Annotated in this window: 183 protein-coding genes and 1 pseudogene (2 of these 184 cut by a window edge); 99 read left to right on the top strand and 85 right to left on the bottom strand. The window is 74.5% G+C overall.

Going from position 1 to position 230,686, the window contains the following annotated elements; genetic code table 11:
• Positions 1 to 707 carry the 5' portion of a histidine kinase gene (locus tag AB0M43_RS10000; RefSeq protein WP_363722940.1) on the bottom strand. It extends 388 nt beyond the left edge of the window, so the window shows 707 of its 1,095 coding nt (coding positions 1-707); the start codon lies at positions 705 to 707; its stop codon lies beyond the left edge, outside the window.
• A gap of 62 nt (positions 708 to 769) precedes the next feature.
• On the bottom strand, positions 770 to 1,972 hold the full coding sequence (locus tag AB0M43_RS09995; protein ID WP_363722938.1) for a DUF418 domain-containing protein: 1,203 nt from the start codon (positions 1,970 to 1,972) through the stop codon (positions 770 to 772).
• 377 nt (positions 1,973 to 2,349) lie between these two features.
• Between AB0M43_RS09995 and AB0M43_RS09990 the strand changes: the two genes are divergently transcribed.
• The 3 genes from AB0M43_RS09990 to AB0M43_RS09980 are packed head-to-tail and all read left to right on the top strand — an operon-like array spanning position 2,350 to position 5,064.
• The gene (locus tag AB0M43_RS09990; protein ID WP_363722936.1) at positions 2,350 to 3,087 is read left to right on the top strand and encodes an ATP-binding cassette domain-containing protein; all 738 of its coding nucleotides are present in this window, start codon (positions 2,350 to 2,352) and stop codon (positions 3,085 to 3,087) included.
• Positions 3,088 to 3,092: 5 nt separating this feature from the next.
• A complete protein-coding gene (locus tag AB0M43_RS09985; RefSeq protein WP_363722934.1) occupies positions 3,093 to 4,397 on the top strand; it encodes a hypothetical protein in 1,305 nt (434 codons plus the stop codon).
• A gap of 52 nt (positions 4,398 to 4,449) precedes the next feature.
• A complete protein-coding gene (locus AB0M43_RS09980) occupies positions 4,450 to 5,064 on the top strand; it encodes a hypothetical protein (RefSeq protein ID WP_363722932.1) in 615 nt (204 codons plus the stop codon).
• A gap of 43 nt (positions 5,065 to 5,107) precedes the next feature.
• Here the strand turns inward: AB0M43_RS09980 and AB0M43_RS09975 are convergent, their stop codons facing one another.
• The 4 genes from AB0M43_RS09975 to AB0M43_RS09960 form a co-directional block, all read right to left on the bottom strand.
• On the bottom strand, positions 5,108 to 6,376 hold the full coding sequence (locus tag AB0M43_RS09975; RefSeq protein ID WP_363722930.1) for an MFS transporter: 1,269 nt from the start codon (positions 6,374 to 6,376) through the stop codon (positions 5,108 to 5,110).
• 30 nt (positions 6,377 to 6,406) lie between these two features.
• Positions 6,407 to 6,985, bottom strand: coding sequence for a helix-turn-helix domain-containing protein (locus tag AB0M43_RS09970; protein WP_363722928.1), 579 nt, complete (start codon positions 6,983 to 6,985; stop codon positions 6,407 to 6,409).
• Between the two features lie 153 nt (positions 6,986 to 7,138).
• Complete coding sequence (locus AB0M43_RS09965) at positions 7,139 to 9,202, bottom strand: AAA family ATPase (protein WP_363722927.1); 2,064 nt, start codon at positions 9,200 to 9,202, stop codon at positions 7,139 to 7,141.
• Between the two features lie 167 nt (positions 9,203 to 9,369).
• The gene (locus tag AB0M43_RS09960) at positions 9,370 to 9,933 is read right to left on the bottom strand and encodes a GNAT family N-acetyltransferase (RefSeq protein ID WP_363722925.1); all 564 of its coding nucleotides are present in this window, start codon (positions 9,931 to 9,933) and stop codon (positions 9,370 to 9,372) included.
• A 318-nt stretch (positions 9,934 to 10,251) separates the two neighbouring features.
• Between AB0M43_RS09960 and AB0M43_RS09955 the strand changes: the two genes are divergently transcribed.
• The 7 genes from AB0M43_RS09955 (at position 10,252) to AB0M43_RS09925 (ending at position 18,026) form a co-directional block, all read left to right on the top strand.
• Complete coding sequence (locus AB0M43_RS09955; RefSeq protein ID WP_363722923.1) at positions 10,252 to 10,665, top strand: VOC family protein; 414 nt, start codon at positions 10,252 to 10,254, stop codon at positions 10,663 to 10,665.
• A 56-nt stretch (positions 10,666 to 10,721) separates the two neighbouring features.
• Positions 10,722 to 11,456: a Clp protease N-terminal domain-containing protein gene (locus tag AB0M43_RS09950; RefSeq protein WP_363722921.1), complete on the top strand. Its 735-nt coding sequence runs from the start codon at positions 10,722 to 10,724 to the stop codon at positions 11,454 to 11,456.
• Positions 11,457 to 11,595: 139 nt separating this feature from the next.
• Positions 11,596 to 13,110, top strand: coding sequence for a GGDEF domain-containing protein (locus tag AB0M43_RS09945; protein WP_363722919.1), 1,515 nt, complete (start codon positions 11,596 to 11,598; stop codon positions 13,108 to 13,110).
• Between the two features lie 152 nt (positions 13,111 to 13,262).
• The gene (locus AB0M43_RS09940; protein ID WP_363722917.1) at positions 13,263 to 14,114 is read left to right on the top strand and encodes an ABC transporter ATP-binding protein; all 852 of its coding nucleotides are present in this window, start codon (positions 13,263 to 13,265) and stop codon (positions 14,112 to 14,114) included.
• Positions 14,111 to 15,082, top strand: a complete 972-nt coding sequence (locus AB0M43_RS09935; RefSeq protein WP_363722915.1) for an iron-siderophore ABC transporter substrate-binding protein — start codon at positions 14,111 to 14,113, stop codon at positions 15,080 to 15,082. Before AB0M43_RS09940 ends, AB0M43_RS09935 begins: the two co-directional genes overlap by 4 nt.
• Positions 15,079 to 17,136 (top strand): iron ABC transporter permease, encoded by a 2,058-nt coding sequence (locus AB0M43_RS09930; RefSeq protein WP_363722913.1) that lies wholly within the window; start codon positions 15,079 to 15,081, stop codon positions 17,134 to 17,136. The genes AB0M43_RS09935 and AB0M43_RS09930 overlap by 4 nt, the downstream gene beginning before the upstream one ends.
• Positions 17,136 to 18,026, top strand: coding sequence for a siderophore-interacting protein (locus AB0M43_RS09925; RefSeq protein WP_363722911.1), 891 nt, complete (start codon positions 17,136 to 17,138; stop codon positions 18,024 to 18,026). Before AB0M43_RS09930 ends, AB0M43_RS09925 begins: the two co-directional genes overlap by 1 nt.
• A gap of 24 nt (positions 18,027 to 18,050) precedes the next feature.
• Here the strand turns inward: AB0M43_RS09925 and AB0M43_RS09920 are convergent, their stop codons facing one another.
• On the bottom strand, positions 18,051 to 18,593 hold the full coding sequence (locus tag AB0M43_RS09920) for an ABATE domain-containing protein (RefSeq protein WP_363722910.1): 543 nt from the start codon (positions 18,591 to 18,593) through the stop codon (positions 18,051 to 18,053).
• 100 nt (positions 18,594 to 18,693) lie between these two features.
• On the opposite strand from AB0M43_RS09920, the gene AB0M43_RS09915 reads away from it, so the two are divergent.
• Positions 18,694 to 19,590 carry an arginase family protein gene (locus AB0M43_RS09915; RefSeq protein WP_363722909.1) on the top strand — a complete coding sequence of 299 codons (897 nt, stop codon included), beginning with the start codon at positions 18,694 to 18,696 and terminating at the stop codon, positions 19,588 to 19,590.
• Between the two features lie 82 nt (positions 19,591 to 19,672).
• Here AB0M43_RS09915 and AB0M43_RS09910 read toward each other — a convergent pair whose 3' ends face one another.
• The gene (locus tag AB0M43_RS09910) at positions 19,673 to 20,314 is read right to left on the bottom strand and encodes a tetratricopeptide repeat protein (protein WP_363722908.1); all 642 of its coding nucleotides are present in this window, start codon (positions 20,312 to 20,314) and stop codon (positions 19,673 to 19,675) included.
• A 163-nt stretch (positions 20,315 to 20,477) separates the two neighbouring features.
• Positions 20,478 to 21,122, bottom strand: a complete 645-nt coding sequence (locus AB0M43_RS09905) for a DUF1524 domain-containing protein (RefSeq protein WP_363722907.1) — start codon at positions 21,120 to 21,122, stop codon at positions 20,478 to 20,480.
• A 221-nt stretch (positions 21,123 to 21,343) separates the two neighbouring features.
• Between AB0M43_RS09905 and AB0M43_RS09900 the strand changes: the two genes are divergently transcribed.
• Positions 21,344 to 21,676: a YkvA family protein gene (locus AB0M43_RS09900; protein WP_363722906.1), complete on the top strand. Its 333-nt coding sequence runs from the start codon at positions 21,344 to 21,346 to the stop codon at positions 21,674 to 21,676.
• A gap of 44 nt (positions 21,677 to 21,720) precedes the next feature.
• On the opposite strand, the gene AB0M43_RS09895 is transcribed toward AB0M43_RS09900, so the two are convergent.
• Positions 21,721 to 22,776, bottom strand: a complete 1,056-nt coding sequence (locus tag AB0M43_RS09895; protein ID WP_363722905.1) for a serine/threonine protein phosphatase — start codon at positions 22,774 to 22,776, stop codon at positions 21,721 to 21,723.
• A gap of 436 nt (positions 22,777 to 23,212) precedes the next feature.
• Positions 23,213 to 23,629, bottom strand: a complete 417-nt coding sequence (locus AB0M43_RS09890) for a VOC family protein (protein ID WP_363722903.1) — start codon at positions 23,627 to 23,629, stop codon at positions 23,213 to 23,215.
• A 117-nt stretch (positions 23,630 to 23,746) separates the two neighbouring features.
• Here AB0M43_RS09890 and AB0M43_RS09885 point away from each other — a divergent pair, with 117 nt between their 5' ends.
• From AB0M43_RS09885 to AB0M43_RS09855, 7 genes are all read left to right on the top strand, one after another.
• Positions 23,747 to 24,640, top strand: coding sequence for a LysR substrate-binding domain-containing protein (locus tag AB0M43_RS09885; protein WP_363722901.1), 894 nt, complete (start codon positions 23,747 to 23,749; stop codon positions 24,638 to 24,640).
• Between the two features lie 83 nt (positions 24,641 to 24,723).
• Positions 24,724 to 25,449, top strand: coding sequence for an ABC transporter ATP-binding protein (locus tag AB0M43_RS09880; RefSeq protein WP_363722899.1), 726 nt, complete (start codon positions 24,724 to 24,726; stop codon positions 25,447 to 25,449).
• Positions 25,449 to 27,314: an ABC transporter permease gene (locus tag AB0M43_RS09875; protein ID WP_363722897.1), complete on the top strand. Its 1,866-nt coding sequence runs from the start codon at positions 25,449 to 25,451 to the stop codon at positions 27,312 to 27,314. The genes AB0M43_RS09880 and AB0M43_RS09875 overlap by 1 nt, the downstream gene beginning before the upstream one ends.
• A 183-nt stretch (positions 27,315 to 27,497) precedes the next feature.
• Complete coding sequence (locus tag AB0M43_RS09870) at positions 27,498 to 28,454, top strand: sulfite exporter TauE/SafE family protein (RefSeq protein WP_363722895.1); 957 nt, start codon at positions 27,498 to 27,500, stop codon at positions 28,452 to 28,454.
• A gap of 209 nt (positions 28,455 to 28,663) precedes the next feature.
• A complete protein-coding gene (locus tag AB0M43_RS09865) occupies positions 28,664 to 30,016 on the top strand; it encodes a carbohydrate-binding protein (protein ID WP_363722893.1) in 1,353 nt (450 codons plus the stop codon).
• Positions 30,017 to 30,258: 242 nt separating this feature from the next.
• On the top strand, positions 30,259 to 30,741 hold the full coding sequence (locus AB0M43_RS09860) for a cation:proton antiporter regulatory subunit (RefSeq protein WP_363722890.1): 483 nt from the start codon (positions 30,259 to 30,261) through the stop codon (positions 30,739 to 30,741).
• A gap of 27 nt (positions 30,742 to 30,768) precedes the next feature.
• Entirely contained in the window at positions 30,769 to 31,941 is a 1,173-nt protein-coding gene (locus AB0M43_RS09855; RefSeq protein WP_363722888.1) for a cation:proton antiporter, read from the top strand.
• A gap of 18 nt (positions 31,942 to 31,959) precedes the next feature.
• On the opposite strand, the pseudogene AB0M43_RS09850 reads toward AB0M43_RS09855, so the two are convergent.
• From AB0M43_RS09850 to AB0M43_RS09835, 4 genes and pseudogenes are all read right to left on the bottom strand, one after another.
• A pseudogene (locus AB0M43_RS09850) lies at positions 31,960 to 33,150 on the bottom strand (MFS transporter); the annotation flags it as partial.
• Positions 33,147 to 33,941 carry a hypothetical protein gene (locus tag AB0M43_RS09845; RefSeq protein ID WP_363722886.1) on the bottom strand — a complete coding sequence of 265 codons (795 nt, stop codon included), beginning with the start codon at positions 33,939 to 33,941 and terminating at the stop codon, positions 33,147 to 33,149. The gene AB0M43_RS09845 and the pseudogene AB0M43_RS09850, both read right to left, overlap by 4 nt.
• Positions 33,942 to 35,099: an FAD-dependent monooxygenase gene (locus tag AB0M43_RS09840; RefSeq protein WP_363722884.1), complete on the bottom strand. Its 1,158-nt coding sequence runs from the start codon at positions 35,097 to 35,099 to the stop codon at positions 33,942 to 33,944.
• Positions 35,096 to 35,788 (bottom strand): HAD family phosphatase, encoded by a 693-nt coding sequence (locus AB0M43_RS09835; protein ID WP_363722882.1) that lies wholly within the window; start codon positions 35,786 to 35,788, stop codon positions 35,096 to 35,098. The genes AB0M43_RS09840 and AB0M43_RS09835 overlap by 4 nt, the downstream gene beginning before the upstream one ends.
• A gap of 606 nt (positions 35,789 to 36,394) precedes the next feature.
• On the opposite strand from AB0M43_RS09835, the gene AB0M43_RS09830 reads away from it, so the two are divergent.
• The 5 genes from AB0M43_RS09830 (at position 36,395) to AB0M43_RS09810 (ending at position 69,131) form a co-directional block, all read left to right on the top strand.
• Entirely contained in the window at positions 36,395 to 36,610 is a 216-nt protein-coding gene (locus AB0M43_RS09830) for an MbtH family protein (protein ID WP_363722880.1), read from the top strand.
• A gap of 89 nt (positions 36,611 to 36,699) precedes the next feature.
• Complete coding sequence (locus tag AB0M43_RS09825) at positions 36,700 to 53,337, top strand: amino acid adenylation domain-containing protein (protein ID WP_363722879.1); 16,638 nt, start codon at positions 36,700 to 36,702, stop codon at positions 53,335 to 53,337.
• Complete coding sequence (locus AB0M43_RS09820; protein WP_363722877.1) at positions 53,334 to 65,783, top strand: amino acid adenylation domain-containing protein; 12,450 nt, start codon at positions 53,334 to 53,336, stop codon at positions 65,781 to 65,783. The genes AB0M43_RS09825 and AB0M43_RS09820 overlap by 4 nt, the downstream gene beginning before the upstream one ends.
• A complete protein-coding gene (locus AB0M43_RS09815; RefSeq protein WP_363722875.1) occupies positions 65,780 to 67,450 on the top strand; it encodes an ABC transporter ATP-binding protein in 1,671 nt (556 codons plus the stop codon). The genes AB0M43_RS09820 and AB0M43_RS09815 overlap by 4 nt, the downstream gene beginning before the upstream one ends.
• Positions 67,443 to 69,131, top strand: a complete 1,689-nt coding sequence (locus tag AB0M43_RS09810) for an ABC transporter ATP-binding protein (RefSeq protein ID WP_363722873.1) — start codon at positions 67,443 to 67,445, stop codon at positions 69,129 to 69,131. Before AB0M43_RS09815 ends, AB0M43_RS09810 begins: the two co-directional genes overlap by 8 nt.
• A 199-nt stretch (positions 69,132 to 69,330) precedes the next feature.
• Here AB0M43_RS09810 and AB0M43_RS09805 read toward each other — a convergent pair whose 3' ends face one another.
• The 3 genes from AB0M43_RS09805 to AB0M43_RS09795 are packed head-to-tail and all read right to left on the bottom strand — an operon-like array spanning position 69,331 to position 72,325.
• Positions 69,331 to 70,173 (bottom strand): ABC transporter ATP-binding protein, encoded by an 843-nt coding sequence (locus AB0M43_RS09805; RefSeq protein ID WP_363722871.1) that lies wholly within the window; start codon positions 70,171 to 70,173, stop codon positions 69,331 to 69,333.
• Positions 70,173 to 71,282 carry an iron chelate uptake ABC transporter family permease subunit gene (locus AB0M43_RS09800; RefSeq protein WP_363722869.1) on the bottom strand — a complete coding sequence of 370 codons (1,110 nt, stop codon included), beginning with the start codon at positions 71,280 to 71,282 and terminating at the stop codon, positions 70,173 to 70,175. Before AB0M43_RS09800 ends, AB0M43_RS09805 begins: the two co-directional genes overlap by 1 nt.
• Positions 71,279 to 72,325, bottom strand: coding sequence for an iron ABC transporter permease (locus tag AB0M43_RS09795; protein WP_363722867.1), 1,047 nt, complete (start codon positions 72,323 to 72,325; stop codon positions 71,279 to 71,281). The genes AB0M43_RS09800 and AB0M43_RS09795 overlap by 4 nt, the downstream gene beginning before the upstream one ends.
• A 122-nt stretch (positions 72,326 to 72,447) precedes the next feature.
• Between AB0M43_RS09795 and AB0M43_RS09790 the strand changes: the two genes are divergently transcribed.
• Positions 72,448 to 73,452 carry an ABC transporter substrate-binding protein gene (locus AB0M43_RS09790; protein ID WP_363722865.1) on the top strand — a complete coding sequence of 335 codons (1,005 nt, stop codon included), beginning with the start codon at positions 72,448 to 72,450 and terminating at the stop codon, positions 73,450 to 73,452.
• Positions 73,453 to 73,749: 297 nt separating this feature from the next.
• Here AB0M43_RS09790 and AB0M43_RS09785 read toward each other — a convergent pair whose 3' ends face one another.
• From AB0M43_RS09785 to AB0M43_RS09750, 8 genes are all read right to left on the bottom strand, one after another.
• On the bottom strand, positions 73,750 to 74,778 hold the full coding sequence (locus AB0M43_RS09785) for a 3-deoxy-7-phosphoheptulonate synthase (RefSeq protein ID WP_363722863.1): 1,029 nt from the start codon (positions 74,776 to 74,778) through the stop codon (positions 73,750 to 73,752).
• On the bottom strand, positions 74,775 to 74,978 hold the full coding sequence (locus tag AB0M43_RS09780; protein ID WP_363722861.1) for a phosphopantetheine-binding protein: 204 nt from the start codon (positions 74,976 to 74,978) through the stop codon (positions 74,775 to 74,777). The genes AB0M43_RS09785 and AB0M43_RS09780 overlap by 4 nt, the downstream gene beginning before the upstream one ends.
• Positions 74,975 to 75,583 (bottom strand): isochorismatase family protein, encoded by a 609-nt coding sequence (locus tag AB0M43_RS09775; protein ID WP_363722859.1) that lies wholly within the window; start codon positions 75,581 to 75,583, stop codon positions 74,975 to 74,977. The genes AB0M43_RS09780 and AB0M43_RS09775 overlap by 4 nt, the downstream gene beginning before the upstream one ends.
• Positions 75,568 to 77,121, bottom strand: coding sequence for a (2,3-dihydroxybenzoyl)adenylate synthase (locus tag AB0M43_RS09770; protein ID WP_363722857.1), 1,554 nt, complete (start codon positions 77,119 to 77,121; stop codon positions 75,568 to 75,570). Before AB0M43_RS09770 ends, AB0M43_RS09775 begins: the two co-directional genes overlap by 16 nt.
• Positions 77,111 to 78,289, bottom strand: a complete 1,179-nt coding sequence (locus AB0M43_RS09765; protein ID WP_363722855.1) for an isochorismate synthase — start codon at positions 78,287 to 78,289, stop codon at positions 77,111 to 77,113. Before AB0M43_RS09765 ends, AB0M43_RS09770 begins: the two co-directional genes overlap by 11 nt.
• 27 nt (positions 78,290 to 78,316) lie before the next feature.
• Entirely contained in the window at positions 78,317 to 79,090 is a 774-nt protein-coding gene (locus AB0M43_RS09760) for a 2,3-dihydro-2,3-dihydroxybenzoate dehydrogenase (protein WP_363722853.1), read from the bottom strand.
• Between the two features lie 343 nt (positions 79,091 to 79,433).
• Entirely contained in the window at positions 79,434 to 80,072 is a 639-nt protein-coding gene (locus tag AB0M43_RS09755; protein ID WP_363723336.1) for a response regulator transcription factor, read from the bottom strand.
• 59 nt (positions 80,073 to 80,131) lie between these two features.
• Entirely contained in the window at positions 80,132 to 81,226 is a 1,095-nt protein-coding gene (locus AB0M43_RS09750; protein ID WP_363722851.1) for a histidine kinase, read from the bottom strand.
• 91 nt (positions 81,227 to 81,317) lie between these two features.
• Here AB0M43_RS09750 and AB0M43_RS09745 point away from each other — a divergent pair, with 91 nt between their 5' ends.
• The 6 genes from AB0M43_RS09745 (at position 81,318) to AB0M43_RS09720 (ending at position 87,690) form a co-directional block, all read left to right on the top strand.
• Positions 81,318 to 81,854, top strand: coding sequence for a hypothetical protein (locus tag AB0M43_RS09745; RefSeq protein WP_363722849.1), 537 nt, complete (start codon positions 81,318 to 81,320; stop codon positions 81,852 to 81,854).
• Between the two features lie 155 nt (positions 81,855 to 82,009).
• On the top strand, positions 82,010 to 82,633 hold the full coding sequence (locus AB0M43_RS09740; protein WP_363722847.1) for a hypothetical protein: 624 nt from the start codon (positions 82,010 to 82,012) through the stop codon (positions 82,631 to 82,633).
• Between the two features lie 106 nt (positions 82,634 to 82,739).
• Complete coding sequence (locus tag AB0M43_RS09735) at positions 82,740 to 83,453, top strand: beta-phosphoglucomutase family hydrolase (RefSeq protein WP_363723334.1); 714 nt, start codon at positions 82,740 to 82,742, stop codon at positions 83,451 to 83,453.
• Positions 83,450 to 85,804 (top strand): glycosyl hydrolase family 65 protein, encoded by a 2,355-nt coding sequence (locus AB0M43_RS09730; RefSeq protein ID WP_363722845.1) that lies wholly within the window; start codon positions 83,450 to 83,452, stop codon positions 85,802 to 85,804. Before AB0M43_RS09735 ends, AB0M43_RS09730 begins: the two co-directional genes overlap by 4 nt.
• A gap of 204 nt (positions 85,805 to 86,008) precedes the next feature.
• Entirely contained in the window at positions 86,009 to 86,284 is a 276-nt protein-coding gene (locus tag AB0M43_RS09725; RefSeq protein WP_363722843.1) for a hypothetical protein, read from the top strand.
• A gap of 173 nt (positions 86,285 to 86,457) precedes the next feature.
• On the top strand, positions 86,458 to 87,690 hold the full coding sequence (locus tag AB0M43_RS09720; RefSeq protein ID WP_363722841.1) for a cytochrome P450: 1,233 nt from the start codon (positions 86,458 to 86,460) through the stop codon (positions 87,688 to 87,690).
• A gap of 132 nt (positions 87,691 to 87,822) precedes the next feature.
• Here AB0M43_RS09720 and AB0M43_RS09715 read toward each other — a convergent pair whose 3' ends face one another.
• A complete protein-coding gene (locus AB0M43_RS09715) occupies positions 87,823 to 88,329 on the bottom strand; it encodes a GNAT family N-acetyltransferase (RefSeq protein WP_363722840.1) in 507 nt (168 codons plus the stop codon).
• 63 nt (positions 88,330 to 88,392) lie between these two features.
• On the bottom strand, positions 88,393 to 89,610 hold the full coding sequence (locus AB0M43_RS09710; protein WP_363722838.1) for an ROK family transcriptional regulator: 1,218 nt from the start codon (positions 89,608 to 89,610) through the stop codon (positions 88,393 to 88,395).
• 76 nt (positions 89,611 to 89,686) lie between these two features.
• Here AB0M43_RS09710 and xylA point away from each other — a divergent pair, with 76 nt between their 5' ends.
• The 6 genes from xylA (at position 89,687) to AB0M43_RS09680 (ending at position 95,103) form a co-directional block, all read left to right on the top strand.
• A complete protein-coding gene (xylA, locus tag AB0M43_RS09705) occupies positions 89,687 to 90,967 on the top strand; it encodes a xylose isomerase (protein WP_363722836.1) in 1,281 nt (426 codons plus the stop codon).
• Positions 90,964 to 92,373 carry a xylulokinase gene (gene xylB / locus AB0M43_RS09700; protein ID WP_363722834.1) on the top strand — a complete coding sequence of 470 codons (1,410 nt, stop codon included), beginning with the start codon at positions 90,964 to 90,966 and terminating at the stop codon, positions 92,371 to 92,373. The genes xylA and xylB overlap by 4 nt, the downstream gene beginning before the upstream one ends.
• Before the next feature lie 411 nt (positions 92,374 to 92,784).
• Complete coding sequence (locus AB0M43_RS09695) at positions 92,785 to 93,057, top strand: GlsB/YeaQ/YmgE family stress response membrane protein (protein WP_363722832.1); 273 nt, start codon at positions 92,785 to 92,787, stop codon at positions 93,055 to 93,057.
• A 462-nt stretch (positions 93,058 to 93,519) separates the two neighbouring features.
• Positions 93,520 to 93,720, top strand: a complete 201-nt coding sequence (locus AB0M43_RS09690) for a cold-shock protein (RefSeq protein WP_363722830.1) — start codon at positions 93,520 to 93,522, stop codon at positions 93,718 to 93,720.
• 622 nt (positions 93,721 to 94,342) lie between these two features.
• Complete coding sequence (locus tag AB0M43_RS09685) at positions 94,343 to 94,702, top strand: PRC-barrel domain containing protein (protein ID WP_363722829.1); 360 nt, start codon at positions 94,343 to 94,345, stop codon at positions 94,700 to 94,702.
• A gap of 65 nt (positions 94,703 to 94,767) precedes the next feature.
• Positions 94,768 to 95,103, top strand: coding sequence for a hypothetical protein (locus AB0M43_RS09680; protein WP_363722827.1), 336 nt, complete (start codon positions 94,768 to 94,770; stop codon positions 95,101 to 95,103).
• A 240-nt stretch (positions 95,104 to 95,343) separates the two neighbouring features.
• On the opposite strand, the gene AB0M43_RS09675 is transcribed toward AB0M43_RS09680, so the two are convergent.
• Entirely contained in the window at positions 95,344 to 96,825 is a 1,482-nt protein-coding gene (locus AB0M43_RS09675) for a hypothetical protein (protein WP_363722826.1), read from the bottom strand.
• Between the two features lie 235 nt (positions 96,826 to 97,060).
• Here AB0M43_RS09675 and AB0M43_RS09670 point away from each other — a divergent pair, with 235 nt between their 5' ends.
• From AB0M43_RS09670 to AB0M43_RS09650, 5 genes are all read left to right on the top strand, one after another.
• Positions 97,061 to 98,023 carry an alpha/beta hydrolase gene (locus tag AB0M43_RS09670; RefSeq protein ID WP_363722824.1) on the top strand — a complete coding sequence of 321 codons (963 nt, stop codon included), beginning with the start codon at positions 97,061 to 97,063 and terminating at the stop codon, positions 98,021 to 98,023.
• Positions 98,020 to 99,381 (top strand): acyltransferase, encoded by a 1,362-nt coding sequence (locus AB0M43_RS09665; protein ID WP_363722822.1) that lies wholly within the window; start codon positions 98,020 to 98,022, stop codon positions 99,379 to 99,381. The genes AB0M43_RS09670 and AB0M43_RS09665 overlap by 4 nt, the downstream gene beginning before the upstream one ends.
• A gap of 10 nt (positions 99,382 to 99,391) precedes the next feature.
• Positions 99,392 to 100,705, top strand: a complete 1,314-nt coding sequence (locus AB0M43_RS09660) for a sensor histidine kinase (protein ID WP_363722820.1) — start codon at positions 99,392 to 99,394, stop codon at positions 100,703 to 100,705.
• Positions 100,702 to 101,370, top strand: coding sequence for a response regulator transcription factor (locus AB0M43_RS09655; RefSeq protein ID WP_363722818.1), 669 nt, complete (start codon positions 100,702 to 100,704; stop codon positions 101,368 to 101,370). Before AB0M43_RS09660 ends, AB0M43_RS09655 begins: the two co-directional genes overlap by 4 nt.
• Positions 101,371 to 101,537: 167 nt before the next feature.
• The gene (locus AB0M43_RS09650; RefSeq protein WP_363722817.1) at positions 101,538 to 102,932 is read left to right on the top strand and encodes a GGDEF domain-containing protein; all 1,395 of its coding nucleotides are present in this window, start codon (positions 101,538 to 101,540) and stop codon (positions 102,930 to 102,932) included.
• Here the strand turns inward: AB0M43_RS09650 and AB0M43_RS09645 are convergent.
• Both AB0M43_RS09645 and asnB read right to left on the bottom strand, forming a co-directional pair.
• Positions 102,929 to 103,231 (bottom strand): hypothetical protein, encoded by a 303-nt coding sequence (locus tag AB0M43_RS09645; protein ID WP_363722815.1) that lies wholly within the window; start codon positions 103,229 to 103,231, stop codon positions 102,929 to 102,931. The genes AB0M43_RS09650 and AB0M43_RS09645 overlap by 4 nt on opposite strands.
• Before the next feature lie 136 nt (positions 103,232 to 103,367).
• On the bottom strand, positions 103,368 to 105,167 hold the full coding sequence (gene asnB / locus AB0M43_RS09640; RefSeq protein WP_363722813.1) for an asparagine synthase (glutamine-hydrolyzing): 1,800 nt from the start codon (positions 105,165 to 105,167) through the stop codon (positions 103,368 to 103,370).
• A 109-nt stretch (positions 105,168 to 105,276) separates the two neighbouring features.
• On the opposite strand from asnB, the gene AB0M43_RS09635 reads away from it, so the two are divergent.
• Positions 105,277 to 106,536: a polyketide synthase gene (locus AB0M43_RS09635; protein WP_363722812.1), complete on the top strand. Its 1,260-nt coding sequence runs from the start codon at positions 105,277 to 105,279 to the stop codon at positions 106,534 to 106,536.
• A gap of 174 nt (positions 106,537 to 106,710) precedes the next feature.
• Here AB0M43_RS09635 and AB0M43_RS09630 read toward each other — a convergent pair whose 3' ends face one another.
• Positions 106,711 to 107,589 (bottom strand): NmrA/HSCARG family protein, encoded by an 879-nt coding sequence (locus AB0M43_RS09630; protein ID WP_363722811.1) that lies wholly within the window; start codon positions 107,587 to 107,589, stop codon positions 106,711 to 106,713.
• Positions 107,590 to 107,641: 52 nt separating this feature from the next.
• Here AB0M43_RS09630 and AB0M43_RS09625 point away from each other — a divergent pair, with 52 nt between their 5' ends.
• The 3 genes from AB0M43_RS09625 (at position 107,642) to AB0M43_RS09615 (ending at position 109,049) form a co-directional block, all read left to right on the top strand.
• A complete protein-coding gene (locus AB0M43_RS09625) occupies positions 107,642 to 108,196 on the top strand; it encodes a MarR family transcriptional regulator (protein WP_363722810.1) in 555 nt (184 codons plus the stop codon).
• Between the two features lie 91 nt (positions 108,197 to 108,287).
• The gene (locus tag AB0M43_RS09620; RefSeq protein ID WP_363722809.1) at positions 108,288 to 108,527 is read left to right on the top strand and encodes a hypothetical protein; all 240 of its coding nucleotides are present in this window, start codon (positions 108,288 to 108,290) and stop codon (positions 108,525 to 108,527) included.
• Positions 108,528 to 108,674: 147 nt separating this feature from the next.
• Positions 108,675 to 109,049: a hypothetical protein gene (locus tag AB0M43_RS09615; RefSeq protein ID WP_363722807.1), complete on the top strand. Its 375-nt coding sequence runs from the start codon at positions 108,675 to 108,677 to the stop codon at positions 109,047 to 109,049.
• 218 nt (positions 109,050 to 109,267) lie between these two features.
• Here AB0M43_RS09615 and AB0M43_RS09610 read toward each other — a convergent pair whose 3' ends face one another.
• The 5 genes from AB0M43_RS09610 to AB0M43_RS09590 form a co-directional block, all read right to left on the bottom strand.
• A complete protein-coding gene (locus AB0M43_RS09610) occupies positions 109,268 to 109,774 on the bottom strand; it encodes a hypothetical protein (RefSeq protein WP_363722805.1) in 507 nt (168 codons plus the stop codon).
• 160 nt (positions 109,775 to 109,934) lie between these two features.
• Complete coding sequence (locus AB0M43_RS09605) at positions 109,935 to 110,648, bottom strand: ABC transporter permease (RefSeq protein WP_363722803.1); 714 nt, start codon at positions 110,646 to 110,648, stop codon at positions 109,935 to 109,937.
• 10 nt (positions 110,649 to 110,658) lie between these two features.
• Entirely contained in the window at positions 110,659 to 111,579 is a 921-nt protein-coding gene (locus AB0M43_RS09600) for an ABC transporter ATP-binding protein (protein WP_363722801.1), read from the bottom strand.
• Positions 111,576 to 112,445, bottom strand: a complete 870-nt coding sequence (locus AB0M43_RS09595) for an ABC transporter permease (RefSeq protein ID WP_363722799.1) — start codon at positions 112,443 to 112,445, stop codon at positions 111,576 to 111,578. The genes AB0M43_RS09600 and AB0M43_RS09595 overlap by 4 nt, the downstream gene beginning before the upstream one ends.
• On the bottom strand, positions 112,438 to 113,373 hold the full coding sequence (locus AB0M43_RS09590; RefSeq protein WP_363722797.1) for an ABC transporter ATP-binding protein: 936 nt from the start codon (positions 113,371 to 113,373) through the stop codon (positions 112,438 to 112,440). The genes AB0M43_RS09595 and AB0M43_RS09590 overlap by 8 nt, the downstream gene beginning before the upstream one ends.
• A gap of 207 nt (positions 113,374 to 113,580) precedes the next feature.
• Here AB0M43_RS09590 and AB0M43_RS09585 point away from each other — a divergent pair, with 207 nt between their 5' ends.
• Positions 113,581 to 114,519: a Vps62-related protein gene (locus tag AB0M43_RS09585; RefSeq protein ID WP_363722795.1), complete on the top strand. Its 939-nt coding sequence runs from the start codon at positions 113,581 to 113,583 to the stop codon at positions 114,517 to 114,519.
• Positions 114,520 to 114,601: 82 nt separating this feature from the next.
• Here the strand turns inward: AB0M43_RS09585 and AB0M43_RS09580 are convergent, their stop codons facing one another.
• From AB0M43_RS09580 to AB0M43_RS09565, 4 genes are all read right to left on the bottom strand, one after another.
• Complete coding sequence (locus tag AB0M43_RS09580) at positions 114,602 to 117,577, bottom strand: BTAD domain-containing putative transcriptional regulator (protein ID WP_363722793.1); 2,976 nt, start codon at positions 117,575 to 117,577, stop codon at positions 114,602 to 114,604.
• Between the two features lie 75 nt (positions 117,578 to 117,652).
• Positions 117,653 to 118,021 (bottom strand): DUF4259 domain-containing protein, encoded by a 369-nt coding sequence (locus AB0M43_RS09575; RefSeq protein ID WP_363722791.1) that lies wholly within the window; start codon positions 118,019 to 118,021, stop codon positions 117,653 to 117,655.
• An 85-nt stretch (positions 118,022 to 118,106) separates the two neighbouring features.
• Complete coding sequence (locus AB0M43_RS09570; RefSeq protein WP_363722789.1) at positions 118,107 to 119,789, bottom strand: Hsp70 family protein; 1,683 nt, start codon at positions 119,787 to 119,789, stop codon at positions 118,107 to 118,109.
• A 162-nt stretch (positions 119,790 to 119,951) separates the two neighbouring features.
• Entirely contained in the window at positions 119,952 to 120,896 is a 945-nt protein-coding gene (locus AB0M43_RS09565) for a sporulation protein (protein WP_363722787.1), read from the bottom strand.
• A gap of 75 nt (positions 120,897 to 120,971) precedes the next feature.
• Between AB0M43_RS09565 and AB0M43_RS09560 the strand changes: the two genes are divergently transcribed.
• From AB0M43_RS09560 to AB0M43_RS09545, 4 genes are all read left to right on the top strand, one after another.
• Positions 120,972 to 121,370, top strand: coding sequence for a MerR family transcriptional regulator (locus tag AB0M43_RS09560; RefSeq protein WP_363722785.1), 399 nt, complete (start codon positions 120,972 to 120,974; stop codon positions 121,368 to 121,370).
• 27 nt (positions 121,371 to 121,397) lie between these two features.
• Positions 121,398 to 122,075 (top strand): GNAT family N-acetyltransferase, encoded by a 678-nt coding sequence (locus AB0M43_RS09555; RefSeq protein WP_363722783.1) that lies wholly within the window; start codon positions 121,398 to 121,400, stop codon positions 122,073 to 122,075.
• A 310-nt stretch (positions 122,076 to 122,385) separates the two neighbouring features.
• On the top strand, positions 122,386 to 123,558 hold the full coding sequence (locus AB0M43_RS09550; RefSeq protein ID WP_363722781.1) for a crosslink repair DNA glycosylase YcaQ family protein: 1,173 nt from the start codon (positions 122,386 to 122,388) through the stop codon (positions 123,556 to 123,558).
• Positions 123,559 to 123,628: 70 nt separating this feature from the next.
• The gene (locus AB0M43_RS09545) at positions 123,629 to 124,060 is read left to right on the top strand and encodes a GNAT family N-acetyltransferase (protein ID WP_363722779.1); all 432 of its coding nucleotides are present in this window, start codon (positions 123,629 to 123,631) and stop codon (positions 124,058 to 124,060) included.
• Positions 124,061 to 124,255: 195 nt separating this feature from the next.
• Here the strand turns inward: AB0M43_RS09545 and AB0M43_RS09540 are convergent, their stop codons facing one another.
• From AB0M43_RS09540 to mptB, 4 genes are all read right to left on the bottom strand, one after another.
• Positions 124,256 to 124,717, bottom strand: coding sequence for a TM2 domain-containing protein (locus tag AB0M43_RS09540; RefSeq protein ID WP_363722777.1), 462 nt, complete (start codon positions 124,715 to 124,717; stop codon positions 124,256 to 124,258).
• 96 nt (positions 124,718 to 124,813) lie between these two features.
• Complete coding sequence (locus AB0M43_RS09535) at positions 124,814 to 125,959, bottom strand: hypothetical protein (RefSeq protein WP_363722775.1); 1,146 nt, start codon at positions 125,957 to 125,959, stop codon at positions 124,814 to 124,816.
• Between the two features lie 338 nt (positions 125,960 to 126,297).
• On the bottom strand, positions 126,298 to 127,431 hold the full coding sequence (locus tag AB0M43_RS09530) for a glycosyltransferase family 87 protein (protein ID WP_363722773.1): 1,134 nt from the start codon (positions 127,429 to 127,431) through the stop codon (positions 126,298 to 126,300).
• The gene (gene mptB, locus AB0M43_RS09525; protein ID WP_363722771.1) at positions 127,425 to 128,858 is read right to left on the bottom strand and encodes a polyprenol phosphomannose-dependent alpha 1,6 mannosyltransferase MptB; all 1,434 of its coding nucleotides are present in this window, start codon (positions 128,856 to 128,858) and stop codon (positions 127,425 to 127,427) included. Before mptB ends, AB0M43_RS09530 begins: the two co-directional genes overlap by 7 nt.
• A 153-nt stretch (positions 128,859 to 129,011) precedes the next feature.
• On the opposite strand from mptB, the gene AB0M43_RS09520 reads away from it, so the two are divergent.
• From AB0M43_RS09520 to AB0M43_RS09495, 6 genes are read left to right on the top strand one after another with little or no spacing between them, the layout of a single operon-like run.
• Positions 129,012 to 130,163, top strand: a complete 1,152-nt coding sequence (locus AB0M43_RS09520; RefSeq protein ID WP_363722769.1) for a glycosyltransferase family 1 protein — start codon at positions 129,012 to 129,014, stop codon at positions 130,161 to 130,163.
• Positions 130,160 to 131,242 (top strand): glycosyltransferase, encoded by a 1,083-nt coding sequence (locus AB0M43_RS09515; RefSeq protein WP_363722767.1) that lies wholly within the window; start codon positions 130,160 to 130,162, stop codon positions 131,240 to 131,242. Before AB0M43_RS09520 ends, AB0M43_RS09515 begins: the two co-directional genes overlap by 4 nt.
• Positions 131,243 to 131,300: 58 nt before the next feature.
• On the top strand, positions 131,301 to 131,930 hold the full coding sequence (locus AB0M43_RS09510; protein WP_363722765.1) for a TIGR03086 family metal-binding protein: 630 nt from the start codon (positions 131,301 to 131,303) through the stop codon (positions 131,928 to 131,930).
• Between the two features lie 18 nt (positions 131,931 to 131,948).
• Positions 131,949 to 132,632: a nucleoside deaminase gene (locus tag AB0M43_RS09505; protein WP_363722763.1), complete on the top strand. Its 684-nt coding sequence runs from the start codon at positions 131,949 to 131,951 to the stop codon at positions 132,630 to 132,632.
• A 10-nt stretch (positions 132,633 to 132,642) separates the two neighbouring features.
• Positions 132,643 to 133,725 carry a helix-turn-helix transcriptional regulator gene (locus tag AB0M43_RS09500; protein ID WP_363722761.1) on the top strand — a complete coding sequence of 361 codons (1,083 nt, stop codon included), beginning with the start codon at positions 132,643 to 132,645 and terminating at the stop codon, positions 133,723 to 133,725.
• Positions 133,726 to 133,777: 52 nt separating this feature from the next.
• On the top strand, positions 133,778 to 134,158 hold the full coding sequence (locus AB0M43_RS09495; protein WP_363722759.1) for a hypothetical protein: 381 nt from the start codon (positions 133,778 to 133,780) through the stop codon (positions 134,156 to 134,158).
• Positions 134,159 to 134,164: 6 nt separating this feature from the next.
• Here AB0M43_RS09495 and AB0M43_RS09490 read toward each other — a convergent pair whose 3' ends face one another.
• Both AB0M43_RS09490 and AB0M43_RS09485 read right to left on the bottom strand, forming a co-directional pair.
• Positions 134,165 to 134,479, bottom strand: a complete 315-nt coding sequence (locus AB0M43_RS09490; protein WP_363722757.1) for a hypothetical protein — start codon at positions 134,477 to 134,479, stop codon at positions 134,165 to 134,167.
• Between the two features lie 166 nt (positions 134,480 to 134,645).
• Entirely contained in the window at positions 134,646 to 135,536 is an 891-nt protein-coding gene (locus AB0M43_RS09485; RefSeq protein WP_363722755.1) for an RNA polymerase sigma-70 factor, read from the bottom strand.
• Positions 135,537 to 135,710: 174 nt separating this feature from the next.
• Between AB0M43_RS09485 and AB0M43_RS09480 the strand changes: the two genes are divergently transcribed.
• The 3 genes from AB0M43_RS09480 to AB0M43_RS09470 all read left to right on the top strand — a co-directional run bounded on the left by AB0M43_RS09480 (position 135,711) and on the right by AB0M43_RS09470 (position 138,089).
• Positions 135,711 to 136,196 carry a carboxymuconolactone decarboxylase family protein gene (locus tag AB0M43_RS09480; RefSeq protein ID WP_363722753.1) on the top strand — a complete coding sequence of 162 codons (486 nt, stop codon included), beginning with the start codon at positions 135,711 to 135,713 and terminating at the stop codon, positions 136,194 to 136,196.
• 107 nt (positions 136,197 to 136,303) lie between these two features.
• Positions 136,304 to 136,600 (top strand): hypothetical protein, encoded by a 297-nt coding sequence (locus tag AB0M43_RS09475; RefSeq protein ID WP_363722751.1) that lies wholly within the window; start codon positions 136,304 to 136,306, stop codon positions 136,598 to 136,600.
• 40 nt (positions 136,601 to 136,640) lie between these two features.
• Positions 136,641 to 138,089 (top strand): hypothetical protein, encoded by a 1,449-nt coding sequence (locus AB0M43_RS09470; RefSeq protein ID WP_363722749.1) that lies wholly within the window; start codon positions 136,641 to 136,643, stop codon positions 138,087 to 138,089.
• A 27-nt stretch (positions 138,090 to 138,116) separates the two neighbouring features.
• Here the strand turns inward: AB0M43_RS09470 and AB0M43_RS09465 are convergent, their stop codons facing one another.
• From AB0M43_RS09465 to AB0M43_RS09435, 7 genes are all read right to left on the bottom strand, one after another.
• Positions 138,117 to 138,737 carry an L-threonylcarbamoyladenylate synthase gene (locus AB0M43_RS09465; RefSeq protein WP_363722747.1) on the bottom strand — a complete coding sequence of 207 codons (621 nt, stop codon included), beginning with the start codon at positions 138,735 to 138,737 and terminating at the stop codon, positions 138,117 to 138,119.
• Between the two features lie 47 nt (positions 138,738 to 138,784).
• Positions 138,785 to 140,404, bottom strand: a complete 1,620-nt coding sequence (locus AB0M43_RS09460) for a hypothetical protein (RefSeq protein ID WP_363722745.1) — start codon at positions 140,402 to 140,404, stop codon at positions 138,785 to 138,787.
• A gap of 52 nt (positions 140,405 to 140,456) precedes the next feature.
• Complete coding sequence (locus AB0M43_RS09455) at positions 140,457 to 141,824, bottom strand: hypothetical protein (RefSeq protein WP_363722743.1); 1,368 nt, start codon at positions 141,822 to 141,824, stop codon at positions 140,457 to 140,459.
• On the bottom strand, positions 141,821 to 142,330 hold the full coding sequence (locus AB0M43_RS09450) for a SigE family RNA polymerase sigma factor (protein WP_363722741.1): 510 nt from the start codon (positions 142,328 to 142,330) through the stop codon (positions 141,821 to 141,823). The genes AB0M43_RS09455 and AB0M43_RS09450 overlap by 4 nt, the downstream gene beginning before the upstream one ends.
• Positions 142,331 to 142,393: 63 nt before the next feature.
• Positions 142,394 to 143,191, bottom strand: coding sequence for an ABC transporter ATP-binding protein (locus AB0M43_RS09445; RefSeq protein WP_363722739.1), 798 nt, complete (start codon positions 143,189 to 143,191; stop codon positions 142,394 to 142,396).
• A complete protein-coding gene (locus tag AB0M43_RS09440; protein ID WP_363722737.1) occupies positions 143,188 to 144,213 on the bottom strand; it encodes an iron chelate uptake ABC transporter family permease subunit in 1,026 nt (341 codons plus the stop codon). The genes AB0M43_RS09445 and AB0M43_RS09440 overlap by 4 nt, the downstream gene beginning before the upstream one ends.
• Positions 144,210 to 145,220 carry an iron chelate uptake ABC transporter family permease subunit gene (locus tag AB0M43_RS09435; RefSeq protein ID WP_363722735.1) on the bottom strand — a complete coding sequence of 337 codons (1,011 nt, stop codon included), beginning with the start codon at positions 145,218 to 145,220 and terminating at the stop codon, positions 144,210 to 144,212. Before AB0M43_RS09435 ends, AB0M43_RS09440 begins: the two co-directional genes overlap by 4 nt.
• A 42-nt stretch (positions 145,221 to 145,262) precedes the next feature.
• On the opposite strand from AB0M43_RS09435, the gene AB0M43_RS09430 reads away from it, so the two are divergent.
• Both AB0M43_RS09430 and AB0M43_RS09425 read left to right on the top strand, forming a co-directional pair.
• Positions 145,263 to 146,930, top strand: coding sequence for an ABC transporter ATP-binding protein (locus AB0M43_RS09430; protein ID WP_363722734.1), 1,668 nt, complete (start codon positions 145,263 to 145,265; stop codon positions 146,928 to 146,930).
• Complete coding sequence (locus tag AB0M43_RS09425) at positions 146,927 to 148,729, top strand: ABC transporter ATP-binding protein (RefSeq protein WP_363722732.1); 1,803 nt, start codon at positions 146,927 to 146,929, stop codon at positions 148,727 to 148,729. Before AB0M43_RS09430 ends, AB0M43_RS09425 begins: the two co-directional genes overlap by 4 nt.
• Before the next feature lie 115 nt (positions 148,730 to 148,844).
• On the opposite strand, the gene AB0M43_RS09420 is transcribed toward AB0M43_RS09425, so the two are convergent.
• Complete coding sequence (locus AB0M43_RS09420; RefSeq protein WP_363722731.1) at positions 148,845 to 149,393, bottom strand: EF-hand domain-containing protein; 549 nt, start codon at positions 149,391 to 149,393, stop codon at positions 148,845 to 148,847.
• A gap of 18 nt (positions 149,394 to 149,411) precedes the next feature.
• Here AB0M43_RS09420 and AB0M43_RS09415 point away from each other — a divergent pair, with 18 nt between their 5' ends.
• Entirely contained in the window at positions 149,412 to 150,494 is a 1,083-nt protein-coding gene (locus AB0M43_RS09415) for a thioester reductase domain-containing protein (protein WP_363722730.1), read from the top strand.
• A 156-nt stretch (positions 150,495 to 150,650) separates the two neighbouring features.
• Here AB0M43_RS09415 and AB0M43_RS09410 read toward each other — a convergent pair whose 3' ends face one another.
• From AB0M43_RS09410 to AB0M43_RS09380, 7 genes are all read right to left on the bottom strand, one after another.
• Complete coding sequence (locus AB0M43_RS09410) at positions 150,651 to 151,853, bottom strand: cytochrome P450 (protein ID WP_363722729.1); 1,203 nt, start codon at positions 151,851 to 151,853, stop codon at positions 150,651 to 150,653.
• Positions 151,854 to 151,870: 17 nt separating this feature from the next.
• A complete protein-coding gene (locus AB0M43_RS09405) occupies positions 151,871 to 152,068 on the bottom strand; it encodes a (4Fe-4S)-binding protein (RefSeq protein WP_363722728.1) in 198 nt (65 codons plus the stop codon).
• A gap of 178 nt (positions 152,069 to 152,246) precedes the next feature.
• The gene (locus AB0M43_RS09400; RefSeq protein WP_363722727.1) at positions 152,247 to 152,636 is read right to left on the bottom strand and encodes a hypothetical protein; all 390 of its coding nucleotides are present in this window, start codon (positions 152,634 to 152,636) and stop codon (positions 152,247 to 152,249) included.
• Positions 152,637 to 152,732: 96 nt separating this feature from the next.
• Positions 152,733 to 152,945, bottom strand: coding sequence for an MbtH family protein (locus AB0M43_RS09395; RefSeq protein WP_363722726.1), 213 nt, complete (start codon positions 152,943 to 152,945; stop codon positions 152,733 to 152,735).
• Positions 152,942 to 169,354, bottom strand: coding sequence for an amino acid adenylation domain-containing protein (locus AB0M43_RS09390; RefSeq protein ID WP_363722724.1), 16,413 nt, complete (start codon positions 169,352 to 169,354; stop codon positions 152,942 to 152,944). The genes AB0M43_RS09395 and AB0M43_RS09390 overlap by 4 nt, the downstream gene beginning before the upstream one ends.
• A gap of 43 nt (positions 169,355 to 169,397) precedes the next feature.
• A complete protein-coding gene (locus AB0M43_RS09385; RefSeq protein ID WP_363722722.1) occupies positions 169,398 to 170,393 on the bottom strand; it encodes an iron-siderophore ABC transporter substrate-binding protein in 996 nt (331 codons plus the stop codon).
• A gap of 80 nt (positions 170,394 to 170,473) precedes the next feature.
• Entirely contained in the window at positions 170,474 to 171,811 is a 1,338-nt protein-coding gene (locus AB0M43_RS09380; protein WP_363722720.1) for a lysine N(6)-hydroxylase/L-ornithine N(5)-oxygenase family protein, read from the bottom strand.
• 147 nt (positions 171,812 to 171,958) lie between these two features.
• On the opposite strand from AB0M43_RS09380, the gene AB0M43_RS09375 reads away from it, so the two are divergent.
• Both AB0M43_RS09375 and AB0M43_RS09370 read left to right on the top strand, forming a co-directional pair.
• Positions 171,959 to 172,906: a methionyl-tRNA formyltransferase gene (locus AB0M43_RS09375; protein WP_363722718.1), complete on the top strand. Its 948-nt coding sequence runs from the start codon at positions 171,959 to 171,961 to the stop codon at positions 172,904 to 172,906.
• 92 nt (positions 172,907 to 172,998) lie between these two features.
• Entirely contained in the window at positions 172,999 to 173,193 is a 195-nt protein-coding gene (locus AB0M43_RS09370; RefSeq protein WP_363722717.1) for a hypothetical protein, read from the top strand.
• Positions 173,194 to 173,222: 29 nt separating this feature from the next.
• On the opposite strand, the gene AB0M43_RS09365 is transcribed toward AB0M43_RS09370, so the two are convergent.
• Positions 173,223 to 174,587, bottom strand: a complete 1,365-nt coding sequence (locus AB0M43_RS09365) for a hypothetical protein (RefSeq protein ID WP_363722715.1) — start codon at positions 174,585 to 174,587, stop codon at positions 173,223 to 173,225.
• Positions 174,588 to 174,851: 264 nt separating this feature from the next.
• Between AB0M43_RS09365 and AB0M43_RS09360 the strand changes: the two genes are divergently transcribed.
• From AB0M43_RS09360 to AB0M43_RS09340, 5 genes are all read left to right on the top strand, one after another.
• A complete protein-coding gene (locus AB0M43_RS09360; protein WP_363722713.1) occupies positions 174,852 to 175,769 on the top strand; it encodes an ABC transporter permease in 918 nt (305 codons plus the stop codon).
• Positions 175,766 to 176,755 carry an ABC transporter permease gene (locus tag AB0M43_RS09355; RefSeq protein ID WP_363722711.1) on the top strand — a complete coding sequence of 330 codons (990 nt, stop codon included), beginning with the start codon at positions 175,766 to 175,768 and terminating at the stop codon, positions 176,753 to 176,755. The genes AB0M43_RS09360 and AB0M43_RS09355 overlap by 4 nt, the downstream gene beginning before the upstream one ends.
• Positions 176,756 to 176,811: 56 nt before the next feature.
• On the top strand, positions 176,812 to 178,494 hold the full coding sequence (locus AB0M43_RS09350; RefSeq protein WP_363722710.1) for an ABC transporter substrate-binding protein: 1,683 nt from the start codon (positions 176,812 to 176,814) through the stop codon (positions 178,492 to 178,494).
• Positions 178,491 to 180,152, top strand: a complete 1,662-nt coding sequence (locus tag AB0M43_RS09345) for an ABC transporter ATP-binding protein (protein WP_363722708.1) — start codon at positions 178,491 to 178,493, stop codon at positions 180,150 to 180,152. The genes AB0M43_RS09350 and AB0M43_RS09345 overlap by 4 nt, the downstream gene beginning before the upstream one ends.
• A 224-nt stretch (positions 180,153 to 180,376) precedes the next feature.
• On the top strand, positions 180,377 to 182,683 hold the full coding sequence (locus tag AB0M43_RS09340) for a histidine kinase (RefSeq protein ID WP_363722706.1): 2,307 nt from the start codon (positions 180,377 to 180,379) through the stop codon (positions 182,681 to 182,683).
• A gap of 82 nt (positions 182,684 to 182,765) precedes the next feature.
• On the opposite strand, the gene ybaK is transcribed toward AB0M43_RS09340, so the two are convergent.
• The 3 genes from ybaK to AB0M43_RS09325 form a co-directional block, all read right to left on the bottom strand.
• Complete coding sequence (ybaK, locus tag AB0M43_RS09335) at positions 182,766 to 183,245, bottom strand: Cys-tRNA(Pro) deacylase (RefSeq protein ID WP_363722704.1); 480 nt, start codon at positions 183,243 to 183,245, stop codon at positions 182,766 to 182,768.
• A 99-nt stretch (positions 183,246 to 183,344) separates the two neighbouring features.
• Entirely contained in the window at positions 183,345 to 183,656 is a 312-nt protein-coding gene (locus AB0M43_RS09330) for a hypothetical protein (RefSeq protein WP_363722703.1), read from the bottom strand.
• Between the two features lie 78 nt (positions 183,657 to 183,734).
• Positions 183,735 to 184,163 carry a nitroreductase family deazaflavin-dependent oxidoreductase gene (locus AB0M43_RS09325; protein ID WP_363722701.1) on the bottom strand — a complete coding sequence of 143 codons (429 nt, stop codon included), beginning with the start codon at positions 184,161 to 184,163 and terminating at the stop codon, positions 183,735 to 183,737.
• Between the two features lie 78 nt (positions 184,164 to 184,241).
• Here AB0M43_RS09325 and AB0M43_RS09320 point away from each other — a divergent pair, with 78 nt between their 5' ends.
• The 11 genes from AB0M43_RS09320 to AB0M43_RS09270 all read left to right on the top strand — a co-directional run bounded on the left by AB0M43_RS09320 (position 184,242) and on the right by AB0M43_RS09270 (position 198,557).
• Positions 184,242 to 186,371, top strand: coding sequence for a DUF262 domain-containing protein (locus AB0M43_RS09320; RefSeq protein WP_363722699.1), 2,130 nt, complete (start codon positions 184,242 to 184,244; stop codon positions 186,369 to 186,371).
• A gap of 168 nt (positions 186,372 to 186,539) precedes the next feature.
• Complete coding sequence (locus AB0M43_RS09315) at positions 186,540 to 187,817, top strand: hypothetical protein (RefSeq protein WP_363722697.1); 1,278 nt, start codon at positions 186,540 to 186,542, stop codon at positions 187,815 to 187,817.
• On the top strand, positions 187,814 to 188,788 hold the full coding sequence (locus AB0M43_RS09310; RefSeq protein ID WP_363722695.1) for a glutamate ABC transporter substrate-binding protein: 975 nt from the start codon (positions 187,814 to 187,816) through the stop codon (positions 188,786 to 188,788). Before AB0M43_RS09315 ends, AB0M43_RS09310 begins: the two co-directional genes overlap by 4 nt.
• Positions 188,785 to 189,999: a hypothetical protein gene (locus tag AB0M43_RS09305; RefSeq protein WP_363722693.1), complete on the top strand. Its 1,215-nt coding sequence runs from the start codon at positions 188,785 to 188,787 to the stop codon at positions 189,997 to 189,999. The genes AB0M43_RS09310 and AB0M43_RS09305 overlap by 4 nt, the downstream gene beginning before the upstream one ends.
• Positions 189,996 to 192,203, top strand: coding sequence for a tetratricopeptide repeat protein (locus tag AB0M43_RS09300; RefSeq protein WP_363722692.1), 2,208 nt, complete (start codon positions 189,996 to 189,998; stop codon positions 192,201 to 192,203). Before AB0M43_RS09305 ends, AB0M43_RS09300 begins: the two co-directional genes overlap by 4 nt.
• Positions 192,200 to 193,267 carry a protein phosphatase 2C domain-containing protein gene (locus tag AB0M43_RS09295; RefSeq protein ID WP_363722690.1) on the top strand — a complete coding sequence of 356 codons (1,068 nt, stop codon included), beginning with the start codon at positions 192,200 to 192,202 and terminating at the stop codon, positions 193,265 to 193,267. The genes AB0M43_RS09300 and AB0M43_RS09295 overlap by 4 nt, the downstream gene beginning before the upstream one ends.
• On the top strand, positions 193,264 to 194,553 hold the full coding sequence (locus tag AB0M43_RS09290; RefSeq protein WP_363722688.1) for a VWA domain-containing protein: 1,290 nt from the start codon (positions 193,264 to 193,266) through the stop codon (positions 194,551 to 194,553). The genes AB0M43_RS09295 and AB0M43_RS09290 overlap by 4 nt, the downstream gene beginning before the upstream one ends.
• 11 nt (positions 194,554 to 194,564) lie before the next feature.
• Positions 194,565 to 195,383 (top strand): FHA domain-containing protein, encoded by an 819-nt coding sequence (locus tag AB0M43_RS09285; RefSeq protein WP_363722686.1) that lies wholly within the window; start codon positions 194,565 to 194,567, stop codon positions 195,381 to 195,383.
• A 141-nt stretch (positions 195,384 to 195,524) separates the two neighbouring features.
• Positions 195,525 to 196,448: a pentapeptide repeat-containing protein gene (locus tag AB0M43_RS09280; RefSeq protein ID WP_363722685.1), complete on the top strand. Its 924-nt coding sequence runs from the start codon at positions 195,525 to 195,527 to the stop codon at positions 196,446 to 196,448.
• Positions 196,449 to 196,641: 193 nt separating this feature from the next.
• Entirely contained in the window at positions 196,642 to 197,178 is a 537-nt protein-coding gene (locus tag AB0M43_RS09275) for a GNAT family N-acetyltransferase (protein ID WP_363722683.1), read from the top strand.
• A gap of 179 nt (positions 197,179 to 197,357) precedes the next feature.
• Positions 197,358 to 198,557: a cytochrome P450 gene (locus AB0M43_RS09270; RefSeq protein ID WP_363722681.1), complete on the top strand. Its 1,200-nt coding sequence runs from the start codon at positions 197,358 to 197,360 to the stop codon at positions 198,555 to 198,557.
• A gap of 51 nt (positions 198,558 to 198,608) precedes the next feature.
• Here AB0M43_RS09270 and AB0M43_RS09265 read toward each other — a convergent pair whose 3' ends face one another.
• From AB0M43_RS09265 to AB0M43_RS09255, 3 genes are all read right to left on the bottom strand, one after another.
• Positions 198,609 to 199,631, bottom strand: a complete 1,023-nt coding sequence (locus AB0M43_RS09265) for a saccharopine dehydrogenase NADP-binding domain-containing protein (RefSeq protein ID WP_363722679.1) — start codon at positions 199,629 to 199,631, stop codon at positions 198,609 to 198,611.
• A 130-nt stretch (positions 199,632 to 199,761) separates the two neighbouring features.
• Entirely contained in the window at positions 199,762 to 200,325 is a 564-nt protein-coding gene (locus AB0M43_RS09260) for a F0F1 ATP synthase subunit B (protein WP_363722677.1), read from the bottom strand.
• 121 nt (positions 200,326 to 200,446) lie between these two features.
• Positions 200,447 to 201,241 (bottom strand): UbiA family prenyltransferase, encoded by a 795-nt coding sequence (locus AB0M43_RS09255; protein ID WP_363722675.1) that lies wholly within the window; start codon positions 201,239 to 201,241, stop codon positions 200,447 to 200,449.
• Positions 201,242 to 201,314: 73 nt separating this feature from the next.
• Here AB0M43_RS09255 and AB0M43_RS09250 point away from each other — a divergent pair, with 73 nt between their 5' ends.
• From AB0M43_RS09250 to AB0M43_RS09240, 3 genes are read left to right on the top strand one after another with little or no spacing between them, the layout of a single operon-like run.
• A complete protein-coding gene (locus AB0M43_RS09250) occupies positions 201,315 to 201,983 on the top strand; it encodes a methyltransferase domain-containing protein (RefSeq protein ID WP_363723332.1) in 669 nt (222 codons plus the stop codon).
• Entirely contained in the window at positions 201,980 to 203,122 is a 1,143-nt protein-coding gene (locus AB0M43_RS09245; protein WP_363722673.1) for an acyl-CoA dehydrogenase family protein, read from the top strand. Before AB0M43_RS09250 ends, AB0M43_RS09245 begins: the two co-directional genes overlap by 4 nt.
• Positions 203,116 to 204,147, top strand: coding sequence for a type III polyketide synthase (locus tag AB0M43_RS09240; RefSeq protein ID WP_363722671.1), 1,032 nt, complete (start codon positions 203,116 to 203,118; stop codon positions 204,145 to 204,147). The genes AB0M43_RS09245 and AB0M43_RS09240 overlap by 7 nt, the downstream gene beginning before the upstream one ends.
• A 177-nt stretch (positions 204,148 to 204,324) precedes the next feature.
• Here AB0M43_RS09240 and AB0M43_RS09235 read toward each other — a convergent pair whose 3' ends face one another.
• Entirely contained in the window at positions 204,325 to 205,428 is a 1,104-nt protein-coding gene (locus tag AB0M43_RS09235; protein ID WP_363722669.1) for a glycerophosphodiester phosphodiesterase, read from the bottom strand.
• A 178-nt stretch (positions 205,429 to 205,606) separates the two neighbouring features.
• Here AB0M43_RS09235 and AB0M43_RS09230 point away from each other — a divergent pair, with 178 nt between their 5' ends.
• Together AB0M43_RS09230 and AB0M43_RS09225 are read left to right on the top strand one after the other, a co-directional pair.
• The gene (locus tag AB0M43_RS09230; RefSeq protein WP_363722667.1) at positions 205,607 to 207,301 is read left to right on the top strand and encodes a hypothetical protein; all 1,695 of its coding nucleotides are present in this window, start codon (positions 205,607 to 205,609) and stop codon (positions 207,299 to 207,301) included.
• Between the two features lie 190 nt (positions 207,302 to 207,491).
• On the top strand, positions 207,492 to 209,663 hold the full coding sequence (locus tag AB0M43_RS09225; RefSeq protein WP_363722665.1) for a peptidoglycan DD-metalloendopeptidase family protein: 2,172 nt from the start codon (positions 207,492 to 207,494) through the stop codon (positions 209,661 to 209,663).
• Positions 209,664 to 209,737: 74 nt separating this feature from the next.
• Here AB0M43_RS09225 and AB0M43_RS09220 read toward each other — a convergent pair whose 3' ends face one another.
• The 5 genes from AB0M43_RS09220 to AB0M43_RS09200 all read right to left on the bottom strand — a co-directional run bounded on the left by AB0M43_RS09220 (position 209,738) and on the right by AB0M43_RS09200 (position 213,325).
• Complete coding sequence (locus AB0M43_RS09220) at positions 209,738 to 210,625, bottom strand: hypothetical protein (protein ID WP_363722663.1); 888 nt, start codon at positions 210,623 to 210,625, stop codon at positions 209,738 to 209,740.
• Between the two features lie 60 nt (positions 210,626 to 210,685).
• On the bottom strand, positions 210,686 to 211,309 hold the full coding sequence (locus tag AB0M43_RS09215; protein WP_363722661.1) for a class I SAM-dependent methyltransferase: 624 nt from the start codon (positions 211,307 to 211,309) through the stop codon (positions 210,686 to 210,688).
• Positions 211,310 to 211,361: 52 nt separating this feature from the next.
• Positions 211,362 to 212,036: a hypothetical protein gene (locus tag AB0M43_RS09210; RefSeq protein ID WP_363722659.1), complete on the bottom strand. Its 675-nt coding sequence runs from the start codon at positions 212,034 to 212,036 to the stop codon at positions 211,362 to 211,364.
• Positions 212,033 to 212,758 carry an ATP-binding cassette domain-containing protein gene (locus AB0M43_RS09205; RefSeq protein WP_363722657.1) on the bottom strand — a complete coding sequence of 242 codons (726 nt, stop codon included), beginning with the start codon at positions 212,756 to 212,758 and terminating at the stop codon, positions 212,033 to 212,035. The genes AB0M43_RS09210 and AB0M43_RS09205 overlap by 4 nt, the downstream gene beginning before the upstream one ends.
• 138 nt (positions 212,759 to 212,896) lie before the next feature.
• Positions 212,897 to 213,325, bottom strand: coding sequence for an Lrp/AsnC family transcriptional regulator (locus AB0M43_RS09200; RefSeq protein ID WP_363722655.1), 429 nt, complete (start codon positions 213,323 to 213,325; stop codon positions 212,897 to 212,899).
• A gap of 69 nt (positions 213,326 to 213,394) precedes the next feature.
• Here AB0M43_RS09200 and AB0M43_RS09195 point away from each other — a divergent pair, with 69 nt between their 5' ends.
• On the top strand, positions 213,395 to 214,003 hold the full coding sequence (locus AB0M43_RS09195; RefSeq protein WP_363722653.1) for a LysE family transporter: 609 nt from the start codon (positions 213,395 to 213,397) through the stop codon (positions 214,001 to 214,003).
• A 146-nt stretch (positions 214,004 to 214,149) separates the two neighbouring features.
• On the opposite strand, the gene AB0M43_RS09190 is transcribed toward AB0M43_RS09195, so the two are convergent.
• Together AB0M43_RS09190 and AB0M43_RS09185 are read right to left on the bottom strand one after the other, a co-directional pair.
• Positions 214,150 to 214,743 carry a hypothetical protein gene (locus AB0M43_RS09190; protein WP_363722652.1) on the bottom strand — a complete coding sequence of 198 codons (594 nt, stop codon included), beginning with the start codon at positions 214,741 to 214,743 and terminating at the stop codon, positions 214,150 to 214,152.
• Positions 214,744 to 214,872: 129 nt separating this feature from the next.
• The gene (locus tag AB0M43_RS09185; RefSeq protein WP_363722650.1) at positions 214,873 to 215,187 is read right to left on the bottom strand and encodes a nuclear transport factor 2 family protein; all 315 of its coding nucleotides are present in this window, start codon (positions 215,185 to 215,187) and stop codon (positions 214,873 to 214,875) included.
• Positions 215,188 to 215,377: 190 nt separating this feature from the next.
• Between AB0M43_RS09185 and AB0M43_RS09180 the strand changes: the two genes are divergently transcribed.
• The 10 genes from AB0M43_RS09180 to AB0M43_RS09135 all read left to right on the top strand — a co-directional run bounded on the left by AB0M43_RS09180 (position 215,378) and on the right by AB0M43_RS09135 (position 221,689).
• Positions 215,378 to 215,773 carry a VOC family protein gene (locus tag AB0M43_RS09180; protein WP_363722649.1) on the top strand — a complete coding sequence of 132 codons (396 nt, stop codon included), beginning with the start codon at positions 215,378 to 215,380 and terminating at the stop codon, positions 215,771 to 215,773.
• A 78-nt stretch (positions 215,774 to 215,851) separates the two neighbouring features.
• Positions 215,852 to 216,454, top strand: a complete 603-nt coding sequence (locus tag AB0M43_RS09175) for a CDP-alcohol phosphatidyltransferase family protein (protein ID WP_363722647.1) — start codon at positions 215,852 to 215,854, stop codon at positions 216,452 to 216,454.
• Positions 216,451 to 217,404 (top strand): DUF881 domain-containing protein, encoded by a 954-nt coding sequence (locus AB0M43_RS09170; protein ID WP_363722645.1) that lies wholly within the window; start codon positions 216,451 to 216,453, stop codon positions 217,402 to 217,404. Before AB0M43_RS09175 ends, AB0M43_RS09170 begins: the two co-directional genes overlap by 4 nt.
• Positions 217,401 to 217,733 (top strand): small basic family protein, encoded by a 333-nt coding sequence (locus AB0M43_RS09165; RefSeq protein WP_363722644.1) that lies wholly within the window; start codon positions 217,401 to 217,403, stop codon positions 217,731 to 217,733. The genes AB0M43_RS09170 and AB0M43_RS09165 overlap by 4 nt, the downstream gene beginning before the upstream one ends.
• Positions 217,734 to 217,948: 215 nt before the next feature.
• Positions 217,949 to 218,776: a DUF881 domain-containing protein gene (locus AB0M43_RS09160; RefSeq protein WP_363722642.1), complete on the top strand. Its 828-nt coding sequence runs from the start codon at positions 217,949 to 217,951 to the stop codon at positions 218,774 to 218,776.
• A gap of 16 nt (positions 218,777 to 218,792) precedes the next feature.
• Positions 218,793 to 219,173, top strand: a complete 381-nt coding sequence (gene gcvH, locus AB0M43_RS09155; protein ID WP_363722640.1) for a glycine cleavage system protein GcvH — start codon at positions 218,793 to 218,795, stop codon at positions 219,171 to 219,173.
• Between the two features lie 59 nt (positions 219,174 to 219,232).
• Positions 219,233 to 219,682, top strand: coding sequence for an FHA domain-containing protein (locus AB0M43_RS09150; protein WP_197002424.1), 450 nt, complete (start codon positions 219,233 to 219,235; stop codon positions 219,680 to 219,682).
• A 53-nt stretch (positions 219,683 to 219,735) separates the two neighbouring features.
• Positions 219,736 to 220,383 carry a MerR family transcriptional regulator gene (locus AB0M43_RS09145; RefSeq protein WP_363723330.1) on the top strand — a complete coding sequence of 216 codons (648 nt, stop codon included), beginning with the start codon at positions 219,736 to 219,738 and terminating at the stop codon, positions 220,381 to 220,383.
• Positions 220,384 to 220,445: 62 nt separating this feature from the next.
• Positions 220,446 to 220,907, top strand: a complete 462-nt coding sequence (locus AB0M43_RS09140) for a bifunctional nuclease family protein (RefSeq protein WP_363722638.1) — start codon at positions 220,446 to 220,448, stop codon at positions 220,905 to 220,907.
• A gap of 239 nt (positions 220,908 to 221,146) precedes the next feature.
• Complete coding sequence (locus AB0M43_RS09135) at positions 221,147 to 221,689, top strand: MerR family transcriptional regulator (protein ID WP_363722636.1); 543 nt, start codon at positions 221,147 to 221,149, stop codon at positions 221,687 to 221,689.
• Positions 221,690 to 221,721: 32 nt separating this feature from the next.
• On the opposite strand, the gene AB0M43_RS09130 is transcribed toward AB0M43_RS09135, so the two are convergent.
• A complete protein-coding gene (locus tag AB0M43_RS09130) occupies positions 221,722 to 222,681 on the bottom strand; it encodes a DMT family transporter (RefSeq protein WP_363722634.1) in 960 nt (319 codons plus the stop codon).
• A 56-nt stretch (positions 222,682 to 222,737) separates the two neighbouring features.
• On the opposite strand from AB0M43_RS09130, the gene AB0M43_RS09125 reads away from it, so the two are divergent.
• Positions 222,738 to 223,580, top strand: coding sequence for an alpha/beta hydrolase (locus tag AB0M43_RS09125; protein WP_363722633.1), 843 nt, complete (start codon positions 222,738 to 222,740; stop codon positions 223,578 to 223,580).
• Positions 223,581 to 223,686: 106 nt separating this feature from the next.
• Here the strand turns inward: AB0M43_RS09125 and AB0M43_RS09120 are convergent, their stop codons facing one another.
• The 3 genes from AB0M43_RS09120 to AB0M43_RS09110 all read right to left on the bottom strand — a co-directional run bounded on the left by AB0M43_RS09120 (position 223,687) and on the right by AB0M43_RS09110 (position 226,128).
• Positions 223,687 to 224,478, bottom strand: a complete 792-nt coding sequence (locus AB0M43_RS09120) for an NAD(P)-dependent oxidoreductase (RefSeq protein WP_363722631.1) — start codon at positions 224,476 to 224,478, stop codon at positions 223,687 to 223,689.
• Positions 224,479 to 224,489: 11 nt separating this feature from the next.
• On the bottom strand, positions 224,490 to 225,143 hold the full coding sequence (locus AB0M43_RS09115; protein ID WP_363722629.1) for a hypothetical protein: 654 nt from the start codon (positions 225,141 to 225,143) through the stop codon (positions 224,490 to 224,492).
• A gap of 364 nt (positions 225,144 to 225,507) precedes the next feature.
• The gene (locus AB0M43_RS09110) at positions 225,508 to 226,128 is read right to left on the bottom strand and encodes a TetR family transcriptional regulator C-terminal domain-containing protein (protein ID WP_363722627.1); all 621 of its coding nucleotides are present in this window, start codon (positions 226,126 to 226,128) and stop codon (positions 225,508 to 225,510) included.
• 63 nt (positions 226,129 to 226,191) lie between these two features.
• Between AB0M43_RS09110 and AB0M43_RS09105 the strand changes: the two genes are divergently transcribed.
• Positions 226,192 to 226,821 carry a DUF1453 domain-containing protein gene (locus AB0M43_RS09105; protein ID WP_363722626.1) on the top strand — a complete coding sequence of 210 codons (630 nt, stop codon included), beginning with the start codon at positions 226,192 to 226,194 and terminating at the stop codon, positions 226,819 to 226,821.
• Positions 226,822 to 226,889: 68 nt separating this feature from the next.
• Here AB0M43_RS09105 and AB0M43_RS09100 read toward each other — a convergent pair whose 3' ends face one another.
• The 4 genes from AB0M43_RS09100 to AB0M43_RS09085 form a co-directional block, all read right to left on the bottom strand.
• The gene (locus tag AB0M43_RS09100; RefSeq protein ID WP_363722624.1) at positions 226,890 to 227,132 is read right to left on the bottom strand and encodes a hypothetical protein; all 243 of its coding nucleotides are present in this window, start codon (positions 227,130 to 227,132) and stop codon (positions 226,890 to 226,892) included.
• A 197-nt stretch (positions 227,133 to 227,329) separates the two neighbouring features.
• Entirely contained in the window at positions 227,330 to 228,313 is a 984-nt protein-coding gene (meaB, locus tag AB0M43_RS09095; protein WP_363722622.1) for a methylmalonyl Co-A mutase-associated GTPase MeaB, read from the bottom strand.
• A gap of 3 nt (positions 228,314 to 228,316) precedes the next feature.
• On the bottom strand, positions 228,317 to 230,458 hold the full coding sequence (scpA, locus tag AB0M43_RS09090) for a methylmalonyl-CoA mutase (protein ID WP_363722620.1): 2,142 nt from the start codon (positions 230,456 to 230,458) through the stop codon (positions 228,317 to 228,319).
• A protein-coding gene (locus AB0M43_RS09085; protein WP_363722618.1) for a methylmalonyl-CoA mutase subunit beta crosses the window boundary here: on the bottom strand, positions 230,455 to 230,686 show its end. Its footprint extends 1,562 nt past the window's final position; only the last 232 of its 1,794 coding nucleotides appear in the window; its start codon lies off the right edge, out of view — the gene reads right to left on this strand; the stop codon is at positions 230,455 to 230,457. The genes scpA and AB0M43_RS09085 overlap by 4 nt, the downstream gene beginning before the upstream one ends.

Below are 230,686 nucleotides of genomic sequence, written 5' to 3'. Positions count from 1 at the left end.
GGGGGCCGGATCTGCCGCATCACGGTGCGCAGGTCCTCCAGGGTCGCGCCCACGCTGGCCCGGCTCTCGCCCAACATCCGGATCGCGGCCTCCGGGTCGGTGCGGACCAGGTGTTCGGCGAGGCCCAGGCTGACACCCAGCGAGACGAGCCGGGCCTGGGCGCCGTCGTGCAGGTCCCGTTCGATCCGCTGGAGCTCGGCGTTCTGCCCGTCGACCACCACCCGCCGGGACCGGACCAGGGTGTCCACCCGCCGGGTCAGTTCCACCTCCCGGTCGGGCGGGAGCCGGGACACCGCCCACGCGTGCGCGGTGAACGCCGCTCCGAGGACCACCAGCGCCCACACCGGCCACAGGAACCCACCCCCGGACAACCCCCAGATCACGAACTCGGCGGGTACGAGGATCCCGAACACCGCCGTGTGCACCGCCAGCCACCGGCGCGGCCCCGGGGGCGTGCGCCACGCGGAGCGCAGGGCGGCCTGGCCGGCGAGCGCGGCGGCGAGCCCGAACCACACCCAGCGGGGCCAGAACTCACCGCGCCCGGTGGCCAGCCAGACGACCGGGGCGGCGACGGAAGCCAGGACGGCGACCCCGATCTGCCACCGGGTGACCCGCCACGGGAAGCCGGTGGACCAGCCCGGCCAGGACGAACCTGCCGGGTCGTGGGCGTCGCGCGTCGGCCGGGTCGTCTCAGTCTGCCCCGTCATCCCTCAGCCTCCCCGTCCGACCGCCCCGGGCCGCGCCCGATCCCCGCCCGCCGAGGACCAGCTCACACCCTGACCCGTGGCCCGTATGCCAGTCGGCGCAGCAGTGTCTCCGCCGGACCCTGGACTCCCCGGACGTCCAGCCGCCATGCTACGGCCACGGAGATCAACCACACCGCGACGGCGATCCCGGCGGCCACGAACGCGGTCCCGCCGTGCCGGCCGAGGTCCAGCGCCCACGGCGACAGCAGCGCCATCCACGCCACGGACTGGAACAGGTACCCGGACATCGAGCGCCGCCCGAGCGCCGAGACGGCCAGCACCCCGACCCAGGGGGTACCGGCCCGGCCGAACCGCAGCGCCAGCAGCGCGAACAACGCGACGTACCCGGGCCCGCCGAACTCGCCGCTGACCGCGTGCACCAGGGCCATCAGGTCCACGGTGCCCGGCTCGACATCGACCAACCCGGCCCCGACCAGCGCGTACGGCACCGCGCCCGCGACCGTGACCGCCAGACAACCGACCGCGACCCGCCGGAGCAGCGCCACGTGCGCGGCGGCGTCCTCCAGCAGCCGGCGGCGCGCGGCCCACATGCCCAGCCACACGATCACGATCACCGGGATCACGGTCGCGGTGTGCGCGGGCCACTCCGCGAGCCGGTCCAGGAGGGACCGACCGTAGGTGGTGGCGGCCAGCGAGGGGTTGGGCGAGTTGGTCAGGGTCGCGTGGCCGCCGGTGTCCCCGCCGAGCCGGACCGCCAGCAGGACGCCCAGGACCAGCGCGTAGCCGAGGGTCGCACCCCACAACCACAGGACGATCCGGTGGAACCGGTCGCCCCGGCGCAGCAGGAGCAGAGTGGCCAGGACGCCGATGACGCCGTACGCGCCGAGGAAGTCGCCGAAGTACAGCAGGGTCGCGTGCGCCAGCCCGAACCCGACGAGCCACGCGTTGCGGCGCAGCAGTACCGGGCGCGGGTCGGCCCCGGCCGCCGAGTGCCGCCGGGCGAGCTGGACGAGCCCGTAGCCGAACATGACGGCGAACACCGGGTACGCCCGGCTGTCGACGAAGGTGAGCAGGAACGCGTTGAGGACCCGGCCGGCGCCCGTCGGGGCGGGGTCGATCCCGGGCTGGCCGGCGAACGCGACGTTCGCGCTGTTGGCGAGGGCGATGAACAGCAGCATCGCCCCGCGCGCCAGGTCCGGGGCGAGGGCGCGCCCGGCTGGCGTCGCCGGTACCCGGAGAGTCTGGGTCTGGGGTGTGTTCGTCATGCCCCCAACCCTCGCGGCGCGCGGCCCCCGGCGACAGCGGCCTGGGCACCCTGTGGGGGTGGGCCTAGGGAGTGTGTTCGGGAACGTGACCGATGCGGGCGAGGTGCCCGGCGGTCTGCTCATTCAGGTCACGGCACACGACCAGGAACGGTTGTGTCAAAAGTGGCCCGGATCCGCGCGGGCGCGCTCAAACGGGGCAGCGGGGAGATTCGTCGCGCTCCTATACTTGCGGCGCATTGAAACATCGAGCGATAGGCGAGTCCCACTATGGACACGACTAGGCCTCTGGTTGGAGCCGCGAAGGCCGTTGTGATCGGCGTGCTGGCGGTGGGCGCGATTCTCGGGCTCGGCGAACAACTGCTACGAGAAACGCGACGATGCTGACTATCACGAACCTTCACCAAGGATATGGTCGTAACACCGTCATCGAGGGCCTGAATCTCACCATGGGGCGTGGACTGCACGCCCTGCTGGGGCCCAACGGCGCGGGTAAGTCCACGTTCCTGCGCACGTTGGCGACCATACTTCCGCCCCGTCTCGGCCAGATCCAGCTGGACGGAATCGAGCTCCACCGGAACTCCCTCGAGCAGATCCGGCGCCGTATCGGCTATCTTCCGCAGCAGTTCGGGTTTGATCCGGCGATGACTGTCTCGGAGTTCACCTGCTACGCAGCCTGGGCGAGAGGGGTGCCCCGGCCTGTTCGGGGCGCGGCTGTCGAGGAGGCTCTCGACAAGGTCGGACTGTGCGACCGGCGGGACGAGAAGATGCGCAAGTTGTCCGGTGGGATGGTCCGGCGGGCCGGCATCGCCTGGGCGATCGTGGGCAACCCCTCGCTGATCCTGCTCGACGAGCCGACCGTTGGCCTGGACCCGATGCAGCGCATCAACTTCCGCAGCATCATTTCCCAGCAGCGCGACGCGGTGATCGTACTCAGCACCCATCTCACCGATGATGTCGACGCGATGGCGGATCACGTTGTCGTCCTGGACGAGGGTGGTGTCCGGTTCCAGGGAACACCTCCTGAACTTGCGGAGCAGGCTGACGCTTCCAGTCCGGGGAACACTCCGCTCGAACGTGGATACACGACCCTGCTCGCCGATAGCCAGGAGCGATGAGTCCGATGCTGCTCATCCACGTCAAGCGGAGTCCTGTCCGGTGGATCTTCCCGGTCGCACTCGCGTTCAATCTTGCGATGCTCTTCTTTCGGAACCGCTACTGGATCGGCGTCTGGCCCGAGACCTCGGCTGCGGCCCAGATGCCCGCGTACCTCACCAGTGGGCTGGCGGCTGCGGCGGCCGCGTGGTCCGTCGGCGCACCGCATCGTCACGGTACTGTCGAGCAGAAGTTGCCTTTGGCGGTGCCGCGCTGGCGTCGCGAGGTTCCGCCTGTCGCCACGGTGCTGCTGTACTTCGTCCTCATCTCCCTGATCGTGCAGGCGATCGCGTTCGGGCTGACGCTACGCACGAATCCGCCCGGCATAGAACTGTGGCCGGGCTATGTCGTGATGGGACTGACTGTCATCTGCCTCGCGGTCGCGTTCGGACACGTGGTCGGTAAAGCGCTGTCGGGTCGATTCGCCGCCGCTGTCGCGGGCCTGGCCTGGTTTATCGTCAGCATGTACCTCGGCTCTCAGTGGGATTTCGGCGTCGTGAGCGGTCCCGTCTACAACGAGCTCGACACACTGACTGTCATGGTGCGGCTTCTCGGCGCGGTGGCGTTGATCTCCCTCGCCGTCGCGCTGCCGAATTTCCTCGCGCGGGAGCGTGCCGCCGTTTCGAGGAGAACGGAACGGAGATGGCTGCGGCCGGCCGTCGTGGTGACGGTGGCGGCAGTGGTTCTGTGTGCGGTGACCGCAGTGCTCGGCTCTCCGGTCAAGGGGCGGGAGAAGCCCGCGGAGGTGCTCTGTGTCGGGGTGCGGTTGAAGGTCTGTATGTGGCCGGAGCACCAGAAGTACCAGAGTGCCGTCGAAGACATAGTGCAGCGGGCCGAGAGGCTACCGGCCGTGTTTGTTCTACCTGGGCGGTTCGACGAATACGGGGTCAGTTATCAGATGCGTGTCGTCGACGGAGTCATCGATCTCACCGACCGGAGCGGTCTGCCGCCCTACTTCTACATTCCTGACGGCAGTACGTGGGCCCTTTCGGGAACGGTCGCGACGGAGATCATGAAGGTTTCGCTCAGATACTGCGCCAAGGCACCCTTCTCCAAAGGTGAGCAAGTCGACCTCCGTGCGAACGAAACGGAGGCATGGCTGGAAGCCTTTCTGGCGGGAGGAGGACGGCCCGACTATCACACGAACCGTTCAGGGGAGGCCGCGGCGGCGGCCCGGCGTGGGGAGGAACGCGCCAACCACGGCAGCGAGGCCGAACAGTTCGCGTGGGCGGGAGAACGGGTCACGGAATACAATGCCGCGTCCTGTCTCTGAGGCATGCGATCCGGTCCGGCTGTACCTCCGCTCGCGGCGGGTATGGATGGGCGTGGCGCTGACCGGAGCGCTCTGCGCCGTGCTGCCGTTCGTCGGGTCGATCATGTTCTCTGTCCCGGCAGCCGGCGACAGCGGTGTGGCGAGCGTGCCCGGTTGGCGGATCATCGCCGCTGGAGCGACCTTCGGGCCCGTCCTCTTCTGCCACAGCCCCTTCGGCGAGATGGAGTCGGCGACCGGCAGGAACTGGCGACGGGTCCAGCTGGGTGTGCTGGCCCTGAACGCGACCGCCTGTTCCTTGCTGTTCTTCCTGACCAGCCTGATGGTCTTCGGCGGGCCGATGGCGCTCCTGGTTCTGCGGGGGATCATCGGATGGATGGGTACCGCGTTGCTCGCCGCTCGTCTTCTGGGCTGGAGAGCGGCCTGGGTGGGGCCACTGGCGTTGCTTCCGATCATGATTTTCTGGGGTACCGAGGGGCCGCAGCAATACGCTTGGTGGGAGTTCACCGCCCGTCCGATCGACGACCCGGCGGCTTGGGTCACCGCCGCGGGACTTCTCGCACTCGGTGCCGGCGCCCACCTGGTCGATCGATGGCGCTGGCGAGCCGCAGTGACGTTCCTGAGACGGCGAACGATCCGGCTCTCCCGTAGACCTCCGTCCGCACCCTGACCGGGCCGGGGTCCGCGCGCGGCCAGGGCGCCCCGCCGCGAGGTCAGTGCTCCTCGGCCTCCTCCGGCAGGTCCCGGAGCCGCCCGACCGGCGACGGCAGCACCCAGAGCACCCCCGCGACCGCCCCCACCGTCGCGATCCACAGCGTCGGCCGCACCCCCAACGCCGCCCCCGCCGCCCCGCCCGCCAACGCGCCGAGCGGCCGGATCCCGTAGTTGACGGTGCGCAGCGCCCCGGACACCCGGGCCCGGAGCGGATCGGGAATGGCCGAGGTCAGCACGGAACCGGCGGTGATGTCGAGCATGATCACGCCCAGCCCGGACAGGAACTCGGCCGCGAGCAGCGTGCCCACCACGACCGGGGTCGGCCCGCCCGCGAGCGGCACGAGCACCAGCGGCGCGGGAAAGACCACCAGCCCCAGCAGCACGGTACGGCCGATGCCGAGCCCCCGCGACACCCGCGTGGTGACGGCGGCCCCCAGCACGGCGCCGATCGAACCCGCGCCGATGACGGCCCCCAGCAGGCCGGGCGTCACGCCCAGTTCGGTGCTGACGTAGAGCAGGAACAGGGCGGTGAACATGTAGTTGAAGAAGTTCATCGTGGTCAGGCCGAGCAGGAGGGGCCGCAGCACCGGGGACCGGGCCAGGAACCGCAGCCCCTGGCTGATCCCGAGGCCCTCGTGGGTGGACGGCGGGGGTTCCGTGGGGCGGATCCGGAGCAGGAACACCGCCGAGACCAGGTAGGACACCGCGTCGGCGAGCAGCGCCACCGGGGCGGTCAGGACCTGGACGAGGACCCCGCCGGCGCTGGGCCCGACCGCGTAGGAGACCGCGCGGGTGCCGTGCAGGAGGGTGTTGGCCTCGACGTAGTCCGCGCGGGGCACCAGGGACACGAACAGGGTGCTGTGCGAGACCTCGAAGACGACGGCCAGCGTGCCGGACAGGAACGCGACGACGTACAGCTGCGGGAGGGTGAGCGCGTCGAGGAGGTACGCGGCCGGCACGGTGGCCAGTAGCGCCGCCCGGCCCAGGTCGGCGAGGACCATGAGCCGCCGCCGGTGCGGGTACCGGTCGATCCAGGCGCCGGCGAGCAGGGAGAACAGCAGGTTCGGCAGCAGGGCGGCGGCCGTGAGGTAGCCCATCTCGACGGGACCGGCCCCGACGCCGAGCACGGCGACCAGCGGCAGGGCGAGGTAGGAGATCTGGTCGCCGACCAGGGAGACGGTCTGTGCCGACCAGTACCGGCGGAAGGGGGTGTCCCTCAGCAGGCGCGGCGGCCAGCGGCGGACGGCGGGGGGCAGGGTGTCGGTCATGGGGGTGGCCGTTCTCGGGGGAGGGGCGGGTCAGTGGTCGCCGACGCGCGGGAAGCCGGCGGCGACCACCGACACCGGCAGGGCCGTCGGGTCGTCGGCGTCGCGGGCCACGAGGGCGTCCACGTGGGCGTAGAACGTGTCCCACAGCTCGGTCAGGGAGCCGTGCGTGAGCCGGACGAGCAGGTCGCCGATCCCGGACGCCTCGACCCATTCGGGGGACAGGTCGTCGGTGTGCGCCTCGAAGTCCCGCACGGCGCGGATCAGGACCTCGACCTGGTGCCGGCGCATCACGCTGACCGCCTCGCGGCCCTCGCCGGAGGCGGCCATCGCGGTGTTGCTCCACGACGTGGTGGCGTGCACGGCGGTCCACCGGCGTTCGCGCTGGTCGGCGCTGGGTTCGCCGTCGGTGACGAAGCCGAACTTGGCGAGCTGGCGCAGGTGGTAGCTGGTGGAGCCGGTGTCGGTGTCGAACCGGCGGGCGAGTTCCGCGGAGGTGGCGGGGCCGTGCGCGCGCAGGGCCGCGAGGAGCTGGACGCGGAGCGGGTGGGAGAGCGCCTTGAGTTCGGCGGCGGCGGTGACCTGGCGGTCGTTCGGGTTCTCGGTGGCCATCACCGGAGCCTAAACCGCAGAACTTATTTTGCAAAACAAATTCTGCGATATGGGGGTACTGCCGGGCCGGCCGGTTTCCCGGGGCCGGGGAGGCCGCCCGTCGTGTCCGCTGTCCCGGCGGGGACCGTCCACCCGCCGGGACAGCGGATCCGGCTACCCGCGCAGCGCCTCCGGCAGCGGCTCGGCGTGCAGGACGTGCAACGCGCTCACGGCCCGGGTCAGCACCACGTACAGCCGGTGCAGGCCGCGGGGCTCGGCGGTGGCGATCCGCCCTGGCTCGGCCACGATCACGGCGTCGAACTCCAACCCCTTGGCCAGGCCGGCCGGCACGCACACCAGGCGAGCCGACTCCAGCGCGTCCTCGTCCTCGCCCAGCAGCGCCGCGTCGAGCCCGGCGGCCCGCAGGTGCGCGCACAGCCCGGCGATGTCGGCGTCGGCCGCGATCAGGCCCACCGAGCCCTCGTCGGCCAGCCGTTCCCGGCACGCCCGGAGCACCGCGTCGGACAGCTCCCCGGCGGTCGTCGGCGTGACCCGCAGGGCCCCGGCGGCGCGGCGCACGGAGACCGGCGAGGCCAGCCCGGGGGCGATGGTGGGCAGCAGCCGGGCGGCGTACCCGATGATCTGTTCGGGCACCCGGAAGCCCCGGTCCAGCACCTCCAGCCGGATGTCGGGCTTGCCGAGGTGCGCCAGCAGGGTCGGCCAGTCGTCGGCGGCCCACGCGCTCGTGCCCTGCGCGATGTCGCCGAGCACGGTCAGCGACCCGGTGACGCACCGCCGGCCGAGCGCCCGGCACTGCATCGGGCTGAGGTCCTGGGCCTCGTCGACCATGACGTGGCTCAGGGACGGGGTGCGGTCGATGAGCCCGGCCAGCTCGTCCAGCAGGACGGCGTCGGCGGCCGACCACTTCGCGGACTTCGCCGACCGGTACGGCTTCGCCCACCCCAGCGCCGCCCGCTCCTCCTCGGTGAAGAGCCCCGCGCCGGCCACGGCCAGCCGCTCCGGGTCCGACAGCACCCGGAACAGCACCTGCTCCGGGGTGAGCTTCGGCCACACCGCGTCGAGCAGCCCCCGGACCTGCTTCGAGCGGGCCACGGCCGCCAGGTCCCGGTCGTCGGGGGAGGCGCCGCGCCGTTCCATCTGCTTCAGCACCAGGTTCGCCACCCGCTGGGCGAGCCCGTCCCGGCCGGGCCCGTACCGGGGGCCGCCGCGCTGGTCGGCCACGGCCCGCGCCAGGTCCTCGCGGTCGACCCGGTGCCGGGTGCCGCCGTGCACGTAGACGAGGTCCTCGGCGGGCTCCCCGATGTGCCCCCACAACACCCGGCGGAGCACCTCGGCCATCCGGGCGTCGCCCTTGAGCCGGGCGGTGTCGGCGGGGTCCGTACCGGTCACGGTCCGGTCGAGCAGCTCGTCGACCGTCTTCTGCTGGACGGAGACCTCGCCGAGCGCGGGCAGGACGTGCCGGATGTAGCCGAGGAACGACCGGTTCGGCCCGACCACGGTCACGCCGCCGGTGAGCCGACCCGGCTCCGTGTACAGCAGGTACGCCAGCCGGTGCAGTCCCACCGCCGTCTTCCCGGTGCCCGGCGCGCCCTGCACGCAGATGCTCTCGGAGACGGGCGCGCGGACCAGCTCGTCCTGTTCGGGCTGGATGGTGGCCACGATGTCGCGCATCGGCCCGGCGCGGGGCCGTTCGATCTCGGCGGCCAGCAGCGCGCTGGGGCCGCTCTCCGCGCCGGTGAGCGGCTCGTCCTCGTACGCGGTCAGCTCGGCGGTGTCGGAGAACCCGTACCTGCGGCGCAGGCGGACCCCCTGCGGATCCTCGCGGGTCGCGCGGTAGAACGGCATCGACACCGGGGCGCGCCAGTCGACGACCAGCGGCGTGCCCTCGTCGTCGCGGACCCGGCGCCGGCCGACGTAGACCCGGTCCGCGTCGACCCCGGCGGCCGGATCGTGGTCGAGGACCGTGCCGGGTTCGTAGTCGAGCCGGCCGAAGAACAGGGGCACGCCCGGCAGGTCCGCCAGGTCGTGGCCGCGCCGGGACCTGGCCATCCGGTACACCGTGTTGAACCAGACCTCGTCGGTGCCCGAGGCGAACTCCGGCGTCTCCGTCGCGAGCACGTCCGCCCGCATCCGGCGCAGTGCCGCCCTGGCCGCCGCCAGGTACTCCTGTTCCGACCCGATCTCCGTCGACGCGACCGGGGAAGAGTTTCCACCCATGCTGACGCCCGTCCTTAGCTGTGGCAGAGAGGCGGCCCCGTCACCTCGGTGCTCGCCACCGGTACGCGGTCGGGGCCGCTCCAGCGGGGCCCGACGCCCGGGTTCGACCGACGTCACAGTGTGGACCTGAGGGGCGGCCGGAACGGCCGCCAGGGGAAACGGCGACGCTACCAGGACCCGCGACCGGCCTCAACTCCATTTGGGTACCCGCCGGCCGTGTCGGATCGCCGGGGCCACGGGCCGGTCGGCCGGGTGTGCCGCAGTTCGGTCAGGCCGCGCCACAGCCGGGTCGGGCCGCCGTCGGGCACGAAGCCGAGCCGCTCGTAGAACCGGAGCGCCGGGGTGTGGCGTTCCAGGGCCCAGACCACACACGACGGGTACCCGGCGGCGGCCAGCCACACCAGCGCGTCGGCGACCAGCAGCCGCCCGGCCCCGCACCCCTGGGCCGCCGGCCGCACGTACAACGCGTGCAGCTCGCCCAGGGCCGGATCCTCCTCGGCGGGGCCGCTCCAGGCGTAGCCCAGGACCCCGGTGGCGTCGGCGGCCACGGCCACCCGCTGCCCGGGGCGGACGGCGGCGCGGGCCCAGTTGTCGGCGGTGCGGTCGGGGTCCAGGCCGGCCACCACGTCGGGGATCCACGCCCCGTAGGTGGCCCGCCAGGTGTCGAGCTGGACGGCGGCGATCGCCGGGCCGTCCTGCGGGGTGGCCGCGCGCACGGTGGGAACGGTCATGGCGACCAGCCTAGGGCGGCCACACTGTGGACGGTCACGCTCCGCGACGAAGCGCTGGAACGCGGCCCGCCTATGCTGGAGCCGGCAGCGTGGCGCGGCCCCGGGCGTCCAGCCGGTCCTCGGGCGTCCGGCCGGCCGTGGGGCTCCGGACCATGCGCGCCCCCACCGGGCCGTGCCCCTGTCCGTGGCGTGTCGTGACAGTGGCCTGCCGGTGGCGTACCCGTCAGGAACGTGTTCTGGTCCGTGGTTCTCCGGAAATTGTCGGGGGCCGGCGTTAGCCTGCAGAAGACGTCCCGCCCACGACCTAGGAGGACCCCTGTGGCCACCCGACTCAACCCCTACATCAGCTTCAACGGCGAGGCCCGCGAGGCCATGGAGTTCTACCAGTCGGTCTTCGGCGGCACCCTCACGGTGAACACCTTCGGGGAGTCCGGGGCGCCCGAGGGCCCGGGGGCCGACAAGATCATGCACGCGATGCTGGAGGCCGACAGTGGCTACACGCTGATGGCCGCCGACACCCCGCCGGGCATGCCCTACACGCCCGGCGACAACATCTCGGTGAGCCTGAGCGGCGACGACGGCGACCAGCTCCGGGGCTACTGGGAGAAGCTCTCGGCCGCCGGCACCGTCGCCGTGCCGCTGGAGAAGCAGATGTGGGGCGACGAGTTCGGCATGTGTACCGACCGGTTCGGCATCACCTGGATGGTCAACATCGGCGCGCCGCGGACCTGACGGAGATCGTCAACCCGGGGTTGACGATTGGTCATCCGTCAACCTAGAGTTGACGCATGACCAATCCTCCCCGCGCGACCAGTCCCGTCCGCCTCGACGACCTCATCGACGCCATCAAGAAGGTGCACACCGACGTCCTGGAGCAGCTCTCCGACGCGGTGATCGCCGCCGACCACCTCGGCGACGTCGCCGACCACCTGATCGGCCACTTCGTCGACCAGGCCCGGCGTTCCGGCGCGTCCTGGACCGACATCGGCCGCAGCATGGGCGTGAGCAAGCAGGCCGCCCAGAAGCGCTTCGTCGCCAAGGGTGAGGCGTCCGATCTCGACCCCAACCAGGGCTTCAGCCGGTTCACCGAGCGGGCCCGCAAGGTCGTGATGGCCTCCCAGGAGGCGGCCCGGTCCGCCGGCAACCCCGAGATCGGCCCCGCCCACCTGGTGCTCGGCTTCCTCGCCGACGCCGACTGCGTGGCCTCGAAGGCGGTCGTGGCCCTGGGCGTGCCGGTGGAGGCCGCCCGCCGGTCGGTCACCGCGACGCTCCCGCCGGCCGTCGAGGGCGTGACCGAGCTCGTGCCGTTCGACGCGCACGCCCGCAAGGCCCTGGAGCTGACGTTCCGCGAGGCACTGCGCCTGGGGCACAACTACGTCGGCACCGAGCACATCCTGCTCGCCCTCCTGGAGGTCGAGGACGGTGCCGGCCCGCTCACCGACATCGGTGTCACGAAGGCCGCCGCGGAGGAGCAGGTCACGGCGATCGTGGCGGCCATCGTCGCGCAGCGCACCCAGGCCTGACCACACGGGTCTCCGTCGCGGCGGCGTGCCGACGTGGCGGAGCCGCCCACCGGGCGGGGGATCCGGGGCGGCACGCCGGGGGCTGACCTCGGCGAATGCGGTGTGTGATGGTTCGTGGGGAAATATGATCGCCCACATCATGAACGCAGAGAAGACAGACCTGAGAACCCGCGCCGAGGTGTACGCGCACCTGCACGCCCTCATCGCGCGCGGCAACCACATCGTCGCCCTGGAGGACGCCACCCGGATCGCCGAGACGGCGGCCGACCCGATGGCGGCGTTGCAGGCGCTGACGTACCAGGTGATCGCCGCCGTGAACCTGCGCCGCACGTCCGACTGCGTGCGGTTGCTGAGCAGGGCGTTCGCGGCGGTGGACGCGCACTGGGACGCCGCCATCGCGGGGGAGCTGCACGTCCTCGCGGGCTGGCTGGCGTTCCAGCGCGGGGCCTCGGACCTGAGTGTCCGGCACGTGATCCTCGCCCGGCGGATCTTCGAACGCGCCGACCCGGCCGGCCTCGGCGTGCTCGACGGCTGGCACGACGTGGCGCTGACGTTCTCGTACCTGGGGCTGCACGAGCACGCGCTCGCGGCCATCGAACAGGTGCGCCGGGCGGAGCTGCGCGCGGGCAACCGGTACGACAGCATCAGCCCCGAGGTGCCGCTGCGGTACGCGCTCGCCCGCGACCACCGGGGCGACCCGGCCGGCTGCCTGCGGGTCCTCGCCGAACTGGTGGCCGACGCGGGCGCCCGCCGGGCCCGGGGCACGCACCCGTTCCCGCCGACCGACTGGGGCTACGTCGCCTACGCGGTGGCGCGCCGGGCGGCCATGGGCGAGGCGAGCGACGTCGACGCGTCCGACTACGCCGAGGACCTCGGCACCGGCCCCGAGGAGCAGGAGCTCCGGGCCATGATCGCGATCTGCGGGGCGCTGGCGGCCGGCGACGGGGACGGCGCGCTGGAGCTGCTGGCCGGGTTGCGGCTGTCGGAGCAGACGTTCGGGGCGGCCGAACCGCACCGGTTGCGGGTCCTGGCGCACACCCTGCGGGGCGACGTCGAGGCGGCGTTGGACGCGCAGAACGCGATGCTGCGGCTGGTGTGCGACCGGCTGGAGCGCTACAGCGACCTGTTCGTCGACGGGGTGGCGGCCCGGATCGACCACGAGCACCTGCGGCACAAGGCGGTCCGGTACGCCGGGGACGCCCGCACCGACCCGCTGACCGGCCTGCCGAACCGCCGGTACCTGCACCACTACGTCGAGGACCTCGCCCTGCACGGGACGCCGGCCATGCTGGGGCTGTGCGACCTGGACGGGTTCAAGGCGGTCAACGACATCCACGGCCACGCGGTCGGCGACCTGGTCCTCGAACGGATCGCGGCCATCATGGCCCGGATCGTCCGCCGGCACGACCTGGTGGCCCGGTACGGCGGGGACGAGTTCGTGCTGATCCTGCCGGCGGCCAGCCCCGAGCAGGCCGGGTTGATCGGGGAGCGGCTGCTGGCCACGATCGAGGCGGAGGACTGGGCGACGCTGGTGCCGGGTACCCGGCTGACGGCGAGCATCGGGTGGTCCCCGCTGGACCCGCGCGACCCGTCCCGGGGGATCCGGGCGGCGGACGAGGCGATGTACGCGATGAAGAGCCTGCATCACGGGTGAGCCGGCCACGGCCGGGTGCGCACCCGCACGGCCTCGGCCGACGGGCCCCGGCGGTGACCGGGAACCCGAAGTGCCCGCCTTGTCCATCCCCTGCCCGACCAGGGCAAACGCCCGACGTGCTTTACCGTTAAGCTTAGGCTAGCCTAACGCGCATGTCTGAAGATCCACTCGGCGCCGCCGTGTGCCTGAGCGGCGTCGGCCTCGGCCTGAGCTACCACGGCAAACCCGTGGTCCGCGACGGCACCCTGACCCTGCACCGCGGCGAGGTCACCGCGCTGGTCGGTCCGAACGGCAGCGGCAAGTCGACCCTGCTGCGCGCTCTGGCCCGGCTGCACCGCCCCGACGCCGGCCGGGTCCTGCTCGCCGACGGCTCCTCGGCACTGGACCTCTCGGCCCGCGACTTCGCCCGGCAGGTCACCCTCCTGGCCCAGAGCCGCCCGGTACCCGTCGGCGTGACGGTGTCCGACGTCGTCGCCTACGGCCGGCACCCCTACCGGGGCCGGTGGCGGTCCGAGGACCCGGACGGCGCGCGCGCCACCGAGTGGGCCATGCGGGTCACCGGGGTGGAGGCGATGGCCGGCCGCCCGGTGGACGAGCTGTCCGGCGGCGAACTGCAACGCGTGTGGCTGGCCACCTGCCTGGCCCAGGACACCGGTGTCCTGCTGCTCGACGAGCCCACGACCTACCTGGACCTGCGGTACCAGGTGGAGATCCTCGACCTGGTGCGCGACCTCGCCGACGACCACGGGGTGGCCGTGGGCGTCGTGCTGCACGACCTCAACCAGGCCGCCGCCGTGGCCGACCGGCTCGTGCTGCTGCACGGCGGGGCGGTCCGGGCCGCAGGCACCCCGGCCGAGGTGCTCACCGAGACGCACCTGACCGAGACGTACGGCATCCGGGTCGAGGTGGACCTGGATCCCGGTACGGGCCGGCTCACCACGTACCCGGTCGGGCGGCATTCCCGACCCCTGAATTCCCAGATGAAGAACGGACAGGCCAGATGAAGCGATTGTTGTGCGCCGTCACCTCCCTCGTCGCCCTCGCGGCGATCGCCACCGGGTGCGGCACCTCCGAGAAGGCCGAGGACAAGGCCGCCACGTCGGGCGGCCCGGTGAGCGTCACCGACAGCCGGGGCAAGAAGATCGACCTCAAGGAGCCGGCCCGCAGGGTCGTCGCACTGGAGTGGGGCGAGGCCGAGATGCTCGTCACGCTCGGCGTGATGCCGGTCGGTGTCGCCGACATCAAGAACTTCGCGATCTGGGACACCGCCGTGAAGATCGACGCGGGGGTCAAGGACGTCGGCACCCGCAGCGAGCCGAGCATCGACGCGATCGTCGCGCTCAAGCCCGACCTGATCGTGATGGAGGTCGAGAAGGACTTCGCGCTCGTCGAGCAGCTGGAGAAGTTCGTCCCGGTGCTCGTCGCCAAGGGCAGCGACGCGACCCGCAACCTCGAGCGGATGCGCGAGGACTTCACGATGATCGCCACCGCGGTCGGCAAGACCACCGAGGCGAAGAAGACCCTGACCGAGCTCGACGGGGCGCTCGCGGCCGCGAAGACGAAGATCGCGGCGGCCGGCGGCGCCAACAAGCCGTTCGTCATGGCCGACGGGTGGAAAGAGGGCAGCACGATCTCGATCCGGATGTTCGGGCAGGGCTCCTACGTCTCCCAGCTCGCGATCCAGGCCGGCCTGAAGAACGCGTGGACCGGCAAGGTCGACGAGGCCTGGGGCCTGGGCAACACCGACGTCGAGGGCCTCAGCCCGCTGAAGGACCAGGACGTGCGGTTCCTCTACAGCGCCCCCGAGGACGACGTGTTCGCCCAGGGTCTGGCCGGCAACGCCATCTGGGACTCGATGACGTTCGCCAGGAACAAGCAGGTGCACAAGCTCCCCAACGGCATCTGGACGTTCGGCGGCCCGGCGTCGAGCCGGCAGTTCATCGACCAGCTCGTGAAGGTGTACGCGGGTTGAGTTCGACCACCGCGCCGGCCCGCGTCGGGGGCGCCTTCCTCGTCGCGGGCTGCCTGGTAGTCCTCCTGGCCGGGGTGCACCTGACCCAGGGGACGTCCACGGTGGACGCCGGTGACCTGTTCGCGCTGGTCACCGGCAACGGGCACCAGGAGACCCTCGACATCCTGACCGCGTCCCGGCTGCCGCGCCTGCTGGCCGGACTCGCGGTCGGGCTCGCCCTCGGCGTGGCGGGCGCCGCCTTCCAGTCCATCGCCCGCAACCCGCTCGCCTCGCCGGACACCCTGGCGGTCAACGCGGGCGCGCACCTCGCGATCGTCGCGGCGGCGGCCTTCGGCGTGTCCCTGCCCGTGCTGCCCGCCGGCGGTCTCGCGTTCGTCGGTGGCCTGGCCGCCGCCGGCCTGGTCTCGGCCCTGTCCGCGGGCGGCCGCTCCGGCCCGACCCGGCTGATCCTCGCCGGCTCGGCCACGGCCCTGGCCCTGAGCGCCGGTACCACCCTGCTGATGCTGCTGTTCGAGCAGCAGACGACGGGGCTGTTCGCCTGGGGCAACGGTTCGCTGGTGCAGACCGACCTGAAGGCCGTCACCCAGATGGCCCCGGTCATCGCCGTGGCCGCCGTCGGACTGCTGTGGATCGCCCGCCGGCTCGACATCCTCGCGCTCGGCGACGACACGGCCTCGACCCTCGGCGTGGACGTGCCCCGGACCCGGATCCTCGTGACCGGCCTGGCCGTCCTGCTGTCCGCCGCCGCCGTCACCCTGGTCGGCCCGGTCGGGTTCGTCGGGCTGTGCGCGCCGGTCATCGTCCGGCTCGCGGCCCGCTGGCTGCCCGACGCGCACCGGCACCGGGTCCTGCTGCCGCTGTCCGGGCTCGCGGGGGTCGGCATCGTGATCGGCGCCGACATCCTGCTGCGCGCCGTCCTCGGCGGCCAGGGCGGCGTGGACATCCCGACCGGCGTGGTCACCACCCTGGTCGGCGCGACCCTGCTGGTGTGGCTGGCCCGCAGGCACCGCGACTCGGGGCCGACCCGCAGCGCGCCCGCCGGACACTTCGCGGCCGTCCGCAGCCGGAGGTTCTTCCTCGGCGTGATCGGGGTCTGCGCGGTGCTGCTGGTCGGCGCGCTGGTCGCCGGCATGCTGGTCGGGGACACCTGGCTGCTCACGGGCGACGTGGCCAACTGGCTCGCCGGCCGCTCCGGCCGGGCGATCACGTACGTGCTCGACCAGCGGTACCCGCGGGTGTTCGCCGCCCTGCTCGCCGGGGCCGCGCTGGCCCTCGCCGGGGCCGTCGTGCAGGCCGTGTGCCGCAACCCGCTCGCCGAACCGGGCATCCTCGGCATCACCTCCGGGGCCGGGGTGGGCGCGGTGTCCATCCTGACCCTGGTGCCCCTGGCCGGTATCGGGCTGCTGTCCGCAGCCGCCGGGGTGGGCGCCCTGCTCGCCTTCGCGCTCGTGTACGGCCTGGCGTGGCGGGGCGGGCTCAGCTCCGACCGGCTGGTGCTGATCGGGGTGGGCGTGTCCGCCGGGTGCGGCGCGATCATCACGTTCGTCATCGTGGCCACCGACCCGTACAACACGGGCAAGGCGTTGACCTGGCTGTCCGGGTCGACGTACGGGCGCCAGCCCGCGCAGGTGCTCCCCGTGGCCCTGGCGCTGCTGGTGGCCGCCCCGCTGGTCGCGCTCGCCCGCCGGGAACTGGACCTGCTCGCCCTCGACGACGACACCCCCCGGGTGCTCGGCGTCCCGCTCGAACGCGCCCGGATGCTCGCCCTGGTCGGGGCCGCGCTGCTCACGTCCACGGCCGTGTCCGCCGTCGGCGTGATCGGGTTCGTCGGACTGGTGGCCCCGCACGCGGCCCGGGCGCTCGTCGGCTCCCGGCACGCCCGGATGCTGCCGGTGGCCGCGCTGCTCGGCGCGATCCTGGTGAGCTTCGCCGACACGCTCGGCCGGACCGTGATCGCCCCGGCGCAGATCCCGGCCGGGCTGGTCACCGCGATGATCGGCACCCCGTACTTCATCTGGCTCCTGTGGCGGGCCCGGACCCTCGGAGGAAAGTGATGACCGCAGCCTGGAAGTTCTTCCCGGTCCGCGTCCGCGAGGTCACCCGGCTGAGTCCCTCGTTCACCCGGGTGACGTTCACCGGCGACGACCTGGGGCACTTCGCCGACAACGGGTACGACCAGCGGATCAAGCTGATCGTGCCGCTGGCCGGCTCGGGGGTGTCCGCGATGCCCACCGGCGCGGACTGGTTCACCGAGTGGCGCGCGCTGCCGGAGGCGGCCCGCAACCCGGTGCGCACCTACACGGTCCGGGCGGTGCGCCCCGCACTGGCGGAGGTGGACGTGGACCTCGTGCTGCACGGCGACGGCGCGGGTCCGGCCGGCCGGTGGGCGCTGGCGGCGGCCGTCGGCGACGAACTCCTGCTCCTCGGCCCGGACGCCCGGCACGACGGCCCGCACGGCGGACTGGAGTTCCACCCGCCGGCCGACGCGACCACGGTGCTGCTGGCCGGGGACGAGACGGCGGTGCCGGCCATCGCCGGGATCCTGGAGCGGATGCCGGCGCACCTGACCGGCGAGGTGGTCCTGGAGGTCCCGCACGACGGCGACGTCCTCGACCTCGCCGGCCCGCCCGGCGTGACGGTCACGTGGCTGGCCAGGGAGGACGCCGCGCACGGCGCGGCGCTGCGGGCGGCGGTCGAGGCGGCGGCCGGCCGGCTCGTCGACGCCCGGCCCGGCGCGGCGGTCACCGACATCGACGTGGACAGCGAGATCCTCTGGGAGGTACCGGAGGAGCCCGCCCCGGCCGGCGGGGTCTACGCGTGGATCGCGGGGGAGGCGGCCGTGGTCCGGACCCTGCGCCGGCACCTGGTCACCGACCGTGGCCTCGACCGACGGTCGGTCGCGTTCATGGGCTACTGGCGCCTGGGCCGCTCCGAGACCGACTGACCCCGACGCCCGGCCGGGTCGTGCTCACCCCGACCGGTCGGCCGTCTCCTGGGCCTCGTCGCGGGTCCGGGCGTGGTGCCGGCGGGCCTTCACCCGGCCCCCGCACATCGCCATGCTGCACCACCGGCGCTGCCCGTTGCGGCTGGTGTCCACGAACAGCCAGCCGCACGACGGGCACTCGCCGAGCCGGTCGAGCGGCCCGTGGGTCAGCAGGTCGACCGCCGACGCCGCGGCCTCGCCGAGGAGGTGCCCCGCCGGCCAGCGCAGGCTCCCGTGCGCGCCGTCGCGGGCGAAGGCGGCGGAGGGCAGCGCCGCCGCGTACACCTCGAAAAGGGTTTTCAGGTCCCTGGGTGGGGGCGCGGCGTCGCGGGTGAGCGCCGAGAAGACCCGGTAGATGGATTCGCGCAGGTCACGGGCCTGTTCGACGGTGCCGCCGGGCGCGCGGCCGACGAGCCCGGCCCACGCCGCGAGGCCGTCGGGGGTGTCGATCCAGTCCCGCTCGGGGACGGGCCGCTCGTTGACGGTGTTCGCGAGGTCCAGGCAGAGGGCGTTGCCGACAAGTTCCACCCCCCCACTATCTCACCATTCATGGGTACTTGACAGGTGACATCGAACCATGCCAGCGTCTAACCAGTAAACCTGTGTTGAATGGTTAAGAGGTACTGCCATGACCCGTCGGACCCTCGTCCTGGACGCCCCCTCGAACCTGGGCCTCCGCCCGCCGGCCCCCGGCACGGTCCCCGGCTGCCACAAACTCGCCGGCGCGCTCCGCGACCACGGACTCCTGCCCCGGATCGGGGCCGCCGACGCCGGCTGCGTGACCCCGCCCCGCTACGACATCACCGGCTGGAATCCCCACGACGGCGTGTTCAACGCCCCCGCGATGGCCGGCTACACCCGCCGGCTCGCCGACCGGGTCACGGAACTCCTCGACGCCGACGGCTTCCCGGTCCTGCTCGGCGGCGACTGCTCCATCCTGCTCGGCTCGACCCTCGCGCTCCGCCGCCGGGGTCGGTACGGGCTGGCCTTCCTCGACGGGCACAGCGACTTCCGGCACGTCGGCAACGCCGCGTACGTGGGCGCGGCGGCGGGGGAGGACCTGGCCCTGGTCACCGGGCGGGGCCAGCGCGACCTCGCCGACCTCGACGGCCTCGGCCCGTACCTGCGGGACACCGACGTCGCCGTCCTCGGCATCCGCTCCGACGACGAACTCACCGGCGAACTCGCCGACCTGGGCATCCCCGTGTGGGACGTCGCCCGGCTCCGCGCGGTGGGCCCCGGGGCGGCGGCCCGGGCGGCGCTCGACCGGCTGGAAGGCCACGACCTGGACGGGTTCTGGGTGCACCTCGACGTCGACATCCTCAACCCGGAGGTGATGCCGGCCGTGGACAGCCCCGACCCGGGCGGGCTCGACTACGCCGAGCTGGTGGCGGTGCTGGGTGTGCTGATGGACTCGCCGGCCTGTGTGGGCGCGCAGGTCACGGTGTTCGACCCGGACCTCGACCCCGACGGGCGGCTGGCGGCGGAGCTGACGGACGCGCTGGTGGAGGCGTTCACGCGCTGACCGGGCGGGGCCGGGCTCCGGTCATGCGCGGGCCGGGCCCGATCGGGGACCGGGATGCGGGGGCTCCCGGTCGCCGGTCGGGTCACAGGTGCGCGCGGGCCTCGTCCACCTGCCGGACGATGCCCTGCGCGTCGGCGGCGTCGGCCAGCGTGCCCGCCTCCTCGATCAGCGCCTGCGCGTCGTCGGGCCGGTCCTGCGCGGCGGCGAGGTACGCCAGGCCGACCAGGTTCGCGGCGACCCCCGGCGTGAACCCGAGCGCGCGGCGCAACCGGGTCGACTCCTCCAGGTGGGCACGCGCGCCGTCGAGCCGCCCGGCCCGGTGCTCGGCGATGCCGAGGTGCCGCAGCGCGTACGACGCGGTCAGCGGGTCGCCGGCCCGCTCGGCGAGGGCGAGCGACCGTTCGAGGGCGGGGACCGCGAGGGTGTCGTCGTCGCCGAGCAGCTGGTGGTAGCAGCCGATCCAGAACAGCGCCCAGGCCCCGCCCCGGGTGTCCCCGAGCCGCCGGTACAGCCCGGCGGCGTGTTCGAACAGCGGCAGTTCGCGCGGGTCGCGGGTGCCGTCGTGCAGGAAGCGCGCGTGCAGGATCCGGCCCCGGGCGAGCGACAGGTCGGCCTCGACCGTGTCCAGGCCCTGCTCGGCGGGGTCCAGGCCGCTGGGGTCGCCGCCGAAGACGGCCCGGTCGTACAGCCGGCCGGCCCGGTCGATCCGGTCTTCCGAGCCCATCGTCGCCCCCGCGTGTCGGGTCCGACGGGGTGCCCGCCGGCTCCATGATCCATTTTGGAGAGGTGAGTCTACCGGACCGGGCCGGCGGGCGGTGGGGAGGCGAGCGTCGATCCCCGCCGCCCCGCGACGACGGGGAACTCCCCAGGTCGGGGCGGTGCGCGGGCTACTCGTCGCAGGTGTCGAGCATCTCCGACAGGGTCGCCTTCTCGGGCGCGGTGACGTTCAGGTCGTACGTGTACTTGACGTGTCCCCACGCGCGGGCGTACGTGCACCAGTACGAGCGCAGCGGGGGCTTCCACAGGTCGGGGGACTGGTCGCCCTTGGCCCGGTTGGAGCTGGCGGACACCCCGATCAGCTGCGAGTGGGTGAGGTCGTTGGCGAACGCCCTGCGCTGCGGGGTGTCCCAGGTGTCGGCCCCGGAGCGCCAGGCGTTGGCCAGCGGCACCATGTGGTCGATGTCGATCTGCCCGGCGGACGCGAACGTCTTCCCGTCGTAGGCGCTGTACCAGCTGCCGGCCACCGCGCGGCACTCGCCGTCCTGTTCGACGCCCTCGCCGTCGCGGGCGAGCACGACCTCCCGGGTGTCACACTTGCCGCTCTGGCGGACCCAGTGCGGGAACTTCTCCCGGGAGTACCCGGCCATGGGGTGCGGCGCCTCCACCCGCAGCGTCTCCAGCTGGGCGCGGACCTTCTCCGCGCTCGGCGGCTCGGGCATCGCCTCGGTGCCGGCGTGCGCGGGCGCGCCGCCGGACAGCAGCACCGTCGCGGCGGCCAGCGCGGCGAGTAGACCTCGTGTCAGAACCTTCACCGGCAACTCCCCAGTCAAAAGGAACAATTGGGGCAGATGCTATTTGGAGGGCCGTCGAATGTGGCGGATCGACACGCGACGCCGGTGGCCGGCCGGTCCACCCGGGGCGGGCGGCGGCCCGGGTGCGCGGCGCGGGCCGTGTGTCAGGAAACCCGCTACCGTGGTGGCACCGGAGATTCTGGGTACCACCTGTCCGACACGTGTCGCCCGAAGGAGGTTCCATGGACCCGACCCTCAAGGTCGTCCTGCTGGTGTTCGCAGCGCTGCTGGTGATCGCCCTGCTCGTGGTCACCGTCGTGCTCGGGGTGAAACTCGTCCGGATGGCGAAGCTCCTCAAGAGCTCGGCGATGCCGGTGAGCGGCAAGGTCGCCTTCTGGGGGGCGCTGGCCTACACGGTCTTCCCCGTGGACCTGCTGCCCGACCCGATCTACCTCGACGACATCGGCGTGCTCCTGGGCACGATCGGCTACCTCGGCCACCTGGCGAGAAAACACAACATCCTTCCGGGTACGAAGGCGGACGCCGAGCGCCGTCAGATCATCGACGCGCCCTGAGCCAACCCGCCGACGGGGCGCGTCGGACAGACGACCCGGCCGGGTCAGGTCGCCCGTTCGCGGGCGAGGGCCCGGCCGACCTCCGCCGCCGGGTACGGGGTGGCGCGGCTGGTGCCGAACAGGTCCCAGTAGAAGGCGTTCATGGCGGCGGCGACGGGCGCGTACCGCACGACGGTCGCCGCGACCCCCTCCGGCGCACCGGCCGGAGCGACCCCCTCGGCGTACCGGCGGACGTGCGCGTTGCGGTCGGCCGTGTCGGCGAGGTCCAGCCCGCACACGTGGGTGACGAGCCAGTTCACGAGCAGCATCCGGGCGTACCCGTCGTCGTGGGTCGCGTTGTGCGCCACGAACTCCCGCTCGGCCGGCGACAGGTCGAACCGCAGTGAGGTAGCCAGGCCGAGGTCGGCGAAGTACAGCCGGTGGCCGTCGGTGAGCACGTTGCGGAAGTGGGCGTCGAAGTGCGCCACGCCGTGCGCGCCCATGGCGGCGGTGCCGGGCAGCAGGTCGCGTTCGAGGAGCGCGCACGCCGCGCCCACCGCGTCCCCGCCCGCGTCTAGCTGGGCGCGCAGCCACTCGCCCAGGTTCCACGGCACGTACTCCAGGAACAGCACGAGGCTGTGCGACGCGCGGGCGAGGGCGTCGAGCCGGTCGCGGACCGCCGCCGAACCGCCCCAGTAGGCGACCGCCGCCTCGGGGTCGGCGTGTTCCTCGGCGACCGGGGCGGCCCCGGGCAGCACCCGCCAGTGGTACAGCAGCGGATAGGAGCCGGCCCGGCCGGTGAGCACCTGGTTCGTGGTCAGGGTGTTCGCGGCGAGTTCGCGCCACGCGCCGAAGCCGGGGCCGCCGACCCCGTACTGGCAGCGGGGCGGGAGGTCGAACATGTTCGCCGTGGACCGGAGGTTCTCCGGGCGCAGTTCCCGGTCGGTGAGCGGGGCCCGCTTCACGAACACCGGGACGCCCCCGACGTCCAGCAGCGCCGTGGTGCCGCCGATCCCGGTGCCGAGGGGGGTGGCGCCGTCGACGAGCCGGGCGAGCCGGTGGTCGCCGAGCAGGGCCAGGGTGGCGGACGCGTCGGCGTACCGGAGGATCCGGTCCTGCATGGTCTCGTACCCCCGTGGTCGTGGTCGTCCGCGAACCCTATCCGGGCCGAAGGTTGTCGCGGGGGCGCGGACGGGCGTGCTGCCCGCGCCCGGCGCCGCCCCCGGTGCGGCGCGATCGACGGTCTGGCGAGTTGCCGCCCGGCCCGCCGAGGTCCGGGAGCCGCCCCGCCCGCTGAGGTGCGTCCGACGGTCTGGTCGGGAGCCCCGCCCGCCTAGGCGCGATCGATCGGACCAGGAGGTGCCGCGTCGGTAGCCCGATCAATGGTCTGACCAGCAGCTGCCCGCCGGCTGGAGCGCGATCGACGGTCTGACGGGGGATGGCCCGGTTCGCCGAGGTCCGGGAGCCGCCCTCGCCCGCCGAGGTGCGATCGACGGTCCGACCGGGGGCCGCCCGACCAGTCGAGGGCCACGAGCCGTCCCGCCCGCCGGGACCCGGTCACCGATCCGACGGCGTCGGCGGCCCCTTCAGCTCGACCGTGTTGCCCTGCGGATCGGTGAGATACACGGAGGGCCCGCCGCCCAGCGCGCCCCGCCGGTCGCCCACCTGCCCGATCGGCACGTCGTGCGCGCGCAGGTGCGCCAGGATCGCGGCCTCGTCGTAGCCGGCCACCCGCAGGCACAGGTGGTCCATGTTGTGCCCCTCGGCGCCGGGGGCCGCCCCGCCCCGCCGGCCCAGGGTGCCGTCGACCTGGACGAGGTCGATGAGGGAGGAGCCGGCCCGCAGCTGGACCATGCCGAGATCGTCGCGGCGGTGGTCCACGGTGCAGCCGAGCACCTCGCGGTAGAAGCGTTCCATCGTGCCGGCGTCGATCACGCGCAGGACGACGTGGTCGAGGGCCTCGATCTGGATCATGGTGGGACCTTTCGGTGTGGCCGGTGTCGTGTCCCCTACGATCGGCCCCGCCGGGCATGTTGATCAAGCAACGCCTGCGCTACGGTCGTTTAGTCAGACTCAACGAACGGTGGTGACATGCTCGAACGGCACGAGATCGAGGCCTTCCTGGCCGTCGCCGCCGAACTGCACTTCGGCCGCGCCGCCGCCCGGCTGCGGGTCACCACCGGCCGGGTCAGCCAGACCATCAAGCGGCTCGAACGCCAGATCGGCGCGCCCCTGTTCGACCGGACCAGCCGCCGGGTCGCCCTGACGCCGATCGGCCGGCAGCTCGCCGCCGACCTGGGCCCGCTCGTGTCCGGTATGGAGGACGCGGTCCGGCGCGCGGTCGACGCCGGCAGGGGCGTCACCGGCACCCTGCGGGTCGGCTTCCTCGGCGCCGGCGCCGGCACCGGGCAGCTGGCCCTGCGGTCCGTCGCGCTGTTCACGGCGCGGTACCCCGAGTGCGAGGTGCGGGTCCACGAGGCCCAGCTGCTCGACACCCGGGCCAGTCTGCGCGACGGCCGCCTCGATGTGCTGTTCGCCTCGTACCCGTTCGACGGCATGGCCAGCGGGCCCGCGCTGACCTCGGAGGCCCGGACGCTGGCAGTGGCCGCCGACCACCCCCTCGCGCGGGCGCGGTCGGTGTCGTTGGAGGTGCTCGCCGACCACCCGGTGGTCCAGCTCCCGGCGGTCACGTCGGACGCGTTCAAGCGGGACCGGACGCCGGACCGCACACCGTCGGGCCGGCCCGTGCCGCGCGGGCCGGTGGGCGCGACGTTCACCGAGATCCTCAACCATGTCGCGATGCGCCGGGGCGTGTACATCGTCGGCGAGCACACCCGGACGTACTACCCGCGCCCCGACATCGCCTACGTGCCGATCCGCGACGCCCCGCCGATCGAGTGCGGTCCGGTGTGGCTGGAGACGAACACGACGGCCCGGGTGCGGGCGTTCGTGCAGGCGGCGGCCGACGCGCACCCGCGCCCCTGAGTCCCCCCGGGGTGCAACTCTCAGGGGCCGACTCAGGGCGATCACTGATCCACCTCAGCTGACGCCGCTGGCAGGCTGGCGCCATGACACACGCAGTCGAACTCCGCGCCGTGCACCGGGTGTACGGACGCGGGGACACCACCGTCCGCGCCCTGGACGGCGTGGACCTGGCCTTCCCCTCCGGCTCGTGGACCGCCGTGATGGGCCCGTCCGGTTCCGGCAAGTCGACCCTGCTGCACTGCGCGGCCGGGCTCGAACGGGTCACCTCCGGCACGGTCACCGTGGCCGGCCAGGACATCACGAAGGCTTCGGACGCCGATCTGACCCGGCTGCGCCGTACCCGGATAGGTTTCGTCTTCCAGAGTTTCAACCTGATGGGCGCCCTGACCGCCGAGCAGAACGTGGCCCTGCCGCTGCGGATGGCCGGCGCGCGGCCCAAGCGCGCGGAGGTCCGGGAGATCCTGGGCCGGGTCGGTCTCGGCGACCGGCTCGGGCACCGGCCCCGCGAGCTGTCCGGCGGGCAGCAGCAGCGGGTGGCCCTGGCCCGCGCCATGGTGACCCGGCCGGCGGTGCTGTTCGCCGACGAGCCGACCGGCGCGCTGGACACGAAGTCCGCCCGCGTCGTGCTCGACCTGCTCCGCGAGCTGGTCGACCAGGGGCAGAGCATCGTCATGGTCACCCACGACCCGTCGGCCGCCGCCCGCGCCGACCAGGTCGTCTTCCTGTCCGACGGCCGGATCGTCGACAGCGTCGTCGCGCCCACCGTCCACCAGGTCGCCGACCGGCTCGCCGGACTCGAGGTGGCCTGATGCTGCGGATGTCCTGGCAGACGTTCCGCGACCGGTGGCAGCTGTTCGCGGGCGCGTTCGTCGCGGTCGCCCTCGGGGTCGCGCTCGTGCAGTCCTCGCTGCTGCTCCTCGTGGCCTCGGTCGACCCGGTGCTCCCCGCCGGCCTGTCGCAGGCCCAGAGCGACAACCTCCGCGACGGGTACGAGGCCGCCGGCTCCCTGCTCGGCATGGTGCTGTTCATCGCCGGCTTCCTCGCCGTGTTCGTGGTCGGCTCGACGTTCGCGTTCACGGTCGCCCAGCGCCGCGCCGAACTGGCCACCCTCCGGCTCAACGGCGGCAGCCGCTGGCAGTTGCGCCGCCTGCTGCTCGGTGAGGCCCTGATCCTCGGCCTGCTCGGCTCGGCGGCCGGGGTCGCGCTCGGCGGACCGGTCATGCGCGCCCAGCTCGCCGTCCTGCGCTCCAACTCCTTCGTCCCCGCGTACTTCGACGCGCCCTGGCGGGGCTGGGTCGTGTGGGTGTCCGTCGGCGTCGGCGTCGGCGTCGGCCTGTGCGGGGTGTTCGGCGCGGCCCAGCGGGCGGCCAAGGTCCGGCCCCTGGAGGCGCTGCGCGAGACCGGAGCGGCCGGCCGGGTCATGACCGCCTCGCGCTGGATCCTGGGCACCCTGTTCCTCGGGCTCACGGTCCTGATCGTGGCGGCCGGCCCGGACATGGCCGCGGAGGACGCCCTCGGCCTGTACCTGATGCTGTGCATGACCCTCGCGATCTCCCTGAACGCGTTCGCGCCGCTCGTCGTACCCCTCGTGGGACGGGTCCTCGGTCTCGTCGTCCGGGGGCCGCTCGGCGAGCTGGCGGTGGCCAACCTGCGGGCCGGCGTCCGGCGCACGGCCTCCACCGCCGCCCCGCTCCTCGTGCTGGTCTCCATCGTCGGCGGGCTGGCCGGGTCCGTGGACACCATGTCCGCCGCGATCGTCCGGGAGACCGCCGACACCGTCACCGCCGACCTGCGGGTCGATGCCGACCAGCCGGTGGGCGCGGCGCTGGCCGCCGTCCCCGGGGTCACCGTCGTGTCCGCCGAGAGCTTCGTGAACATGGGGGAGGACTACCCCGACGCCCAGGCCGTCGACCCGGTCGCCTGGCAGGCCACCCACAGGGTCGCACCCCTCGCCGGCGACCTGTCCGCGCTGGTCAGGTCGACGGTGGCCGCGCGGTCCAACGCCCTGCCCGGGCACACCTTCCGGGTCGGCGAGGACCTCGTCACCCCGAACGGGACGACCCTGCGCGTCGTGGCCGTGCTGCCCCCGGCGCTCAGCGGCCCCGGCCTGCTCGTGCCCGCCGCCCCCGGCACCCCCGGCCCGGGCACCGGGTACTGGCTGCGCGCCGACCGGCCCGCCGAGGTCGCCGCCGCGATCCGGGCCGCCGGACTCGGCGAGGTGAGCACCCGCGCGGACTGGCTCGACGCGTTCGCCGCCGAGCAGCGCCGCAACAACCAGGCCGTCCTGCTGGCCCTCCTCGGGGCCGGGGCGCTGTACGCGGCCATCGCCGCCGTCAACGCCGTGGTGATCGGGGCCGCCGACCGGCGGGCCGAGTTCGCCGCCGCGCGCCTGACCGGGCTGACCCGGCCGCAGGTGGTGCGCACCGCGCTGGTGGAGAGCCTGGCGGTGGTCGGGATCGGGCTGCTGCTCGGTGGGATGGCGGCCGGCGGCACCCTGTACGGCGTGACCCATTCCCTGGCGGCCCTCTCCGGGTACGCCGAGGCCGAGGTGCCGTGGGCACTGGCGGGCTGGCTGATCCTGGTCGCTGTGGTACTCGTCACCACGGCCAGCGTGGCCTCGACCCTGGCGGCGACCCGGATCCCGGCGGTCCGGCTGGCCGGGTCCCGCGAGTAGCTCCGACCCCGCGTGGGCCCACCGTGGGCCGTCCCGTTCGCCGGGGCGGCCCACCGGCCTGTGCGGGGGAGCTCCGACCCGGGCACGGCGGGAGCGTCCGTTCAGGGCCCGACCGTTCGGCCAGGGCAAACTCACTGGTGTGGCCTCTTGAGTTCGCCTACTGGTTTGGTAGACAATCACGCGATGATCGACTGGACCGTGGCGGCGGCCGGCCTGGTGGTCGGGCTGATCGTCGGCCTGACCGGCATGGGCGGCGGGGCCCTGATGACCCCCATCCTCGTGCTGTTCTTCGGCGTGCCCCCGCTCACGGCCGTCTCCAACGACCTCGTGGTCAGCGCGCTGATGAAGCCCGTCGGCGGCTGGGTGCACATCCGGCGGCGGACCGTGAACTGGCCGCTCGTCGGCTGGCTGTGCGTCGGCAGCGTGCCGGCAGCCTTCGCGGGCGTGCTCCTGACCCGGGCGGTCGGCGGCGACCTGCAGTCCCTGGTCAAGACCGCGCTCGGCGTCACCCTGGTGCTCGCCGCCACCCTGATCGGCGTGAAGCAGTGGCTGGCCCGCCGGCGCGGCCCGGTGACCGGCGAGATCGTCGTCCGGCCGCTGCGGACCGTGCTGATCGGCGTCGTCGGCGGCCTGGTCGTGGGCATGACCTCGGTCGGCTCCGGTTCGCTGGTCGTGGTCGCGCTGCTGGTCGTGTACCCGGCGCTGGCCGCCAACCGGCTCGTCGGTACCGACCTGGTCCAGGCGGTGCCGATGGTGGCCGCGGCGGCCGGCGGTCACCTGCTGTTCGGCGACTTCCACCTCGAACTCACCCTGTCCCTGCTCGTCGGCTCGATCCCCGGCGTCTGGGTGGGCGCGCGGTTCTCCTCCCGGGCCAAGGGCGGGACGATCCGGGCGTTCCTCGCCGTCATCCTGCTGGCCAGCGGGCTCAAGATGCTGTCGGTACCCAACGAGGCCGTCGTCGCCGCCGTGGCCGCCACCGCCCTGGGCATCGGCGCGGGCTACCTGCACCAGCGGCGGCGCGCGGCACGGACGGTCGCGCTCATGCCGGACCCGGTGGCCGGGGTGGAACAGGCCCCGCACACACCGACCCTGGTGTCCTCGGGCAGCGCGCGCGAGCGGGACGCCGTACCCGTCGAGTAGTCCGCCCGGGCGAGGACAGCCCCGAAACCGCCGATCCCCGGTACCCGGATGGTCGGCGGTTTCCGTTTTTCGTGGTCGGCGTGCTCCGGCGGGCGGATCGTGCGCGGTTGGTATGACCCAGATGAGATCTCCCTTTTGCGGCCGGAGCTGGCTAGCGTCCCCGTCAACCACCCGACACCTCATCCCCTCAGCAGCCCAGGAGGCAACGGATGGCACGGAAACCTGCCCTCTTCGCGGCGGCGGCGGTCACACTGACCACGACCGTCATCGCCGCTCTGACCATGACACCCGCCACGGCCCAGACCTCGAAGGGCAACGTCCTCGACGGCGCCCAGGTCTCCGCCGCCGACAACGTCGCGCCCGACATGCTCAGCGCGATGGCCCGCGACCTGCGGATCAGCCCCGACCAGGCCCGCCAGCGGCTCGCCCGCGAGCACACCGCCGCCAGGGCGGAGTCCGCGATGCGGGCCACGTTCGGCGACGCGTTCGGGGGTGCGTGGCTCAACGGCGACGCCACCACCCTCACCGTCGGCGTCACCGACGCCCGCCAGGCCACCCTCGTCCGCGCCGCCGGCGCCACCCCGAAGACCGTGGCGCGCACCGAGGCGCAGCTCAACGCGGTCCAGGCCCGGCTCGACGCCGCGTCCGCCAAGGCGCCGAAGACCGTGCCCGGCTGGTACGTGGACATCGCCACCAACTCCGTCGTCGTGTCCACGAAGGCCGGCGCGGCCGACGCCGCCCGCGCGTTCGTCGCCGCCGCCGGGGTGGACGTGAAGTCCGTCCGGATCGAGAACTCCACCGAGGAACCGCGCCCCCTGATCGACGTGATCGGCGGCAACGCGTACTACATCGGCTCCGGTTCGCGGTGTTCCGTCGGCTTCTCCGTCACCGGCGGCTTCGTCACCGCCGGGCACTGCGGCACCACCGGCGCGTCGACCACCCAGCCCAGCGGCACCTTCCGGGGCTCCACGTTCCCCGGCCGCGACTACGCGTGGGTGCAGGTCGCGGCCGGCAACACGCCGCGCGCGCAGGTCAACCGGTACCCGGGCACCGTCACGGTCAACGGCTCCACCGAGGCGGCCGTCGGCGCGTCCGTCTGCCGGTCCGGCTCCACCACGGGCTGGCACTGCGGCACGATCCAGCAGAAGAACACCTCGGTGACGTACCCGCAGGGCACGGTCAGCGGCGTGACCCGGACCAACGCGTGCGCCGAGCCCGGCGACTCCGGCGGCTCGTGGCTCGCCAACGACCAGGCCCAGGGCGTCACCTCGGGCGGCTCGGGCAACTGCTCCTCCGGCGGCACCATGTACTTCCAGCCGGTCAACCCGATCCTGTCCGCCTACGGCCTGACCCTGCTCACGGGCGGCGGCGTCCCGCCGACCGTCCCGCCGACCACCGGACCGACCAACCCGCCGGGCGGCGGCACCTGGGCGGCCGGCAAGGCCTACGCGGCCGGCGCGACCGTGACCTACGGCGGCAGCCGCTACACCTGCCTGCAGGGCCACACGTCGATGGCCGGCTGGGAGCCCCCGAACGTCCCCGCACTGTGGCGGGTCGGCTAGGGGCGACAGACGCTCCGCGCCGGGTGAGGGCGTGACAGGCCCGCGCGCGGAGCCGGGGCGGCCGGCCTAGGAAACGGCCGCCCCGACAGGTGAGGAACCGCCCCCGTCCAGTTCGCTGGGCGGGGGCGGTGTCTGTTCCACGGCGCCCGATGTCGGATCCGACGTCGGGCGCCACCCGTCTGTCCGTGGGCCGGATGGTTGGATAGGGGACCCACGGATCTCTTGGAGCGAGGAGCAGGGAGATGGACACCGAACGCACCGCGCTGCCCGGCATCGGGTTTCGCCACGAGTTCACCACCACGCGGCACCGGCGGATCGGGGTGATCTCGCACCGCAGCGGACGGCGGGACCTGATCGTCTACGACAAGGAAGACCCCGACAGCGCGCTCGTCAGCGTCGAGCTGACCACCGACGAGGCCAACGGGCTCGCCGAACTGCTGGGCACCACCCGGGTCACCGAGCGGCTCGCGGAACTCCGCCGGCAGGTCGACGGCCTGGTCACGGCCCAGCTGGCGATCACGCCCGGCTCGCCGTACGAGGGGCGGACCCTGGGCGACACCCGGGCGCGCAGCCGGACGGGCGCCTCCGTCGTGGCCGTCGTGCGCGGTCACCAGGTCATCGCCAGCCCCACCCCGGACTTCGTCTTCGCCGACGACGACATCGTGGTCGTGGTCGGCACCGAGGAGGGCACCACGAGCGTGGCCGAGATCCTCACCAGCGGCTAGTCACCCCCGAGCGAAGGGACCCCTCGCGTGCACGGAAGCATCCTGCTGGTCGAACTCGGCGCCGTCATCCTCGGCCTGGGACTCCTCGGCGCCCTGTCGGTGCGCTTCTCCATCTCCCCGATCCCCCTCTACCTGCTCGCGGGCCTGGCGTTCGGCCAGGGCGGCGTGTTGCCGCTGGCCACAAGCAAGGTGTTCATCTCGGCCGGGGCCGAGATCGGCGTCATCCTGCTCCTGTTCACCCTCGGGCTGGAATACACCGCGAGCGAGCTCGTCGGCTCGCTGCGCAGTTCGGCCCCGTCCGGCCTGATCGACCTGGTGCTCAACGCGGCCCCGGGAGTCGCGGTCGCCCTCATCCTCGACTGGGGGCTGGTCGGGGCGGTGGCGATGGGTGGCGTCACGTACGTCACCTCGTCCGGGATCGCCGCGAAGGTGATGGGCGACCTGGGCTGGCTCGGCAACCGGGAGACGCCGGTCGTGCTGTCCCTGCTGGTGTTCGAGGACCTGGCCATGGCCCTGTACCTGCCGATCCTCACCGCCCTGCTCGCGGGTGTCGGCCTGCTCGGCGGCGCGGCCACCCTGGGCATCGCGGCCGTGACCATCACGGTCATCCTCATCATCGCGCTGCGCTACGGCCGGCACGTCGAACGCCTGGTCGCCTCGCCCAGCGACGAGGTGCTGCTCCTGAAGGTCCTCGGCCTGGTCCTCCTGGTCGCCGGGATCGCCCAGCACCTGCAGGTGTCCGCCGCCGTGGGCGCGTTCCTGGTCGGCATCGCGCTGTCCGGGCCGCTCGCGCACACCGCCCGGCAGATCCTCACCCCGCTGCGGGACCTGTTCGCCGCCGTGTTCTTCGTCTTCTTCGGACTCCAGACCGATCCGGCGGACCTGCCGCCGGTCGCCGGGATCGCCGCCGCCCTGGCGGTCGCGGGGATCGGGACGAAGATGCTCACCGGCTGGATCGCCGGCCGGCGCGCCGGAATCGCGTCCACCGGTCGGCTACGGGCCGGGGCGGCGCTGGTGCCCCGCGGCGAGTTCAACATCGTCATCGCCGGGTTGGCCGTGGCCGCCGGGGTGAACCCGCGCCTGGGGCCGCTGGCGGCCGCGTACGTGCTGATCCTCGCGGTGTGCGGGCCGCTGCTCGCGCGGGGGATCGAACCGCTCGCCCGGTACGTGCGGCGCAGGCGAGGCAGCCCGGCGGTCTGAGCGCCGGTGCCGGGTGACCGCCGCGCGCGGTGGCACCCGGGACCGGCGGGGCTCCGGGGTGCGCGCCCAGACGAGAGCCGCCAGGGCCGACACGAGTCCGGCGGCGCCGAACGCGACCGGGTAGCCGAACCGCTCGGCGAGGAGCCCGGACAGCACGGAGCCGGCGATCGTCCCGATGTCCCCGGTCATCTGGAACGCGGCGAGCACCGGCCCGCCCCGCGCGGCCCCGACGACGTCGCCGACGACCGCGCCCAACGGGGGAGTGACCATCCCGGAACCCAGCCCCGCGACGGCCGACAGGGCCACGACCAGCCACGGCGCGCCGGCGAACCCGGCGCCGGCGGTCGCGGCGGCACCCAGCCCCAGGCCGAGCACGAGGGGCGGTCGCCGGCCGCGCAGGTCCGCGAACGTGCCCGCCGCGAGCACCACGGACGCGTTGCCGGCCGCGAACGCGCTGAACGCGGCGGCCGCGAGCCCGGGGCCGCCGTGCACGACCTCCGTGACGAACAGCGGCAGCAGCGACATCCGCACCCCGAACGCCGCCCAGCCGTTGGCGAGGTTGCCGGCCAGCGCGGCCCGGTACGCCGGCCGGGTCCAGGCCTCGCGGGCCGCCATCGTCGCGTCCCCGGCCCGGGTGGGCGCGCCGAGCAGCGGGGAGTGGCGCAGCGCCCAGCCGACCCCGCAGGCCACGGCGGTGACGGCGGCCGCGTAGTACACGAAGGGGGCGGTGGGGTCGATCGTGAGGAGCAGGCCGCCGACGAGCGGGCCGCAGATGTTGCCGAGCAGGAAACTCGTCGCCCAGGTGCCCGACGCGCGGCCGCGCAGCGGTTCCGGGGTGATCCGGATCAGGAGCGCCGCCGCCGCGACGGTGAACATGGTGGACCCGACGCCGCCGAGGGCGCGCAGGACCAGGAGCTGCCAGTACTCGCCGGCCAGCACGTAGCCGCCGGTGGAGCCCGCCACGAGCAGCAGGCCGCCGGTGTACAGCGGCCGCTCGCCGAACCGGGCGACGAGCCGACCGCTGGCCGGCGCGAACGCGAGCCGCAGCACGGCGAACGCGCTGACCGCGACGGTCACGGCGGTGACCCCGACGCCGAAGCTCCGGGCGAAGCCGGGCAGCGCGGGGGCGACGACGCCGAAGCCGACGGCGATGACGAAGCTCGCCGCGACGAGGACCCAGACCTCGCGGGGGAGTCCGCGCGGGGTCACCGGGCGACCGCCTCCCGCAGCAGCTCCTGGGCCTCCCCGGTCCGCAGAAACCCCGCGAGGAACGCGCCGAACTCCGCCCGGCCGCCGTCGGGCACGTGCTCGGCCACCCACGCGCCCAACCCGGCCCCGACCCCCAGCACGTCCCGGTCGGCGGTCTCCCGCAGGTACCGCACGGTGTCGGGCACCGGCCGGAACCCGCGCCCCGCGAACTGCGCCGCCCGCAGCGAGGTCCGGAAGTCCACGGCCAGCTTGCGCGGGTCCGACACGATCCGCAGCCTTCTGTTCCGCACGTCGGCGACGCTACCCGGCACGGGTTCGACGATCCGGCCCAGGGCGCAGTCGTAGTACAGGGCGTTGACGGTGAAGTCGCGCATCCGGGCGTCGGCGCGCAGGCCGCGCCCGGGGCGGAAGACCGTGTCCGCGAGCGGCGCGCCGGTCAGCGCGTCCGGGGACCGCAGGAAGCTGATGTCCAGGCAGCCCTGGTCGCCCCAGCGGAGCAGCCCGAACCCGTCGACCCGCTGCCACACCGCGTCCACGGCGAACGCGGCCCGCAGCACGCCCTCGGTGTGCGCCACGGGCCGGTCGACGTAGAGGTCCACGTCGCGGGCGGGGTCCCCGGTCAGCCAGTCGCGCGGCGGACCGCCGGCCACGAAGACCCGCGCCCCGCCGGCCCGCAACGCGGAGACCACGTCACCCACCAGGACGACCCCGTGACGGGTACGACACACCGCCCGCCCGAAACACTCCCGCACCCGTTCGGGGTCCACCGCGTGCGCGGGGTGACCGTCCACTCAGCCCGCCCCGACGGTGTCCGGCGCGTACAGCCAGCGCCGGGCGTCCTCGTCCAGCGGCTTGTCGGCCGCGTCGAGCGCCTCGCGCCAGCCGTCCGGGGTGTGTCCCCGCCGGCCCAGGTCCCGGGCCATCCGCACGATCCGGGCGGTGCGCGGCGCGCGCAGGTCCTCGTACCGGCGCAGGGCCGCCGCCGGGTCGGGCGCCCCGGCCAGCACGTCGGCCAGGGTGACCGCGTCCTCCAGGGCCTGGCAGCAGCCCTGGCCGAGGTTCGGCGTCATCGGATGCGCGGCGTCGCCGAGCAGGGTGACCCGGCCGCGGCCCCACCGGTCGAGCGGTTCGCGGTCGGTGATCGGGGTCCGGAACACCGCGCCGGGGTCGGTGCCCGCGAGCAGGGCCGGCACGGGCGCGGCCCAGTCCCGGTGCCGGGCGCGCAGCCCGGGCAGCGGATCCGGCTCGGCGTCGGCGTCGTACGGCTGGACCTGGGTCGCGTACCAGTACGTCTCCGTGGCGCTGATCGGCACGAACCCGAACCGGCACGACGGTCCCCAGTAGACGCCGATCTCGTCCGCGCCGAGGCCCGGCGGGGTGGGGCAGACCGCCCGCCAGATCGTGTACCCGGCGTAGTCGGGCTCCGCCGGCCCGTGCAGCCGGGCCCGGACGGTCGAGTGCAGCCCGTCGGCCCCGACCAGCACGTCCCCGCGCAGCCGGGTGCCGTCGTCGAGCCGGACGGTCACCCCGTCGGCGGTCTCGGCGACGTCGGCGACGGCCGCCCCGAGCCGCACCACCCCGGCCGGTACCGCCGCGAGCAGCGCCGCCTGGAGCCGCCCCCGGTGCACGCCCACGCACGGCGACCCGTACTCGGCCGCGAGCCGGTCCAGCGGGTCCGCGGACAGCAGGTCCCCGCGCCAGGTGCGGATCCCGGCCCGGGCGATCACGGACCCGCGCGCGGCGACCGCGTCGGCGACGCCCAGCCGGTCCAGCGCGCGCATCCCGTTGATCTGGATCGTGATCCCCGCGCCGAGCTCGCGGATCCCGTCGGCGCGTTCCACGACGGTGACGTCGAGCCCGCGCCGGGTGAGGGCCACGGCGGCGGCGAGCCCGCCGATGCCGCCGCCGGCGACGATGACCCGCCGGGCGGGGGTGTTCGGGACGTTCATGTGCTGACTCCGCATTCCGTGTGCAGGATCCCGGCCAGGGCGGCCATGTCGCGCGCCGTGGCGAAACACCCCGCTCCGGACAGGGCTTCGGCCTGGCGGCCAGGCTCCTCGTGGGTACCGGTGAAGCCGACGACGCGCATCCCGGCCTCCCGGGCCGCCACGGCCCCGGTGACGCTGTCCTCGACGGCCACACAGGACCGGGGGTGCTCGCCGAGCCGGGCGGCGGCGGCCAGGAACAGGTCGGGGGCGGGCTTGCCCCGGGTGGCGTCCTCGCGGGCCACGATCCGGTCGGCGGCGAACAGGGCGCCCAGGCCGACGCTGTGCAGGGCGGCCGTGACCCGGCGGCCGGGCGCGTTGGACACCACGCAGACCGGGACCAGGACCCGCTTGAGCAGCGCGAACACCCCGGGCACGGCGGACAGCTCCCATTCCAGGGCGGCCAGGGCCCGGTCGGTGACGGCGCGGGCGAACCCGGCCGGCAGCGCCACCTGGAACTGTTCGCGCACCTCGGCGCCGATCTCGGTGAAGGCCCGGCCCCGGAACCGGGCGGCGGTCTCCCGGGCGGTCAGGGTCACGCCGTGCGCCCGCAGCTCGCGCCGGAGCACGGCCTCCATGAACGGCTCGCTGTCGACGAGCACGCCGTCGCAGTCCACGAGTACCGCCGTGGTCGGTGGTGGATTTCCGGTCACCCGTTCGCCGTTCTCCCGTATCCGTGCCGCCCCTCCGGCGCACCGTCGATAGTGGAAACTCGCACGGAATGGCCGCGCCGACAATGCCGAGAGATCTAGAACACCGGTCCCTGAGACGGTATTGAGACTCCTCCTTAGGGGTGATCCATGAGAATTCCCCGATTCCACCTGGCGGAGTCGTGAGCGCCATTCGCGAATAGTGGGTGGGTGGCGGTGGAGTGCCCTGAGCTGCGGAATCACTCCGGATCGGCGGCTGGTGCCGCGCGCCGTGTCCGCGCGGGGCGATGCAGTCAGCCGTGGGCCGGGCCGCGTGTTCCGTCGTTCCGCCATCGCGGTGGCGGAAAGGGGTTCGGGGTGGCCGCCCGGGTAATCGCGGGAAAGGCCGGAGTGCCGCGCGGATCAGCCCGGGAGGCCTCGACCGGTCCCCGTCGGCGACCGGTCGGGTCCCGGGGTCGTTCGCCCATGTCGGACATGGCCGTCATCGGATTCCGGAACCGTTCGTGATCCTGGTCGCATCCCTTTACCTAAGCCGGACATGTGCTTAGGTTAGCCTAAGCAAACTTCGAGGCCCTTGCCTCGCACCCCACGCTGCCCGGGAGGTACCCCGTGTCCAACCCCTTCGACGACCCGGCGGGGACGTTCCTCGTCCTCGTCAACGACGAGGGCCAGCACTCCCTGTGGCCGGAGTTCGCGGCCGTGCCCGCCGGCTGGACGGTCGCGCAGGCCGCCGCCACCCGGCAGGAGAGCCTCGACTACGTGGAGAGGCACTGGACCGACCTGCGGCCGCTGAGCCTCGTGGCCGACATGGACGCCCACGCCTGACCCGCCCGGCCCCGACCGTGCCTCGGGCCCCCGCCCGTGGCGCGGTTCCGCCCGCCCCGGCCCTGTACTGACGTCCCGTGGAGTCGAAGATGCGCAACGTTGACCGTGTTCTGCCGCTGACCAGCGCCCAGGCCGGGGTGTGGTTCGCCCAGCGGATGGACCCCGCCAGTCCCGCGTACAACACCGCGACCTGTGTCGACATCGACGGGCCGGTCGACCGGGCGCTGTTCGGCCGGGCGGTGCGGGCCATGCTGGGCGAGGCGGAGGCGTTGCGCGCCCGGTTCGAGGTCGACGGCTCCGACGGCGTCCGGCAACGGATCACCGACGACGCCGTCGAGGACGTCGCGCACGTCGACCTGGCCGGCGAGCCGGACCCGTGGCGGGCGGCCCGGGACCGGATCGACGCCGACCTGCTCCGGCCCGTGGACCTCGCGCGGGGCCCGGTCTCCGCGCACGTCCTCTTCGAACTCGACCCCGAACACTTCGTCTGGTACTTCCGGTGCCACCACATCGCCCTCGACGCGTACACGTTCGCGCTGCTCGCCCGCCGGGTCGCCGACGTGTACACCGCGCTGGTCCGGGGCGGGGAGCCGCAGGCCGCCCCGTTCGCCGCGCTGGAGACCCTGGTCGCCGAGGACGCCGCCTACGCGGACTCCGCGCGGCACGCCGAGGACCGCGCCTTCTGGGCGGAACGGCTCGCGGACCTGCCCACCGTCGCGAGCCTCACCGACCGGGTCGCGCCGCCCGCCCCGACGTTCCTGCGGCGCACCGGCACCGTGCCCGCGCCCGTGGCCGCCGCGCTGGCCGCCGTCGGGAAGGCCGCCGGGGCCACCCGGGTCGAGGCCCTGCTGGCCGCCGGCGCCGTGTACCTGCACCGGATGACCGGGGCGGACGACCTCGTCCTCGGCCTGCCCGTGATGAACCGGCTCGGGTCGGCCGCCATCCGGGTACCCGTCACCGCCGTGAACGTCATCCCGCTGCGGATCGCCGTGCGCGCCGACGAGCCGCTGGCCGCGCTGGTCGGCCGGGTCGCCGCCGAACTGCGCGCCGTGCGCCGGCACAGCCGGTACCGGGGCGAGGACATCCGCCGCGACCTGCGGCTGCTCGGCGAGGGCCGCCGGCTCGTCGGCCCGTGGGTGAACATCAAGCCGTTCGCCGACGAGCTGACGTTCGCGGGCGCCGCCGGGACCAGGGTCGACGTGTCCGCCGGCCCCGTGGACGACCTCACGGTCACCTTCGACGAGCGGTCCCCGGGCACCCTCGACCTCGTCGTGGACGCCAACCCCGCGCTGTACACCGCCGCCGAGGTCGAGGCGCACGTCGCCCGGCTCGTCGGCGTCCTGGAGTCGTTCACCGTCGCCGACACGGTCACCGGGCTCGACGTCCTGACCGGGGCCGAACGCGCCGCCCTCGCCGCCGACAACGCCACCGCCCGGGAACTCCCCGACGCGGACCTCGTCGACCTCGTCCTGGACCAGGCCCGCCGCACCCCCGACGCGGTCGCGGTCCTGGCCGACGGTGTCTCCCTGACGTACGCCGAACTCGACGCGCGCTCCGGGCGCCTCGCCCGGCGGCTGCGCGACCGGGGCGTCGGGCCCGAGCGGATCGTCGCCGTGTGCCTGCCCCGGACCGTGGACCTGCCGGTCGCGCTGCTCGCGGTGCTGCGGACCGGGGCCGCGTACCTGCCGCTGGACCCGGACTTCCCCGCCGAACGGCTCGCGCACATGCTCGCCGACGCGGGCCCGACGCTGGTGCTGACCGCCGGGGCCGAGCTCCGGGACCTGGTGGCCGACGCCCTGCCGGCGACCGGGCCGACGCTGCTCGACGGGGCCGTCCTGGACCTGGCGGAGGCCGCCGATGGCGCCTGGCCGGACGCCCCGCTACCCGTCGGGAGCTCCGGCCCGGTCGTGCTGGACGGCCGGACGGACATGGAACCGATCAGCGCGAACGGCGGGACCAGCGCGCAGCCGGACCCGGCCACCGGCTCCCACGCGCCCGACTCCGCCGCCTACGTCCTCTACACCTCCGGCTCCACCGGCCGGCCCAAGGGCGTCGTCGTCACCCGGCGCAACCTGCTCAACTTCCTGCTCGCGATGGACGCCGAGTTCGCGCTGACCCCCGCCGACCGGCTGCTCGCCGTGACCACGGTCAGCTTCGACATCTCGGGCCTGGAGCTGTACCTGCCGTGGCTGTCCGGGGCCTCCGTGGTCCTCGCGCCCCGGAGCGTCGTCCAGGAGCCCGAACTGCTCGCCCGGCTGGTCGCCGGGTCCGGCGCGACCGTCGCGCAGGCCACCCCGACCCTGTGGCGCGCCGTGCACGCGGCCGGGGGCGTGCACCCCGGACTGCGGGTCCTCGTCGGCGGCGAGGCCCTGCCGGCGGACCTCGCGACCGCCCTGACCGCCGACGCGGCCGAGGTCACCAACCTGTACGGGCCGACCGAGACCACCGTCTGGTCCACCGCGCACCGGCTCACGCCCGGGGACGAGGGCGCCCCGCCGATCGGTCGGCCGGTGTGGAACACCCAGGTGCACGTCCTGGACGCCCGGCTGCGGCCCGTCCCGCCCGGCGTCGTCGGCGAGGTCTACCTCGGCGGCACGGGCGTCACCCGGGGCTACCTGGGCCGCCCCGGCCTGACCGCCGAACGCTTCGTCGCCGACCCGTTCGCGGTGGGCACCGGCCAGGCGACCTCCGACCAGGCCACGGCTGGCGAGGCGACCTCCGAGCAGACCTCGGCTGGCGAGGCGTCCTCGGGCCTGGCCGCCCCGGGCCAGGCGTCCTCGGGCCACGCCCCCTTCGGCGGGGACGTTCCCGTGCCCGGGGCCCGGATGTACCGCACCGGGGACCTCGGCGTGCGCGACCTCGACGGCGCGCTGCGGATCGTCGGCCGCTCCGACCAGCAGGTCAAGATCCGGGGCTTCCGGATCGAACCCGGCGAGATCGAGGCCGCCCTCGCCACCCACCCGGCCGTCGCGCTCGCCGCCGTCGCCGTGCACCCCGACCACCGGGGCGAACCCCGGCTCGTCGGCTACGTCACCCCCGCCGACGGCGCCGCCCCCGAACCGGCCGACCTGCGCCGGCACGTGGGCCGCACCCTGCCCGAGTACATGGTCCCGGCCGCCGTCCTCGTCCTGCCCGCGCTGCCGACCACCCCGAACGGGAAACTCGACCGGGCCGCCCTGCCCGCCCCCGACCAGGCGGCCGCGACCCCCGCCGGCACCGCCCGGACCGCCGCCGAGGAGATCCTCGCCGGCATCGTCGCCGAGGTCCTCGGCCTCGACGCGGTCGGCGTCGACGACCACTTCTTCGACCTCGGCGGCCACTCGCTGCTCGCCGCCCGGGTGTGCTCCCGGGCCCGCGCGGCGCTCGGCGTGGAACTGGCCGTCCGGGACGTCTTCGACGCGCCGACCGTCGCCGGCCTCGCCCGCCGGCTCGACAACGCCACCGAGGCCCGCCCCGCGCTCACCGCCGCCGGACCCGTCGACCTGGCCCCGCTGTCGTACAACCAGCGGCAGATGTGGCTGCTGTCCACCCTGGAGGGGCCCGACCCGACCTACCACCTGCCGCTGGCCGTCACCCTCGACGGCGCGCTGGATGAGGCGGCGTTGCGCGCGGCGCTGGCCGACGTCGCCGACCGGCACGAGACGCTGCGGACGGTCGTGGTGGAGCGCGACGGGACCCCGTACCAGAAAATCGTGGATCTTCCGGTCTTCTTCGAGACCGTCGCGTGCGCCGAGGACGAGGTGGACGCGCTCGTCGCGGCGGCCGTGCGCCGGCCCTTCGACCTCGGCGCGGAGGGTCCGCTGCGCGCCCACCTGTTCGCCGTGGGCGAGCGCCGGCACGTCCTGCTCCTGGTCACCCACCACATCGCCGGCGACGAGTGGTCGCTGACCCCGCTGCTCGGCGACCTGGGCACCGCCTACGCGGCCCGGGTCGGCGGCGGCGCGCCCGGCTGGGAACCGCTGCCCGTCCGCTACACCGACTACGCCCGCTGGCACCGCGACCTGCTCGGCGACCCCGCCGACCCCGCCAGCGCCGCCGCCCGGCAGATCGGGCACTGGCGCACCGCCCTGGCCGGCGTACCCCGCGAACTGGTCCTGCCCGTCGACCGCCCCGGCACTGCCGGCGGACCGCACCACGGCGCCGTCGTGACCTTCGACGTGCCGGCCGCGCTGCACGCCGGCATCCGGGCCCTGGCCCGGCACACCGGATCCACCGGCTTCATGGTCGTGCAGGCCGCCGTCTCGGCGTTGCTGGCCCGGATGGGCGCGGGCGAGGACATCTGTCTGGGTACGCCGGTCGCCGGCCGCTCCGACGAGAACCTCGACCACCTCGTGGGGTACTTCGTCAACACGCTCGTCCTGCGCGCCGACGTGTCGGGCGACCCCACGTTCCGCCAGCTCGTGGAGCGGGTCCGGCAGTTCGACCTCGCCGCGTTCGCCCACCAGGACCTGCCGTTCGAACGGCTCGTCGACGCCCTGCGCCCCGAACGCGCCGCCGGCCGCAACCCGCTGTTCCAGGTCATGGTGTCCTACCAGAACCCGCTGCCCGCGCCGACCGGCTTCCCCGGACTCACTCTGGACAGCCGGCTGGTGGACACCGGCACCGCCAAGTTCGACCTCACCTTCGACGTCGCGGAGACCGCCGTCGGGATGGACGGGCTGCGTGGCGGCATCGAGTACCGCACCGACCTGTTCGACCGGGCCACCGTCGAGGCGCTCGCGGACCGGCTCGTCCGGCTGCTCGCCGCCGTCACCGCCGACCCGGACCTGCCCGTGTCCGGAGTGGACCTGCTGTCGGCCGACGAGCGGGCCCGACTCTCCGGGGGTTCCCGTGGGCCGGCGCTCACCCGGACGGAGAGCACCCTCGGGGCGCTGTTCGCGGAGCGGGTCGCCCTGGCCCCGGACGCGCCCGCGCTGGAGGCCGGCGACGTCACCCTCAGCTACGCCGAGCTGGACGCCGTCACGGCCCGGCTCGCCGAGGGGCTGCGCGGACGGGGCGTCGGTCCCGAGCGGGTGGTGGCGGTGCTGCTCGGGCGGGGGCCGCAGGCCGTGGTCGCGGCGCTGGCCGTGGCCCGGGCCGGTGGGGTGTTCCTGCCGCTCGACCCGGCGCATCCGGCGGCCCGGTTGACCGACATCCTGGCGGACGCGCGGCCCGCGCTGCTGCTCACGACGGGGGAGCACCGCGACCTGCTCGGGGCCGTGGCCAGCGCCGGTGCGGCCGTTGGTGGCGTGCTGGAGGACAGGTCCGGCCCCGATGCCGGTGTCGTGACCGGGGCCGTGACGGACGCCAGCGGCGCAACCGTCGCCGGGTCAGGGGGCGAATCCGGTTCCGGGGTCGGAACCGTGACCCGGGCCGGAGACGTTTCCACCGAGGGGGCCGGGGCGGTGGTGGAGTCCGTCCTCAGCGGAGTCGAGGTCGTGCTCCTCGACGGCTGGGCACTGGCCGAACCGCCCGTGGGTAACCCGGTTGCCGGCACCGTGCCCCTGCGCCCCGCGCACCCCGCCTACGTCATCTACACCTCCGGCTCCACCGGCCGGCCCAAGGGCGTCGTCGTGCCGCACGCCGGCCTCGCCGCGCTCGTCGAGTCCGTCGGGACGTCCTTCGGGGTCGGGCCCGGCGCCCGGTCCGCCCAGTTCGCGTCGCCGGCCGTGGACGTGTTCCTCAGCGAGCTGGCCATGTCGGTACTGTCCGGCGGCACCCTGGTCGTCGTACCCGAGGACCGGCGGTTCGGGGCCGACCTGACCACCTTCCTGGCCGAGCGCCGGATCACCCACGTCGACCTGCCGCCCGCGCTCCTGGCCGCCCTGCCGGCCGGATCCCTGCCGGCGGACACCACGATCGTCGTCGGCGGCGAGAAGGTCCCCGCGGACGTCGTCGCGACCTGGTCGGCGGACCGGCGCATGGTCAACGCCTACGGGCCGACCGAGGCCACCGTGACCGCCACCAGCTGGCGGTGCGCGCCGGGGACCGTGCTCATCGGCCGGCCGGACCCGGGGCGGACGGCGTACGTCCTCGACGACCGGCTGGGGCTGACCCTGCCCGGGGCGGTGGGGGAGCTGTACCTGGGTGGGGCCGGGCTCGCCCGGGGCTATCTGGGCCGGGCCGGGCAGACGGCGGAACGGTTCGTGGCGAATCCGTTCGCCGGGCGGCAAGGGTTGGAAGACGGCCGCGACGCTGGGCACAGCGGTGGCGGCCTGGGGCACGGCCACGACGTCGAGCACAGCGGCGGCCCGGGGCAGGGCCATGAGGGCTCGGCGCACGGCCGCACAGTCCTGGGTCACGGCCGCGACGGCCTGGCGGACGGCGGCGGCCTGGGGCGCGGATCCGACGGTCCGGGCAGTCGGCTCTACCGCACCGGTGACCTGGTGCGTTGGACCGCCGACGGCGAGCTGGAGTTCGTCGGCCGGGTCGACGGTCAGGTGCAGATCAGGGGTTTCCGGGTCGAGCTGGGCGAGATCGAGGCCGTCCTCGCCGGTCACCCCGCCGTGGGGCAGGCCGTCGTGTCGGCCCGCACGGAACCGACCCGCCTCGTCGCCTACGTCACGGCCCACGCCGGAGCGCCGGCCCGGGTCGGTGTCGAGGGTGGCGCTGCAGGCGCGGTGCATCCGGAGCGTGCCGCGACCCCCACCGACGCGGCCCGCACCCGGTCCGATACCTGCGTGCGGGACGGCGGGACCTCCCCGGACGATCGTGTCCCGGTCGCCGTGGTCGTCCTGCCGGAACCCGCCGAGCTGCGGACCTGGCTCGCGGGCCGGCTGCCCGAGCACATGGTGCCCGTAGCCGTCGTCGTGCTCGACCGCCTGCCGCTGAACGCCGCCGGGAAGGTCGACCACGCGGCCCTGCCGGCCCCGGACCTGTCGGCGGCCGTCACCGCCACCGCGCCCCGCACCCCCGACGAGCGGGTGCTCGCCGGCCTCTTCGCCGACGTGCTCGGCCTGCCCGCCGTCGGCGTCGAGGACGGGTTCTTCGCGCTCGGCGGCGACAGCATCATGTCCATCCAGCTCGTGTCCCGGGCCCGCGCTGCCGGCCTGCGGCTCACCCCGCGCCAGGTGTTCGAGCAGCGCACCGTCGCCGGGCTCGCCGCCGTCGCGGAGCGGGTCGACGGGGCGCCCGTGGTGGCGGAGTCCGGGGTCGGGGTCGCGCCCGAGACGCCGGTGATCGGCTGGCTGCGGGAACTCGACGGGCCGATCGACCGCTACAGCCAGTCGATGACGCTGCGCACCCCCGCAGGTCTGACCGGCGACGCGCTGTCCACGATCCTCCAGGCCCTCCTGGACCGCCACGACCTGCTCCGCGCGACCCTCCTCGAAGCCGAAGCCGAAGCCGAAGCCGAAGCCGGGGCCGAAGCCGGGGCCGGGGCCGAAGCTGGAACTGGAGCTGAGACCCGCGCCGGGGCTGGAGCTGAGACCCGCGCGGAAGCCAGAGTCGAGACCCGGGCCGAGGCCGGGGACCCAGCGGCTGCCAGTTCCGCGCGGCCCGTCGCCGCCGGGCCCGGACACCGCTGGAATCTCCGCGTCCCCGAGCCGGGCACCATCCCCGCGTCCGCAGTGCTGCGCACCCACCGCGCCACCTCCCCGGCGGACACGACCCCGGAGTCCCTGGCCGCACACGCCGAAGCCGCCGCCGACCGCCTCGACCCCGCCGCCGGCGTGATGCTCCAGGCCGTGTGGACCGACGCGGGCGACGCCCCCGGTGCCCTCGTCCTCGTCGTCCACCACCTGGTCGTCGACGGCGTCTCCTGGCGCATCCTGACGGAGGACCTGGCCGAGGCCTGGAACGCCGTCAGGACCGGAAACACCCCCAACCTCCCTTCGACGGGTACGCCGTTCCGCCGCTGGTCCGAGGCCCTCCCCGCAGCCGCCCACTCCCACGAGTCCGAGCTCCCCGCCTGGCGGGCCGTCTCGACCGACGCGCCACCTCTGTTCCGCCCCACACCGGCCGACAGCCAGACCGGCCAGACCCTCCAGGCCCAGACCGTGCAGGCCAAGGCAGGGCAGGCCCAGGCAGGGCAGGCCCAGACCGGGGACCAGAGCGCCCCCGTCCACGACCAGAGCCTGCCCACCCGGCCCCCGGCCACGTCCGCCCACCACCCGGCCCACCCGGCCGGCTCCCTGGCCCACCTCACAGTCGAGCTCGACCCGGCCCGCACGGCCCCCCTGCTCGCCACGGTCCCCGACCTGTTCCGCGCCACCGTCCAGGACGTGCTGCTGTCCGCGTTCGCGCGCGCCGTCGCCGCCCACACCGGGGTCGCCGACGTGCACCTCGGACTGGAGGGCCACGGCCGGGAGGAGCAGCTCGTACCCGGCGCGGACCTGTCGCGCGCGGTCGGCTGGTTCACCACGGAGTACCCGGTGCGGCTGCGTCCCGGGACCGACGACCCCGGCACGGCGCTCAAGCGGGTCAAGGAGCAGCTCCGGGCGTTCCCCGACGCCGGGGCCGGCCACGGCCTGCTCCGCCGGCTGCACCCGACGGCGGGCCCGGTGCTCGCGGCGCTGCCCGAGCCGGAGGTGCTGTTCAACTACCTGGGCCGGTTCGCCGCCGGGCAGGAGGCCGGCGACTGGCAGCCGGTCGGGCCGCTGACCACGATGTTCGACCCCGCGATGCCGGTCCGGCACACGCTGTCGGTCAACGCGGCGGTCGCGGACGGGCCGGCCGGTCCGGTGCTGTCCGCCCGGTTCGACTTCCCGCCGGGCGTGCTCGCCGAGGCGGACGCGCGCCGGCTCGCCGAGTCCTGGCTGACCGAACTGGCCGCCCTCGCGGAGCACGCCGCCCGGCCCGGTGCGGGCGGGCTGACCCCGTCGGACGTGCCGCTCGTCGCCGTCGACCAGGCGGGAATCGACGCGCTGGAGGCCGCGTACCCGTCGATGGTCGATCTCTGGCCCCTCGCCCCGTTGCAGGCGGGCCTGCGCTACCTGTCCACCTACGACACCCACGGCCCCGACCAGCACCGGACCGACCCCGCCGCGCCGGCCGTCGGCACGACGGCTTCGGGCACCGTTCCCGCAGCAGGGTCACCCTCCGGCACCGCGTCAGTGTCGCTGTCCGGGACAGCGCCGGAATCCGTCGAAGGCACTCCGACGCCTGCCCACGCCAAGACGGCGACCGGATCACACCCGGACCCGCTCGGGGACTTGCCCCTGTCCGGCACGGCGGATGACGTGGACGTCTACGCCGTGCAGCAGGTCTTCGAGCTCGGCGGCCCGGTCGACCCGACCCGGCTCCGCGCCGCCCTCGCCGCGCTCCTCCGCCGGCACCCCAACCTCCGGGCCGCGTTCACGGAACTCCCCGACGGTCGCCCGGTCCAGGTCGTCCCGGCCGAGGTGGAGGTCCCCTTCGCGGAGGTCGACCTGTCGGCGGCCCCGGACCGGCTCACCGCCCTGCTGGACTCCGAGCGCGCCCGCCGCTTCGACCTCACCGCCCCGCCCCTGCTGCGCGTGGTCCTCGTCCACCTGGGCGGCGACACCAGCCGCCTGGTGATCACCCAGCACCACCTGCTGATGGACGGCTGGTCGGGCCCGCTGGCGATGCGGGACCTGTTCGCCCTGTACGCGGACGGCGGCGAGGACCTGCCCCGGGTCCGCCCGTACCGGGACTTCCTGGCCTGGCTGTCCACCCAGGACACCGACGCGGCCCGGACGGCCTGGCGTGCGGCGCTCGCCGACCTGGAGCCGGCGCCCCCGGTGACCGCCGGGCCCGCCGCCCTGCCCGGGGTCGTGGAACTGGAGGTCCCCGGGTCCCTGGTCGCCGACCTGGCCCGGACGGGCCGCGAGCTCGGCGTCACCCTGAACACCGTCGTGCAGGGCGCGTGGTCGGTGCTGCTGTGCCGGCTCACCGGCCGCGCGGACGTCGTGTTCGGCACCACGGTCTCGGGCCGCCCGCCGCAGCTGGCCGGCTCGGAGGACATGGTCGGGCTCCTGATCAACACGGTGCCGGTCCGGGTGCGGTTGGACGCGGCGGAGAGCTGGGCGGACACGCTGCGCCGGGTGCAGTCCGAGCAGGCCGCGCTGATCGAGCACCAGCACCTGGGGCTGGGCGACATCCAGCGTGAGGCGGGCGGGGGCGAGCTCTTCGACACGCTCGTGGTGTTCGAGAGCTACCCGCTCGACGAGGACGCGCTGGGCGCGGCGGCCGCCGCCGGTGGGCTGACCGTGGCCGGGGGCATCCCGCAGGACGCGACGCACTACCCGCTCAGCCTGGTCGTGGTGCCCGGCGAGCGGCTGCTGCTGCGGCTGGAGCACCGGGTGGACCGGTACCCGGCGGAGGAGGCTCTGGGGCTTCTGGCGCGGCTGGTGGCCGTGCTCGCGCGGGCGACGGCGGATCCGGGGCGCGCGGTGGGGCAACTGGACGCGCTGGTCGGCGACGAACTGCACCGCCTGACCGCCGACTGGAACGCCACCGACCTGCCGACCCTGCCCGGCACGGTGTCCGACGTGTTCGCCGCGCAGGCCAGGTCGACCCCGCAAGAGACAGCTTTCGTGTACCGGGACGAGCGGCTCACCTTCGCCGCCCTGCACGCCCGGGTCGAGGCCCTCGCCGACCGGCTGGCCGCGCACGGGGCCGGCCCGGAGCGGATCGTCGCCGTGCTGCTGCCCCGCTCGGTGGACCCCGTCGTGGCCTGGCTGGCGGTGCTGGCCTCCGGGGCGGCGTACCTGCCGGTCGACGCGGGGTATCCGGCCGACCGGATCGCGTTCATGCTCGCCGACGCCGCGCCGGCCGTGGTGCTGACGACCTCCGACCTGTGCCCCGACGGCGTGCCGGCGCTGCTGCTGGACGTCCCGGACACCGCCCCGCCGCGCCCGGCCGTCGCGGTCACCCCGCGCACCGCCGCCGCCGTCATCTACACCTCCGGCTCCACCGGCCGCCCCAAGGGCGTCGTGGTCGAACACGGCGGCATGCTGAACCTGTACGCCCACCAGCGCGCCGAGGCCTACGAGAACGCCGGCGGCGGTCGTCGGATGCGGGCCGCCCTGACCGCGAGCCTCGCGTTCGACACCTCCTGGGAGGGGGTGCTGTGGCTGCTCGCGGGCCACGAACTGCACCTGGTGGACGACGACGTCCGCCGCGACCCGGCCCGGCTGGCCGGCTACGTGGCCGAGCACCGGATCGACGTCCTCGACGTCACCCCGACCCTGGGCACCCTGCTCGTCGCCGAGGGGCTGCTCGACGGCTCCCGGGGGCACGTGCCGGCCGTGCTGCTGCTCGGCGGCGAGGCCACCGGGCCGGCCCTGTGGTCGGCGGTCCGGGACGCGCCCGGCGTGACCGGCATCAACCTGTACGGGCCCACCGAGTGCTCCGTGGACACGATGCAGGCCCGGCTGTCCGACAGCGACGCCCCGCTGATCGGCCGCCCCCTTGCGAACACCCGGGCGTACGTCCTCGACCGGCACCTGCGACCCACCCCGCCCGGCGTGCCCGGGGAGCTGTACCTGGCCGGCGCGGCGCTCGGCCGGGGCTACCTGGGCCGGCCCGGGCTGACCGCCGAACGGTTCGTCGCGGACCCGTACGGCGCGCCCGGCACCCGGATGTACCGGACCGGCGACGCGGTGGCGTGGACGGCCACGGGCGAGATGGCGTACCTGGGCCGGGTCGACGACCAGGTCAAGATCCGGGGCTTCCGGGTCGAACCGGGCGAGATCGAGGCCGCGCTGACGGCCCACCCCGATGTCACCCAGGCGGCGGTCGTGGCCCTGCCGGACCGGCACGGCGCGCTCCGGCTGGTCGGGTACACCGTGCCGGCCGTCGACCGCGACGTCCTGCGCGCGCACCTGCTGCGCACCCTGCCGGAACACATGGTCCCCTCGGCGTTCGTGGGCCTGGCCGCCCTGCCGACCACCCCGAACGGCAAACTCGACCGGGCCGCGCTCCCGGCCCCCGACGCCTCCGCGCTCCCGGCCGGCCGCGCGCCGCGCACCCCCGCCGAGGAGATCCTGTGCGGACTCTTCGCGGACGTGCTGGGCCTGGCGGCCGTCGGCGCGGACGAGGACTTCTTCGCCCTCGGCGGGCACTCCCTGCTCGCCGGGGCGCTCGTCAGCCGGGTCCGGTCCGCGTTCGGCGCGCACCTGGCCATCCGGGACCTGTTCGAGGCCCCGACCGTGGCGGCCCTGGCGCTGCGGCTCGACACGGCGGAGCGGGCCGCCGACCGGCCCGCGCTCGTGGCCGGGACCCGGCCCGAGGTGCTGCCGTTGTCCTTCGCCCAGCAGCGGCTCTGGTTCCACCACCGGCTGATGGGACCCGGCAACACCCTGAACGTGGCGTTCGCCCGCCGGTTGAGCGGGCCGCTGGACGTCGCCGCCCTGACGCTCGCCCTGGGCGACGTGCTCGACCGGCACGAGAGCCTGCGCACCGTGTTCCCGGAGGACGCCGGGGGCACCCCGTACCAGCGGATCCTGCCGGCGGGGGAGACCCGCGCGCCGCTCGCCCTGGTCGAGGGCGACGAGGCCGGGCTGCCCGACCTGCTCGCCGAGCTGACCGGGCACGCGTTCGCGCTGGAGGACGAGCTGCTGCTCCACCCGACCCTGGTGCGGCTCGGCGCCGACGAGCACCTGCTCGTGCTGCTCATGCACCACATCGTCACCGACGAGTGGTCCGAGGGCCGGCTGCTGGCCGACCTGACCGGGGCGTACGCGGCCCGGGTCGACGGGCACGCGCCGCAGTGGACCCCGCTCGCGGCCCAGTACGCCGACTACGCGCTCTGGCAGCGTGCCCTGCTCGGCGACCCGGCGGACCCGGCGAGCCCCGCGGCCCGGCAGACCGCGTACTGGCGGACCGCCCTCGACGGGCTCCCCGAGGAACTCGCCCTGCCCACCGACCGGCCCCGCCCGGCCACCCCGTCGTTCGCCGGCAGCGTCGTGACGTTCGACATCGACCCGGACACCCACGAGGGGCTGCGCCGGCTCGGCCGGTCCAGCGGGGCCAGCGGGTTCATGGTCGCCCAGGCGGCCGTGGCGGCGCTGCTGTCCCGGCTCGGCGCGGGGGTCGACATCCCGCTCGGTACCCCGATCGCCGGCCGGACCGACGAGGTCCTCGACCCGATGGTCGGTTTCTTCGTCAACACCCTGGTGCTGCGGACCGACGTGTCCGGCGACCCGACGGTGCGCGACCTGCTGGCCCGGGTCCGGGAGACCGACCTGGCCGCGTTCGCGCACCAGGACCTGCCGTTCGAACGGCTCGTCGACGCGCTGCGGCCCGAACGCTCCCTGGCCCGCAACCCGCTGTTCCAGGTCATGCTGTCCTACCAGCACCTGCCCGCCGAACAGCCCGACCTGGCCGGCGGACTCACCGGCGCGCCCGAACTCGTCGACACCGGGGCGACCCAGTTCGACCTGGTGCTGATCTTCATGGAGGGCGACGGGGCGCTGACCGTCACGCTGGAGTACTCCAGCGACCTGTTCGACCGGTCCTCGGTGGAACTGCTCGGTGAACGGCTCCGCGCGGCCCTGGCCCAGGTGGCCGCGAACCCGGACCTGCGGGTCGGCGACCTTGAGGTCCTCACCGCCGTGGAGAAGGCCGGGATCGGCGGCGGCTGGCACGGCGAACGGTTCGACCTGCCCGCCGTCACCCTGCCGGCGGCCGTGGAGGCCCAGGTCGCGCGGACCCCGGACGTCCTGGCCGTCGAGGACGGGGACCGCCGGGCCACGTACGCCGAGCTGAACGCGCGCGCCAACCGGCTCGCCCGGCTGCTCGTCGCACACGGCGTCGGCCCGGAGCGGGTCGTCATGGTCGTGCTGCCCCGGTCCCTGGACCTCGTCACGGCGGAGCTGGCGGTCAGCAAGGCCGGCGGCGCGTACCTGCCCGTCGAGCCCGGCCACCCGGAGCGCCGGCTGGCCCAGCTGGTCGAGTCGGCCCGCCCGGTGCTGGTCCTCACCAGCCGCGCCCTGGCCGCCCGGGCCCCGGAACTGCCCGTCGTGCTCGTGGACGACTGCGACCTGACCGGACTGTCGGCCGCCGACCTGACCGACGCCGACCGGCTGGCCCCGCTGCGGACCGCGCACCCGGCGTACGTCATCTACACGTCCGGCTCCACCGGCCAACCCAAGGGCGTGGTCGTCCCGCACGCCGGGCTCGCGGCCCTGACCAGCACGTTCACCCGGACCTTCGGGATCGGGCCGGGCAGTCGGCTGCCGCAGTTCTCCTCGCCCGGGTTCGACGTGACCGTGGTCGAACTGGTGTCGACCCTGCCCGTCGGCGCGACCCTGGTCGTCACGCCCGACGAGCAGCGGCTCGGCGCGGACTTCGCCGACTTCGTCAACGAGCGGGCCATCACGCACTTCGTGCTGCCCCCGGCCGCCCTGGGCGCGGTGCCCGAGGACCGGATCGACCCCGGCATCGTCGTCGTGGTCGGCGCGGACAAGTGCCCGCCCGACCTGATCCACCGCTGGTTGCGGAGGCCAGGGCGGCGGATGTTCAACGCGTACGGGCCGACCGAGGTGACCGTCAACTCCACCCTGTGGACCTGCCGGTCGAACTCGCCGACCGACCCGGTCCGGATCGGCCGGGTCGACCACGACCAGACCGGCTACGTCCTCGACGACCGGCTGCGGCCCGTGCCCGCCGGGGTGCCCGGCGAGCTGTACCTGGGCGGGGCCGGCCTGGCGCGCGGCTACCTGGGCCAGCCGGGCCTGTCGGCGGGCCGGTTCGTCGCGGACCCGTTCGGCGCGCCCGGCGCGCGGATGTACCGCACCGGCGACGTGGTCGCCTGGACCCTCGACGGCGAGCTGGACTTCCAGGGCCGGGTCGACGACCAGGTCAAGATCCGGGGCTTCCGGATCGAACTCGGCGAGATCGAGACCGCCCTGCTGTCGCACCCGACCGTGGACCGCGCGGCCGTGGTGGTCCGCGAGGACGCCCCCGGCGTGAAGCAGCTCGTCGGCTACGTCGTCGGCTCCGGCCCGGTCGACCCGGAGGCGCTGCGCGCGCACGTCGCCACCCAGGTGCCGGAGTACATGGTGCCGGTGGCGGTGCTCGCCCTGGACACGCTGCCCCTGTCGAGCAGCGGCAAGGTGGACCGGGCCGCGCTGCCCGCCCCGGACTTCGCGGCGGCGGTCACGGCGCGGGCGGCCGAGAACTCGGTGCAGGAACTCCTGTGCGGACTGTTCGCCGACGTGCTCGGCCTGCCCACGGTCGGCCTGGACGACAGTTTCTTCGCCCTGGGCGGGGACAGCATCGTCTCCATCCAGCTGGTCGCCCGGGCCCGGGCCGCCGGCCTGCGGATCACCCCGCGCCAGGTGTTCACGGCCAAGACGGTCGCGGACCTGGCCGAGGTCGTGGAGTTCGAGGCCGACGCGGCCCCGGCGGGGGAGCCGGAGGGCACGGCGCTCGGCACGGTCCCGGTCACGCCTGTCGTGGCCTGGTTCCGCGACATCGCCGGCCCCACGGACCGGTTCCACCAGGCGGTCCTGCTCCGGGTGCCGACCGACCTGACCCGCGCCACCCTGGCCGCCGGCCTGCGCACCGTCCTCGACACCCACGACCTCCTGCGCTCCTACTGGACCGGCGAGGCCCTGGAGGTGTCGGCGACGGGCACCCCCGCCACCGACGACGTCCTGCGCGTGGTGGCCGGCACCGACCCGGACCTGATCCGCGCCGAGCACGAGGCGGCCGTGGGCCGGCTGGCGCCCCGCGACGGCATCATGGTGCAGGCCGTCTGGTTCGACCCCGGACTGCTGCTGCTCGTCGCGCACCACCTGGTGGTCGACGGCGTGTCCTGGCGGGTGCTCGTCCCGGACCTCGCGGCGGCCGTCGCCGGTGGCCGGCCGGCACGGGCCGGCACGTCGTTCCGGGGCTGGGCGCGCCAGCTCACCGCGACCGCCGCCACCCGGCGGGGCACCGAACTGGACTACTGGCGCGGCGTCCTCGACGGCTGGCCGGAGACCCCGCTCGGCGGCCGGCCGCTGGACCCGGCCCGCGACACCGTGCAGGGCCAGCGGCACGTGACCGTCCGGCTCGGGACGGGCGACACAAACCCGCTGCTCACCACCGTCCCGGAGGCCTTCCACGCCGGGGTGCAGGACGTCCTGCTCACCGGCCTGGCCCTCGCCCTGGCGGGCTGGCGGCACGGCAACCCCGGCGGCACCCTGGTCAAGCTGGAGGGCCACGGCCGCGAGGAACAGGTCGTGCCCGGCGTGGACCTGTCGCGCACGGTCGGCTGGTTCACCACCGAGTACCCGGTGCGGCTGGATCCCGGGCCGGTCGACGTGGCCTCGGCGGTGCGCGGCGGCCCCGGTGCCGGCGACGCGCTCAAACGGATCAAGGAGACCCTCCGCGCGGTCCCCGACGCCGGGCTGGGCTACGGCCTGCTCCGGTACGTCGACCCCGACTCCGCCGCCCAACTCGCCAAGTACGCCGCCCCGCAGCTCCTGTTCAACTACCTGGGCCGGTTCGCGGTCGGCGACGACGGGGCCGGGCCGTGGGTGGCCGTGCCGGAGAGCGCGGACCTGCCCGACGCCGGGGACCCGACCATGCCGCTCGGCACGGCGCTGGAGGTCAACGCGACCACCCTCGACGGCCCGGACGGCCCCGTGCTGGAGGCCCGGTGGTCGTACCCGTCGGGCCTGTTGACGGAGGCCGACGTGCGCGAGCTGGCCGACGGCTGGTTCGCGGCCCTGCGCGGCCTCACCCTGCACACCGGCTCCGGCGACGCCGGCGGCCACACCCCCTCGGACCTCGCCCTGGTCACCCTGAGCCAGGACGAGATCGACGAGTTCGAAGACGAATGGAGACTGTCGTGAGCGCCCGGTCCGGCCTGCGGGACATCCTGCCCCTCTCGCCGTTGCAGGAGGGCCTGTTCTTCATGTCCTCCTACGACGACGCCGAGCAGCTCGACGTGTACACCGTGCAGCAGGTGATCCGGCTCGCCGGTCCCGTGGACCCGGCCCGGCTGCGCGCCGCCGCCGAGGCCCTGCTGCGCCGGCACCCGAACCTGCGCGCGGCGTTCCGGCAGCGCAAGAACGGCAACCCGGTGGCGCTCGTCCCGCACGAGGTGGACCTGCCGTGGACCGAGGTCGACCTGTCCACCCTGGACGGTGCCGCCCAGGAGGCCGAGGAGGCCCGGCTGGCCGCCGCCGAGCGCGCGGAGCGGTTCGACCTGGGCCGCCCGCCCCTGCTGCGCTGGACCCTGCTGCTGCGCGGCCCCGACGCGGCCACCCTGGTCCTGACCAGCCACCACCTGCTCCTCGACGGCTGGTCCTCGCCGCTGCTGGTCCGCGACCTGCTCGCCCTGTACACCAACGGGGCCGACGAGTCCGCCCTGCCCCGGGTCCGCCCGTACCGCGACTACCTGGTCTGGCTCGCCCAGCAGGACGGCCCGACGGCCCTGGCAGCCTGGCGCGGTGCGCTGGCGGGTCTGGCCGAGCCGACCCTGTTCGCCCCCGGCGGCCCGACCGCCGCCGCGTTGCCGCACCGCGCGCACCTGGCCCTGTCCGAGGAGCTGACGGCCCGCCTGGTCGAGCTGGGGCGCGGGCTGGGCGTCACGGTGAACACCGTGGTGCAGGCCGCCTGGGGGCTGCTGCTGGCCCGCCTCACCGGCCGGACGGACGTGGTGTTCGGTTCCACGGTGTCCGGCCGGCCGGCGACCCTGCCGGGTGTCGAGGACATGGTCGGCCTGTTCATCAACACGCTGCCCGTCCGGGTCCGGCTCGACCCGGCGGAGACCTGGGCGGAGCTGCTGGGCCGGTTGCAGGGCGAACAGGCCGCGCTGCTGGAGCACCAGCACGTCCGGTTGGCCGACGTGCAGCGCCAGGTGGGTCTGGGCACGCTGTTCGACTCGCTGATCGTGTTCGAGAGCTACCCGATGGACTCCGACGCGCTCGACGCCAGCCAGGACGCCGCCGGGCTGCGGGTCTCCGAGGTCGTCGGGCACGACGCGACCCACTACCCGCTGACCCTGACTGTGCTGCCGGACCGGGCGATCAGCTTCGAGGTGGAGTACCACGAAGGGGCGTTCGGGGCCGACGGCGCGCGCCGGGTCCTGGACCGGCTCGGTGCGCTGCTCACCGGCCTGGCGGCGGACCCGCACCGGCGGATCGGTGCCACCGACGTGCTGCTGCCGGGGGAGCGTTCCCTCCTCTCGGGTCCCGAGCTCGCCGTGCCCGACGGGAACCTGATCGACGTCCTGCGCCGCCAGGCCGCCGCGACCCCCGACGCGACGGCCGTGGTCTGCGCGGGCGACGCCCTGACCTTCGCGGAACTCCTCGACCGCGTCGACGGACTCGCCCGCGCCCTGGTCGCCGCCGGCGTCACCCCCGAATCCCCGGTGGCCGTGCTGCTGCCCCGCTCGGTGGACTCCGTGGTGGCCTGGCTGGCGGCCCTCGCCAGCGGCGGCGCGCACCTGCCCGTGGACGCCGACTACCCGGCCGCCCGGATCGACGCGATGCTCGCCGACGCGGCCCCGGCCGTGCTGGTCAGTACCCCTGAGCTGCGCCGCGCCGGCCCGGTCCACGTCCTCCCCGACGCGACCGGCACCGCGGACCTGCCGACCGTGCACCCCGCCTCGGCCGCCTACGTCATCTACACCTCCGGCTCGACCGGCACACCCAAGGGCGTCGTCGTCGAGCACCGCCAGCTCACCCACTATCTCGCGCACGTCCGGTCCGCGCTCGTCGGGCCGCTGGCCGGCGACCGGACCCGCCGGGTCGCCCTGAGCGCCTCGCTGTCGTTCGACACCTCCTGGGAGACGCTGCTGTGGCTGTTCGCCGGCCACGAGCTGCACCTGCTGGACGAAGAGACCCGCAAAGACCCGGACCTCTTCACCGGGTACGTGGCCACCCACGGCATCGACGTCCTGGACCTGACGCCCTCGTTCGCGGTGGCCATGGTCGACGCGGGGCTCCTCGACGGGCCCGGCGCGCCCGGCCTCCTGCTGCTCGGCGGCGAGGCCACCGGTCCGGCCCTGTGGACCCGGGTCCGCGACGCCCCCGGCACGGTCGGCGTCAACCTGTACGGGCCCACCGAGTGCACCGTGGACACCCTGATGGCCCACCTGGCCGACAGCCCGGAGCCCCTGGTCGGCGCGCCGATCGCCAACACCCGCGCGTACGTCCTCGACGCGCACCTGCTGCCCGTGCCGGCGGGGGTGCCCGGGGAGCTGTACCTGGCCGGCGCGCAGCTCGGCCGTGGCTACCTGGGCCGGCCCGGACTGACGGCCGGCCGGTTCGTCGCCGACCCGGCCGGCCCGCCCGGCGCCCGGATGTACCGCACCGGCGACCTCGTCCGGCACACCGACGACGGCCGGCTGGACTTCCTCGGCCGCACCGACGACCAGGTCAAGGTCCGCGGCCACCGGATCGAACCCGGCGAGGTCGAGGCCGTGCTCGCCGCCGACCCCGAGGTCACCCGGGCCGTGGTGACCGTCCGCGAGGACACCCCCGGGCTGCGCCGCCTCGTCGGGTACGTGACCGGCACCGCCGATCCCGCCGCCCTGCGGGACCGGGTCGCCCGGGTGCTGCCCGAGCACCTGGTACCCGCCGCGATCGTGGTCCTCGACGCCGTGCCGCTGACCGTGGCCGGCAAGGTCGACCGGGCGGCGCTGCCGGCACCCGAGTTCGCGTCCGGCGGGGGCGCGCAGCCGCGTACCCCCCTGGAGAAGGTGCTCTGCGAGGTCTGCGCCGAGGCGCTCGGCCTGCCCTCGATCGGCGTGGACGACAGTTTCTTCGCGCTCGGCGGCGACAGCATCGTGTCCATCCAGTTCGTCGCCCGGGCCCGCGCCGCCGGGGTGCGGATCACCCCGCGCCAGGTGTTCGAACGCCGCACCGTCGCCGCGCTCGCCGACGTGGCCGCGTTCCTCGACACCGCCGCCCCGGCCCGCGCCGAACCGGCCGACGCCCACGGGGACGTGCCGGTCACGCCCGTGCTCGCCTCGTTCGCCGCCTCGGGCGCGCCGCTGGCCGGGTACACCCAGAGCATGGTCCTGCGGGTGCCCGCCGACCTGAACCCGGCCGCGCTCGCCGCCGCCACCCAGGCGCTGCTCGACCGGCACGACCTGCTCCGGGCGCGGTGGACCGACGGCCGGCTCGTCGTGCCCGCCGCCGGCCCGCGCGCCACCACCCTGCTGCGCCGGGTGAACGCCGCCGGCCTGCACCTCGACGCGTGCGTGGCCACCGAGGTCCGCGACGCCGCCGCCCGGCTCGACCCGGCCGCCGGCACCATGGTCCAGGTCGTCTGGTGCGACGCCGGACCGCGCCCCGGCCGACTCGTCCTCGTCGCGCACCACCTCGTGGTCGACGGCGTGTCCTGGCGGATCCTGGTGCCCGACCTCGCCGGGGCCTACGAGGCCGCCGCCGCCGGCAAGGAACCCACCCTGGCCCCCGTCGGCACGTCGTTCCGGCGCTGGGCCCGCGACCTGGCCGCCGCGGCCGCCGCCCGGGAGACCGAACTGCCGCTGTGGCGCGCCCTGCTCGCCGGCCCCGACCGGCAGCTCGGCACCCGCCCGGTGGACCCGGCCCGCGACACCGTCGCCAGCACGGCCACCGTCACCGTCGAACTGGCCCCCGGACACACCGCGCCCCTGCTCACCCGGGTCCCCGAGGCCTTCCACGCGGGCGTGCAGGACGTGCTGCTCACCGGCCTGGCCCGGGCCCTGCGGAACCGCACCGGCGGCCCCGCGCTGATCGAACTCGAGGGCCACGGCCGGGAGGAACACCTCGTGCCCGGCGCGGACCTGTCGCGCACCGTCGGCTGGTTCACCACCGAGTACCCCGTCCGGCTCGACCCCGGCGCCGGCGACCTCGCCTCGGCCGTCAAGCGGGTCAAGGAACAGCTCCGGGCCGTCCCCGACGCCGGGATCGGCTACGGCCTGCTCCGGCACCTGAACCCCGCCACCGCCGCCGAACTCGCCGCCCTGCCCGAACCGCAGGTGCTGTTCAACTACCTCGGCCGGTTCGGCACCGGGGACGAACCCGAGGCCGACTGGACCCCGGTCGGCGGGCTCGGCGGCGACGTCGACCCGACCACCCCCGCCGCCCGGGTACTGGAGATCAACGCCTCCGTCCTCGACGGCCCCGACGGCCCCCGGCTCACCGCCACCCTGTCCTACCCCGACGGGGTCCTCACCGGGGCCGACGTCCGCGCGCTCGCCGCCGACTGGCTCGCCGCCCTGGCGGAGCTCTCGGCACTCACCACCGGCGGGCGCACCCCGTCCGACCTGCCCCTCGTCGACCTGGGCCAGGCCGAGATCGAGGCCCTCGAACGCGGCACCCCCGACCTCGCCGACGTGTGGCCCCTGTCGCCGTTGCAGGCCGGGCTGTTCTTCCTCACCTCCTACGACACCGACAGCGTCGACCCGTACGTCGTGCAGCAGACCCTCGACCTCGCCGGGCCCGTCGACGCCGGACGGCTGCGCGCCGCCGCCCAGGCGCTCCTCGACCGGCACCCCAACCTGCGCGCCGGCTTCCACCAGCGCGCCGACGGCCGGCCCGTGCAGGTCATCCCCGCGCACACCCCCGTCGGCTGGGCCGAACGCGACCTCAGCCACCTGCCCGCTCCCGAACGGGACGCCGCGCTGCGCCGGCTCACCGCCGAGGACCTCGGCACCCGGTTCGACGTCGACCGGCCGCCCCTGCTGCGTTTCCTCCTCGTCAAGCTCGCCGACGACCGGCACCAGCTGGTCATGACGAACCACCACCTGCTCCTCGACGGCTGGTCCACCCCGCTCGCCGTCCGGGACCTGCTCAGCCTGTACGGCGGCGCGACCCTGCCCCGGGTCCGCCCGTACCGCGACCACCTCGCCTGGCTCGCCGGCATCGACCCGGCCGCCTCCGAGGCCGCGTGGCGCGAGGCCCTCGCCGGCCTGGAGGAGCCCACCCTGGTCGCGGGCGGGGCCAACTCCGCCGCCGAGGCCCGCCCCGGACACGTCGACGTGGCTCTGGACCCGGCCGTCGCCGACCGGCTGACCGCCTGGGCCCGGCACCGGGGCGTCACCCTCAACACCGTCACCCAGACCGTGTGGGCGGTACTCCTCGGCCGGCTCACCGGCCGCGACGACGTGGTCTTCGGCTCCACCGTCTCCGGCCGCCCCGCGCACCTGTCCGGCGTCGAGGACATGGTCGGGTTCTTCATCAACACCGTCCCCGTGCGGGTCCGGACCCGCACGGCCGACACCTGGGCGGACCTCGTCGGCCGGGTGCAGGCCGAACAGGCCGCGCTCCTCGACCACCAGCACGTCGGACTCGGCGACACCCAGCGGATCGCCGGCCTGGGCGAACTGTTCGACACGCTGACCCTGTTCGAGAGCTACCCGTTGGACGAGGAGGCCCTCGACGACTCGCAGGCCGCCGCCGGACTGCGGGTCACCGGGGTCGACGGCGACGACGCGCCGCACTACCCGCTGACGCTCACCGTCGCCCCGGGCGAGGAACTGCGGTTCGGGCTCGCGTACCGGCGCGACCTCTTCACCGACGAACGGGCCGCGACCCTGCTGGACCGGGTCGTCCGGCTCGTCACCGAGCTGGCCGACCGGCCCGACGCGGTCGTCGCGCACACCGACATCGTGGACGCGGCCGAACGCGACCGGCTGCTGGCGGCCGGCGCCGGGGCCGCGCGCCCGGTGTCCGGGGACACCCTGGTGACCCTGTTCGACCGGCAGGTCGAGGCGACCCCGGACGCGACCGCCCTGGTCACCGATGGGGAGCGGGTGTCCTACCGGGACCTCGCGCGCAGGGTCGGAAGCCTCGCGCACGTGCTCCGGGAGCGCGGCGTGCGGCCCGGGGACATCGTCGCCGTGGCGGTGCCGAGGTCCGTCGATCTGGTCGTGGCGCTCTACGCGGTCCAGCGGGCCGGGGCGGCCTACCTGCCGGTGGACACCGAACTCCCGGCGGCCCGGATCGGGATGCTGGTCGCGGACTCGGGGGCCACGGTGGTGGTGACGACCGGGGAACTGGCGGCGGCATCCGCCCCGGCCCCGACACCCGGGGCACCCGCCACCGGAACCCCCGTCCTGGTCCTGGACGACCCCGCGACCGTGGCGGCACTCGCCGTGGCCCCCGCCACGCCCGCCGTCGCGCTGCCCGCCGACGCCCCCGCCTACGTGATCTACACCTCCGGCTCCACCGGCCGCCCCAAGGGCGTGGTCGTCGGCCACCGCGCGATCGTCAACCGGCTGTCCTGGACCCAGGCCGAGTACGGGCTCACGCCCGGGGAGCGGGTGCTCCAGAAGACGCCGGCCAGCTTCGACGTGTCCGTGTGGGAGTTCTTCTGGCCCCTGGTCACCGGCGCCACCCTGGTCCTCGCCCGACCGGACGGCCACCGCGACCCCGGCTACCTCGCCGACCTGATCCGCCGGCACCAGGTGGGCACCGTCCACTTCGTACCGTCGATGCTGCGGGCCTTCCTCGCGGTACCCGACCAGGTCGCCGGGCTCGGGCTGCGCCGGGTGCTGTGCAGCGGGGAGGGCCTGCCCGCCGACCTCGCGGCCGAGGCGGAACGGGTGCTCGGCACCGACGTGCACAACCTGTACGGGCCCACCGAGGCGGCCGTGGACGTCAGCTACCGGCCGGCGCGCCCCGTGCCCGCCGAGGGGCTGGTGCCGATCGGCCGGCCGGTGTGGAACACGGGACTCCTGATCCTCGACCAGCACCTGCGCCCGCTGCCGGCCGGCGTCGAGGGCGAGCTGTACCTGACCGGGGTGCAGCTGGCGCACGGCTACCTGAACCGGCCGGGCCTGACGGCGGAACGGTTCGTGGCCAATCCGTTCGGCACCGGAACGGGCGGCACCCCGGACACGACCGGCACCGGAAGCCGCGAGACCGCGACCGGCGCCGGAAACGGCGGGACCGCGACCGCCGCCGGATCCGGCGACACCCCTGACCTGGCCGCCCCCGGCTCCCGGATGTACCGCACCGGCGACCGCGCCCGCTGGAACGCCGCCGGCGAGGTCGAGTACCTGGGCCGGTCCGACGACCAGGTCAAGGTGCGCGGCATCCGGATCGAACCGGGCGAGGCGGAGGCCGCCCTGGCCGGGTGCCCCGGCGTCGCGCACGCCGTCGTGCTGGCCCGCCGGGACGCCGGGGCGACGGACGCGACCCTCGTGGGGTACGTGGTGCCGTCCGGTCCCGTACCCGAAGAGGAGGCTCTCCGGACCCACCTGGCCGCGACCCTGCCCGACCACCTGGTGCCGACGGCCTTCGTGTTCCTGACCGCCCTGCCGGTGACCGCTAACGGCAAACTGGACCGCCGCGCCCTACCCGCACCCGACTTCGCCGCCCGGGCGGGTTCCGACGAACCCCGCGACGACACGGAACGGCTCCTGGCCGGCCTGTTCGCCGAGGTGCTCGGCGTGCCGGCCGTCGGCGTGCGCGACAGCTTCTTCCGGCTCGGCGGCGACAGCATCATGTCCATCCAGCTCGTCGCCCGGGCCCGGGCCGCCGGCCTGCGGATCACCCCGCGCGAGATCTTCGACCGGCGCACCGTCGCCGACCTCGCCCGGGTGGCCACCGCCCTGGCGGCCCCGACCGCCGAACCGGCCGACGCCGGCCTCGGCCCGGTGCCGTCGACCCCGGTGATCGCCGCGCACACCACGGCCCCGTTCGACCGGCTGAGCCAGTCCACCCAGCTGACCCTGCCCGTCGGGATCGGCGCGTCCGACCTGGCCGCCGTGCTGCGCCGGATCGTCGACCACCACGACCTGCTCCGGTCCCGGTGGACCGCCGACGGCCTGGAGGTGCGGCCCCCGGGGACGGTCGACGTGCCGCTGCGCCGGGTCGACACGGCGGGCCTGGCCCCCGACCGGCTCCGGGACCTCGCCGACCGGGAGACCTCCGACGCCGTGGCCCGGCTCGCCCCGAGGGCCGGCGCGATGGTCCAGGCCGTCTGGTGCGACGCCGGACCCGACGTCGCCGGCCGGCTGATCCTCGCCGTGCACCACCTCGCCGTCGACGGGGTGTCCTGGCGGATCCTCGGCCCCGACCTGGCCGCCGCCTGGGACCAGGTCACCGGCGCGGGCCCCGGCCCGGCGCCCGTCGGCACCTCGTTCCGCGGCTGGGCCCGGGGCCTGGCCGCCGCCGCGACCAGCCCCGCGCGGGTCGCCGAACTCGACCACTGGCGCGACACGCTCACCGGCCCGGCCGCGTACGCCGACCGGCGGCCCGACCCGGCCCGCGACACCCTCGACACCGTCGTCGGAGTCAGCCGCCGGCTCGACGCGCACCGGACCGCGCCCCTGCTCGGGGCCGTGCCCGACCGGTTCCACACCGGGGTCCGCGAGGTCGTGCTCACCGGCCTCGCCCTGGCCGCCGGGGACCACGTCCTCGTCGAACTGGAGGGCCACGGCCGGGAGGAGGCCGCCGTCGCCGGGGCAGACCTGTCCCGCACGGTCGGCTGGTTCACGTCGGAGTACCCGGTGCGGTTCGCCGTGGACGGCGCCGACCCGGGGGCCGCGCTGCGGCACGTCAAGGAACGGCTGCGCGCCGCCCCCGACTCCGGGATCGGCTACGGCCTGCTGCGCTGGCTCAACCCGGCCACGGCCAGCGTGCTCGCCCCGTTGCCGACGCCGCCGATCCTGTTCAACTACCTGGGCCGGTTCGACGGCGCCGGGGACGCCGACGACGCGCCGTGGACCCCGGTCCGCGAGTCCGAGGTGTTCGGGGGCGACGCCGACGGGTCCGCGCCCGCCCGGCACGCGTTCAGCGCCGAGGTGACCGTCGTGCCGGGTGCGGACGGGCCGGAACTGGTGCTCGCGCTGTCGTACCCGTCGCGTCTGGTTTCCGGGACCGAGGCCGGTGACCTCGCCGACCGGTGGGTCGCGGCGCTCGGCACCCTGGTGGGGGCGGCCGGCGGACACTCCCCGTCGGACTTCGCGCTGGTCGACCTCACCCAGGCGGAGGTCACCGGGCTGGAGGCGGCCCACCCCGACCTGGTCGACATCGTGCCGCTGACCCCGTTGCAGCGCGGCCTGCACTTCCTGTCCTCGCTCGGCGACGGCGCCGACGTGTACCTGGTGCAGCAGCGCCTCGACCTCGACGGCCCCCTGGACGCCACCCGGCTGCGGGCCGCCGCCCAGGGCCTGCTCGACCGGCACCCCAACCTGCGCGCCGGCTTCACCCAGACCGCCGACGGCACCGTCGTGTCCGTGGTCCCCGCGACCGCCGCCGTCCCGTGGACGGAACACGACCTGACCCACCTCGCGCCCGACGCGCGGGCGCTCGCGGTCGAGGCGGTCGCCGACGCGGAGTTCGGCCGGCCCTTCGACCTCGCGGCGCCGCCCCTGCTCCGGTGCGTGCTGCTCCGGCTCGGCCCCGACCGGGCCCAACTGGTGCTGACCCAGCACCACCTGCTGGTCGACGGCTGGTCCGGGCCGTTGGTGGCGGCGGAACTCCTCTCCGGGTACGGCGGCGCGCCCGCCCCCCGGCCCCGCCCCTACCGGGACTTCCTCACCTGGCTGTCCACCCAGGACACCGCGGCGGCCGGCCGGGCGTGGTCCGCCGCCCTCGACGGGGCAGAGCCGACCCTGCTCGCCCCGGCCCGTCCCGGCACCGGCGTCGTGCCCGCCGAGGTGTCGACGGCCCTGCCCACCGGCACCGCCGACCTGGCCCGCTCCCTCGGCCTGACCGTGAACACCCTGGTCCAGGGCCTGTGGGGCCTGCTCCTGGCCCGGCTCACCAACCGGAACGACGTCGTGTTCGGCGCCACCGTCTCCGGCCGACCGGCGGACCTCGCCGGGGCCGGGGACATGATCGGCCTGTTCATCAACACGGTGCCGGTCCGGGTCCGGCTCGCGGCGGGGGAGACCTGGCGGCAGTACCTCGACGGCATCCAGTCCGCCCAGGCCGGCCTCCTCGAACACCACCACCTCGGGCTCGCCGACATCCAGCGGGAGCACGGCGCGCTGTTCGACACCCTCTTGGTGTTCGAGAGCTACCCGGTCGACGAGGACCTGCTCGCCGAGGGCCAGCGCGCCGCCGGCCTGCGGCTGTCCGGGGTGACCGGCCGCGACGCCACCCACTACCCGCTGACCCTGGTCGCGGTCGAGGACGAGGGGGTGCACGTCACCCTGGAGTACCGGCCCGACCTGTACGACGCGCCCGCCGCCCGCACCCTGCTCGACCGGCTCGTGGGCCTGGCCACCCGGCTGGCCGCCGACCCGGACGCGCCCCTGGACGCGGTCGACGCCCTCACCGCCGAGGAGCGCCCCCGGATCCACGGCGCGGGCCCGGTGCTGCCCGTCCGGCCCGTCACCGTCGGGGCGCTCGTCGCCGAGCACGCGGCGGCCACCCCGGACGCGGGCGCCCTGGTCTGCGGGGACACCCGGCTCACCTACGCCGAACTGGACTCGGCGGCCAACCGGCTCGCGGGTCTGCTGGTCGCGGCGGGCGTGACCTGCGAATCCCGGGTCGGGCTCGTGCTGCCCCGGGGTGTGGAGATCGTCACCGCGATCCTGGCGGTCCTCAAGGCCGGCGGCGCGTACGTCCCCGTCGACCCGGACTACCCGGCCGAGCGGATCGCGTTCCTGCTCGCCGACACCGCGCCGGCCGTTGTGGTCACGGACCGCGAGCACGCGCACGCCGTACCCGCCGGGCTGCGCACCCTCGTCCTCGACGACCCGGAGACCGCGCGCGCCCGGGCCGCCGCCCCCGACGTGGCCCCGGCGGCGCCCCGGCCCGACAACGCCGCGTACGTCATCCACACCTCCGGCTCCACCGGCCAGCCCAAGGGCGTCGTCGTCGCGCACCGCAACCTGGTGAACCTGTTCGGCAGCCACGACCGGTCCATCCTCGGCCCCGCCGTGGCGGCCCGGGGCGGCCGGCCGCTGCGGATCGCGCACAACTGGTCCTTCTCGTTCGACGCGTCCTGGCAGCCGCTGCTCGCGCTGCTCGGCGGGCACGAACTGCACCTGGTGACGGGGGAGACCCGCAAGGACCCCGGGCTGTTGGTCGGGTTGCTGCGCGACCGGGGGATCGACATGGTCGAGGTGGCGCCGTCGCACCTGGAGCAGCTGATCGACGCAGGCCTGTTCACCTCGGCCGGTGCGGAGGGCAGCGCGGAGTCGGCCGGTCACGGCGGTGGCTCCGGGGCCGACCCAGGCGGGCTGTCCACGTCCGGCGGTGCTGCGGCCAGCGACAACGCGGCAACCGGTGCCCCGGGGATCGGCGGCGGCGAGACCTGCGGCCTGGCCGTCCTCGGCGTCGGCGGCGAGGCCGTCCCCACCCGGCTGTGGGACCGGCTCCGGGCCCTCACCGGCACCGAGGCGTACAACTTCTACGGCCCCACCGAGTGCACCGTCGACACCGTCGTGCAACGGGTCCGCGAGGCCGACCGGCCCCTGATCGGCCACCCCGTCGCCAACACCGGCCTGCACGTCCTCGACGACGGCCTGCGCCCCGTCCCGCCCGGCACCGCCGGGGAGCTGTACCTCAGCGGGGCGGCCCTCGCCCGGGGCTACGCCGGCCAGCCCGGCCTGACCGCGACCCGGTTCGTGGCCAGCCCGTTCGCGCCCGGCGCCCGGATGTACCGCACCGGCGACCTGGTCCGCCAGACCCCCGACGGCCGGATCGACTACCTGGGCCGCGCCGACGACCAGGTGAAGGTGCGCGGCTTCCGGATCGAACCCGGCGAGGTCGAGGCGGCGCTCACCGCGCGCCCCGACATCGCCCGGGCTGCCGTCGACGTGCGCGAGGACACCCCCGGCGTGCGCCGGCTCGTCGGGTACGTGGTGCCCGAGGCCGGCCACGCGCCCGACCCGGCGACCGTCCGCGCGGAACTGGCCGCCGTCCTGCCCGGACACCTCGTCCCGGCGGCCGTGGTCTGCCTGCCGGCCCTGCCGGTGACCGCCAACGGCAAGCTCGACCGCTCCGCGCTGCCCCGGCCGGACCTCGCGGGCCTGGCCGCCGGGCGGGAACCGGCGGGCCCCGCCGAGGCCGCGTGGTGTGCCGCGTTCGCCGAGGTGCTGGACCTGCCCGGGGTCGGGGCCGACACCGGCTTCTTCGACCTCGGCGGCGACAGCCTCGCGGCGATGCGGCTGGTCACCGCGGCCCGGCGGCACGGCCTGACCCTGCGGCTGCGCGACCTGTTCGAGCTGCGCACCCCGGCTGCCCTGGCCGGCGCGACCGGATCAGCGCCTGCTCCGACCGGATCTCCGGTGTCCGCGCCCGCCGCGACCGGGTCCACGGCGACCGCCGTCGGGTCCACCGTGGCCACGTCCGCATCAGCCCCCACCACCCGGCTCCCCGACTCTGGAGACACCGCATGACGAGCGCCACCCGGCTCCTGCTCTGGTCCGCCCGCCGCTCCTGGCCCGGCGTCACCGCGTCGGCGGTCTGCGGCCTCGGCTACCAGGCCGGTCTGATCCTGCTGCCCTGGTGCCTGCAGCACGCCATCGACGACGGGGTCAAACCCCAGGACCAGTCGGCGGTACTGCGCTGGGCCCTCGTCGGCCTCGCCGTCTCCCTGCTCCTCGTGGTCGCCGAGACCGGGCTGCGCTGGTGGGCGGCGCTCGCGGCCAACGCCACGGGCAACCGGCTCGTCGGGCGGCTGCTGGACACGGTGCTCGGCCTGGACCGGGCGGCCGCCGGCCGGTACCCGGTGGGTGACCTCGTCGACCGGGGCACCCGGGACGTGGCCACGGTGGCCGAGTTCCTCCGGGTGATCCCGTCCCTGGTCAGCGGCGTGATCGGCTTCTGCGTCGTGGTGGTCGTGATCGGGAGCCTGGACCCGATGCTCGCCGTGACCGGCCTGGCCACGCTGCCCCTGCTGGTGGCCGTGAACCTGTGGTACCCGCGCCGGTTCGCCCGGGCCAACGAGGAGGTGTCCGCCGCGCACGGCGCCCGGGCCACCGCCGTCGAGGACCTGCTGTCGGCGAGCGTGGCGGTGCGCGGCATCGGCGGGGAGGGCGTGCTGATCGCCCGGCACCACGAACGCAGCGCCGACCTGACGGCCCGCACCCTGACCCTGTCGCGGGTCGCGGCGGGCTGGTCGGCGCACGCCCCGTTCGTCCCGTGGCTGGCCACCGGTGTCGGGGTCGCGGTCGGCGGGCTGGCGGTGCTCGACGGCCGGTTCTCCATCGGCGGGCTGGTCGCGTTCGCCAGCTGGATGATGCTGCTCGCCCGGCAGGTCATGGTGCTCACCGACCGGTTCCGGCAGGTCGGGCAGGCGTACACGTCGGCGGGCCGGATCGCCGAGGTGCTCGACACCGTCCCGACCCTGTCGACCCCGGCGGACCCGGTCGCCCTGCCGCGCACCGGCGACCTGGTCCTGACCGGACTCGGCGTCACCCTGCCCGACCGCGCGCCGCTGACCTGGCCGGACCTGACGATCGCGGCGGGGGAGTTCGTCGCCGTCACCGGGTCGGTCGGGTCCGGCAAGTCCACCCTGCTGCGCCTGCTCGCCCGGTTGCAGGACCCGACCGTCGGCACCGTCACCTACGGCGGCGTGGACCTGCGGACGGCCGACCTGGACGACCTGCGGTCCCGGATCACCCTCGTCGCCCAGCGGCCCGCGCTGCTGTCGGGCACCATCGCCGAGAACCTCCGCCTGGGCCGCGACGCGCTGACAGATGAGGACCTGCTGGCCGCGTGCGGGACCGCGTCCGTGGACGGGCACGTCACCGGGCTGCCGGACGGCCTCGACACCGACGTCGGGGAACGCGGCTCGGCCCTGTCCGGCGGCCAGCTCCAGCGGCTCGCGCTCGCCCGGGGCCTGCTGCGCGGGGCGTCCGTGCTGCTCCTGGACGACGTGACCGCCGCCGTGGACGCCGGTACCGAGGAACGGATCGCCGCCCGGCTGCGGGCCCTGGCCCCGGCCGCCACCATCATCGCCGTCACGTCCCGACCGGCCCTGGCCGGGCACGCCGACCGGGTCGTCGACCTGGGCGCCGGGGCGATGGCGTCCGCCGCACCGACCGGAGGCTCCCGTGGCTGACATCCGCATGCTCGCCGACCTGCCCGAACAGGCCCGGGTGGCCCGCCGGATCTGGCCGTACCTGCGCCCGCACCGGGGCGCGCTGGGCCTGGCCGTCGCGGTCAGCCTGCTGTCCACGCTGGCCCTGACCCTGGTGCCGGCCGCGATCGGGACCGCCGTGGACCGGATCGAGGCCAGGGACCGCGACGGCCTGATCTGGTACTCGGCGGCCGTCATCGTGCTCGTCGTCGCCCGGATGCTCCTGCTCCGCCAGGCCGAGATCCTGCTGACCCGCGCCGGCGAACGCGTGGTCCGCGACCTGCGCGAACGGGCCGTGGAACGCCTCGGACGGGCCCCGCTGCGGTTCGTGGAGGCGCACCGCGACGGCGACCTGCTCCAGCGCGGCACGGTGGAGATCGCCGAGGTGGCCACGTTCTTCCGGGCCCAGGTGCCGGACCTGCTGTCCCTGTGCGGGTACCTGCTGTTCAGCACCGTCATGCTCGTCGGCTACTCCTGGCAGCTCTTCCTCCTCGTCCTCGTCGTGTTCGGCGGCCCGATGTTCGTGCTGGGCAGGCTGTTCCGCCGGGCCGCCGACCGGGTGTTCCCGGCCGAGGCCACCGCCGAGGCGACGGTCGCCGGCACCCTCCAGGAGGGGCTGGGCGCGCGCGAACAGCTCCAGGTCGCGGGGGCGACCCGGGTGTGGAGCGCGCGGCTGCGCCGGGACACCGACGCGTACCACCGGGCGGTGCGGGCCACCCAGCGCGCGGTCAGCTGGGTCGAGGGCACCTGGTTGGTGCAGGGCGCGGCCACGGCCGTACTCCTCGTCGTCGGGGCCTATCTGGTCGCGGGCGGTGACCTGCGGGTCGGGGTGGTGGTGGTGTTCCTGCTCGCCACCCGGGACCTGTTCGGCGCGGTCGACGACCTGACCTACGTGGCCGGCGAGCTGGTCGAGACCCGGGTCGGCCTGGCCCGGCTGCTGGACCTCCTGGAGGCCGCCGCGCCGCCCGAGGGCCGCCCGGCCGGCACCCCGACCCCGGGCTCCGGCGGCCTGGAGGCGCACGACATCGCCTTCGGCTACCACGACGACCTGCCCGTGCTGCACGGCCTGACGCTGGCCTTCGCCCGGGGCGAGCACGCCGGCCTGGTGGGCGAGACCGGCTCGGGCAAGACGACCCTGGCGAAGATCCTGTGCGGGCTGTACGCCCCCGACCGGGGCACGGTCCGCTACGCAGGGGTCGACCTGGCCGACCTGGCGCCGGACGAACTGCGCCGCCGGATCGTGCTGATCCCGCAGCAGGTGCACATGATCAGCGGCACGCTCGCCGACAACCTGGCCCTGACCCCCGGCGACCCGGACCGCGCGGCGATGCGCCGGGCCGTCGACCGCCTGGGCCTCGACGGCTGGGTGGCCGGCCTGCCCGCCGGCCTGGACACGGACCTGGGCGCGCGCGGCGAGAGCTTCTCGGCCGGCGAACGCCAGCTCGTCGGCCTGCTCCGCGCGGCGCTGATCGACCCGGAGGTGCTGGTCCTCGACGAGGCGACCGCCGACATCGACGCCCGGACCGCGACCGCCCTGGAGACGGCCATCGGGGTGCTGCACCGGGACCGCACGATGATCGTGATCGCGCACCGGCCGACGACCATCGAGCGGCTGCCCCGCACGGTCGCGCTGGCCGCCGGCCGCCTGGTGCCGGCCCGGTAGTCGCGAACGGGCCTGCCGTCATCAAGAACGCGGGGGCGCGGACGGCACCAGCCGCCGCGCCCCCGCGTTGCGGTGTCGAAGCCGAGGACCGCCCTGGTCGTCCACCCCGACGACCACGAAGAGACATCGACGGGTACCGGCGAACCGCGCCCCCGCGAAGGACCCGACGACGCGCCGGCCCGTACCCCTCTGATGGTCTTCAGTGGACCTTCGGCGAGAGCTGCTCGGCGCCCCGCTCGGCCGCCTGCGCCGCCGGCCCCGCCAACGGCACCACCAGCGGGGTCCCGGCGGCCGGGTCGGTGACCACGAGCGCCCGCACCCCGAACACGTCCTCGACCAGCTCGGGGGTGAGGATCTCCGCCGGTGGCCCGGAGGCGACGATCCGGCCGTCCCGCATCGCGACCAGCCGGTGCGCGTACCGGGCGGCGAGGTTCAGGTCGTGCAGCACCATCACGACGGTGCGGCCCCGCTCCCGGTGCAGCCGGCCGACCAGGTCGAGCACGTCGAGCTGGTGGGCGAGGTCGAGGAACGTGGTCGGCTCGTCGAGCAGCAGCAGGTCGGTGCCCTGGGCCAGGGCCATCGAGATCCAGGCCCGCTGCCGCTGGCCGCCCGACAGGGTGTCCACGGGCCGGTCGGCGAGGTCGAGCATCCCGGTCCACTCCAGGGCCTCGGCCACCACGTCCTCGTCGTCGGCGCCCCACTGCCGGAACCAGGCCTGGTGCGGCTGCCGGCCCCGCATCACCAGGTCCGCGACGGTCAGCCCCTCGGGCGCCACCGGCGACTGGGGGAGCAGGCCCAGCGCCCGGGCGACCTGCCGGGTCGGGGTCTGGTGGATCAGCCGGCCGTCGAGCAGCACCTGGCCGGCCTGGGGGCGCAGCAGGCGGCTCAGCGCGCGCAGCAGGGTGGACTTGCCGCAGCCGTTCGGGCCCACGATGGCGGTGATCTCGCCGTCGGTGACGTCCAGGTCGAGGCCGTCGAGGACCGGCACGTCGCCGTAGGCCAGCCGCAGGCCCTGGGCGCGCAGCCGGGAGGAGTCGGTCATCACGAGGTCCTTCGGGTTCGGGTCAGCAGCCACAGCAGGTACGGCGCGCCGACGGCGGCGGTCACCAGCCCGGCGGGGAGTTCGTGCGGGGTGAGGGTGCGCGCGACCAAGTCGGCCGTGACCAGCAGGCACGCGCCGAGGACCGCCGACACCAGCGGGGGCGGCTTGGGCCCGCCGACCAGCCGGAGCGCGACCTGCGGGGTGAGGAACGCGACGAACCCGATCGGGCCGGCCGCGGCCGTGGCCGCCGCCGCGAGCCCCACGGCGGCGAGCAGCACCACGAGTTGGGCGCGTTGCAGGCGCACGCCGAGCCCCCGGGCCGTGTCGTCGCCGAACTGGAGCGCGCGGGTGGGGAACGAGGTGGCCAGCGCCAGCGGGACCAGCACGCACAGGCTCAACGCCAGCGGCCGGACCGACGACCAGTCCCGGTTGGACAGCGAGCCGTTCAGCCAGATGGTGGCCTTGGCGGCGTCCACGATCTCGGCCCGGACCAGCAGGTAGGACACCAGGCCGGACAGCACCTCGCCGACGGCCAGGCCGATCAGGATGAACCGGTGGCCGTGCACCCCGCGCCGCCAGGCCAGCGCGTACACGGCGACGGCGGCGGCCAGGGCCCCGAGCAGGGCGGCGACGGGTACGCTCACCGCCGCCCCGGCCCCACCCAGGACGACCACGGCGACCGCGCCGACGGACGCGCCCTGGGTGACGCCGAGGACGTCGGGGCTGGCCAGGGCGTTGCGCGCGACCGTCTGGGTGAGCGCGCCCGCGAGGCCGAGCGCGAGGCCGACCAGGGCGCCGGTGAGGACCCGGGGCAGCCGGAGGTCGAAGACCACGTACCGGTCCATCTTCGTGCCGCCGCCGAACAGCACGTCCACCACGTCGGCGGGGTGCATCGGGTAGTCCCCGTGCCCGATGCCGGCGACGGCGGCGGCGCACAGGCCCGCGAGGCCGAGCAGCCCGACCAGGACGGCCCGGAGCCGGACGAGCCCGGAGACCCGGCCGACCCGGACCGGCGCCAGCCCGGCGTGCGGCACCCGGCGGCGGGCGAGGGTCGTGGTCCCGGCGGCACCAGTGGTCGTGGCCGCGGGAGCGTCAGGGGTCGTGGTCACAGGCGCACCAGCCGGATCCGTCGGACGAGCACGATGAACAGCGGGGCCCCGAGCACGGCGAGCACGATGCCGGTCTGCAGCTCCGACGGCCGGGCGAGCAGCCGGCCGGCGATGTCGGCGGCGAGCAGCACGATCACCCCGAGCAGCGCCGAGTACGGCACCAGCCACCGGTGGTCGGGTCCGGTGAGGAACCGGGCGGCGTGCGGCACGACGAGCCCGAGGAACCCGATCGGCCCGCACGCGGCGGTGGCGGCCCCGGCGAGCAGCATCACGGCGAGCACCCCGACGACCCGGGCGGCCAGCACGTTGCGGCCCAGGGCCCGGGCGACGTCCTCGCCGAGCCCGAGCGCGTTGAGCGCGGGCGCGTTGGCCAGCGCCAGCACGAGCCCGACGGCGATGAACGGGGCGACCTGCGCGGCGATCCCCAGGTCGCGCCCCGACAGCGAACCGACCACCCAGAACCGGAACTGGTTCAGGCTGGCCTTGTCGCTGAGCAGGATCGCGGAGGTGAACGCCGCGAGCAGCGCGCTGAGCGCGAACCCGGCGAGCGTGATGGTCACCGGCGAGGGGCCGCCCTGGGGCCGGGCGGCGACGCCGAGGACGGCCACGCTGGCCAGCAGCGCCCCGCCGAACGCGAACCAGATGTGCCCGCCGAACGCGCCGACCCCGAAGAAGCTGATCCCGACCACCACGGCGAACGAGGCCCCGGCGGAGATGCCGAGCAGCCCGGGGTCGGCGAGCGGGTTGCGGGTGTGGCCCTGCATCAAAGCTCCGGCGACGCCGAGGGCGAGTCCGACGAGGACGCCGAGCACGGTGCGGGGCAGCCGCAGTTCCCGGACGATCGCGGTCGGGTCGCCGCCGTCGGGGGAGACGAGGGCGTGCCAGACGGCGGCCGGGCTGAGGTCCTCGGCGCCGAGGGCGAGGCTGAGGCAGACGGCGAGTGCGACGCCGGCCAGCAACGCGAGGAGGCCGCTGGTCCGGGCGCGCCGGCCCCGTCGGGCGGGCGCGGTCCGGGTCCGCGACACCACGGCGGGTGGCGGCATGAGGTCTCCTGTTCGGCCGTGAAGGATGGCTTAGGTTAGCCTAACCACATCGCCATTGCGCAGCACGGGGCCGTCCCTTAGGTTAGGCCTGCCTAACCTAACCTGTGAGGAACGTGAGTGCGTTGACGAGTACTGAACGGATCGCCCGTCGGGTGGGAATCCTGGGCGTCGCCCTGATGGTCGCGACCCTCGGCGCCGCGTGCGGCGGCAAGAGCGAGGACAAGGCCCAGGCCACCGGGGCGAAGTCGGCGGCCTACCCGGTGACGGTCGAGCACAAGCTCGGCAAGACGGTCATCGACAAGGCCCCGCAGCGGATCGTCACCCTGTCGGACGCGGACCTCGACGCCCTGCTGCTGCTCGGCATCCAGCCGGTCGGCATCGCCGAGTCCTCCGGCCCCGACGGGATCAGCCCGTGGGCCAAGCCGAAGATCACCGGCCAGCCGAAGGTGCTCAGCCCCGGCGACAACGGTTACAAGGTCGAGGAGGTCCTCGCCCTCAAGCCGGACCTGATCCTGGCCGGCGGCGACTACTACATCAAGGACCAGTACGACAAGTACGCCGGGCTGGTGCCGACCACCGCCTTCGAGAAGGGCAACTTCGAGGACGCCTGGCAGGTCACGTTGCGCCAGGTCGCCAGGGCCGTCGGCAAGGTGGACGAGGGCGAGAAGATCGTCAAGGACGTCGAAGCCAAGATCGCGAAGGTCAAGACCGATCATCCGGTACTGGTCGGCAGGAAGTTCGCCGTGTCCCAGGTCTGGGAGGCCGGCTCCGTGGGCGTGCTGCGCTCCAAGGACGACGCGGGCGTGAAGATGCTCAACGACTTCGGCATGGTCCTCGCCCCCGGCGTGGCCGCGCTGCCCGGTGAGGAGTTCGCCGCGCAGCTCAGCCTGGAGAAGGTGGGCGTGCTCGACACCGACGTGCTGCTCGTCTACTACACCGAGGACACGTTCAGGACGGCGCTGGAGGGCAACACCCTGTTCAAGAACCTGACCGTGGTGAAGCGCAACGCTTACCAGGTGCTGCGGCAGGAGCAGTTCTCCGCGCTGCGGACCGCGACCCCGCTGAGCGTGCCGTACCTGATCGACAACGTGGTGCCGGACCTGGTCAAGGTCGCCAAGGCCCCCTGATCCGCCCCGCCCGACGTCCAGGGGGACCGCTCTTCGGAGTGGTCCCCCTGACGCGTGCGTTCCGGGCCGGAGCCGCCGTCGTCGGTGCGATCGACATCCACTGTGGGCCGCTGCCACCTCGCCCGGGCCACGGATCGCGACGGTGCCGCGCCCCGTGGCGGGACCCGCCCGGGCGGCCCGACCTCGGCGGCCTGACCCGATCAGACCCCGGTCGCGGCCCGGCCGCTCATCGGCCGGACCCCCGAACGGACCGTGGCCCCCTTCCCGGTCGGGAAAGGGGGCCACGGCCGGTGTCGCTCAGCTCAGGCGTCGGGCCCGGGCCGCGCGGGCCAGGTCGTCGAGGACCTCCTCGGTGTCCGACCAGCCCAGACACGCGTCGGTCACGCTCCGCCCGTACACCAGGGGAAGGTTGTCGATCGGTTGGGCGCCCGCCTCCAGGAAGGACTCCACCATCACGCCCGCGATCCCCGCCGACCCGCCGGCCACCTGCCCGGCCAGGTCGGCCAGGACGACCCGCTGCCGGTGGTGGTCCTTGCCGCTGTTGCCGTGCGAGGCGTCCACCACCACCCGGCGGGGCAGCCCGGCGGCGTCCAGCAGGTCCAGGGCCCGGCCGACCGAGTCCGCGTCGTAGTTCGGGCCGGTCGCGTCGCCGCCGCGCAGGATGACGTGCCCGTGCGGGTTGCCGCCGCTGCGCACCACGGTCGGTTCGCCGTCGTCGCCCATCGCCGGGAACACGTGCCCCGACCCGGCGGCCTGCACGGCCTGCACCGCGCCCCGGACATCCCCCGAGGTGGGGTTCTTGAAGCCGACCGGCATCGGCAGCGCCGACGCGAGCAGCCGGTGCGGCTGACTCTGCACGGTGCGTGCGCCGATCGCGCCCCAGGACACCAGGTCCGACAGGTAGCCGGCGAGCATCGGGTCCACGAACTCGTAGGCGAGCGGGACCCCGGCCGCCGACGCCCCGGCGAGGAACCGGCGGGCGGTGCTCAGCCCCGCGTCGAGGTCGCCGGAGCCGTCCAGGCCGGGGTCGTTGACCATGCCTGTCCAGCCGACCACGGTCCGCGGCTTCTCCAGATAGGCCCGCATCACGACCAGAAGATCCGCTTCGACGGTACGGGCGTGCGCGGCCAGCCGCCGGGCGTACTCGGTCCCCGCGTCCGGATCGTGCACCGAACACGGCCCGACGACGACGAGCAGCCGCCGGTCGCGCCCGTCGAGCACGGCGGCGATCGCGGCCCGCTGACCGGCGACCCCCTCGGGATCAGGGGCCGGGACCGCCGCCCGGAGCACGGCCGGGCTGACCAGGCGTTCGGCGGTGCTGGTCATGCCAGCAGCCTCGCCCAGCCGGCGAGCGTGGGCTGGTCGGCGAGGTCGAGGAACGTGACGTGGTGGCCGTCGGCCCGCCACACCTCCATCAGGGACATCAGCCGGATCGAGTCCAGGCCGGCGTCGATCAGGCTCTCGTCGTCCCCGGGCGTCTCGCCCAGCACGTCGCTGACCTGGGTTCGGAGTTCGTCGAGGGTCATCCGGTCAGCTCCTTGGCGGTGACGACCCGGGCGCAGCGCCCGGCGAGGTAGGCGAGCGCGTCGCGGTGGTGCCCGGCGGAGAAGTCGGCGATCCCGTCGGCGACCACGAACACCTGGATGTCGCGCATGAACGCGTCCACGGCCGTGGCTTGCACCCCGATGTGCCCGTAGATCCCGGTGACGACCAGCTGGTCGCGGTCCCCGAGCAGCTCGGCCAGCTCCGTGCGGACGAACGCGCTGTACCGCCACTTGGTCAGCACCGTGTCCCCGGGCGCGGGCGCCAGGCCGGCCGGGACCGAGACGTCCCCGGTCGGCCCCGGTCCCCAGAAGTCGGTGAGCAGCCGGCGCTCGGCGGGATCCTGGTCGGCGGGCTGCGCGGTGAACACGGTCGGCAGCCCGAGGGCGCGCAGCTCGTTGATGGTGTCGACGACCTGCGGGATCGGGTCCCCGGCGTACGGGGCCAGGAAGTAGTTCTGCATGTCGTGCACGAGCAGCACGGCCCGGTCGGGGTCGAAGGTCCAGCCGACCCGGTTGGCCGGCAGGTCACCTGCCGTGGGCAGCGGGTACGGGGCGATGGCGGGCAGTGCCACTATGCGTCTTCCCATCTCAGTCGGAGTGCCTTCTTGTCCACCTTGCCGACCGGGGTGAGCGGGAACGCGTCGAGGAACTCGACCCGGTCGGGAACCTTGAACGCGGCGAGGCCCTGGTCGCGGACGTGCGCGCGCAGCACGGCACCCCGCACCGGCTCGCGCGCGATGACGTACGCGCAGCTGCGCTCGCCCAGCAGCGGGTCGGGCATGGCCACTACGGCCGCGTCGAGGACCGCCGGGTGCGCCAGGAGCAGGTTCTCCACCTCCTCGGCGGCCACCTTCTCCCCGCCCCGGTTGATCTGGTCCTTGTCCCGGCCCTCGACCACGACGTAGCCGCCGTCGGTGAGGCGCACCAGGTCACCGGTGCGGTAGAAGCCGTCCCGGGTGAACGCGCGGGCGTTGTGGGCGTCGGCCCGGTAGTACCCCCGGATGGTGTAGGGGCCCCGGGTCAGCAGGTGGCCGACCTCGCCGGGCCACACGGGCTCGTCGTCCTCGTCGACGACCCGCAGCTCGTCGTCGGGGGAGATCGGCCGCCCCTGGGTACCCGTCACGATGTCCTCCGGGTCGTCCAGGCGGGTGTAGTTGACCAGGCCCTCGGCCATGCCGAACACCTGCTGCACCGCGCAGCCCAGCGCAGGGCCGACCCGGCGCGCGGCCTCGGCGCTGAACTTCGCGCCCCCGACCTGCAACACCTCCAGGCTCGACAGGTCGTAGTCCGCCCGGGCCGCCGAGTCCGTCCAGATGATCGCCAGCGGCGGGACGACCCCGGTGATGGTGACCCGCTCGCGTTCGATCAGGCCGAACGCGGTGTCCGGGTCGGCCCGGGGCGCGAGCACGATCCGGGAGCCGGCGTGCAGCGCGCCCAGCACGCCGGGGGAGGACAGCGGGTAGTTGTGCGCCACGGGCAGCGCGACCAGGTACACGCTGTCCGTGGTGAGCCCGCAGATGTCGGCGCTGGCCCGCACGCTGTACAGGTAGTCGTCGTGGGTGCGCGGGATGAGTTTGGGCACCCCGGTGCTGCCGCCGGAAAGTTGGAGGAACGCCAGGTCCCCGGCCGCCGGGCCGTCGAGGGGGACCGGCTCGTCGTAGAGGTCCGCGAGCGCCGTGTGCGGGCCGGGCTCGCCGACGACGATCGTGGGCACGCCGCCGCCGAGGTCGCGGTGGTCGAAGCCCTCGTGGCTGTCCACGGTGACGAACGCCCGGGCCTCGGCGTGCGCGCAGAAGTAGCCGATCTCGGTCGCCCGGTGCACCGGCAGCGCGAACACCGGCAGCGCCCCGATCCGGAACAGCGCGAACACGACATCGAAGAACTCCAGGACATTCGGCAGCTGGACGACGACCCGGTCGCCCCGCGCGATCCCGAACCGCACCAGCCCGGCGGCGAGCCGGTCGGCCCGCGCGTCGAGTTCGGCGTAGCTGGTCCGGCGCGCGCCGTCCACCACGGCGGTGCGGGCCCCGAACCTGGCCGCCCGCGCGCGGAGGAAGTCCCCGAGCGTCTCGCCGAGCCAGTAGCCCTTCTCCCGGTACCGGGCGGCGGCGTCCTCAGGCCACATCGGACAGCCCTTCCAGCGCGGTGTCCACGCCGAGCGCGGCGAGCAGGGTGCCGAACTTGGCGGCGGTCTCGGCGAGCTCGGCCATCGGGTCGGAGTCGGCGACGACGCCGGCCCCGGCGTACACGGTGAGCGTCCCGCCCTCGGCCACCCCGCACCGGATGGTGACGACCCACTCGCCGTCGCCCCGGGCGTCCGCCCAGCCGACCATGCCGGTGTAGAAGCCCCGGTCGAACGGTTCCAGGTCCGCGATCAGCGCGCGGGCCGCCGCCGTGGGCGCGCCGCACACGGCCGGGGTGGGGTGCAGCGCGACGGCGAGTTCGGTGGCGGACCGGTCGGTGCGGCCGGTGATCCGGGTGGACAGGTGCCACATCGCGGCGGTCCGCACCAGGCTCGGCGCGGCCGGCACGTCCAGGTCCGCGCACAGCGGGCCGAGGGCGGCGGCCACGGCGTCGACCACCACCTTGTGCTCGTGCCGGTCCTTCTCGGAGTTGATCAGGGCCCGGGCCCGGCGCGCGTCCTCGGCAGGGTTGACGGCCCGGGGCGCGGAACCGGCGAGCGGGTTGGCCACCACGGCACCGTCGCGCCGGGACACCAGCAGCTCCGGGCTGGCCCCGACGAGGGTCCGGCCGGCGCCGAGGTCCGCCGCGAAGCTGTACCCGGTCGGGTCGCGGCGGGCCAGGGCGCCGAGCAGCCCGGGCACCCGCACCGGCACGGGGGAGGTCAGGCGCAGCGAGCGGGCCAGCACCACCTTGTCGAGGTCCCCGGCGCGCAACCGGCGCACGGCGTCGGCGACGGCGGCCGCGTACGACTCGGGGGCCGGCACCGGGGTGACCGTCCACCTCGTGTCCCCGCCGACCAGGCCCAGCCCGGCCGGCACGGTGCCGCCCCGGAGCACCCGCTCGGGCACCACCAGCCGGGCGGCCGCGTCGTGGTCGAACGGCACCGCGCCCACCACCACGGGATCGGGGTGCCCGCTCGCCGCCGCGAGGTCCAGGACGGCGGCGAGCCGGCCCGGCAGGTCCGCCAGGCCGGCGGGGCGCAGCGAGTGCGGCACGGTCACGTGCGTGCCCTCGGTGAGCAGCGAGCCCGAGGGTGAGGCGAAGAAGAACGCGCCCTCCCGGTACCGGGCGAGCAGCTCCGCCGCCCCGGGTGCGGTCAACGTCGTCACAGCAGAACTCCTTAGCAGCGGATCCGGTCAGGCACGCAGGGTCGCGCCGCCGTCGACGTACAGGTCGTGCATCGTGATGTGCCGGGCCGCGTCGGACGCCAGGAACAGCACCGCGTCGGCCACGTCGGACGGTGCGGCGATCCGGCCGAGCGGGATGCCCACCCGGTACGTCCCCAGGTCGCCGGCCACGACGGCGTCGGCCCCGTGCTCGTCGGCCCACAGGTCGCGCTGCATCCGGGTGTCCGTGGAGCCCGGAGCGACGACGTTGCACCGGATCCCGTGCCCGGCGAGTTCGAGGCCGAGGCACTTGGTGAACATGGCGGCGGCGGCCTTGGAGGCGGCGTACGCGGCCATCCCCGCGCGGGGCACCCCGGCCGCGTTGGAGGCCACGGTCACGATCGCCCCGGAGCGGCGGGCGACCATCCGGCGCGCGGCGGACCGGCAGGCGTGGAACACCCCGGTGGCGTTGACGGCGAACGTGGCGGCCCAGTCCTCGTCGGAGCAGTCGACCACCCGGCCCGGGCGGAGCACGCCGGCCACGTTGACCAGGATGTCCAGGGGGCCGTGCGCGGCCTCGCCGGCCACGAAGGCGGCCTCCACGGCGGCCGGGTCCGCGACGTCGGCCACGTGGGTCCGCAACCCCGGGCCCAGCTCGTCGGCGAGGGCGCCCAGCGCGGCCGGGTCGACGTCGGTGGCCGTGACGCGCGCCCCGGAACCGAGGAGGGCGCGGGCGACGGCGGCGCCGATGCCGTGGCCCGCCCCGGTCACCAGGGCGTGCCGGTCGCTGATTCCTGGGTGCATGGCTGTTCCGTCCTGCCGTGGGGTGCTCGGCGACGTCCACGCGGGACCGACGGCCGGTCGGGCCGTGTGGTTAGGCTAGCCTTGCCTAACGGTGCGCCGTCAAGGGGTCGGTTCGCCGAGTTGATCACCGTCCGGCCGGGCTGCGGGATCACCGGGTGAGATTGCGGCGATTTATCCGCACGACTCGGACTTCTCCGCCCGGTATGAGTTGGGCCACGTCACAGTCGGGTTTCGGCAGGGTCAGGGTCGGGTTGCCGCGAGCCGCCGGAACCCGTGCGGGACAACGGATCCGGGTACGGCGGCGGGCGGGGTGCCCGAGGGATCGGACGGCCGCCCGGCCCGCCTAGCCCAGCGGCGGCACGCCCAGCTCCTGGGCCAGCACCGCCGCCTGTACCCGGCTGCGCAGCCCGAGCTTGGCCAGGACCCGGCTGACGTGCACCTTCGTCGTCGCCTCCGTGATCGACAGCCGCGCGCCCAGGTCGGCGTTGGACAGCCCGCCGGCCAGCCCGGCCAGTACCTCGCGCTCCCGGGCCGTCAGGGCGTCGAGCACCGTGGACGGCGGGGGAGCCGCGCGCCGGGCGAAGGCCGCGATCAGGGTCCGGGTCACCTGCGGGTCGATCAGGCCCTCGCCGCGCGCCACGAGCCGGACGGCGCCGATCAGCCCGGCCGCGTCGGTGTCCTTGAGCAGGAACCCGGCCGCGCCGGCCCGCAGCGCGCCGAACACGTACTCGTCGAGGTCGAACGTCGTCAGCACCAGCACGTCGGCGATCCCGACGAGCCGGCGGGTCGCGGCGATCCCGTCGAGCACGGGCATCCGGACGTCCATCACCACCACGTCGGGGGCGAGCCGGGTGGCCAGCGCCACGGCCTGCTCCCCGTCGCCGGCCTCGCCCACCACCTCGATGTCGGGCGCGGCGGACAGCACCAGGGCCAGGCCCGCGCGCACCGCCGGCTGGTCGTCGGCGAGCACGACCCGGATCACGCCGGATCCGCCGGCAGCCGCACCCGCGCCGGCCGTCCCGGTCGCCCCCGTCGCCCCGGTCACGTCGGAAACTCCACCAGCACCCGCCACGCGTCCCCCTCCGGTCCCGCCGCGAACGCCGCCCCCAGCAGCGACGCCCGTTCGCGCATGCCGACGAGGCCCGCGCCCCCGGACGGTACCCCGGCCGACGCGCCGAGCGGATTGGTCACCTCGACCCGCACCGCGTCCGGCAGGTACGTCACGGCGACCGTCGCGGGGGCCGACCCGGCGTGCTTGAGCGCGTTGGTCAGGGACTCCTGCACGATCCGGTACGCGGCGAACTCCACGGTCACCGGCAGTCGGCGCGCCGTCCCCTCGGCGCGCAGGGTCCCGCCCGCCCGGTCGACGAGCGCGGGCAGGCCGTCGAGCCCCGGCACGACCAGGTCGCCGGGTTCCTCGCGCAGCACCGCCACGAGCTGGCGCATCTCGGCGAGCCCGGCCACGGCGTTCTCCCGCACCACCCCGAGCGCCCTGCGGGTCGCCTCCGTGTTCTCCGGGGGCAGGGCCAGGCCCCCGGTGGCGTGCAGGGCGATGACGGACAGGTGGTTGGCGACGACGTCGTGCAGCTCGCGGGCCATCCGGGACCGTTCGGCGTGCACGGCGTGCCGGTGGTCGAGTTCCGCCAGCCGGGCCACCTGCGCGGTGCGTTCCCGTTCGGCGGCGGCCTCGGCGCGGTGCTGGCGGACGATCTGCCCCGTCTCCACCGGCACGACCAGGACCAGGGCCGAGGTCACCCCGACCACGGCGGCCCGCAGCTCCCCGGTGACGGCCACCGCCACGACGGCCGCGCCGGCGGCCACGACCACCCCCGCCCAGAGCAGGATCCGGGGCAGCCGGCGCGGGCCGTGCACGGTCGCGTCGTAGAGCACCTGGGTGAAGGCGAGCACCGTGGCCAGCGACGGGCCGAGCGCCTGGTCGGCGGCCACCGCGACGGTCCCCAGCAGCACGGCCGGCACCGGGGCGGCCCGGCCCAGGGCGACCGCCACGACCATCGCGGCCAGCGGCACCAGGAGCAGCCAGGCGGGATCGGTGCGGCCGTCGTAGGCGCCGGACGCCCACAGCGCCGTGCCGACCACCGCCACGGTCGCCGCGGTCCACAGATCACGCCTCTTCACGACCCACACACTAGGGGTACGCCGAAGGATGTACCCCGGGTTCACCACGCCGGGGGAGGCCCCGGGCGCCCCGCGTACCGAGAATAGGATCATGGTTCTCGCGTTTCTCGCCATCGGCGAGGTGCTGTTCGTGGTGTCCCTGCTCAGCGGGCTCGTGGTCCGCTACGTGTTCCGGATGCCCCGCACCGGCGCCGCCCTGCTCCTCGCCGCCCCCGTGATCGACCTCGGGCTGCTGACCGCCACGGCCGTCGACCTGCACGGTGGCGGCAAGGCCGGCTGGCAGCACGGCCTGGCGGCGGTGTACCTGGGCTTCTCCGTCGCCTTCGGGCACTCGATGGTCCGCTGGGCCGACCAGCGCTTCGCGTACCGGTTCGCCGGCGGTCCGCCCCCGGTGAAGCCCCCGAGGTACGGCACCGGCCGGGCCCTGTACGAGTGGCGCGAGTTCGCCAAGCTGGCCCTCGCCTGCGGGATCGCCGCCGGACTCCTGGCCCTGGCCATCGGCTACGTCGGGGACGCCTCCCGGACGGCGGCGCTGAGCGCGTGGCTGGGCAAGATGGGCGTGGTGGCCGCGATCGGGTTCGTGTGGGCGGCGAGCTACACCGTCTTCCCGAAGCGGGAACGCCGCTGACGGCGGCGCCCGGTGCCGCCGGGGCACCCACCCGCGCCGGGCACCGACCCGCGCGAGGCCCTTGCTCCCGCCGGAGCACCACCCGTGCCGGAGCCCCCACCGGCCCCGGGCGCGTCCCCCTTCCCCGCCCGCCCACCCCGGTGCACGATGGTCCGATGACGTTGCAGAACCGGGTCGCCCCCACCGGCGAGATCCTCGCCGTCGACGCCCGGGGCCTGCTGACCGGCAACCGGGGCTGCCTGCACGGCCCCGACCGCCGGCTCGGCGTGACCCGCTGGCGGTCGAAGCTCTGGATCTGCTGCGTCCTGGAGTGGCGGGGCTGGCGGCGCGACCCGATGCCGCCCGGCCGGTGGACGGCCCTGTTCTTCCTCGACGAGGCCACCGCCCTCGCCGCCGGCCACCGCCCGTGCGCCTACTGCCGCCGCGCCGAGTACACCTCCTACGCCGAACTCTGGCGCAGCGCCGAGGGCCTGGCCGCCCCGCCGAAGGCGGTCGAGATGGACGCGCGGCTGCACGCGGAACGGGTCGAGCCGCGCACCCGCCGGCAGCGGACCCGGGGCGCGGCCTTCGGGACGCTGCCGGACGGGGTGCTCGTCCGCCGGCACGACCGGGTGGGACTGGTCGCGGCCGGCCGGTTCGCCCCGTGGACCTTCGACGGGTACCTGCCGGCGGAGCCCGTGCCGTCCGCCGAGCCGGTGGAGGTGCTCACCCCGCCGGTGACCACGGCCGTCCTCGCCGCCGGCTACCGGCCGCTCCTGCACCCGACCGCCCAGGCCTGACCGGCCCCGGGTTTCCGGGCGCCGTGAGCGGGTACGTCGCATAGGCTCGGTGTGTCGGCGCGGCGGGAGGACTTCGATGCCAGGGAGCGACCCCGCGAATCCGGAGCTGGTCGGCCTGCCCGCCCACATCCGGGTCTGCCTGTTCGACCTCGACGGCGTGCTGACCATGACCGCGACGGTGCACGCGGCGGCCTGGAAGGACCTCTTCGACGGGTACCTGGCCGAGCGCGCCCGCACCACCGGCGAACCGTTCGTGCCCTTCGACCCCGTCGCCGACTACGACCGGTACGTGGACGGCCGGATCCGCGCCGACGGCACCCGCGCGTTCCTCGCCTCCCGGGGCGTCACCCTCGACGAGGAGCAGGTCCGCGCGCTCGGCGACCGCAAGAACGACCTGGTCCTGCGCCGGCTGCGCACCGACGGCGTGACCGCGTACGAGGGCTCGGTGCGCTACGCGCGCGCGGTCCGCGCCGCCGGCCTGCGCACTGCCGTCGTGTCGGCGAGCACGAACTGCCGCGACGTCCTGGCGGCGGCGGGCATCACCGACCTGTTCGACGCGCGGATCGACGGCGTGGTCGCGGCGGAACGCGGCCTGGCGGGCAAACCCGCGCCGGACACGTACCTGGAGGGCGCGCGGGAGCTGGGCGTGGCCCCGCACGCGGCGGCTGTGTTCGAGGACGCCCTCGCCGGGGTCCAAGCGGGCCGGGCCGGGGCGTTCGGCTACGTCGTCGGGGTGGACCGGGTCGGGCAGGGCGCCGACCTGCGCGCCGCCGGGGCCGACACCGTCGTGACCGACCTCGCCGGGCTGCTGCCGTCATGATCGAGCAACCCGGCTACCAGGTCGAACCGTGGCGGCTGCGCGAGACCGGCCTGGACCTGAACGTCCTGGCCCAGTCCGAATCCGTGTTCGCCCTGGCCAACGGGCACATCGGCTGGCGGGCGAACCTGGAGGAGGGCGAGCCGCACGCGCTGCCCGGCAGTTACCTCAACGGCGTGCACGAGTCCCGCCCGCTGCCGTACGCGGAGGCCGGCTACGGCTATCCCGAGGCGGGCGACACCGTCCTGAACGTCACCAACGGCAAGCTGATCCGGCTGCTCGTCGACGACGAACCCTTCGACATCCGGTACGGCGAGCTGCGCGAGCACGAACGCTGCCTCGACTTCCGGGCCGGCACCCTGACCCGGACCGCCGAGTGGACGTCCCCCGCCGGCCGCACCGTGCGGGTCCGCGCGACCCGGGTGGTGTCGTTCACCCAGCGCGCCGTGGCGGCGGTCCGCTACGAGGTCGAGGCGCTCGGCGGCCCGGCCCGGATCGTCGTGCAGTCCGAACTGGTCGCCAACGAGGAGATGCCGGCCGCCGTGGCCGACCCCCGGGCCGCCGCCGTCCTGCGCGACCCGCTGCGGCCGGAGGAGCACACCCACGACGGCGCGCGGGCCGTCCTGGCGCACCGGACCCGCAACACGGACCTGCTCGTCGTCGCGGGCATGGACCACGTGGTCGAGGAGCCGGCCGACCTGGCCACCAGTACCGACAGCCGGCCCGATCTCGGCCGGTGGACCGCGACCGCCCTGCTCCAGCCGGGGGAGCGCCTGACGTTCACCAAGTTCGTCGCCTACGGCTGGTCCCGGGTCCGCTCGCTGCCCGGTGTGCGGGGTCAGGTGGAGGCGGCGCTGGTGGCGGCCGTCCGGATCGGCTGGGACCGGCTGCTGGCCGAGCAGCGCGGGTACCTCGACGACTTCTGGGAGCGGGCCGACGTCGAGGTGCACGGCGACGACGAGATCCAGCAGGCCGTGCGGTTCGCGCTGTTCCACCTGCTGCAGGCCGGGGCGCGCGGGGAGGGCCGGGCCATCGCCGCCAAGGGCCTGACCGGTCCCGGCTACGACGGGCACGCCTTCTGGGACACCGAGATGTTCGTGCTGCCCGTCCTCGACTACGCGGTGCCCCAGGCCGCCCGGCACGCCCTCCAGTGGCGGCACGACACCCTGCACCTGGCCGAGGAACGCGCCGCCCAGCTCGGCCTGCGCGGCGCCGTGTTCCCGTGGCGCACCATCGCCGGCCGGGAGTGCTCCGCGTACTGGCCCGCCGGCACCGCCGCCTTCCACCTGGGCGCCGACATCGCCGCCGCCGTGATCCGGCACTGCGACGTGACCGGGGACCGGGAGTTCGCGCACGGCGCCGGGTTCGACCTGCTGGTGGCCACCGCCCGGATGTGGCGCTCCCTGGGCTGCCACGACGCGCGCGGCCGGTTCCGGATCGACGGGGTGACCGGGCCGGACGAGTACAGCGCCGTGGCCGACAACAACGTGTACACCAACCTGATGGCCCGCCAGAACCTGCTCGCCGCCGCCGACGGGGTGGCCAGCCACCCGTCGCGCGCCGCCGACCTGGGCGTCGACGCGGCGGAGGCCGACGCCTGGCGCGCGGCGGCGGAGACGATGACCGTGCCGTACGACGAGGCGCTGGGCGTGCACCCGCAGTCCGAGGGCTTCACCGGGCACCAGGCGTTCGACTTCGCGGCGTTCGGCGCGGAGCGCTACCCGTTGCTGCTGCACGTGCCGTACTTCGACCTGTACCGCAAACAGGTCGTCAAACAGGCCGATCTGGTACTGGCCATGCAGCTGTTCCCCGCGGCGTTCACCGCCGCCCAGAAGGCCCGCAACTTCGCCTACTACGAGGCCCTGACCGTGCGCGACTCCTCCCTGTCGGCGTGCACCCAGGCCGTGCTGGCCGCCGAGACCGGCCACCTCGACCTCGCCTACGACTACCTGGGCGAGGCCGCGCTGATGGACCTCGACGACCTGGAGCACAACACCCGCGACGGCCTGCACATGGCGTCCCTGGCCGGCAGCTGGATCGCGCTGGTCGCCGGGTTCGGCGGCCTCCGCCAGGTCGGCCCCGTACCGAGCTTCGCGCCCCGGCTGCCCGCCGCCCTGACCCGCCTGGCGTTCACGCTCTCGCTCGGGAAGCGCCGGCTGCACGTCGACATCGGACCCGACGCGGCGACCTACACCCTGCGCGCCGGGGAGGCCGTCGAACTGCGCCACCACGGCGAGACCGTGGACCTGCGCGCGGGGGAGCCCCGCACCCTGCCCGTGCCGGGGATCCCGACGCCGGCCCCGGTGCGCCAGCCCGCCGGCCGGACCCCCGCCGCCCGGCACGCCCGGGGCTAGGCGGTTTGTCCTGTTAAGGACATAACGGGATGGACATTCTTGTACGAGTGCTATTGCCATTCAAGTGCCGCAATGAACATTTCTTGCCGAGTACACGAAGAATGGCTTTTTTCCATAAAGGATCCCGATACGTCATGGCTGTGTAAAGCTGTTTCGGTAACACCCACCTGTTATTCCAACGTGATCGTGGAAGGTGTAACTGTCATGAAGCGGTGGATCAGCAAGGGTATCGGCGTCGCGATGTTGTCAGCGGCCATTGTGGGCGCTGGCGCGGTCCCGGCCCACGCGGCGGACCACAGCCCCGAGGGCGCGGGCGTGTGGCAGATCTCGATCGGCAACCACGGCGTCGGCAACGGCAACCAGTTCTACTTCGTCGTGCAGGCGCCGATCAACGTGTGCGGGATCGGCGTGGGCATCCTCGGCCTGGGCCTCGGCGCGGGCGCGTGCAGCAACGGAGCCTGGAACAACGTCGACTTCTAGGCCGGCCGGCGGGCGGGTCTCACAAGAGGCTCACCTTCCGGGGTTCCGCCACACGGGCATCCCGCGCGTGGACGGATCCGGATAACCTGGAACTCGCTCCGGCGGAATGTCGGAAACGTGAGCCCCGGTGCGCTCAGGCGCACCGGGGCTCCCTCATCCCATGGGGGTCCACTATGGACATACAAGACGTGGTGCGGGAACTCCTCTCCCCGGCCGGCTGCGACGACCCGTTCCCGCTGTACTCGGCCCTGCACGCGCACGGCCCCGTCGCCGCGGTCGGCCCCGACGCGCACCCGTCGGTCCGCGCGCTCGTGCACGGCCACGCGGCCGTCAACGAGGTGCTCCGCGACCCCCGGTTCCGCAACTCCGACGCGACCCGGCTCGACCGGCTCCAGCCCGGCTGGCGCGACCACGACCTGCTCACCACCCTCACCGGCTCGATGATGTTCGCCAACGGGCCGGGACACACCCGGTTCCGCAGGCTCTTCCAGTCGGTGTTCACCCCCCGGCGGGTCGCCGACCTCGAACCGGCCATCGCCGACCTGGTCGACACCGTCTGCGACCGGATGGCCAGGAACGCCGCCGACGGCGCCACGCTGGACCTCATGACCGAGTTCGCCTACCGGGTACCCGCCGGAGTCGTCGGCCGGCTGTTCGGCATCCCCGAACGGCACTGGGACCAGATCCCGCCCCGCGCCAACCTGATCAACGACGCGCTCAGCCCGCGCGGCCACGACCCGGTGGTGTTCTCCGCCGCCAACACCGCCGCCCGCGAACTCGTCGGCTACTACCTGGACCTCATCGAACAGCTCCGGAACGAACCCGACGGCGGGATCATCAGCGGCATCCTCGAACAGGGCGCCGCCGGCGGCCACGACGTCACCGACCTCGAACTCGCCCACAACCTGGTGGTCACCTACAACGCGGCGTTCGCCACCACCACGCCGATGATCGCGCACGGGTTGGTCCAGCTCCTGGCCCGGCCCGCGCACGCCGCCCGGCTCCGCGACGATCCGGCCACCGCGCCGGCGTACGTGGAGGAGATCCTGCGGTTCGTCAGCCCCGTGCAGTTCGTCAGCCGGGCCGTCGCCGAGGACGTGGAGTTCCACGGGGTGACGGTGCCCGCAGGGTACACGGCGCTGGTGCTGCTGGGCGCCGCGAACCGGGACCCGGCGCGGTTCGCCGACCCGGACGCGTTCGACCCCGACCGGCCCGACAACCACCCGATCAGCTTCGGGATCGGCCCGCACTACTGCCTCGGCGCGGCGCTGGCCCGCAGCGAGGGGGTGCTCGCGCTGCCCCGGCTCCTGCGGCGGTTCCCGGACCTGGCGATCGGGCCCGACCCGGTGCTCGACAACTCCCTCCTGATCCCCAGCTACCGCTCGCTACCGATCACCCTGGGCTGACCCGGGCGGGGCTCGCGCGGCGGAGACGGGCCGGGCCCCGCGACGGCCACCTGGGCCTCAGGGGCGGGTGCGTCGGGCCCCGTGCGGCCGGGCCGCGTCCGGATGTCGCCGAGCCGCAGGCGGCGCGGCCGCCTACCCGACCGGGCCGCCCCCGCCGGGTACCAGCTTCCGGGCGTAACTGAGTCCGGCGCGGCCGTCCACGACCAGCTCCCCGGTGGGGACGAACCCGTTGCGGGTCAGGACGGAGCGGGAGCCCGCGTTGTCGAGTGTGGTGACGGCCCGTAGCTCCGCCAGCCCGTACCCGTCGGCGGCCAGGGCGCACACCTCGCGGACGGCCGTCGTGGCCAGGCCCCGGCCGGCGGCCCGCTCGGCGATCCGGTAGCCGAGTTCGGCCGCGCCGTCGGCGATGTCGACCAGGTTCACCCGGCCCAGGACCGCGCCCGACCCGTCCACCAGCACGTGGAAGGCGATCAGCCCGTCGGCCTGCTCGGCCAGGAGCGCGGCGTGCCGCTCGTCGAACCGGGCGAAGTACCCGTCGCCCCGGTCGGGGATGGACGCGGCGAAGTACGCCCGGTTCGCGCGCTCGAAGGCGAGCAGCGCCGGGGCGTGGTCGGGGCGGAGCCGCTCGAGTTGGATCATGGGCGCACCGTACCCGTCGGAGGGTGTGTGGGTCCGGGAATTTCCGCCCGCCCGGGGCGCCGGTCAGGCCGGGTCGAGCAGCGGGATCCGGCCCGCGTCGACCAGGTCGAGGACCCGGGCCGCGCCGCCGAGCGCCGCCGCGCTGTGCCCGAGGGTGGACGCGGTCAGCACCGCCCCGCCCGCGTCCGGTGCGAGCACGCCCGACCCGAGTTCCGCGCGGGCGGCGGGGAGCAGCCAGGGGGCGAGGGGCACGTAGTACCCGCCGAGCACGATCTTCTCGGGGTTGAGGAGGTTCGCGAGCACCGACAGGCCGAGGCCCAGCCGGGTGCCGGACAGCTCCAGGGCGGCCAGCACCTGCCGGTCACCCGCCCCGGCCCGGGTCGCCAGGTCGTCCACGGCCGTCGTCAGGTGCTCCGGCGTCGGCGGCGGCCCGTCGCCCGCAGCCCCGATCAGCGCCGCCAGCCCCACCACGGACTCCAGACATCCGCGCCGCCCGCACCCGCACCGGGGGCCGTCCGGCACGACGGGCACGTGGCCGATCTCCCCCGAGTAGCCCCGGAAACCGCGCAGCGGCCGGCCCCCGGCGATGATGCCGGCGCCGATGCCGACCTCGCCGGTCAGGTACACCAGGTCGGGGGTGCCGGCGTGCGGCCCGTAGCGGTGCTCGGCGGCCACGCCCAGGTTCGCGTCGTTGTCGACCAGCACGTCGACCGCGCCGCCGAGCGCCCGGTGCAGATCGGCGCGCAGGTCCACGTCGTGCCAGCCGAGGTTCGGCGCGACGCGCACGACGCCGGCCGCGTCGACCAGCCCCGGCACCCCGACCGTCACCCCCAGCACCCGCCGCCCGTCGGCGGACAGCCGCGCGACCACCCGCCGGGCCAGCGCGGCCAGCGCCGCCGTGCCCCGGGCCGGCCCGCCCGTGCCGTCGAAGGCCCGGCGCCAGGACAGCAGCCGCCGCCCGCCCACGTCGACCGCGACGGCCGCCAGGTAGTCGGCGTTGATCTCCATCCCGACCGCCGCGTAGGGGCTGCCGTCGACGACCAGCATCGTCGCCGGCCGGCCGATCCGGTTCTCCGTCACCCCGGTCTCGCGGAGCAGCCTGCGGTCGAGCAGATCGGTGACCAGACTGGAGACGGTGGCCTTGTTCAGCCCGGTCGCGGCGGCGATGTCGGCCCGGGAGCAGGGGGAGTGCGCGCGGACGAACCGCAGGACCACCACCAGGTTGGTCGTCCGGACATCGGCGACGTCGGCCGGCCGGGGCACGGACTGGTGGGTGATCACGGGCCCACTCTAGCGGCCGTTGACACCGACCAGCGCCCGACTTAAGTTGGGAGTCTAAACTAATTCGGAGGTCGTCATGGCACTGGAACCGACACCGGGGGACAAGTTCTCGTTCGGCCTGTGGACCGTCGGCTGGCAGGCCCGCGACCCGTTCGGCGACGCCACCCGCCCGGCCCTCGACCCGGCCGAGACCGTGCACCGCCTCGCCGACCTCGGCGCGTACGGGATCACGTTCCACGACGACGACCTCGTCCCGTTCGGCAGCACCGACGCCGACCGCTTCGGGCACATCGCCCGGTTCCGCAAGGCCCTCGACGCCACCGGCCTCGTCGTGCCGATGGCCACCACGAACCTGTTCACCCACCCGGTGTTCAAGGACGGCGCGCTGACCAGCAACGACCGCGGCGTCCGGCGGTACGCGCTCCGCAAGGTCATGCGCAACCTCGACCTCGCCGCCGAACTCGGCGCGCACACCTACGTGTTCTGGGGCGGCCGGGAGGGCTCGGAGACCGACGCGGCCAAGGACGTCGGGGCGGCCCTCGACCGGTACCGCGAGGCCCTCGACACCCTCGCCGCCTACACCGTCGAACGCGGCTACGGCATGCGGTTCGCCCTGGAACCCAAGCCCAACGAGCCGCGCGGCGACATCCTGCTGCCCACGATCGGGCACGCCCTGGCGTTCGCGTCGACCCTGGAACACCACGCGATGGTCGGCGTGAACCCGGAGGTCGGCCACGAGCAGATGGCCGGGCTGAATTTCGTGCACGGGGTGGCGCAGGCCCTCTGGCAGGGGAAACTGTTCCACATCGACCTCAACGGGCAGCGGGGGATCCGGTTCGACCAGGACCTGGTGTTCGGGCACGGGGATGTGTTGAGCGCGTTCTTCCTGGTGGATCTGTTGGAGCATGGGGGGCTGGGTGGGGCGGCGGTGCCGGTGTCTGTGCCTGGTGACGCTGGCGGGCCGGTCGGAACGCCCGCAGGCCAGGGCGGCGACGGCGTCGGCGTCACGTCGGGCGGCCCGGTCTACGACGGCCCCCGGCACTTCGACTACAAGCCCGGCCGCACCGAGGACACCGCCGGCGTCTGGGCCTCCGCCGCCGCCAACATGCGCACCTACCTCCTGCTCCGCGAACGCGCCCGCGCCTTCCGCGCCGACCCCGAGGTGCGCGCCGCCCTCGCCGCCAGCCGCGTCCCCGAACTGGCCGTCCCCACCCTCCACCCCGGCGAGACCGCCGCCGACCTGCTCGCCGACCGCACAGCCTGGGAGGACTTCGACCCGGACAAGACCGCACTCGGGGGGTACGCCTACACCCAGCTCGAACAGCTCGCCGTCGAACACCTGCTCGGCGCGCGATGACCCTCGTCGCCGGGGTCGACTCCTCCACCCAGTCCTGCAAGGTCCTCGTCGTGGACGCCGACACGGGGGCGGTGGTCCGGTCGGGCCGGGCCCCGCACCCGGACGGCACCGAGGTCCACCCAGACGCCTGGTGGGCGGCCCTGGACCGGGCGGTCCGCGCCGCCGGCGGCCTCGACGACTGCGCGGCGGTGGCCGTCGCCGCGCAGCAGCACGGCATGGTGTGCCTGGACGACTCCGGCGACGTGGTCCGCCCCGCGCTGCTGTGGAACGACACCCGGTCCGCCGACGCCGCCCGCGACCTGGTGGCCGAACTCGGCGGACCGGCCGCCTGGGCCGACGCCGTCGGCAGCGTGCCGGTCGCCTCGTTCACCGTCACGAAACTCCGCTGGCTCGCCGAACACGAACCCGCAGCGGCCCGCCGCACCGCCGCCGTCTGCCTGCCGCACGACTGGCTCACCTGGCGGCTCGGCGGCCGGGCGGAGCTCACCACGGACCGGGGCGACGCGAGCGGCACCGGGTACTACTCCGCCGCGACCGGCGGCTACCGGCCCGACCTGGTGGCCCTGGCTCTGGGGCACGTGCCGGCGCTGCCCCGGGTCCTGGGGCCGACGGGGTCCCCGGGGTATACGGGATCCGGGCCGTTCCCTCCCGAGTTCCTGCTCCGTCCCGGGATCCTGCTCGGCCCGGGCACCGGCGACAACGCGGCGGCGGCCCTGGGCCTGGGCGCCCGCCCCGGCGACGTAGTCGTCTCCATCGGCACGTCCGGCACCGCGTTCGCCGTCTCCGACACCCCGACCGCCGACCCGTCCGGGGCCGTCGCCGGGTTCGCCGACGCCACCGGCCGGCACTTGCCCCTGGTCTGCACCCTCAACGCCGCCAGGGTCCTCGACGCCGCAGGCACCCTCCTCGGTGTCGACCACACCACACTCTCCGACCTGGCGCTGTCCGCCCCACCCGGGGCCGGCGGCCTGGTCCTCGTCCCGTACCTCGAAGGCGAACGCACCCCCGACCGCCCGCACGCCACCGGCACCGTGCACGGCCTGACCCTGGCCACCGCCACCCCCGCGCACCTGGGCCGCGCCGCCGTCGAGGGCATGCTGTGCGGACTGGCCGACGCGCTCGACGCCCTGGTCGGGTGCGGGGTCCGGGTGGACCGGGTACTCCTGACCGGCGGCGGGGCGGCGTCCGAGGCGGTCCGCCGGATCGCTCCCGCCGTCCTCGGCCGGCCGGTCGTCGTGCCCACCCCGGGGGAGTACGTGGCGGTCGGCGCGGCCCGGCAGGCGGCGTGGACCCTGTCCGGGGCCCCGGCCGCACCGTCCTGGCCGGACCACGGCTCCCGGCACTACGAGGCGGACCCCACCCCGGACGTCCGGCACCGGTACGCGGGGGTCCGCGACCTCGGCTGACCCACCAGAATCCAACCCGGATCCCGGGCGACGCGTGCACGGAAGACCTGCAGGGACCCCCGTTCCAGCGGCACGAGAAGACCGAGGCCAGGGAACGCGTGTGAAATCCGGACCCGGGTTGCACAGGCAGACCGGGAGGTGTGCGGGACCGGGTGGCGTGGGCCGGCACGACGGCTTATGGGATCCCAACCCGGATGGAACGGAGGACTGGACGGCCGGCGCAGAATCCAGGCCCGCGCGCCACGGGGCCTGGCCCACGGACGGCTTGTGGGGATCCAGACCCGAGCGTCACGGGAGGCTCGGCCCACGGGCGGCTTGTTTGCCCAGCGGCACTGACGGGTACCGGGCCCTCGGGCCCCCACGCCACACCAGCGGAGCCCCTCCCGTGCTCCATGCCGGAAAGGCGGACCCGTGACCCTGGCCGCAGTCCTGTCCGCACTGCTCGTCGGCATCGTCGTCGGCGTGGTGGAGCGCCTGGTGCTACCGGGCCACCGGTACGCCCCGACCTGGGTGACCATGCTGATCGGGGCCTTCGCGGCGGTGATCGGCACGGTGATCGTCCGGGGCCTGGGCCTCGCGGACACCCGGAGCGTGTCGCCGGTCGAGGTCGTCGCCCAACTGGTGCTCGCCGCCGGCTGCGTAGCCCTCGCGGTGGCGGTCTCCACCAGGCGCGCCGGGCGCTGACCTCCCTGCCGGTACCGCGCGAAGGTCGCCTGAACCGGAGCCGCGCTCGCCGTGCCAACGGCTGGCGGACACGCCGGATGCCGACGACCCTCCGCACGCCGGGCCACATCCGCCTGACGCCGAGCCTCACTTACGATGTGCCCCACTCGTGACGGGCCCGCTCGCCATGCGCGCTGCATGGACGGAGTTCTTGGGGGTGGCGCTGTTCCACCGCAACCGGCGCGCGATCACGCTTCTCCACACGGCGAGGCGGCTGCGGCCGGCAGACGCGCCGGGACGACGTCGTATACGGGGGGCGAGTCCGAGCCTCACTGGCCTCCCGAGGTCCAGGGGCGGCCGAGCTCACCCTCCGACGGCCGACAGGTCACCCCTACTCGCCAGTATCCGCACTCTCCGTCACTATTCCGTGGCACAGTGTTCCGGGAGCCCCGTGGCGTGCGGGGGAGAGTGCCAGGGGGCGCCATGACGACCGGGACGGTGCGTTGGTTCAACGCCGAACGGGGCTTCGGCTTCATCCGCCCCGACGAGGGGCCGGACGTGTTCGCCTATTCCACGGCGATCACCGACGAGGATCTGCCGGCCCTGCATGAGGACCAGCGGGTGGAGTTCCGGGTCGTGCGCGGCCCGACGGGCCTCCTCGCCGACCGGGTCCGACTCCTCTGATCCGGGCCGACCGGATCCGACCCTCACCCCTGCTCGGCCCCGCGCATCCCCATGCCACAATCCGACATTCAAGGTCAAACCCTTCATCCGGGTACGCCCCGGCGCGCCGCAGCCCGGCCCAGACCACGGAAAAGCGCGGAGCCCCTGCGGCCCCGGGCGCGGTCCCGGACGTCGCGGCAAGCTGCCGAGTTCCTGCGGCCCCGGTGCGTGGTCCTCGAAGGTCGCGGGAGGTCGCGGAGACGGAGCGGCCCGGGAGTCCGGTCCCGGAGGCGGCATGAGAGTGCGGAGACCCGGCGGTCCTGGGTGTGGCCCCAAGCGGTCGAGGCAAGGCATTGAGATCCGGCGGTCCCGGGGTGTGTGGTCCCGGAGGCCGCAGGATGGTGCGGAAACCCAGGGGTCGGTTCCGGACGTCGCGGCAGGGTGTAGAGACCCGGCGGCCCGGGGGTGTGGTCTCAAGGTTCGCGGGAAGGCGCGGAACCCGGCAGCCGGGGGCGCCGCCCCGGATGTCCCCGGAACGGGACATGCAGGCCTCGGGTGCGGGAACCCGGCGGACGTGGGTGTGAGAACCGGTCGGGCCGGGTAGCTGATGAGGGCACCGGACAGCCTAGGAGGCGCAACACACATGACGAACCCATCCGTGAACGCCTGGAACTACGGTCCCGACTCCGGCTATCCCGGCTCGCAGGCCACCCTGGTCGGCTACCAGGTGGAGGCCACCGACGGCTCCATCGGCAAGATCGACGAGGCCACCACTGAGGCCGACTCCAGCTTCATCGTCGTGGACACCGGCCCCTGGATCTTCGGTCACCGCGTACTCCTCCCGGCCGGCATCATCGACCGCGTCGACCCGACGGACGAGAAGGTCTACGTCAGCCGCAGCCGCGACGAGATCAAGGCCGCCCCCGACTACGACCCGACCCACCGCGACCACCCCGAGTACCGGCACAACACGACCCGGCACTACTACGGCGAGGGCCGCTAGAGAAGCTGCCAGGCGCAGGACCGGGAGGGCCGGCGCGAGCCGGCCCTGAAGCGGAGGAGAGCACCATGACAACTGACAACGCGCTGGACCTGACCACACTCGCCGGCTACGAGGCCCTCGGCCGGGACGCCAAACTCGGCCAGGTGAGCACCCGCACCGGATCCGTGGGCCCGGACCTGCTGGTCGTCGACATGGACGTCGAGGCGGCGGGCTCGGAGGTGGCCTTCCCGCGCACCGCGATCCTCGGCGTCGACGACGAGGCGGGCACCGTGTCACTGGACGCGACGAGCAGCTCGGTGCGCGACCTGCCCGGGTACGACGCGCTCCGCCCGGAAGATGTCCCCGCCGTCGTGGTGACGGGCCCGTTCGACGGGATGGACCCCCGCCGGGGCAGCGCCTGACCGCCGGCCGGCCGACCCCGCGCGGCCGTCCCCGACCGGCGGCCAGTTCGTCTCCTGCGGTCGACTCCCGCTGAAGGCCGGTCGACAAGACTCCGAGCCGAGCCGTGCGGAATGTGCCGCACCGCGTCGGGCTCGCCCCGCCCGGCCGCCCCTGGCCGCGCCATGCGCCGCAGCGTTCACGGGCAGTCCCGGGCACGCCCGGACTGCCCGTGCCGGTCGCTGCCCGTGCCGCCGGTCGTGTTACTTCTCGCGGAGTCTGCGTGAGACCTCCTCCGCGACCCGGCGTTGCAGGTCCGCCAGTTCCTCGTTGGTCAGGGTCCTGGGGTCGCCGACCGGTGGGGGAGTCTGCGCGGCGGGTTTCGTGCCGCACCGGATGGGTCGGCCGTCGGCGGTCTTCAGGCAGGTGGCCTCCGGACCCTGGAGCTGGCCGTTGCCCACCACCCGGTACCGCAGGGCCTGCTCGCTGCCCGTCGTCGCCACCCAGCTGTCGCCGCCCGTCGGGATGACCTCGAACACGGTGTCCTGGTTGTAGCAGCACACGTCGGGGTAGTCGGCCTTGATCCGCGCGACGATGGCCTGGGGCGAGGCCCAGGTGGGGTCCAGCCGGTACACCGTCATGGGGGCCAGGTCCCGTCCCGGGTGCTGGGCGGGAACGGAGGACACGGCGACGACGGAGCTGGCCGAGCCGGGCGGGGTCAGCGGGGTCACGTACACCGGGCCGCTGTGGTCGGCGCGGTTGAGGGTGAACTCCGAGGCGTTGTCGTCGTTGGCCCCGTCGTCGGAGGCGTCCCAGCCGGCCCGTTCGAACCACCAGTCCGCGAAGCCGTGCAGGCCGTGGGTGGCCTCCCGCTGGCGCTTGGCGAGGCTGATCGGGTACGTCGGGCCGGGGATGCCCTTCGGGTCCGTGGTGACCGTGACGGTGCCGGTCCGCCCGTCGTACACCGCGACGCCGGCCGGGCGTTCGGTGACGACGAGGATGCCGACCTGCCTCTTGAGGGGTACGACGACCTTGGGGACGTCGCCGTCGCAGTACACGTAGGCGTCGGAGTCCTCGAAGGTGACCCAGCGCTGGCGTTCGGAGATCAGCCGGCCGAGGTTGTGGCCGAACGCGCCGCCGATCCGCGCGTCGGCCGCCGGGTCGAACCGGCACTTCTGCGCGTCCTGCCCCCGACCCTCGACGGCGATCACCTGGGTGACGCCCACCTCGTACCCCGCCAGCCAGCCGCGCCGTTCCACGAGGGTGGCGAACCGGTTGACGTCCGGCAGGTAGGTCACGTCGGAGATGTCGCCGGACACGTCCCCGAGGGTGGGGCCGGCCTGGGCCTTGCCGACCAGGTACGGCGCGCGGGGTTCCAGGTCCGGCAGGCGGGTGCCGGTGACGACGGTGGCCGAGCCCGCGTACGTCCGGTCCTGGTCGTAGTCGGTGTGCGTGATCCACCAGGCGGCCACGCCGAGCCCGACGAGCAGGCCCAGCCACCCGACGGTCCGGACCGCGCCGGGACGGCCGGCCTCCGAACGGCGGGCGGCGACGGAGCGCACGAGCCAGGCGGGCAGCCCGGCGCACGCCGCCACCACCAGCGCGGCGGCCAGGAACGGCACGAACTTGCGCACCTCCCAGACCACGAGGGTCGAGTAGTAGGTGCTCAGCCAGCAGACGAGGGCGACGAGGAGCGCGGACGGCAGACCGAGCCAGAGCAGGGGCGGGGCGGAACGGGAGGCCACTGTGGTCCTTTCTGGACGGAGGTGTCCGGTCCCTTCGAGTATGCCGAGGGGGCGGGTGCTCCGACAGGGGGCCAATTTTCGCGGCGACCGCGCGGGCGCGTACCCGGAAAAGGGTTCTGAGACCTGTAGTACTTCCGAGCTACGCCACAGGTGAGCTCCCCGGTGGGACGCGGACCACGGGTCATGATCCATAGCTTCGTTCCGGAACACTCCGGTACGGAAGGACCTACCCACCATGGCGCCCCGCCCCCTGCGTGTCCTGCTCGCCGCGCTCGTCACCGCCGCCGTCGCGGTGCCCACCTCGGCCGCCGCCAGCCCGAACGCCGTCCCCGCGCCGGCACCCACCGCTCCCGCCCCGGTGCCGGCCGCGACCCCCGAAGCCCTGGCGGCCCGCTACGGGGCCACCCGCGCCGATGTCCTCGCCGCGGCCGCCACGGCGGAGGACCACGGGGACCGGCGCCGCGCCGCCTCGCTGCGGGCCCTGGCCGACCCGGCGCGGCACCTGCTGTCCTTCGACGGACGCGACGGCGGCCGCTCGGTCGAGGTGTTCGGCGACCTGGCCGGCGCGGAACGGATCGCGGTCCTGGTCCCCGGCTCCGACACCACCCTCGACCTGTACGGCCGGTTCCGGGGCGGCGCCACCCGGCTCGCCACCGAACTGGGCGGGGGGTCCGCCGTCGTCGCCTGGCTCGGCTACCGCACCCCGGCCACGGTCAGCCTCCCGGCGGTCACGGCGGGCCGCGCGGACACGGCGGCCCCCGACCTTCGCGCCTTCGTCCAGGAGCTGGCGGCGGCCCGGCCCGGCGCGACGATCTCCCTGCTCTGCCACTCCTACGGCTCCGTCGTCTGCGCCCGGGCGGCGGCGGACCTCCCGGTCAAGGACATCGTCCTGTACGGCAGCCCCGGCACCGGTTTCCCCGCCGCCGCCGCCCTGCGCACCCCGGCCACGGTCTGGGCCGGCCGGGGCGCCGACGACTGGATCGACCGGGTGCCGGACCTGGCGATCCGGCTGCCGTTCGTGACCGTCGGGTTCGGCGCCGACCCGGTCTCCCCGGCGTTCGGGGCCCGGATCTTCGACGCGGGCGACGCCGACCACAGCGGGTATCTGCGCGCGGGTTCGGTGTCGCTGCGCGCGATGGCCCGGATCGTCGCGGGCGGTTCCGTGAGCCCGGGGTCGCCGGCGGGAGCGGCCCGATGACCTCGACCGCCCAGACCCACCGGCACCACCCGGAGGCGCCGGCAGTACCAGCACCGGCACCGGCCCGAACAGCGCCGGCAGGCCCACCACCGGCACACCGCGCCCCGGCAGCACCATCCCCGGCCCGACCTGCCCTGGCAGGAACAGCCCCGGCCAACCCCACACCGGCAGCACCATCCCCGGAAGGCCCAGCCCTGGCCGGACCACCGCCCACCCGACGATCGCCATCCGGACGTCGCGGCTGGCGCGCCCTGGCCCACCGGATCGACACCGCCACCCCACCCACCCGCGACCGCGCCACCGACGCCCTCCGCGCCCTGGCCATCCTCGGCGTGGTCCTCGGCCACTGGCTCGTCACCGCCCTGGTCACCGACAGCGGCACCGTGCACGCCTCCAGCCCCCTGTGGCACATGCCCCAGCTGGCCCCGGCCTCCTGGCTGTTCCAGACCCTGGCCGTGTTCTTCCTGGTCGGCGGCCACGTCGGCTCCCGCAGTCTGGCGGCGGCCCGGGCCAGGGGCACCTCCTACCACCGCTGGCTCGGCGTCCGGATGGCGCGGCTGTTCCGCCCGGTGGCCGCCGTGCTGGCCGTCTGGACCGTGGTGGTCGTGGTGCTCCTCGGCTCCGGGGTCGACCAGAAGTCCGTGTACGCCCTGGGCAAGCTGGTGCTGTCGCCCCTGTGGTTCCTGCTGGTCCTCGCCGGCCTGACCGCGCTCACCCCGCTGGTCGCGCGGCTGCACCCGGCGTGGCCGATGGCCGTCGTGGCCGGGGTGGACCTGGTCCGGTTCGGCCTCGACGGGCCCGCCTGGCTCGGCTGGGCCAACGTGGCGGCCGCCTGGCTGGTGCCGTACTGCCTGGGCGCCGCCTGGGCCCGGGGCCTGCCACGGGCCACCGGCGGGGTCCTGCTGTCCGCCGGGGCGGCGGCCACCGCGGCGCTCGTGCTGTGGGCCGGCTACCCGGCGGCGATGGTCGGCGTGCCCGGCGCGGAGATCTCGAACCTGCACCCGCCGACCCTGGCGGCCGTCACCTTCGGCCTCGCCCAGTGCGGCGCGGCCCTCCTGCTCCTCGGACCGCTGCGACGGGTACTGCGCCGCCCCGCCGTCTGGGCCGCCGTCGCGCTGGTCAACCTGTCCGCGATGACGATCTTCCTCTGGCACCAGACGGCCATGATCGCGGTCACCGCCACCGGCCTGTTGACCGGCGCGGCGCTGCCCGGCCTGCACACTGTTCCCGACGGCTCCGGCTGGGTACTCGCCCGGCTCGCCTGGCTGCCCGTGTTCGCCGGGGTGCTGGTGGTGTGCTGGGCGGCGTTCCGTACCCAGGAGAGGGGTGCCCGTGTCCCCGCCGCCGACCGAGCCTAGGGTGGATCTTGTGACGTGGGGGGTGCGACGACTGGTGGCGGCCGCGCTGTCCCCGTTCCGCGCCCTGCGCCAGGACCTGTGGACCACGGCCCTCGACCCCCTCCCGCGCAGGGCCGGGACCCGCTTCCTGGCCCGGCTGCCGCACGTCCTCGTCGTCCTGTTCGGGGTGGGCGCCCTCATCGGCGAGGCCCTGGAGATCGCCTCGCACCGCGCGGGGCGCGAGATGGACACGGGCATGGCGCTCGCCGGGGGCATGGCCATCGCGCTGATGGTCGCGATGTTCCGGCCGGTCCTCGCCTGGTGGGCGGTCACCCTGCTGATGGTCGTCGGCGCCCGGTACATGGAGGCGTCCGCCGGGGTGGTCTCCTTCCCGATCCCGTTCCCGGGCGGCTCGGCGAACCCGCCGTTCCCGTGGACCTACGCGGGCCTGGTCACGCACGCCGGGGTGATGTTCCTGCTGTCGCTGCGGGTCCGGCTCCGGGCCGCGGTCACGGCGCTGGTGATCAGCGTGCTGGCCGGGCAGGCGTGCGTCACCTTCGGCCTCGGCGGGCACAAGACCGACGTCGGGCTGGCCGCCGTGGTCCTGGGCACGGCCGTCCTGGTCGGCACGGCGCTGCGCGGCCGGCGGGTGGCCCGGGCCGAACTCGTCGCGCAGGCCGAACTCACCGCCGGGGAACGCGCCCGGCGCACCCTGCTGGAGGAACGCGGGCGGATCGCCCGCGAACTGCACGACGTCGTCGCCCACCACATGTCCGTCATCTCCATCCAGGCCCAGGTCGCCCCGCACCTGGTCGACAACCCGTCGGACGAGCTGCGCGCCAACCTCGCCGGCATCCGGGAGAACGCCGTCGCGGCCCTCAACGAGCTGCGCCGCGTGCTGGGGGTACTGCGCTCGGAGGACACCCCCGCCGAGGACGCCCCGCAGCCCGACCTGGCCCGGCTGGACGAGCTCCTCGACAACGTCCGCACCGCCGGGCTCTCGGTCACCGCCGCGACGACCGGCGAGCCGCGCCCGTTGCCGCCGGGCGTGGAGCTGTCGGCGTACCGGATCGTGCAGGAGGCGCTCAGCAACGTCCTGCGGCACGCCCCCGGAGCCTCGGCCCACGTGCTGGTCTACCACGATCCGTCGGGGCTGATCGTCCGCGTGACCAACACCCCGCCGGCCCGGCCCGGCCCGCCGCCGGACGGCGAGGGCCACGGGCTGCTCGGGATGCGGGAACGCACCGCGATGCTGGGTGGCGAACTCGCCACCGGACCGACCCCCGACGGCGGTTACCAGGTGACCGCGAACCTGCCCACCCCTGCCCCCGAGGACGCCCCGTGACCATCCGCGTGCTGATCGCCGACGACCAGATGATGGTCCGCCAGGGCTTCACGGTCCTCCTCAACGCGGAACCCGGCATCGAGGTCGTCGGCCAGGCCGTGGACGGGCTCGACGCCGTCGCCCAGGTCGCCGAACTCGCCCCCGACGTCGTCCTGATGGACATCCGGATGCCCGTGCTCGGCGGCATCGAGGCCACCCGCCGGATCACCGCCCCCGCCGACTCGACGGTCAAGGTCCTCGTGCTGACGACCTTCGACCTCGACGAGTACGTGTACGAGGCGCTGCGCGCGGGCGCCTCCGGGTTCCTCCTCAAGGACGCCTCCGCCGCCGAACTCGCCCAGGCCGTCCGGGTCGTGGCCGCCGGGGACGCCCTGCTCGCCCCGAACATCACCAAGCGCCTGATCGCCGAGTTCTCCCGGATCGCGGGCGCGCCCCGGGTGCCGCTGAAGGACCGGGTCGGCGACCTCACCGAACGCGAGACCGAGGTGCTGTCGTTGATCGCGCAGGGCCTGTCGAACGCGGAGATCGCCGCGAGCCTGGTGGTGGCCGAGCAGACCGTGAAGACGCACGTCAGCCGGATCCTCGTCAAGCTCGGGCTGCGGGACCGGACCCAGGCGGCGGTGTTCGCGTACGAGACGGGCCTGGTCCGCCCCACCGGCTACTGACCGGCGGCCCGGACGGCCGTCACCGTCGCGCCCGGTCGGGGGCGCCGCCGGCCGTTTCCCCGAATCCCCCTCCCGCCCGGTGACGGACGGTTAGGCTCCGTACCCGTGGAGGCTCCGCTCGCGGGCAGCCGGCCGGCGGTGGACGACCGCGCCCCGGACGGCTAGTCGTGCGGCGGGCGTACCTGCTGGTGTCCGTGGGCCTGATCGCCGCGTACCCGCTGCTGCCCCGTGGCGGCCGGACCGCCGCGCTCCTCGTCGTGACCTGTGCCGCGATCCTGCCGGTCACCGTCGGCCTGCTGCGGGCCCGCCCCGTCGACCGCCGGCCGTGGCGGCTGCTGCTCGCGGCGCTCGTGGTGCTCAACCTGGGCAACCTGACCCGGCAGCTCACCGACGAGGTCCTCGCGGGCCGGGTGTTCGACGCGGTCGGCAACGCGCTGATGCTGGCCGCCGCCGTGACGGTGGTGGTCCGGCGCGGCCGCAACGACGTCGGCGGCATGATCGACACCATCATCGTGTCCGCGACGCTCGGCGGCCTGCTGTGGGACGTGGTCCTGCTGCCCCGGATCGCCGGTGCGCACCCGGCCGCAGAGGCCTCGACGTTCGCGACCGTGTTCATCCTGGCCGGGGTGCTCGGGGCCCTGGTCCGGCTTCTCCAGACGGCCGGGGAGCCGATCCCCGCGCTGTGGATGCTGGTGGCGGCCCTGGGCCTGTCCCTCACCGGCAACGTCGTCCTGGAACTGCACGACACCGGCTGGGTCGCGGTCGGCGCGGAGCTGATGTTCATGGCCGCGTACGTCGCCCTCGGGCTCTTCGGCCTCGACGGTTCCGCGCACCGGCTGGCCCGGCTCGGCCAGGCCCCCGACGACACGCTCACCCCCGGCCGGCTGGCGTTCCTCGGCGGCGCGCTGGCCGCGCTGCCCCTGGTCGGCGGCGGCCGGCAGCTGCTCGGCGAGCCGGTGGACGGCCTGCTGCTCGTCGCGGGCGCGGCGTCGATCACCCCGCTGGTGATGTGGCGGATCGGCCGGCTGTCCGCCCAGCGGGCCCGCGCGGAACAGGCGTTGCGCTACCAGGCCGCCCACGACCCCCTGACCGGCCTGCCGAACCGCCGCGAGTTCGTCGCCCAGCTCCGGGCCGAACTGCGCCGGCCCGGCGGCTGCGTGGTGCTGTTCTGCGACCTCGACGGTTTCAAGGACGTCAACGACCGGCTCGGCCACCCGATCGGGGACCGGCTGCTCGTGGAGGTCGCCCGCCGGCTGGGCTCGTGCGTGCGGGCCGGCGACCTGGTCAGCCGGTTCGGTGGCGACGAGTTCCTCGTGCTGTTCCGCGACGCCGGCCGGGCGGACGTGGAACGGCTCAGCGCGCGGATCGTCGGGGCGCTGCGGGCCCCGGTCGACCTGGGCGTGGAGCACGTACCGGTCCGGGCGAGCATCGGCGCGGTGATCCGGACGGGTACCGAGTCCGACGTCGCCGCCGAGGACCTGATCCGCCGGGCCGACGACGCGATGTACTCGGCCAAACTGCACCGCGACACCGAACCCGGCGTGCGCGTGGTCTCGCTCTAGAACTCGTCGGGCGTCGTGATCTTGCGGAAGATGGAGACCTCAGGCCTGCCCTGCGCGCCGGCGCCCTTCATGATCTCGGGGATCTCGCTCTGGCTGGCGAAGAACTCCCGGAACGCCTCCTCGGTGGGCCACTCGTCGATGACGACGATCTCCCCGTCGCCGGCGGCGAAGTAGTGGTGGATGGCGCCCTTGCTCCTGCCCGCCTCGGCGACCCTGAGCATCTGGTCGGCGTGGCTGCTGGCGTACTGCTCGAGCGCGGCGGGATCGGCTTTCTGCCGCAGCATCATGATCACGGACATGGTGAACCTCCCGGAAAGGTGGTGTCGCCCTCAGGGTAGGACCCGAACCGCGATAATTTCGGGCGTATCGTGATATGGGCGAGAGGGTTGTCGGCGGCACGGATGTGAGTGCCGCCAGGAGAGGGTCACGCGGCGCTCACGGCCGGGAGGTCAGCCACAGGTCCAGGTTGAGCGCGAAGTCCAGGCCCGCCCGGGTCGCCGGATCCGCCCCCGGCCGCAGTAGCCGGTCCCGCAACGCGTCGGCGTCCAGGTACGTCCACACCGGAGCGCCCGGCGACGCCAGCAGGTCGGACACCAGACCCCGCAGCCCCTCGTGGTACCCCGGATCCTGGGTCGTCGGGTACGGCGCCTTCACCCGGCTGATGACGCTGCCCGGCAACAGGTCCGCGACCGCCGCCCGGAGCAGCGACTTCTCCCGCCCGTCGTGCACGTGCTGCGCCCACGGCGCGTTGAACGCGTACTCGACCAGCCGGTGGTCGCAGAACGGCACCCGCACCTCCAGGCCCACCGCCATGCTGAGCCGGTCCTTGCGGTCCAGCAGGTCGGGCAGCCACCGGGTCAGGTGCAGGTGGAACACCTCCCGCATCCGGCGCGCGAGCCCGGTCTCGCCCGGCAGCCGGGGCGTCTCGGCGAGGGCCTGCCGGTAGTGGGCGGCCCGGTGGCCGGGGACGTCGAGTGCGGCGGCGACGTCGGGGCGGAGCAGGGCGCGGTACACGCCGCTGTGGCCGGTGAGGTAGCGCCACGGGTAGTCGTCGGCGGCGACGGAGAGGGGCCGGTGGAACCACGGGTACCCGCCGAACACCTCGTCCGCGCTCTCCCCGGACAGCGCGACCGTCACGTGGTCCCGGACGGACCGGAACAGCAGGTACAGCGAGGTGTCCATGTCCCCGGTGCCGGGCGCGTCCCGGGCGGCGACGACGGCCCGGCGGTGCCCGGGGTCGGCCAGCGCGGCCGGATCGAGGACGAGGTCGCGGTGGTCGACGCCGCAGTGCGCCACGACGTCGCGCACGTAGGGGGCGTCGGGCGTGGCCCGCAACGCGCCGGGGACGAACGCGCCGGTGAAGTCGACGGAGAACGTGCGTAAGGGCTCGGGCGCTCCGAGCTGCGCTAACGCGACCAGGGCGCTGGAGTCCAGACCGCCGGACAGCAACGCGCCGAGCGGCACGTCCGCCCCGAGGTGCCGGCGGGTGGTGTCGGCCAGCAGGTCGCGGACGCGGCCGACGGCGGTCGGGGTGTCGTCGGGGTGCGGCCGGGCGTCGAGCCGCCAGTACGGCCGTTCGCGCAGGCCCGCCCGGTCGAGGACCAGCAGGTGGCCGGGCCGCACCTCGCGGACGCCCCGGAACAGCCCGCCGCCGGGGGTGCGCACGGAGGCGAACAGGTCGCGCAGTCCGTCCGGGTCCGGCGTCGGGCGGAGGAGTCCGCTGGCGAACAGCGCCTTGGGCTCGGAGCCGAACAGCACGCCGGTGCCGTGCCGGGCGTAGCTCAACGGCTTCACGCCGAGCCGGTCGCGGACCAGGGTGAGCCGGCGGCGGGCCGGTTCCCAGACCGCGAAGGCGAACATGCCGTTGAGGCGGGCCGGGGTGTCCTCGCCCCACTCCCGCCAGGCGCGCAGGACGACCTCGGTGTCGGTCGCGGTGCGGAACTTGTGGCCGAGCAGTTCCAGTTCGGCGCGCAGTTCGGTGTGGTTGAACACCTCGCCGTTGTAGCTGAGGACCAGCAGGGGCCCGTCGCCGTCGTCGGTGACGAGCATCGGCTGGTGGCCCTGTTCCGGGTCGAGGACGGCCAGCCGGCGGTGCCCGAGGGCGCAGTGCGGGCCGGACCACAGCCCCTCGCCGTCCGGGCCGCGCGCGGCCAGGGCGCGGGTCATGGCGGCGACGGTCCGGGCCGCCGCGTCGAAGGGGTGCTCGGGATCGGCCCAGCCCGCGATTCCACACATGACAGGGGTAACCAGATTAAGAACTTTGAGTTATTGGTACCAAATAAATATTTTTGTCTGAAAAGAGAGGTTTACTGTGCGCACCTCCGAACCGGTCGCTATCGTCGGCATGGGATGCCGTTTCCCGGGCGCGTCGAGCCCCGACGAGCTGTGGCGGCTCCTCCTCGACGGCCGCGACGCCGTCACCCCGACCGGCCCCGCCGACCGCGTCGACACCTCGGCGCTCCTGGACCGGCGCCCCCGCCAGCCCGGTCGGCTGGTCAGCACCGCGGGCGGATTCCTGGCGGAGCAGTTCTTCGACGCGGCCCGGCACCACGTCACCGAGCGGGAGGCCGCCGCCCTCGACCCGCAGCACAAGGTCCTGCTGGCCACCGCCGCCGACGCGCTGACCGACGCGGGCCTGACCGAGGGCACGGTCGCCGGCCAGGAGGTCGGGGTGTTCATGGGGCAGAGCACCGGCGAACACTGGGACGCCCACGAGGGCCCCGCCGACATGTACGCCCTCGCCGGCGCCGCCGCCCGCAGCATGGCCTCCGGCCGGATCAGCTACGCCCTCGACCTGCGCGGCCCGTGCGCCACCGTCGACGCGGCCTGCTCCTCGGGCACCCTCGCCGTGCACCTGGCCTGCCAGAGCCTGCGCACCGGCGAGTGCGACACGGTGTTGGCCGGCGGGGTCAGCCTCGTCGGCGGCGTCGACCACACCCTCGGGTACTCCGCCGCCGGTCTGCTCTCGCCCTCCGGCCGGTGCCGGTTCGGCTCGGAGGACGCCGACGGGTTCGTCCGGTCCGACGGGGCGGCCGTGTTCGTCCTCAAACGCCTCGGGCAGGCCGTCCTCGACGGGGACCGGGTGCACGCCGTGATCCTCGGCTCCGCCCAGGCCAGCAAGGGCCGCACCGCCAAGGCGGTCATCGCCCCCTCCGTCGAGGGCTACCTCCAGGTGATCGGCCGCGCCGCCGCCAACGCCGGGGTCACCCCGGACCGGATCGGCTACGTCGAGGCGCACGGCAACGCGGCCCCGGCCGGCGACGCGGTCGAGCTCCAGGCGATCGGGACGGCGATCGGCGCGCACCGGCCGGTCGGCCAGCCGTGCCTGGTCGGGTCGGTGAAGACGAACCTGGGGCACGCCGAGGCGGCCGGCGGGCTCGCGGGGCTGGTCAAGACGGCCCTGGCACTGCGGCACCGGACCCTGCCGGCCAGCCTGCACGCGGGCCCGCCCACGTCCGCCGTGGACTGGGCGGGGCTGCGGATCGCGCCCGTCACGGAACGGATGCCCTGGCCGCGACCGGGGCCGGCGATCGCGGGCGTGAACACCTACGGGCTGTCCGGGATCTTCGTGCACCTGCTGCTGGGCGAGCCGCCGGCACGGTGACCGGGTGCCGCGCGGAAGAGCCGTCCGAGGGGTACGGGACACGGGAACGCACGGTGCCGGCCCCTGTGGACAGGCGAAGCGGGGGTCGCCGGTCGACCGACGGCCCCGGACAGGTGGCGTTGAGGCGCGGGCCGGGACAGGGCCCCGGGCGCTGACGGGCCGGCGGAGCGCCGGTCAGGCGGCCCCGCGGACGTGCGACCAGTCCTGGGCGGCCACCCAGTCCTCGAACGTGTGCCAGCCGACCTCGGGGTAGGCGGTGCGGAGCGCCGCCGTGTCGACGTCGAGCCCGACCGTGTCGAAGTAGCCGAACATGGCCGCCAGGTCGTGGCCGTAGCCGCGCGCGACCTCGTCGGGGACCCGTTCGAAGGTGACCGGGCGCCCGACGGCGCGCGCGAAGGTGCCGGCCTGGTCGAGGGGCGTGCGCTCGTCGCCGGCGATGTCGACCCGGACCCGGGCGAGCCGGTCGGGCTCGGCGAGGGCGAGCGCGGCCATGCCGGCGATGTCGGCCGCGCACACCAGCGCCACGGGCCGGTCGGCGGACAGCGGCAGGGCGAGCCGGCCCTGGCGGAGCAGCCCGGCGGACCAGCCGCCGGCGTAGTTGTCCATGAACTTGCCGGGGCCGAGCACGGTCCAGTTCAGCTCCGTACCGGCGAGGTGCAGCTCCACCTGGTACTTGCTGTCGAAGTGCGGCACGCCGGTCGCCCGGTCGGCGTGCGCGACGGAGCTGTAGACGAGCTGGCCGACCCCGGCGCGCACGGCGGCGTCGATCGCGGCGCGGCCCTGCCGGACCTCGGTGGCGGTGTCGGTGCCGAACGGGGTGCCCATCAGGAACAGAGCGCGGCAGCCGCGCAGGCCGGCGTCGAGCGAGCCGGCGTCGTCGAAGTCGGCGTACGCGACCTCGGCACCCCGGCGGCGGAGCTCCCGGGCGGCGGCCGACCCGGGGCTACGGGTCAGCGCCCGGACCGGTTGGCCACGGTCGAGGAGGAGGCGGGCGAGCGCGCCGCCCTGGACGCCGGTGGCACCGGTGACGGCGATCGGAAATGTCATTTGCATGTGCAAAGCTTGCAGCTGAAAACGTATCGCTGTCAAGTGTAAGGTGGAGCACGTGAGCCCAGACCTGAACGACGCGCCCTGGCCCGACGTCGACGTCGCCGACAACCACGCGGACGTGCTCGCCGCGTGGCTGACCGTCCAGCGGGCGGTGGAGGCCGTCGCCACGGCCATGACGGCCCGGATGCAGGAGGAGGGCGACTGCACCCTGCTGGAGCACCAGGCCCTCTACCGGCTGGCGACCGCGCCCGGCCGGCGGCTGTCGATGCTGCGGCTCGCCGACGCGCTCGCCACCAGCCCCAGCGGGGCCACCCGGGTCGTGGAGCGGCTGTTCCGCCGAGGCTGGGTCGCCCGCGAGCAGCCGCCGGACAACCGTCGGCAGACGGAGGCGGTGCTGACGGCCGAGGGGTACACGGCGCTGACCGAACGCACCCGGCCCGCGTACCACCGGGCGCTCGCCGAGTGCTTCGGCGACCTGCTGTCCACGGCGGACCTGGCGGAGCTGCGCGGGGTGGGCCGCGCCCTGCTGGCCGGCCACGACCTGCTCGACCAGCACCGCTACCCGGACTTCCGGCAGCCGGGGGCCGACCACCCCGGAGCGGACGGGTAGCGGCCCCCGGTACCCCCAGTCTTCTGGTCTTATGCTGCCCGGGCCTGCGGAAATAGCATCTCATCAATGCTCACCGAGTGAGGGAGTCGAGATGTTCCGACGCGCCAGCATCGCCGCTCTCGTGGCGGTCGCCGCGACCGTCGCCGTGGTCGTCCCCGCGGCCCCGGCGCACGCGCGGGCCTGCCTGCCCGACCACTACTGCTACACGGACTACTACACCGACGACAGCCACACCATCAAGGTGGGCGACCTGTACGAGGACTGCGAGGGCAGCGCGCACCGCTGGGGCGCGTACACCGGCTTCAAGGTCTTCGCCGAGTACCGCTGCTAGGGGCCGGCGGCGCCCCGGCAACTCCGACCGTGCGGAGCGGTCGAAAGTGACGCGGAACACACTGATTGAGGAAGACGCTCCTCTATCCACTGGATACGTTCGAAGTGTCCACAGAAGAGCGCAAGACTTGCTCAATGAGGAGGAACCATGCTGAAACTCGCATCCCGAGTGGCCACCATGGTCGCAGTCACCGGCGGTGTCGCCCTGGCCATGGGCGGCGTCGCCCAGGCCGACCCGGGCCGGTCCGTCAACCCGCCGCAGCCCGGCACGGCGTCGGCCGCCACGGGCTCCCTCGCCTCGATCCGAGCCTACTGTGAGGACGGCACCCGGATCCGGTCCAGCGCGCCGAGCGGCACGGTGCTCGGCCTCTGTTACAACTCGCACAACGTGAGCGCGCACTGCAAGCCGAGCCCCGCGCACGGCTACTGGGTGCGGATCACCGACAACACCACCCGCGTGAGCGGCTGGGTCAACGGCAGCCTCGTCAAGGCCGTCGGCTGGGACACCCTGCCCAACTGCTGACGCACCGTGCCCGTCCACCGCGACGGCGCGGCCCGACCGGGGCCCGACCTCCGCACTCCGGAGGTCGGGCCCCGCCCCCGTTCCCCGGCGAGCCGGGACTTCCAGGGCGCGCGTCCTGGGCTGCCTGTCCGACCCGACAGGCGGGCGCCGGGCCGTGCCGCCCGGCGCGTCGAGCGAACGCCCGGGAGGGGTACGCCGCCGCGCCGGACTCCGGACCGCTACCGGTGCACGTCCACGGCGATCCGCGACGGGCCGGTCAGCGTGGAGGTCGTCACGGCGTGGGTGCCCCGGATGCCCACCCCCACCCGGAAGTCGCCCTCGAAGTCGCAGGTGATCGCGTAGCCGGTGACGTACGGCAGGCTCAGCACCTTCTGCCACGCGCCGGGGAACGTCGAGGAGCCGTTCTCGTCGTGCGCGCTGGCGTCGATGTCCAGCTCGACGAACGAGCTGCCGGGGATGGTGACCGGCTTGCCGGAGCCGCAGTGGGTCAGCTCGGACACCCGGGTGACCCCGAACGTCGGCACCGGACCGCCGAAGTCGAGCACCACCCGGTCGAAGTCGGGGTGCGCACCCCAGCGGACGTTCGTCAGGTGGCTGGCCGTCGAGTCGGTGCCCCCGCCGGCCGCGTGCGCGGCGGGGGAGGAGGCGGCGAAGGCCAGCAGCGCGGTGCCGAGCACGGCGGCGGCGCGGACGGCGGTGGCCTTGCGGACGGAGCGTACGGACATGGGGTCCCCCCGGATTCTGTTGGTCGCCTGCGTTGCGTACCCCCTAAGGACGCTCTTAGCGCTCTAAAGGTTGCAATAGAGGTATTGCCGACTCCACCCGGGCGCACGAAGGCCGCTCCACCCGACGATCCGGTGGAGCGGCCCGTGTCCGCTCAGAGCCTCAGCTCGTCTCGCCGGCCACCGAGAACGAGCGCAGCCGGACGGAGGCGTAGTAGGTGGCCAGCACGGCGAGGACGACGGACATCGCGACCGCGACGGCCACCGACAACGGGCGCTCCATCAACGGGGTCCCGCTGATGCTCTGCGCGAACGTGGCCACGTACTTCTGCACCGACAGCACCTTCGCCCCGGACACCAGGTTCGTCAGCAGGCCCTCCCAGACCAGCACGTAGACCAGGCCGAGCAGCACCGGCCGGCGGCTCACGACGCTGAGCGCCAGGAACAGCGCACTGTAGACGGCCGCGCCGATCGCCGCGCCGCCCGCCAGGCCCGCCCCGAGCTTCGGACCGTCGATGACCGCCCCGACGACGAACATCGGCACCGCCGTCACCAGGGCGCTGACGCCGCTGGCCACGACGAGCTTCGACAGGATGATCTGCCAGCGCGGGATGGGCTTGGTCAGGATGTGGATCACGGTGCCGTCGTCGATCTCGGAACCGAGCACGCTCGCCCCGATGATCAGCGACATCAGCGGGACGACCGCGGTCATGCCGAGGCCGACCACGACCGCGGTCACCAGGTCCTGGTCGCTCGCGCCGAGCGACACGGCGAGCCAGGTCAGGCCCATGAGGATCAGGGGGGCGGGGAGGAGCAACAGGAACCGGCGCCGGCCGAACAGCGCCCGGACGGTCAACGCGCAGATGGTCAGGTTCATCGGGGGCTCCTCAGGCCGAGACCAGGTAGGCGAAGACGCTCTCGAGCGACTCGTCGGACGGGACGAGCTGGCGGACCCGGATGCCCTCGGCGAGCGCGACCTTCGGCAGCGCGCGGGTGAAGGTGCCGTAGTCGCCGGCGTGCACCGTGAGTTCTTCGGCGCCGAGCGAGACCCCCGTCACCGCCGGGGAGGCGATGAGCGCCGTGGCCAGGCGGCGGTCGTCGGTGGAGCGGATCACGAACACGTGCGGGCGGTGCGTCATCAGCCGCCGGATCTTCCGGAAGTCGCCCGAGGCCGCGAGCCGGCCGTTGACGATCACCTGGACGGTGCCGGACACCTGCTCGACCTCCTCCAGGATGTGCGAGCTGAACAGGATCGTGCGGCCCTGGTCGCCGAGGGAGTGCAGCAGCTCCATCATGTGCGCCCGCTGGCGCGGGTCCATGCCGTTGAACGGCTCGTCGAGCAGCAGCACCGCCGGGTCGTGCACGAGCGAGGCGGCGACCCGGGCGCGTTGGCGCATGCCCTTGGAGTACGTGCCCAGCCGGCGGCCGGCCGCCTCGGTCATCTCCACCAGTTCCAGGGCCCGCCGCGCCGCGCCCGCCGGGTCGGCGAGTCCGTGCAGCTTGGCGCTGGCGTGCACGAATTCCCAGCCGGTGAGGTGCGCCGGCACCGACTCGCGTTCGGCCACCAGGCCCAGGTCGCGGTACACGTCGGGGTTGCGCCAGGTCGGGTTGCCGCCGAGCAGCACCTCGCCCTTGGAGGGGGCCAGGAAGCCGGCCATCATGTGCAGCAGCGTCGTCTTGCCGGCGCCGTTCGGGCCGAGCAGTCCGGTGACGCCCGCGCCGAGGCTCATGGTGATGTCGTTGACGGCCACCACGTTGCCGTACCAGCGGGACACGCCCCGCAGGTCGACGGTCAGAGGGGTGGTCATAGCGACACCTTCCGGTAGCGGGTGATCAGGGCGGTGACGACGGCGGCGACCAGCGCGACCGCGCCGACGCCGTAGTAGATCCGGTAGCCCGGTTCGAGGTTCGCGTCGCCCTTGCCGAACAGGAACTCCTGGAGGCCGTCCACCATGCCGTCCGGGCTGATCATCAGGGAGAGCTGGCCGATGGCCCCGTGCGCGAGCTCGTGCGGGATCTGCGCGATCGGCACCAGGACCAGGAACACGGCCGCGATGGCGCCGGCCGCGAACGCCCGCTTGCTGGCCAGCGAGGCGATCAGCAGGGCGATGCTGCCGTGGATGACGGCGAGGACCGCGATCATCGTGTACCCGCCGAGCAGGCCCCGGACCTCGGCCCACACCCCGGACACGTCGGCGACCGAGAACGCCGCGGCGGCACCCACGATCGTCAGCGGCCCCGCCACCAGGAGGAACACGGCGGAGATCACGGCGGCCAGCTTCGCCAGCGCGTAGTCCGTGCGGCGCAGGGGCCGGGAGAAGTACAGCGGCAGGGTCTTGTTGCGCAGGTCCCGGGACACCAGTTCGGGGGCGACGACGGCGAGGAAGATGATGACGATGACGCGGGCCACCTGCTGGAACTCCTGGTACCCGACGATCATCTCCCCGGTCTGGGCCCGGACCGCCGCGACGACCACCGCGAACGCGCCCAACAGCCCGACCATGATCCAGGGGAAGATCTTCGCCTTCGCCGACCGGCCCAGGCCGAACGCGGACCGCAGCCCGTGGGTGTAGAGCGACCTCGCCACGTACAGGCGGCCGAGGTTCGTGCCCTCGTAGCGCCGGTAGCCGATGTCGTGGATCCGGCTGCCGCCGGTGTCGACCGCCTCAGACATGGTGGGCCTCCGGCCGGGTGGTGGTGGTCGAGCTGTCGGCGAACAGTTCCGCCACCCGGTGCCGGCGCTGGTCGAGCCGGTGCAGGGGCAGGTCGAGGTCCGCGACGGTCCGCAGGATCGTGTCGTAGGTGTCCTCGGCGTCCAGGCGCACGAGCAGCACGTGGCCGTCCACCGTCAGGGACAGGTCCCGGGCCCTCAGCGCGGCGATCAGCTCGTCCGTGCCCTCGGTGACCTCGACGACGAGGACGTCGTACCCGGTGGTCATGGCGTCGACCCGGTCGGCGCGCAGCAGGTGCCCGCGCTCGATCGCGATCAGGGTGTCGCAGATCCGCTCCACCTCGCCGAGCAGGTGGGTGCACACGACCACCGAGATGCCGAACTCCGTACCGATCTTGGTGATCAGGGTGAGCATCGCGTCCCGGCCGGCCGGGTCCAGCCCGTTGGTCGGCTCGTCGAGCAGCAGCAGGTCCGGGTCGTGCACCAGCGCCTGGGCGAGCTTGACCCGCTGCTTCATGCCCGTGGAGTAGCCGCCGATCGGCCGGTAGCGCTCCTCGTAGAGGCCGACGTGCCGCAGCGCCTCGGACGCGCGCTCGCGGGCCGCGGTCGGCGGCAGGCCGCTCATCCGCGCCATGTGCGTCACGAACTCCGCCGCGATCATGTCGGGCGGCAGGCAGTCGTGCTCGGGCATGTAACCGACCCGCGCGCGGACCTCGTCGGCCGCCACGGTCGGGTCGAGGCCCAGGACGCGCACCGACCCCTCGGTGGGTTCGAGCAGGCCGAGCAGGATCTTGATCATCGTGGACTTGCCGGCGCCGTTCGCGCCCACCAGTCCGATCACTCCGGGCTCGACCGCGAGCGTCAGGTCCCGCAGCGCGGTCACCCCGCCCGGGTACGCCTTGGTCAGGCTTGTCGTCTCAATGAGTGGCACACGCGCACGGTACGCGGCCGGGAGCGTTCCCGTCCTCCGGTGGAACCCTGATTTTCACCCTGTGTCACCGGCCGGCCGGCGGCGGACCCCCTGAGCGGCGGATGCCGGGCCCCGGTTGTTAGCGACCTGTGAGCGCCCCCGGCGAGGATCCCGGCGGGGAAGCGATCCGCCCCCCACCCGCCCCACCCGTGAGGGAGCGCACCACCGATGAGACGACGACGCACAACCTCGCTGCTCGCCGCCGCCGCGACGACCATCAGCCTGGTGCTGGTCAGCGCGCCCCAGGCCGGCGCGGCGCCGGCGTCCGAGACGGAGATCCAGGCCCAGCTCTACCTGGCGTACGCGCCCGTGGTCTACCTGGCCAAGGGGGAGACGAGGCGCCCGACCAACGCCGGCGCCTTCATCCAGCACGCGGCGCTGGGCTGGGCGCACGACTCGAACTGCCCGAACCACCAGCTCGCCGGACTGGGCACCGTGAACGCCGACTGGATGGGCGACGGGAGGTACACCCACCACCTCGACAACGCGCTGTGCTCACCGACCGGCGGCGAGTACCGGAGCAACCAGGGCGTCCGACCGTACGACTTCCAGGGTGCGGAGGGGATGTACCTCGACCTCGACCCCGCGTACGAGAACATGGGCAGCGTCCGCGCGGAGCTGTACTACGACTACCAGAAGGGCGACCACATCACCTACTGGTTCTTCTACGCCTACAACGACGGCCCGTTGGTGCAGAACCACGAGGGCGACTGGGAGCGCATCTCGATCAAACTGAGCCCCACCAACCAACCGTTGACCGTCGCGTACTTCAGCCACGACAGTTCGTGCGTCCTGAGTTACCCGTCGGTGGCGAAGACCGGTACCCATCCGCACGTCTACTCCGCGAAGGGCTCGCACGCGTCCTATCCGAAGGGCGACGAGACCTATCCGACGCAGTTCCCGGGCGTCAACGACCACACCACCAAGGGCGGTGAGATCTGGGCGACCTACATCCGGCCGATCCACGACGTCAAGACGATGTCCTGGTACGGCTACGGAGGGGCGTGGGGTCGGGTCGGGCACACCACCTGGACCAGCGGTCCGCAGGGCCCGAGCGCGTTCAAGAGTCCCACCCCGTCGAGCTGGACCTCCCCGGCCTGCTTCTGACGGCCCGGACCTGGCGACGCGGGTCCGCGGTGCCCGACGGGTACCGCGCCGAACGGGGGATCCGCGTCGCCCCGGGGCGACCTCAGGGGGTGAGGAACGCCGGGACGCACAGGCACGCCTCGTCGAGGTCCAGTCGCCCGAAGGTGTCCCGCCACAGCCGACGGTGCTCCCGCGCGGCGTCCGCGTCCCCGGCCCGCGCCGCCACGAGTTCGAGGCGGGCGTGGGTGCGGGCGGACTCGAGGTGCGCGCCGGTGGAACCCCATCTGTCCAGCGCGTGCCGCAGGTGACCGGCCGCCGCGCCGAGGTTGCCGCGCAGGAGCTCGAGGTCGCCGAAGGCCCGGTGGATGTCCGCGCTGGTCCCGGTGTCGTCGGCGGCCACGAACACCTCCAGCGCCTCGCGGAGCCCCGCCTCGGCCGGGTCCACCCGGCGCTGGTGCAGGTCGACATAGGCCAGCCGGAAGCGGGCGTAGGCGGCGACGATCCCGTCCCCGAGGTCCACGGCGGTCGCCAGCGCCCCGGACAGCACCGTCCGGGCCTCGACGTGCCGGCCCGCACCCGTCAGCAGCGCGCCGTAGGTGAGCGCGTGCATGGCCGCGATCCGGGGGACGCCGCCCGCGCGTTCGAGGTCGAGGGCCTCGCGGGCCGGGGGCAGCCCCTCGGCGGCGCGGCCGAGTTCGCCGTAGGTGGCCGAGAGCCCCGCCAGCGCGGACGTGCGGCCCAGGAGCGGCACCCGGTCGTCGCGGCAGGCCGCCACCGCCCGGTGCTGCCAGTCCAGTGCGGCCCGGAGGTGCCCCAGCCGCCGGGAGACCATGCCGGCCCGGTTCAGCGCCCGCTGGTACAGGACCACGTCGCCGGTACGCTCCGCGACCGCCAGTTCCTCCCGGGTGAGTTCGGCCAGCTCGTCGAACCGGTCGTGCCGGGCCGCCGTGGAGATGAGCGCGCCCAGCATCCAACCGAGCAGCTCGTCGGTGCCGTGCTCGCGGACGCACGCCAGCGCCGTGCGCAGGACCCGTTCCCAGTCCTCGTAGCCGCGCGCGTCGAAGTAGCCGCACAGCCGCAGGGCGAGCCGGCCGGCCTCGTCGGCCATGCCCAGCGCGACGGCCTCGTCCACCGCCGCCACCAGCTCGGTCCGTTCCCGGTCGAACCAGTCCGTGGGCGAGGCCTCCACCGCCTCGTGCGCGGCCTTGGGCGCGGCGGTCACCGGGACGCCGAGACCGTGGTAGTGGCCGGACTGCACGAGTTCGTCCGCGCGGGAGGCCAGGTCGAGCCACGCGGCCACCAGCGCGGACCGGACCTCCCGGTGCCCGGGCTCCTCGACCGTGGCCCGTTCCCGCGCGTAGTCGGCGACCAGGTCGTGCATCCGGAACCGGGTCTGGCCGACGACGTCGCGGTCCAGGCGCTCGATCAGGTGCACGTCCACGAGCCGGTCGACCAGCCGGGGACGGTCACCGGAGAGCTGGTCGAGGACCCAGGCCGGATGTTCGGTACCGGCGAGCAGGCCCAGCCGGGCGAACAGCCGCCGCTCGTCGGGTTCCAGGGACTCGTCACTCAGCGCGATGGTCGCCCGCACGTCGAGGTCGCCGACCGCGAGTTCGTCCAGCCGGCCGCGCGCCGTGGACAGCCGCGCCCGCAGTTCGGCGAGCGGCCGGTCGGGGCGGGCCGCCGCCCGGGCGGCGCTGATCGCGACGGCCAGCGGCAGGTTCCCGCAGGCGGCGACGATCGCGGCGGCGTCGGCACAGTCGGCGGGCGACCGGTCGGGGCCGGCGATCGAGGCGAACAGCGCCAGGGCGTCCTCGGCGGACAACTCCGGCACGGTCCACCGGGCGGCCCCGATCAGGCCGGCCAGCCGGGTCCGGGACGTCACCAGCACCGCGCTGCTCGCCGAGCCGGGCAGCAGCGCCCTGACCTGCTGCTCGGTGCCGGCGTCGTCGAGGAGCACCAGCACCCGGCGGTCGGCCAGATGGCTGCGGTACAGGCCGGCCCGCTCCTCGGGGTCCGTCGGCACGTCCCGGGACACCCCGAGCGCGCGCAGCCACCCCGTCAACACGTCCGCGGGGTCCACGGGGGAGCGGGTGCTGCCCCGCAGGTTCGCGTACAGCTGCCCGTCCGGGTACGCCTCGCCCAGCTCGTGGGCCACCGCGACCGCCAGGGAGGTCTTGCCGATCCCGCCGGGCCCCACCAGCAGGCTCACGGGCACCGCCACGCCCGGCCGGCCGACCGCCCCGGCGATCTCGGCGGACAGCGCGTGCCGGCCCACGATCTCCAGGGGCAGCGGCGGGAGCTGGCGGGGGATCAGCCGGGTCACGGCCGAGCTCTCCGGGTCCTGGCCGACCAGGATCCGCTGGTGCAGCGCCCGCAGCGCCGCCCCGGGCTGCACCCCGAGGTCGGCGGCGAACCGCCGGTACACCTCGCGGTAGACCCCGAGCGCCTCGGCGCGCCGCCCGGCGGAGACCAGCGCCAGCATCCGGATCTCGTGCAGCCGCTCCTTGTACGGATGCTCGGCCACCAGGGCCGGCAGCGCCGTGAGCACCTCGTCCGGGCGGCCCAGCGCGAGCCGGCTCTGCAACAGCAGCTCGTACGCCCCGAGCCGCTCCTCGTTGACGGCCAGTCGGGTGGTGGTGGCCCACTCGCCGGCCACGTCGGCCAGCGTCGGACCGCGCCACAGCCCGAGCGCCCCGGTCAGCAGCGCCACCGCCCGCTCGTGGTCCGCGCCGCTGGCCGCCGAGCGGGCCCGCTCCAGCCCCATCCGGAACTCGGACAGGTCGAACGTGTGCCCGCAGAGCCGCAGCTCGTACCCCAGCGGGCGGGTGTGCAGCACCTCCTGGCCGGGCGCGTCCCGCAGCCGCCTGCGCAGCGCGCTCACCGCGTTGTGCAGCTGGGCCTTCGCCGTCGGCGGCGAGTCCGCGCCCCAGAGCACGTCGATCAGGCGGTCGGCGCTGACCATCCGGTCCGCGTTGAACAGCAGCACGGACAGGATCAGGCGCTCGCGCCCGCTTCCCGCGCCGAGGTCCCGGTCGTCCGCGTGCGCCCGGACCGGGCCGAGCACTCCGAACCACATGAAATCGACGATAGCCGACCGGGCGCGCGCGGGGGCCGGGCGGCCGCTCGGGCCGGGCCGGGCGGGCACGCGGGGCTACTCCTCGGCGGCGAGCGCGGCCAGCCGGTCGAACGTGTCGACCAGTACCCGTCGGCGTTCGGTCCTGTAGTCGGGTTTCGGCTCAAGGCCGTCGATCGTCGCGTCCCACACGGCCACGAACGTGTCGCGCCAACCGGTGATCTTCTCGGGTTCGGGCAGCGTGACCCCGACGTAGCCCTGCTCGGCGAGGACGCGGAGCAGCTCCAGGTTGCAGGGGACGGCCACGCCCCAGTACTCGTCGGGTTCCAGACCCACCGGGTCCCCGGCCATCGCGGCCTCCACCTCGTCGAGCAGGCGCCCGGCCAGCTCCGACAGGTGGTCTGCCGCCGTGTCGCTGTCGAAGTTGCCACTGCCCCAGGTGCCCATCGAACCTCCGTCGTGCCGGTCGGGCGTCGGCGGGTGCCGGTCGCGCGTCGCCCGTGAGTGTGCCGCGGGGGTCCGACAGTTTCGGCTAGGCGACCCGCCGCCACTGCGAGGAACGCTGCTTGCTGGTGAAGTTCAGCACGTCCCCGGAGCAGCTGACCTGGCTGCCGCCCGCGGCGACCTCCATGGCGATCTGGCTCTGCCGCCGGTCGTCGATGTACAGCGTGACCGTGCCGTCCACCTTCGGGTTCGCGGTGTAGAGGTCCTTGCCGTCCACCCGGTACGTGAACTCGATCGTGCCGTGCGCGACCACCTTGTACCGCTGGCTGTTGGCCACCCCGTTCTCGGCCCGGTTGGTGTAGACGTGCACGCCCGTACCGTCGGCCCGGAACTGCTGGGTCGTGTTGGTGTCGCCCCGCATCACCATCTTCACGCCGTTGATCTCCCAGTCGGCCTGTTCGGACTCCACCTGCCAGGTGCCGACCAGACAGTCCCGCGTGCCGGGCGGGGTGGGGGAGGGCGTCGGCGACGGGGTCTGGGTCGAGGTCAGGGTCGTCTTGGTTCCCGCCGGCGTCTTCGGCCGGGTGAGCGCGTAGGCGGTGCCGGCGACGAGCAGCAACCCGGCCACGCCACCGGCGACCAGAGCCCGGCGTTTCCGCCGCGACCGTGGCGCGACCGCGACGGGCAGCTCCAGCGACACCGGCTCGGGATGGTGCGGCTCGGTGCGCACCGCCCCCTCGGCCACCGCGAGTTCCGGCTGGTCGATGGCGCTGGGCGCGAGTCCGAGCGCGCGGTGCAGCAGGGTGGCCGCGAGCGGGATCCGGCTGGAACCGCCGACCAGGAACACGCCGTGCAGGTCGGCGGTTGCCACCCCGGAGTCGGCCAGGGTCTGCCGGGTGGTGTCGACGGTCCGGGCCAGCAGCGGGCCGGCGACCCGTTCGAAGGCCTCCCGGTCCAGGACGAACTCCTCGTCGACCAGCGGCACGTGCACCAGCGCGCTCGACGCCCGCGACAGCATCTCCTTCGCGGTGCGGGTGTCGTCCCACAGCACGCGGCTCGCGCGCCGGTCGGCGTCCGTGGCAGGCCGCAGGAGCCGCCGCCAGAGCTCCGGATGCGTCCGGCCGTACCTCTCGCCGAGGTGCGCGATCAGCGCCGCGTCCACGTCCAGCCCGCCGACGTCCGGCAACCCGCCCGAGGCGAGCACGTCGAACCCGTCGAGGGTGCGCCGGACGATCGCGGCGTCGAAGGTGCCGGCGCCCAGGTCGTACACCATGGCGGGCGCGCCCAGCGGCACGCCGGTGCCGGCGGCGGCGAAGTGGCAGGCCGCAGCGACGGGCTCGGGCACCAGCCGGGGGTACCGGAACACCTGCCGGGCCGCCGCGAGCAGCACCCGCTGACGGGGCTCGGCCCACCCGGCCGGGTACGTGAGCACCGCGTGCCGGACGGGCTGCTCCGCGATCCGGTCGGCCTCGGCCCGCACCCGGGCGAGCACCGCCGCGACCAGGTCGGACGTGCGGTACTCGGTCGCGCCGAGCAGGACCACCCCGTCGTCGATCCTGCATTTGGGATGCGGCTCGAAGCAGTCGGGCCGGGCGCGCGCGGCGTGCTGGGCGTCCCGGCCGACGACGAGTCCGCCCGGGGCCCCGAACACGGCGGAGGGCAGCAGCGGCGAGCCGTCGAACAGCACGGGCCGGACGCGGCCGTCGGGCCAGCGGAGTACGGAGACGGTGTTGGTCGAGCCGAAGTCGAGCCCGAGCAGGAAGACGCGCACGCGTTCATTACAACGCCGGAGGTCCCGGGTGGGATCTCAGAAAAGTGTCAGCTTGCCCGGGGCACCGGGGAGCCGCAGGAATCGGCGGCCCGGGTCGCCCCCGGACCGCCGAACCGGCCACCACGGGCCGGAAACCCCGCGGACAGCCCGCGCGTTGGAGGCCTAGAAGTCCTCGCCGCCCCCGTCGAACATGTCCTCCATGATCTCCCCGGCCACGTACCCGCCGACGAGACCGGCCGCCACACCCCCGACGACGGCTCCGGCCCCGCCGCCCCGGTGGCCGCGTCCGTGGTGGCGGTAGCCGTGCCCGCCCTGGCCGTAGGCGCCGCGCGCGGGGACGCGGGTCAGGATCTTGCTCCGCAGCCACCCGTCGATGTGCGCGGCCCAGTCGGTGCCGGCGGCGTCGGCGTGCGGGACGTGGAAGGAGAAGTACACGTCGTGGCCGCCGGTGAACAGCCCGCCGCGCTTGTCGACCTCGACCACCACGTCCACGCCCGCCGGGCTGGTGATGAAGGTGACCTCGGCCTCGTTGAGGGCGTGGGCGTAGGCGGGTCCGGCGTAGTACTCGATCTCCTGGTAGAACGGCAGGGTCTGCCGGCTGCCCCGGATGTGCCCGGCCTCCAGGTCGGCCTTCTTGAACCGGAACCCGAGCCGGCCGAACGCGGCGAGGACCGCCTCGTGCGCGGGCAGCGGGTGCACGCTCACCTCGTCGAGGTCGCCCTTGTCGATGGCGGCGGCGATCGCCAGCTCGGTGCGCACGCCCATCACCATCCCGCGCAGGCGCTGCCCGTCGTGGACGTGGGTGATCGGGGTCTCCCACGGCACGGGCATCGTGAACGGCACGGACTGCCGCTCGCCGGCCCTCAGGGTGAACCGGCCGGTCACGGGCAGGCGGTGGAACTCCACCGTGCCCGAGTGGTCGTCGCGGTCGACCCGGGTGACCAGGCTCAGGGTGACGTGTTCGATGTCGACGTCGACCGTGCCACCGGTGATGTTCACCTGGCCGGTCAGGTCCAGGCCCGGGCGGGTGTTGGGATTGGTCAGCACGGTGTCGACCGTCGGTGCTCCGACGCCGATCTTGCTGAGCATCTTCTTGAAGACAGCCATGATCACTAGACTAACACCTACGACTGTATGGTTGACGGGACGTGTCCGGTCGACTGCGGAGAGGAGGTGGGGGTGGTGGACACCCTTCTCAAGATCGGCGAACTGGCCGCGCGGGCCGGGGTGTCGAACCGCACCGTCGACTTCTACACCACCTCCGGCCTGCTCGCGCCGGCCGGCCGCAGCCCGGGCGGCTTCCGGTTGTACGAGGTCACGGCCGCCGACCGGATCGCCACGATCCGCCAACTCGAGGCCCACGGGCTGACCATCGACCAGATCGCGACCGCGCTCCGGGACCACACGGCGCCGGTCCTGACCGCCTCCCTCGGCGACCTCGACCGGGACCTGCAGACCCTGCGCACCGTCGCGGGGGACACCGGCGACGAGGTCGGCAACCTGGTCTCGGCGCTCACCGCGCGCGCCCACGCCCTGATCACCACCGCACTGGAGATCGCCGGAGCACTCCCACCCCCGTGACCGGTAGTCGACGCGTGAGGATCCGCCATGCCCGCTGACGATCCGCTCCTGCGGTGGGCCATCCGCCCCACCGCCCGCACCTTCACCTACCACGACGCCACGGCGGTCGCCGTACCCGCGCTCCTCGGCCGCGACCGCCTCGTGCTGGCCGGCCCCGCCGAGCGGCTGGCCGTCCTCGTCCCCGGGGTGCTCGCCGACCTCGGGAGCGGGTTCCGCCCCATCGGCGACGCCGCGACCCTCACCGCCCTCTGCCGGGGCGACAGCCGGCTGCGGCTGGTGGAACTGGTCAACTGGATGCACACGGAGACCCCGCCGCGGGTCGTGGGCGCCGCGACCTGGTTGGACGGGGGCGGCAACGCGGTGGCCCGCCTCCTGGACGCCGCCTGGCCGTCGTCCCGGGCGCGACCGGGCGGTCCCGGCGTGCGCCGCTGGGCCGGGGCCCGCGACCGGACCGGGCGGCTCCTCGCCGTCGCGGCGGACGCGTGGAGCTCCGAGCGGGTCGGGTTCCTCGCGGGCCTGGCCACCCATCCCGACGGCCGGTCCCGGGGCTTCGGCCGGGCGGTGTGCTCGTTCGTGCTCCACGAACTCGTCACCGGGCACGGGGCCGCGGCCCTGGTGGTGAACCGGTCCTACGTCCCGGCGATCCGGCTGTTCGGCAGCCTCGGCATGGGCACCCGTCTCCTGGCCACGGCTCGCCTCCTCTGATCGTCCGGTGCCGGACCCGGAAAGATCCAGGGCATCCGTCGGGTACCGGGACGGGGCCGGTCAGCCGTCCGACCCGCCTACCGTGTGACTCGCCTGGTGGCGCCCACGGCCCCGCCGCGCGGTTCCAGGGTCGGGCGCTCCGTGAGGTCGGCCCCACCGCCACGCCGGCCCTGCCACGCGACGACGAACCACCGCCGAGCCCACCGCCCACTCAGGAACGCCTCCGCGATCAGACCAGCTTGCTAGGATGCTCAGAGTGTTGTGACGGAGGTCCCGCCCCGACCCCGGCGGGCTGTCGTGAGGAGCGACCATGGTGACCCTCGACGTCCCGCGCGCCCAGGTCCTCGCGTACCGGGTGGCCGCGCACCAGTTCGACCGGGCGGTCCGCGCACCCGGGGACCTCGCCGTGCTGGACCTCGGCGTCCAAGACACCCCGTACGGCTCGGCCCGGGTCGCGCTGTCCGCCCGGACGGACGCCCGCACCGACGAGGCACCCGATGCCCGCACCGATGGGGCATCCGGCGCCCGGGCCGGTGTGGCACCCGGCGCCCCAACCGACGGGGAGCCCGGCGACCTCACCCTGCTCTGGGCCGCCCGGGGCGCCCCGACCCTGCACCGCACGGCCGACCTGCCCCGCCTCGCCGCCGCGCTCTGGCCGCTCAGTGACGCCGACGCGACGACCCGGATCGCCAGTACCGTGATCAGGGACGGGGCGAAGTTGGGGATCGCGGCGTTCCGGGCCGCCGCCGAGGCCATGCACGACGTGGTGCGGGGGGCCTTGCCGAAGGGCGAGGTGAGTACCGCGGTCAGTGCCCGGATCCCGGCGTCCCTGACGTTCTGGTGCGCCACCTGCGACGCGCAGCACATCTCCGGCGCCCTGTTCCAGCAGGTCGGACTGTTCGCCGGGGTCCGTCTCGACCTGACCGACGGCACGGCGCTCGCCCCGGTGCCGGGCTGGCCGGGCGTGCCGTCCGAGGCGCGCGGCACGGCCGACGTGCTGGACACCTACCTGCGGCTCCTCGGCCCGGCGACGCAGATGGAGGCCGCGAAGTTCCTCGGCACGACGGCGGCCCGGATCAAGGACGCCTGGCCCGGGGATCTCACCGAGGTGCGGATTGACGGCAGGAGCGCCTGGCTCCCGGGGGACGCGGTGGACGCGCTGCGCGACGCGCCGAAGCCCCGGGTGGTGCGGCTGCTCCCGCCGCTGGACCCCTACCTCCAGGCCCGCGACCGGGACCTCCTCGTCCCCGACCGGGCCCGGCAGTCCGCGGTGTGGAAGGCGATCGGCAGCCCGGGCGTGGTGCTGGTGGACGGGGAGGTCGCCGGCACGTGGCGCGGCAAGCTCGCCGGGCGCAAGCGGCTCGACGTCGAGGTGGTGCCGTTCGCGCCGTGGCCGGCCCGGGTGACCAGGGAGGTCGGGACGGAGGCCGCCCGGGTGGCCGAGGTCCGGGGCGTCCCCGAGGTCCGGGTCACCGGCCACTGAGGCGCGATCTCAGCGGTGTCCGACGCCCGCGCCCCTGGCCCGACCGGGTCCGACCGGCGACGATCAAACCATGATCATTCGACGGGTACTCCCGGCGGACCTGCCCGAACTCGTCACCCTGTGCGCGGCGCACGCGGACTTCGAACGCGCCGGTCCCGTCGCCCCGGACCTCGCCGACCGGCTCGCGGGCGCGCTGTTCGGCACGGGCCGGCTCGGCTGCCTGGTGCTCGCCGGGGACGACGCCCTCGGCGGGTACGCCACGTTCAGCCGGGAGTACTCGACGTGGGCGGGGGCGGAGTACACCCATCTGGATTGTCTGTTCGTGACGGCCGGGCTCCGGGGCGGCGGGTGGGGGCGCCGGCTGTTCGACGAGGTCGCGGCGCTCGCGGACGGGGAGGTGCAGTGGCAGACCCCGGAGTGGAACACCGCCGCCCAACGCTTCTACGCCCGCCTCGGCGCCCGCCCGGCCCCGAAGATCCGCTACACCCTGCCCCGGCCCTGACGGCGGGCAGCGCAGACCCTCCGCCGCACCAGCCCGAGGCCCGACGCGATCCGACCCGGAACCCGCGCCCGACCGGAGCCGACCGGGACCCGCGCCCGACCGGAGCCGACGCGCGCGACCCGCTGCCGCGAACGGCGACGGGCCGCCCCGCGCCTCCTCGGAGACACGTGCCGGCCCGTCGGGCGTCCGTGCGGACTAGTTGTCGCGGAGCTTGCGCCCCTGCGCGTCGGTGCCGCCGTTGACGAGCATCAGGATGCCGTCGATCAGCGGCCACAGCACGCCGAACCCACAGGTCAGCCAGGTCACGGCGATCTGCGCGATCGCGATGTTGACGTGTCCGGTGTAGAACCGGCCGACCCCGAACCCGCCCAGGAAGATCTGGAGCAGGCCGGCGACGAGCTTGCTCTTGTCGGACAGGATCTCCCCGGTCATCGGGTCGACCGGGTAGCCGTACTGCGGGCCGCCGGGGTAGCCGGGCTGCTGCTGCGGCGGGGCCTGGCCGTAGGGCTGTCCGGGCGGCGGCGTGCCGTACGCGGGCGGCACGGAGCTGACCGGGGGCACCGGGCCCGCGGTGCCGTAGGACGGCGGCACGGAGGTCGGCGCGGCGGGATACTGCTCCGGCTTGTACGCGGAGTCGTCAGAGGATGGGAACGTCACGGGACCAGCCTAACCGAGGAACGGTGCACGGACATCGGGTAAAACCCCTGGTGCCCGTACGGGCAGCGGGCGATGCCCGAGGGCGGGCGCCCCGGGTCAGTGGCCGAACCGGGCCTCCAGTGCGGCCCGGCGCGCGGTCACCTCGTCGGGTTCGTCGCCGTACACCAGGATCTGCAGGGTGCACGCGGTGACGGGCGCGTCGGTGCGCAGGCTGTCGTGGCCGGCGACGACGAGCAGCCCGCCCTGGCGGAGCGCCGGCCGCAGCGCGGTGAGCAGGTCGGCGATGGGTCCGGTACCGGACAGTTTCGCGGACTCGGCCGGCAGGTCCAGCGCGTGCGGCCGGATCGAGCGCAGCGCGAGCAGCGGGATGGAGCCGCTGGTGATCCGGAAGTTCAGGTCGAGGACCACGAGCTGGCCGTCCTCGGACTGGGCGCAGTCGAGGCTGCACAGGCCCCGGTAGCCGACGTCGGCGGCGCGCTGGGCGATGGCCAGGCACTCGGTGAGCAGTTCGAACGGCGGGGCGTTGACGAGGCCGAACTTGCCGCCCGCGTAGATACCGGCGTCGTCGACGCGCTGTTCGGTGACGGCGAGCAGCCGGGCGCGGCCGTCGGGGCCGGTGTGCAGCTGGATGCCCCAGTTGCGCTGGAGCCGCAGGTACTCCTCGATGACGAACTCGCCGAGGACGCCGGCGAACGCGGGCAGGGCGACCGGGGTGCCGGCCTCGTGCAGGTACACGTCGAGGCTGCCGCCGTGCGCGGCGTTGGTGGCGGCCTTGAGCACCCAGGACTTCTCGGCCGGGGCGGCGTCGAGCAGTTCGGCGCGGGTGACGACGCTGCGCCGGGCCTGGAACCGGGGGTCGACCAGGGTGGAGATGCTGGCCTTGTTGTTGAGGTAGCCGACGAGGAGCGCGGTCTTCACGGTCCGCGCGTCGGGGCACAGGTCGGTGGGCTGCGGATACTCCATGGAGATCAGCAGGCCGTCGGACATGGCCTCGGTGACCCGGGTGGCGAACTCGGCCTCGGTGCGGAACTCGCGCAGGTCGGTGCCGACGGGCAGGCCGCCGTCGCGCATGGCGGCGAGGAGCTCGGGGTCGGTGCCGCCGGCGCTGCAGATCACGGCGGTGTCGTCGGCGACGGCGAGCGGGCGGGCCGACAGCGCGTCGCGGGTGTGCCGGTGTGCACTGGCGAGCACGCCGGACTCGACCACGGGGCGGGCGCAGACGGCGACGCCGGGGCCGTACACGTCGGTGAGGGTGCGCGGGGAGTCCAGGGTGTGCTGGCGGGGCGGGGAAAGGGTGATGGCGTGTCTCCTGTGGGGTCGGCACGCCCCGGCCGGTGGGCAGGTGCGTGGGCGCGGCGGCCGCGGTGGCGGAAACCGGGAAAACGGGTGCGTCGTGCGCCTCCGTCGCGGCGCGCGGGGCGGGGCGACGGGGAGAGCGCCCGCGGTGAGCGGACCCGAACGGTGGCGGTGCTGGAACGCGGGCGACCAGGGCGTCCGTTCTGTGGACGACAACCCGGTGCGAGCCGTGTACACCCAGAGTCTCACGAATCAGCCGACTCGCCCAATGTGCCGGGAAAAGATCAGACCCCAGAGGGCAAAAGCACCTTTTCCGGGGTACGGATCCCCGCGTCCCGCAGGGGAAGCGCGACGAGCAGCGCGAGGGCGATCCAGACGAACGCGTTGCTCCCGAGCACCCCGAGCGGGCTGCGGCCGTCGTCCCACCACAGCCAGACCATGCTGCTCGACAGCGCCAGGTACCCGGCGGCGGCCAGCCGGTACCGGCCCGCGTCGGCGAGCACGACCAGCGCCGGGAGCAGCCAGACGAGGTGGTGCACCCAGGTGACCGGGCTGACCAGGCACGCGGCCAGGCCGGTCAGCGCGAAGCCGGGCAGCGGGTCGGCGCGCCGGATCCGGTACGCCCAGACGGCGAGCACCGCCAGGACCGCCAGCACCCAGGGCAGCCGGTCGGTGGCGCCGAACCGGGCGAGCGCGCCCTGCACGGACTGGTTGGACACGTACGCGAGGTTCCCGACCCGGGAGGTGTCCCACAGCGTCGACGTCCAGAACTCCCGGGACGCGTCCGGCAGCAGCGCGAACGCGCCCAGGGTGGCCGCCGCGCAGGTCGCCACGGCCGTGGCCGCCGCCCGCCAGCGCCCGGTGAGCACCAGGTACCCGACGAACAGGGCCGGGGTGAGCTTGACCGCCGCGGCCAGCCCGATCCCGATCCCCGCGTACCGGGCCCAGCGGCCGGACAGCAGCCGCCAGTCGGCGAGCACGAGGACGAGGAGCAGCAGGTTGACCTGGCCGAAGCTCACCGTGTCGCGGGCGGGGCCGTAGAAGGCGAGCAGGCAGCCGGCGAGCACGAACGCGTACCAGCGGCTCCAGCCCCGGCGGCGCGCGACGGGGTCGACGAGCCACCACAGGAGCACGGCCGACGCCGCGACGTTCAGGGCCACGCTGACGGCGACGGTGGCGTGCCAGCCGAGCAGGGCCATCGGCAGCATGCACAGCAGCGCGAACGGGGGATAGGTGAAGCCGTACAGGTCGGTGGGCGGGCGCAGGTAGTCGTACGGGTCGCCGCCGGCCAGCCAATGGTGCACGGTGCCGTGGTAGACCCCGACGTCGAACCAGCCCCGGTGTCCGGGCGCGAGGGCGATGAACACGGCCACGGCCACGGCCAGGCCGGACACGAGGAGGATCCGGCGGGTCACCACAGCCGGTAGCCGACCGCGTCGAGCCGGGGTCCGACGGCCAGGTCCGTGCCGGTCGCCCACCACCACACGGCCACCAGGGCGACCGCGCCGCCCGCGAGCGACACCGCGAGCCGTTGCGGGTCGGGGCCGAACCCGTCGGGCAGCACGGCCAGGGCGAGCAGTCCGCTGGCCGCCGCCGCCCACCGGCGCACCGCGCCCGCCGGGGCCGCCGCCGCGATCGGGACGAGCCCCCACAGCAGGTACCAGGTCCGCAGCGCCGGCCCGAGCACGGCCGTCGCGGCCAGGCACAGGCCGAGGGCGTGCACGACGCCGAGCTGTTCGCGCCGCAGCCACACGACGACGCCGATCGCGCCGACCGCCCCGAGCCCGATCCACCGCCAGGCCGAGACCCCGAGGTGGGTGTCCAGGACGAGCCCGGTGAGCCGGCCGAGCGCGCTGGTCACCGACCAGTTGGTGGCCGAGATGGGCGTGCTCAGGGCCGCGATCCAGCCGTACCCGGTGCCGGCGACGCCGGTGGCCAGCACCGTGGTCGCCAGCCCGGTCGCGCCGGCCGCCCCGAGGGCCCGGGGCCAGCGCCACCGGCCGGCGAACTGCCCGGCCCAGATCGCGGCCACCACCAGCAGGCCCAGCGCGGCCGGCGCCTTGACCAGGGCGGCGAGCGTGACCAGGACGGCACCCAGCGCGGGCCTGCGGTCCAGGGCGAGCACCAGGCCGGCGACGAGCAGGCCGAGCATCACCGCGTCGTTGTGCGCGCCCGCGACGAGGTGCAGCAGGACCAGCGGGTTGAGCAGGCCCAGCCACACGGCGGGGGACGGGTCGACCCCGCAGGCCCGGGCGAGCCGGGGCAGGCACGCGGCCAGCAGGACGACGCCGAGGAGGGCGATCGCGCGCATGCCGAGGACGCCGCCGGCGACGTGCCCGTCGGCGAGCCGGGCGACCCGGGTGGCCAGCGCGAGGAACACCGGCCCGTACGGGGTGGGGGTGGTCTGCCAGATGGCGGGGACCTGCGCGGCCAGGTTGCCGCCGAGCGCGGCCGGCCCGTACTGGTACACGTCGATGTGCGCGCCGACCATCTGGCCCTGGGCGAGATAGCTGTACACGTCCCGGCTGAACAGGGGCGGCCCGAGGACCAGCGGCCCGGCCCACACCGCGAACGTGACCAGCAGGCCCCGGGCGGGCGGCCGGATCGTGCCCAGCCACCACCAGGCCAGGACGAGGAGCGCGAGTCCGAAGTAGGTGCAGGCCAGGCCGAGGGTGGCGTACCCGCGCAGGTCGCCCAGGTCGCGGACCGGGGTGAGCGTGGCGCGCACGGGCAGGGCGCCGGCCGCCAGCCCGCCGAGGGCCACACAGGACGAACCGACGAACCCGAGCGCGCGGCAGCGTCGGTGTTCGGCGGCCGGGACCGCGGCGACGACCAGGCTCAACACCCAGGCACCTTGTCAGTGGCGCGTGACGCGGAGACGGGGTGGGTCTGACGCCCGGGTGACGTCCAGGTGTCAGGGAAGGTGTTCGATATCTCTTCGTCTGTTCGTCAACCGCTCGACGCCCGCCGCACCCGCGACATTGCCTACCGTGCGGACATGCGAGTCGCGATCATCACAGAGTCGTACTCGCCGGACGTCAACGGCGTGGCCAACTCGGTGGCCCGGGTGGCAGACCATCTGGTCGCCCGGGGCCACAGCCCCCTGGTCATCGCCCCGAGGCCGGCGTCCGCCCTGCTGCCCGCCGAGGACCCGGAGCCCTATCCGGTACTGCGGGTCGGCTCCGTGCCCATGATGGGCTACCCGAGCGTGCGCCTGGGCCTGCCGAGCCGGCGGATCCTGGAGGCGCTCCGGGCGCACCGCCCCGACGTCGTGCACCTGGCCAGCCCGTTCGTGCTGGGCGCGTGGGGGGCCAGGGCGGCGGTCGAGCTGGGGGTGCCGATCGTGGCCGTGTACCAGACGGACGTGCCGGGCTTCGCCCGCGCGTACCGGGTCGGCCTCGCCGAGTCGATGGCGTGGGGCTGGGTCCGCCGGGTGCACGCGCACGCGGCCCTGACGCTGGCGCCGTCCTCCTCGACGGCCGACGAACTGACCGGGCGGGGCGTGCTCCGCGTGCGACGCTGGGGGCGTGGCGTGGACACCGAACTCTTCCATCCCGGACACCGCGACGAGGCCCTGCGCCGCGAACTGGCCCCCGACGGCGAGATCCTCGTCGGGTACGTGGGCCGCCTCGCCCGCGAGAAGCGCGTCGACCTGCTCGCCGGCGCGTCCCGGCTGCCCGGGGTGAAGGTCGTGGTCGTCGGCGACGGGCCGACCCGGGAGTCCGTGCGCCGGGCGATGCCGGACGCGGTGTTCCTCGGCACCCGGCGCGGCGCCGACCTGGCCCGGATCTACGCCAGCCTCGACGTGTTCGTGCACACCGGACCGCACGAGACGTTCTGCCAGACCGTGCAGGAGGCCCTGGCCAGCGGGCTGCCCGTCGTGGCCCCGGCGGCCGGCGGCCCCCTCGACCTCGTCGAGCCCGGGGTGACCGGCACCCTGGTCGCGCCGTCGGACGAGGAGGCGGTCACCGCCGCCGTCGTCGACCTGGTGGCCGACCCGGCCAGCCGCCGCGCGTACGGCCTGGCCGCGCGGGAGGCCGTCGCCCGCCGGACCTGGGGCGCGCTGACCGACGAGCTGATCGCGCACTACGCGGCGGTCGGCGCGGCCCTCACCGTGCCCGCGGTGCCCCTCCCGGTGACCGCCGCGTGAGGATCGTCCGGCTCGCCAACTTCGTCACGCCCACCTCCGGCGGCCTGCGCACCGCCCTGTACTCCCTCGGCCAGGGCTACGCCGACGCCGGCCACGAACCGGTCCTGGTGATCCCGGGCGAACACCCCGCCGACGAGCTCACCCCCCAGGGCCGGGTCATCACCCTGCCCGGGGTGCACGTGCCCGGCCTCGGCGGCTACCGGGTGATGCTCCGCCGCCGCCCGCTCCTCGACGTCCTGGACCGGCTCGACCCCGACCGGCTCGAGGTGTCCGACCGCACCACCCTGCGCTGGACGGGCGCGTGGGCCCGCGCGCACGGCGTACCGGCCGTGATGGTGTCGCACGAGAGCCTCGACGGCCTGCTCGGCGTCGCCCGGCTGCCCGGACCGGCCCTGCGCTGGCTGGCCGGCCGCCTGAACCGCTCGACCGCGCGCGACTACGACCGGGTCATCTGCACCACGGACTGGGCGACCCGCGAGTTCGACCGGATCGGCGCGGACAACGTGGCCCGCGTACCCCTCGGCGTCGATCTCGATCTGTTCCGGCCCGACCGCCGGGAGCCGCGCGAGGCCGGCGAGGTGCTGCTCGTCTGCTGCGTCCGGCTGTCCCTGGAGAAGCGGCCGCACCGGGCGCTGACCACGCTGCGGGCACTGCGGGCCCGGGGGGTGCCGGCGCGCCTCGTCATAGCCGGGGACGGGCCGCTGCGCGAACGCCTGGAGGCCGAGGCCGCCGGGCTGCCGGTCACGTTCACCGGCTGGGTCGCCGACCGCGACACCCTCGCCGACCTGCTCGCCTCCGCCGACGTCGTGCTCGCCCCCGGGCCGGTGGAGACGTTCGGCCTCGCGGCCCTGGAGGCCCTGGCCTGCGGGTCCCCGGTCGTGGTGAGCGCGTCGAGCGCGCTGCCCGGGGTGGTCGGGGACGCCGGGGTGGCCGTGGCCGGGGACGACATGTCCGCCGGGGTCGTGGAGCTGCTGGCCCGGCCCGAGGCGGACCGGCGGGCGGCGGCGCGGGCCCGGGCGGAGCTGTTCGGGTGGGACGCGGCGGTGCGCGGATTCCTCGCGGTGCACGCGGAGATCTGATCCCGCTCAATTCGGACGAAAATATGACATTGTCCCGGACGCCCCCTACGCTCGGAGCATGAGCGAGAACAGCCCTTTTGCCGCACTTGTCCCCGACCGGCCGTTGAACGCCGAGTTCGCCGCGTCCGTCGAGCACACCACCGCCGTCGTCACGGCCGTCACCGACGAGCAGCTCGCCGCGCCCACCCCGTGCGGCGACTGGAACCTCGCGGCCCTGGTCAACCACGTGATCTGGGGCGCGGAGGCCGGCACCCGCGCGGGGCTGCGCGCGCCCGTCCCCACCGACGGCTCCGAGGACCGCGACGCCGACCGGCTGACGGGGGACTGGCGGGCCCGGTACGCGGAGTCCGCCGCCGCGGCCGGCGACGCCTGGGGCAAGCCCGACGCCTGGGACGGGGAGACCTCGCTCGTCGGCGGGCCGATGCCGGCGGGCGGCCTGGGCAGCCTGTTCCTCGTCGACATGGTCGTGCACGGCTGGGACGTGGCCCGGGCCGCCGGCCGCGCGTACACCCCCGACGAGGACGCGGTGCGGGCCGTGCACGACTGGCTCGCCACCCGCTCCGAGGTGGGCCGAGGCTTCGGCGCGTGGGGCCCGGAGGTACCGGTGCCCGCCACCGCGCCCCTGTTCGCCCGGGTCCTCGGACTGACCGGCCGCGACCCGCACTGGGGCGGCGCCCGCACCCCCTGATGTGGCAGGCTGGCCGGCATGCCGACGAACGCGATCGATGCCTGGGCGGGCCTGGAACCGGCGTGGCGGGCCTGCTTCGACCTCGCCTGGGACTCCTTCCGGGCCGGTAGCCTGCCGGTCGGCGCGGTGCTCGTCGACGCTGCCGGCACGGTCGTGCGGACCGGGCGCAACCACTGGAACGAGCACACCGCCGGCCCCGGCCTCGTCGCCGGCAGCCGGATCGCGCACGCCGAGATCAACGCGCTGGCGACCCTGCCGGCCGCCGACTACGCCGACCACGTGCTGTACACGACCCTGGAACCCTGCCTGCTGTGTACCGTCGCGCTGCGGTTCAGCCACGTGGGCACCGTGCGGTTCGCGGCCACCGACCCCATGTGGTACTCGATGGACAAGGTCCCCGGCCTCAACCACCACGTGGCCCGGCGCTGGACGGTCCGCGAGGGCCCGCTGCCGGGGCCCGTGGGCGGCTGGGCGGCGGTCCTGCACCTGATCTCCGCCGTGGAGCGGGACATGCGGCTCGTCCAGGCCTGCCACGAGGAGGCCGCGCCGGACGTGCTGCGGGTGGCCCGCCGGCTGGCGCCCACCGCCGACCGGCTGCGCACCCTGTCGGCGCCGGAGGCACTGGAGGCCATGTGGGCCGACCTCGACGACCTACCCTCCTCCGAGGACAGTGGCACGCCGGTGCCGGGTCGTGCCGCATAGGGTGTGGCCCATGGTGACCCGCCCGGCGGCCGAACGCGCCGCGCTGGCGCGGATCCGCGCGCTCTCCGCGACCCGCGCCCCGCTACCTGACCTGTTCGGGCAGCTCAACGACATCCTCGCCGGGGTCGTCGGCTTCGACGCCGGCTGCTGGCACGGCACCGACCCCGCGACGGGGTTCCTGACCTCCACCGTCGCGGAGCACCTCGACCCGGCCAGGTTCGAACGGGCCGCGTACCTGGAACTGTGGACCCCCGAACCGCTCACCTTCGCCCGGCTCCGCCAGTCCGGCCGCCCCGCCGACAGCCTGCACCGGGTCACGGGCGGCCGCCCCGGCACCAGCGGCCGGTTCCGGGAACTCCTCGCCGCCGACGGCTTCGGCGACGAACTGCGGATCGTGTTCGACACGCCCACCGGCCGCTGGGGGGCCGCCGCGTTCATGCGCGCCGCCGGACGCGGCCCCTTCACCGCACCCGAACTGGGCCTCGTCGAGCGGCTCAGTCCGCACATCGGCGCGCTGCTGGGCCGCTCGTACCGGCCGGTCCCGGGCGGGCCGGACACCGGGGCGCCGGAGCCCGCCGTCGCCGTGCTCGGACCCACCGGGCGGCTGGTGTCCGCCGACCCGAGGGCCGAGGCGCTGATCGCGCGGCTCGCCGAGGCGTTGCCGGCCGCGTCGGGCGTCCCCACCGGGTTCATCGTGGTGGCCGAGCACGCCCGGGGCGCGGCGGCGACCGGCCGCGCGGGCGTACCCTCCCGGTCCCGGATCCGGGGGAGCGACGGCCGGTGGCTGACGCTGCACGCGTCCCTGCTCGACGGCCGGCCCGACGGCCACGTCGCCATCCTCGTCACGCCCGCCTCACCGGCCGAGGCGCTGCCCGTCGCCCTGATGAGCTACGGGCTCACCGGCAGGGAACAGGAGGTGGCGCTGCACGTCGCGCGGGGCCGCACCACCCGCGACATCGCCGCCCGGCTCACCCTCAGCCCGCTGACCGTCCAGGACCACCTCAAGGCCATCTTCACCAAGACGGGGGTACGCAGCCGCCGCGAACTCCTCGCCCTCCTGATGGCCGGCGCCCTCGCCGACGCGCGCCCCTGACGGGCGCCCCCCAGAAGCGGGGGATTGCCGGGCCCGTCGCGCCGTCCCGACAATGGCTGAGCCATCTGACACCGCCTACGTGAACGAGGACACCATGGTCGGCACCACCCTCCGGCGCGGCCTCGCCGCCCTGGCCGCCACCGCCCTGGGCGCGGGCATCCTGTCCGGCGCCGCCACCCCGGCCGCCGCGCACCCCCGGTGCTGGGTGGACTACCGGCTGAGCCACGCCGGCGGCGTCGTCACCGGGTACGCGTGGCTGGAGTGCGGCGAACTCAGCGGCGCGCGGGACGCCCTGATCGAGCGGCGCGACCCGGTGACCGGCGGGTGGGCGACGGTCGCGGAGGTGGACGGTTGGGGCTCGTACGCCTGCGCGGGGGACGCGCCGAACACCTACCGGCTGCACGGGATCGTGCGGACCTTCCCCTGCGGGTGAGGAACCCTAGCCCGTGGCCACCCCGACCAGGAGCACCACGGCGCACAGGATGCCGAGGACGTAGGCGAGTATCCACTCGCGCTGCCGGCTGACGATCGCCGTGGCGAGCCCGAGCGCCGGCACGAGCACCCCGAACTCGTGGGCCGTCTCGTACCGGTCCGGGTGCTCGAACCCGCTGACCATCGAGCCCTCCAGGTACAGCACGGGCGTGCCGACCAGCCACGCGACCAGCAGCAGCCCGAGCAGCACCGACACCGCCCGCACCGGTTGCCGCTCCACCGCGTCCGGCTCGAACTCGGCGTCTTCCACCTCACCCGTCATCGCCCGGCCCTCGTTCCTCCCGCCCCTCGTGGCTGGTGAGAGTACGCCCGCACCGGGGCCGGTACCAGAGGCCGCGAAGCCCTTTGCCCACCCCTGACGTGCGACGATCCGCCGCAACCGGCCGAACTCGGTCACCCGGCGGCGGCCCGGACCGGTTCCGCCGCACTCACCGGCTCAGCGTCGTCGCCCGCTCGACCCGCGACAGCTTCCGCGGGTTGCGCACGACGTAGAGCCCGCTGACGAGGCCGTCGTCGATCCGCACCGCCACCACGTCGTCGATCCGCCCGTCGCGGCGGATGAGCAGCGCCGGGCCCCCGTTGACCTGGACCGCCTCGACCGACACCACGCCGTCGAGCTTGGGCAGGCCGGCCGCCAGCAGCCGGGACACCTTGTCGGCGCCCTGGATGGGCCGCAGCACCGCCTGGACCACGCCGCCGCCGTCGCCGAGCAGCACCACGTCCGGCGCGAGCAGGTCCAGCAGGCCCCGCAGGTCACCGGTCTCGATCGCCCGCTGGAACGCCGCGAGCGCGTCCCTGGTCTCGGCCCGGGAGGCGACCCCGCGCGGCCGGCGCGCGGCGACGTGCGCCCGGGCCCGGTGCGCGATCTGGCGGACCGCGGCCGGGGTCTTGTCGACGGCCCCGGCGATCTCGTCGTAGTCCAGCTCGAACACCTCGCGGAGGACGAACACCGCGCGTTCCGTCGGCGTGAGCGTCTCCAGGACCAGCAGCATCGCCATCGACACGCTCTCGGCCAGCTCCACGTCCTCGGCGACGTCGGGCGCGGTCAGCAGGGGTTCGGGCAGCCACGTGCCGACGTAGGACTCCCTGCGCCGGCCCACCGCGCGCAGCCGGGTGAGCGCCTGGCGGGTGGTGATCCGCACCAGGTACGCCCGTGGTTCGCGCACCCCGTCGAGGTCGACCCCCACCCACCGCAGCCACGTCTCCTGCAGGACGTCCTCGGCGTCGGCGGCCGAGCCGAGCAGCTCGTAGGCGACCGTGAACAGCAGGTTGCGGTGCGCGATGAACGCCTCGGTGGCGGTGTCCATGTGCTCGCCCATCGGTGGCTCCCGTCCGTTCGCCCGTGACTGTGTCACGCACGAGACGCCGGCCGCCACCGCCCTGTGACACCCGGCGCGGGTGTCGTGCGTCACGCGGCCGCCCTGTCACAGCCACCGCCCCGGCGGCGTCTCGTGTTCGTCCGGTACGGCGACACCACGAGTGAGGACGAAGCCATGGAAGCCCGGTTCAACCTGTTCGACAGCCCGACCGCCACGAAGGTCGCCCAGCGGCTCCACAACGCCGGCATGCTCCTCGGGCAGTCGACGCTGCCGAAGTCCACCCAGGAACTGGTGAACCTGCGGGCCAGCCAGATCAACGGCTGCGCGTTCTGCGTCGACATGCACACCAAGGAGGCCGACGCCGCCGGCGAGACCCCGGTCCGCCTCGCCATGGTGGCCGTTTGGCGCGAGGCCACCGTGTTCACCGCCGCCGAGCGGGCCGCTCTGGCCCTGACCGAGGAGGGCACCCGGCTCGCCGACGCCCACCACGGCGTGTCCGACGCGACCTGGGCCGAGGCCCGCGCGCACTACGACGACGACCAGCTCGGCGCGCTGATCTGCCTGATCGCCTTCATCAACGCGGCCAACCGGTTCAACGTGGTCGTGCGCAACCCGGGCGGCTCCTACGAGCCCGGCACGCTCGCCGCCGCCCTGAACTGAAACGCGCCCCGGCCGGCGAACCTCCGCTGACGGTGCCCCCGCCCGGCCCGCGATCCTCCGATCGGGGCCGGGCCCCGCCGTGGTCGCGGCCCTGCGATTCTGGGGCGATGGTGGATGAGGCGCTCAGTCACGCTGTCGTGGTCTACATCTGGGGCGACCCGGCGGGCCGGGCCTGGCCCGGCAGCGACCCCGACGCCGTCGGTCGACTCTTCGGCGAGCGGGCCCCGGACCTGCTGGCGCGCATCCGCGAACTGTTCGCCGAGGTCGACCACTTCTTCGACGACCCGGGCGACCTGGCCGCGATCAGCGTCAAGATCCAGGACACCCTGCGGTCGAACCGTCCGGAGCTCAGCGCCGAGGCGGCCCGGGCGATCGCGGCAAGCTGCACCTACAACTGGAAGTAGCCGCTCCGGCGCGGCCTGCGGCGTGCCGTACCGTCGTCGCATGGAGCTTCCGGCGATGGACCCGCCCCGGACCCGGCACGTTCTCCGGGGCCTGGCCCGCAATCCGGCCGCGCCGCCCGACGTCCTCCGACGGCTGGCCGGCGCGCCGGAGGCCGCCGCCGAGCTGGCCCGCTGGCGCCGCGACCTGTCCGACGACCTGATCGAGATCCTGCTGGCGGCGGGCACCCCTGCCATCGCGGAGGAGCTGGTCCGCAACGAGGCTGTCGGCACGGCGCTCCGCTGGCGGCTGGCCGCCCACCCGGACCCTGTGGTGCGGGCAGCCGTGCCCCGTCGGTTCGCGCCGGGGCGGGTCGGTCCGGGGTGCGAGGTGTCGCCCGCCCTGTTGGAGCATCTGTCCCGGGACCCGGACGCGGCGGTCCGCGCGGCGGTCGCCGCCCACGACGACGCGCCGGTCAGCGTCCGGGTCGCGCTGGCCGGAGACCCGGACGCGGGGGTGCGGGAAGCGGTCGCCCGCTGGTGGCCCGATCCGCCTGAGGACGTGCTCCGCCGCCTGCTCACGGATGCCGAGCCGGCCGTGCGGGCCTCCTGTCTGCTGAGGACCGCCGTCCCGCCCAAGGATCTGCATCCGGTGCTGCTCGCCGATCCGCTCAGCCGCAACCGGGTGGTCCAACACCTGGAGCTGACGCCCGAACTCGCGGCGGAGCTGGCGGGAGACGAGGACGAACTGGTCCGGCACGCCCTGGCCGGCCATCCGGGGCTGCCGACCGCTGTCCGCGACCGGCTGGCGGCGGACCCGGAGGCCTGGGTGCGCTGCGAGGTCCTGCTGCGCGCGGACCTGACCGAGGCGGACCGGGCCCGCCTGTACGCGGAGTTGACGGCGGACGCGGACGACATCGGGTCCGTGTTCGTGGACGGATGGCTCGGCACCGCCTGGATGGGGCGGTCGCTGGACTGGCTCCGCTCCGCGCCGCTCGCCCGTCGGCTCGCCGCCCTCGCGTCCCCGTTCCCGTACCTCCGGCGGGCCGTCGCGGGCACGGACCTGCCGCCCGAGGCCGTCAACCGGTTGCACGACGACCCCGATCCGGAGGTACGTCGCATCGCCGCGCGGCGCAGTCCGGACCTCAGCGGTGAGCTGCTCGAACGTCTCGTCCGCGAGTGTGGCGAGAATCCGAAGTTCGGCCCGCCGACCCTGCACGAGCGCCCGAACTTCCCCCGGGCGGCATTCCTCGACTACGCCGTGGCCCCCGACCCGCGGCTCCGCCATCTGGCCTGTGCGGATCCGGGGTTGCCCGCAGACCTCGTGGCACAGTTGTCGGCGGACCCGGAGTCACATGTCCGTGTGGCGGCGGCCGGTCATCCCCGGTTGGCCGCGGACCGCCTCGCCGTCCTGCTCCTCGACCGGGACCACCGCGTCGTGCACGCGGTGTCGGCGGCACCGGGGTTTCCCGTGCCGTGGATGCGCCACCTTCTCGACCGCTGCGGTCTCTAGAGGGTCGCCGCGCGAACCGGCCCCGGGCTACTCGAACGGTGTCGGATCCCCCGCGCCCACCCGGAGGATCTCCGGCTCGTCCCCGGACAGGTCCACGACGGTCGTCGGCTCGACCCCGCAGTCCCCGGAGTCGATCACCGCGTCGATCTGGTGGTCGAGCCGTTCCTTGATGTCCCAGCCGTTCGTCATCGGCTCGTCGTCGCCCGGCAGGAGCAGCGTGCTCGACAGCAGGGGCTCGCCGAGCTCGGCCAGCAGCGCCTGGGCGACCTTGTGGTCGGGGATCCGGACGCCGACGGTCTGCTTCTTCGGGTGCAGCAGCCGGCGGGGCACCTCGCGGGTCGCGGGCAGGATGAAGGTGTAGCTGCCCGGGGTCGCCGCCTTGATCAGGCGGAACACCGAGTTGCTGATCTTCACGAACTGGCCGAGCTGCGCGAAGTCGCTGCACACCAGGGTGAAGTGGTGCCGGTCGTCGAGCTTGCGGATCTCGCGGATCCGGTCCAGCCCGGCCTTGTTCCCCATCTGGCAGCCGAAGGCGAAGCAGGAGTCGGTCGGGTAGGCGACCAGCCCACCGCCCCGGATCAGGTCCACGACCTGACTGATCGAGCGCGCCTGCGGGTTGTCGGGGTGCACGTCCAGGTACCTAGCCACGGGGTGAGCCTAGTACCTCGCCCCGGGGGTGTGGTCGGAACGCGCCGTCACCGGGTCCGGTACACGGTGGCCAGTGGGGTGCGGCACACGACCGGGCCGGCCATCAGGGGGCGGGAGCCGGGGCCGTACTGGTCCTGGTGGATGTAGTAGTCCACCTCGGCCGGTGCGCCGTTCGGGACCCAGATCACCTGGCCGGGCCAGCCGGGGCGGCGGAGCTGGGCCAGCTCGGTGAGCCGGGGCGCGCCCTCCTGGCGGTTGTAGCCGACCACCGGCCCGCCGGGCAGGCCGAGTACGCAGGCCTCCAGCTGGGCGGTGTTGGCGACGTTGCGGTAGACGTACCGGGCGCCGATGCCCGTCAGGAGGAGGGCCGCGAGGGCGGCGGCGAGCAGGGCGGCGCGGCGCGGGGCCCGGGTCGGGGTGACGGACAGGACCACGGCCGCCATGAGCAGGTACACGAACGGGCCGGCGTAGTGTTCGTCGGTCTTCCAGGGCAGCAGGTTCGCCAGGTACAGCGCGCCGCCGCCGAACACCGCCCACGCGACGTTCTCCGCGTCCCGGCCGCGCGTGCCGGACCCGTGGTCGGCGGCGACGTCGGTCGGGGCGGGGACCACCGGGGCGTCCGGCCCGCCGGTGACGCACAGGACGCCCTCAGCGCCCGCCGCGCCGCCCCGAAGGTCCGCCCCCCTGGCCGGCCGCACGCCGCCGGTGGCGTCGACGCTCGCGGACACCGGGCCGCCCACCCCGCCGAAGTCCCGGGACCGGCTGGCCACCCGCGGCTCCGACCCGGACGAGGTCCGCTGACCGAACGGCCAGGACGAGGCACGCGGACGGAGCGGCCCGGACGTGGTCCGCTGGCGGAGCGGCCAGCCGGCGGACCGGTACGCCTCCCCGCGCCGGAAGGCGTACCGCAGACCGAACGCCAGCACCCCCAACACCACCACCAGCACGGGCGGCCCCACCTGCCGGGCGGCGTCCAGCGCGGAGCCGAACAACTTCCCGGCCCCGAACTCCAGGGAGCTCGTGTAGTCCCCGGCCCGGCTGTAGGTGTACGCGGTCACGATCGTGCCAGCCCCGGCGGCCAGCGCGACCGCCCCGTGCAGCCGGTCGCTGACCCGGCGTTCCCCGGGCCGGACGAGCAGCAGCAGCCCGTAGCAGACCAGCAGCCACGAGAACGGGGACTTGAACCACGCGGCGGCGAGCCAGAACACGATCCGGGGCCAGGGCCGACGGTAGGGGAGCAGTCCCAGCGCGACGAGGGCCACGCCGGGCCCCTCCTGCAACGACGGGTACGCCAGGTTGCGCAGCAGGCTCGGGTTGCCGGCCAGCAGCAGCGCCGCCCAGGCGACCAGCCACCGGCTACCGGTGCGCTGCCAGACCAGCCACGCCGGCACGGCGACGGCCACGGCGAGCATCAGCATCCGTACCGTGAAGGCGATCTTGACCGGGAGCAGGTAGAACGTGCCCATGTACAGCCAGAACAGCGGCCGGAACAGGCCCCAGCTGCTGTCGGTGAACCGGTACAGCTCGAAGGTCTGCCGCACCCCGATCGTCCGGACGTGCCCGAGGGCCTGACCGTCGTCGATCAGCGACCACTCCCAGGGCAGGAGCAGCCACCCGACGACCAGGAGGACGGCAGCCAGGATCAGCAGGCGCAGAGGGGTACGCACGGTGACCTACCCTACGGACCGTCCCTGGGACCGCCGAGCCGAGCCGAACTTCTCACTCTGAGGAGTTCAGCCATGACGCATCGTCACCGAGGGCTCGTCTCCGGGCCCGCCGCCGGACGAACCCCAGGATCACCAGCGCTCCCACGCCCGCCAGCAGGACCGCCCCCACCACCGACAGCACCCCGAACCTGGGCAGGTCACCCGGCCGGACCAGCCCGCCCGCGACCACGTCGGCGGACACGTCGAGCGTCTCGATGCCGTCCGCGGCGGTGAGCAGGGTCCGGGTCCGGCCGGAGGAGGACAGGGCGACGACCCGCACGGTACGCACCGCGTCGTAGGTCCCCGGGGCGCCGCGCCCGTTGGGCTCGTACCCGTCCTCGGCGACATACGCCACGAGCACCGGGTCGCCGTCCGGCCCCCAACCCAGCAGCCGCGCGGCCGACAGCCCCGGACCGGTCGTCCACCGCACCCCCGGGACCTGCGCGCCGGTGGCCGGGTCGCGGCCGGTGAGCAGCCAGCTGCCGTCCGGCTGGCGGCGCTGGGTGAGCAGGGCCGAGCCGTCCGGCAGCCAGGCGCCCCGGCCGGCGAGGAACGTGTCCGCCGCGATCGGGAACCGGGACTGCTCCTTGAGGTCCGGGCCGACGACGATCAGCTGGTCGTCGGCCCGGTAGACGAACCGCTGCCCGTCGGGGGCGAACGCGAAGTTGAACGCGAAGGGGAAGGAGTCGGGGGTCAGCGCGCCGATCTCCCGGTACGTGTCGGTGGCCACGTCGACCAGGCCCAGCTCGTCGTGCAGGTTGTGGTACGCGGAGACGGCCAGGGTGCGGCCGTCCGGCGACCAGGCGATCGCCCTCGCCGGCCCGGGACCGCCCCAGTCGCCGAGGGCGCGGGTCCCGCCGGTGACCAGGTCGACGACGGTCAACGAGATCCGGCGCCGGTCGATGCCGCCCTCGACGGCGAGCCTGGTGCCGTCCGGGGACAGGGCCACCGACTCGCCCGCGCCGGCCTCGTACGGGACCGACCACACCCGGGTCACGTCCTCGCGCGCCCCGACCACGGCCAGGTCGCCCTCCTCGTTGATCATCCGGTTCGGGTCGAACGCGAACGGGGGACCGCCGAAGATCAGCGACGCCGCCCCGGGCGGGTTGCCGGCCAGCCGGGTGTGGAACGCGGGCGGCACCTCCAGCCGGTCCGGCAGGGACGGCGCGCCGGGGCGGGGCGCGGCCGGCTCGCTCACCACCCGCACCATGCCCGGCACCCCGGTGACCAGCAGCACGGCGAGGACGGCCAGGCCGGCCACGGCCACGGCGGCCCGGGTCCGGCCGCGTCGGCGGGACGTGCGCAGCGCGCGCTCGTACACCGGATAGTTCTCCGCCTGTTCGGCCGTCTCGCGCAGCGAACGGCGCAGCTGCTCGGTCATGACGGCACCTCCGTGTGCTCGGCGAACGCCCCGGGCAGGTGCGCGCGCAGTCGGGCCAGCGCGTCGTGGCCGTGCCGCTTGACGGTGCCGACCGTGCAGCCGAGCACCCGGGCGGTCTCGGCCTCGGTCAGGTCGTCGTAGAACCGGAGCACCACCACGGCGCGCTGCCGGGGGGTGAGGACGGCGAGCGCCCCGGTCATCGTGAGCCGCAGGGTCGCCTGCTCGGCGAGGTCGCCGGGGGCGGCGCGGTCCGGGTCCGGGACGCCCAGCAGGCGCTCGGGTGGTCGTCTGCGTCTCCACCAGGAGATGTGTTCGCGGTGCATGGCCCGGCGGACGTAGGCGGCCGGGTTGTCGTGCCGGATCCGCCGCCAGTGCCGGTGGCAGTTGGCGAGCGCGGACTGCAACAGGTCCTCGGCGAGGTGGTGGTCGCCGGTGAGCAGGTAGGCGGTCCGGGACAGCGCCGGGGCACAGGAGGTCACGAACTCGCGGAAACCCTCGTCGCGCACGCGTCCGCCTTTCGTGGGTGGTCTCTCCCCAGGTAACGCGAAAACGGCGTCGGATGGTTGAGATCAGACCACGGTGCGCTGCCGGCGCAGGGGCACCACGAGCGGGGTACCCGTCTCCGGGTCCTCGATCACCCGGCACGGCAGGCCGAACACCTCCGCGACCAGCTCCGGCGTGATCACGTCGCGCGGGTCGCCCTGCGCCGCGATCGTGCCGCCCCGGCGCATCGCGACCAGGTGCGTGGCGTACCGGGCGGCCTGGTTGAGTTCGTGCAGGACCGCGACCAGGGTGTGTCCCTCGCGTTCGTGCAGGTCGGCGCACAGGTCGAGCACCTCGTGCTGGTGCGCGATGTCCAGGAACGTGGTCGGCTCGTCCAGCAGCAGGATGCCGGTGCGCTGGGCGAGGACCATGGCCAGCCACACGCGTTGGCGCTGCCCGCCGGACAGCTCGTCGACGTAGCGGTCGGACAGTTCGGCCGTGTGCGTGCGGTGCAGGGCCTCGGCGACGGCCGCCTCGTCCTCGCGGGACCACTGGCGCAGCAGCCGCTGGTGCGGGTAGCGGCCCCGGGCCACCAGGTCGGCCACCGTGATCCCGTCGGGGGCGGTGGACGACTGGGGCAGCAGGCCGAGCCTGCGGGCCACTTCCTTCGACGGGTACGAGGAGATCAGCGCCCCGTCCAGGTACACCCCGCCGGTCCGTGGCTTGAGCATCCGCGCCAGGGCCCGCAGCAGCGTGGACTTGCCGCACGCGTTGGGTCCGACGATCACGGTGAAGGACCCGTCCGGGATCTCCACGCCGAGCCCGGTGGCGACGGTGCGCTGCTCGTAGGCGAGCGTCAGGTTCTGTGCGTACAGCCGGGTCATCGGGTCGCCTTCCGCCAGGAGTGGGCCAGGAGCCAGGCCAGGTAGCAGCCGCCGACCGCGCCGGTGGCGATGCCGACCGGCAGGGTGGGCGCGAGCCGCTGGGTGGCCAGGTCGCACCCCGCCAGCAGCAGCGCGCCCGTCAGGCCGGCCGCGAACAGCGCCGTGCCCGTCGAACGGGTCAGCCGGCGGGCGATCTGCGGGGCCGCGAGCGCGACGAACCCGATCGGGCCGGCCGCCGCCGTGGCCACGGCCGCCAGGGCCACCCCGACCGCGACGAGCGCCAGCCGGGTCCGCTGCACGGGTACGCCGAGCGCGTGCGCCGCGTCGTCGCCCATCTCCAGCAGGGCCAGCCGCCGCCCCTGGTACAGCGCCACGGGCAGCAGGACCGCCACCGCGACGGCCATGGGCACCACCTCGTCCCACTGCCGCCCGTTGAGGCTGCCGATCAGCCAGGACTGGGCGGCCAGCGCGTCCTGCCAGGAGGCGCGGGTGATCAGGTACGCGTTGACGGACAGCAGCATCGCGCTCACCCCGATCCCCATCAGGATCAGCCGGGTACCGTGCATCCCGCCCCGGACCGCGAGCAGGTACACCACCACCGCCGTGGCCAGGCCGCCGACCACGGCCCCGAGCGCCACCGCCGACGGGTCGCCGCCGAGCAGCAGGATCACCACCAGAGCGCCGGTCGCCGAGCCGGTCGTGAAGCCCACGATGTCGGGGCTGCCGAGCGGGTTGCGGGTCAGGCTCTGGAACAGCGCGCCGCTCACCCCGAGCGCGGCGCCCACCAGCAGGCCCGCGAGGACCCGGGGCAGCCGGAGCGTGCCGACGACGAAGTCCGTGACCGTGTCGCCCCGCCCGACGAGCACGGAGGCGACCTCCGGCACGGTCAGCGGATAGTCCCCGGTGGTCAGCGCGAGCACGGCGACCGCGACGGTGACCGCCCCGAGGACGAGGCACACGGCCGCCGCCCGGGGCGCGTACCGCACGGACAGCCGGTCGCCGGGCGTCCGCAGCGCCCTCACAGCCGGGCCAGCTTCCGCCGCCGGCACAGGGCCAGGAACACCGGCCCGCCGATCAGGGCCGTCACGATGCCGACCTGCAGCTCGCCGGGCGCGATCACCACCCGGCCGACGATGTCCGCGCCGAGCAGCAGGACGGGGGCCAGGACCATCGAGTACCCGAGCACCCAGCGCTGGTCGGGGCCCACGATCATCCGGGCGACGTGCGGCACCGTGAGGCCGACGAACCCGATCGGGCCCGCCGTGGCCGTGGCCGCCCCGCACAGCAGGGTGACGGAGACCGCGCCGAGGACCCGGGTCCGGCCGACCCGCGCGCCGAGCGCCCGGCCCGCGTCGTCGCCGAGGCTGAGCGCGTTGAGGGACCGGGCCAGGCTGAGGGCCAGCACCGTGCCGAAGAACAGGAAGGGGCCGACCGTGTACACCAGGTCCATCTTGCGGCCGGTCAGCGAGCCCACGTCCCAGAACCGGAACTTGTTGAACGCGGCCGGGAAGAGCAGCAGGACCGCCATGTTGAACGCGCCGAGCGCGGCGGTGATCGCGGCCCCGGCGAGGACCAGGCGGTCGGGGGTGGCCCCGGAGCGGCCGGCCGAGCCGAGCCCGTACACCAGCACCGTCGCCAGCGCGGCGCCGACGAACGCGAACCAGACGTAGCCGGCGACGGAGGTGATCTGGAGGAACGCGATCGCGACCACCACGGCCGTGGCGGAGCCCATGTTGACCCCGAGCAGGCCGGGATCGGCGAGCGGGTTGCGGGTCAGGGCCTGCATCAGGGCGCCGGACAGGCCGAGCGCCGCCCCGACGGCGACGGCGAGCACGGTCCGGGGGACGCGGACGCCGTGCACGATCGCCGCCTCGGTGGAGTCGTCGGGGTCCCAGATCAGGTCCCAGGTGGCGCCGATGGCCATGTGTCGGGAGCCGACCCAGAGGCTGAGCAGGCACAACGTACCCAGAAAGCAGACCGCGACCAGGAGGCCGACCGCACGGAGGGCAGGTGCGAGGGGGGCAGGCACGCCATTAGGTTAGCCTAAGCTTTTCCATAAAGGGGGTGGGGCGTGAGCGCAGGCCAACTCTTACGGCGCTCGATCAGGGGCCAGGCGCGGCACATCGCCCTCGGTGCGGTGCTCGCCGCCGCGCACCAGGCCGGCGAGGTCATGGTCCCGGTCCTGATCGGCGTCGTCATCGACCGCGCGGTGGCCACCGGCAACAGCTGGCAGCTCTGGGCGTGGCTCGCGGTCCTCGGGGTCGTGTTCGCCGCGCTGTCCACCAGCTTCCGGCTCAGCGCCCGGTCCGCCGAACGCGCCAACGAACAGGCCGCGCACGTCCTGCGGGTGTCCGTCACCGAGCGCGTCCTGCACCCCCGGGGCGGCGCCGACACCGGCCGGCTGTCCGGCGCGCTGGTCACCCTCGCCACCAGCGACGCGCAGCGGGTCGGCTCCGTCAACGGGGCCCTGGTCTGGGGGATCGCGGCGCTGCTCGGCATCACCACGGGCGCGGTGGCGCTGCTCCGGGTCTCCGTACCCCTCGGACTGCTCGTCCTGCTCGGCACCCCGCCGCTGCTGTTCCTCGCCCACCTGATCGGCCGCCCCCTGGAACGGCGCAGCGACGTCGAACAGGACCGCGCCGCGCACGCCTCCGGGATCGCCGCCGACCTCGTCGCCGGCCTGCGGGTGCTCAAGGGGATCGGCGCCGAGGCGGTGGCCGTGTCCCGGTACCGGGCGACCAGCCGCGACTCGCTCGCCGCCACCCTGCGCGCCGCCCGCGCCCAGGCCTGGAACAACGGCGCCATCGTCACCCTGACCGGCGTGTTCATCGCCGCCGTCGCGCTCGTCGGGGGTCGGCTCGCCGCCGAGGGCGACATCAGCATCGGCGGGCTCGTCGCCGCCGTTGGGCTCGCGTTGTTCCTGCTCACCCCGTTCGAGACGTTCGCGTGGGTCAACGGGGAGTTCGCCCAGGGCCGGGCCTCGGCCGCCCGGATCGCGACCGTCCTGGCCGCCCCGCACACCGCCGCCGACGGCACCGACACGCCGCGCGTCCCCGTCGAGGGCGGGGTCCGGTTCCGGTCCGTCCAGCACGCCGCGCTGCGCGACCTGCACCTCGACGTCGCGCCCGGCGAGTTCCTCGGCGTGGTCGCCGCCGACCCGCTGGCCGCCAGCGCGCTGCTGGACTGCCTGGGCCGCGACGTCGACCCGTACTCCGGCACCGTCGAACTCGACGGCCGCGCGCTGTCCGAACTCGACCCGGCCGGCGTGCGGACCGCGATCCTGGTCGCCGCGCACGACGCCGACCTGTTCGAGGGCAGCGTCCTGGACAACGTGCGGGGCGCCGGCTCCGTGGACGCCGCGCTGGGCGCGTCCCTCGCCGACGAGGTCGCCGGGGCCCTCCCGCAGGGCCTGGACACGGTCGTCACCGAACGCGGCCGGTCGCTGTCCGGCGGGCAGCGCCAACGGGTCGCCCTCGCCCGAGCGCTCGCCGCCGACCCGCCCGTCCTGGTGGTGCACGACCCGACCACCGCCGTCGACACCGTCACCGAGGCCCGGATCGCCGCCGGGGTCCGGGAACTGCGCCGGGGCCGGACCACGATCCTCGTCACCACCAGCCCCGCCCTGCTCGCCGTCACCGACCGGGTCGTCGTCCTGCACGACGGGACCGTCACCGCCGAGGGCACCCACCCCGACCTGGTCCGCGACCACCCCGGCTACCGCGCGGCGGTCCTCGCGTGACGACCGCACCCCTGGAGGAGTACCCGATGACCGAGGCGTCCGCGGACCGCGTCCTGCTCCCCACCGCCGACGGCCCCCGGACCCGCGCGGCCGTCGCCGAACTGCTCCGGCCGTTCAAGGGCCTCGCCCTCGGCGCGCTGGCCGTCATGGTCACCGGCACCGCCGTCGGCCTGCTCACCGCGCCCCTGCTCGGCCGGATCGTCGACCTCGTCGTCGACCACAGGCCGGCCGGCGCGATCACGGTCCCCGTGCTGCTGCTCGTCGTCGCCGCCCTCGGCCGGGGCGTGGCCACCGGCATCGGCGGCTCGCTCGTCGCCCGGCTCGGGGAGAGCATGCTCGCCGCCCTCCGCGAACGGTTCGTCGCCCGGGCCCTGCACCTGCCGCTCGACCAGGTCGAACGCGCCGGATCCGGCGACCTCAGCGCCCGGGTCACCACCGACGTGTCCGTCATCGCCCGCGCGGTGCGCCAGGCGCTGCCCGAGTTCGCCAGCGCCCTGCTCACCATCGTCCTGACCCTCGTCGGGCTCGCCGTCCTCGACTGGCGGTTCCTGCTCGTGGTCCTGCTGGCCGTGCCGGTCCAGCTGCACACCGTCCGCTGGTACAGCCGACGCGCCATCCCGCTGTACGCCGAGCAGCGGGTCGCCGCCGGCACCCTCCAGCAGCAGCTCCTCGACACGGTGGGCGGCGCGCGCACCGTCCGGGCGTTCCGGCTCGCCGACGAGCACGTGGAGCGGGTGCGCGGCCGGTCCCAGGGCACCGTGGACCTCACCCTGCGCGGCATCCGGCTCCTGACCCGGTTCTACGCCCGGCTGAACCTGGCCGAGTACATCGGCCTCGCCGGGGTGCTGATCGCCGGGTTCGTGCTGGTCGGCAACGACACGGTCACCCTGGGCACGGCCACCGCCGCCGCCCTGTACTTCCACAGCCTCTTCAACCCGATCAACTCCGCCCTCGCCCTGGTCGACGACGCGCAGGCGGCCACCGCGAGCCTGTCGCGGCTGGTCGGCGTCGCGGACCTGCCCGTCGCCGCGGAGCCCGCCCGCCCCGGCACGGCCGCGGACTCCTCGGTGAAGGTCGTCGGGCTCCGGCACGCCTACCTGCCCGGCCACCCCGTCCTGCACGGCGTCGACCTCACCCTCGCCCCCGGCGAACGGGTCGCCCTCGTCGGGGCCAGCGGGGCCGGCAAGACGACCCTCGCCAAGCTCGTCGCGGGCGTGCACCGGCCCGACGGCGGCGAGATCCTGCTCGGCGGCAGCAGCCTCGACGCCCTCGGCCCGGAGGCGACCCGGCGGACCGTGGCGCTGATCAGCCAGGAGGTGCACGTCTTCGCCGGTCCGCTCGCCGAGGACCTGCGCCTCGCCCGGCCCGGGGCCGCCGAGGCCGACCTGCGCGACGCCCTGGAGAAGGTCGGCGCGCTGACCTGGGTGGACGCGCTGCCCGAGGGCCTGGACACCCTGGTCGGGGACGAGGGGCACCGGCTCACCGTCACCCAGGCCCAGCAGGTCGCCCTGGCCCGGCTGGTGCTCGCCGACCCGCCGATCGCGATCCTGGACGAGGCGACCGCCGACGCGGGCAGTGCCGGTTCCCGGGTCTTGGAGGCGGCGGCGAACCGGGCGCTGGAGGGCCGGACCGCGCTCGTGGTCGCCCACCGGCTCACCCAGGCCGCGGCCGCCGACCGGGTCGTGGTGATGGCGGCCGGCCGGGTGGTGGAGACGGGGACGCACGCGGAACTGGTCGCGGCCGGTGGGCGGTACGCGTCGCTGTGGGAGGCGTGGTCGGACACCCGCCAGGGCGCCTGACGCCGGTGCCGACGCCGCGCGGGTCCTGCGGCCGCGGTCCCACGGTTGCTCCGGGCCGGCCGCCGAGTTCGTGGTCGGCCCGCCCGGATCGTCGGTGGGCCCGCGTGGCTTCCGCTCAGACCTGGCCGAAGAACCAGTTCCCGGCGGCGTCCTCGTCCGCGCCCGTGTAGTACACCCGGGTGGCCGCCACCAGCTCGTCGACCGACAACGTGCCGCTGCCGTCGGTGTCCAGCCGCGCGAAGCTCGGCGCCACCTGCTCGGCCGGCGTGCCGAATGCGCGCTGCAGGGTGTGGAACTCGGCGAGGCTGACCAGCCCGTCCCCGTCGGTGTCGGCGAGCCGCATCACGGCCTCGGCGGCCGGCCGCAGCCCCGCGTCGAAGCCGGCCCGGTCGTGGATGAACGCGTTCGCCATCCCGGTCCGCCACTCCGTCGGGGAGATCCGCCGGTCGCCGTCGAGGTCGGTCGCCGACAGCAGCGTCTGCCAGAAGGTCTCCAGTCCGTTGAGGACCTGCTGGCCCTTCGCGCTGGTCGGGGCCTCGCCGAAGCCGGCGAACAGCCGGCTGCCGAGCGCGAGGACGTCGGAGTGCTCGACGACGCCGTTGCCGTCGACGTCGAGGTGCCCGAAGGCCTTGTCGAGTTTGGTGTCCTGAAAGGTCGAAGTCATCCCTCTACAATAAGGGGTATGTCCAAGATTGTCCTGCTGACCGGGGCTACCGGTTTCCTGGGCGGCTACCTGTGCGCCGAACTGCTCACCCGCACCGACGCCGAGGTGCACTGCCTGGTCCGGGGCCGCACGGACGAGGGCGCCCGCCGCCGGCTCGCCGCCTACCTGGCCCACCGGGGCGTCACGGACCTCGACCGGGTCGTCACCGTCCGCGCCGACCTCCGCGCGCCCCGCCTCGGCCTCGACGGCCCCGGCTACGACCGGCTGGCCTCCTCGGCCTCGGCCGTCTACCACTGCGGCGCGACCGTCAACCTGTCCGCCGACTACGAACGGCTCGCGCCGTGCAACGTGGCGGGCACCCGGACCGTGGTCGAGCTGACCGCCCGGGCCGGGGTCACCCTGCACCACGTGTCCTCGGCCGGCGTGTTCATCGACGCCCCGCACGTCGGGCACCCGGAGGTCGACGAGGACACCGCGCTCGCCCCGGGCATGGCCGGCGCGGTCGGCTACACCCGCACCAAGTACGACGGGGAGGAACTCGTGCGGGCCAGCGGGGTGCCGTACGTGATCTACCGGCCCGCGTTCATCACCGGCGACCATGTGACCGGCGAGTCCTCCGCCTCCGACCTGATCACCCGGACGATCCGGGCCGCCGCCGTCCTCGGGATCGCCCCGGACTGCGGCACCGCGATGCCCACCGCCCCGGTCGACTACGTGGCCCGCGCGATCGTGGCCCTGTCCACACAGGCGGAGAGCATCGGACGGTCGTACCACCTGAACCAGCCCGAGCACCTGGCCATGGACGTGATCTTCGAACGGCTCCGCGCGCACGGCTACGCCCCGGCCTCCCAGCCGGTGCCCCGCTGGCACGCGACCCTGCAGGAGCGGGTGGCCGAGACGGCGGCGTTCACGATGCTCGCGCTGTGGGGGATGGGGGCGTACGTGCTGCGGGCGACGCCCCGCGACCAGGTCCCGGTGGTGCGCTCGGCGCGGACCCGGGAGGCGCTGGCCAGCCTCGGCGTGACCTGCCCGGTCGCCGACACGGCCTACCTGGACCGGATCGTGGGCTACCTGGCGGGCGCGGGCCTGCTGGCCCGGTGACACCCCGCGCATCCGACGACACGGCACCGTCTCCGGCACAACGCCCGACCACCCGGCGGCACCGCACCACCCGGCAGCACCGCTGGCGCCCCGCGCGACCCGGCCGGCGCCGCCGCCGCGCCCCGGCCTTATCCGGAGCGCGGCGACGGGATTTGGCTATCCCACCTCCACCGGCAGGTGGTGCACCCCGTAGATCGCCATGTCCGTGCGCATCGGCACCTCCCCGGCCGGCACCGCCAGGCGCAGGTCCGGGAAGCGTTCCACCAGCCTGCGGAACACGACGGCCATCTCGTTGCGGGCGAGCTGCTGGCCGAGGCACTGGTGCACCCCGTACCCGAAGGCGATGTGCCGGACGGACTCGCGGTGGAAGTCCAGGAACTCCGGCCCGTCGAACTGGGCGGGGTCCCGGTTGGCCGCCGACAGGTGCAGCAGCACCGGGTCGCCGGCCGCGATCTCCCGCCCTCCGAGCACCAGGTCCTCCGTCGCCGTGCGGGGGAGCCCGAAGTGCACGATCGTCAGGTACCGCAGCAGCTCCTCGACCGCCTGCTCGACGAGTTCGGGGTGCGCGCGCAGCTCCGCCCAGCGCTCCGGCTCGTTGAGCAGCGTGTACGTGCCCAGGCCGATCATGTTCGCCGTCGTCTCGTGCCCGGCGATCAGCAGCAGCAGGCCGGTGCCGGCCGCCTCCTGGTCGGTGAGGCTCTCCTCGTTCTGGAGCAGCTCGCTGAGCAGCCCGTCGTCGGGCGTCTCCCGCTTGGCCCGCACCAGCCCCGTCATGTACTCCCGGAGCCCGTCGCCCGCCGCCGCGACCTGCTCGCCGGTGGAGTCGATCCGCAACAGGGTCGCGGTCAGCCCCTGGAACGTCTCCCGGTCCTCGTAGGGCACGCCGAGCAGTTCGCAGATCACCAGGGACGGCACCGGCAGGGCCAGGGCCGTGACGAGGTCGACCGGCCCGGGGCCGGCGGCCATCGCGTCGAGGTGTTCGGCGACGATCTCCTCGATCCTGGGCGTCAGGGCCCGCATCCGGCGGACGGTGAACAGGCCGGTGAGCATCCGGCGCAACCGGGTGTGGTCCGGCGGGTCGGTGTTGAGCAGGTTGGGCCGGTTGGCCTGCTCCCACTGCTCGTCGGTGAGTTCGAGTTTGCGGATCGGGTTGAGGGCGAGCCGGTCGCGGGCGCTCAGCCGGGGGTCGATCAGCCCGGCCCGGACCTCGTCGAAGCCGGTGACGAGCCAGCCGCGCCTCCCGTTGGGGAAGTCCAGCCGGCTGACGGGACCCTCGTCGGTGTGCAGGGCGAGGAGTTCCGGTGGTGGATCGAGGGGGGCGGTCCGGGTGGTGGGCAGCAGGTTCACGGTGTCGGTCATCGCGGCTCCTCCTTCGGTCATTCCTCCACGAGCTCGATGGCTCCGGAGGGGCATGTCAGCACCGCCTCGCGCAGGGCGGCCCGGAACTGCTCGGCGGGCCGCTCGACCAGCAGCACGACGGTGCCGTCCACCTCGTCCTGGTCGAAGATCTCGGGCAGCCGCAGCGCGCACTGTCCGGATCCGCAGCATGAGTCCGGTGAGACCGTGATCCGCATCGTCGGCTCCTTCGGGACGGTTCAACATCACTTCGATGTATATCCCGACAACGATGCCATCGTCCACAAAGGCGGGCGGGCAAAAGCGACCGACCTCGATCGGCGGGAGTGCCGACGTGGTCGGTCGCGGCGGGGGAGGGGTGGCGGAACGGGGAACGTGGGAGGCGCCGGGCGCCGGTCAGACGATGCCGACCGCCGCGTGCACCTCGGTCAGCGCGCCCCGCTCGCGGTCGGACACGCCGTCGACCGCGCCGGCCGCCGCGCCGCACGCGTGCGCGATGACGTCGCGGAACGCGTCGAGGTCCTCGGCGGACCGGGCGGCCAGGATCCGGGCCGACTCCGTCAGCGACGCCAGCACGACGGCCCGGTCGGTGCTCGCGGTCATCGGGATCCGGTCGACGCGCAGCACGCCGCGCAGGGACTCCGGGGCCGAGGCCAGGGCCCGGCTCGCCGCGAGGTGTTCGGTGACGACGTCGAAGTGCCCCGGCTCGGCCGCCGACACGAGGCCGACGGCCCCGAACGTGGCGGCGCGGATGGTGTCCCGCTCCTGGTCTGTGTAGTACGCCATGCGGGCATAGTACCCAAAAAATATTAAATGCCCTTTTGGGGTATGGAAAGGGCCGGGGCGTCCGTGGACACCCCGGCCCCGTGGGCTCCCGGTGGTTCAGCCGGCCATCTGCTCCCGCAGCGAACGCGGCCGCAGGTCCGTCCAGTGCGCCTCGACGTACTCCAGGCACTCCTCGCGGGTCGCGTCGCCGAACACCGTCGTCCAGCCCGCCGGTGCCGGGATGAACGCCGGCCACAGCGAGTGCTGGTCCTCGAGGTTGGTCAGGACCAGGAACCGGCCGTCGCGGTCCTCGAACGGGTTCGTGCTCATCGGGTGTGCTCCTCGCTGCTGGTGATGCTGGACAGGGGACGATCCGGGTCGGTGACCGCCGCGCCGAGGACGGCGAGCAGGTCCGTGGCGAGCCGCTCGGCGGTGCCACGGTCGAACAGGTCGGTGGAGTAGATCAGGTCGCAGTGCACGGGCGTGTCGCCCCGGGGCTCGTAGAAGCTGAGAGTCAGGTCGGCGGCGGCCGCGCCGGTCGGCACCTCGTCGAGCGCGCCGAGGCCGTCGGACAGGGTGGCCTCCTCGTGGTGCACGACCATCACCCGGGGGTGCGCCGGATCCAGCCCGGCGGCGGCCAGCACGTCCCCGATCGGGACGTCCTGGTGGTCGAACGCCCGCAGGTCGGTCTCGCGGACCCGGCCGAGCAGTTCGGTGAAGCTCGGGTCGCCGGCCGTGTCGGTGCGCAGGACCAGGGTGTTGACGAAGCAGCCGACGAGCCCGGCGAGGGCGTCCTCGGTCCGGCCGGCGGCGAGGGTGCCGACCGGGATGTCCCCGCCGGCCCCGTGCCCGGTGAGCAGGGCCGCGAGCGCCGCCTGGAGCACCATGAACATGCTGGTCCCCGTCGTGCGGGCCAGCGCGTCCACGCCCCGGTGCAGGTCCACGTCGAGGGTGAGGCCGACGACGTCGCCGCCCCCGGTGGGTGCCGCCGGTCGCGGTCGGTCGGCGGGCAGAGCCACCTCGGCGGGTACGCCGCGCAGCGCCTCCCGCCAGTAGCCCAGTTGCCGGGCCGCCAGGCTGCGCGGGTCCGCCGGGTCGCCGAGCACCTCGTGCGCCCAGAGGGCGTAGTCGGCGTAGGTGACCGGGAGCGGGGCCCAGTCGGGCGCCCCGCCGGCGAGCCGGGCCTCGTACGCGCTGGTCAGGTCCCCGATCAGCGGCACCACGGACCACTCGTCCACGAACAGGTACGACGCCGTGAGCAGCACCGCCTGCTCGCCGGTCCCGTCGGTGAGCAGCCGGACCCGGAACCCGGGTTGGGCCCATTCGGAGCCGAGCGCCACGAGCCGGCCGTCGAGGTCGCCGCCCGGCGGCAGCACCTCCAGGGTCGGTGGCTCCTCGCGGGGCACCAGGTTTTCGTCGACGATCCGGGTCCGCAGCGCCGGGTGGCGTTCCACCAGGTCGCGCACCGCCGCCGTCAGGGCCGCGACGTCCAGCGGGGCCGGCGGGCGCAGGGCGAGGGCGATGTCCGGCGCGGCGTCGAGCCCGGTCCACTGCCGGCGCTGGGCCGGGGCGATCGGCACGGTCTCCGGCAGGGGCCGGGGCCGCAGCGGGGCGCGACCGGCCGCCGCCGTGGCCAGCAGGCCGGCGACGCCCGCGACGGTCGGGGCGTCGAACACGTCCCGGATCGCGATGTCCACCCCGAACGCGGCCCGGATCTTCCCGACGAGCCGCATGGCCGCCATGGAGTGCCCGCCGAGCGCGAAGAAGTTGTCGTGCGCGCCCACGTCGGCCAGGCCGAGGACGTCGCCGAACACCCCCGCCACCACCTCCTGCTCGCGGGTGGCGGGCCGGGCGTCGCCGGTGAGCCCGGCCCAGTCGGGGACGGGCAGCCGGCGCCGGTCGAGCTTGCCGTTCGGGGTGAGCGGCAGGGGCCCGTCGAGGACGAGCACGGTGGCGGGCACCATGTAGTCGGGCAGCGCGGCGGCGGCCGTGGCCCGTACCTCTGCGGGGTCGAGCGCGCCGACGGGGGCGGGGGCGGTGGACCCGAGCGGCCCATCCTCGGCCCAGGCGGAACCCGGGGCCGTGCCGTGCGGCCCGGCGTCCCGCGGGGTGGCCCGTCCGGCGGGCACCACGTACCCCACGAGCCGGGCGATGTCCCCGTCCCGGTGCGCCAGCACGGCCGCCTGGGCCACGCCGGGGTGCCGGGCGAGCGCGGCCTCGACCTCGCCGAGTTCGATCCGGAAGCCCCGGATCTTGACCTGGTCGTCGACCCGGCCGAGGAAGTCGAGGTTGCCGTCGGCGCGCCACCGGGCCCGGTCGCCGGTCCGGTACATCCGGCCACCGGTGAACGGGTCGGCCACGAACCGCTCGGCGGTCAGCCCGGGCTTGCCCAGGTATCCCCGGGCCAGGCCCCGGCCGCCGACGTACAGCTCGCCGACCACGCCCACCGGCACGGGCCGCAGCGCCCCGTCGAGCACGTAGCACCGGGTGTTCGGGTCGGGCACGCCGATCGGGACGGCCCCGGACCAGCCGGGCACGGCGTCCCACAGGGTCGAGTTGACGGTCGCCTCGGTCAGCCCGTACGCGCCGAAGAGCCGGAGCCGTTCCGCCCAGCGGCCGACGAGGTCCGGCGGCACGGTCTCCGTACCCACCAGCACGACGGCGTCCTTGGGCAGCTCGCAGTCGGCCGGCAGGGCCGAGACCAGGGACGGCGGCAGGATCATGTGTGTGATCCGCCGGTCGGCGACGAACTCGGTGAGCGCCGGGCCGGGCACCCGGGCGTCGTCGGGCACGCAGACCAGCCGGCCGCCGACGCACAGCGCCATGGCCAGCTCGAACACGAACACGTCGAACCCGATCGAGGCGAACTGGAGCACCCGGCTGTCGGGGCCGACGCCCATCCGGTGCACGGCGGTGGCGACCAGGCTGCCGATGCCCTCGTGGGTGAGGACGACGCCCTTGGGCCGGCCGGTCGAGCCGGACGTGTAGATCACGTAGGCGGCGTGGTCGATCCCGTCGGGAGCGGGCGGTAGCGGCGCGGTGCCGGGGTCTGCGTCCAGGGACAGCCGGGGCACGACCTCGGGCAGGACCGTGCCGGGATCGGCGACCACGAGCCGGGCCCGGGAGTCGGTGAGCATGTAGGACAGCCGGTCGGCCGGGTGCGCGAGGTCCAGCGGCAGGAACGCGGCGCCCAGCTTGAGGGTGCCGAGCACGGCCGCGACCAGGTCCGCGGACCGGGGCAGGGCGAGGGCGACGACGTCCTCGCGGCCGACGCCCCGCGCGGCGAGCAGCCGGGCGACGGCCGTGGCCCGCTCGTCGAGCTGGGCGTAGGTGACCGACCGGTGCCGGTCCACGACGGCCACGGAGTCGGGGGACACGGCCGCCCGGGCCTCGAACGCCGCGATCATCGACAGTTCGGCGACGGGCCGGGCGTTGTCGTTGAAGCCCTCCAGTACCTGGTGCCTCTCGTCGGCGTCGAGGACGTCGAGCCGGCTGACGGTCAGGGTCGGGTCGGCGAGGGCCGCGTCGAGGAGGCGGACCAGCCGCTGGCCGATCCGGGTCACCGTCGCGGGATCGAACAGGTCCAGCCGGTACTCCAGGTACGCGCCCCCGTCGGAGAACGTGAACGCCAGGTCGAACTTGGCGGTACCCGTCTCGAAGTCCACGAACTCCGTGTCCAGCCCCGCGAGCGCGAAGTCGTCCCCGACCGGGTTGCGGTAGGTGACCATGACCTGGAACAACGGGTTCCGCGACAGCGAACGCACCGGGTTGCACGCCTCCACGACGGCCTCGAACGGCACGTCCTGGTGGTCGAACGCGGCGAGGTTGGCCTCCCGCACCCGGTCCACGAGCTGGGCGAACGTCGGGTCGCCTGAGGTGTCCGCGCGCAGCACCAGGGTGTTGACGAAGAACCCGACCAGGTCGTCGAGGGCCGCGTCGGTCCGGCCGGCGACGGGCACCCCGACCGGGATGTCCGTGCCGCAGCCGAGCCGGGACAGCAGCGCGGCGACGGCGGCCTGGAACACCATGAACCCGCTGGCGTTGTGCTGCTGGGCCAGCCGGCGCACCCCCGCCGCCAGCTCCGGGCCGAACGCGATCCGGTCGGAGCCGCCCCGGAAGTCGGGCACGGCCGGCCGGGCCCGGTCGGTGGGCAGTTCCAGCTCCTCGGGCAGGCCGGCGAGCGCGGTCCGCCAGTAGTCGAGCTGCCCGGTCGTGTCGAGGTCGCGCTGCCAGAGCGTGTAGTCGGCGTACTGCACCGGCAGCGGCGCCCAGCCGGGGGCACCGCCGGCCAGCCGGGCCGCGTAGGCCTCCGCCAGGTCCGTCAGGAACGGCCCGTCGGACCACTCGTCGGTGGTGACGTGGTGCAGCAGCACGACGACCAGGTGCTCGCCGGGGGCCGTCTCCGACACGGTGACCCGCAGCGGGATCTCCGTGGCCAGGTCGAACGGCCGGTCGATCGCGGCGACCAGATCGAGATCGTCGACCACCTCGAAGGGTACGTCCGCCGCGAGCACCCGCTGGTACGGCTGCCCCTCGTGCTCGCCGAACACGGTCCGCAGCGCCTCGTGCCGCTCCGCGACGTCGGTGAACGCGGCCCGCAGCGCGCCGAGGTCCAGCGCCCCGCGCACGGTGAACGCGATCGGGAAGTTGTACGCCGAGGAGTCCCCGTCCAGCTGCTGCACGAGCCACAGCCGCTGCTGCGCGAACGACAACGGCAGCCGCTCCGGCCGGTCCCGCCGGACGAGCGGTGCCCGGTCGGACACCCCGATCCGGCGCACCAGGTCCGCGACGGTCGGCGCCTCGAACAGGTCCCGGATGGACAGCTCCGCCGACAGCGCGGTCCGGGCCCGGCTGACCAGCCGGGTGGCCAGCAGCGAGTGCCCGCCGAGGTCGAAGAAGCTGTCGTCCACGCCGACATTGGCGACCCCGAGCACGTCGGCGTACAGGGCGCACAGCACGCGTTCGGCCTCGGTGGCCGGGGCGCGGCTCGGGGCGGCCGGGGTGGCGTCCGGCGCGGGCAGGGCCCGGATGTCGAGCTTGCCGTTGACGGTCAGCGGCAGCCGGTCCACGACGACGAGGGCCGCCGGGACCATGTAGACGGGCAGCTTCGCCTTCAGGTACCCGCGCAGGCCCGGGGCGTCGCCCACCACGTACCCGACGAGGCGTTTGTCCAGGACCACGACGGCGGCGTGCGTGACGTCGGGGTGCGCCTCGATCGCGGCCTCCACCTCGCCCAGCTCGATCCGGTAGCCGCGGATCTTCACCTGGTCGTCGGTGCGGCCCAGGAAGTCCAGGTTGCCGTCGGGGCGCTGCCGGACCAGGTCGCCGGTCCGGTACATCCGGGCGCCGGGCGCGCCGAACGGGTCGGCGACGAACCGGTCGGCGGTCAGCCCCGGACGGGCGTGGTAGCCCCGGGCCAGGCCGACGCCGCCGACGTACAGCTCGCCGGGCGCGCCCACCGGCACGGGCCGCAGGCAGCTGTCCAGCACGTAGGCGCGGGTGTTCCAGATCGCCCGGCCAATCGTGGGGGTGTCGCTGTCGGTGGTGCCCCCGCCGAGCGTGTTGATCGTGTACTCGGTCGGCCCGTACAGGTTGTACCCGAGCGTGCCCTCGGCGTCGCGCAGCGCGGACCACACCGCGTCGGACACCGCCTCGCCGCCGAGCAGCACGAGCGCCGGCCGGTGGTGCCCGTCGGCGAGCAGGCCCTCCTCGATCAGGTGGTGCGCGTAGGTCGGGGTCACGTTGATGACGTCGATCCGGTACGCGTCGCAGTAGGCCACCAGGGCCTCCGCGTCGCGGCGCAGCTCCTCGTCGCACACGTGCACCTCGTGGCCCTCCACGAGCCACAGGAGCTCCTCCCACGACATGTCGAAGGAGAACGACACGGTGTGCGCGATCCGCAGCCGCCGGCCAGCGCCCGCCACCACCGGGTCGAAGATGGCCTCCCGGTGGTTGAGCTGCATGTTCGTCAGCCCCCGGTACGGGGTCACGACGCCCTTCGGCCGCCCGGTCGATCCGGACGTGTAGATGACGTACGCCGGGTGCTCCAGGCTGAACGTCAGCCCGAGCGCGTCGCCGGGCAGCGCGGCCACGGCGGCGGCCGTCGCCGGGTCGTCCAGCAGCAGCGCCGGCACCCCGGTCGCGGGCAGCGTCGCCGCCACGGCCACCGTGGACACCACGCACAGCGGGGCGGCGTCGTCGAGCATGAACGCCAGCCGGTCGGCCGGGTAGTCCAGGTCCAGCGGCAGGTACGCCGCCCCGGTGCGCAGGACCGCGAACAGCGCCGCGACCATGTCCGCCGACCTCGGCAGCGCCAGGGCCACCACCCGCTCGGGGCCGGCCCCCGCGTCCACCATCAGCCGGGCCAGCCGGTTGATCCGCGCGTCGAGCTCCGCGTACGTCCACGCCTGGGTGCCGAACACCAGCGCGATCTCGTCGGGGGTGCGGGCCACCTGCCCGGCCAGCAGGTCCGCGACCGTGCTCCCGTCCAGCGGGCGGCGGCTGACGTCCCAGTCCAGCTCCAGGCGGGCGCGCTCGGCGGCCGGCACCACGTCCAGGGCCCCGACCAGCACGGACGTGTCGGCGACCAGCCGCTCCACGAGCGTGGTGAACCGTTCGAGCAGCGCCCCGGCGGCGGCCGGCGAGATCAGGTCGGCCCGGTAGTCGAGCCGGACCAGCAGCCGGTCCTGCGGGGCGATCACCAGCACCACCGGGTAGTGGGTGGCGTCCACGCTGCCGGAGGACACGATGCCGTGCCGTTCCTTGAGGCCGGCCAGGTCGTCGTCCCCGCCGGAGAAGTTCTGCAGCACGTACAGGGTGTCGAACAGCTGGGTGTGGCCCGCGCCGCGCTGGATCACGCCGAGCCCCACGTGCTCGTGCGCCATCAGCCGGCCCCGGTCGTCCTGGATCCGCCGGAGCAGGGCCGCGACCGTCTCGCGCGGGTCGAGCGCCACCCGGACGGGCACCGTGTTCAGGAACAACCCGATCACGGACTCCACGCCGGGTACGTCCGCCGGCCGGCCCGCCACCGTGGTGCCGAACACGACGTCGTCGCGGCCGACCTGGTTGGACAGCGCCAGGGCCCAGGCCGCGTTGAGCACCGCGTTGAGGGTGACCCCGGCGCGCCGGGCCTCCTCGCGGACCCGGTCGCTGAGCCGCTCGGACAGCACCGCCTCGTGCCGCCGCGGGATGACGGGTTCGCGGTCCCGGCCGGCCGGACCGACCAGCGTCGGCTCCTCCAGACCGGCGAGCGCGTCGCGCCACGCGTCGGCGGAGGCCGCCACGTCCTGGCCGGCGAGCCAGGCGAGGTAGTCGCGGTACGAGCCGGGGGTCTCGCCGCCCGCGCCGCCCGTCTCGTACAACGAGAAGAGTTCTTGCAGGAACAGGCCCTCCGACCAGCCGTCCCACAGGATCAGGTGGTGGCTGACCACCAGCCGGTCGTGGTCGCCGAGCCGGAGCAGCAGCAGCCGGCACAGCGGCGGTCGGTCCAGGTCGAACCGGCGGGTCCGGTCGGCGGCCATCAGCTCGGCCACCCGGGCGTCCCGCGAGTCCGGGTCCAGCGCCGACAGGTCCACCTCGACGATCGGCAGCTCGGGCGCGGCGGCCACGAACTGCACCGGCGAGGGCAGCCCGTCGCTGGTGAACCCGGCCCGCACGCTCGGGTTGCGGGCCAGCAGCGCCCGGCCGGCCACCCGCAGCCGCTCCAGGTCCACCCGGCCGAGATCGAAGAAGTCCTGCGCGGTGTACAGGTCGATCGCGCCGGAGTCGTAGCTGGAGTGGAAGTACAGCCCCTCCTGGAGCGGGGACAGCGGCCAGATGTCGGACACCGGCCCGCCCGCCGCCGCCTCGACCCGGACGATGTCCTCCTGGGACAGCGCGAGCACCGTGAGGTCCGACGGGGTCAGCCCGCTCGACTCCCCGGCCGACAGGCCGCGCAGCGCCGCCGCCCACCGGTCGCCGAGCGCGGCGACGTCCGCCTCGGACAGCCCGCCCTCCGACCAGGTCCAGGTGACCTTCAACCGGGGGCCGTCCGGCGTCTCCTCGCACACCGCGTCCACCTGGAGCAGGTGCGAGGGCGCGATCCCGCCGTTGACCTGCTCGGGCAGCTCGGCCGCCGGGGTCCAGTCGGCGCCCGTCGCGGCGGGGAACCGGCCGAAGTAGTTGAACAGCACCTGGGGCGCGGCCATCCGGGCCAGGATCGGGGCGACCTGCGCGTTGAGGTACCGCAGCAGCCCGTGCCCGAACCCGCCGTCCGGTACCGCCCGGAGCTGCTCCTTGACGTCCTTGACCACGTCCCAGCCCTCGCCCGGCGCCAACCGGACCGGCTGCACGCTGGTGAACCAGCCCACGGTGCGGGACAGGTCCAGGCGCGCGCCGAGGTCCTCCCGGCCGTGCCGTTCGACGTCCACGAGCAGGTCGGCGGGGGAGTCCACCGCGATCCGCAGGCCCGCGAGGAGCACGTCGGTGACGTCCGCGTGCGCCGCCGCCGGGACGGTCGTCAGCAGCGGGGCGGTCTCGGCGGCGGTCAGCCGGGTGACCCGCTGCCGGGCGGTGCCGCCGACCACGCCGCCCTGGACGAGGTCCGCGCCGGGGGCCAGGGTGGCGGCCCAGTGCGTGAGTTCGGTCAGCCGGGCGGGCTGCTGGGCCTCGTCCGCGACGGCCTTGGCGAAGGTGCGCAGGGAGGTGGTCACAGGCGGCAGCTGCTCGCCGCGCCACGCCGAGGCCAGGTCCTCGAACAGGATCCGCCAGGACACCCCGTCGACCGCCAGATGGTGTACGGCGAGGAGCAGCCGGCCGGGCGCGCCGGCACCCGCGTCGCACCACACGGCCTGGAGAACCGTCCCGCTGTCGGGGTCGAGCCGGGCCACGGCGGCGGCGAACTCCTCGGCGACCACCTGCCGCAACGCGGAGCCACCCGCGGCTGTCGCGCCGTTGGCTCCGTCGGTGCCCGCGTCGGCCCCGTCCCGGGCGACGGCCCCGGACACGTCCACGGTGCGCAGCACGTCCTCGGCGCGGACCGCGCCCACGGGCCGGGTGTCCAGCGACCACAGCACCGACGCGATCCGGGTCAGCTTCAACCGCAGCGCCGCGTGGTGGTCGATCACGGCCTGCAGGGTCGCGGCGATGGACGCGGCGTCGGCCCCGGCCGGGGTGGTGACCAGCATCGGCAGCGTGTAGCCGGCGATGTCGGGGCTGTGCTCGCGCAGCCAGTGCACGATCGGCAGCGCCGGCACGTCGCCCACGCCGTCGTCGACCGGGCCGGTGGTGGCCGGCGGGGCGGCGGGGGTGGCGACGGCGGCGAGGGCCGCCGGGGTGCGGTGGGCGAACACGTCTCGGGGGCTGATGTCGATGCCGTTTCGTCGGGCGTGGCTGGAGACGCTGATGGACAGGATGCTGTCGCCGCCGAGGACGAAGAAGTCCTCGTCGGGGGCGACGTCGGGCAGGCCCAGGACCTGGGCGAAGACGGCGCACAGGGTGGCGGTGGCGGGGTCGGCGGCGACCGGGCCGGTTCCGGCTCCGGCCTCGACGCCGGCACTGGTCCCGGCCCCGGTGACGGCGTCGGGTGACCGGCGGGCCTGGCCGGGCGTGCTGTCGACGCCGGCTCCCGGCGCCGGGCGCGTTCCCCTCGCGGCCTCCGGGGCCGGCAGCGCCGCCCGGTCCACCTTCCCGCTCGGGCTGAGCGGCACCGCGTCGAGCACCACGAACGCCGACGGCACCATCGGCGCCGGCAACGCCCCGGCCACCCTGACCCGCAACGCCTCGACGCTGACCGCCGCACCCGGCGCGGGCACGACGTACGCCACGAGCCGCAGCGCCCCCGGCCCGTCCGTGCGGGCCAGCACCACGGCCTGGGCCACGGACGGCTCCCGGACCAGGCAGGCCTCGATCTCGCCCAGTTCGACCCGGTGTCCCCGGATCTTCACGTGCTGGTCGGTGCGCCCCCGGTACTCCAGACCCCCGTCGACCAGCGCCACGACGTCCCCGGTGCGGTACATCCGCGCCCCGGGCGGCCCGTAGGGATCGGCCACGAACCGGTCGGCGGTCAGGCCGGGCCGGGCGTGGTAGCCGCGCGCCACCTGGTCCCCGGCGACGTACAGCTCGCCCTCGCCCGCGTGCCGCAGCCCGGCGTCGAGCACGTACAGCCGGGTGTTCCACACGGGACCGCCGAGCGGCACCACGGACTCCTCGGTGCCGTCGGTGCCCCACCAGGTGACCTGCACGGCGGCCTCGGTGGGCCCGTAGAAGTTGTCCAGCCGGGTGCCGGTCAGCGCGTGCCACCGGGCGGCCAGGTCGGCGGTGAGCGCCTCGCCGCCGCTGGACACCCAGCGCAGGGTCGCGGCCCAGGACGGGTCGGCGGTCACGTCGTCCGACCGCAGGAACGCCTCGACCATCGAGGGGACGAACGTGACGGCGCTGACCCGGTGCTCCCGGATCAGTCCGGCGAGGTGCGCGGGGTCGGAGTGCCCGCCGGCCGCCGGCAGCACGACGGCCGCGCCGGTGGTGAGCGGCCAGAACAGTTCCCAGACGGAGGTGTCGAAGCTGGGCGAGGCGAGTTGCAGCATCGCGTCGCCGGCCCCGAGGGGGAACCGGTCGGCGGACCAGGCGAGCTGGTTGCCGATCGCGGCGTGGCTGACGACGACGCCCTTGGGGGTGCCGGTGGAGCCGGAGGTGTAGATGAGGTAGGCGGCGTTGTCGGGCCGCACGGTGCCCGGGGCGGGCAGACCGGCGGCCCCGCCGCGCGCCTCCACGCCAACCGTGCCCACACCAACCGTGTCGACGCCGACCGTGCCCGCGCCGACCGCGTCCGCGCCGTCCACCAGCAGCGGCACCACCCCGTCCACATGCGGCAACCGGGTGTCCCCGGTGGTCAGCACCGTCCGCGCCCCGGAGTCGGCGAGCATGAACCGCACCCGCTCCACCGGGTACTCCGCGTCCACCGGCAGGTACGCGGCCCCGGCGCGCAGCACCGCGAGCAGCGCGACCACGAGGTCCACGGAGCGCGGCACCGCGACGGCGACGACCTCCTCGGGCCGCACACCCCGTTCGACCAGCACCCCGGCGAGCCGGCTGGCGCGCCCGTCGAGTTCGGCGTAACTGACCCGCTCCGCGCCGGCCACGACCGCCACCGCGTCGGGCGTCCGCGCGACCTGGGCCGCGAACGCCTCCGCCAGCGTGGCCCCGGCCACGGCCACGGAGGCACCAGCCAGCGCGACCGGATCCACCAGGTCGATCTGCGACACGGGAGCGGAGGCGTCGGCGGCCACCGCCACCAGGATCCGGACGAGCTGCGCGGCCAGCAGGCGCGCGTCGGCGGGCGGCACCCGGCCCGGGTCGTGTTCGAGGCGCAGGTCGAGCCGGTCGCCGTACCCGACGAGCAGGGACAGCGGGTAGTGGGTGGCGTCGAGGCTCCGGGTACCCGTCACCGCGAGGTCCCCGGAGCGCGGCAGGTCCCCGGTGGGCAGGTTCTCCGACACGACGAGGGTGTCGAACAGTTCGCTGACGCCGCCGATCCGCTGGAGTTCGGCGAGCCCGAGGTGCTGGTGGTCCAGCAGCCGGGACTGCTCCTCCTGCAACCGGGTGAGCACGGTGGCCACGGAGTCCCCGAGCGACCAGCGCAGCCGCACCGGCAGCGTGTTGATCAGTGCCCCGACCAGGGACTCCACCCCTTCGACCTCGGCGTGCCGGCCGGAGACGGTGGTGCCGAACACCACGTCCTCCTTCGCGGTCCGCCGGCCGAGCAGCAGGCCCCACGCGCCCTGCACGACGGTGTGCACGGTGACGCCCAGGTCCCGGGCCCGCGCGGTCAACGCGTCGGTCAGCCCGTCGGGCAGCGCGACGTCGACCTGCTCGGGGTGCCCGGCGGCACCGGGGGCGACGAGCAGACCCGGCCCGTCCAGCTGACCCAGGGCCGTGGTCCAGGCCCGTCGGGCCGCGTCCCGGTCGCGGGTGCCGAGGAACTCCAGATACTCCCGGTACGACGGGGCGGCCGGCAACCGTGCCGGGTTCCCGCCGGGCGCGTACCGCGCGAGGAGTTCCCGGACGATCAGCGGCTCCGACCAGCCGTCGGACACCAGGTGGTGCAGGGTGATGACGAGCCGGTGCCGGTCGGGGCCGGTCGGCACGAGCAGGAACCGGACCAGCGGCGCGGCGGCCAGGTCGAAGCGGCGGGCCCGTTCCCCGGCGGCGAGCGCGTCGGGGTCCCCGGCGGCCTCCCGCCAGTCCACCTCGACCCGTCCGGCGATCAGCTGGACGACCTGCCCGTCGGCGCGCTGCCGGAACCGGGCGCGCAGCGGGGCGTGCCGGTCGAGCAGGTCCTGGGCGGAGCGGCGCAGGGCGGCGGGGTCGAGCGGGCCGGCGAGGTCGAGGTGCTGCTGGGGCACGTACAGGTCGGCGGCGGACTCGTCGAACAGGGCGTGGAAGTACAGGCCCTCCTGCAACGCGGTGACCGGGAGCACGTCGGCGAGGTCGGGCACGGCGGCCTCGTACCCGTCGACCTCGTCCTGGGTCAGCGCGAGCAGCGGGAAGTCCGAGGGGCTGTGTCCGGTGCCGGCGTGCCGGGCGAGCGCGCCGAGGGCGGCGAACCACAGCTCGGCGAACGCTGCCACGTCCCCGTCGGCGAACACCCCGTCGGGCCAGGTCCAGGTGGCGGTCAGGGTCGGCTCGCCGTCGACGTCGCGGGCCGCGCAGTTGACCTCGAGGAGGTGCCCGAGGGGCATGGCCGGGTCGAACGCGTCGCCCATCGGCTCGGCCTCGGGGGCCGCGTCCCACGCCACGGCGTCGCCGATCGCGAACCGGCCCAGGTAGTTGAACAGCAGCGGCGGTACGGGCAGGGCGCCCACCTCGGCGCGGGTGTCCGGGTTGAGGTGCCGCAGCAGCCCGTACCCGATCCCGTCGCCGGGGACGGCGCGGAGCTGTTCCTTGACCCGGCGCAGCACGTCACCGACGACCGGGCCGCCGGTGAGGAACGCGTCCCAGTCGACGGCGCCCGGGTCCAGCCGGACGGGGAAGATGCTGGTGAACCAGCCGAGGGTGCCCAACAGGTCGGCGGACCCGAGGGACTCCTCGCGGCCGTGGGACTCCAGGTCCAGTACCAGGGAGGAGTTCTGCCAGCGCGACCAGGCGACGGTCAGCGCGGTGAGCAGCACGTCGTTGACGGCGCCGTGGTAGTTCGCCGGCACGCTGGTCAGCAGCGGCGCGGTCAGCCCGGCCGGCAGCGTCACGGTCAGGTGCCGGGCGGTGCCGGCGGTGTCGCGGCCGGCGTCGAGTGCGCGCAGGCCCGGGGCCGGCACGCCGCCCTCGAACACCCCGGTCCACCAGTCCCGTTCGGATGCCCGGGCTAAGGACTCCGCGTGCAGCACCTCCGACCAGCGCCGGAACGAGGTACCCACCGGCGGCGGCGTCACGCCCGTGGCCAGGTCCGCGAGGTCCGAGCACAGGATCCGCCACGTCACGCCGTCGACCACGAGGTGGTGCAGCGCGAGGAACAGCCGGCCGGCGTCGGGGAACCACACGGCCTGGACCATGATCCCGGCGTCGGGGTCCAGCCGGCCAACCGCCGCGCGGGTGGCCTCTTCGGTCACCGGGCCGGCGACGGTGGCCAGCGGCACGTCCACGGTGCCGGCGGGCGCGACCTCCAGCGCCCAGCCCTCGTCCCGCCGCAGCCGGGACCGCAGCAGGTCGTGCCGGTCGGCGAGGGACCGCAGCGCCGCGCCGATCCCGTCGAAGCCCGCCGGCACGGTGAGCAGCATCGACTGGTGGAAGGCGCCGATGTCGCCGCCCAGTTCGCGCAGCCAGTGGATGATCGGGGTCGCGGGCACCAGGCCCACCCCGTCGTCGGACACCACGGTCCGGGTGTCGGCGGCCACCGCGGCGAGCCGGGCCACGGTGCGGCGTTCGAACACGTCGCGGGGGCTGAGCACCAGGCCGGCGCGCCGGGCCCGGCTGACCAGCTGGATCGCCACGATGCTGTCGCCACCCAGAGCGAAGAAATTGTCGTGTACGCCGACCCGGGGCAGCCCCAGCGTCTCGGCGAACAGGGCCGCCAGGGTCTCCTCGGCCGGCCCGGTCGGCGCGTCGTCCCCGGTCATCGCGGCCCAGTCGGGGGCGGGCAGCGCGGCCCGGTCGAGCTTGCCGTTCGGGGTGAGCGGCAGCGGCCCGGCGAGCAGTACGACCGCCGGCACCATGTACTCCGGCAGCGTGTCCGCCAGGTGCGCCCGCAACGCCACGGGGTCGACGTCGCCCACGGCGTACCCGACGAGGCGTTTGACCCCCGGCTGGTCCTCGCGCACGGTCACCGCGGCCTGCCCGATGCCGGGGTAGGCCATCAGCACGCTCTCGATCTCGCCCGGCTCGATCCGGTAGCCCCGGATCTTCAGCTGCCCGTCGGAGCGGCCCAGGAAGTCGAGGTTGCCGTCGGCGCGCCACCGGGCCCGGTCGCCGGTCCGGTACATCCGCGCGCCGGGCCCCGCGAACGGGTCGGCCACGAACCGCTCGGACGTCAGCCCCGGCCGGCCCAGGTAGCCCCGGGCCAGGCCCCGGCCGCCGACGTACAGCTCGCCGACGACGCCCGCCGCGACGGGCCGCAGCGCGGAGTCGAGCACGTAGCACCGGGTGTTCGGGTCGGGCCGGCCGATCGGCACCGGGCCGACCCAGTCCTCCTCGGCCGCCCACAGTGTCGAGTTCACGGTCGCCTCGGTCAGCCCGTACGCGGCCACCACGGTCAGCCGGCGCGCCCACCGGGCGATCAGCTCCGACGGCACGGTCTCCGTACCGACGATCAGGACGGACCCGTCCGGCAGCGCGCAGTCCTCCGGCAGCGCCGCGACCAGCGACGGCGGCAGGATCATGTGCGTGGCCCGGTGCTCGGCGACGTAGGAGGTCAGCGCCTCGCCGGCCACCCGGCGCTCGGCGGGCACGACGATCGCCCGGCCGCCGACGCACAGCGACATCACGAGGTCCCACACGGTCACGTCGAAGCCGACGGAGGCGAACTGGATGACCCGGCTGGTCCGGTCGATGCCGATCCGGGCGGTCGCGGTGGCCACCAGGCTGCCGATCCCGTCGTGGGAGCAGACGACGCCCTTGGGCCGGCCGGTGGAGCCGGAGGTGTAGATGACGTACGCGGCCTGGTGCAGCGCGACCGGCACGTCCAGCGGGGAACCGTCGAACCCGTCGGCCTCGGCGAGCAGCACGGGCGCGACGGCGGCCGCGGGCACGTCCCCGACCAGCTCCGGCACCGTCAACACCAGACGAGCGGCCGCGTCGGTGACCATGTATTCCAGCCGGTCGGCCGGGTGGTCGAGGTCCAGCGGCAGGTACGCGGCCCCGGCCTTCATCACGCCCAGCAGCGCGACGACCAGCCCCACGGACCGGGGTACGGCGACGGCCACCACGTCCTCGGCGCCGACGCCCCGGGACCGCAGCAGCCGGGCGACCCGGTTCGCGGCGGCGTCCAGTTCGCCGTACGTGAGCCGGTCCGCCCCGCACACCACGGCCACGGCCCCCGGGTCCCGGCGCGCCTGTGCCTCGAACGCGGCGGGCCAGGTCAGATCGGCGACCGGCATCTCGTCGGTCGCGAACTCGCCCAGCACCTGGGCGCACTCGTCGTGCGACAACAGGTCGACGGTGCCCACCGGCCGGGGGGCGTCGAACGCGTCGAGGACGGCGAGGAAGCGGCGCTCGTGGTCGGCCAGCTCGTCCGGGGTGCACGCGGCGGGGTCGGCGGCGAGGACGAGGCGGTCGGGGTACACGAAGAAGGAGAGGTCGTCGACGGGGCCCCGGGACAGGTCCACGAGCAGCCACGGACCGCTGTCGGGTACGACGGTGACGGCCGGCCCGACGAGTTCGCGGATCCCGCCGGGTACCCGCAGGTCCCGGCACAGCTCCTCGGCCCGGTACCGCGAGTGCGCGGTCAGTTCCGCGACCGCCGCCGCGACCTCGGCGACCAGGTCGGTGGTGAGCGTGTCCGGCCGGACCGCGACCCGCAGCGGCAGCACGTTGGACACCATGCCGGGCACGTCGCGGGTCGCCGGGTCGAGCCGCGCCGACACGGGCAGGCCCAGCACGAGGTCACGCGCGCCGGTGACCCGGTGGGTGTAGGCGGCCACGGCCGCGATCACCCGCGCGGGTTCGGCGACCCGGGCGACCGTCCGGCGCAGGGCGAGCCGCGCCGCGTCGGAGGAGGCGGGTTCCACGAGCCGGGTCGGCTCCGGCAGCCCGGCCAGCCGCTGCGCCCACCAGGCCCGGTCGTCGGCCGGGTCGTGGGCCGCCTCGGCGTCGAGCAGCGACCGGGGCCCCCACCCGGGGGCCCCGGTCGCGCCCTCGTACCGTGCCGCCGCCGCCCGGGTCACGGCCGCCGCGCCGTCGGGGTCCATCACGAGGTGGTGATATCGCTGGAACCACCACACCCGCCCGTCCTCCAGCGCGAACAGCGCGTGCCCGGTCAGGTCCGTGGCGGTGGTCAGGTCCGCCCGCATCCGGCGCAGCGCGTCGTCCCCGGAGCACCGGTGCACCGGCACGTCCACGGTCGTGGCCACCGGCTCCTGGCGGGGCCGGCCGTCGACCTCGGTGAACGCCACGTGCAGGCACCCGGCGTCGGTGACCGCCCCGCGCACGGCGGAGACCAGCCGGTCGAGGTCGACGTCGCCGCCGACCTCGACATACCCGCCGAGCTGGTACGCCGAGCCGTGTGCGAGCTGGCTGGCGTACCAGATCCCCTCCTGAGCGCGGGTCAGTTCCATTGCCGTGTCGCCTTTCCGTTGGTGCTCAAGAGGGGGAGCGGTGCTACTTCGTCAGGAGGGGTACGAGCTGGTCGATGCCGTAGGGGATGCTCAGCACCGTGTTGAAGGCCAGCGCGGCCCCGGCCGGCGGCTCGGTGTACGGCACGAACACGGCCCTGCCCGCCGTGACGACCTTGAGCTTCGCGTACACCGGGTCCTCCTTGATCCGCTTCTCGGCGTCCGGGTCGTCGATCACCCAGAGCAGCCGGTCCACGTCGAGCAGGTCGAGCCGCTCGGTGCCGATGTCGGCGAAGCTCTGGGTGCCGGCCAGCTTGCCGACGGCCTCGGAGTGCTGGAAGCCCATCTCCTTGAGGAACAGGGTCTTCGGGTCGGTGGGGGAGAACACCGAGTACTTGCCGGGCTCGTAGCTCTCGGCCACCACCGCGGTCTGCTTCGCGAACTCCGGGTGCGCCGTGCGGACGTCCGCGAACCGCTTCTCGATCGCGGTGATCAGCTCGTTGACCTTGGTCTCGCGGCCGAGCGCCTTACCGATGTTGCGGGTCATCTCCTGCCACGGCGCGGCGTAGTCGTCGTGCTTGGCGGACTGGGCCACCACGGGCGCGATCTTCGACAGCGTCTCGTACTGGTCCTTCTTCATCCCGCTGTACTGGGCGATGATCAGGTCCGGCTTGAGGGTGAGGATCTTCTCGACCTGGTAGTCGTCGCGCTCGCCGACGATGGTGGGCACGGTGTCGCCCCACAGCGGCTTGGCCCACGGCCACTTGCCGTACGGGCTCTCCTTGAACCAGTCGACGACCCCGACGGGCTTGATCCCGAGGGCCAGGACGGTGTCCTGGTCGCTCAGCCCCAGCGTGACGACCCGGACGGGTTCCTTCTTGACCTCGGTCTTGCCGTACTTGTGCTCGACGGTCACCGGGAACGTGCCCCCGGTACCGGAGGGGGTCGCGGACGACCCGCTCTCCTTGGCAGAACCACCGCAGGCGGACAGCAGCGAGGCCGCCACCAGGGCGGCCAGGGCCACCGGCAGGTACTTCTTCAAGGGCTTCTCTTTCTCTCGGTCAGGCGGGAGCACGCGGCCAGGGGAAGCCGCGGGATCGGGGGGAGGCGCCGGAACGGGGTCTAGGCGGACAGCGCGGGCGCAGTCAGCGCCGGGCGGGTGGCCAGCCGGGCGCGGCGGTCGAGGATCGACTGGAGGATCTCCCCGGACCGCACGGCGGTGTTCGACAACAGAGAGGACGTGATGCCGTGGGTGTGCTCGGTGCCGCCCTGCAGGTACACGCCGGGCTCGACCTCGGGCGCGGTGACGGCGCGGTAGTCGCGGGACACCTGGGGCCGGCCGAGCTCGTCGCGGGCGCAGTACCGTGCGGCGTCGCCCAGCAGGCCCAACGGGTCGGCGGGCTGGTACCCGGTCGCGCACACCACGATGTCGGCGTCGAGCGCGACCCGCTCGCCGGACATCAGCAGCGAGATGTCGGCCGTGACCCCGGTGCCGGTCTCGGCGACGCCGGTGAGCCGGGACACGTTGTACATCTTCAGCCGGGGGGTGCCGAGCACCTTCTCCCGGTAGAAACGGGCGTACAGCGCGTCGATCAGGTCACCGTCCACGACGGAGTAGTTGGTGTTCGCGTGGTAGCCGTCGATCATGCGCTTCACGTCGCCGGGCGCGTCGAAGAACTCGCCCACGGCCGCCGGGTCGAAGATCCGGTTCGCGAAGGAGCTGTCGTCGGCGGGGCTGTAGCCGTACCGGGAGAAGACGGCGCACACCTCGGCGTGCGGGAACCGCTCGTGCAGGAACGCGGTGACCTCGGCGGCGCTCTGACCGGCGCCGACCACGACGAACCGGTAGGGGGAGTCCGCGGACAGCTCGCCGACCCGGTGCAGCAGCTCGCTGGTGTGCCAGACCCGCTCGGAGCCGGCGACCCCGGTGGGCAGCGACGGCTTCAGGCCGGTGGCCAGCACGAGGTTGCGGGCCCGGTAGACGCTGGTGCCCTGCGGACCGGTCGCGGTCACGTCGAAGTAGACGACGGTGTCGCCGTCGGTGACCGGAGTGACACTCACCACGTCGTGTCCGTAGAGGACGAGGTCGTCGACCTTCGCCGCCGCCCACTCCAGGTAGTCGTGGAACTCGACGCGAAGGGGGTAAAGGCTCTTGTGGTTGACGAAATCGACCAGCCGTTCCCGGTCCCGGAGGTAGCACAGGAAGGTGAACTGGCTCGTGGGGTCACGCAGGGTCACGAGGTCCTTGAGGAAGGAGACCTGCATCGTCGCGTCGTCCAGCAGCATCCCCCGGTGCCAGCCGAACTGCGGCTGCCGCTCCAGGAACACCGCGGTGGCGGCCTCTCCGGAGCGCGCGTTGTGCTCCGTGATGGCAACGGCCAACGCCAGGTTGGACGGTCCGAAACCAACCCCTACCAGGTCATATATCGGTACATCGTCATGAGGCGTCACCTGTGGCATAACCAGTCCTATCGCTCGGATGGAGCCAGGTTAGCCTAGCCTAACTTCCTGGCGATACCAGGTCGCTAGATTAGGTTAGGCGTTGCTTACCAAAGTAAGCCTTGCTTAACTAGGCGTGACAGTCAACTGTTCGAGGAGGAAGCCCCCATGCGGGTTGTCATGTTCGGGTACCAAACGTGGGGCCACCGCACACTGCAGGCGTTGCTGGAGTCCGATCACGAGGTCGTACTCGTCGTCACGCACCCCGCCAGCGACCACGCCTACGAGCGGATCTGGTCCGATTCGGTCGCTGACCTGGCAACCGAGCACGGCGTGCCGGTGCTGATCCGCGAGCGGCCCGACGACGCCGAACTCCTCGAAGAGCTGCGGGCCGTCGCCCCGGACGTCATCGTCGCCACCAACTGGCGCACCTGGATCCCGCCGACGATCTTCGAGCTGCCCCGGCTCGGCACGCTCAACGTGCACGATTCTTTACTTCCCGCTTACGCGGGGTTCTCGCCCCTGATCTGGGCCCTGATCAACGGCGAGAAGGAGGTCGGGGTCACCGCGCACATGATGGACCCGACCCTCGACGCGGGCGACATCGTGCTCCAGCGCGCCGTGCCCGTCGGCGACCGCGACACCACCGCGGACCTGTTCCACAAGACCCTCGCGCTGTTCGGGCCGATCACGGTCGACGGCCTCGACCTGATCGCGTCCGGGAAGACCGACTGGGTGCCGCAGGACCGCTCGAAGGCCAGCTTCTTCCACAAGCGCGCCGACGAGGACCTGCGGATCGACTGGGGCTGGTCGGCCGCCGAACTCGACCGGCTGGTCCGCGCGCAGTGCGACCCGTACCCGGCGGCGTTCGCGTACCACCGGGGGGTGCGGCTGGAGATCCTGGAGGCCGACGTCTCCGAGGGCGTGTACGGCGGTACCCCCGGACGGATCTTCTTCCGCGAGGGCGACGGCGTGGTCGTGGTCGCCGGGGCCGACGCCCGGTTCGGCAGGAACAAGGGGCTGCGGGTGCTGCGGGTCCGCACCGCCGACGGGGTCGAGCACAAGGCGGCCGACTACTTCCGCACCATGGGCGGGTACCTCACCTCGCGGCCCTAGCCGCCGGACGGGCGGACGGGGCCCGCGCCGGCGGTCACCGGCGTCGGGCCCCGACGCTTGACCCGGGGCCGGGAGGTGGGGACAGTGGCAGCATGAAGAACTGGGTCCCGCTCCTCGTCGGCGCGCTGCTCGTCCTGGTCGGGGCCGTCTGGACCCTCCAGGGCCTCGGCTACCTGGAGGGCAGCGCCATGACCGGTGTCGTCCTGTGGGCGGTCGTCGGCCCGGTCGTCGCGGCCGGCGGCCTCTACCTGGTCGCGCGCGGGCTCCGGGGTCTCCGGAGCCGCTGACCGACGTGGGGCCCGCCCCGGGCGGGAGTTCACTCCGTCGCGTGCAGCACCGCCCCCAGCAGGCACGACGGGTCCGCGTAGATGCTCAGCACCCCGATGTTCTTCGATTCCGGGGCCACCCGCAGCGCCGTGCCGCCGTACCCCTCGGGGGCTGACGGCATCCGGAACACCCCGTAGTTGACCGTGTACGGCACAAGCTCGCCGGTCGCGGTCGGCACCAGTTCGGGCACCGGGCGCAGCAGGCGTTGCAGGACCGCCCCGCCGTCCATCGAGGACGCGACCAGTGCGGCCCACGCGCCGGGTTCCGTGTCGCGGCCGAGGACGACCCCGTGGCCGCTGTGCAGGAGTACCGGCTTGAGGACGAGGTCCTCGCGGTGGGCGAGCGCGTGCGCCTCCAGGTCGAACCGGGAGCCGTCCTCCAGGGTGACCTCGCCGGGGCGGGTGATCCGGGTCCACGGCAGCAGCCGGTCGAGGGTGGCCAGGGTGTCCGCGTCGAACAGGTGCCGGTGCGCCTCGTCGGACAGCAGCGCCAGCGCCGCCTTGGACCCGTACACCTCGCAGCCGATCGGGGTGAAGATCTTCACCTCGCCCCGGTCGGCGGCGTCGAGCAGCGGGGTCATCAGCTCGCGCGCCCCGGGCAGCACCGCGTGTTCGAGCATGAAGATCCGGTAGATGACGTCGATCGGGTCGTCGCCGACCCAGACCCGGCCGTCGCGGTACTCCAGCATGCCGAGGTGCGCGGAGACCGTCCGGACCCCGTATCTCTCGTGCAGCGCCCCGCACAGTTTCAGCGCGGGCTCGTTCGCCGGGTACTCGCCCGGCCAGTCGCACAGCGCCATCGTCGGCCGGTCGTCGGCGGACAGCCCGGTCTCCTGCCGCATGCTGACCAGGGACTCGCCGACGGCGTCGACATAGGACAGGCCGTGCTCGGCGGCGAACGCGGCCAGGGTCGGGTGGGCGGCCATCCCGTCGTTGAGCAGGCTGACCTCGATCAACCCCACAGTGCTGCCCATGTTGTACTCCATGAGTCGGAAGCCGGTCGCGTCCGCGTACAGGTCGGCGCGCCCGAACCGGGTCACCGGCCGCCCCGCCTGGGTCCGCAGCACGAGGTCGACCTGGTCGCCGACCATCCCCACCGCGCGGGCGAACGCGGCCAGGTCCCCGCCGAACAGCCGGTCCGGCAGGCTCTCCAGCGCGTCCTGGAGCCGCCCGAGGTCCTCGGTGAGCCGGCGGTACTCGGCGTGCCCGAGGAACACGGGCCGGGCCAGGAACTTGTCGCCGTAGAACGCCTTCAGCACGGGGTGTACCCGTTCGGCGGGGATCAGGTCGGTGGGGGTGAGGCCGGCGCCGTCGAGGGTGTCGAGGTACAGCGCGGTGAGGGAGGGATCTGGCATGGCCCGACCTTTCCCGGCGGGCCCGGCACTGTCAACAGCCCACCGGTCGGGGTTGCCGGGCCCGCCGGACCGGGTACGCCGACCGCGCCCGTCGGGCCGGGTTCCGGGCGGTCGGATCTGGTGTCGGGGGCGATATCACCTATAAAGTCGACTGGTTTAGTAGGTAATTTTGTGGGAGCCCTCACAAGATCATTGACGTGGCAACTTTCCGCCACCCAGAGTGGTCACCGACAGCCCCCGAACACCCCTCAACCGGACGGAACAGTGGCCCTAACAGTTACTCCGCGTTCAGTCCCCGCCACCCTGTGGCGGGCGCTGCGCGCCGACCGGGGCGCCCTCTTCGGCGCCGGCACCACCGTGGCGCTGCTCCTCGTCGCCCTGGTCGCCGGCCCGCTCTCCGACCTCGAGGGCCAGGATCCGTACACGTTCGACAGTGCGGCGCTCGACCCCGCCACCGGGGGACCGGCCGGCGCGTTCGGCGGGATCAGCGGCGAGCACTGGTTCGGCGTCGAACCGCTGACGGGCCGCGACCTGTTCGCCATCGTCGCGCACGGGGCCCGCACCTCCCTGCTGATCGGCTTCGCGGCCACCGCCGTGTCCGTGCTGCTCGGCGTCGTGATCGGCGCGCTCGCCGGCTACCTGGGCGGCTGGGTCGACCGGGTGGTCAGCTGGATCGCCGACGTCATCTTCGGCTTCCCGTACCTCGTGTTCATGATCGCCCTGAGCGCCATCGCGCCCGCCGGCTTCCCGCGCCCCCTGCTGCTGATCCTCCTGATGGGCTCGTTCGGCTGGGCCCGGATCGCCCGGATCGTGCGCGCCCAGACCCTGACCCTGAAGGCGCGCCGGTTCGTGGCCGCGTCCCGGGCGATGGGCGCCGGCCCGTGGCACGTGCTGCGCCACCAGCTGCTGCCGAACCTGTGGGTGCCGATCATCGTGGTGGCCACCCTGTCCATCCCGGGCAAGATCGGCACCGAGGCGGCGCTGTCGTTCCTCGGGGTCGGCATCCCGCCGCCCACCCCGAGCTGGGGCCGGTCCATCAGCGGCGCGATCGACTGGGTGGGCACCGACCCGATGTACCTGGTCTTCCCCGGCGCGGCCCTGTTCCTGGCCACCCTGGCCCTCAACCTGCTCGGCGACGGCCTGCGCGACGCCTTCGACCCGAAGACGGGGGTCCGGAAGTGATCCGCTTCCTCGCCGCCCGGCTCGGCGGCATGGTCCTCGTGCTCCTCGTGGTCACCTTCGTGACGTACGCCGTGTTCTACCTGCTGCCCTCCGGCCCGGCCCAGCTGTCCTGCGGCCGGCCGTGCACGCCGGAGAACCTGGCGGTCGCCCGGGAGTTCATGGGCTTCGGCAAGCCGTGGTGGCAGCAGTTCGGCGACTTCCTCACCGGGATCCTCGCCGGCCGCACGTTCGGGACCGGCGGGTCGGCGATCGCGTGCCCGGCCCCCTGCTTCGGGTATTCGTTCCAGCAGAACGCCCCCGTCGTCGACCTGATCGGCGACCGGTTCCCGGTGACCGCGTCCATCGCGGTCGGCGCGGCCGTCGCGTGGCTGCTGCTCGGCGTGGCCACCGGCGTGCTGTCGGCGCTGAAGCGGGGCGGCCCGGTGGACCGGATCGCGATGGCCGGCGCGCTGGCCGGGGTGTCCGCGCCGACGTACCTGGTGGGGCTGCTCGGCATCCTGCTGTTCGGCTTCACCCTGGACGTGGTCCCGACCCACGGCTACGTCCCGCTCGCCGAGAGCCCGGTCGACTGGGCCTGGCACCTGGTGCTGCCCTGGCTGGTGCTCGCCTTCGCGCACGCGGCGATCTACGCCCGGCTCACCCGGGGCCAGATGATCGAGACCCTGGGCGAGGACTTCATCCGCACCGCCCGGGCCAAGGGCCTCACGGAACGCAGGGTCGTCGGCCGGCACGCGCTGCGCAACGTCCTGCTGCCGGTGGTCACCCTGTTCGGCATCGACCTCGGCGGCCTGCTCGGCGGCGCGGTGATCACCGAGCGGGTGTTCGGGATGCCCGGCCTGGGCACGCTGATGATCGACGCCGTGCACGAGCTGGACCTGCCGCTGCTGCTCGGCTGCACCCTGTTCGCCGCCTTCCTGATCGTTCTCGCGAACTTCGCCGTCGACCTGCTCTACGGCCTGCTCGACCCCCGGGCCCGGCTCACGTGACCGGCCCGGCCCCACAGACCCGCCCGCACCCTTCCCACCTGACGAAAGAGAGCACAGTGAAACCCCTCCTCAGAGCCACGGCGCTGGTGTCCGCGATCGGCCTCGCCGGTGCGCTCGCCGCCTGCGGCGCGAACAAGAAGGACGCGGCCCCGGCCGCGAAGGCGGAGACGAAGGCCGGCGGCACGCTGTACATCCTGTCGGACGCGGCCCGCGCGTCGTACGACCCGGCGAAGAGCCAGGGCCTGGCGATCACCTCGCTGGCCCTCGTGCACCGGCGGCTGACCAGCTGGAACGTCAAGGAGGGCCAGCCCGCGACGGTGGTGCCCGACCTGGCGACCGACACCGGCCGGCCCAGTGACGGCGGTAAGACCTGGACGTACACCCTGAAAGAGGGGTTGAAGTTCAGCGACGGCTCGCCGATCACCTCCGCCGACGTCAAGCACGGCCTGGAACGGTCGTTCGCGCCGAGCTTCTCCGGCGGGCTCGGCTACCACAAGTCGCTGCTCGTCGGCGGCGGCGAGTACCGGGGCCCGTTCGAGGGCAAGAACCTGGAGTCCATCGCCACCCCGGACGCGAAGACCATCGTGTTCACGCTCAGCCGCCCGTACGGGGACTGGCCGTGGATCGCCAGCAACCCGGCCTTCTCGCCCGTCCCCAAGGGCAAGGGCGCCGAGGCCAACTACGGGGAGAACCCGGTCGCGTCCGGCCCGTACGTGCTGACGAAGTACCAGCAGGGCGTGGAGGCGCGCCTGACCCGCAACCAGCACTGGTCGAAGGACACCGACACCGTGCGCGCGGGCCTGCCCAACGAGATCGTGTTCCAGCTCGGCCAGCAGACCTCGGTCATCTCCAAGCGCCTGATCGAGGACTCCGGCGACGACCGGACCGCGTTCGGCTCCTCGTTCGTGTCCCCGGCGCAGCTCGCCCAGATCCAGGGCAACGCGTCGGCCAAGTCGCGGCTGGTCACCTCGAAGACGGGCGCCGTGGCGTACCTGGCGCTGAACACGCAGAAGGGTGTGCTGAAGGACCCGAAGGTGCGGCAGGCGTTCCAGTACGCGGTGGACAAGGCCAGCTACCAGGTCGCCACCGCCGGCAGCGCCGCGCTCGCCGGGGACGTCGCCACCACCCTGGTCACGCCGGGCATCGCCGGCCGCCAGCAGTTCGACCTGTACCCGGCGCCGCCGACCGGCGACCCGACGAAGGCCAAGCAGCTGCTGACCGAGGCGGGCCAGCCCACCGGCCTGGACAACCTGACCCTGGTCGCGTCCACCAACAACAACTTCCCGGAGAAGGCCCAGTCCATCCAGGCGTCCCTGGCCCGGGCCGGGATCAAGGTGACCATCAAGACCCTCGACGGCGAGGCGTTCGCGGCGGCGACCACCGGCCCGACCGCCGACTACGACCTGGCCCTCAGCTCGTGGCAGCCGGACTACCCGAGCCCCAGCGCGAACATCCAGCCCCTGTTCTCCACCTCGGAGATCGGCGACGGCGGCTACAACATCTCCCGGTACACCAACCCGGAGGTCGACAAGCTGATCGCCGAGGCGCAGAGCACCGTGGACCCGGTGGAGGCCGGCAAGAAGTGGGTCGAGATCGACAGGCTGATCTCGAAGGACTCGCCCGTCGTGCCGCTGATCTACACCCGCAACTCGTTCCTGCGCGGCTCGAAGGTGGCGAACTTCTACATCGCCGACTTCCCGGCGTACCCGAACTACCTCCAGGTCGGGATCGCGCAGTGACGTACCCGCCGCCGGGCCCGGCCCCGGCCACAGGGCCCGGCGGCGGTGTCCCGCTGCTCGCCGTCGAGAACGTCTCGGTGTCCTTCGGGGACGTCCGGGCCGCCGTCGACGTCAGTTTCACCCTCGCGCCCCGCGAGGTGCTCGCCGTGGTCGGCGAGTCCGGCTCCGGCAAGACCGTCACCGCGTTGTCCCTGCTCGGACTGCTGCCCGGCACGGCCACCGTGACCGGCCGGGCGCTGCTCGACGGCGTGGACCTCTACACCCGCACCCCCGCCCAGCTCCGGGCGGTGCGGGGCAACGACGTCGGCATGGTCTTCCAGGAGCCCATGACGGCGCTCAACCCGGTGTTCACCATCGGCGACCAGCTCGTCGAGGCCGTCCGCACCCACCGGGAGGTGACCCGGCGCGCCGCCCGCCGCCGGGCCGCCGAACTGCTCGACCTCGTCGGCCTGCCCGAACCGCGCCGCACCCTGCGGTCCTACCCGCACGAACTGTCCGGGGGCCAGCTGCAACGCGTCGTGATCGCCATGGCCATCGCCAACGACCCGATCCTGCTGGTCGCCGACGAGCCGACCACCGCCCTCGACGTCACGGTGCAGGCCGAGATCCTCGAACTGCTCCGCGACCTGCGCGACCGGCTCGGCACGGCCATCCTGCTCATCACCCACGACATGGGCGTGGTCGCGGACCTGGCCGACCGGGTGCTCGTCATGCTCGACGGGCGGGTCGTCGAGCAGGGCGACGTGCGCGCCGTGTTCGGGGCGCCGGGGGACCCGTACACGAAGAGGCTGTTGGACTCCGTCGTCTCCCTGGGCGGCGGCAGCACCCGGACCGCCCCGCCCGCCGCGCCCCCGGTCCTCGACGTCCGCGACCTGACCGTGGTCTACCGGGGCGGGGTCCGCGCCGTCGACCAGGTCAGCCTGGCCGTCGGCCCGGGCGAGGTGCTCGGCCTGGTGGGCGAGTCCGGCTCGGGCAAGAGCACCGTCGCCGGCACCGTCACGGGCCTGCTCCGGCCGACCGGCGGCGTCGTGTCGGTCCTCGGCGCCGACATCGCCCGGCTCGGCCGCCGGGACCTGAAAGAGGTGCGCCGGCGGATCGGCGTGGTCTTCCAGGACCCGGTGTCCTCCCTGAACCCGCGCGCCACGGTCGCCGAGAGCGTCGGAGAACCGATCAGACTTCATCGGGTACTGGCCGGCGCGGAGCTCGCCAACCGGGTCGACGACCTGCTGGACGCGGTCCGGCTGTCACCCAACCTCCGCGACCGCTACCCGCACGAACTGTCCGGCGGCCAGCGCCAACGGGTCGGCCTGGCCCGCGCCCTGGCCCTGGACCCGGCGCTGCTGGTGGCCGACGAACCCACGAGCGCGCTCGACGTGTCCGTGCAGGCCCAGGTGCTGGACCTGTTCCGCGAGCTCCAGGCCGAACTGGGGTTCGCGTGCCTGTTCATCAGCCACGACCTGGCCGTGGTGGAGCGGCTCGCGGACCGGGTGGCGGTGATGCACCGGGGGGTGCTCGTGGAACAGGGGCCCACGTCGACGGTGCTGTCGGCGCCGGAGCATCCCTACACCCGGCGGCTGCTGGCCGCCGCGCCGGTGGCGGACCCGGGGCGGCAGCGGGCCCGGCGGGAGTCGTGGCGGGAGCTGCGGGCGGCGGCCTGACGTCCGGCCCGGTGGCGGACCGGGCGGGTCAGCCCCCTCCGGGCCGCGCCGGAAGATCGACGGACGGTGACGGCGGGCCGGCGGGTCGCAGCGGCCGGTGGTCACCGACCGTCACCGTTTCGGGTGGCGAGGCTCACCGGGGTGGGTTTCCGACAGCCCGATTTGGATCCGGTCGGTACCGTACGTGTGTGCGGCCACCGACCCGGGACATCTGGTTACCCATAGTGATTGGGTGCCTCCAGTTCGCGGTGTGGCCGGTCGGTCCGTGGCTGGCCGGGGCGCGCGTGGACGGCACCGAGGCCCTCGTCGCGGGCGTGGCCGTGCTGATCGGGCTCGGCGCGCTGATCTTCCGCCGCACCGCCCCCGTGCCCACCCTCGTCGTCGTGCTCGTGACGCTGATGGTCGCCTCGGCTGCCACCCCGCCCGCCTCGACCGAACTCGGCGACCAGCACCTGATCATCATGGCCGGCGTCGACGTCATCGCGCTGTACTCGGTGGCCGTGCACCGCCCGGCCCGCACCTCGGCGTTCGCGGCCGCCGTCACCCTCGTCGCCCAGACGGTCACCCAGCTCCTGATCCTGCGGGGCGGCACGATCGGCGCGATCGGCGTGGTGTTCAGCGCCTCCTCCTACTCGCTGGCCTGGGCCCTCGGCCGGGTGCGCCGCCGGTGGCGGGCCCGCCGCGAGGCCGTCGCCGACCGGTTGGACGCGGCCCGCGCCGACCACGCGTACGCCGCCGCCGAGGAACGCCAGCGCCTCGCCCGCGAGCTGCACGACGTGTCCGCGCACCACCTCAGCGGCATCGTCGTGCACGCCCAGGCCGCCGAACGGCTCGCCGACCGCCAACCCGAACTGGTGGCCCAGGCGCTGTCGTTCGCCGCCGCCACCGGCCAGGAGACCCTGGAGTCGCTGCGCCGCCTCGTGGACGTGATGGACGGCGAACCGGACGGCACCGACGGGGGACCGTCGACCCTGCGGGCCGTGGGCGACATGGCGGCCGGATTCGCCCGGCTCGGCCACCCGGTCACCCTGGACGTCGACGGCGAACGGGGCGTGGTGCCCGCCGACGTGTCCGCCGCCGGGCACCGGATCGTGCAGGAGGCGCTGACCAACGCGCTGCGGTACGCGGGCGGCGCCGCCGTCCGGATCCGGCTCGCGTACCGGCGGGGCCTGGTCGAGATCACCGTCGACGACGACGGCCGGGGCGGCCCGCAACCGGCCGCCGGACTCGGCTCCGGCCGGGGCGTGGCCGGCATGCGCGAACGCGCCCGCGAACTCGGCGGTGAACTCCAGGCCGGCCCCATCCCGGGCGGGCGCGGCTGGCGGGTCCGGGCCGTGCTGCCGTACGCGGACGGCATCCGGCCCAAGGACGCCGACGTGTCCTGGTGGCGGCGGGTCGGCGACGCCCAGGTGGTGGACGGCTTCCTCGCGGTCCTGGCGTTCGCGTGGCCGACCCTGCTCGCGTTCGGCGCGACGTCGGACCCCGAGGGCGACCCGTTCGACCCGGGGATGGCCGGCCCCGTGATGCTCACCGTCGTCCTGGCCCTGCACGCGCTGCCCCTGCTGTGGCGGCGCACCGAACCCTGGCTCGCCCTCGCCGCCGTCCTCGCCGTCGACGGCCTGTGGGCGGGGCTGCTGCTGTCGGGCGCGCTGCCCGCGCGCGGGTTCTGGCTGTTCCTGATGGCCGCCCTGACCGAGGGCCTCGTCGTCTACGCCGTCGGCGCGTACGCCCGGCGCGGCTGGCTGACCTGGCTGGCCGCCCCCGCCGCCGGCTACGGCATCGCCGTGGCGATCTGCGCCGTGGCCCACCAGATGGACCCGGTGTCGGAGAACCTGTCCCAGCTGATCTTCTTCTGCGTGCTCGGCGGGCTCACGCTCTCCGGGTTCCTGTTCCTGTTCGCCTGGCTGCCCGGCCACTACGTCGGCCGGCGGCGGCGGCGCGCGCTGCGCCGGGACACCGCCTCCCTGGACGCGGCCACCGAGGCCGTCGTCGGGGCGGCCCGCGAGGAACGCGACCGGATCGCGCACGGCCTGCGCGGCTCCGTGTTCACCCACACCACCCGGGTCGTCGAGCGGGCCGGCACCGGCGAGGCGGCGGCGCTGTCCGAGGTGGTCGCCGAGGCCCGGTCCGCCCTGGGCGCGATGCGCGAACTGCTCGGCGTGCTGCGGTCCGGCCCCGAGGGCGTCGACGGCAGCCCGGCCCCGACGGCCGCCGCGCTCCCCGGGCTGTGCGCCCGGCGCGGGGTGCAGCTCGCGGTCGAGGGCGAGCCGCGCCGGTTGCCGGTGGAAGTCGACGTGTCGGCGTACCGGCTGGTCGAGGCTGCGCTCACGGTGAACGGCTCCGCGAACGGGGCGGCGGCCACCGTCGTCTACGGCAGCCGGCACCTGCGGGTGCACATCCTGGGCGCGCCGGCCGGGGCGGGGTTCGTCGCGGAGCTGGCCGAGCGGGTGGACGCCACCGGGGGCCGGTTGACCGTGAAGGCGGCGGAGTCGGGCTGGGACATCGACGCCTGGTACCCGGCCCCGGCCTGAGCCGGGCCGGGAGCCGGACCCGCCCGGTCACCGGGTCCCGGAAACCGGAGCGGCCGGGAACGTGAGGTGCGGCCCGCCCGGCCTAGGGTGCCGCGATCGGCGCGAGCACCGCGTCGGTCAGCGCCACCAGGTCGGCCGGCGACAGCTCGATCTCCAGCCCCCGACGCCCGGCGGACACGTACACCGTGGCGAAGTCCCCGGCGGAGCTGTCCACCACCGTCGGCAGCCGTTTGCGCTGCCCGAGGGGGCTGATCCCGCCCCGGACGTACCCGGTGGTCCGTTCGGCGAGCACCGGGTCGGCCATCGCCGCCCGCTTGCCGCCGACGGCCGCCGCGAGTCCCTTGAGGTCCAGGCTGCCGGTGACCGGCACGACGGCCACGGTCAGCGCGCCGTCCACGTCGGTGACGAGGGTCTTGAACACCCGCCCGGCCTCGACGCCGAGCGCCTCGACGGCCTCCGCGCCGAACGACGCCGCCCCGGGGTCGTGCGGGTACTCATGCACCACATGGGTCAGTTTCCGCCGCGCGAGCAGCGCGGTCGCGGGTGTTCCTCTGCCGGCCACCCGCTGATTCTGCCGGACGGGGCGGGGGTCCGGGCCGCCGGGCCGGGCCGGGCGCGGCGACCCGGACGTAGACGCCCGGGCCGGGGTGGGAGGGCGCGGCTACTGGAACTGGACCCGGATGTCCACGACCGTGTGCTGCGGGATGCGGGTGAACGACACCTCGCCGGGCGCCACCCACGGACCCCAGACCGGGATGTAGCCGACCTCGGCGAGGAAGTGCTTCTCCAGTACCCAGATGCGGTGTTGGCCCGTGCCGCCCGAGCAGTAGCTGGAGGCGGTCCGGGCGCCCAGGTCGAGGGTGTAGGAGCAGCCGGTGGGGGTGGCCGACGCGGGGCCGCCCGTCCCTGCGAGCACTCCGGCGGTCAGGGCCGCGCTGAGCGCGACGGCGGAGGTCCATCTTCTCGTGGTCATCTGCGGCTCCAGCGATCGTTTAGGAATCCTTACTAATTCCGGGTCACAGTATCTCCACAATGGACACCAGTCAATGCGTCAGGCCCGCTCGACGACCACCAGCGGGATCTCCCGCCCGGCGACCTCCTGGTACGCGTCGTACCGGGGGAACCGTTCCGCCATCAGCCGCCACAGCCGGTCCCGCTCCGCCCCGGACGCCGTGCGCGCCGTGCCCGCGAACCGGTCCGCCCCGACCTGCAGCTCCACGGCCGGGTCGGCGGCGAGGTTGAGGTACCAGGCGGGGTGCCGGGGGGAGCCGCCGTCGGAGGCGACCAGCAGGTGGCGGTCGCCGTCGCGGCCGTAGATGAGCGCGGTGCGCCGGCGGGTGCCGGTCCGCCGGCCCCGGGTGGTCAGCAGCAGGATGTCGTTGCCGTGCAGCTCGCCGCCGTCCCGGCCGTCGGTGTCGGCGTACCGCCGGATGTGCTCGGCCACCCACGCGACGGGGCTGTCAACAATGTCGTCGGTCATGGGTGACAGTCCAACACGATGCGGCGCCGCGCGCCTCCCATGACTAGGCTTGCCCCTCTCACCACAAGGGGGCCATCCGTGCAGGCGCAGACGCTCACTCCGGCAGAGATCTTCGGACACCACACGCGGTACGTCGTACCACTGTTCCAGCGACCGTACGTCTGGAACCAGGTCGACCAGTGGGAGCCGCTCTGGTCGGATGTGCGGACCGTGGCGGACCTTCTCCTGGAGGCACCTCAGGGGTACGGCGCCCCACCGGTCCCGGCGCACTTTCTGGGGGCCATCGTCCTGGACCAGCCAGCCACCCCGACCGGATACATCACGGCCCGGCGCGTGATCGACGGTCAACAGCGCCTCACGACGCTCCAGCTTCTCCTCGACGCGGCCCAGTTGGTCATCCAGGAGCTCGGGGCGCCGAGAGACGCGCAGGCTCTCAGAATCCTGGTGCTGAACGATCCGAGTATCGCGCAGAACGACGACGAGGTCTTCAAGGCGTGGCCGACGGACTGTGACCAGGACGCGTTCCGGGCAGCGATGTCTGACAGCCTGCCGGTGACGCCGGAGCAGGCGGGCACGCCGATCGTCAGAGCCCACCAGTTCTTCGTCGACCAGATCACGGCATGGGCCCAGTCCGGCCCCCAGGAGGTCGAAGCCCGACTCAACCGGCTGACCATGGCCCTGCGCAGCCACCTGAAGGTCGTCGTGATCGACCTTGAACCCGGCGACAACGCGCAGGTCATCTTCGAGACGTTGAACCACCGGGGCGTACCCCTCCTGGCCGCCGACCTCATCAAGAACCTGTTGTTCCAGGTCGCGGAAGCACAGTTCCTGGACGTGCGGAACCTCTACGACAAGTACTGGGCCCCGCTGGACCGCGACTACTGGCGCCAGCGGGTGGCCCGTGGGCGGCAGTACGTTCCGCGCATCGACGTGTTCGTCAACTACTGGCTGGTGATGCGGCTTCGCAAGGAGGTGCGGGCCGACCGGATCTTCGCGGACTTTCGCGACCACCTTCGCCGGGACCAGCAGAACGTCGAACACCTCCTCGCCGAACTCGCCGCCGACGCGGTGATCTTCGAGCGCATGGAAGCGTTGCCGGCGAGGTCTGTTCCGGGACGGTTCCGGTACCGCGTGATCCAGGCGATGGACTCGGCGGTGGTGACGCCGGTCTTCCTGTGGCTGCTCCGCTGGCCGGAGGCGGATCTGCCCCTCGCCCAGCGGGACAAGGCACTGGGCGCCCTGGAGAGCTGGTTCGTCCGACGCGCACTGTGCCGTCTGACCAGCAAGGACGTCAACCGTCTGTTGCTGGACCTCCTCGGGGAACTGCACCGGGTCGGACCTGCGGTCGCGGGGGACACCGCCGAGTCGTTCCTGTCCGGCCAGCAGGCCAATTCCCGGTTCTGGCCCTCGGATCAGATGGTCGCGGACGCGGTACGGGTCGCGCCCATGTACAAGGCGCTGGTCAGGGCACGGATCCGGATGCTGCTGGAGGCGCTGGAGGACGATCGCCGTACGGACTTCAGCGAGGGGGCACTGTGTCCCCGGAACCTCACGGTCGAACACGTGCTGCCCCAGGCGTGGCGGGAACACTGGGACGCGGACGGACTCGACGAGGCGGCGGCTGTCCGCCGTGACGGCCTCGTCCATACCATGGGCAACCTGACTCTCGTCAACAAGAAGCTCAATCCATCGATGTCGAACAGGCCGTGGACCGCCGCGGAATCGGTGTCCCGGGGCTTGGGCGGTGCAGGAAAGCGTGACCAGCTTCTAACGCACAGCACGCTGAAACTGAACGCCGACATCGTGGCAGATCACCCGGACGCCTGGACCGAGGGGACGATCCAGGCGCGTACGGCGGACCTCGCCGCGAAGCTGTGCCGGATCTGGGCCCGCCCGACCTCGGCGGTCGTACCGGAGGGTGGCGTACTGGAACTGGCCGCGGACCTCCCGGAGGAGGAGATGCCCGCGGCAGTCCACGGCTTCCGGCCGTTGACGGAGTGGCTCCAGGCGCAGAGCGCGGACACGCTCCCGGTCACATTCACGGAGCTGGAGGACTTCCTGGGGGCTCCACTACCCGAGTGGGCGCGGACCCTGGCCCCCTACTGGTACTCGGGCGGGGACGACCTCCTGCTGGCCCTCGCGGCGGCCGGGTTCAAGCCGACGCGGGTCGACCTCACCGACGAGAGCCTGGTGTTGGTGCGGACCTGAGCGGGCGAACCCTTCGCGGGACGCCGAACCCGTCCGGACCGGGCGGGCAAGGTACCCGTCGGAAGGTCGGCACGGGTATTGACCTCGATCAGGAGGTCGGGGACACTGCCTGACACGGGGAAGGGCGATGCTGGCGTGCCCTCCTGTGCCGACCAAGGAGGATGGTGCATGCCCACTGTGCTCGAACGGGCCCGGACCGCCGCGGCGCACAGCCCCTCCCGGCTCCGGTCCCTCGGGGCACTGACGGTCGCCGGACTCCTGCTCCTGGGCCTGGTGGGCGGGGTCACCATCGACAACCGGGCCACCGCGGCCCGTGACCTGGCCACCCGCAGCGAGCCCCTGTCCCTCGACGCGCAGGAGCTCTACCGCTCCCTGGCCGACGCCGACGCGACCGCCGCCAGCGGGTTCCTCTCCGGCGGCGTCGAACCCGCAGAGCTCCGCAAAAGGTACGACGCGGACATCGCGCGGGCCATGGCCAGCCTGAGCCACGCCACCGAGGTGGGCGGCGCGGACGCGGCCGGGTTCGCCGAGGTCGCCCGGAACATCCCGGTCTACACCGGACTGGTCGAGACGGCCCGGACGAACAACCGCCAGGGCCAGCCGGTCGGCGCGGCGTACCTGCGGGAGGCCTCCGGGCTGATGCAGAACAGCATGCTGCCGGCCGTGAACCGCGGCTACCGCGCCCAGAACGCCCGGGCCGCCGCCGACGCGGACGCCGCGAGCGCGTTCCCCTGGTGGCTGGTGCTCGTGACCCTGCTCGTCGGGGCCGGGCTGTTCGTCGGCCAGCGCGACCTGGCCCGGCGTACCCGTCGGATCCTGAACCACGGTCTGGTCGCCGCCACCCTCGCCGCCGCGCTCGCGCTCGGCTGGGCCGTGGTGGGGCTCGGCGCGGAGTCCGTGCACCTGTCGACCGCGCGGTCCGACGGCCTCGACCAGGTGAACGTGCTGTCCGAGATCCGGCTGCTGGCGTTGCAGGCCCGCGCCGACGAGAGCCTCACCCTCGTCGCCCGGGGCACCGGCAAGTCGTTCGAGGAACGTTTCCAGCAGACGACCGCGAAGCTGTCCGGCTCCGGCGGCCTGTTCGCGAAGGCGAAGCGGACCGCCCCCGACGACGCGGCGCGCGGCCTGGTCACCCGGGCCGAGGAGTCCCACCAGGCCTGGCTGCGGGCCCACGTCAAGGTCCGCGAGCTCGACGACAGCGGCGACTACCCGGGGGCGGTGCGGGTCGCGATCGGCTCCGACCCGACCTCCGCCGCCGCCGCGTTCACCCAGCTCGACACCGGCCTGGACACCGCCATCAAGGAGAGCCAGACCACCTTCGCGAGGTACGCGGCGAAGGCGCGCGGCGCGGTCGGCGGGGCGGGGATCGGCTTCGGGCTGCTGTGCGCGCTCGGGGCGGCCGCCGCGGCGTGGGGCGTCGGTCAGCGGCTCAAGGAGTACCGATGAAGAAGTCCTTCGTGCTCGTCGCCCTGGTCCTCGGGCTCGCGGGCTGCTCGGTGTCCGCGCCGGGCGCCACCCCGCTGCCGTCCCCGGTGCCGCCCCGACCGGTCGGCGTCGTCGAGGGCCCCGCGGCCGTCCCCAGCCCCGTCGCGCCGGGCGCCGTGCCGGAGTGCGACCCCCGGGCCAGCCTGCGCCCCGACGGCCCCCTGCCCGCGCCGGGGCAGATGCCGGCCGGGTCGAGCATGCGCCGGATCCAGGACCGGGGCCGGCTCATCGTCGGCGTCGACCAGAACGCCTTCCTGTTCGGCTACCGCAACCCGGCCACCGGCCAGCTCGAGGGCTTCGACGTCGAGATGCTCCGCGCGGTCGCCCAGGCCATCTTCGGCGACCCGAACGCCATCACCTACAAGGTGATCACCCAGGCCCAGCGCATCCCGGTGATCACCTCCGGCGAGGTGGACATCGTGGCGAACACGATGACGATCACCTGCGGCCGGCTCCAGCAGGTCCACTTCACCACGGTGTACTACGAGGACGGCCAGCAGGTCATGGTCCAGAAGGGCTCCGGCATCAAGGGCCCCGAGGACCTCGGCGGCAAGCGGGTCTGCGCCTCGAAGGGCACCACCTCGATCGCGGAACTCGCCGTGCTGCCCGCCAAACCGGTCCTCGTCGCCGTGGACAACTGGACCGACTGCCTCGTCATGCTCCAACAGGGCCAGATCGACGCCATCTCCACCGACGCCGGCATTCTCGCCGGCCTGGTCGCCCAGGACCCGAACACCGAGATCGTCGGGAAGGCGTTCACCGAGGAACCGCACGGCATGGCGATCAGCAAGTCCAACCCCGACCTGGTCCGGTTCGTCAACGCCCTGCTGGAGAAGACGAAGGCCAACGGGGAATGGGCCGCCAGCTACCGGCGCTGGCTGGAGACCCGGATGGGACCGCAGCCCCCGCCCCCGGCGAAGTACCTGCCGTGACCCGACCGTTCCCCGCCGACCAGGCCGACGAGGCGCTCGGCCGGTTGACCGCCGAACACGACCGGATCTCCGCGACCCTGCTCGAACTCGACGCGCACCCCACCCGCCGGATGCTCGACGTCGTCGTCCTGTCGGGCCAGACGGCGCGGCGCTGGACCGTCGCCCGGGCCGGCCTCGACCAGCTCTGGCGGCTGTACGAGGCCTACCAGGGCGTCCTGCACCACGCCCGCGAGGTCCGCGCCCGCCGGGGCCGGCCGAACGCCGACGACCTCGCCGAACTGGCCACCCTGCTCCTGGGCCGCTCGGTGTGGCTGGTCGGCCCGGACGTGCCCCTCGGCCAGCGCAGCCTGGCGGGCCCGACGGCCGTGATCGAGGAGCTGAGCCTGGCCGAGGCGGTGGGCCGGATGGAACAGTCGTTCGCGACGGCCTCGGGCCTCGTCGCGGCCGTCGACTTCGTGTGGACGGAACTGAACCCGCAGCTCACCGCCCTCGCCGACCGGCTGGCCTCGACGCACCGGCTCGCCGGGGACCTCGGCTCGGTCGTGGACCCGGCGCTGGAACGCGACCTGGAGGCGCTGCGCGCGAACCTGCTGGCCGACCCGCTGGCGTTCGTCACCCCCGAGGGGCCGGACCGCTCGACCCTGGACCGGCTGGCCGCCCGGGTCACCAGTACGCACGCGGGCCTGGAGCGGGCCGCCCGCAGCCGCGACGAGCTGGAGACCCTGGTCGAACGCCTGGAGGCGGCCCTCGCGGAGCTGGCCGACCGGGAGGCCGACGCCGCGAGGGAACACGCGACGGCGGTGGAGAAGATCTGCGCCCCGCCGGTACCGGACCCGCCGAGGGTGACCGGCCCGCTGCGGGCCCGGCTCGACGCGCTGCGGCTCCTCGGCCAGCGCGGCAGGTGGGCGCTGCTCGCCGAGGAGGCCGACCGGGTCACCGAGGCGCTGCGGGTCGCCGGGGCCGCCGTCGCCGCCCGCCGGGCCGAACTGACCGGCCTGCTCGACCGGCGCACCGAACTGCGGGGCCGGCTGGCCGCGTACCGGGCCAAGGCGCACCGGCTCGGGCTCGCCGAGGACGCCGAACTCGCCGGCCGGCACGAGGAGGCCCGGGTGCTGCTGTGGACCGCGCCCTGCGACCTGGAGGCCGCGGCGGCGGCGGTCACCCGGTACCAACGGGCGGTCCTCGCCCGAGACTACGGAGGCACCCGATGACGATCTGCGACCGGCCCGGCTGCGGCGGCACCGTCGAGGACGGCTACTGCGACGTCGCCGGGCACGCCTACGGCACGGCCCCCGCGTCCGCCGCCGTCTCGACCCCCACCGCGCCCGCGACCCTCGGGCTCAGCTCCGCGCGCGGCTCCCGCAAACCCGGCTCGGGCCGCACGTCCGGCCGGACCGTCGGGCGCGGCCGGCTCGGCGCGGGCCTGATCGACATCCCGCCGGTGCCGTACCGGGACCCGGCCACCGCCGTCCTCGACACCGCCGAGGTCCCCGAACGCAAACGGTTCTGCAGCCGGTGCTCCGAACCCGTCGGCCGGGCGGCGGGCGGCCGACCGGGGCGCACGGAGGGCTTCTGCAAGAACTGCGGCCACGCGTACTCGTTCACCCCCAAGCTGCGCCGGGGCGAGCTGCTCGGCGGCCAGTACGAGGTGCTCGGCCCGATCGCGCACGGCGGCCTGGGCTGGATCTACCTCGCCCGGGACCGCAACGTCAGCGACGCGTGGCGGGTGCTCAAGGGCCTGCTCGACTCCGGCGACGCCGACGCGATGGCCGCCGCCGTCGCCGAGCGCCGGTTCCTCGCCGAGGTCGACCACCCCAACATCGTGAAGATCTACAACTTCGTGCAGCACGTGGACGCGAAGTCGGGGGAGAACGTCGGCTACACCGTGATGGAGTACGTCGGCGGCCGGTCGTTGCGCGACATCCTCCTCGACGAGCGCGCGGCCGGCGGGCACCAGGGGCCGCTGCCGGCGGAGCGGGCCATCGCCTACATGCTGGAGATCCTGCCCGCGCTCGGCTACCTGCACCAGCGCGGCCTGCTGTTCTGCGACTTCAAGCCCGACAACGTCATCCAGACCGAGGAGCAGCTCAAACTCATCGACCTGGGCGGCGTGCGCCAGATCGACGACCTGGACAGCGCCATCTACGGCACCGTCGGCTACCAGGCGCCCGAGATCGCCGACGAGGGCCCGTCGGTCAGCTCCGACCTGTACACCGTCGGGCGCACCCTGGCCGTGCTCAGCCTCAACTTCCAGGGCTACGCGACCAACCGGTCCGACTCGCTGCCCCCGGTGTCGGCGACCCCGGAACTGGCCGACGCCGAGTCCTTCCACCGCTTCCTGCGCCGGGCCACCCACCTCACCCCCGACCTGCGGTTCGCGACGGCCGCCGACATGGCCGAACAACTCACGGGGGTACTGCGGGAGCTGCTCGCCAGCCGCGACGGCCAGCCCCGCCCGGCCGTGTCCACCCTGTTCGGCCCCGAGCAGCGCGTCGCCCCCGCCGACCCGGACCCGGCCGAGGCCGCCGCGTGCCTGCCCGTACCCCTGGTCGACGGCACCGACCCGGCCGCCGGCTTCCTGGCCAGCATCACCGTCACCGACCCGGCCGAACTCCTCGCCCTGCTGGCCGCCGCGCCCAGGACCACCCTGGAGGTGACCCTGCGCCGGGTCCGCGCCCTGCTGGCCACCGGCGACGTGCCGGCCGCCACCGCCGAACTCGACGGCGTCCCGGCCGACGAGGCGCTCGACTGGCGGGTCGGCTGGTACCGGGGCGTCGCCGCCCTCACCGCCGGCGACACCACGGCCGCCGCCGCCCTGTTCGACGCCGTCTACGACGCCCTGCCCGGCGAGGCCGCCCCGAAACTCGCGCTCGCCGCCACCGCCGAGTGCGCGCGCGACCTGCCCACCGCCGACCGGTACTACGAACTCGTCTGGCGCACCGACCGGTCCTACGTCGGCGCCGCGTTCGGCCTGGCCCGGGTCCGGGTCGCCGCCGGCCGGCACGTGGCCGCCCGCGAGGCCCTCGACGCCGTCCCGCACACGTCCAGCCACCACCTGGTCGCGCAGCTCACCGCGATCAGCGCGCACGTGTCCAGCCGGTCGGCCGCCGACCTGTCCGCCGCCGAACTGCTGTCCGCCGGCGCCCGCCTGGAGGCGCTGACCGTGGACGCCGAACGCCGGGGCCGGATCAGCGTCGACCTGCTCACCGCCGCGCTCGCCTGGCACTCCGAGGGCCGCCCCGGCGGGGACGCGCCGCCCCGGGCCCGGCTGCTCGGCACCGGCCTCACCGAGACGGAGCTGCGCACCGGCCTGGAGGGCGCCTACCGGACCCTGGCCCGGCTCGCCACCGACCCCGGCACCCGGGTGGCCCTCGTGGACCAGGCCAACGCCGTCCGCCCGCGGACGTGGGTGTGACCGCCGTGCTGAGCTGCCCGGGCTGCGCCGAACCGGTGGGGTCCGGCGACGGGTTCTGCGAGGCCTGCGGCCGTTCCCTGAAACCGGCCCCGGCGTGCGCGCGCTGCGGCGTCGGCACCGTGGACGACGACGGGTACTGCACCGCGTGCGGCGCGCGCCAGCCCGGGCCCGGGGACCACGCCGAGGTGGATCTCGCCGACGTCGCCGGGGTGACCGACCGGGGGCTGCGGCACCACCGCAACGAGGACGCGATGGCCGTGGTGCGCACCGACGGCGGGGTCGTGGCCGTGGTGTGCGACGGGGTGTCGGTGTCGCCCCGGCCGCAGGACGCCTCGCGGCTGGCGTGCGACACGGCGGTGGCGGTGCTGGCCACGGGGTTCGACCCACCGGCCGGGTCCGCCGACCGGACGGACGCCGCCCTGCCCGCCGACATCCCGCTGCCGCGCGCCGGGGACTCCGCCCCTCTCGGAGCCGATGCTCCGCTGGCCGGAGACGGTTCCGGGGCCGACGCGACCGCCGAGGCCGCCACCCGCGAGGCCGCCCTGAGGGCCGCCGCCGCCGTCGCGGCCCTCGGCACCCCCGAGTCCGCCCCCGCCTGCACCTATGTGTCCGCCCTCGTCCGGGGCGGCACCTTCACGGTCGGCTGGATCGGCGACAGCCGCGCCTACTGGCTCCCCGCCGACGGCGCCCCCGAACTCCTCACCGTGGACGACTCCTGGGCCGTCGAGATGGTCGCGCACGGCCTGATGACCGCCGAACAGGCCAACGCCGACCGGCGCGCGCACGCCATCACCCGCTGGCTCGGCGCGGACGCCGGCCCGGTCGGCGCGCGCGTCGTCACCCGCAGCCCGACCGGCCCCGGGACCCTCCTGCTGTGCAGCGACGGCCTGTGGAACTACCTGCCGACGGCCGAAGCCCTGGCCGCCCGGTACGCCGACCTGACCGGCCCCGCAGTGGACCGTGCCCGGGCGCTCGTCGGGCACGCGCTCGCCGCCGGCGGGCACGACAACATCACCGTGGTGCTGCTGCCCGTCCCGACGCCCCCCGAGGAGGACCCGTCATGACCGAGTTCCAGGTCGAGGTCGACCAGAACGAGTACCTATCGGACGGGGCGAGCACCGTCGACGCCATCGCCACGGTCACCTCCACGGGACAGGCGTCCACGGGCGTCGCGCCCCGGGCCGCCGAGATCATCGTGATCGACCGGTCGGGCTCGATGGAGTACCCCCCGACGAAGATCAAGGCGGCGAAGGAGGCCACCCGCGCGGCCATCGACGCGCTGCGGGACGGCACCCTGTTCGCCGTCATCGCCGGCTCCTCGTCCGCGCAGATCGTCTACCCGCGCGTCCGGGGCCTGGTCCCGGCGAACGCCACCACCCGCGACGAGGCGAAGAAGGCCGTCCAGGGCGTCAAGCCCGGCGGGGGCACCGCGATCGGCAGCTGGCTGACCCTCGCCCGCGAACTGTTCCTCCCGCACACCGACGCCATCCGGCACGTCATCCTCCTCACCGACGGCAAGAACGAGAGCGAGCCGGCCGTCGACCTGCAACACGCCCTCGACGCGTGCGCGGGCGTGTTCGTGTGCGACGCCCGGGGCATCGGCACCAACTGGGTCGTCGACGAGCTGCGCCGGATCACGACGGCGCTGCTCGGCTCGTTCGACATCGTCGCCGACCCGGCCCACCTCAAGGACGACTTCCGGGCCCTGATGACCCACGCGATGGGCAAGGCGCACGGCGACATCCGGCTGCGGCTGTGGACCCCGCGGGGCGCGACCGTGAAGTTCGTCAAGCTCGTCGCCCCCGAGGTCCGCGACCTGACCGGCGGCAGGATCGACGTCAGCGCCCAGATCGGCGACTACCCGACGGGCTCCTGGGGCTCGGAACGCCGCGACTACCACGTGTGCGTCGAGATCGCCCCGGGCGCGGTGGGGGAGGAGATCCTGGCCGGCCGGATCCGCCTGGTCGAGGTGGCGGCCGACGGCACCGAGCAGATCCTCGGCCAGGGCCTGGTCCGCGCCGTGTGGACAGACGACCTGGTGCTGTCCACCCGCCTGCATCCGTCCGTCGCGCACTACACCGGCCAGGCCGAACTGGCCGACGCCATCCAGGAGGGCCTGGAGGCCCGCCGCGCCGGCGACACCGACACGGCGACCTCGAAGCTGGGCAAGGCCGTGAAGCTGGCCGCCGAGACCGGCAACGAGGCGACGTCGAAGCTGCTGAAGAAGGTCGTGGACGTCCTCGACGCCGACACCGGCACGGTCAAGCTCAAGCCCAAGGTCAGCGCCGAGGACGAGATGACCCTCGACGTCGGCTCGACCCGCACCGTGCGCACGAACAAGAAGAACTGACGGGGGTACCGATGCCGACCTGCCCGAACGGCCACGAGTCCGCCGACGCCGACTACTGCGACGTGTGCGGGGCCCTGATCGGGGGCGCCGCGCGGCCCCCGTCGGGCGCTCCCCAGGGCGGCGTGTCCCCGTCGCCGGCTGTCGGAGCCGGCACGTCGGGCCAGTCGTCGTCGAGTTCTTCGGGCCCGACCGGCACGGCGGCGTCGGGCCACGTTGCAGGTGCGGCCGACGGCCGGGGACCGGGCCCCGCTCCAGGGGCAGCCCCGGCCGCCGACGCGCCCTGCCCCGAATGCGGCGACCCCCGCACCGGCCGGTTCTGCGAGACCTGCGGCTACGACTTCACCGCCAGCGGCACCCCGCCCCGCGCCCGGCCCGCGCCGGCCACCCAGGGCCAGGCGCCCCAGCCCCCGGCACCCGGCCCGACGCCCGGCCAGTGGAGCGTCACCGTCACGGCGGACCGCGCCTACCACCGGGCCGTCGCCGACCGCGCCGACGACGACTCCGAAGAGGTGCCCTTCCCGGCGTACTGCCCGGAGCGCCGCTTCGCGCTCACCGGCGGCCAGCTCCTGATCGGCCGCCGGTCGCGCTCCCGGGGCATCGTCCCCGACATCGACCTGACCGGCCCGCCCGAGGACACCGGGGTGTCCCACGTGCACGCGCTCCTGGTGGCCACCGCCGACGGCTGGGAACTGGTCGACCCCGGCTCGACCAACGGCACCCGGCTCAACGGCGCCGAGGACCCGCTCGCGGAGAACACGCCGGTACCCCTCTCGGACGGTGACCGGATCCACGTCGGGGCCTGGACGACGATCACGGTCCACGCCGCCTGACCACACTCGCACCCGTCGTGGCCCCGGGCACCCCCCACGCCCGGCCGGGGCCCCGGGCACCCCCCACGCCCGGCGTCCCCGGCACCGGTGGCCCGGCCGGCCCTGACAGGGCGTCCCGGGACGTCCCGGTAGACTCCGCCGGTGTCCGAGGAAGCCCAGCCCGCGCCCGCCGACCCCGCCGGGCGGAGCCTCCTGAACCTCCGTGCCGACTGCGCGAACTGCTTCGGGCTGTGCTGCGTCGTCCCGGCCTTCGCCGCGTCGGCGGACTTCGCGATCGACAAGCGCGCCGGCCAGCCGTGCCCGAACCTCCAGCGGGACTTCCGGTGCGGCATCCACACGAACCTGCGGGACCGGGGGTTCCCGGGCTGCACCGTGTACGACTGCTTCGGCGCGGGCCAGAAGATCGCCCAGGTCACGTTCGGCGGCCACGACTGGCGGGAGCGCCCCGACACTCGGGAGCGGATGTTCGCCGGCTTCACGGTGATGCGCCACCTGCACGAACTCCTCTGGTACCTGACGGAGGCCCTCGCCTGGCCCGCCGCGCGCCCCGTGCACGCGGACCTGCGCCGGGCCCTCGACCACACGGAGCGGCTCGCGGCCGGCGACGCCGAGGCCCTCGTGGCGGTCGACGTCGACGCGCACCGCGGGGCCGTCAACGTCCTGCTGCTCCGGGCCAGCGAACTGGTCCGCGCGGGCGTACCCGGCAGGCGTCTCGACCGTCGGGGAGCGGACCTGGTCGGCGCGGACCTGCGGACCACCGACCTGCGCGGCGCCCACCTGCGGGGCACGCTCCTGATCGGCGCGGACCTGCGGGGCGCTGACCTGGCGGACGCGGACCTGATCGGCGCCGACTGCCGGGGTGCGGACCTGCGCGGCGCCGACCTGTCCGGGAGCCTGTTCCTGACCCAGTTCCAGGTGAACGCGGCCCGGGGCGACCTCGGCACGAAGCTCCCGCCGGCCCTGACCCGCCCGCCGCACTGGGACCCGACCACGACCCCCGGCTCCGCCCCGCGCCCCACCTCCGCGACCCCCGCCGGCCGGGCGCGACGCCCCCGGCGCCGCTGACGGCGCGCTCCCGACCACCGGGCGCCGCTGACAGCGCGCCTCGACCATTGGCGCCGCTGACGGCCCGTTCTCGACCACCCGGCCGGCACCAGGATCCGGTCGGACGGCGTCGCACCACGGGCGCCCGGCCCGTCACCCCCGTCGCGTCCATGGGGATCCGGATTGCCGTTGACGCTCCGGAGACGATGGTGGGATGCGGGAACTACTGACGACCCCGGCCGGGTACCGGTTGCGGCCCTGGGCGGTCACCGACGTCGACGCCGTGCTGGAGGCGTTCGCGCCGCCGGAGATGCTCCGCCAGTCCGGGGGCACGCCGATCGACTCACCCGGGGCCGCCGGTGCGTGGCTCCGGGCCCGGCGCGCGGCGTGGGACAGCGGCTCGGGCTACTCGTGGGCCGTCGTCGACCCGGCGGGCGCCGTCGCGGGCAATGTCGCGGTGTCCTCGGTCGACCGACGGCACGACACCGGCTGGGTGTCCTACTGGACCACGCACGCCGCCCGTGGCCGGGGCGTGGCCGGGGCCGCCACCCGCGCGGTGGCCGACTGGGCGCTGACCGACCTGGGACTGTTCCGGCTCGAACTCGGCCACCGCGTCGACAACCCGGCCTCGTGCCGGGTGGCCCGCCGGGCCGGGTTCGCGGTCGAGGGCCTCGAACGGGCGAAGCTGCGCTACGACGGCACCCGCCACGACGTCGAACTCCACGCCAGGCTCGCCATCGACCCGGCCTAGGGCGCGAGGGCCAACGGCGTCACCGCCTCCCGTGACCGGCCGCCGGTCAGACACCCCCGGTCGACCACGCGCCGCCGGTACCCGGAGAAATGCGCTCTTCGGGGTCGCTCGTCCGCACTATCCATGAAGGACTGATATCCGGGTAGCATGGGTTGATCATCAAAGGGGAGGAGTTGTCCGTGACGACTGCCAATGCCGAGCTGTTCACGCCCGCTTTCCAGGCCGACCCCCATCCGGTGTACGCGAGACTCCGCGCGGAGGAGCCCGTGCACCGCGTGACACTCCCGGGCGGGAACCTCGCCTGGCTGGTCACCCGCTACGACGACGCCCGCCAGGCCCTGTCCGACCCGAGGCTGGCCAAGGGCGGCCTGCTCACCCCCACCGGCCCGAACGCGTTCATGGACCCGGCGGTCATCGCGGCGATGAGCACCCACATGCTCACGGCCGACCCGCCGGACCACACCCGGCTGCGCCGCCTGGTGTCGGCGGCGTTCACCCACCGCCGGGTGGAGCTGCTCCGGCCCAGGGTGGAGGAGATCACGGCCGGGCTGCTCGACGCGATGGCCGGCCGGGACGAGGTCGACCTGATCGACGCGTTCGCGTTCCCGCTGCCGATCCAGGTGATCTGTGAGCTGCTCGGCGTGCCGGCCGAGGACCGGGACTCGTTCCGCGAGTGGTCGGACACCATCGTGGCGGGCGTGATGTCCGGCGACCGGCTGCCGTGGGCGTTCGCGTCGATGCTCGCCTACCTGCGGGAGATGCTGGCCCGCAAGCGGGCCGAGCCGGCCGACGACCTGGTCTCGGCCCTGATCAGTGTGCGCGAGGAGGGCGACGCGCTCACGGAGAACGAACTGACGTCCACCGTCTTCCTGCTGCTCATCGCCGGCCACGAGACGACGGTCAACCTGCTCGGCAACGCCGTCCACGTGCTGTTGTCGCGGCGCGAACGCTGGGAGGCGCTGCGGGCCGACCCAGAGCTGCTGCCGAGCGCGATCGAGGAGTTCCTGCGGTACGAGAGCCCGGTGGAGACCGCCACGTTCCGGGTCGCCGTCGCCGACGTCGAGCTGGGGGGTACGACGATCCCGGCCGGCGACGCGGTGCTGATCGGGCTGCTGGCCGGCAACCGCGACGACCGCCGGTTCGCGGCCGCCGGGGAGTTCGACCCGGCGCGCGGGGACAACGCGCACCTGGCGTTCGGGCACGGCATCCACTACTGCCTGGGCGCGCCGCTGGCCCGGCTGGAGGCGCGGATCGCGCTCGGCGCGCTGCTCGCCCGGTTCGGGGACCTGCGGCTGGCGGTGGAACCGCAGGAGCTGCTGTGGCGGCCGGGGGTGCTGATGCGGGGCCTGGTCGGGCTGCCGGTCACCGGTCTGGGCTGATCCGGAGCCGCACCCGTGCCCGCTCGTGGCACGGGTGCGGCCCGCCGGCTGTCAGGCGGTGGGGGCCGAGCCGAGCGTCACCCCGTCGAGTTCCAGGACGAACCCCGCCCCGAACGCCGTCGACGGCGTGTGGAACCCGGGCGCCAGCCCCGCCATCCGGGGCACCGCGCGCAGCACCGCGTCCGCCGTCAGGTCGTACGCGTTGGGCGTGACCAGGGTGTCCGTCGCCGTCCGACCGTCCGGGTCGCGCACCTCGCCCCACACCTCGGTGCGGGTCCGGGCCCGGGTCGCCGCCGAGGGCCCGGTCATCGTGGTCCGCACGAGCCGGTCGGCGACGGACCTGGCCCAGGGCAGTTTGAGCAGCGCGGGCCCGACCCCGGCGGCGGCGGGCAGCGCCGTGTAGGTGGTGATGTTCGGGATCCCGGTGCTCCGGTACGCCGTCGCGAGGTCGCCCCACGGGATGGCCGACACGGTCCGGGCGCCGGACGGCAGCGGCACGGACCGGGTGACCGCGCCCCCGGTGACGGGCACGAGCCGGCCCTCGACGCGCCGCCACATGACCCCGCCGCCGGACAGCGCGGTGCGCGCCGTGCCGCGACTGAAGCCGCCGCCGGCCACGAACGCCAGCTCCAGGCTGGTCGCGCCGGGCAGCCGGGCGTGCAGCATGGCCGCGAGGCAGTCGGTGGGCACCACGTCGAAGCCGGCGCCGGGCAGCAGGGCGACCCCTGCGGCGGCGGCCTCGGCACGCCGGGCGTGCAGGGCCTCGAACACCGCGATCTCGCCGGTGATGTCCAGGTAGTGCGTCCCGGTGGCCAGGCACGCGTCGACCATCGGCGCGGCCGTGGCGTGGAACGGGCCCGCGCAGTGCGCGACGACCGCGACGGCGCCGAGGTGCGCGGCGGCGTCGGCCAGGTCGAAGGCGACGTGGTCGAGGCCCAGTTCGCGGGCGAGCCGGGCCACGGGTTCGGCGGAGCGTCCCGCGAGGACCGGGCGTTCGCCCCGGGCGACGGCGAGCCGGGCGACGAGTTCGCCGGTGTAGCCGTTGGCGCCGTAGATCATCCAGTTGTCCGTCACCCCGCCAAGCTACTCGCAGGTAGCCATCCGGGGCCAGATCCAGACCAACCCCGATCAGAGGGGTACGCGTCCCGCGCGGCCGGTCCGCCGTCGATGCCCGCGCCCACGGACTCCGCAGTCCTCCGGCTTCTCAGTGAACGTCGGCCGATTCCGATTCCGTCTTCTGCGCCGGCACCTGAACGGGCGCAGCCGCCACCCCGGGCGACCTCGCGGGCGTCGCCACCGCCTCCCCGAGCACCCGGGACGCCAGCTCCGCCGCGATCCGGGGCACATGGACATCGAGCAGCTCCCGCCGCACGGCCTCGTATTCCCGCAGCAGCCGTTCCCCGCCCTCCGCGAGCAGCCGGTCCCGTTCGACCACCGCGCCCGCCAGCACCCGGTCCCGCTCGGCGTACGCCAGGGCCGCCGCGTACCCCCGGATCTGCCGCGCCTCGGACCGGGCGTCGGCGAGCACCCGGTCGCGTTCCTGGCGCACCCCGTCGGCGTCGGCCCGGGTCTGCGCGGCGGACGCGAACTCGCCCTCGATCACCAGCTCCCGGATCTCGGCGATGTGCGCGACCGGGGGCAGCACCCAGCGCAGCAGCACCCAGCACAGCAGTCCGAACGACAGCGCGCCGACGATCAGTTCGGCCGGTTCCGGGTACAGCGGGCCGAGGAGTTCCCGGACGGTGTCGGCGGCGAGGGGCACGACCATCGCTCCAATCGGGACGAGTCAATGGCGAAGATGCTAGTGCGTGCGGCGCCGGGACCGGACGCGGGGACACCTTCCGGAAATGCACGTGCGAAACACCACGAAGAGGAGGCCTCCCGGCACGCTACGACACCAGGAGCAGCAGCACGTCGGCGAGCGCCACGGCCAGTACCGCCCGGAAGGCCGCGCGTGACCCGGGGACCCGCCCGGCGTACAACCCGAGGGACAGGACCACGGCGGCGGTGCCGGTCACCGCCCACCCGAACCAGGTCGGCGGCCCGGGCGGCCCGAACGCGAGCACCGCCGAGGCCGCGAACAGCCCGGCGGCGGCGAGGACCCGGCTGGCCGGTGCCCCGATCCGGTGCGGCAGCCCCCGCACCCCGGTGGCCACGTCGTCGGCCAGGTCGGGCAGCGCGTTGGCGAAGTGCGCGCCGAACCCGAGCAGCCCACCGGCCGTCATCAGCCACCACGGCGGCGTGCCGTTCCCCGCGAGCACCACGAACGCGGGCAGCGCCGCGAACGACACCAGGTAGGGCACGGGGGACAACACGGTCCGCTTGAGGGGCACGTTGTACAGCCACGCCGACACGAGCGCCAGGGTCAGCACGGCCGCCGCCCGCCACCCGGACAGCAACGCGAGGGGTACGGTCGCCAGCCCCGCGACCAGCGCCGCCACCCCGACGGTCCGCCGGGACACCTGGCCGGCCGCGACGGGCTTGTCGGTCCGGCCCACCCGGGCGTCCCGGTCGGCGTCGAGCCAGTCGTTGCCCCAGCCCACGGACAGCTGGCTGGCCAGCATCGCGACGGCGACGGCCGCCACCCCCGCCCAGCCGAGCCCGACGTTGACCCCGAGCAGGGCCGTGACCAGCGTGACGGCGAGGGTGGGCTCCGGATGGCAGGCCCGGATCAGGGGAGACACACCCGATAGTGTGGGCCCCGGGCCGCGCGCGTGCCACTCTGGACGGGTGCGTCGCCCCCCGAACGACCTCGGAATGTACGACGACCTCGCCGACGAGTGGTGGAAACCCGCCGGGGTGTTCGCCATGCTGCACTGGCTCGCCGCCGCCAGGGCCCGGCTCGTCCCGCCCGCGACCCGCCCCGGGGCCGTGCTCCTGGACCTGGGCTGCGGCGGCGGCCTGCTCGCCCCGCACGTGGCCGGCAAGGGCTACCGGCACGTGGGCTTCGACCTGGTGTCCAGCGCCCTCTACCACGCCGGCCGGCACGGGATGGCACCGGTCCGCGCCGACGTGTCCCGCCTCCCGGTCCGGTCCGGGTCCGCCGACGTGGTCAGCGCGGGGGAGATCCTCGAACACGTCACCGACCTGGCGGCCACCGTCGCCGAGGCGTGCCGAGCGCTGCGCCCCGGCGGGACGCTGGTCCTCGACACCCTGGCCGACACGGCGCTGTGCCGGCTGGTCGCGATCACCCTCGCCGAACGGGTCGGCGGCGCGCCGCGGGGTGTGCACGACCCGGCGCTGCTGGTCGACCCGGCCCGGCTGGTCGCGCTGTGCGCCGCGCATGGCGTCGAGCTGGAGGTGCGCGGCATCCGGCCGTCCCTCGCAGGGCTCGTCCGCCGGGCCGCCGGAGACCCCGGCCCGGTGCCCATGGTCCCCACCTTCACGACCGCCGTCTTGTACCAGGGAAGAGGAGTCAAGTCGTGACCGATCTCGTCCGCACCGCCGAACGGCTGGCCCGGGGGTTCGCGCCCCGGGCCGCCCAGCACGACGCGTCCGGGGCGTTCCCGGCCGCCGACTTCGCGGACCTGCGCGCCGCCGGGCTGCTCGGCCTGATGGTGCCGGCCCGGCTCGGCGGCCTGGGCGCGGGCTTCGCGGAGTACGCGGCGGTGGCCACCGAACTCGCCCGGGGCAACGGGGCCACGGCGCTGGTGTTCAACATGCACGCCTCGGTCACCGGCGCGCTCGCGCACACCCCTGACTCCCTGGTCAGGGCCCTGGGCGCGCCGGAGTCCTACTTCGAGGCCCGGGACCGGATCCTCGCCGGGGCCGCGAACGGCGCGCTGTACGCGGTGGCGATGAGCGAGCGGGGCGCGGGTTCGCGGCTGTCGCAGCTGCGCACCTCGTACACCAGAGTCGAAGGGGGTTTCCGGATCACCGGGTCGAAGACCTTCGTCTCCGGGGCCGGTCACGCCGACGCCTATCTCGTGGCGGCCCGCGACGGCGAGGAGGTGTCGCAGTTCCTGGTGCCGGCGGGCGAGGGCCTGCGGGTGGAGGAGACCTGGGACGCGCTCGGCATGCGGGCCACCGGCAGCCACGACCTGCACCTCGACGTCGTGGTCGGCGAGGACGCGCTGCTCGGCGGCCTGGAGGGCCTGGCCCTGCTCGCCGCCCAGCTGATGCCCCAGTGGCTGGTCGCCTCCTACGCGGCGGTCTACGTGGGCGTGGCCCGCGCGGCCATCGACGCGGCCGTGGCGCACCTGGTGGAACGGAACCTGCACGAACTGCCCGCCGTGCGCGCCCGGATCGGCCGGGCCGACGCCGCCGTGGCCGCCGCCGCGCTCGTCGTCACCGAGGCCGCCCGCCGGGTGGACGCCGCCCCCGGCGACGACGCGACCAACGTCTGGGTGTGGCGCGCCAAGCTCCTCGCGGGCACCACCGCCGCCGAGGTCGCCGCCTCGATGCTGGAGGCCGCCGGCACCTCCGCCACCCGGCGCGGCCACCCCCTGGAACGGCTGTACCGCGACGCCCGGTGCGGCTCCCTGCAACCGGCCACCTCCGACGTGTGCGCCGACTGGCTGGGCGTCGTGGCGCTCGGCGGCGACCCGAACCCGGGCCGATGGTGATCCCCACGGTCGCCGGCCTCGGCATCGCCCTGCCGCCGGCCACCAGCCAGGACGACCTCTGGCACGGCTACTTCCACCGGCACTTCAACGGCTCGGCCCTGGCCAAGCGGATGTTCGCCAACGCCGGGGTCGACCAGCGGCACACCGTGCTCAACCCGATCGGCGAGGACTTCTCGGGCGCCTCGACGGGCGAACGGATGCGCCGGTACGCGGCGGAGGTCGTCCCGCTCGGCAAGTCCGCCGTGGTGGCCGCGCTCGCCGACGCCGGGGTGGAACCCGGCGACCTGGGGCTGCTGGCCGTGGCCACCTGCACCGGGTACACGACGCCGGGGCTGGACATCCTGCTCGCCCGGGACCTGGACCTCGACCCGGGGCTGCGCCGCCTGACGATCGGTCACATGGGCTGCTACGCGGCGCTGCCGGGCCTGGCGTCCGTCGCCGACTACGTGGCCGCCTCGGGCCGGCCGGCCGTCCTGCTGTGCGCCGAACTGACCAGCCTGCACGTCCAGCCGCCCACCACCCAGGTCGACCAGATCGTCTCGCACGCCCTGTTCAGCGACGGCGCCGCGGCCGTGGTGGTCACCCCCGGCGGCCGGGGGTACGCGATCGAGGGCTTCGCCGCCCGCACCGACCCGGCCACCGCCGACCACATGACCTGGGAGGTCACCGACCACGGGTTCCGGATGGGCCTGTCGCCCCGGGTGCCCGACGTCCTGGAGGAGCACATCGCGCCCCTGGTCGATGAGTTGCTCGGCGCGCGCGGGCTGGACAGGTCCGACGTGGACGGCTGGGCGCTGCACCCGGGCGGGCCGGGCATCCTGGCCGCCGCCGCGAAGGGGCTCGGGCTGCCGCCGGGCGCGCTGCACGCGTCCCGGGAGGTGCTGCGCGAGCACGGCAACTGCTCGTCGGTGACGGTGCTGCTGGTGCTGGAGGCGTTGCGCGCGGCGGGCGCGTCGACGGTGGTGGCGGCGGCGTTCGGCCCGGGCCTGACGCTGTACGGGGGACTGCTGCGCCACACGGGCTGACCGGGGGCGGCGGCCGTGGTCGCGCCGGGCTCCGACCTCGCGGGACGACGTCGACCCGACGGTGGAACACAGGACGGCGTCGCCCCGGCGAACCCGCCGGAGACGCCGGACGGCGGCAACTCGGGGGAGCTGCCGCCGTCCAGCGCGGAACCGGCGCTGCGGAGATGGGTCGCGCGCTCAGCGCCCCGCGAGGTCCCGGGCCAGTACCCCGATGTCCGGCATGTCCGTGAACAGGCCGTCCACTCCGGCGCGGTGGAACGCGATCTGCTCGTCGATCGCCCGCCCGTAGGCGTTCGGGTCGGTGCCCGTGCGGTAGTCGGCCGGCAGGAACTGGTTCTCCGCCCGGAACGTGTACGGGTGCACCACCAGCCCGGCGGCGTGCGCGTCGGCCACCAGCGGCGACGGCGTCCCGAGCGTGCCGTCCGCCCTGCGCGGGATGACCAGGCCCTTGTCCGGCCCGATCCCCGACACGAACCGGCTGAGCTCCCCGAGCCCGGCCGGCGTCAGGTAGCTGGCGTAGGACCGGGTGTCCCCGAACGGGCCGCCCGCCGCCGAGGCGAGGAACACCAGACGGGTACGGATCTTGTGCACGTCGTGCAGGTCCCGCAGGTTCGCCGCCTCGAAGGACTGCACGAACACCGGCGCGGTCGGCTTGTTCAGCCCGTTGCGCCGGAGCGCCTCGGCCAGCGGCTTCTCCAGCTCCAGGCCGATCGAGCGGAAGTAGCTGGGGTGCTTGGTCTCCGGGTACACGCCGATCTCGCGGCGCAGCTCCTTGCACAGCCGGTCCTGCAGGTCCAGGACCTCCTGGAACGTCGGCACCTGGAACAGGCCGTTGTAGAGCGTGTTGCGCTGCCGGACGGCGGGCAGCCGCTCCACGGCGCGCAGGGTCTTGAGCTCCGCCAGGGTCAGGTCCTCGGTGAACCAGCCGGTGACGGTCACCCCGTCGATCACCTTGGTGCGCTTGCGGGCCGCGAACTCGGTCCGGGTCGCCACGTCCGTGGTGCCGGAGATCTCGTTCTCGTGCCGCGCGACCAGCACGCCGTCCGAGGTGGACACCAGGTCGGGCTCGATGAAGTCCGCGCCGAGCCGGGCGGCCAGCTCGTAGGAGGCCAGGGTGTGTTCCGGGCGGTAGCCGGACGCGCCCCGGTGGCCGATCACGAGGGGCCGGTCCGACGGCTTCCCGGGGGCGGCGGACGCCACCTCCGACGCCAGAACCGGGGCCGCGAGGGCGGCACCGGCCGCCAACGCTCCCATGCGCAGTACCTGCCGACGATCGGCCACAGCTCCTCCAGGGTGTCTTCGTCCTACCTGGCCGGAGTCAACGCGCCCCCGGCGACGCGGCGCGAAAGCGCGGGTGAACGCCGACCGAATACGCGCCACACTCGCCGGGGTCCCGTGCCCGCACCGCGGGTGCCTCGTTGTCCGTGATGGTCGGGCTGGCGGCGGAGGGAGTGCACGGGTGCGGTGGGACACGGTGTTCGTGGAGCGGTACACGAGGCTGGTGCGGGCCGCGTACGTCATCGACGCGGGTCAGCGCAACCACGCCGCCCGCTGGGACCGGGCCCACCGGGTGGCCACCGCCGCCGCCCCCGCGCACCGCTGGCGCTCGTCGGCGGGCACCGTCGAGGAGGTGTACGCCGTCCTCCTCGCCCGGGTCGTGCGCACCGCCGTCGGGGGCCACCGCGCGCGCGGCCTGCGCCTGACCCGCCCCCGGGCCACCGCGTTCATCGGCGGCATCGAGCACGCCACGGTCGACGTCCGGCTGGCGGAGGCGGAGCCGGCGGTGCGCGCCGCGTACCTGCTGCTCACCGTCGAGGACGTGGCCGCCGGTGAGGTCCTGACGGCCGCCGGGGTGCCCGACGTCGACCGGGTGCTCGCCGACGCCCGCGCGCTCGCCGACACCCTGGGTCTCGACCACGAGGAACAGCGACGGGTACTCGACGGCATGGCCATGAACCCGGCCGTCGCCCGGCTGTCCGCGCCCGCCCCGTCCCAGGTCCGCCGGGCCCGGCGCGCCCCGCTGGTCGTCCTCGGCGGGGTGGCCGTCCTGCTGGCCGCGTCCGGTTTCCTCGTCCCGGACCGGGCCGTGCGCACCGAGGCCGCCGTGCGCCCGACCGAGCCGGTGGCCCCGTCCGTCCGCCGGGCCGCCGACACCGCCTGGCAGGGCGCCGGCCGGCCCCGGCTCGTGGTGTGGCCGGCGACCGGGGACCGGCGGGCCGACACCGCCCTGGTCGCCGAGGCCGTCACCCGCTGGCAGGTCGGCGCCGCCCAGTTGCTGTACGCCGGGAACGTGGACGGCACCGCCGTGGTGGTCCTGACCGACGGCTCCCGGCTGGCCCGGTACACGGCGGGCACCGGGGCGCTGGACGTGAGCCCGGTCGGCGACGACGACGTGTACGGCTCCAGCGCGCTGACCCTGACCCCCGGCCGGTACGCCGTCGCGCCCTGGATCTCCAAGGTCGAGCAGCTCACGGCGGCCGGGGAACGCCGCCCGGTCCCCGTCACCGGCGGCGTCACGGCCAAGGTGTCCGACGTCGGCCCGTGCGGCCGGGGCCCCCTGCTCCGGCTGACCGCCACGTCCCCGACCGCCACCGCGCTCACCGTCGCCGACGGGGGAGGAGTGGCCCCCGCCCACGCCATGTACCTGCCCTCGGAGCTGCCCAACCCGGTCGCCCGGCCGCACGAACTGGACAGCCCCGGCGCCGTCGCGGCCTGGGCGCAGGCGGGCTGCCGGTTGCCGGCCGGCGCCCGGTACCGGACCCTCACGCTCTGGGAGTTCGCCGTGACCCCGCTGCCCGAGGGCCGGACCGGCCGGTGGCTGTGTCTGCGCGGGGACGACGCGTCCGGCGGCAGCGCGGTCACGGTCCTGCTGCTCAGCGGCACCGAGGTCCGCCCCGTCGACACCGCCGTCGACACCGCCCTGTGCACCCGCCGGGTCCCCGACCTGGCCGCCGTCACCTGGTGGCGGGCCCCGTCGGGCTCGTGGTCGGCCGTCGCGGCGGCGAGTAGGGGAGTGGACCGGTTGGAGCTGGCCGGCCGGTCCGGGGACAGATCGGTGACTGCCGGCCCGTACCCCACCCAACCGGCCGCCCTCCCGGCGGTGCGGGCCTCCCGGGACGGCCGGGTGGTCCAGGTCGTCGGTCGGCCCGCCTGATGCTGTGCTGTGCGTCACACTGAGAACACCATGGGTGAACCGACCGTGACGCCGATGAGTAATCGGACAAATCAACTTCGTTTTGTTGTTGATTTGAGTCGATTACAGGCATTGCCGTGCCCGTCGCGCCCCCTCTACGGTGAGATGGACGTTTGCTAGCACCTGCTGATGTAGCTGCGAGGACACCGGCATGGCGGAGAGAAGCGGTCCCCGGGCGAGCGTCCGGCGATGGACCCTCGGGGTGGCGACCACGCTCGCGCTCGCAATCGGTCTGGCCCCCACCCCCGGCTGGGCGGATCCGGCGGTCGGCGACGCGGCCACCCCGGCCCCGGTCGAGCCGCAGCCCACCGAGGGTGCGGCCCAGGACACCGGCACCACGCCGGCCGAGCGGCCGGCGACGCCCGCCGGGCAGGACCCCGCGGGGACCACCGGCGCGCCCGATCCGGGCCAGCCGCAGACCGCCGATCCGGCCCCCGCCCGGCCCGCCACCGCCGACCCCACCCCGCAGCCGGCCCCCGGCCCCGCCGTGGAGTCCCCGGCCGCGACCGACCCGACCCCGGCCGCCCCCGCTCCGACCCCCACCCCCGACCCGCCGCAACCGTCCGCGAGCCCCACACCACCGGGCTCCGGCGTCCCGACCGCACCCCCCACGACCGGGCAGCCCGCGAACACCCCCAGCCCCACACCGGTACCGAGCCCGACCGCCGGCCCGACCCCCGGCCCCTCCCCGTCGGGTACCCCCGGTCCCACGCCGTCCGGCACGCCCCGCCCCACGCCCTCGGTCCCCACCCCGTCCGGGACCGCCGGCCCGGCGCCGTCCCCGTCGCAGTCGGGACACCCGACCCCGAAGCCCAGTCCGACGAGCCCCGGCCCGACCACGCCGAGCGAGCCGGACCCGGTGCCGCCGAAGCCCCCGGCCCCACGCCCCGCCCCGCTGGTCCCCGCCCAGCCGCCGCTGGCCCAGGACACGACCGCCGCGCAGCTCGCGCTGGAGGCCGCCGTCCGGGCCGCCGACGAGGCGAAGACCGCCGCGACCGCCGCCGCCCGGACCGCCGCCGCCGACGCGGCCGCCGTCACCGCCGCCGAGACGACGGTCACGGAGAGCCGCGCCGCCCGCGACCAGCTCCGGACCGCGTTCAACGACGAGGTCACCCGGCTGTACAAGGGCGCCGGCTACCAGGACCTGCGGCAGTTCGCGCCCGACACCTCGGTGGGCCGGACGAACGAGCTGGCCGCGAAGCTGAAGACGGCCGAGGACAAGCTCACCGCCGACGAGGCCGCCCTGGCCGCCGCGAAGGACAGGGCGCTGCTCAGCGCCGCCGCCGCGAAGTCGGCCGAGGACACCCGGATCGCCGCCGACAAGAAGGTCGAGCTGCTGCGGATCGAGGCCGGTCGCCAGCCCGCGCCGGTCCTCACGGCCGTGCCGTTCACCTTGTGCCTGGCGGCGGCACCCGCCGGCTCCCGACAGGGGCTGTCAGCGGCCCAGTCGGCGAACGCGGCGACGATCGTGGCCGTGGGGCGCCGGCTCGGCGTACCCGAAAAGGGCCTGGTCATCGGGGTTGCCACCGCGATGCAGGAGTCGTCGCTGCGCAACCTGGCCAACGTCGCCTACCCCGAGTCGCTGACCATGGCCAACCAGGGCGTCGGCTACGACCACGACTCCCTGGGCCTGTTCCAGCAGCGCCCCGCCACCGGCTGGGGCACCCCGAGCCAGGTCATGGTCCCGGAGTACGCGGCGGAGAAGTTCTTCCGCGCCCTGCTCAAGGTGCCCGGCTGGCAGGACATGCAGGTCACGGCCGCCGCCCAGACGGTGCAGCGCAGCGCGTACCCGGACGCCTACGCCCGGCACGAGGCCGCCGCCGCGCAGCTGGTGCTCGGCCTGGCCGGCGTCGAGTGCGCCACCGGCGCGTGGGTCGCCCCCGTCAACGCCGCGATCACCTCCGGCTACCTGCAGCCCGCCCGCCCCGACCACCACGGCGTCGACCTCGGCGCGGCCCGGGGCGCGCAGATCAGGGTCGCGGCGGCCGGGATCGTGCGCACCGCCGCGTGCGACGCGACCCAGGGCGGCCGCGACTACGGCTGCGACGTGGACGGCTCGGTCGCGGTCAGCGGCTGCGGCTGGTACGTCGACGTCGAACACGCCGACGGGGTCCTCACCCGCTACTGCCACATGCTCCGCCGGCCCGAGGTGAAGGTCGGCGACCAGGTTGCCGCCGGCCAGGTCCTCGGCCACGTCGGTACCAGCGGCAACAGCTCGGGCCCGCACCTGCACTTCGAGGTGCACCTGGGCGGCGGCCGCGACAACGCGTCGACCACCGACCCGATCAGCTGGCTCCGGGGCCACGGCGTCCCGCTGAACTGAGCGGGCACCCGTAGGCCCTCAACGACGGAGGAGCCCGACTCACCTGTGGGTGGGCCTCCCCGCGCCTGAGTGCTCTACCACTGTCCGAGGTCGGGCAGGACGAAGTCGCCGTATCCGAGGAGCTCCGCGAGTCCGATGAACCGTTGGAGCCGGTCAGGGCTGAAATCGGGCCGTGACGGGCTGTAGCGCCCCAGGAAGTGGAGCAGGAACCGGAAGGTGAGGTCCGGGCAGTCTATGACGCCGAACACGGCGGTCTCGTCCGCCAGCTCGGCCGCCACGGCGGCTCTCACGCCGGGGGGACAGACACAGGGCTCGTAGTTGATCGGCTGGTCCCGCGCGGTCAGCCATTCCTCGGCCCGGGCTTTGACGTGCGGGACGGAGACGTCGCTGGACGTGCGGACGAGGCGCAGGCACGCCGCGAGGTCCGGCCCGGCCAGCCGGGAGAGGATCGTGAGGTCCCGGTGCAGCTCGTCCACGTCGAGGGCGTCACGGTCCTCACGGAACGTGACCCGCAGCACCTCGTCCAGCCCCGGCCGGTCGCAACAAGGGCACCACTGGCTCAGGAAGCCGGTGAAGCCGAAGTCGAACGTGCGCGGATTGCGCGGTTCATCGGGTTCGACGTGCACCGAGGCGGGAGCCGGCAGGGTCGTCGGGCAGGCGGCACAGTCGTCACGGCACTCGCAGAAGTACTGCAGGCCGGTCAGCACCCCTCGCGTGACCTGGAGTGTGAACGACCCGACGCGCCTGCCGGCCGGACTTTCCAACCACGCCTGAACTGGTAGGGCGCCGTTGAGAAGGTGGGCGCGGGGCGCGTCGGCGGGGACCTGGAAGGCCAGGTCGGCCTCTGCCACCGAGCTGATCGTGGCCAGAGCGAGCTGGGCACGCAGTGCGATGACCTCGGGCAGGTCGTCCAACAGCATCGCCTGTACGAACTCGCGCTCGGCCCCCGTGAACTCCCGCATCCGGGCACCCTAACCCGCACGCACGGGTCACGCCCCTGCCTGGCCGGGGTGGCGCGTTCCTCAGGCCCCGGGTCGTCGGGCGAACAGGATCGCCCCCGGGGTCGGGTCGTCCGGGCGCAGCAGGTGCTGCGCCTCCACGGTGAAGCCCGCCTCCCGGAGCCAGTCGGCCACCCGGGTCGGTGTGCGGTAGTGCACGTCCGCGTGCCGGGCCCGGTCGTCCCGCCCGGCCGTGCCGGCGACGTGGAAGCCCACGGCCAGCACCCCGCCCGGCCGCAGTACGCGCCAGAACTCCCCGACCACGCCCGGCACCGCCTCGTCCGGGATGTGGATCAACGACCACCAGGCGAGCACCCCGGCGAGGGAGTCGTCGGCGATCTCCAGGTCGGTCATCGAGCCGACCTCGAACCGCGCGTCCGGGTGCTCGCGGCGGGCGATGTCGATCATCGCTGGGGACAGGTCGACGCCGAACGCGTCCGCGCCCAGCTCCCGCAGCAGCGCCGTGGTGTGCCCCGGCCCGCAGCCGACGTCGGCGACCGGCCCGCCGCCGGTCGCGCGCACCAGCTCGGCGAACAGCACGACCCCCGCGCGGACGTACAGCAGCCGGTCGAGCAGGTCGCGGGTCTCGTCGGCGTAGTTGGCCGCGATGGTGTCGTACGAGGCGCGGGTGTCGTTCAACCAGGTCATCAGGAGACCGTAGCCCGTCGATGGACGCGGGACCGCGTGCGCCCCGCTCCGGCTACGCGTTGCGGACCCGGGCCCGCGCGTACCCCGCCACGGCCACCGCCGTCCACACCACCATGTGGCCGAGCGCCACCCCGGCCGCTCCCGGCCCGGCACCCTGGGCCGCGTTCCGGGCGGCGGCCATCACCGGCGGCACCAGGAACGCCACCGGCGACCCGTCGCGGCCGAGGATCAGCACCAGCGTGACCCCGCCGACCAGGACCAGCACACCCAGGCCGACACTGCGGGTCACCGCCCGGCTCGCCCACGCCCCGAGTGCCACGGCCGGCGGCACCGCCAACAGGTGCGTCCACAGTCCCACGCCGATCGCCGCCCCCAGCCCGTCGGGCAGCGTGACCAGCTCGAGGGCGAGGGGCGCGGCGAGCAGCGGCGGGATGAGCGCCAGCCCGGCCCCCAGCGCCGCGAGCAGCCCGGCCGTCCCCTCCCGGCGCGCGCCGACCGCGATCCTGGTCAGGTACCGCTGCCCGTCCGGCTCGACGTCCAGCAGGGCCTTGGTCTGCCAGGCGAGCAGCCCGAACAGCGCCAGCCCGGACGCCCCGAACGAGTTCGCCGCCGGGGCCGCCCCGCCGCTGTAGATCAGGCCGTAGACGACGAGCGCGCCGAGCAGGGGGCCGAGGGCGACCTGGCTGCGCACGTACCCGGTGAGTCTGGTGCGGATCAGCGTGATCATCGCGGCCGTACCCCCAGAACGTCGTGGCCCTGGGCGCGCAGGGCGGACACCGTGCCGGCCGCGTCGGCGGCGGGCACCTCGATCTCGATCACGCACCGCGCCGGGTCGCCCCCGTCGAGGTGCACCCCCTGGTCGCGGACCGTCCAGCGCTGGGCGACGGCGAGCCGGGCGATCTCGCCCCGGTGGTCGCTGACCAGCACGATCCCGCCGGCCCCGGTGACCTCGCCGACGATCAGGGGGATCTCGGCCCGCACGACCGCGTCCAGGCCCTCCCAGGGTTCGTCGAGGACCAGCAGCCCCGGCGGCACGAGCAGCGCCTGGGCGAGCCCGACCTTCTGCGCGGACCCCTTGGACAGCTGGCCGAGCCGCACGTCGAGGAACGCGCCGAGATGCAGCCGCTCCGCCCAGTGCGCGACGGCCCGCCCGGCCGCGTCCGCGCCGAGTCCCCGGACCCTCCCCGCGCCGACGAGGTACTCCCGGGCGGTGAACGGCTGGGCGGCGGGGAAGCGTTCGGGGACCCAGCCGACGACGGGCGGCCGGTCGGCGACCCGGCCCCGGTCGGGGCGCAGCACCCCGGCGCACACGGTGAGCAGGGTGGACTTGCCGGCGCCGTTGCGGCCGAGAATGACGACGGCCTCGCCGGGGCGCGCGGTGACCGAGACGCCGTCGAGGACCCAGGGGCCGGAGCGCGCGTAGCGGACGCTGACGTGGTCGAGCAGCATCCGCCCGACAGTACCCCGGAAATCGCTCTGTTCCCGCCCCGGTCCGGGGACCCTTTGTGGACCGGTCGCGCCGCTCGACCGGTCCGCCGCACGGCCGCCCCGACCGGTCGGCGCCGCCGGGTGCCGCTCCGCCGGCGTTCAGTCCAGAACGACCCGCAACGCCAGACGGGTACTCGTGTGCGCCACCCCCGCCGTGTCCTTCAGCGCCCGGATCAGCGCGTCCAGGGTGGCCGTGTCGGGCACCCTGGCCCGGATCAGGTAGTCGCTGTCCCCGGTGACGTGGATGACCTCGGTGACCCCGGGCAGCCGCACCACCGCGTGCTCGAACAGGTCGGCCGTCGTCTCCGGCCGCAGCCGCGCGTCGATGAGGATGACCAGCCCGGAGTCCGTGACGGCGGCCCGGTCGACCAGGGTGGTGAAACCCCGGATCAGGCCGGTACGCCGCATCTTGCGCACCCGGTCGGCCACCGCGTTGGCGCTCCGCCCGACCCGGCGGCCCAGATCGTGGTAGGAGATCCGCGCATTCTCCTGGAGCGCGTCGAGGATCTCGCGGTCTGTGGCGTCCACACCGCGATTCTCGCAGGATCCGCCGATATCCGCGAGCGCTCCGGCGGCGGGCCGCCCGATAGTGGGGCCATGAGCGCATGGTGGTCGATGGCGGTGGCGGGCGGGGCCGCCGGGTTGGGTGTGGCGGTGCCCCTGGGCGGGGTCGGGGTGCTGCTGCTGAAGGAGGGCATGCTCGGCTGGCGGCGCGGCCTGGCGGCTGCGTCGGCCGTGGCCTGCGTGGACGGGGCGTTCGCGGCCGGCGCGGTCCTGGCCGGCTCGGTGGTCAGCGGGGTACTCGCCGGGCACGAGCGGCCCGTCCGGTGGTGCGCGGCACTGGTCCTGGCGGTGGTGGCCGTCCGGGGCCTGCTGGCGCTGCGCCACCCCGAGAGCGGTCCGGCCCCGGAGCCGCCGGCCAGGCGGATCTTCCTGCGGTTCGTCGGCCTGACGGCGGTCAACCCCACCACGATGGTGTACTTCGTGGCCCTCGCCGCGGCCCTCCGGGGCCGGATCGGCGGCGGGGCGCTGCTCGGCGCGTTCGTCGCGGGGGTGTTGCTGGCGTCGCTGGTCTGGCAGGTGGGGCTGGCCATGGTGGGGGCGACGGCGGGCTCCCGGCTGGGGCCGACGGCCCGGCGGTGGACGTACATCCTGGGCAACGGCCTCGTCCTCGGCTACGCCGCGCTCCTGGCCACATCCGGCTAGCCGGTCACGGCGCATCCTGTGCCGGGTGCCGGGTGCCGGGTGCCGGGTGCCGGGTGCCGCGCCCGACCCGCCGCCCGGCTCCCGGGGCGTGACACGCCGGTGGGCGTGGGGTCCGCTGTGGCGCGCACGGCCCCCGGCCCCGCGTTTCAGGCCACGTCGTCGAGGAAGTCGTGCTGGGCCGCCCGCAGCCGGTCCACGTCGCGGTCCGCCCCCGGCGGGCTCACCCGGTGCAGCTCCGCCCAGGCCCGGGCCAGCTCCCGCCGCGCCGCCGACAGCTCGGCCCCGTGCTGCCGCCGCAGGTCGGCCCGCAGGGTCTCGCACCGCCGCGCCCACCCGGCGGAACTCGCCGCCGCCCGCTCGGCGACGACGCGCGCCTGCTCCCGGGCCGCGTGCACATCGGCACCGGCCGCCGCCGCCAGCTCCCGGACCGTCCGCAGCTTCTCGGCCGCCGCCCGGACCTGCCCCGTGGCGACCCGGGCGTTCTCCTCGGCGGCGGCGACCCGCCGCTCCAGCTCCGCGATCCGCCGGTCGTCCGCGCGCGGGACGGCCGCCGCCCGCGCGACCGCCAACGGCACCAGCGCCGCGAGGGGCTGGTTCGTGCGGTCGTCCACGATGACCGTCACCTGCCCGGCGGCCCGGGCGAGCGCGGCCAGGTGCGGCAGGCGCATCCGGACGTCGCGGAGCGGCAGGGTGCGGCCGACGTCTTCGGCATCGGCGGCGAGTGCTGCGTTCTCAGCCATGCGCCCAGGGTGACATCAGGGTCTGACAATTCCTCCGGACCCCGGTCGGCGGGAGGTCCGGCCCGCGCGACGTGTTCTCCGGACCCCCGGCCGGCGGCGAGCCCGCCCGACGCGGCCCGCCCAGCCCGGTCAGAGCGCCCCCACGTCCAGCCGGCTGATCCGGCCGTCCGTCAGCTGGAAGTGCCAGAACGTCGGCATGTCCCACTGGTCCGAGTGGAACGTCCCCGTCAGGTGCCGCCCGCCGCCCTCCTCGCGGTCCACGTGCAGCCGCCCGTGGAAGCGGAAGATCTCCCGGTCCGCCCACGCGGCCAGGGACTGGGGCTGGCCGTCGTCGGTGAGTTCGGCCCCGGGCGCGAAGGCCGCCAGGAACGCGTCCCGGTCGCCCTCGACCATCGCCTCGACGACGCCGCGCACCACGGGGTCGGTCAGTCTGTCGAGCTCCATGCGTACCCCCGGGCTGGTGTCCTTTCTCCCGATTGTGGGGGATCGCGGGGGTCCGGAGCACGGGAACGGCGCCGAAGATCCGCCCCAGTTCCCGCCGGTCCGCCCCCGCGCCGGCCTGCGGCCCGGTCGCCCCGTGCCCAGTTCCCGATAGTGCGGGACCGGGCCGGCCGGCCCGCCCTAACCTGCGGATATGACTGACACCATCACCCGCGTCTGGCCGGGTCTGCGGTACGTCGACGCGCCCGCCGCCCTCGACTTCCTGGTCCGGGCGTTCGGCTTCGTGGAGACCGCCCGCTACCCCGGGGCCGAGCCGCACTCGATCGGGCACGCGGAGCTGCGCTGGCCGGCCGGGGGCGGCGTCATGCTCGGCTCGGTCCGCGCCGACAGCGTGATCAGCGACCTGCCCGCCGGGGTCGGCTCGGTCTACGTCGTGGCCGACGACGTGGACGCGCTGTTCGACCGGGCCCTGGCGGCCGGGGCGACCGTGGCCCGGGAACTGCGGGAGGAGGAGTACGGCTCGCGGGGCTTCACCGTGCGCGACCCCGAGGGTGTTTACTGGAGTTTCGGTACCTATCAGGGGGAATGACCGTCCAGGCCGTGGAGCGCGCGCCCCGTGGCCGGCTAGAGTCTGGGTTGACTGGCCGACGAACACCGGGGAGGGCTCATGGCGCAGGAGCACGGTGCTGTTCCGTGGCGTCCGTTCACCCTGGCCAACGGCATCACCTTCCTCCGGCTGCTCGGCGTCCCCGTCTTCCTGTGGCTGCTCCTCGGCCCGGACCGCCATGACATCGCGGCGGTGGTCGTCCTCGCGGTCGGCGGTTCGACGGACTGGCTCGACGGGTACGTGGCCCGCCGGATGGGCCAGGTCAGCCGCCTCGGTCAGCTCCTCGACCCGGTGGCCGACCGGCTGTACATCCTGGCCACCCTGATCGCGCTCACCGTCCGTGACGTCGTGCCGTGGCAGTTCACGGCCGGCCTGCTGGCCCGCGACGTCGTCCTCGGCGTCGGCCAGCTCGCGATCCGCCGCTACGGGTACCCGCCGCTGCCGGTGCACTACGTCGGCAAGACCGCCACGTTCGTGCTGCTGATGGCGTTCCCGACCCTGCTGCTGGCCGCCGCCACGACGGGTACGACCCACACCTGGGCGTACGCGGCCGGCTGGGGGACCGCCCTGTGGGGCCTCGCGCTGTACTGGCTCGCCGCCGCCTTCTACTTCTGGCAGATCGCCGGCCTGATCCGGGCGGCCCGCGCCGAGGTCCGGGCATGAGTCCCGCCGACCCGGCCCCGTCGACCCGCGACCCCGCCGCGTCCCGGGCCGCCGCCCCGGTCGAGCCGCCCCGCGCCGCGCCCCCGGGCCAGCAGTTCGGCGGCGACCTGCTCACCGAGATCTTCAACAACTCGATGGACCCGGGATACGCGGACGCCGCCGAGAAGGGCCGCCGCGACACCCCGCTCGGCGTGGCCGGCCGGGTGCTCGCCCTGGCCGCGATCGGTTTCCTGCTCGCCGTCGCGTACCTGAAGGTCGTCGCCGACACCCCCGCCACCACCCAGGCCCGCGACAAGCTCGTCGCCGACGTCAAGCGCGACCAGGCCACGGCCGACCGGCTGGAGACCGACGCGGAGAAGCTCCGCGACGAGGTGTCGGGCATGCGCGACCAGGCGTTCCGCGAGGCCGGCGGTGACGCGAAGTACCTGCGCGACCTCGAGGCGGTCACCGGGCTCGGCCGGGTCCGGGGCGACGGGATCGTGGTCACCGTCGGTGACGCCGAGAGCGCCAAGGACCCGGTGACCGGCAAGCCGAAGGCCGAGAACAGCGACGGCAAGATCTACGACCGGGACCTGCAGAAGATCGTCAACGCGCTCTGGTACGCCGGGGCCGAGGCCGTCACCATCAACAACCAGCGGATCTCCGGCCGGACGACGATCCGCGCGGCGGGCGGGGCGATCCTGGTGGACTTCAAACCGGTCGACGGTCCCTACCGGATCTCCGCGATCGGGCCGTCCGCGATGCGCCGGACGTTCGACGCCACCCCGGCCGCGAAGCAGTTCCGCGCCCTGGCCGGCAAGTACGGCCTGGTGTTCGGGGTCAAGGAGACCGACGGGATGACGTTCGCCGCCGCCGGTGACCCGCAGCTGCGCCTGGCCCGTCCGGTCCCGTCCCCGTCCCCGAGCCCGAGTCCCACACCCAGCACGACCCCGTCCGGAGGTGGCCGTTGATCGCGGTGCTCGCCCTGATCGCCGGAGTGGCGTTGGGCCTGATCCTGAAGCCGACCGTCCCGGTCGAGCTTCAGCCGTACCTGCCCATCGCCGTGGTCGCGGCGCTCGACGCCCTGTTCGGCGGCCTGCGCGCCAAGCTGAACAAGATGTTCGACGACCGGCAGTTCATCATCTCTTTCGTGTCGAACGTGCTGGTGGCCGGTCTGATCGTCTTCCTCGGCGACCAGTTGGGCGTGGGCGGGCAGCTCGCGACGGGCGTCGTGGTCGTCCTCGGGGTGCGCATCTTCAGCAACGTGGCCGCGATCCGCCGACACTTCTTCAAGGCCTGACCGTGGCCGACGACGAACCGGGCGAGGGCACGGGCGGGAGCGGCGCCTCCCGGCCGCGCCGGAAGCCGTCCCCGGCCGCCCAACAGGACCGGTCCACTCCGGCCACCGCGCGGCCCGAGCCCGCTACGACCACCGCGCGGCCCGGACCCGCTACGACCACGGAGCGGCCAGCCGCCACGCCCGCCGCTGACGGGACGTCCCCCGACCCGGAGCCGGTGTCCGCGGAAAGCCCGTCGCCAGAGGCGGCCCCCGCAGCGGCCCCGGAGCCCGACCCGTCCTCCGAGCCCCCGTCGGAGCCCGGCCCACCGTCCTCCGACGACAGGTCCCCGGAAGCCCCCGGCCGCTCCCCGACGAGCCGCCGCCTCTCCGGCGCCCTGATCGCCCTCCTCCTCGCCGTGGTCGGCTTCGCCGTCGTCATCCAGGTCCGCAGCAACGCCACCGACGAGGGCCTGTCCAGCGCCCGCCAGGAGGACCTGGTCCGGATCCTCGGCGACCTGGACTCCCGCCAGGAGCGGCTGCGCACCGAGCTGTCCGCGCTGGAGGAGAGCAAGCGGCAGCTGACCTCCGGTGCGCAGAACAAGGAGGCGGCCCTCGCCGCCGCGCGCGCCCGCGCCGACGAACTCGGCATCCTGGCCGGCACCCTGCCCGCCCAGGGACCGGGCCTGGACATCCGGGTGACGGTCGGCAGCAAGCCCGTGCCGGCGTCGACGATCCTGGACGCCATCGAGGAACTTCGCGGTGCCGGGGCCGAGGCCATGCAGATCACCGGCGCGAACGGCGCGTCGGTGCGGATCACCGCGTCGACGTACTTCGTGGACGACGGCGGCCGGCTCAACGTCGACGGGTCGAGACTGGACGCCCCGTACGCGATTCTCGTGATCGGCGACCCGCAGACGATGCGAGCCGCGCTCAACATCCCGGGCGGGGTAGTCGACACCGTCAAGCGGGCTGACGGTAACGTCGTTGTCTACGAGCCCGGTGTGGTGCGGGTGACCGCGCTGCGGCAGGTCAGCACGCCCCAGTACGCTCGGCCTGTCTCATGATCGAAAGGAACGCACGGTGATTCCCGAGGACCTTCGCTACACGGCCGAGCACGAGTGGGTGCGCGCGACCGGCGACACCTTCCGGGTGGGCATCACCCAGTTCGCGCAGGACGCGCTGGGCGACATCGTCTACGTCGACCTGCCCACGGCGGGCACCGAGGTCGAGGCCGGCGACTCCGCCGGAGAGGTCGAGTCGACGAAGAGCGTGTCGGAGATTTATGCTCCGGTGTCCGGTACGGTGACGGCTCGCAACGAGGCACTCGGGAACGCGCCGGATCTGATCAACACCGACCCGTACGGCGAAGGTTGGCTCCTGGAGATCAGGCCGACCGATCCGTCCGTGCTGGACTCACTGCTCGACGCCCCCGCGTACCGCAAGCTGACCGAGCAGTCCTGACCGTAGTGAGACGTCGGCGGGGCCCCAGCCCCGCCTGGCCAGATCCGTGAGGTGGTCCGATGACACGTTCTGATGACGAGTACCCCCCGCTCGATGTGACGTCGACCCTGAATCTCGGCGCGATAGATGACGCGCTGGCCTCAGACGACGAGGTCATGCCCGCCCGGGTCTCCGGCTCCCTGCCCCCGGGCACGGCTCTGCTGGTGGTCCGGCGCGGCCCGAACGCCGGGGCGCGCTTCCTGCTCGACCACGATGTGACGACGAGCGGTCGGCACCCCGACAGCGACATCTTCCTCGACGACGTGACCGTGTCGCGTCGGCACGCGGAGTTCCAGCGGGAGGGCGGCTACTTCACCGTCCGGGACGTGGGCAGCCTCAACGGCACCTACGTCAACCGCGAGCGCGTGGAGGCCGTGACGCTGAGCAATGGCGACGAGGTCCAGGTCGGCAAGTTCCGGCTGGTCTTCATCGCCGGTCCGCGCCCGGACGAGGAGGTCGGCGGGGCGTGACGAAGTCCGGGAGCGCCGCGGCGGCGGACCTCGGCGCTGCGGCCACTGGCCTGATGAGCATCGGCGAAGTTCTTTCCCAGCTCCGCGCGGACTTCCCGGACATCACGATCTCCAAGCTCCGGTTCCTGGAGACGGAGGGCCTGGTCGAGCCGTGCCGTACCGCCTCCGGGTACCGGAAGTACTCGTGGGGGGACCTGGTCCGGCTGCGCTTCATCCTGACGGCGCAGCGCGACCAGTACCTCCCGCTGAAGGTGATCCGCGAGCAGCTCGACGCGGGCGCGCACGAGATGACGTTGCGGCTGGTGACGGCCGACGAGCGCGCGGGCGTCGAGCTGCTGCTCACCCGGGCGGAGCTGCTGGTGCGCACCGGGCTGGACGAGGAGTGGCTGCGCGGCGTCGAGCAGTACGGGCTGCTGGCCGCGCGCCCCGACGGCCGGTACGAGCCGGAGGCCGTGGAGGTCGCGACCGTGGTCGCCCAGCTCGGCGAGCACGGCCTGGAACCCCGGCACCTGCGCGCCTTCCGGGGCGCGGCGGACCGCGAGATCGGCCTGTTCGAACAGGTGGTGGCACCGATGGCGCGGCAGCGCAGTCCGGAGGCCCGGGCGCGCGCGGCGGAGACGTTGCGGGAGCTGGCGGCCCTGTCGCTGCGCCTGCACGCCGCCCTGTTGCAGGCAGGTCTGCGGGGGAGCGCGGGCGGGTAGCCTGAGAGGGAGACGGCGCGTACGGACGGCGCGCCGCCGGCAGGGCGGAAATGAGGGCTGGCGTGCACGAGTTGAACGTGGTCGGGGTGCGGGTGGAGTTGCCCACCAACCAACCGATCGTGCTTCTCAAGGAAGCCGGTGGCGAGCGTTACCTGCCGATCTGGATCGGCGCCGTGGAGGCCACCGCGATCGCGTACGAGCAGCAGAGTGTCAAACCGCAGCGCCCGTTGACCCACGACCTGCTCAAGGACGTGCTGGCGGCGTTGAAGGCCCCGCTGCAGGCCGTGGAGATCACGGAGCTGCGGGACCAGATCTTCTACGCGGACCTGGTGCTCGGCGAGGGCGTGCGGGTGTCGGCGCGGCCGAGTGACGCGATCGCGTTGGCGTTGCGTTCGGAGGCGCCGATCCGGTGCTCGGAGCAGGTCCTCGCGGAGGCCGGGATCGTCATTCCGGACGCGCAGGAGGACGAGGTCGAGAAGTTCCGGGAGTTCCTCGACCAGATCAATCCGGAGGACTTCGAGTGACCCGCATCCAGTCACTCATTGTGATTGACTGGGCACGGGGAGCGCCTCGCCGACTGTGACGGACATCGCTTCGGCGTGTCGTTCGTTCCCGGGACCCCGATCCCCAATGTGGGCTATAGCGTGGCGGTTGGCACGACAAGCCGGGGGAGGTGGTCGCAGTGGACGAGCGGTTCTCTGAAGGGCCCGGAGCGGGAGTTCCCGACGCCGGGGTCCCCGCACAGACCGGGCACGGTGACCCCGTGCAGGGTGTGCTCTTCGACGGTGGCGAGCTCGGCGACGACGGCTCCGTGGGTTACCGGGGAGTGACGGCCTGCACCGCCGCCGGCATCACCTACCGTCAGCTCGACTACTGGGCGCGCACCACCCTGGTGGTGCCGAGCATCCGCCCGGCGGCCGGTTCCGGCTCCCAGCGGCTCTACTCGTTCCGCGACATGGTCGTCCTCAAGGTCGTCAAGCGCCTGCTGGACGCCGGGGTGTCCCTGCAGAACATCCGCAAGGCCGTCGACGCCCTGCGCTCCCGCGGGGTCGACGACCTGGCCCGGATCACGCTGATCTCCGACGGCACCACGGTCTACGAGTGTCGTTCCCCGGAGGAGGTCGTGGACCTGCTCCAGGGCGGCCAGGGCGTGTTCGGCATCGCGATCGGCGGCGCGTTCAAGGAGATCCAGGGCACCCTGGCCCACCTCCCGTCGGTGCGGGCCGAGGTCGAGCGCCCGGCGCCCCTCGCGCTCACCCACACGGACGAGCTGGCCGCCCGCCGGGCCCGCCGCAGCGCGAGCTGAACCCGAACCCCAGTTCAACACCTTTTTTATGATTACGAGTGTGCGTCCGACCCCGCACGCGCCGGTTCGTCCGGGGTCGGACGGCCGCTCGCCCCGATCGCGACGGCGGCCAGTGCCACCCCGACCCCGATCACGGTGTTGACGGCCAACTGGTGCCCGGGGGCGGGCGCCACCAGGTCGAGGACGACGGCCCCGACGAGCTGACCGGCCACACTGCCCAGCGCGAACACCAGCACCCCGGTCGCGCGCACCACGGTCGCGGCGATCGCGATGAACAGGATGCCCAGCGGCCCGCCGACGTACAGCCACGGGGCGGTGGGCACCGTCGTCGGCAGGCCGCGCACGGCGACGACGACGGCGGCGACGAGGACCAGCGCGACCGTACCGGCGAGGAAGTTCACCAGGGCCGCCGGCAGTGCCGCCCGGGCGGCCTCGCGGACCCGGCCGTTGACGGCCTGCTGCCAGGCGATGGCCACCCCGGCGACGACCGCGACGGCGGCCAGCCCGATCCCCGACAGGCTGTCCACCCGGTCGGCGACCGCGATGGTGACGGCCACGAGGGCGACACCCGCGCCGATCAGCCGGCGGCGGGTGACCGGCTGGGCGGCGGCGGGTCCGAGGCCGGCCCGGTCGACGAACAGGCCGCTGGCGAGCTGTCCGCCGACGACGGACACGCTGAACAACGCGACCCCGAGGCTGGCGACGGTCAGACCCTGGGCGGCGACGAACAGCGCCCCGCAGGTGCCGCCGAGCAGGTGCCAGAACCGCAGTTCCCCGGTCCGCAGGGCGGTCCTGATCCGGCCGAGGGCCCGCCGGCCGGCCGGGAACGTCGGGACGAGCAGCAGGAGCAGGACCAGGCCGGAACCGAAGGAGAACGTCGCGGCGGCCACTCCGTCGTGCAGCTGGTGGCCGAGTTCTCCGTTCACCCGGGCCTGGACGGCCATGGCGGCGCCGCACAGCGTGGCGAGGGCGATTCCGAGGGGGCGTTGCATTCCCTTGATCCTGCCCGACCCGACGGCGCGGCGGCGTTCCTTGCGAGGATGTTCACATGGCTACCTTCCCCTCATACGACGGCACCGTGCTCGCCTACCACGAGAAGGGCGACGGACCGCCCCTGGTGTGCGTGCCGGGCGGTCCGGCCCGCGCGTCGGAGTACCTCGGTGACCTGGGCGGACTGTCCGCGCACCGCCGGCTCGTCCTGCTCGACAACCGGGGCACCGGCGACTCGGCCGTGCCCGCCGACCCCGCGACGTACCGCAGCGACCGGCTCGTCGACGACGTCGAGGCGCTCCGCGCGGCCCTGGGCCTGGAGACGTTCGACCTGCTCGGACACTCGGCGAGCGGCGCGGTCGCGCTGCGGTACGCGGCCCGGTTCCCGCACCGGCTGCGCCGCCTGGTGCTGGTGGCCCCGGGCCTGGCCGAGGTGGGCCTGGCCGCCACGGACGACGAGCAGGGCGCGGTGATCGGGTCCCGGGCCGGCGAGCCGTGGTTCCCCGAGGCCCTCGCGGCCCTGCGGACCTGGCTCGGCGGCGAGGACAGCCCCGCGTTGACCCTCGCCCGGTCCCCGTTCTTCTACGGCCGGTGGGACGAGCGGGCCGCCGCGCACGTCGCGTCCGGCGAGCGGCAACGCAACCCCGAGGCCGCCGAGCTGTTCTCCGCCGAGGGCGCGCACACCCCGGCGGAGACGGTGCCGGCCCTGGCCAAGGTGGAGGCCCCGGTGCTGGTCCTGGCCGGTGCGCTCGACCCGAGCCCGGTGGTCCGGATCGCGGGGGAGGCCGCCGACCTGTTCCCGAACGGCCGGCTCGTCGTCCTGCCGGGCGGCGGCCACTTCCCGTGGCTGGACGACGAGGCGGCGTTCGTCCGCGCGGTGGAGGACTTCCTCGCCGAGTAGCCGGACCGGCGCGCGTCCGCCACGCGGCCCAACCCCGGCGTTCGACCGTCCGCGTGCCGCCGGGTCCCCGACGTGGGGGACCGGGCGGCACGCGCGGAACGCCTGGCTACATCGGCTCGCCGAGCGGCGCCCGGCAGAACGCCCCGCCGACCTGCACCAGGTCGGGTTCGCTCGACCAGTCGGGCTCGGGCTGGCCGGCGAGGACCTTGTCCGCGTACCCCTCGGCGTCGTCTTGCGGGTGGTAGCCGATCTCCTCGCCGGCGGCCAGGGACCACCACCGCCGGGTGTTGGCGCTGACGCCCCACACGGCCCGGTACCCGGTGAGCGGGGTGGTCAGCGCGGCCTCGACCATCCGGCCGCAGTCGTCGGGGGACAGCCACGTCGCCAGGGACCGCACGTTGAACGGCTCGGGGAAGCACGACCCGATCCGCAGCGCCGTGACGGTCATCCCGAACCGGTCCGCGTACAGCTTGCCGAGGGCCTCCATGGCCGTCTTGGAGACCCCGTAGTAGGTGTCGGGGCGGACCTCGACGTCGGCGGGCATGTCGCCCTCGCCGCGCTCCTGGAAGCCGACCGCGTGGTTGGAGGAGGCGAGCAGCACCCGGGGCACTCGTGCGAGCCGGGCGGCCTCCAGGACGTTGCGGGTGCCGTCGATGTTGACCCGGAGGATGTCCGCCCACGGCCCCTCGACGGAGACGCCCGCGAGGTGCACGACGGCGTCGACCCCGGCGCACGCGGCCGTCAGCGCGTCGAGGTCGGTGATGTCGGCGGTGCGGATGTCCTCGGGGCCGTCCTCGACCGGGGCGAGGTCGACGAGCCGCAGGGTGTGGTGGGCGAGGCGGGTACGCAGCATCCGCCCGACGGAGCCGGCCGCGCCGGTGATGAGCACATGAGTCACGACTCCGAACCCTACCTGCGGCACTGCCAGGACGTCGCGTCGTCCCGATTGGTGAACTCTGCCCGGGCTTCGGCGCCGAACTGACGCCGGCAGGCCGCGGTGAGGTCGGTGTCGTAGAGGAAGAGCCCGATGGAGTCCGAGCACGCCCAGTTGTCCACGGCCGCGTCCGGCCCCTGGGCGGCGCGCCGGAGCCGGGCCTGCCCGCCGGTGGTGGCCGCGCAGTGTCCGGGGACGTCGGGGGCGCCGAGCACGGTGACCGTGGGGGCGGCGCTGGTCGGCGGGCCGCTGGTGCGCGGCCCGGACCGGGTGGGCGTGGGGCTCGGCGACGGCGACGCGCTGGGGGTCGGGGCCCCGGTCGTCGCGGTGGCCCGCCGGGTCGCGGGGGCCGCCGCCTCCGCGTTGGAGGTCGGCAGGACCGGGCCGGGGCGCTCGTCGGTCCGGGTCGCCGTCCACAGGCCCACCCCGGCGAGCAGGGCGATCACCCCGCACAGCACCACCATCGCGTACCTGCGCCGTGGCCCCCGGGCCAGCCCCAGCTCCACCGTGTCCTGACTGGACGCGACGGGCAGCTCCCGGGTGGCGCCCTCGCCGGCGCCGGCGTGCTCGGGGGGCAGCCAGGGCGCGACACGCAGCCGGCTGCCGGGACGGTCGTCGGGGGTGGACATCCGGTTCCCTTCGTGGTGGGCAGGGATGCAGCGTACGGAGTCCAACGCCCGCTTCGGGCCGGGGGACACGGTGTTGAGAATGATTTAAGGGTCTTTCCAGGGATAACCCTGTTCACTGGTTCCCGGACACCCTATGTTCATATCCATCGGATCCGGACGATGTGGCGTCTGTGATGACGACCACGGGTGGACGACCCCTCCGGTCCCCGGGCCGCGTCCACAGTGGTGCACCGGTCGGCGGTCACCCCCCTCTCGGCGGGGCGGCCGCCGACTCCTTTCCCGACAGTCCGCGCAGGTCGGCCCGCGAGCCGGGCATCCCGTTCCGGCGGCGGTCCGGGCGCCCGGCAGAGCCTGCGGTGGGGGCTCAGTCCGCGAGCAGCGTGTCGAGGTGCCGGCCGAGGACGGCCCGCTGGGTGTCCGGCGGCAGCCGGTCGGGGTGCAGCACGGCGTTGACGGCCAGCCCGTCGAGTACCGCGCACAGCCGTTCGGTCTCCAGCGCCGGGTCCAGGCCGCTCACCAGCCGGCCCGCCGCGTCGGCCCGGGCGAGGACGCGCCCGACGATGGTGCGCATCCCCTCGTACAACCTGAGGGCTCTGGGGTGTAGCTCGGGTCGGGTCCTGGCCGCCGTGACGAAGGCCAGCCAGACGACGATCTCGTCCCGGCGCGCGTCGTCGAGGGGGAGGAACTCGCCGAGCAGGTCCTCGACGTCCCTCCGGCGGACGGAGGCGGTGCCCCGGGCCGGGTCGTTCAGCCGCTCGACGTGCGCCAGGATCCGGCCGGTGACCCGGTCGGTGAACTCGTCCAGCGCGAACAGGGTCAGCTCGGTGTGGCTGGTGAAGTAGTGCCGGACGGAGCCGATCGCGAGGCCGGCCTCGTCGGCGATGGCCCGCAGGGTCGCGCCCTCCAGCCCGTCGCGGCGGATCACCCGGAATGCGGCGTCGGTGACGGCGAGCCGGCGGGCTCCGGGGTCCACGATCTTCGGCATGGCCTTTTATAGCATGCCCGTGTTATTTTATTTGGCATAACCATGCTAAATAAGGGGGAAGTCGTGAGTTCCTGGATCGTGCCGGCCGTCGTGGCCGTCGCCGTGGTCGCCCTGATCGTCAAACGCCTGGTGGGGGAGCCGCTCAACGCCCGCGACCTCGCGCTGCCGCCGCTGGTCCTGGTCGGGATCGGGGTGTACACGGTGGCCAAGGTCGACCACCTGACCACCCTGGATGTCGCGTGGACCGTCGGCGGCGCGGTCGTCGGGCTCGCGTTCGGGGCGGTGCGCGGTACGACGGTCCGGCTGTTCGCCCGCGACGGGGTGCTCTGGCAGCGGTACTCCGGGTGGACGTTCGCCGTGTGGCTCGGTTCGCTCGCCGTGAGCCTGGGGCTCGGCTGGCTGGCGGTAGGCGCGGGCACCAACGCGCAGGCCCGCCCGATCACGCTGTCCATCGGGGTGAGCCTGCTCGGCGAACTCGCCACCCTCGGCCTGCGCGCCCTGTCGACCGGCGTGCCGTTCGCGCCCGGCGCGGGGAACCCGTTGTCCGGGGCCGGACAACCCGGCCCCGCCCGGCGTGACCCGCTCTCCGGCGTCCTGGACGCGCTCCGGACCGCGCGGACCCCACCTCCGGCCGGCGAGAACCCGTCCCTCCGCGAGGCGGCGGCCCGGCTGCGCGCCCGGACCCGCGACTGAGCCGGCACGCCCTCCAGTGCCACCCAACCCCGGCGCCTTCCGGGCCCCGCCCGCCCAGCCCCTGAGCCTCAGCCCGTGACCGTCACCGTCCGCAGCACCTCGGCGCGCCCCTGCCGCCCGAACAGCCAGTTCTCGGCCCAGCGGCGCAGCCCGCACGGCCAGTCCATCCCGCACAGTTCGCACACGGCGAACTCCTCGTGGCTGAGGTGGCAGGCGTACTCCTCCAACGCGATGGAGGTCAGTTCGGCGATCACCTCGGGGGTGTCCTCCGGAGGTTCCCCCTCGTCGCACCGCGCGTCTTCCTCGCCCATGCCGCCCACCGCCCTCACGATTCGGCCCCATTGTCCATGACGCGCCCGCAACCGGCGGGTGACGGCACTATTCGACACCATGGCCGGAAATCGTCCGCCACCGCACCGCCGCCCACGGGAGCGGGTGTGCGCCGACCCAGGTCCAACGAGCCGTGCGGGCTACGGGGGACGGCGCCGGCCCCAAGTCGAACGGCAGCTCAGGCCGCCGGGCCCCGGAACGCCCGCAGGATCCGGTCGGCGGCCGACGTCGGCGTCACCGTGCCCTCGACGACGGCCCGCTCCATTTCGGGGGCGAGCGCCACCACCTGGGGATCGGCGCGCAACTCGTCCAGCAGCCGGCCGCGCACGGTCGCCCACACCCAGCCGACCTGCTGCCGCCGCCGACGGGCCGCCAGTTCCCCGGACGCGGCCAGGGTGTCCTGGTGCCGGACGACCTGCTCCCACACCGTGTCCAGCCCGACCCCGGTCAGCCCGCTGCACGTGAGGACCGGCGGGTCCCAGCCGTGTTCGGGGTGCCGGAGCAGCCGGAGCGCCCCGGCGAGTTCGCGGGCGGCCGAGCGCGCCGCCGCCTCGTGGTCCCCGTCGGCCTTGTTGACCGCGAGGACGTCGGCGAGCTCCAGTACCCCCTTCTTGATGCCCTGGAGCTGGTCTCCGGTGCGGGCGAGGGTGAGCAGCAGGAACGAGTCGACCATGTCGGCGACGGTCGTCTCGGACTGGCCGACGCCGACCGTCTCGACGAGGACGACGTCGTAGCCGGCGGCCTCCAGGATCACCATGGCCTCGCGGGTGGCCCGCGCGACCCCGCCGAGCGTGCCGGCGGTGGGGGAGGGCCGGATGAAGGCGTGGTCGTCGGCGGACAGCCGGGTCATCCGGGTCTTGTCGCCGAGGATGCTGCCCCCGGTCCGGGTGGACGACGGGTCCACGGCCAGCACGGCCACCCGGTGCCCGAGGCCCGTCAGGTGCGTGCCGAGCCCGTCCACGAAGGTCGACTTGCCCACGCCGGGTACCCCCGTGATGCCGACCCGGCGCGCGTTCCCGGCGTGCGGGGTCAGCGTGACCAGCAGTTCCTGGGCGAGCGCGCGGTGGTCCGCCCGGGTGGACTCGACCAGGGTGATGGCCCGGGCGATCCAGGACCGGTCGCCGGCCAGGACCCCCCGGGCGTACTCGTCGACGGTCGGCATCTCCTACCGCTCGGTGTGGCCGAGCTGCGCGGACAGGTCCCGCAGCAGGTCCAGGGCCGCGTCGGCGATCACGGTCCCGGGCGGGAAGATCGCCGCCGCCCCGGCCTCGTGCAGCTCCGCGAAGTCCTGCGACGGGATGACGCCGCCGACCACGATCATGATGTCGGGCCGGCCCAGGGCCGCGAGTTCCGCCCGCAGCGCCGGCACCAGGGTCAGGTGCCCGGCGGCGAGGGAGGACACCCCGACGATGTGCACGTCGGCCTCCACGGCCTGCCGGGCGACCTCGCCCGGGGTCTGGAACAGCGGGCCGACGTCCACGTCGAAGCCGAGGTCCGCGAACGCCGTGGCGATCACCTTCTGGCCCCGGTCGTGCCCGTCCTGGCCCATCTTCGCGACGAGGATCCGGGGCTGGCGGCCCTCGTTCTCGGCGAACAGGGCGGTCGCGGCGCGCACCTTCTCGATGTTGGACACTGCTCCGGCCTCGGCGCTGTACACCCCGGAGATGGTACGGATCTGGCCGGAGTGCCGCCCGTACACGGTCTCCAGCGCGTCGGAGATCTCCCCGACGGTGGCCATGGCCCGCGCGGCGTCGATGGCGAGCGCGAGCAGGTTCGCGTCCCCGCGCGCCCCGTCGGTGAGCGCCTGCAACGCGGCGGCCACGGCGGCGTCGTCGCGTTCGAGCCGCAGCCTGCGCAGCTTCTCGATCTGGCTGGCCCGGACCTGCGCGTTGTCCACCTTGAGCACGTCGATCGGCTCGTCGGCGTCCGGCCGGTACTTGTTCACCCCGATCACGGGCTGCCGGCCGGAGTCGATCCGCGCCTGGGTGCGCGCGGCGGCCTCCTCGATCCGCAGCTTCGGGATGCCCTCGTCGATGGCCTGGGCCATGCCGCCGGCCTTCTCGACCTCCTGGATGTGCGCCCAGGCGCGCTCGGCGAGGTCCTGGGTGAGCCGCTCCACGTAGTCGCTGCCGCCCCACGGGTCGATGACCCGGGTGGTGCCGGACTCCTGCTGGAGGAGCAGCTGGGTGTTGCGGGCGATCCGGGCGGAGAAGTCCGTCGGCAGCGCCAGGGCCTCGTCGAGGGCGTTGGTGTGCAGCGACTGGGTGTGCCCCTGGGTCGCGGCCATCGCCTCGATGCACGTCCGCGCGACGTTGTTGAACACGTCCTGCGCGGTCAGCGACCAGCCGGACGTCTGGCAGTGCGTGCGCAGGCTCAGCGACTTCGGGTTCTTCGCCCCGAACTCCCGGACCAGCTTCGCCCACAGCAGCCGGCCGGCGCGGAGCTTGGCGACCTCCATGAAGAAGTTCATCCCGATGGCCCAGAAGAACGACAGCCGGGGGGCGAACGCGTCCACGTCCAGGCCGGCGTCGCGGCCCGCGCGCAGGTACTCGACGCCGTCGGCCAGGGTGTACGCCAGCTCCAGGTCGGCCGTCGCGCCCGCCTCCTGGATGTGGTACCCCGAAATGGAGATCGAGTTGTACCGGGGCATGTGCTCGGAGGTGAACCGGAAGATGTCCGAGATGATCCGCATCGACGCCGTGGGCGGGTAGATGTAGGTGTTGCGGACCATGAACTCCTTGAGGATGTCGTTCTGGATGGTCCCCGACAGCTGCTCGGGGGCGACACCCTGCTCCTCGGCCGCGACGATGTACAGCGCCAGGATCGGCAGCACCGCCCCGTTCATCGTCATCGACACGCTCATCTTGTCCAGCGGGATGCCGTCGAACAGCTGCCGCATGTCGTAGAGGGAGTCGATGGCCACGCCCGCCATGCCCACGTCCCCGGCGACCCGGGGGTGGTCGGAGTCGTAGCCCCGGTGGGTGGCCAGGTCGAACGCGACGGACAGCCCCTTCTGGCCGGCCGCCAGGTTGCGCCGGTAGAACGCGTTGGACGCCTCGGCGGTGGAGAACCCGGCGTACTGGCGCACGGTCCACGGCTGGGTCACGTACATCGCCGGGTACGGCCCGCGCAGGTAGGGCGCGATCCCCGGGTACGTGCCCAGGAAGTCCAGGCCCTCGGTGTCGGCCCCGGTGTAGACGGGCTTGACGTCGATGCCCTCGGGGGTGCGCCAGACGGGTTCGGCGGCCGGCGTCCCCGGCTCCGGGGTGGCCGTCCCCAGCTCGACGGTCGAGAAGTCGGGGATCATCGGGCCACTCCCAGGTCGTCGAGGGTCGAGTCGCACACGGCGACGGCGTCGCAGCCGGCGTACAGGTAGTCGGCGACCTGTTCGGAGGTGCCGCGCCTCCCGGCGAGCCAGACCCGGGTCGCGCCGGCCGCCCGGAGCGCCTCGGCGGCAGGCCCGGCCTGGTCGGCGTACACCTTGTCGCTGGAGCACAGGCAGGCCACGGTCGCGCCGCTGGCCGCGAAGTCCGCG

Source organism: Longispora sp. NPDC051575 (genome assembly GCF_040681875.1).
Classification (GTDB): Bacteria; Actinomycetota; Actinomycetes; order Mycobacteriales; family Micromonosporaceae; genus Longispora.
Note: the sequence above shows the minus strand (reverse complement) of the source record. Positions and strands in the feature narration are given on the sequence as shown.

Excerpts from the sequence above, each read along its gene's own strand:
- AB0M43_RS09995 (WP_363722938.1), bottom strand. The coding sequence starts at position 1,972 with ATGACGAACACACCCCAGACCCAGACTCTCCGGGTACCGGCGACGCCA.
- AB0M43_RS09990 (WP_363722936.1), top strand. The coding sequence starts at position 2,350 with ATGCTGACTATCACGAACCTTCACCAAGGATATGGTCGTAACACCGTC.
- AB0M43_RS09985 (WP_363722934.1), top strand. The coding sequence starts at position 3,093 with ATGCTGCTCATCCACGTCAAGCGGAGTCCTGTCCGGTGGATCTTCCCG.
- AB0M43_RS09975 (WP_363722930.1), bottom strand. The coding sequence starts at position 6,376 with ATGACCGACACCCTGCCCCCCGCCGTCCGCCGCTGGCCGCCGCGCCTG.
- AB0M43_RS09970 (WP_363722928.1), bottom strand. The coding sequence starts at position 6,985 with ATGGCCACCGAGAACCCGAACGACCGCCAGGTCACCGCCGCCGCCGAA.
- AB0M43_RS09965 (WP_363722927.1), bottom strand. The coding sequence starts at position 9,202 with ATGGGTGGAAACTCTTCCCCGGTCGCGTCGACGGAGATCGGGTCGGAA.
- AB0M43_RS09960 (WP_363722925.1), bottom strand. The coding sequence starts at position 9,933 with ATGACCGTTCCCACCGTGCGCGCGGCCACCCCGCAGGACGGCCCGGCG.
- AB0M43_RS09950 (WP_363722921.1), top strand. The coding sequence starts at position 10,722 with ATGACCAATCCTCCCCGCGCGACCAGTCCCGTCCGCCTCGACGACCTC.
- AB0M43_RS09945 (WP_363722919.1), top strand. The coding sequence starts at position 11,596 with ATGAACGCAGAGAAGACAGACCTGAGAACCCGCGCCGAGGTGTACGCG.
- AB0M43_RS09940 (WP_363722917.1), top strand. The coding sequence starts at position 13,263 with ATGTCTGAAGATCCACTCGGCGCCGCCGTGTGCCTGAGCGGCGTCGGC.
- AB0M43_RS09935 (WP_363722915.1), top strand. The coding sequence starts at position 14,111 with ATGAAGCGATTGTTGTGCGCCGTCACCTCCCTCGTCGCCCTCGCGGCG.
- AB0M43_RS09925 (WP_363722911.1), top strand. The coding sequence starts at position 17,136 with ATGACCGCAGCCTGGAAGTTCTTCCCGGTCCGCGTCCGCGAGGTCACC.
- AB0M43_RS09915 (WP_363722909.1), top strand. The coding sequence starts at position 18,694 with ATGACCCGTCGGACCCTCGTCCTGGACGCCCCCTCGAACCTGGGCCTC.
- AB0M43_RS09910 (WP_363722908.1), bottom strand. The coding sequence starts at position 20,314 with ATGGGCTCGGAAGACCGGATCGACCGGGCCGGCCGGCTGTACGACCGG.
- AB0M43_RS09900 (WP_363722906.1), top strand. The coding sequence starts at position 21,344 with ATGGACCCGACCCTCAAGGTCGTCCTGCTGGTGTTCGCAGCGCTGCTG.
- AB0M43_RS09895 (WP_363722905.1), bottom strand. The coding sequence starts at position 22,776 with ATGCAGGACCGGATCCTCCGGTACGCCGACGCGTCCGCCACCCTGGCC.
- AB0M43_RS09890 (WP_363722903.1), bottom strand. The coding sequence starts at position 23,629 with ATGATCCAGATCGAGGCCCTCGACCACGTCGTCCTGCGCGTGATCGAC.
- AB0M43_RS09885 (WP_363722901.1), top strand. The coding sequence starts at position 23,747 with ATGCTCGAACGGCACGAGATCGAGGCCTTCCTGGCCGTCGCCGCCGAA.
- AB0M43_RS09880 (WP_363722899.1), top strand. The coding sequence starts at position 24,724 with ATGACACACGCAGTCGAACTCCGCGCCGTGCACCGGGTGTACGGACGC.
- AB0M43_RS09875 (WP_363722897.1), top strand. The coding sequence starts at position 25,449 with ATGCTGCGGATGTCCTGGCAGACGTTCCGCGACCGGTGGCAGCTGTTC.
- AB0M43_RS09870 (WP_363722895.1), top strand. The coding sequence starts at position 27,498 with ATGATCGACTGGACCGTGGCGGCGGCCGGCCTGGTGGTCGGGCTGATC.
- AB0M43_RS09865 (WP_363722893.1), top strand. The coding sequence starts at position 28,664 with ATGGCACGGAAACCTGCCCTCTTCGCGGCGGCGGCGGTCACACTGACC.
- AB0M43_RS09860 (WP_363722890.1), top strand. The coding sequence starts at position 30,259 with ATGGACACCGAACGCACCGCGCTGCCCGGCATCGGGTTTCGCCACGAG.
- AB0M43_RS09840 (WP_363722884.1), bottom strand. The coding sequence starts at position 35,099 with ATGAACGTCCCGAACACCCCCGCCCGGCGGGTCATCGTCGCCGGCGGC.
- AB0M43_RS09825 (WP_363722879.1), top strand. The coding sequence starts at position 36,700 with ATGCGCAACGTTGACCGTGTTCTGCCGCTGACCAGCGCCCAGGCCGGG.
- AB0M43_RS09815 (WP_363722875.1), top strand. The coding sequence starts at position 65,780 with ATGACGAGCGCCACCCGGCTCCTGCTCTGGTCCGCCCGCCGCTCCTGG.
- AB0M43_RS09805 (WP_363722871.1), bottom strand. The coding sequence starts at position 70,173 with ATGACCGACTCCTCCCGGCTGCGCGCCCAGGGCCTGCGGCTGGCCTAC.
- AB0M43_RS09795 (WP_363722867.1), bottom strand. The coding sequence starts at position 72,325 with ATGCCGCCACCCGCCGTGGTGTCGCGGACCCGGACCGCGCCCGCCCGA.
- AB0M43_RS09785 (WP_363722863.1), bottom strand. The coding sequence starts at position 74,778 with ATGACCAGCACCGCCGAACGCCTGGTCAGCCCGGCCGTGCTCCGGGCG.
- AB0M43_RS09780 (WP_363722861.1), bottom strand. The coding sequence starts at position 74,978 with ATGACCCTCGACGAACTCCGAACCCAGGTCAGCGACGTGCTGGGCGAG.
- AB0M43_RS09775 (WP_363722859.1), bottom strand. The coding sequence starts at position 75,583 with ATGGGAAGACGCATAGTGGCACTGCCCGCCATCGCCCCGTACCCGCTG.
- AB0M43_RS09770 (WP_363722857.1), bottom strand. The coding sequence starts at position 77,121 with ATGTGGCCTGAGGACGCCGCCGCCCGGTACCGGGAGAAGGGCTACTGG.
- AB0M43_RS09760 (WP_363722853.1), bottom strand. The coding sequence starts at position 79,090 with ATGCACCCAGGAATCAGCGACCGGCACGCCCTGGTGACCGGGGCGGGC.
- AB0M43_RS09745 (WP_363722849.1), top strand. The coding sequence starts at position 81,318 with ATGGTTCTCGCGTTTCTCGCCATCGGCGAGGTGCTGTTCGTGGTGTCC.
- AB0M43_RS09740 (WP_363722847.1), top strand. The coding sequence starts at position 82,010 with ATGACGTTGCAGAACCGGGTCGCCCCCACCGGCGAGATCCTCGCCGTC.
- AB0M43_RS09730 (WP_363722845.1), top strand. The coding sequence starts at position 83,450 with ATGATCGAGCAACCCGGCTACCAGGTCGAACCGTGGCGGCTGCGCGAG.
- AB0M43_RS09725 (WP_363722843.1), top strand. The coding sequence starts at position 86,009 with ATGAAGCGGTGGATCAGCAAGGGTATCGGCGTCGCGATGTTGTCAGCG.
- AB0M43_RS09720 (WP_363722841.1), top strand. The coding sequence starts at position 86,458 with ATGGACATACAAGACGTGGTGCGGGAACTCCTCTCCCCGGCCGGCTGC.
- AB0M43_RS09715 (WP_363722840.1), bottom strand. The coding sequence starts at position 88,329 with ATGATCCAACTCGAGCGGCTCCGCCCCGACCACGCCCCGGCGCTGCTC.
- xylA (WP_363722836.1), top strand. The coding sequence starts at position 89,687 with ATGGCACTGGAACCGACACCGGGGGACAAGTTCTCGTTCGGCCTGTGG.
- xylB (WP_363722834.1), top strand. The coding sequence starts at position 90,964 with ATGACCCTCGTCGCCGGGGTCGACTCCTCCACCCAGTCCTGCAAGGTC.
- AB0M43_RS09690 (WP_363722830.1), top strand. The coding sequence starts at position 93,520 with ATGACGACCGGGACGGTGCGTTGGTTCAACGCCGAACGGGGCTTCGGC.
- AB0M43_RS09685 (WP_363722829.1), top strand. The coding sequence starts at position 94,343 with ATGACGAACCCATCCGTGAACGCCTGGAACTACGGTCCCGACTCCGGC.
- AB0M43_RS09680 (WP_363722827.1), top strand. The coding sequence starts at position 94,768 with ATGACAACTGACAACGCGCTGGACCTGACCACACTCGCCGGCTACGAG.
- AB0M43_RS09670 (WP_363722824.1), top strand. The coding sequence starts at position 97,061 with ATGGCGCCCCGCCCCCTGCGTGTCCTGCTCGCCGCGCTCGTCACCGCC.
- AB0M43_RS09665 (WP_363722822.1), top strand. The coding sequence starts at position 98,020 with ATGACCTCGACCGCCCAGACCCACCGGCACCACCCGGAGGCGCCGGCA.
- AB0M43_RS09645 (WP_363722815.1), bottom strand. The coding sequence starts at position 103,231 with ATGTCCGTGATCATGATGCTGCGGCAGAAAGCCGATCCCGCCGCGCTC.
- asnB (WP_363722813.1), bottom strand. The coding sequence starts at position 105,167 with ATGTGTGGAATCGCGGGCTGGGCCGATCCCGAGCACCCCTTCGACGCG.
- AB0M43_RS09635 (WP_363722812.1), top strand. The coding sequence starts at position 105,277 with ATGGGATGCCGTTTCCCGGGCGCGTCGAGCCCCGACGAGCTGTGGCGG.
- AB0M43_RS09630 (WP_363722811.1), bottom strand. The coding sequence starts at position 107,589 with ATGCAAATGACATTTCCGATCGCCGTCACCGGTGCCACCGGCGTCCAG.
- AB0M43_RS09620 (WP_363722809.1), top strand. The coding sequence starts at position 108,288 with ATGTTCCGACGCGCCAGCATCGCCGCTCTCGTGGCGGTCGCCGCGACC.
- AB0M43_RS09615 (WP_363722807.1), top strand. The coding sequence starts at position 108,675 with ATGCTGAAACTCGCATCCCGAGTGGCCACCATGGTCGCAGTCACCGGC.
- AB0M43_RS09610 (WP_363722805.1), bottom strand. The coding sequence starts at position 109,774 with ATGTCCGTACGCTCCGTCCGCAAGGCCACCGCCGTCCGCGCCGCCGCC.
- AB0M43_RS09605 (WP_363722803.1), bottom strand. The coding sequence starts at position 110,648 with ATGAACCTGACCATCTGCGCGTTGACCGTCCGGGCGCTGTTCGGCCGG.
- AB0M43_RS09600 (WP_363722801.1), bottom strand. The coding sequence starts at position 111,579 with ATGACCACCCCTCTGACCGTCGACCTGCGGGGCGTGTCCCGCTGGTAC.
- AB0M43_RS09595 (WP_363722799.1), bottom strand. The coding sequence starts at position 112,445 with ATGTCTGAGGCGGTCGACACCGGCGGCAGCCGGATCCACGACATCGGC.
- AB0M43_RS09585 (WP_363722795.1), top strand. The coding sequence starts at position 113,581 with ATGAGACGACGACGCACAACCTCGCTGCTCGCCGCCGCCGCGACGACC.
- AB0M43_RS09580 (WP_363722793.1), bottom strand. The coding sequence starts at position 117,577 with ATGTGGTTCGGAGTGCTCGGCCCGGTCCGGGCGCACGCGGACGACCGG.
- AB0M43_RS09575 (WP_363722791.1), bottom strand. The coding sequence starts at position 118,021 with ATGGGCACCTGGGGCAGTGGCAACTTCGACAGCGACACGGCGGCAGAC.
- AB0M43_RS09565 (WP_363722787.1), bottom strand. The coding sequence starts at position 120,896 with ATGGCTGTCTTCAAGAAGATGCTCAGCAAGATCGGCGTCGGAGCACCG.
- AB0M43_RS09555 (WP_363722783.1), top strand. The coding sequence starts at position 121,398 with ATGCCCGCTGACGATCCGCTCCTGCGGTGGGCCATCCGCCCCACCGCC.
- AB0M43_RS09550 (WP_363722781.1), top strand. The coding sequence starts at position 122,386 with ATGGTGACCCTCGACGTCCCGCGCGCCCAGGTCCTCGCGTACCGGGTG.
- AB0M43_RS09545 (WP_363722779.1), top strand. The coding sequence starts at position 123,629 with ATGATCATTCGACGGGTACTCCCGGCGGACCTGCCCGAACTCGTCACC.
- AB0M43_RS09520 (WP_363722769.1), top strand. The coding sequence starts at position 129,012 with ATGCGAGTCGCGATCATCACAGAGTCGTACTCGCCGGACGTCAACGGC.
- AB0M43_RS09510 (WP_363722765.1), top strand. The coding sequence starts at position 131,301 with ATGAGCGAGAACAGCCCTTTTGCCGCACTTGTCCCCGACCGGCCGTTG.
- AB0M43_RS09505 (WP_363722763.1), top strand. The coding sequence starts at position 131,949 with ATGCCGACGAACGCGATCGATGCCTGGGCGGGCCTGGAACCGGCGTGG.
- AB0M43_RS09500 (WP_363722761.1), top strand. The coding sequence starts at position 132,643 with ATGGTGACCCGCCCGGCGGCCGAACGCGCCGCGCTGGCGCGGATCCGC.
- AB0M43_RS09495 (WP_363722759.1), top strand. The coding sequence starts at position 133,778 with ATGGCTGAGCCATCTGACACCGCCTACGTGAACGAGGACACCATGGTC.
- AB0M43_RS09490 (WP_363722757.1), bottom strand. The coding sequence starts at position 134,479 with ATGACGGGTGAGGTGGAAGACGCCGAGTTCGAGCCGGACGCGGTGGAG.
- AB0M43_RS09485 (WP_363722755.1), bottom strand. The coding sequence starts at position 135,536 with ATGGGCGAGCACATGGACACCGCCACCGAGGCGTTCATCGCGCACCGC.
- AB0M43_RS09480 (WP_363722753.1), top strand. The coding sequence starts at position 135,711 with ATGGAAGCCCGGTTCAACCTGTTCGACAGCCCGACCGCCACGAAGGTC.
- AB0M43_RS09475 (WP_363722751.1), top strand. The coding sequence starts at position 136,304 with ATGGTGGATGAGGCGCTCAGTCACGCTGTCGTGGTCTACATCTGGGGC.
- AB0M43_RS09470 (WP_363722749.1), top strand. The coding sequence starts at position 136,641 with ATGGAGCTTCCGGCGATGGACCCGCCCCGGACCCGGCACGTTCTCCGG.
- AB0M43_RS09455 (WP_363722743.1), bottom strand. The coding sequence starts at position 141,824 with ATGACCGAGCAGCTGCGCCGTTCGCTGCGCGAGACGGCCGAACAGGCG.
- AB0M43_RS09445 (WP_363722739.1), bottom strand. The coding sequence starts at position 143,191 with ATGACCCGGCTGTACGCACAGAACCTGACGCTCGCCTACGAGCAGCGC.
- AB0M43_RS09420 (WP_363722731.1), bottom strand. The coding sequence starts at position 149,393 with ATGACTTCGACCTTTCAGGACACCAAACTCGACAAGGCCTTCGGGCAC.
- AB0M43_RS09415 (WP_363722730.1), top strand. The coding sequence starts at position 149,412 with ATGTCCAAGATTGTCCTGCTGACCGGGGCTACCGGTTTCCTGGGCGGC.
- AB0M43_RS09410 (WP_363722729.1), bottom strand. The coding sequence starts at position 151,853 with ATGACCGACACCGTGAACCTGCTGCCCACCACCCGGACCGCCCCCCTC.
- AB0M43_RS09405 (WP_363722728.1), bottom strand. The coding sequence starts at position 152,068 with ATGCGGATCACGGTCTCACCGGACTCATGCTGCGGATCCGGACAGTGC.
- AB0M43_RS09400 (WP_363722727.1), bottom strand. The coding sequence starts at position 152,636 with ATGGCGTACTACACAGACCAGGAGCGGGACACCATCCGCGCCGCCACG.
- AB0M43_RS09395 (WP_363722726.1), bottom strand. The coding sequence starts at position 152,945 with ATGAGCACGAACCCGTTCGAGGACCGCGACGGCCGGTTCCTGGTCCTG.
- AB0M43_RS09390 (WP_363722724.1), bottom strand. The coding sequence starts at position 169,354 with ATGGAACTGACCCGCGCTCAGGAGGGGATCTGGTACGCCAGCCAGCTC.
- AB0M43_RS09380 (WP_363722720.1), bottom strand. The coding sequence starts at position 171,811 with ATGCCACAGGTGACGCCTCATGACGATGTACCGATATATGACCTGGTA.
- AB0M43_RS09375 (WP_363722718.1), top strand. The coding sequence starts at position 171,959 with ATGCGGGTTGTCATGTTCGGGTACCAAACGTGGGGCCACCGCACACTG.
- AB0M43_RS09370 (WP_363722717.1), top strand. The coding sequence starts at position 172,999 with ATGAAGAACTGGGTCCCGCTCCTCGTCGGCGCGCTGCTCGTCCTGGTC.
- AB0M43_RS09365 (WP_363722715.1), bottom strand. The coding sequence starts at position 174,587 with ATGCCAGATCCCTCCCTCACCGCGCTGTACCTCGACACCCTCGACGGC.
- AB0M43_RS09330 (WP_363722703.1), bottom strand. The coding sequence starts at position 183,656 with ATGACCACGAGAAGATGGACCTCCGCCGTCGCGCTCAGCGCGGCCCTG.
- AB0M43_RS09325 (WP_363722701.1), bottom strand. The coding sequence starts at position 184,163 with ATGACCGACGACATTGTTGACAGCCCCGTCGCGTGGGTGGCCGAGCAC.
- AB0M43_RS09315 (WP_363722697.1), top strand. The coding sequence starts at position 186,540 with ATGCCCACTGTGCTCGAACGGGCCCGGACCGCCGCGGCGCACAGCCCC.
- AB0M43_RS09310 (WP_363722695.1), top strand. The coding sequence starts at position 187,814 with ATGAAGAAGTCCTTCGTGCTCGTCGCCCTGGTCCTCGGGCTCGCGGGC.
- AB0M43_RS09300 (WP_363722692.1), top strand. The coding sequence starts at position 189,996 with ATGACGATCTGCGACCGGCCCGGCTGCGGCGGCACCGTCGAGGACGGC.
- AB0M43_RS09290 (WP_363722688.1), top strand. The coding sequence starts at position 193,264 with ATGACCGAGTTCCAGGTCGAGGTCGACCAGAACGAGTACCTATCGGAC.
- AB0M43_RS09285 (WP_363722686.1), top strand. The coding sequence starts at position 194,565 with ATGCCGACCTGCCCGAACGGCCACGAGTCCGCCGACGCCGACTACTGC.
- AB0M43_RS09275 (WP_363722683.1), top strand. The coding sequence starts at position 196,642 with ATGCGGGAACTACTGACGACCCCGGCCGGGTACCGGTTGCGGCCCTGG.
- AB0M43_RS09260 (WP_363722677.1), bottom strand. The coding sequence starts at position 200,325 with ATGGTCGTGCCCCTCGCCGCCGACACCGTCCGGGAACTCCTCGGCCCG.
- AB0M43_RS09250 (WP_363723332.1), top strand. The coding sequence starts at position 201,315 with ATGTACGACGACCTCGCCGACGAGTGGTGGAAACCCGCCGGGGTGTTC.
- AB0M43_RS09240 (WP_363722671.1), top strand. The coding sequence starts at position 203,116 with ATGGTGATCCCCACGGTCGCCGGCCTCGGCATCGCCCTGCCGCCGGCC.
- AB0M43_RS09225 (WP_363722665.1), top strand. The coding sequence starts at position 207,492 with ATGGCGGAGAGAAGCGGTCCCCGGGCGAGCGTCCGGCGATGGACCCTC.
- AB0M43_RS09220 (WP_363722663.1), bottom strand. The coding sequence starts at position 210,625 with ATGCGGGAGTTCACGGGGGCCGAGCGCGAGTTCGTACAGGCGATGCTG.
- AB0M43_RS09215 (WP_363722661.1), bottom strand. The coding sequence starts at position 211,309 with ATGACCTGGTTGAACGACACCCGCGCCTCGTACGACACCATCGCGGCC.
- AB0M43_RS09210 (WP_363722659.1), bottom strand. The coding sequence starts at position 212,036 with ATGATCACGCTGATCCGCACCAGACTCACCGGGTACGTGCGCAGCCAG.
- AB0M43_RS09205 (WP_363722657.1), bottom strand. The coding sequence starts at position 212,758 with ATGCTGCTCGACCACGTCAGCGTCCGCTACGCGCGCTCCGGCCCCTGG.
- AB0M43_RS09195 (WP_363722653.1), top strand. The coding sequence starts at position 213,395 with ATGAGCGCATGGTGGTCGATGGCGGTGGCGGGCGGGGCCGCCGGGTTG.
- AB0M43_RS09190 (WP_363722652.1), bottom strand. The coding sequence starts at position 214,743 with ATGGCTGAGAACGCAGCACTCGCCGCCGATGCCGAAGACGTCGGCCGC.
- AB0M43_RS09185 (WP_363722650.1), bottom strand. The coding sequence starts at position 215,187 with ATGGAGCTCGACAGACTGACCGACCCCGTGGTGCGCGGCGTCGTCGAG.
- AB0M43_RS09180 (WP_363722649.1), top strand. The coding sequence starts at position 215,378 with ATGACTGACACCATCACCCGCGTCTGGCCGGGTCTGCGGTACGTCGAC.
- AB0M43_RS09175 (WP_363722647.1), top strand. The coding sequence starts at position 215,852 with ATGGCGCAGGAGCACGGTGCTGTTCCGTGGCGTCCGTTCACCCTGGCC.
- AB0M43_RS09170 (WP_363722645.1), top strand. The coding sequence starts at position 216,451 with ATGAGTCCCGCCGACCCGGCCCCGTCGACCCGCGACCCCGCCGCGTCC.
- AB0M43_RS09150 (WP_197002424.1), top strand. The coding sequence starts at position 219,233 with ATGACACGTTCTGATGACGAGTACCCCCCGCTCGATGTGACGTCGACC.
- AB0M43_RS09145 (WP_363723330.1), top strand. The coding sequence starts at position 219,736 with ATGAGCATCGGCGAAGTTCTTTCCCAGCTCCGCGCGGACTTCCCGGAC.
- AB0M43_RS09130 (WP_363722634.1), bottom strand. The coding sequence starts at position 222,681 with ATGCAACGCCCCCTCGGAATCGCCCTCGCCACGCTGTGCGGCGCCGCC.
- AB0M43_RS09125 (WP_363722633.1), top strand. The coding sequence starts at position 222,738 with ATGGCTACCTTCCCCTCATACGACGGCACCGTGCTCGCCTACCACGAG.
- AB0M43_RS09115 (WP_363722629.1), bottom strand. The coding sequence starts at position 225,143 with ATGTCCACCCCCGACGACCGTCCCGGCAGCCGGCTGCGTGTCGCGCCC.
- AB0M43_RS09110 (WP_363722627.1), bottom strand. The coding sequence starts at position 226,128 with ATGCCGAAGATCGTGGACCCCGGAGCCCGCCGGCTCGCCGTCACCGAC.
- AB0M43_RS09100 (WP_363722624.1), bottom strand. The coding sequence starts at position 227,132 with ATGGGCGAGGAAGACGCGCGGTGCGACGAGGGGGAACCTCCGGAGGAC.
- meaB (WP_363722622.1), bottom strand. The coding sequence starts at position 228,313 with ATGCCGACCGTCGACGAGTACGCCCGGGGGGTCCTGGCCGGCGACCGG.
- scpA (WP_363722620.1), bottom strand. The coding sequence starts at position 230,458 with ATGATCCCCGACTTCTCGACCGTCGAGCTGGGGACGGCCACCCCGGAG.